At 69.7% G+C, this 230,686-nt stretch carries 217 protein-coding genes, 1 tRNA gene, 1 other RNA gene, 3 pseudogenes and 1 riboswitch (1 of these 223 cut by a window edge); of the genes and pseudogenes, 72 read left to right on the forward strand and 150 right to left on the reverse strand.

The features are described from left to right. Positions 1–24 precede the first annotated feature (24 nt). Positions 25–1,575, reverse strand: a complete 1,551-nt coding sequence (gene miaB / locus HUN08_RS09980; RefSeq protein ID WP_124246650.1) for a tRNA (N6-isopentenyl adenosine(37)-C2)-methylthiotransferase MiaB — start codon at positions 1,573–1,575, stop codon at positions 25–27. Positions 1,576–1,728: 153 nt separating this feature from the next. Here miaB and HUN08_RS09985 point away from each other — a divergent pair, with 153 nt between their 5' ends. Genes HUN08_RS09985 through HUN08_RS10000 form a run of 4 tightly spaced genes read left to right on the forward strand, consistent with a single transcriptional unit; the run spans position 1,729 to position 5,013 of the window. Next, entirely contained in the window at positions 1,729–2,457 is a 729-nt protein-coding gene (locus tag HUN08_RS09985) for an amino acid ABC transporter ATP-binding protein (RefSeq protein ID WP_165353448.1), read from the forward strand. After that, a complete protein-coding gene (locus HUN08_RS09990) occupies positions 2,457–3,467 on the forward strand; it encodes a transporter substrate-binding domain-containing protein (protein WP_124246559.1) in 1,011 nt (336 codons plus the stop codon). The genes HUN08_RS09985 and HUN08_RS09990 overlap by 1 nt, the downstream gene beginning before the upstream one ends. Beyond that, positions 3,464–4,147 (forward strand): amino acid ABC transporter permease, encoded by a 684-nt coding sequence (locus HUN08_RS09995; protein WP_124246560.1) that lies wholly within the window; start codon positions 3,464–3,466, stop codon positions 4,145–4,147. Before HUN08_RS09990 ends, HUN08_RS09995 begins: the two co-directional genes overlap by 4 nt. Continuing rightward, positions 4,144–5,013 carry an amino acid ABC transporter permease gene (locus HUN08_RS10000; RefSeq protein ID WP_124246561.1) on the forward strand — a complete coding sequence of 290 codons (870 nt, stop codon included), beginning with the start codon at positions 4,144–4,146 and terminating at the stop codon, positions 5,011–5,013. The genes HUN08_RS09995 and HUN08_RS10000 overlap by 4 nt, the downstream gene beginning before the upstream one ends. A gap of 13 nt (positions 5,014–5,026) precedes the next feature. On the opposite strand, the gene HUN08_RS10005 is transcribed toward HUN08_RS10000, so the two are convergent. The 8 genes from HUN08_RS10005 to pgsA form a co-directional block, all read right to left on the reverse strand. Further along, entirely contained in the window at positions 5,027–5,554 is a 528-nt protein-coding gene (locus tag HUN08_RS10005; RefSeq protein WP_301546660.1) for a regulatory protein RecX, read from the reverse strand. An 11-nt stretch (positions 5,555–5,565) separates the two neighbouring features. Then, a complete protein-coding gene (gene recA, locus HUN08_RS10010; RefSeq protein ID WP_124246562.1) occupies positions 5,566–6,630 on the reverse strand; it encodes a recombinase RecA in 1,065 nt (354 codons plus the stop codon). A gap of 185 nt (positions 6,631–6,815) precedes the next feature. Continuing rightward, positions 6,816–7,010 carry a DUF3046 domain-containing protein gene (locus HUN08_RS10015; RefSeq protein WP_124246563.1) on the reverse strand — a complete coding sequence of 65 codons (195 nt, stop codon included), beginning with the start codon at positions 7,008–7,010 and terminating at the stop codon, positions 6,816–6,818. Between the two features lie 10 nt (positions 7,011–7,020). Further along, positions 7,021–8,208 carry a glycosyltransferase gene (locus tag HUN08_RS10020; RefSeq protein WP_124246564.1) on the reverse strand — a complete coding sequence of 396 codons (1,188 nt, stop codon included), beginning with the start codon at positions 8,206–8,208 and terminating at the stop codon, positions 7,021–7,023. Between the two features lie 7 nt (positions 8,209–8,215). Then, entirely contained in the window at positions 8,216–9,007 is a 792-nt protein-coding gene (locus tag HUN08_RS10025; RefSeq protein ID WP_124246565.1) for a PspA/IM30 family protein, read from the reverse strand. A gap of 34 nt (positions 9,008–9,041) precedes the next feature. Next, a complete protein-coding gene (locus HUN08_RS10030; protein WP_124246652.1) occupies positions 9,042–9,365 on the reverse strand; it encodes a helix-turn-helix domain-containing protein in 324 nt (107 codons plus the stop codon). Positions 9,366–9,406: 41 nt separating this feature from the next. Further along, positions 9,407–9,922 (reverse strand): CinA family protein, encoded by a 516-nt coding sequence (locus tag HUN08_RS10035; protein WP_124246566.1) that lies wholly within the window; start codon positions 9,920–9,922, stop codon positions 9,407–9,409. Further along, complete coding sequence (pgsA, locus tag HUN08_RS10040; protein WP_301546986.1) at positions 9,915–10,499, reverse strand: CDP-diacylglycerol--glycerol-3-phosphate 3-phosphatidyltransferase; 585 nt, start codon at positions 10,497–10,499, stop codon at positions 9,915–9,917. Before pgsA ends, HUN08_RS10035 begins: the two co-directional genes overlap by 8 nt. 132 nt (positions 10,500–10,631) lie before the next feature. On the opposite strand from pgsA, the gene HUN08_RS10045 reads away from it, so the two are divergent. Further along, on the forward strand, positions 10,632–11,174 hold the full coding sequence (locus HUN08_RS10045; RefSeq protein ID WP_301546661.1) for an amino-acid N-acetyltransferase: 543 nt from the start codon (positions 10,632–10,634) through the stop codon (positions 11,172–11,174). 9 nt (positions 11,175–11,183) lie between these two features. Here the strand turns inward: HUN08_RS10045 and HUN08_RS10050 are convergent, their stop codons facing one another. The 5 genes from HUN08_RS10050 to thyX all read right to left on the reverse strand — a co-directional run bounded on the left by HUN08_RS10050 (position 11,184) and on the right by thyX (position 19,073). Further along, positions 11,184–12,164 (reverse strand): TerC family protein, encoded by a 981-nt coding sequence (locus HUN08_RS10050; RefSeq protein WP_124246568.1) that lies wholly within the window; start codon positions 12,162–12,164, stop codon positions 11,184–11,186. Positions 12,165–12,395: 231 nt separating this feature from the next. After that, a complete protein-coding gene (locus HUN08_RS10055; protein ID WP_124246569.1) occupies positions 12,396–15,242 on the reverse strand; it encodes a DNA translocase FtsK in 2,847 nt (948 codons plus the stop codon). 156 nt (positions 15,243–15,398) lie between these two features. Continuing rightward, the gene (locus tag HUN08_RS10060; RefSeq protein WP_124246570.1) at positions 15,399–17,402 is read right to left on the reverse strand and encodes a ribonuclease J; all 2,004 of its coding nucleotides are present in this window, start codon (positions 17,400–17,402) and stop codon (positions 15,399–15,401) included. Beyond that, positions 17,399–18,304: a 4-hydroxy-tetrahydrodipicolinate synthase gene (gene dapA / locus HUN08_RS10065; protein ID WP_124246571.1), complete on the reverse strand. Its 906-nt coding sequence runs from the start codon at positions 18,302–18,304 to the stop codon at positions 17,399–17,401. The genes HUN08_RS10060 and dapA overlap by 4 nt, the downstream gene beginning before the upstream one ends. A gap of 19 nt (positions 18,305–18,323) precedes the next feature. Continuing rightward, entirely contained in the window at positions 18,324–19,073 is a 750-nt protein-coding gene (thyX, locus tag HUN08_RS10070; RefSeq protein ID WP_124246572.1) for an FAD-dependent thymidylate synthase, read from the reverse strand. A gap of 77 nt (positions 19,074–19,150) precedes the next feature. Between thyX and HUN08_RS10075 the strand changes: the two genes are divergently transcribed. Beyond that, on the forward strand, positions 19,151–20,017 hold the full coding sequence (locus HUN08_RS10075) for a tyrosine-protein phosphatase (protein ID WP_301546662.1): 867 nt from the start codon (positions 19,151–19,153) through the stop codon (positions 20,015–20,017). A 7-nt stretch (positions 20,018–20,024) separates the two neighbouring features. Here HUN08_RS10075 and HUN08_RS10080 read toward each other — a convergent pair whose 3' ends face one another. From HUN08_RS10080 to dapB, 10 genes are all read right to left on the reverse strand, one after another. Continuing rightward, complete coding sequence (locus HUN08_RS10080; RefSeq protein WP_301546663.1) at positions 20,025–20,786, reverse strand: HAD-IIB family hydrolase; 762 nt, start codon at positions 20,784–20,786, stop codon at positions 20,025–20,027. Between the two features lie 68 nt (positions 20,787–20,854). Further along, positions 20,855–21,427 carry a hypothetical protein gene (locus tag HUN08_RS10085; protein ID WP_124246573.1) on the reverse strand — a complete coding sequence of 191 codons (573 nt, stop codon included), beginning with the start codon at positions 21,425–21,427 and terminating at the stop codon, positions 20,855–20,857. Positions 21,428–21,468: 41 nt separating this feature from the next. Further along, positions 21,469–21,969, reverse strand: coding sequence for a dihydrofolate reductase (locus HUN08_RS10090; protein ID WP_124246656.1), 501 nt, complete (start codon positions 21,967–21,969; stop codon positions 21,469–21,471). Positions 21,970–21,989: 20 nt separating this feature from the next. Continuing rightward, positions 21,990–22,796 carry a thymidylate synthase gene (locus HUN08_RS10095; protein WP_124246574.1) on the reverse strand — a complete coding sequence of 269 codons (807 nt, stop codon included), beginning with the start codon at positions 22,794–22,796 and terminating at the stop codon, positions 21,990–21,992. Between the two features lie 44 nt (positions 22,797–22,840). Further along, entirely contained in the window at positions 22,841–23,923 is a 1,083-nt protein-coding gene (locus HUN08_RS10100; protein WP_129624325.1) for a DUF4878 domain-containing protein, read from the reverse strand. A gap of 86 nt (positions 23,924–24,009) precedes the next feature. Continuing rightward, positions 24,010–25,347, reverse strand: a complete 1,338-nt coding sequence (locus tag HUN08_RS10105) for an MFS transporter (RefSeq protein ID WP_174900984.1) — start codon at positions 25,345–25,347, stop codon at positions 24,010–24,012. 30 nt (positions 25,348–25,377) lie between these two features. Continuing rightward, positions 25,378–25,830 carry a flavodoxin family protein gene (locus HUN08_RS10110; protein ID WP_174900912.1) on the reverse strand — a complete coding sequence of 151 codons (453 nt, stop codon included), beginning with the start codon at positions 25,828–25,830 and terminating at the stop codon, positions 25,378–25,380. Positions 25,831–25,897: 67 nt separating this feature from the next. After that, positions 25,898–26,455, reverse strand: a complete 558-nt coding sequence (locus tag HUN08_RS10115; protein WP_124246577.1) for a TIGR03086 family metal-binding protein — start codon at positions 26,453–26,455, stop codon at positions 25,898–25,900. After that, the gene (locus HUN08_RS10120; RefSeq protein ID WP_124246578.1) at positions 26,452–26,949 is read right to left on the reverse strand and encodes a hypothetical protein; all 498 of its coding nucleotides are present in this window, start codon (positions 26,947–26,949) and stop codon (positions 26,452–26,454) included. Before HUN08_RS10120 ends, HUN08_RS10115 begins: the two co-directional genes overlap by 4 nt. Before the next feature lie 11 nt (positions 26,950–26,960). Beyond that, positions 26,961–27,716 carry a 4-hydroxy-tetrahydrodipicolinate reductase gene (dapB, locus tag HUN08_RS10125; protein ID WP_124246658.1) on the reverse strand — a complete coding sequence of 252 codons (756 nt, stop codon included), beginning with the start codon at positions 27,714–27,716 and terminating at the stop codon, positions 26,961–26,963. A 281-nt stretch (positions 27,717–27,997) separates the two neighbouring features. Here dapB and HUN08_RS10130 point away from each other — a divergent pair, with 281 nt between their 5' ends. From HUN08_RS10130 to HUN08_RS10140, 3 genes are all read left to right on the forward strand, one after another. Then, a complete protein-coding gene (locus HUN08_RS10130; RefSeq protein WP_124246579.1) occupies positions 27,998–28,873 on the forward strand; it encodes an SDR family NAD(P)-dependent oxidoreductase in 876 nt (291 codons plus the stop codon). 113 nt (positions 28,874–28,986) lie between these two features. Further along, complete coding sequence (locus HUN08_RS18370) at positions 28,987–29,754, forward strand: hypothetical protein (protein WP_301546664.1); 768 nt, start codon at positions 28,987–28,989, stop codon at positions 29,752–29,754. 195 nt (positions 29,755–29,949) lie between these two features. Further along, positions 29,950–31,728, forward strand: a complete 1,779-nt coding sequence (locus HUN08_RS10140) for an HNH endonuclease signature motif containing protein (RefSeq protein WP_301546665.1) — start codon at positions 29,950–29,952, stop codon at positions 31,726–31,728. 167 nt (positions 31,729–31,895) lie between these two features. On the opposite strand, the gene HUN08_RS10145 is transcribed toward HUN08_RS10140, so the two are convergent. Beyond that, a complete protein-coding gene (locus HUN08_RS10145; RefSeq protein ID WP_124246580.1) occupies positions 31,896–33,398 on the reverse strand; it encodes an amidase in 1,503 nt (500 codons plus the stop codon). 44 nt (positions 33,399–33,442) lie between these two features. Then, positions 33,443–34,627 (reverse strand): NAD(P)/FAD-dependent oxidoreductase, encoded by a 1,185-nt coding sequence (locus HUN08_RS10150; protein WP_124246581.1) that lies wholly within the window; start codon positions 34,625–34,627, stop codon positions 33,443–33,445. Between the two features lie 110 nt (positions 34,628–34,737). On the opposite strand from HUN08_RS10150, the gene HUN08_RS10155 reads away from it, so the two are divergent. Beyond that, a complete protein-coding gene (locus tag HUN08_RS10155; protein WP_124246582.1) occupies positions 34,738–35,469 on the forward strand; it encodes a ferritin-like domain-containing protein in 732 nt (243 codons plus the stop codon). A gap of 117 nt (positions 35,470–35,586) precedes the next feature. On the opposite strand, the gene HUN08_RS10160 is transcribed toward HUN08_RS10155, so the two are convergent. Both HUN08_RS10160 and HUN08_RS10165 read right to left on the reverse strand, forming a co-directional pair. Next, a complete protein-coding gene (locus HUN08_RS10160; RefSeq protein WP_124246583.1) occupies positions 35,587–37,842 on the reverse strand; it encodes a polyribonucleotide nucleotidyltransferase in 2,256 nt (751 codons plus the stop codon). A gap of 368 nt (positions 37,843–38,210) precedes the next feature. Beyond that, positions 38,211–38,603, reverse strand: a complete 393-nt coding sequence (locus HUN08_RS10165; RefSeq protein WP_124246584.1) for a nuclear transport factor 2 family protein — start codon at positions 38,601–38,603, stop codon at positions 38,211–38,213. Between the two features lie 176 nt (positions 38,604–38,779). On the opposite strand from HUN08_RS10165, the gene HUN08_RS10170 reads away from it, so the two are divergent. From HUN08_RS10170 to HUN08_RS10190, 5 genes are all read left to right on the forward strand, one after another. Continuing rightward, positions 38,780–39,799, forward strand: a complete 1,020-nt coding sequence (locus tag HUN08_RS10170) for an LLM class flavin-dependent oxidoreductase (RefSeq protein WP_124246585.1) — start codon at positions 38,780–38,782, stop codon at positions 39,797–39,799. Positions 39,800–39,877: 78 nt separating this feature from the next. Beyond that, entirely contained in the window at positions 39,878–40,204 is a 327-nt protein-coding gene (locus HUN08_RS10175) for a hypothetical protein (protein WP_124246586.1), read from the forward strand. Then, a complete protein-coding gene (locus HUN08_RS10180) occupies positions 40,201–41,442 on the forward strand; it encodes a hypothetical protein (protein WP_124246587.1) in 1,242 nt (413 codons plus the stop codon). Before HUN08_RS10175 ends, HUN08_RS10180 begins: the two co-directional genes overlap by 4 nt. 35 nt (positions 41,443–41,477) lie before the next feature. Next, positions 41,478–41,918, forward strand: a complete 441-nt coding sequence (locus tag HUN08_RS10185; RefSeq protein WP_124246588.1) for a hypothetical protein — start codon at positions 41,478–41,480, stop codon at positions 41,916–41,918. Between the two features lie 48 nt (positions 41,919–41,966). Continuing rightward, the gene (locus HUN08_RS10190; RefSeq protein ID WP_124246589.1) at positions 41,967–42,614 is read left to right on the forward strand and encodes an HAD family hydrolase; all 648 of its coding nucleotides are present in this window, start codon (positions 41,967–41,969) and stop codon (positions 42,612–42,614) included. Here HUN08_RS10190 and HUN08_RS10195 read toward each other — a convergent pair. The 3 genes from HUN08_RS10195 to HUN08_RS10205 form a co-directional block, all read right to left on the reverse strand. Next, a complete protein-coding gene (locus HUN08_RS10195) occupies positions 42,611–43,231 on the reverse strand; it encodes an ASCH domain-containing protein (RefSeq protein WP_124246590.1) in 621 nt (206 codons plus the stop codon). The genes HUN08_RS10190 and HUN08_RS10195 overlap by 4 nt on opposite strands. A gap of 108 nt (positions 43,232–43,339) precedes the next feature. Further along, positions 43,340–43,609, reverse strand: coding sequence for a 30S ribosomal protein S15 (gene rpsO / locus HUN08_RS10200; protein WP_124246591.1), 270 nt, complete (start codon positions 43,607–43,609; stop codon positions 43,340–43,342). A 132-nt stretch (positions 43,610–43,741) separates the two neighbouring features. Continuing rightward, a complete protein-coding gene (locus HUN08_RS10205) occupies positions 43,742–44,353 on the reverse strand; it encodes a hypothetical protein (protein ID WP_124246592.1) in 612 nt (203 codons plus the stop codon). A 35-nt stretch (positions 44,354–44,388) separates the two neighbouring features. Here HUN08_RS10205 and HUN08_RS10210 point away from each other — a divergent pair, with 35 nt between their 5' ends. Beyond that, positions 44,389–44,868, forward strand: coding sequence for a hypothetical protein (locus tag HUN08_RS10210; protein WP_124246593.1), 480 nt, complete (start codon positions 44,389–44,391; stop codon positions 44,866–44,868). A gap of 2 nt (positions 44,869–44,870) precedes the next feature. On the opposite strand, the gene HUN08_RS10215 is transcribed toward HUN08_RS10210, so the two are convergent. Beyond that, entirely contained in the window at positions 44,871–45,836 is a 966-nt protein-coding gene (locus HUN08_RS10215; RefSeq protein WP_124246594.1) for a bifunctional riboflavin kinase/FAD synthetase, read from the reverse strand. A 64-nt stretch (positions 45,837–45,900) separates the two neighbouring features. Here HUN08_RS10215 and HUN08_RS10220 point away from each other — a divergent pair, with 64 nt between their 5' ends. Next, positions 45,901–46,584, forward strand: coding sequence for a metal-dependent transcriptional regulator (locus HUN08_RS10220; RefSeq protein WP_124246595.1), 684 nt, complete (start codon positions 45,901–45,903; stop codon positions 46,582–46,584). 6 nt (positions 46,585–46,590) lie between these two features. Here HUN08_RS10220 and pyk read toward each other — a convergent pair whose 3' ends face one another. The 17 genes from pyk to hisD all read right to left on the reverse strand — a co-directional run bounded on the left by pyk (position 46,591) and on the right by hisD (position 62,335). After that, the gene (gene pyk, locus HUN08_RS10225; RefSeq protein ID WP_124246596.1) at positions 46,591–48,012 is read right to left on the reverse strand and encodes a pyruvate kinase; all 1,422 of its coding nucleotides are present in this window, start codon (positions 48,010–48,012) and stop codon (positions 46,591–46,593) included. Between the two features lie 113 nt (positions 48,013–48,125). Further along, positions 48,126–49,973, reverse strand: coding sequence for a prolipoprotein diacylglyceryl transferase (lgt, locus tag HUN08_RS10230; protein ID WP_301546666.1), 1,848 nt, complete (start codon positions 49,971–49,973; stop codon positions 48,126–48,128). 25 nt (positions 49,974–49,998) lie between these two features. Further along, positions 49,999–50,799 carry a tryptophan synthase subunit alpha gene (gene trpA, locus HUN08_RS10235; RefSeq protein ID WP_124246598.1) on the reverse strand — a complete coding sequence of 267 codons (801 nt, stop codon included), beginning with the start codon at positions 50,797–50,799 and terminating at the stop codon, positions 49,999–50,001. Continuing rightward, complete coding sequence (gene trpB, locus HUN08_RS10240; protein ID WP_124246661.1) at positions 50,796–52,106, reverse strand: tryptophan synthase subunit beta; 1,311 nt, start codon at positions 52,104–52,106, stop codon at positions 50,796–50,798. Before trpB ends, trpA begins: the two co-directional genes overlap by 4 nt. Continuing rightward, positions 52,106–52,924 carry an indole-3-glycerol phosphate synthase TrpC gene (gene trpC / locus HUN08_RS10245; RefSeq protein ID WP_124246599.1) on the reverse strand — a complete coding sequence of 273 codons (819 nt, stop codon included), beginning with the start codon at positions 52,922–52,924 and terminating at the stop codon, positions 52,106–52,108. The genes trpB and trpC overlap by 1 nt, the downstream gene beginning before the upstream one ends. A gap of 125 nt (positions 52,925–53,049) precedes the next feature. Next, positions 53,050–53,769, reverse strand: a complete 720-nt coding sequence (locus HUN08_RS10250; protein ID WP_124246600.1) for a Trp biosynthesis-associated membrane protein — start codon at positions 53,767–53,769, stop codon at positions 53,050–53,052. Continuing rightward, entirely contained in the window at positions 53,766–55,310 is a 1,545-nt protein-coding gene (locus HUN08_RS10255; RefSeq protein WP_124246601.1) for an anthranilate synthase component I, read from the reverse strand. The genes HUN08_RS10250 and HUN08_RS10255 overlap by 4 nt, the downstream gene beginning before the upstream one ends. Then, a complete protein-coding gene (locus HUN08_RS10260; RefSeq protein ID WP_124246602.1) occupies positions 55,307–55,486 on the reverse strand; it encodes a 4-oxalocrotonate tautomerase family protein in 180 nt (59 codons plus the stop codon). The genes HUN08_RS10255 and HUN08_RS10260 overlap by 4 nt, the downstream gene beginning before the upstream one ends. Before the next feature lie 7 nt (positions 55,487–55,493). Then, on the reverse strand, positions 55,494–55,901 hold the full coding sequence (gene hisI, locus HUN08_RS10265; RefSeq protein ID WP_124246603.1) for a phosphoribosyl-AMP cyclohydrolase: 408 nt from the start codon (positions 55,899–55,901) through the stop codon (positions 55,494–55,496). Next, positions 55,898–56,731 carry an imidazole glycerol phosphate synthase subunit HisF gene (hisF, locus tag HUN08_RS10270; protein WP_124246604.1) on the reverse strand — a complete coding sequence of 278 codons (834 nt, stop codon included), beginning with the start codon at positions 56,729–56,731 and terminating at the stop codon, positions 55,898–55,900. The genes hisI and hisF overlap by 4 nt, the downstream gene beginning before the upstream one ends. Then, the gene (locus tag HUN08_RS10275) at positions 56,731–57,555 is read right to left on the reverse strand and encodes an inositol monophosphatase (protein ID WP_124246605.1); all 825 of its coding nucleotides are present in this window, start codon (positions 57,553–57,555) and stop codon (positions 56,731–56,733) included. The genes hisF and HUN08_RS10275 overlap by 1 nt, the downstream gene beginning before the upstream one ends. Further along, positions 57,555–58,301, reverse strand: coding sequence for a bifunctional 1-(5-phosphoribosyl)-5-((5-phosphoribosylamino)methylideneamino)imidazole-4-carboxamide isomerase/phosphoribosylanthranilate isomerase PriA (gene priA / locus HUN08_RS10280; RefSeq protein WP_124246606.1), 747 nt, complete (start codon positions 58,299–58,301; stop codon positions 57,555–57,557). Before priA ends, HUN08_RS10275 begins: the two co-directional genes overlap by 1 nt. A 15-nt stretch (positions 58,302–58,316) precedes the next feature. Further along, positions 58,317–58,583: a hypothetical protein gene (locus tag HUN08_RS10285; RefSeq protein WP_124246607.1), complete on the reverse strand. Its 267-nt coding sequence runs from the start codon at positions 58,581–58,583 to the stop codon at positions 58,317–58,319. After that, entirely contained in the window at positions 58,580–59,224 is a 645-nt protein-coding gene (gene hisH, locus HUN08_RS10290) for an imidazole glycerol phosphate synthase subunit HisH (protein ID WP_124246608.1), read from the reverse strand. Before hisH ends, HUN08_RS10285 begins: the two co-directional genes overlap by 4 nt. Continuing rightward, positions 59,221–59,859 carry an imidazoleglycerol-phosphate dehydratase HisB gene (hisB, locus tag HUN08_RS10295; RefSeq protein ID WP_124246609.1) on the reverse strand — a complete coding sequence of 213 codons (639 nt, stop codon included), beginning with the start codon at positions 59,857–59,859 and terminating at the stop codon, positions 59,221–59,223. Before hisB ends, hisH begins: the two co-directional genes overlap by 4 nt. Further along, positions 59,859–61,010: a histidinol-phosphate transaminase gene (locus HUN08_RS10300; protein ID WP_124246610.1), complete on the reverse strand. Its 1,152-nt coding sequence runs from the start codon at positions 61,008–61,010 to the stop codon at positions 59,859–59,861. The genes hisB and HUN08_RS10300 overlap by 1 nt, the downstream gene beginning before the upstream one ends. Next, positions 61,007–62,335: a histidinol dehydrogenase gene (gene hisD / locus HUN08_RS10305; RefSeq protein WP_124246611.1), complete on the reverse strand. Its 1,329-nt coding sequence runs from the start codon at positions 62,333–62,335 to the stop codon at positions 61,007–61,009. The genes HUN08_RS10300 and hisD overlap by 4 nt, the downstream gene beginning before the upstream one ends. 142 nt (positions 62,336–62,477) lie before the next feature. Here hisD and HUN08_RS10310 point away from each other — a divergent pair, with 142 nt between their 5' ends. After that, complete coding sequence (locus HUN08_RS10310; protein ID WP_124246612.1) at positions 62,478–63,116, forward strand: sensor domain-containing protein; 639 nt, start codon at positions 62,478–62,480, stop codon at positions 63,114–63,116. A 30-nt stretch (positions 63,117–63,146) separates the two neighbouring features. Here the strand turns inward: HUN08_RS10310 and HUN08_RS10315 are convergent, their stop codons facing one another. The 3 genes from HUN08_RS10315 to nadA form a co-directional block, all read right to left on the reverse strand. Continuing rightward, positions 63,147–64,523 (reverse strand): aldehyde dehydrogenase family protein, encoded by a 1,377-nt coding sequence (locus tag HUN08_RS10315; protein ID WP_124246613.1) that lies wholly within the window; start codon positions 64,521–64,523, stop codon positions 63,147–63,149. A gap of 61 nt (positions 64,524–64,584) precedes the next feature. Continuing rightward, positions 64,585–65,457 (reverse strand): carboxylating nicotinate-nucleotide diphosphorylase, encoded by an 873-nt coding sequence (gene nadC, locus HUN08_RS10320; protein ID WP_124246614.1) that lies wholly within the window; start codon positions 65,455–65,457, stop codon positions 64,585–64,587. Then, a complete protein-coding gene (gene nadA / locus HUN08_RS10325; RefSeq protein WP_124246615.1) occupies positions 65,454–66,488 on the reverse strand; it encodes a quinolinate synthase NadA in 1,035 nt (344 codons plus the stop codon). The genes nadC and nadA overlap by 4 nt, the downstream gene beginning before the upstream one ends. A 152-nt stretch (positions 66,489–66,640) precedes the next feature. On the opposite strand from nadA, the gene HUN08_RS10330 reads away from it, so the two are divergent. Beyond that, positions 66,641–67,330 carry an NUDIX hydrolase gene (locus HUN08_RS10330; protein ID WP_301546667.1) on the forward strand — a complete coding sequence of 230 codons (690 nt, stop codon included), beginning with the start codon at positions 66,641–66,643 and terminating at the stop codon, positions 67,328–67,330. An 85-nt stretch (positions 67,331–67,415) separates the two neighbouring features. Here the strand turns inward: HUN08_RS10330 and HUN08_RS10335 are convergent, their stop codons facing one another. The 6 genes from HUN08_RS10335 to HUN08_RS10360 are packed head-to-tail and all read right to left on the reverse strand — an operon-like array spanning position 67,416 to position 72,537. Next, positions 67,416–68,042, reverse strand: coding sequence for a DUF2567 domain-containing protein (locus HUN08_RS10335; RefSeq protein WP_165353441.1), 627 nt, complete (start codon positions 68,040–68,042; stop codon positions 67,416–67,418). Next, positions 68,039–68,302, reverse strand: coding sequence for a hypothetical protein (locus tag HUN08_RS10340; protein WP_174900913.1), 264 nt, complete (start codon positions 68,300–68,302; stop codon positions 68,039–68,041). Before HUN08_RS10340 ends, HUN08_RS10335 begins: the two co-directional genes overlap by 4 nt. Positions 68,303–68,310: 8 nt before the next feature. After that, the gene (gene bioB, locus HUN08_RS10345; RefSeq protein WP_124248965.1) at positions 68,311–69,360 is read right to left on the reverse strand and encodes a biotin synthase BioB; all 1,050 of its coding nucleotides are present in this window, start codon (positions 69,358–69,360) and stop codon (positions 68,311–68,313) included. After that, positions 69,357–70,121 (reverse strand): dethiobiotin synthase, encoded by a 765-nt coding sequence (gene bioD, locus HUN08_RS10350; RefSeq protein WP_124248966.1) that lies wholly within the window; start codon positions 70,119–70,121, stop codon positions 69,357–69,359. The genes bioB and bioD overlap by 4 nt, the downstream gene beginning before the upstream one ends. Next, the gene (locus HUN08_RS10355) at positions 70,118–71,248 is read right to left on the reverse strand and encodes an 8-amino-7-oxononanoate synthase (RefSeq protein ID WP_124248967.1); all 1,131 of its coding nucleotides are present in this window, start codon (positions 71,246–71,248) and stop codon (positions 70,118–70,120) included. Before HUN08_RS10355 ends, bioD begins: the two co-directional genes overlap by 4 nt. Continuing rightward, the gene (locus tag HUN08_RS10360) at positions 71,245–72,537 is read right to left on the reverse strand and encodes an adenosylmethionine--8-amino-7-oxononanoate transaminase (protein WP_124248968.1); all 1,293 of its coding nucleotides are present in this window, start codon (positions 72,535–72,537) and stop codon (positions 71,245–71,247) included. The genes HUN08_RS10355 and HUN08_RS10360 overlap by 4 nt, the downstream gene beginning before the upstream one ends. A gap of 128 nt (positions 72,538–72,665) precedes the next feature. On the opposite strand from HUN08_RS10360, the gene HUN08_RS10365 reads away from it, so the two are divergent. Genes HUN08_RS10365 through treY form a run of 3 tightly spaced genes read left to right on the forward strand, consistent with a single transcriptional unit; the run spans position 72,666 to position 77,967 of the window. Beyond that, positions 72,666–73,283, forward strand: coding sequence for a TetR/AcrR family transcriptional regulator (locus HUN08_RS10365; RefSeq protein WP_124248969.1), 618 nt, complete (start codon positions 72,666–72,668; stop codon positions 73,281–73,283). A 38-nt stretch (positions 73,284–73,321) separates the two neighbouring features. After that, on the forward strand, positions 73,322–75,604 hold the full coding sequence (locus HUN08_RS10370; RefSeq protein WP_124248970.1) for an acyltransferase family protein: 2,283 nt from the start codon (positions 73,322–73,324) through the stop codon (positions 75,602–75,604). A 17-nt stretch (positions 75,605–75,621) separates the two neighbouring features. Continuing rightward, positions 75,622–77,967, forward strand: a complete 2,346-nt coding sequence (gene treY / locus HUN08_RS10375) for a malto-oligosyltrehalose synthase (protein ID WP_124248971.1) — start codon at positions 75,622–75,624, stop codon at positions 77,965–77,967. Between the two features lies 1 nt (position 77,968). Here treY and HUN08_RS10380 read toward each other — a convergent pair whose 3' ends face one another. The 13 genes from HUN08_RS10380 to lspA all read right to left on the reverse strand — a co-directional run bounded on the left by HUN08_RS10380 (position 77,969) and on the right by lspA (position 94,107). Continuing rightward, complete coding sequence (locus tag HUN08_RS10380; RefSeq protein WP_124248972.1) at positions 77,969–78,787, reverse strand: hypothetical protein; 819 nt, start codon at positions 78,785–78,787, stop codon at positions 77,969–77,971. Between the two features lie 66 nt (positions 78,788–78,853). Continuing rightward, the gene (locus HUN08_RS10385; protein ID WP_124248973.1) at positions 78,854–80,017 is read right to left on the reverse strand and encodes an MlaD family protein; all 1,164 of its coding nucleotides are present in this window, start codon (positions 80,015–80,017) and stop codon (positions 78,854–78,856) included. Continuing rightward, on the reverse strand, positions 80,005–81,117 hold the full coding sequence (locus HUN08_RS10390; RefSeq protein ID WP_124248974.1) for an MlaD family protein: 1,113 nt from the start codon (positions 81,115–81,117) through the stop codon (positions 80,005–80,007). The genes HUN08_RS10385 and HUN08_RS10390 overlap by 13 nt, the downstream gene beginning before the upstream one ends. Beyond that, the gene (locus tag HUN08_RS10395; protein WP_301546987.1) at positions 81,118–82,197 is read right to left on the reverse strand and encodes an MCE family protein; all 1,080 of its coding nucleotides are present in this window, start codon (positions 82,195–82,197) and stop codon (positions 81,118–81,120) included. It lies immediately after the preceding gene. A gap of 29 nt (positions 82,198–82,226) precedes the next feature. Continuing rightward, positions 82,227–83,237 carry an MCE family protein gene (locus HUN08_RS10400; protein WP_124248976.1) on the reverse strand — a complete coding sequence of 337 codons (1,011 nt, stop codon included), beginning with the start codon at positions 83,235–83,237 and terminating at the stop codon, positions 82,227–82,229. Beyond that, complete coding sequence (locus HUN08_RS10405) at positions 83,234–84,253, reverse strand: MlaD family protein (protein ID WP_124248977.1); 1,020 nt, start codon at positions 84,251–84,253, stop codon at positions 83,234–83,236. The genes HUN08_RS10400 and HUN08_RS10405 overlap by 4 nt, the downstream gene beginning before the upstream one ends. After that, positions 84,250–85,629 carry an MlaD family protein gene (locus HUN08_RS10410; protein WP_124248978.1) on the reverse strand — a complete coding sequence of 460 codons (1,380 nt, stop codon included), beginning with the start codon at positions 85,627–85,629 and terminating at the stop codon, positions 84,250–84,252. The genes HUN08_RS10405 and HUN08_RS10410 overlap by 4 nt, the downstream gene beginning before the upstream one ends. A gap of 3 nt (positions 85,630–85,632) precedes the next feature. Beyond that, on the reverse strand, positions 85,633–86,499 hold the full coding sequence (locus HUN08_RS10415; protein WP_124248979.1) for an ABC transporter permease: 867 nt from the start codon (positions 86,497–86,499) through the stop codon (positions 85,633–85,635). 4 nt (positions 86,500–86,503) lie between these two features. Continuing rightward, entirely contained in the window at positions 86,504–87,301 is a 798-nt protein-coding gene (locus tag HUN08_RS10420; RefSeq protein WP_124249006.1) for an ABC transporter permease, read from the reverse strand. A 231-nt stretch (positions 87,302–87,532) separates the two neighbouring features. Then, on the reverse strand, positions 87,533–88,909 hold the full coding sequence (gene ilvA, locus HUN08_RS10425) for a threonine ammonia-lyase IlvA (protein ID WP_165353449.1): 1,377 nt from the start codon (positions 88,907–88,909) through the stop codon (positions 87,533–87,535). Positions 88,910–88,955: 46 nt separating this feature from the next. After that, positions 88,956–92,507: a DNA polymerase III subunit alpha gene (dnaE, locus tag HUN08_RS10430; protein WP_124248981.1), complete on the reverse strand. Its 3,552-nt coding sequence runs from the start codon at positions 92,505–92,507 to the stop codon at positions 88,956–88,958. Positions 92,508–92,609: 102 nt separating this feature from the next. Further along, complete coding sequence (locus tag HUN08_RS10435) at positions 92,610–93,536, reverse strand: RluA family pseudouridine synthase (RefSeq protein ID WP_124248982.1); 927 nt, start codon at positions 93,534–93,536, stop codon at positions 92,610–92,612. After that, complete coding sequence (gene lspA, locus HUN08_RS10440) at positions 93,529–94,107, reverse strand: signal peptidase II (RefSeq protein ID WP_124248983.1); 579 nt, start codon at positions 94,105–94,107, stop codon at positions 93,529–93,531. Before lspA ends, HUN08_RS10435 begins: the two co-directional genes overlap by 8 nt. Positions 94,108–94,155: 48 nt before the next feature. Between lspA and HUN08_RS10445 the strand changes: the two genes are divergently transcribed. Continuing rightward, positions 94,156–95,139 (forward strand): hypothetical protein, encoded by a 984-nt coding sequence (locus HUN08_RS10445; protein ID WP_124248984.1) that lies wholly within the window; start codon positions 94,156–94,158, stop codon positions 95,137–95,139. Positions 95,140–95,252: 113 nt separating this feature from the next. Here the strand turns inward: HUN08_RS10445 and HUN08_RS10450 are convergent, their stop codons facing one another. Next, positions 95,253–95,831 carry a hypothetical protein gene (locus HUN08_RS10450; protein ID WP_124248985.1) on the reverse strand — a complete coding sequence of 193 codons (579 nt, stop codon included), beginning with the start codon at positions 95,829–95,831 and terminating at the stop codon, positions 95,253–95,255. 154 nt (positions 95,832–95,985) lie between these two features. Here HUN08_RS10450 and HUN08_RS10455 point away from each other — a divergent pair, with 154 nt between their 5' ends. Beyond that, positions 95,986–96,966 carry an asparaginase domain-containing protein gene (locus HUN08_RS10455; RefSeq protein ID WP_124248986.1) on the forward strand — a complete coding sequence of 327 codons (981 nt, stop codon included), beginning with the start codon at positions 95,986–95,988 and terminating at the stop codon, positions 96,964–96,966. On the opposite strand, the gene HUN08_RS10460 is transcribed toward HUN08_RS10455, so the two are convergent. From HUN08_RS10460 to HUN08_RS10575, 24 genes are all read right to left on the reverse strand, one after another. Beyond that, on the reverse strand, positions 96,963–97,502 hold the full coding sequence (locus tag HUN08_RS10460) for a GNAT family N-acetyltransferase (RefSeq protein ID WP_301546668.1): 540 nt from the start codon (positions 97,500–97,502) through the stop codon (positions 96,963–96,965). The genes HUN08_RS10455 and HUN08_RS10460 overlap by 4 nt on opposite strands. Further along, positions 97,499–98,797, reverse strand: a complete 1,299-nt coding sequence (locus tag HUN08_RS10465; RefSeq protein WP_124248988.1) for a glycosyltransferase 87 family protein — start codon at positions 98,795–98,797, stop codon at positions 97,499–97,501. Before HUN08_RS10465 ends, HUN08_RS10460 begins: the two co-directional genes overlap by 4 nt. Positions 98,798–98,806: 9 nt before the next feature. Next, on the reverse strand, positions 98,807–100,204 hold the full coding sequence (locus tag HUN08_RS10470) for a DNA polymerase IV (RefSeq protein WP_301546669.1): 1,398 nt from the start codon (positions 100,202–100,204) through the stop codon (positions 98,807–98,809). 1 nt (position 100,205) lies between these two features. Then, positions 100,206–103,439, reverse strand: coding sequence for an isoleucine--tRNA ligase (ileS, locus tag HUN08_RS10475; RefSeq protein ID WP_124248989.1), 3,234 nt, complete (start codon positions 103,437–103,439; stop codon positions 100,206–100,208). A 236-nt stretch (positions 103,440–103,675) separates the two neighbouring features. Continuing rightward, on the reverse strand, positions 103,676–104,815 hold the full coding sequence (locus HUN08_RS10480; RefSeq protein ID WP_124248990.1) for a hypothetical protein: 1,140 nt from the start codon (positions 104,813–104,815) through the stop codon (positions 103,676–103,678). Between the two features lie 20 nt (positions 104,816–104,835). Further along, the gene (locus HUN08_RS10485) at positions 104,836–105,657 is read right to left on the reverse strand and encodes a DivIVA domain-containing protein (protein ID WP_124248991.1); all 822 of its coding nucleotides are present in this window, start codon (positions 105,655–105,657) and stop codon (positions 104,836–104,838) included. A 262-nt stretch (positions 105,658–105,919) separates the two neighbouring features. Beyond that, positions 105,920–106,207 (reverse strand): YggT family protein, encoded by a 288-nt coding sequence (locus tag HUN08_RS10490; protein WP_124248992.1) that lies wholly within the window; start codon positions 106,205–106,207, stop codon positions 105,920–105,922. Between the two features lie 42 nt (positions 106,208–106,249). Beyond that, complete coding sequence (locus HUN08_RS10495; RefSeq protein WP_124248993.1) at positions 106,250–106,987, reverse strand: cell division protein SepF; 738 nt, start codon at positions 106,985–106,987, stop codon at positions 106,250–106,252. Positions 106,988–107,155: 168 nt separating this feature from the next. After that, on the reverse strand, positions 107,156–107,893 hold the full coding sequence (gene pgeF, locus HUN08_RS10500) for a peptidoglycan editing factor PgeF (RefSeq protein WP_124248994.1): 738 nt from the start codon (positions 107,891–107,893) through the stop codon (positions 107,156–107,158). Beyond that, positions 107,893–109,047: a cell division protein FtsZ gene (gene ftsZ / locus HUN08_RS10505; RefSeq protein ID WP_124248995.1), complete on the reverse strand. Its 1,155-nt coding sequence runs from the start codon at positions 109,045–109,047 to the stop codon at positions 107,893–107,895. The genes pgeF and ftsZ overlap by 1 nt, the downstream gene beginning before the upstream one ends. Before the next feature lie 253 nt (positions 109,048–109,300). After that, positions 109,301–109,993, reverse strand: coding sequence for a cell division protein FtsQ/DivIB (locus HUN08_RS10510; RefSeq protein ID WP_124248996.1), 693 nt, complete (start codon positions 109,991–109,993; stop codon positions 109,301–109,303). Continuing rightward, positions 109,990–111,480: a UDP-N-acetylmuramate--L-alanine ligase gene (gene murC / locus HUN08_RS10515; RefSeq protein WP_124248997.1), complete on the reverse strand. Its 1,491-nt coding sequence runs from the start codon at positions 111,478–111,480 to the stop codon at positions 109,990–109,992. Before murC ends, HUN08_RS10510 begins: the two co-directional genes overlap by 4 nt. 35 nt (positions 111,481–111,515) lie before the next feature. Then, on the reverse strand, positions 111,516–112,652 hold the full coding sequence (gene murG / locus HUN08_RS10520) for an undecaprenyldiphospho-muramoylpentapeptide beta-N-acetylglucosaminyltransferase (protein WP_124248998.1): 1,137 nt from the start codon (positions 112,650–112,652) through the stop codon (positions 111,516–111,518). Further along, positions 112,649–114,136, reverse strand: a complete 1,488-nt coding sequence (ftsW, locus tag HUN08_RS10525) for a putative lipid II flippase FtsW (RefSeq protein WP_301546988.1) — start codon at positions 114,134–114,136, stop codon at positions 112,649–112,651. Before ftsW ends, murG begins: the two co-directional genes overlap by 4 nt. A 68-nt stretch (positions 114,137–114,204) precedes the next feature. Next, entirely contained in the window at positions 114,205–115,746 is a 1,542-nt protein-coding gene (gene murD / locus HUN08_RS10530; RefSeq protein ID WP_124249000.1) for a UDP-N-acetylmuramoyl-L-alanine--D-glutamate ligase, read from the reverse strand. A 1-nt stretch (position 115,747) separates the two neighbouring features. Beyond that, on the reverse strand, positions 115,748–116,866 hold the full coding sequence (gene mraY, locus HUN08_RS10535) for a phospho-N-acetylmuramoyl-pentapeptide-transferase (RefSeq protein WP_124249001.1): 1,119 nt from the start codon (positions 116,864–116,866) through the stop codon (positions 115,748–115,750). 60 nt (positions 116,867–116,926) lie between these two features. Beyond that, entirely contained in the window at positions 116,927–117,418 is a 492-nt protein-coding gene (locus HUN08_RS10540) for a UDP-N-acetylmuramoyl-tripeptide--D-alanyl-D-alanine ligase (protein WP_124249002.1), read from the reverse strand. Next, positions 117,415–118,980: a UDP-N-acetylmuramoyl-L-alanyl-D-glutamate--2,6-diaminopimelate ligase gene (locus tag HUN08_RS10545; protein ID WP_124249003.1), complete on the reverse strand. Its 1,566-nt coding sequence runs from the start codon at positions 118,978–118,980 to the stop codon at positions 117,415–117,417. The genes HUN08_RS10540 and HUN08_RS10545 overlap by 4 nt, the downstream gene beginning before the upstream one ends. A gap of 36 nt (positions 118,981–119,016) precedes the next feature. Next, entirely contained in the window at positions 119,017–120,987 is a 1,971-nt protein-coding gene (locus HUN08_RS10550; protein WP_124249004.1) for a penicillin-binding protein 2, read from the reverse strand. 21 nt (positions 120,988–121,008) lie between these two features. After that, positions 121,009–121,896, reverse strand: a complete 888-nt coding sequence (locus HUN08_RS10555; protein ID WP_129624330.1) for a hypothetical protein — start codon at positions 121,894–121,896, stop codon at positions 121,009–121,011. Next, entirely contained in the window at positions 121,893–122,900 is a 1,008-nt protein-coding gene (rsmH, locus tag HUN08_RS10560; RefSeq protein WP_124249044.1) for a 16S rRNA (cytosine(1402)-N(4))-methyltransferase RsmH, read from the reverse strand. The genes HUN08_RS10555 and rsmH overlap by 4 nt, the downstream gene beginning before the upstream one ends. A 153-nt stretch (positions 122,901–123,053) precedes the next feature. Beyond that, entirely contained in the window at positions 123,054–123,497 is a 444-nt protein-coding gene (mraZ, locus tag HUN08_RS10565; protein WP_124249045.1) for a division/cell wall cluster transcriptional repressor MraZ, read from the reverse strand. 364 nt (positions 123,498–123,861) lie between these two features. Then, a complete protein-coding gene (locus HUN08_RS10570; protein WP_124249046.1) occupies positions 123,862–124,254 on the reverse strand; it encodes a DUF3040 domain-containing protein in 393 nt (130 codons plus the stop codon). Positions 124,255–124,350: 96 nt separating this feature from the next. Next, a complete protein-coding gene (locus HUN08_RS10575) occupies positions 124,351–124,797 on the reverse strand; it encodes an SAV_6107 family HEPN domain-containing protein (protein WP_124249047.1) in 447 nt (148 codons plus the stop codon). A gap of 174 nt (positions 124,798–124,971) precedes the next feature. Between HUN08_RS10575 and HUN08_RS10580 the strand changes: the two genes are divergently transcribed. From HUN08_RS10580 to HUN08_RS10610, 7 genes are read left to right on the forward strand one after another with little or no spacing between them, the layout of a single operon-like run. Further along, positions 124,972–125,700, forward strand: coding sequence for an N-acetyltransferase (locus HUN08_RS10580; protein WP_124249048.1), 729 nt, complete (start codon positions 124,972–124,974; stop codon positions 125,698–125,700). Then, the gene (locus HUN08_RS10585) at positions 125,697–127,295 is read left to right on the forward strand and encodes an NAD(P)/FAD-dependent oxidoreductase (protein WP_124249049.1); all 1,599 of its coding nucleotides are present in this window, start codon (positions 125,697–125,699) and stop codon (positions 127,293–127,295) included. The genes HUN08_RS10580 and HUN08_RS10585 overlap by 4 nt, the downstream gene beginning before the upstream one ends. A gap of 34 nt (positions 127,296–127,329) precedes the next feature. Continuing rightward, the gene (locus tag HUN08_RS10590; RefSeq protein WP_124249050.1) at positions 127,330–128,106 is read left to right on the forward strand and encodes a DUF3153 domain-containing protein; all 777 of its coding nucleotides are present in this window, start codon (positions 127,330–127,332) and stop codon (positions 128,104–128,106) included. After that, positions 128,103–129,167, forward strand: coding sequence for a polyprenyl synthetase family protein (locus tag HUN08_RS10595; protein WP_124249051.1), 1,065 nt, complete (start codon positions 128,103–128,105; stop codon positions 129,165–129,167). The genes HUN08_RS10590 and HUN08_RS10595 overlap by 4 nt, the downstream gene beginning before the upstream one ends. Then, on the forward strand, positions 129,157–130,782 hold the full coding sequence (gene crtI, locus HUN08_RS10600; RefSeq protein ID WP_124249052.1) for a phytoene desaturase family protein: 1,626 nt from the start codon (positions 129,157–129,159) through the stop codon (positions 130,780–130,782). Before HUN08_RS10595 ends, crtI begins: the two co-directional genes overlap by 11 nt. A 9-nt stretch (positions 130,783–130,791) precedes the next feature. After that, complete coding sequence (gene mptB, locus HUN08_RS10605) at positions 130,792–132,333, forward strand: polyprenol phosphomannose-dependent alpha 1,6 mannosyltransferase MptB (protein ID WP_301546670.1); 1,542 nt, start codon at positions 130,792–130,794, stop codon at positions 132,331–132,333. Continuing rightward, positions 132,323–133,243 carry a phytoene/squalene synthase family protein gene (locus tag HUN08_RS10610; RefSeq protein WP_124249053.1) on the forward strand — a complete coding sequence of 307 codons (921 nt, stop codon included), beginning with the start codon at positions 132,323–132,325 and terminating at the stop codon, positions 133,241–133,243. Before mptB ends, HUN08_RS10610 begins: the two co-directional genes overlap by 11 nt. A gap of 51 nt (positions 133,244–133,294) precedes the next feature. Here the strand turns inward: HUN08_RS10610 and HUN08_RS10615 are convergent, their stop codons facing one another. Further along, positions 133,295–133,660 (reverse strand): DNA-binding protein, encoded by a 366-nt coding sequence (locus HUN08_RS10615; RefSeq protein WP_124249054.1) that lies wholly within the window; start codon positions 133,658–133,660, stop codon positions 133,295–133,297. Positions 133,661–133,734: 74 nt separating this feature from the next. On the opposite strand from HUN08_RS10615, the gene HUN08_RS10620 reads away from it, so the two are divergent. Further along, positions 133,735–134,979, forward strand: coding sequence for a protein kinase (locus HUN08_RS10620; RefSeq protein ID WP_174900914.1), 1,245 nt, complete (start codon positions 133,735–133,737; stop codon positions 134,977–134,979). A gap of 34 nt (positions 134,980–135,013) precedes the next feature. Here HUN08_RS10620 and HUN08_RS10625 read toward each other — a convergent pair whose 3' ends face one another. Together HUN08_RS10625 and HUN08_RS10630 are read right to left on the reverse strand one after the other, a co-directional pair. Then, the gene (locus HUN08_RS10625) at positions 135,014–136,408 is read right to left on the reverse strand and encodes a class II 3-deoxy-7-phosphoheptulonate synthase (RefSeq protein WP_124249056.1); all 1,395 of its coding nucleotides are present in this window, start codon (positions 136,406–136,408) and stop codon (positions 135,014–135,016) included. 35 nt (positions 136,409–136,443) lie between these two features. After that, positions 136,444–136,926, reverse strand: a complete 483-nt coding sequence (locus HUN08_RS10630; RefSeq protein ID WP_124249057.1) for a polyadenylate-specific 3'-exoribonuclease AS — start codon at positions 136,924–136,926, stop codon at positions 136,444–136,446. 58 nt (positions 136,927–136,984) lie between these two features. Between HUN08_RS10630 and HUN08_RS10635 the strand changes: the two genes are divergently transcribed. Then, a complete protein-coding gene (locus HUN08_RS10635; RefSeq protein WP_301546671.1) occupies positions 136,985–138,187 on the forward strand; it encodes a glycosyltransferase 87 family protein in 1,203 nt (400 codons plus the stop codon). A 7-nt stretch (positions 138,188–138,194) separates the two neighbouring features. Here the strand turns inward: HUN08_RS10635 and HUN08_RS10640 are convergent, their stop codons facing one another. From HUN08_RS10640 to HUN08_RS10665, 6 genes are all read right to left on the reverse strand, one after another. Next, positions 138,195–138,932, reverse strand: a complete 738-nt coding sequence (locus HUN08_RS10640; protein ID WP_124249058.1) for a 1-acyl-sn-glycerol-3-phosphate acyltransferase — start codon at positions 138,930–138,932, stop codon at positions 138,195–138,197. Positions 138,933–138,977: 45 nt separating this feature from the next. After that, complete coding sequence (locus HUN08_RS10645) at positions 138,978–139,949, reverse strand: ROK family protein (RefSeq protein WP_124249059.1); 972 nt, start codon at positions 139,947–139,949, stop codon at positions 138,978–138,980. Positions 139,950–139,965: 16 nt separating this feature from the next. Beyond that, a complete protein-coding gene (locus HUN08_RS10650; RefSeq protein ID WP_124249060.1) occupies positions 139,966–140,325 on the reverse strand; it encodes a hypothetical protein in 360 nt (119 codons plus the stop codon). 68 nt (positions 140,326–140,393) lie between these two features. Further along, complete coding sequence (locus HUN08_RS10655; RefSeq protein ID WP_301546672.1) at positions 140,394–141,428, reverse strand: ArsA-related P-loop ATPase; 1,035 nt, start codon at positions 141,426–141,428, stop codon at positions 140,394–140,396. 176 nt (positions 141,429–141,604) lie between these two features. Next, positions 141,605–142,042, reverse strand: coding sequence for an SRPBCC family protein (locus HUN08_RS10660; protein WP_124249061.1), 438 nt, complete (start codon positions 142,040–142,042; stop codon positions 141,605–141,607). Further along, a complete protein-coding gene (locus tag HUN08_RS10665) occupies positions 142,035–142,460 on the reverse strand; it encodes a hypothetical protein (protein ID WP_124249062.1) in 426 nt (141 codons plus the stop codon). Before HUN08_RS10665 ends, HUN08_RS10660 begins: the two co-directional genes overlap by 8 nt. Before the next feature lie 81 nt (positions 142,461–142,541). Here HUN08_RS10665 and HUN08_RS10670 point away from each other — a divergent pair, with 81 nt between their 5' ends. Beyond that, on the forward strand, positions 142,542–144,368 hold the full coding sequence (locus HUN08_RS10670; protein ID WP_301546673.1) for a long-chain fatty acid--CoA ligase: 1,827 nt from the start codon (positions 142,542–142,544) through the stop codon (positions 144,366–144,368). An 89-nt stretch (positions 144,369–144,457) separates the two neighbouring features. Here the strand turns inward: HUN08_RS10670 and HUN08_RS10675 are convergent, their stop codons facing one another. The 5 genes from HUN08_RS10675 to HUN08_RS10695 all read right to left on the reverse strand — a co-directional run bounded on the left by HUN08_RS10675 (position 144,458) and on the right by HUN08_RS10695 (position 149,305). Next, positions 144,458–145,633 (reverse strand): glycosyltransferase family 4 protein, encoded by a 1,176-nt coding sequence (locus HUN08_RS10675; RefSeq protein WP_124249063.1) that lies wholly within the window; start codon positions 145,631–145,633, stop codon positions 144,458–144,460. After that, positions 145,606–146,955, reverse strand: coding sequence for a hypothetical protein (locus HUN08_RS10680; protein ID WP_124249064.1), 1,350 nt, complete (start codon positions 146,953–146,955; stop codon positions 145,606–145,608). Before HUN08_RS10680 ends, HUN08_RS10675 begins: the two co-directional genes overlap by 28 nt. A 38-nt stretch (positions 146,956–146,993) precedes the next feature. Further along, positions 146,994–147,983 (reverse strand): C40 family peptidase, encoded by a 990-nt coding sequence (locus HUN08_RS10685; protein WP_301546989.1) that lies wholly within the window; start codon positions 147,981–147,983, stop codon positions 146,994–146,996. A 143-nt stretch (positions 147,984–148,126) separates the two neighbouring features. After that, positions 148,127–148,852 (reverse strand): C40 family peptidase, encoded by a 726-nt coding sequence (locus HUN08_RS10690; RefSeq protein ID WP_124249066.1) that lies wholly within the window; start codon positions 148,850–148,852, stop codon positions 148,127–148,129. Positions 148,853–148,862: 10 nt separating this feature from the next. Continuing rightward, positions 148,863–149,031, reverse strand: a riboswitch (cyclic di-AMP (ydaO/yuaA leader). A gap of 118 nt (positions 149,032–149,149) precedes the next feature. Continuing rightward, on the reverse strand, positions 149,150–149,305 hold the full coding sequence (locus HUN08_RS10695) for a hypothetical protein (RefSeq protein ID WP_165353442.1): 156 nt from the start codon (positions 149,303–149,305) through the stop codon (positions 149,150–149,152). A gap of 491 nt (positions 149,306–149,796) precedes the next feature. Between HUN08_RS10695 and HUN08_RS10700 the strand changes: the two genes are divergently transcribed. Beyond that, the gene (locus HUN08_RS10700) at positions 149,797–151,629 is read left to right on the forward strand and encodes a DEDD exonuclease domain-containing protein (RefSeq protein ID WP_301546990.1); all 1,833 of its coding nucleotides are present in this window, start codon (positions 149,797–149,799) and stop codon (positions 151,627–151,629) included. Positions 151,630–151,643: 14 nt separating this feature from the next. After that, positions 151,644–151,919, forward strand: coding sequence for an Lrp/AsnC family transcriptional regulator (locus tag HUN08_RS10705; protein ID WP_124247787.1), 276 nt, complete (start codon positions 151,644–151,646; stop codon positions 151,917–151,919). Positions 151,920–151,924: 5 nt separating this feature from the next. Here the strand turns inward: HUN08_RS10705 and trpD are convergent, their stop codons facing one another. After that, positions 151,925–152,995 (reverse strand): anthranilate phosphoribosyltransferase, encoded by a 1,071-nt coding sequence (trpD, locus tag HUN08_RS10710; protein WP_124247786.1) that lies wholly within the window; start codon positions 152,993–152,995, stop codon positions 151,925–151,927. Between the two features lie 169 nt (positions 152,996–153,164). Between trpD and HUN08_RS10715 the strand changes: the two genes are divergently transcribed. From HUN08_RS10715 to HUN08_RS10730, 4 genes are read left to right on the forward strand one after another with little or no spacing between them, the layout of a single operon-like run. Beyond that, a complete protein-coding gene (locus HUN08_RS10715) occupies positions 153,165–153,779 on the forward strand; it encodes a heme-copper oxidase subunit III (protein WP_124247785.1) in 615 nt (204 codons plus the stop codon). A 41-nt stretch (positions 153,780–153,820) separates the two neighbouring features. Then, positions 153,821–154,738, forward strand: a complete 918-nt coding sequence (locus HUN08_RS10720) for a c-type cytochrome (RefSeq protein WP_124247784.1) — start codon at positions 153,821–153,823, stop codon at positions 154,736–154,738. Next, positions 154,735–155,889 (forward strand): ubiquinol-cytochrome c reductase iron-sulfur subunit, encoded by a 1,155-nt coding sequence (locus HUN08_RS10725; protein WP_124247783.1) that lies wholly within the window; start codon positions 154,735–154,737, stop codon positions 155,887–155,889. Before HUN08_RS10720 ends, HUN08_RS10725 begins: the two co-directional genes overlap by 4 nt. Beyond that, the gene (locus tag HUN08_RS10730; RefSeq protein ID WP_124247782.1) at positions 155,886–157,511 is read left to right on the forward strand and encodes a cytochrome bc complex cytochrome b subunit; all 1,626 of its coding nucleotides are present in this window, start codon (positions 155,886–155,888) and stop codon (positions 157,509–157,511) included. The genes HUN08_RS10725 and HUN08_RS10730 overlap by 4 nt, the downstream gene beginning before the upstream one ends. A 650-nt stretch (positions 157,512–158,161) precedes the next feature. On the opposite strand, the gene HUN08_RS10735 is transcribed toward HUN08_RS10730, so the two are convergent. Then, on the reverse strand, positions 158,162–158,578 hold the full coding sequence (locus tag HUN08_RS10735; protein ID WP_124247781.1) for a cytochrome c oxidase subunit 4: 417 nt from the start codon (positions 158,576–158,578) through the stop codon (positions 158,162–158,164). A gap of 10 nt (positions 158,579–158,588) precedes the next feature. Continuing rightward, positions 158,589–159,716, reverse strand: coding sequence for a cytochrome c oxidase subunit II (locus HUN08_RS10740; RefSeq protein WP_124247780.1), 1,128 nt, complete (start codon positions 159,714–159,716; stop codon positions 158,589–158,591). A gap of 245 nt (positions 159,717–159,961) precedes the next feature. Between HUN08_RS10740 and asnB the strand changes: the two genes are divergently transcribed. Further along, positions 159,962–161,887 (forward strand): asparagine synthase (glutamine-hydrolyzing), encoded by a 1,926-nt coding sequence (gene asnB / locus HUN08_RS10745; protein ID WP_124247779.1) that lies wholly within the window; start codon positions 159,962–159,964, stop codon positions 161,885–161,887. A gap of 45 nt (positions 161,888–161,932) precedes the next feature. Here asnB and HUN08_RS10750 read toward each other — a convergent pair. Next, positions 161,933–163,144 (reverse strand): annotated as a pseudogene (locus HUN08_RS10750) (NAD(P)/FAD-dependent oxidoreductase); the annotation flags it as partial. Between the two features lie 121 nt (positions 163,145–163,265). Here HUN08_RS10750 and HUN08_RS10755 point away from each other — a divergent pair. Further along, complete coding sequence (locus HUN08_RS10755) at positions 163,266–164,129, forward strand: LysR family transcriptional regulator (protein ID WP_124247778.1); 864 nt, start codon at positions 163,266–163,268, stop codon at positions 164,127–164,129. A 5-nt stretch (positions 164,130–164,134) separates the two neighbouring features. Here the strand turns inward: HUN08_RS10755 and HUN08_RS10760 are convergent, their stop codons facing one another. From HUN08_RS10760 to HUN08_RS10770, 3 genes are all read right to left on the reverse strand, one after another. Beyond that, on the reverse strand, positions 164,135–165,112 hold the full coding sequence (locus tag HUN08_RS10760; RefSeq protein ID WP_124247777.1) for a carbohydrate kinase family protein: 978 nt from the start codon (positions 165,110–165,112) through the stop codon (positions 164,135–164,137). A 125-nt stretch (positions 165,113–165,237) separates the two neighbouring features. Further along, on the reverse strand, positions 165,238–165,597 hold the full coding sequence (locus HUN08_RS10765) for an iron-sulfur cluster assembly accessory protein (RefSeq protein WP_124247776.1): 360 nt from the start codon (positions 165,595–165,597) through the stop codon (positions 165,238–165,240). A 26-nt stretch (positions 165,598–165,623) separates the two neighbouring features. Next, entirely contained in the window at positions 165,624–166,685 is a 1,062-nt protein-coding gene (locus HUN08_RS10770) for a glycerate kinase (protein WP_174900916.1), read from the reverse strand. Between the two features lie 69 nt (positions 166,686–166,754). On the opposite strand from HUN08_RS10770, the gene HUN08_RS10775 reads away from it, so the two are divergent. Genes HUN08_RS10775 through HUN08_RS10785 form a run of 3 tightly spaced genes read left to right on the forward strand, consistent with a single transcriptional unit; the run spans position 166,755 to position 169,899 of the window. Continuing rightward, the gene (locus HUN08_RS10775; protein WP_124247805.1) at positions 166,755–167,411 is read left to right on the forward strand and encodes a DUF3043 domain-containing protein; all 657 of its coding nucleotides are present in this window, start codon (positions 166,755–166,757) and stop codon (positions 167,409–167,411) included. Between the two features lie 6 nt (positions 167,412–167,417). Continuing rightward, a complete protein-coding gene (gene cobT, locus HUN08_RS10780) occupies positions 167,418–169,130 on the forward strand; it encodes a nicotinate-nucleotide--dimethylbenzimidazole phosphoribosyltransferase (RefSeq protein ID WP_124247775.1) in 1,713 nt (570 codons plus the stop codon). Further along, positions 169,117–169,899 carry an adenosylcobinamide-GDP ribazoletransferase gene (locus tag HUN08_RS10785; protein WP_174900917.1) on the forward strand — a complete coding sequence of 261 codons (783 nt, stop codon included), beginning with the start codon at positions 169,117–169,119 and terminating at the stop codon, positions 169,897–169,899. Before cobT ends, HUN08_RS10785 begins: the two co-directional genes overlap by 14 nt. 15 nt (positions 169,900–169,914) lie before the next feature. Here the strand turns inward: HUN08_RS10785 and HUN08_RS10790 are convergent, their stop codons facing one another. Further along, positions 169,915–171,039 carry a branched-chain amino acid aminotransferase gene (locus HUN08_RS10790; protein ID WP_124247774.1) on the reverse strand — a complete coding sequence of 375 codons (1,125 nt, stop codon included), beginning with the start codon at positions 171,037–171,039 and terminating at the stop codon, positions 169,915–169,917. 59 nt (positions 171,040–171,098) lie between these two features. Then, positions 171,099–172,256, reverse strand: a complete 1,158-nt coding sequence (gcvT, locus tag HUN08_RS10795; RefSeq protein ID WP_124247773.1) for a glycine cleavage system aminomethyltransferase GcvT — start codon at positions 172,254–172,256, stop codon at positions 171,099–171,101. Between the two features lie 52 nt (positions 172,257–172,308). Between gcvT and HUN08_RS10800 the strand changes: the two genes are divergently transcribed. The 6 genes from HUN08_RS10800 to HUN08_RS10825 all read left to right on the forward strand — a co-directional run bounded on the left by HUN08_RS10800 (position 172,309) and on the right by HUN08_RS10825 (position 179,167). Continuing rightward, on the forward strand, positions 172,309–173,904 hold the full coding sequence (locus HUN08_RS10800; protein WP_124247772.1) for a leucyl aminopeptidase: 1,596 nt from the start codon (positions 172,309–172,311) through the stop codon (positions 173,902–173,904). 118 nt (positions 173,905–174,022) lie between these two features. After that, the gene (gene sucB / locus HUN08_RS10805; protein WP_124247771.1) at positions 174,023–175,783 is read left to right on the forward strand and encodes a 2-oxoglutarate dehydrogenase, E2 component, dihydrolipoamide succinyltransferase; all 1,761 of its coding nucleotides are present in this window, start codon (positions 174,023–174,025) and stop codon (positions 175,781–175,783) included. Positions 175,784–175,788: 5 nt separating this feature from the next. Next, positions 175,789–176,673, forward strand: a complete 885-nt coding sequence (locus tag HUN08_RS10810) for a TIGR01777 family oxidoreductase (protein WP_124247770.1) — start codon at positions 175,789–175,791, stop codon at positions 176,671–176,673. A 2-nt stretch (positions 176,674–176,675) separates the two neighbouring features. Further along, positions 176,676–177,377 (forward strand): lipoyl(octanoyl) transferase LipB, encoded by a 702-nt coding sequence (gene lipB / locus HUN08_RS10815; RefSeq protein WP_124247769.1) that lies wholly within the window; start codon positions 176,676–176,678, stop codon positions 177,375–177,377. Next, positions 177,374–178,420, forward strand: a complete 1,047-nt coding sequence (gene lipA, locus HUN08_RS10820; protein ID WP_124247768.1) for a lipoyl synthase — start codon at positions 177,374–177,376, stop codon at positions 178,418–178,420. Before lipB ends, lipA begins: the two co-directional genes overlap by 4 nt. Positions 178,421–178,423: 3 nt before the next feature. Further along, positions 178,424–179,167, forward strand: a complete 744-nt coding sequence (locus HUN08_RS10825) for a DUF4191 domain-containing protein (RefSeq protein WP_124247767.1) — start codon at positions 178,424–178,426, stop codon at positions 179,165–179,167. On the opposite strand, the gene HUN08_RS10830 is transcribed toward HUN08_RS10825, so the two are convergent. The 3 genes from HUN08_RS10830 to HUN08_RS10840 all read right to left on the reverse strand — a co-directional run bounded on the left by HUN08_RS10830 (position 179,143) and on the right by HUN08_RS10840 (position 181,727). After that, positions 179,143–179,616: an ESX secretion-associated protein EspG gene (locus HUN08_RS10830; RefSeq protein WP_124247766.1), complete on the reverse strand. Its 474-nt coding sequence runs from the start codon at positions 179,614–179,616 to the stop codon at positions 179,143–179,145. The two genes, HUN08_RS10825 and HUN08_RS10830, sit on opposite strands and share 25 nt — an antisense overlap. Before the next feature lie 109 nt (positions 179,617–179,725). Further along, positions 179,726–181,168: a hypothetical protein gene (locus tag HUN08_RS10835; RefSeq protein WP_124247765.1), complete on the reverse strand. Its 1,443-nt coding sequence runs from the start codon at positions 181,166–181,168 to the stop codon at positions 179,726–179,728. Between the two features lie 40 nt (positions 181,169–181,208). Next, positions 181,209–181,727: an RDD family protein gene (locus HUN08_RS10840; RefSeq protein WP_124247764.1), complete on the reverse strand. Its 519-nt coding sequence runs from the start codon at positions 181,725–181,727 to the stop codon at positions 181,209–181,211. Between the two features lie 251 nt (positions 181,728–181,978). Between HUN08_RS10840 and glnA (HUN08_RS10845) the strand changes: the two genes are divergently transcribed. The 3 genes from glnA (HUN08_RS10845) (at position 181,979) to HUN08_RS18375 (ending at position 185,059) form a co-directional block, all read left to right on the forward strand. Then, on the forward strand, positions 181,979–183,412 hold the full coding sequence (glnA, locus tag HUN08_RS10845) for a type I glutamate--ammonia ligase (protein ID WP_124247763.1): 1,434 nt from the start codon (positions 181,979–181,981) through the stop codon (positions 183,410–183,412). Between the two features lie 207 nt (positions 183,413–183,619). Then, positions 183,620–184,285, forward strand: a complete 666-nt coding sequence (locus tag HUN08_RS10850; RefSeq protein ID WP_124247762.1) for a helix-turn-helix domain-containing protein — start codon at positions 183,620–183,622, stop codon at positions 184,283–184,285. Between the two features lie 303 nt (positions 184,286–184,588). After that, on the forward strand, positions 184,589–185,059 hold the full coding sequence (locus tag HUN08_RS18375) for a hypothetical protein (RefSeq protein WP_301546674.1): 471 nt from the start codon (positions 184,589–184,591) through the stop codon (positions 185,057–185,059). 75 nt (positions 185,060–185,134) lie between these two features. Here HUN08_RS18375 and HUN08_RS10860 read toward each other — a convergent pair whose 3' ends face one another. Continuing rightward, positions 185,135–186,652 (reverse strand): MFS transporter, encoded by a 1,518-nt coding sequence (locus HUN08_RS10860; protein WP_174900918.1) that lies wholly within the window; start codon positions 186,650–186,652, stop codon positions 185,135–185,137. A 107-nt stretch (positions 186,653–186,759) separates the two neighbouring features. On the opposite strand from HUN08_RS10860, the gene HUN08_RS10865 reads away from it, so the two are divergent. Next, entirely contained in the window at positions 186,760–187,500 is a 741-nt protein-coding gene (locus tag HUN08_RS10865) for a TetR/AcrR family transcriptional regulator (RefSeq protein ID WP_124247761.1), read from the forward strand. A 46-nt stretch (positions 187,501–187,546) separates the two neighbouring features. Then, positions 187,547–188,155 (forward strand): FKBP-type peptidyl-prolyl cis-trans isomerase, encoded by a 609-nt coding sequence (locus HUN08_RS10870; protein WP_124247760.1) that lies wholly within the window; start codon positions 187,547–187,549, stop codon positions 188,153–188,155. A gap of 7 nt (positions 188,156–188,162) precedes the next feature. Here the strand turns inward: HUN08_RS10870 and HUN08_RS10875 are convergent, their stop codons facing one another. Genes HUN08_RS10875 through glnA (HUN08_RS10890) form a run of 4 tightly spaced genes read right to left on the reverse strand, consistent with a single transcriptional unit; the run spans position 188,163 to position 194,210 of the window. Continuing rightward, positions 188,163–188,795 carry a heme oxygenase (biliverdin-producing) gene (locus tag HUN08_RS10875; RefSeq protein WP_124247759.1) on the reverse strand — a complete coding sequence of 211 codons (633 nt, stop codon included), beginning with the start codon at positions 188,793–188,795 and terminating at the stop codon, positions 188,163–188,165. A 51-nt stretch (positions 188,796–188,846) separates the two neighbouring features. Further along, positions 188,847–189,809, reverse strand: a complete 963-nt coding sequence (locus HUN08_RS10880) for an endonuclease/exonuclease/phosphatase family protein (RefSeq protein ID WP_124247758.1) — start codon at positions 189,807–189,809, stop codon at positions 188,847–188,849. A 23-nt stretch (positions 189,810–189,832) separates the two neighbouring features. Further along, positions 189,833–192,865 carry a bifunctional [glutamine synthetase] adenylyltransferase/[glutamine synthetase]-adenylyl-L-tyrosine phosphorylase gene (locus HUN08_RS10885; protein WP_124247757.1) on the reverse strand — a complete coding sequence of 1,011 codons (3,033 nt, stop codon included), beginning with the start codon at positions 192,863–192,865 and terminating at the stop codon, positions 189,833–189,835. 4 nt (positions 192,866–192,869) lie between these two features. Continuing rightward, positions 192,870–194,210: a type I glutamate--ammonia ligase gene (glnA, locus tag HUN08_RS10890; protein ID WP_124247756.1), complete on the reverse strand. Its 1,341-nt coding sequence runs from the start codon at positions 194,208–194,210 to the stop codon at positions 192,870–192,872. A gap of 200 nt (positions 194,211–194,410) precedes the next feature. On the opposite strand from glnA (HUN08_RS10890), the gene panB reads away from it, so the two are divergent. Together panB and pip are read left to right on the forward strand one after the other, a co-directional pair. Then, positions 194,411–195,262 carry a 3-methyl-2-oxobutanoate hydroxymethyltransferase gene (panB, locus tag HUN08_RS10895; protein WP_124247755.1) on the forward strand — a complete coding sequence of 284 codons (852 nt, stop codon included), beginning with the start codon at positions 194,411–194,413 and terminating at the stop codon, positions 195,260–195,262. Between the two features lie 29 nt (positions 195,263–195,291). After that, on the forward strand, positions 195,292–196,254 hold the full coding sequence (pip, locus tag HUN08_RS10900) for a prolyl aminopeptidase (RefSeq protein ID WP_124247754.1): 963 nt from the start codon (positions 195,292–195,294) through the stop codon (positions 196,252–196,254). On the opposite strand, the gene HUN08_RS10905 is transcribed toward pip, so the two are convergent. The 7 genes and pseudogenes from HUN08_RS10905 to cobC form a co-directional block, all read right to left on the reverse strand. Next, positions 196,255–197,550 carry a trypsin-like peptidase domain-containing protein gene (locus HUN08_RS10905; protein ID WP_301546675.1) on the reverse strand — a complete coding sequence of 432 codons (1,296 nt, stop codon included), beginning with the start codon at positions 197,548–197,550 and terminating at the stop codon, positions 196,255–196,257. Positions 197,551–197,619: 69 nt separating this feature from the next. Then, positions 197,620–199,074: an RNB domain-containing ribonuclease gene (locus tag HUN08_RS10910; RefSeq protein WP_124247753.1), complete on the reverse strand. Its 1,455-nt coding sequence runs from the start codon at positions 199,072–199,074 to the stop codon at positions 197,620–197,622. 31 nt (positions 199,075–199,105) lie between these two features. Continuing rightward, an RNA gene (gene rnpB / locus HUN08_RS10915) (RNase P RNA component class A) lies at positions 199,106–199,503 on the reverse strand. A 43-nt stretch (positions 199,504–199,546) separates the two neighbouring features. After that, positions 199,547–200,164, reverse strand: a pseudogene (locus HUN08_RS10920) (histidine phosphatase family protein); the annotation flags it as partial. 53 nt (positions 200,165–200,217) lie between these two features. Further along, a complete protein-coding gene (locus HUN08_RS10925; RefSeq protein WP_124247751.1) occupies positions 200,218–200,955 on the reverse strand; it encodes a zinc ribbon domain-containing protein in 738 nt (245 codons plus the stop codon). A gap of 11 nt (positions 200,956–200,966) precedes the next feature. Further along, positions 200,967–202,103 (reverse strand): Nif3-like dinuclear metal center hexameric protein, encoded by a 1,137-nt coding sequence (locus HUN08_RS10930; RefSeq protein ID WP_301546991.1) that lies wholly within the window; start codon positions 202,101–202,103, stop codon positions 200,967–200,969. After that, complete coding sequence (gene cobC, locus HUN08_RS10935) at positions 202,094–203,137, reverse strand: Rv2231c family pyridoxal phosphate-dependent protein CobC (protein ID WP_124247750.1); 1,044 nt, start codon at positions 203,135–203,137, stop codon at positions 202,094–202,096. Before cobC ends, HUN08_RS10930 begins: the two co-directional genes overlap by 10 nt. Before the next feature lie 57 nt (positions 203,138–203,194). Here cobC and HUN08_RS10940 point away from each other — a divergent pair, with 57 nt between their 5' ends. The 3 genes from HUN08_RS10940 (at position 203,195) to HUN08_RS10950 (ending at position 205,771) form a co-directional block, all read left to right on the forward strand. Further along, entirely contained in the window at positions 203,195–203,680 is a 486-nt protein-coding gene (locus tag HUN08_RS10940) for a low molecular weight protein-tyrosine-phosphatase (RefSeq protein WP_124247749.1), read from the forward strand. A gap of 1 nt (position 203,681) precedes the next feature. Beyond that, complete coding sequence (locus tag HUN08_RS10945) at positions 203,682–204,620, forward strand: SURF1 family protein (RefSeq protein WP_124247748.1); 939 nt, start codon at positions 203,682–203,684, stop codon at positions 204,618–204,620. Positions 204,621–205,000: 380 nt separating this feature from the next. Next, on the forward strand, positions 205,001–205,771 hold the full coding sequence (locus HUN08_RS10950) for a hypothetical protein (protein WP_165353443.1): 771 nt from the start codon (positions 205,001–205,003) through the stop codon (positions 205,769–205,771). Here HUN08_RS10950 and HUN08_RS10955 read toward each other — a convergent pair. Together HUN08_RS10955 and HUN08_RS10960 are read right to left on the reverse strand one after the other, a co-directional pair. After that, complete coding sequence (locus tag HUN08_RS10955) at positions 205,768–206,235, reverse strand: DUF4411 family protein (protein WP_301546676.1); 468 nt, start codon at positions 206,233–206,235, stop codon at positions 205,768–205,770. The genes HUN08_RS10950 and HUN08_RS10955 overlap by 4 nt on opposite strands. Further along, positions 206,232–207,436: pseudogene (locus HUN08_RS10960) on the reverse strand (XRE family transcriptional regulator). Before HUN08_RS10960 ends, HUN08_RS10955 begins: the two are co-directional and overlap by 4 nt. 115 nt (positions 207,437–207,551) lie before the next feature. On the opposite strand from HUN08_RS10960, the gene HUN08_RS10965 reads away from it, so the two are divergent. Then, positions 207,552–208,334 carry a hypothetical protein gene (locus HUN08_RS10965; protein ID WP_124247747.1) on the forward strand — a complete coding sequence of 261 codons (783 nt, stop codon included), beginning with the start codon at positions 207,552–207,554 and terminating at the stop codon, positions 208,332–208,334. Positions 208,335–208,538: 204 nt separating this feature from the next. On the opposite strand, the gene HUN08_RS10970 is transcribed toward HUN08_RS10965, so the two are convergent. Further along, positions 208,539–209,438, reverse strand: a complete 900-nt coding sequence (locus tag HUN08_RS10970) for a cobalamin biosynthesis protein (RefSeq protein WP_301546678.1) — start codon at positions 209,436–209,438, stop codon at positions 208,539–208,541. Between the two features lie 33 nt (positions 209,439–209,471). On the opposite strand from HUN08_RS10970, the gene HUN08_RS10975 reads away from it, so the two are divergent. Further along, the gene (locus tag HUN08_RS10975; protein ID WP_124247745.1) at positions 209,472–210,293 is read left to right on the forward strand and encodes a spermidine synthase; all 822 of its coding nucleotides are present in this window, start codon (positions 209,472–209,474) and stop codon (positions 210,291–210,293) included. A gap of 3 nt (positions 210,294–210,296) precedes the next feature. Here HUN08_RS10975 and HUN08_RS10980 read toward each other — a convergent pair whose 3' ends face one another. Then, positions 210,297–211,106 carry a maleylpyruvate isomerase N-terminal domain-containing protein gene (locus HUN08_RS10980; RefSeq protein ID WP_124247744.1) on the reverse strand — a complete coding sequence of 270 codons (810 nt, stop codon included), beginning with the start codon at positions 211,104–211,106 and terminating at the stop codon, positions 210,297–210,299. Continuing rightward, positions 211,106–212,407 (reverse strand): family 1 glycosylhydrolase, encoded by a 1,302-nt coding sequence (locus HUN08_RS10985; protein WP_367649917.1) that lies wholly within the window; start codon positions 212,405–212,407, stop codon positions 211,106–211,108. Before HUN08_RS10985 ends, HUN08_RS10980 begins: the two co-directional genes overlap by 1 nt. 198 nt (positions 212,408–212,605) lie before the next feature. Here HUN08_RS10985 and HUN08_RS10990 point away from each other — a divergent pair, with 198 nt between their 5' ends. From HUN08_RS10990 to HUN08_RS11000, 3 genes are all read left to right on the forward strand, one after another. Then, positions 212,606–213,511 (forward strand): PHB depolymerase family esterase, encoded by a 906-nt coding sequence (locus HUN08_RS10990; RefSeq protein ID WP_301546679.1) that lies wholly within the window; start codon positions 212,606–212,608, stop codon positions 213,509–213,511. 76 nt (positions 213,512–213,587) lie between these two features. Next, a tRNA-Val gene (locus HUN08_RS10995) sits at positions 213,588–213,659 on the forward strand. Between the two features lie 90 nt (positions 213,660–213,749). Then, the gene (locus HUN08_RS11000) at positions 213,750–214,319 is read left to right on the forward strand and encodes a TIGR03086 family metal-binding protein (RefSeq protein WP_165353444.1); all 570 of its coding nucleotides are present in this window, start codon (positions 213,750–213,752) and stop codon (positions 214,317–214,319) included. Positions 214,320–214,341: 22 nt separating this feature from the next. On the opposite strand, the gene HUN08_RS11005 is transcribed toward HUN08_RS11000, so the two are convergent. The 5 genes from HUN08_RS11005 to HUN08_RS18380 all read right to left on the reverse strand — a co-directional run bounded on the left by HUN08_RS11005 (position 214,342) and on the right by HUN08_RS18380 (position 216,752). After that, complete coding sequence (locus HUN08_RS11005; RefSeq protein ID WP_124247741.1) at positions 214,342–214,803, reverse strand: peroxiredoxin; 462 nt, start codon at positions 214,801–214,803, stop codon at positions 214,342–214,344. A gap of 2 nt (positions 214,804–214,805) precedes the next feature. After that, entirely contained in the window at positions 214,806–215,219 is a 414-nt protein-coding gene (locus HUN08_RS11010) for a DUF3052 domain-containing protein (RefSeq protein WP_124247740.1), read from the reverse strand. Between the two features lie 131 nt (positions 215,220–215,350). Further along, positions 215,351–215,833, reverse strand: coding sequence for a hypothetical protein (locus HUN08_RS11015; protein WP_124247739.1), 483 nt, complete (start codon positions 215,831–215,833; stop codon positions 215,351–215,353). Continuing rightward, positions 215,830–216,336 (reverse strand): hypothetical protein, encoded by a 507-nt coding sequence (locus tag HUN08_RS11020; protein WP_124247738.1) that lies wholly within the window; start codon positions 216,334–216,336, stop codon positions 215,830–215,832. Before HUN08_RS11020 ends, HUN08_RS11015 begins: the two co-directional genes overlap by 4 nt. Further along, complete coding sequence (locus HUN08_RS18380; protein ID WP_301546680.1) at positions 216,333–216,752, reverse strand: hypothetical protein; 420 nt, start codon at positions 216,750–216,752, stop codon at positions 216,333–216,335. Before HUN08_RS18380 ends, HUN08_RS11020 begins: the two co-directional genes overlap by 4 nt. Before the next feature lie 254 nt (positions 216,753–217,006). On the opposite strand from HUN08_RS18380, the gene aceE reads away from it, so the two are divergent. The 6 genes from aceE (at position 217,007) to HUN08_RS11055 (ending at position 225,347) form a co-directional block, all read left to right on the forward strand. After that, positions 217,007–219,766 carry a pyruvate dehydrogenase (acetyl-transferring), homodimeric type gene (gene aceE / locus HUN08_RS11030; protein ID WP_124247737.1) on the forward strand — a complete coding sequence of 920 codons (2,760 nt, stop codon included), beginning with the start codon at positions 217,007–217,009 and terminating at the stop codon, positions 219,764–219,766. Between the two features lie 64 nt (positions 219,767–219,830). Then, positions 219,831–221,060, forward strand: a complete 1,230-nt coding sequence (locus HUN08_RS11035; RefSeq protein ID WP_174900987.1) for a CdaR family transcriptional regulator — start codon at positions 219,831–219,833, stop codon at positions 221,058–221,060. A 195-nt stretch (positions 221,061–221,255) separates the two neighbouring features. Beyond that, positions 221,256–222,164, forward strand: coding sequence for an ACP S-malonyltransferase (locus HUN08_RS11040; protein WP_124247735.1), 909 nt, complete (start codon positions 221,256–221,258; stop codon positions 222,162–222,164). Positions 222,165–222,272: 108 nt separating this feature from the next. Continuing rightward, positions 222,273–222,578: a meromycolate extension acyl carrier protein AcpM gene (acpM, locus tag HUN08_RS11045; protein WP_124247734.1), complete on the forward strand. Its 306-nt coding sequence runs from the start codon at positions 222,273–222,275 to the stop codon at positions 222,576–222,578. Next, positions 222,575–223,846, forward strand: a complete 1,272-nt coding sequence (locus HUN08_RS11050; RefSeq protein ID WP_124247733.1) for a KasA/KasB family beta-ketoacyl-ACP synthase — start codon at positions 222,575–222,577, stop codon at positions 223,844–223,846. The genes acpM and HUN08_RS11050 overlap by 4 nt, the downstream gene beginning before the upstream one ends. Positions 223,847–223,898: 52 nt before the next feature. Further along, complete coding sequence (locus HUN08_RS11055) at positions 223,899–225,347, forward strand: acyl-CoA carboxylase subunit beta (RefSeq protein WP_124247732.1); 1,449 nt, start codon at positions 223,899–223,901, stop codon at positions 225,345–225,347. Between the two features lie 86 nt (positions 225,348–225,433). Here the strand turns inward: HUN08_RS11055 and HUN08_RS11060 are convergent, their stop codons facing one another. The 6 genes from HUN08_RS11060 to fadD5 form a co-directional block, all read right to left on the reverse strand. Then, a complete protein-coding gene (locus tag HUN08_RS11060) occupies positions 225,434–225,952 on the reverse strand; it encodes a DUF3145 domain-containing protein (RefSeq protein WP_124247731.1) in 519 nt (172 codons plus the stop codon). Positions 225,953–226,039: 87 nt separating this feature from the next. Next, complete coding sequence (locus tag HUN08_RS11065) at positions 226,040–226,435, reverse strand: hypothetical protein (protein WP_301546681.1); 396 nt, start codon at positions 226,433–226,435, stop codon at positions 226,040–226,042. After that, the gene (locus HUN08_RS11070) at positions 226,432–227,244 is read right to left on the reverse strand and encodes a serine hydrolase (RefSeq protein ID WP_124247730.1); all 813 of its coding nucleotides are present in this window, start codon (positions 227,242–227,244) and stop codon (positions 226,432–226,434) included. Before HUN08_RS11070 ends, HUN08_RS11065 begins: the two co-directional genes overlap by 4 nt. Positions 227,245–227,249: 5 nt before the next feature. Then, positions 227,250–228,173 carry a hypothetical protein gene (locus tag HUN08_RS11075; protein ID WP_124247729.1) on the reverse strand — a complete coding sequence of 308 codons (924 nt, stop codon included), beginning with the start codon at positions 228,171–228,173 and terminating at the stop codon, positions 227,250–227,252. 151 nt (positions 228,174–228,324) lie between these two features. Next, a complete protein-coding gene (locus HUN08_RS11080; protein WP_124247728.1) occupies positions 228,325–229,455 on the reverse strand; it encodes an NDMA-dependent alcohol dehydrogenase in 1,131 nt (376 codons plus the stop codon). A 114-nt stretch (positions 229,456–229,569) separates the two neighbouring features. After that, positions 229,570–230,686: the 3' portion of a fatty-acid--CoA ligase FadD5 gene (gene fadD5, locus HUN08_RS11085; RefSeq protein WP_124247727.1), read on the reverse strand. Its footprint extends 476 nt past the window's final position; 1,117 of the gene's 1,593 nt are visible here — the last part of the coding sequence; its start codon lies beyond the right edge, outside the window; it ends in the stop codon at positions 229,570–229,572.

Genomic DNA, 230,686 nt, shown 5'->3' on the forward strand with positions numbered 1-230,686 from the left:
TGGGCCGCAGCTGCGACCCGTTGATCAGTTGCAGCTGCCCGACGAGCAGCCGGTCGACGCCGGCTCGGTCGGTCGGGCGCCGATCGTCGGCAGGCCCAGGCCCACCCCGGTCGGCGCGGTGACCGGCGCGATATTCGCCGCGTGCGCATCCCCGGCCCGGGTGTTGCGGACGGTCGCGACACCGGCGTCGGCCATCAGGTGGTGCGGTGCGGCCGCGGTGATCGTCGTGGTCACGACGTCGCCGGGTCGGATCGTGGCCCCGGTCCCGGCGCCGGTCGGGCTGAAGTGGACCAGCCGGCCGTCGCGCGCCCGGCCGGTCAACCGCTCGTGCTCGACGCTCTTGCGCGACGAGTCGGCGGTGACCAGCAATTCCACCTCGGTGCCGATCAGCGTCTGGTTCTCCGCCAGGCACACCTTCTCCTGCAGCGCGATAAGGCGCTGGTAGCGCTCGGTCACCACCTCGGGCGGAACCTGGTCGGCCATCGTCGCGGCCGGGGTGCCCGGGCGCGGCGAGTACTGGAAGGTGAACGCGGAGCTGAACCGGGCCGCCTCGACCACGTCGAGGGTGGCCTGGAAGTCCTCCTCGGTCTCCCCCGGGAAGCCGACGATGATGTCGGTGGTGATCGCGGCATGCGGCATCGCGGCGCGCACCCGGTCGAGGATGCCGAGATATTTCGACTGGCGATAGGAGCGGCGCATCGCCTTCAGCACCCGATCGGAGCCCGACTGGAGCGGCATGTGCAGCTGCGGGCAGACGTTGGGGGTCTGCGCCATCGCCTCGATGACGTCGTCGGTGAACTCAGCGGGATGCGGCGAGGTGAACCGGACGCGCTCCAGCCCGTCGATCCGCCCGCACGCCCGCAGCAGGTCGGCGAAGGCGCCGCGGTCGCGCGGCTGGTCCGGATCGGCGAAGGAGGTGCCGTAGGCGTTGACGTTCTGGCCGAGCAGCGTCACCTCCAGGACGCCCTGGTCGACGAGGGCCTGCACCTCGGCCAGGATGTCGGCGGGTCGACGGTCGGCCTCTTTGCCGCGCAGCGACGGGACGATGCAGAACGTGCAGGTGTTGTTGCAGCCCACCGACACCGACACCCAGCCCGAATAGGCCGAGTCACGACGGGCGGGCAGCGACGACGGGAACTTCTCCAGCGACTCCAGGATCTCCACCTGGGCCGCCTCGTTGTGTCGTGCCCGGTCGAGCAGTGCGGGAAGCGAGCCGATGTTGTGCGTGCCGAAGACGACGTCGACCCAGGGTGCGCGGTCGAGCACCGTCGACCGGTCCTTCTGGGCCAGGCACCCGCCGACGGCGATCTGCATTCCGGGTTTACCGCGCTTCACCGGCGCCAGGTGCGAAAGGTTGCCGTACAGCTTGTTGTCGGCGTTCTCGCGCACCGCGCAGGTGTTGAAGACGACGAGGTCGGGGTCGGCCCCCTCCTCGGCGGCGACGTAGCCCGCCTCCTCCAGCAGCCCGGAGATGCGCTCGGAATCGTGCACGTTCATCTGGCAGCCGAAAGTGCGCACCTCGTAGCGGCGCGGCCCCGCGGTCTGCGACGCGGGGCCCGCACCGGCGTCGGACACGGCGACGGGCCCGATGTCGACGGGCAGGCTGTCGGTACTCACGTCTTCCAAGGATAGTGCCGATGACAAATCGGCTTGTACTGCCATGCCGGCCCGGCGGTACTAGGGTGTTCCTCTATGACAGCGGCCGCGAACAACGCAAGTGCCCCGCCAATGGTCTCCCTCCGCGACGTCGACAAGCATTTCGGCGATCTGCACGTGCTGCGCGACATCAACCTGGACATCCCCGCGGGCCAAGTCGTCGTCCTGCTCGGACCGTCCGGTTCGGGCAAGTCGACGCTGTGCCGCACCATCAACCGCCTGGAGCCGATCGACAGCGGGGAGATCTACCTCGACGGCACCCTCCTTCCCGATGAGGGACGCGCGTTGGCGACGTTGCGGGCCGAGGTCGGGATGGTCTTCCAGTCGTTCAACCTCTTCGCCCACAAGACGATCCTGGAGAACGTCACGCTCGCCCCGATCAAAGTGCGCAAGATGTCGAAGGCCGACGCCGAGAAGACCGCCCTGGAGCTGCTCGAGCGGGTGGGCGTCGCGGCGCAGCGCGACAAGTACCCGGCGCAGTTGTCCGGCGGGCAGCAGCAGCGCGTCGCGATCGCGCGGTCGCTGGCGATGCAACCGCGGGTCATGCTCTTCGACGAGCCGACGTCGGCACTCGACCCGGAGATGGTCAACGAGGTCCTCGACGTCATGGTGTCCCTCGCCCAGGAGGGGATGACAATGGTCGTCGTCACCCACGAGATGGGCTTCGCCCGCAAAGCCGCCGACCGCGTCGTGTTCATGGCCGACGGCGCCATCCTCGAAGACGCCGATCCCGACGACTTCTTCACCGCGCCCTCCTCCGACCGCGCGAAAGACTTCCTCTCGAAGATCCTGGACCACTGATGCGCCTCCGCCCCGCGAGCCGATTGTTGGCCGTCGCCGTGCTGGGCGCGATGTGCGCCGCACTGCTCACCGCCTGCGGCAGTCATCCGCGCAACCTGCTCGCGTCGATCCGATCCGGCCACGTCATCCTCGGCACGAAATACGACCAACCCGGACTCGGGTTGCGCGACCCCACGCGTGACGACATCGTCGGGTTCGACCCGTCGGTGTCGACGTTCGTGGTCAACCACATCGCCGACCGACTCGGCGTCGCCCACCCGCGCATCAGGTGGCGGGAGACGCCGTCGGCGCAGCGCGAGGCCCTGATCGGCTACGGGGAGGTGGACATGATCGCGGCCAGCTATTCGATCAACGCGGCGCGCAGCGCGAAGGTCGACTTCGCCGGACCCTACCTGGTGAACTACCAGGGGCTGCTGGTCCGCGGTTCGGACAACACCGTCAAGACGCTGACCGATCTCGACAGCCCCGACCGCAAGCTGTGCTCGGTGACCGGCTCCACGTCCGCGCAGAACGTCAAACGCCAGCTACCGCACGTGCAGCTGCAGGAGTACGACTCGTACTCCTCCTGCGTGGAGGCGCTGCGCAATGCGAAGGTCGACGCGCTGACCACCGACGAGGTCATCCTCGCCGGCTACGCGCACTTCTTCCCGAAGTACAACCTGCGGGTGCTCTCGATGACCTATCCGCACGACACCTGCAGTCCCAAGGGCGAGTTCATCCCCGCCGGGCGCCCCTTCTCCACCGAGCGCTACGGCATCGGCATGGCGAAGGGCCAGCCCGAGTCGGTCGCAGCGGTGAACGACGCGCTGCGCGCCATGCTGGCGCCGCGCCCGGGTCGGCACTCGGTGTGGGAGGACGCGCTGCGGACCTCGATCGGCGATGCGAGCGTCGACGAGATGATCGCCCGCGCCGCGGCTCCCGGATCGCGGTTCACCCTCTTTCCGAGCCCCGGTGACCTGTCCTTTCTGGATTCGAAATCGACTCCCTGCCCGACGGGGATGACCCGATGAACGCGCTCTGGTCGGAGATGGGGCCGGCGCTGTGGCCGGCTTTCGCCACGACACTGAAGCTGACGGTGCTCTCCGCCATCGGTGCTCTCGTGTGGGGCGTGGTGCTCGCCGGGATGCGGGTGTCGCCGGTACCGGTGATGCGGTGGTTCGCCACCGGTTACGTCAACATCGTCCGCAACACCCCGCTCACGTTGATCGTGTTGTTCTGCTCGCTGGGGTTGTACACGAATCTGAGCATCGCGCTGGCGCCGAACGGGCCGAACTTCGTGAAGAACAACAACTTCTGGCTCGCCGTCCTCGCTTTCGTCGCGTACACCGCCACCTTCGTGTGCGAGACGTTGCGCTCCGGGTTCAACACCGTCCCGGTGGGCCAAGCCGAAGCCGCCCGGTCGTTGGGACTCGGATTCCTGCAGGTCTTCGGCATCGTCGTGCTGCCGCAGGCCATGCGGTCGGTGATCGCCCCGATGGGCAGCGTGCTCATCGCGCTGACGAAGAACACGACGATCGCGTCGGTCATCGGGGTCGGTGAGGCCGCCCTGCTGATGAAGACGCAGATCGAGAACCACGCCAACCTGGTACTCGCGATCTTCGCGATCATCGCCGTCGGCTTCATGATCATCACCCTGGCCGAGGGGCTCGTCTTCGGCTGGCTGGCCAAGCGATTCGCGGTGAAGCGATGAGCGCACAAGCCACCGTCCTCTACGACGCCCCCGGCCCTCGGGCGCGGATCCGCAACGCGGTCATCGCCGCCGCCTTCGTCGTCGTCCTCGCGCTGGTCGCATGGTGGGTGATCGCCCGCCTGGCCGACCGCGGCCAGCTCGACGCCGACATGTGGCGCCCGTTCCTCAAGGCCTCCACCTGGACCGTGTACTTGCTGCCCGGCCTCTGGGGCACGGTGAAAGCGGCGGTCATCTCCATTGCCGCCGCCCTGGTCCTCGGCGCGCTGCTCGGCGTCGGCCGGCTCTCCGACCACCGCGGCGTGCGCTGGTTCTGCGGGATCTTCACCGAGGGATTCCGGGCCATCCCGGTCCTGCTGCTGATCCTGTTCACCTACTACCTCTACGCGCAATACGGGCTGGTCCCGCCGTCGCAGTTGGCATTCGCCGCCGTCGTCACGGGACTCACCCTGTACAACGGCACCGTGATCGCGGAGATCCTGCGCTCGGGTATCAACTCGCTGCCGAGCGGTCAGGGCGAGGCGGGTACCGCGCTGGGTTTGCGCAAGTCGCAGCTGATGCGGGTGATCCTGCTCCCCCAGGCCGTCACCGCGATGCTGCCGGCGTTGATATCGCAGATGGTCATCGCGTTGAAGGACAGTGCGCTGGGCTACATCATCGGATACGTCGAGGTGGTCCGTTCGGGCATCATGTCGGCATCCTTCTACGGCAACTACCTGCCCGCGCTCATCGTGGTGGCCCTGGTGATGATCGTCATCAACTTCTCGTTGACGGCCTTCGCCACATGGCTCGAGAAGCGCTTGCGCAGTGGGCGCGGCAAACGCGGAGTGGTGGCCGCCGTGGAACCCGACGAGGCGCTGCTGCCCTGACCGGGCGACACCGCTAACCCGTTTGGGCGTGTTCGCGGAGTTGCTCGCGCACCACGTCCACCGCCATTCCCGACGGGAATCCCCGGCGCAGGAGCATCCCGGTGAGGCGACGGGTCATCGAATCCCGCACCGATCGCTCGGTGAGATCCGCGCTGGTCGTCGACAGTTTTCGTGCCACGAGTTCGACGGCCCGCCCGCGTTCCTCCTCGGGGTCGACCTGCGCCAGCGCCTCCGCGACCACCGCCTCGTCGATCCCCTTGGCCCGCAACTCGTGGCGCAGGCCGACGCTGCCGCGCCGGGAGTATTCGCCGCGCGAGTACACCCATTCGCGGGCGAACTCCGCGTCGTCGAGGAGATTGTGTTTGTCCAGCCGGGCCATCACGGCGTCGATCTCGTCGGCGGTGAAGCCGCGCTTGCCCAATCGCTCGCGCATCTCCCCGCGACTGCGGGCGCGCACGCCCAGCAGCCGCAGTGCGACATCCCACGGCGATGCTTTCCGGCCGGGCACTCCCTCGCCGTCGGCATCGGTGTCCCGCGCCACCGGAACCCCGCCTAGAACTCGACGGGGGCCGGGGCCAGCGCGTCCGGGTCGACTTCGGAAGCCGCGTCGACCGCGCCGGGGCCGATGCCCAGCTTGTCTTTGATCTTCTTCTCGATCTCGTCGGCGATGTCCGGGTTCTCCTTGAGGAAGGTTCGGGCGTTCTCCTTGCCCTGGCCGAGCTGATCCCCCTCGTAGGTGAACCACGAGCCGGACTTGCGGATGAACCCCTCGTTGACGCCGAGGTCGATCAGCGAGCCCTCGCGGGAAATGCCCGCACCGTAGAGGATGTCGAACTCCGCCTGCTTGAACGGCGGCGCGACCTTGTTCTTGACCACCTTGACGCGCGTCCGGTTGCCGACCGCGTCGGTGCCGTCCTTGAGCGTCTCGATGCGGCGCACATCCAGGCGCACCGACGAGTAGAACTTCAGCGCCTTGCCGCCGGTCGTCGTCTCCGGGGAGCCGAACATGACGCCGATCTTCTCGCGCAGCTGGTTGATGAAGATCGCCGTGGTGTTGGAGTTGCTCAAGGCCGAGGTCATCTTGCGCAGCGCCTGGCTCATGAGGCGGGCCTGCAGGCCGACATGGCTGTCGCCCATCTCCCCCTCGATCTCCGCGCGCGGCACCAGCGCGGCCACCGAGTCGATGACCAGGATGTCCAACGCCCCCGATCGGATCAGCATGTCCGCGATCTCCAGCGCCTGCTCACCGGTGTCGGGCTGGGACACCAGCAACGCGTCGGTGTCGACGCCGAGCTTGGCGGCATAGTCCGGGTCCAGCGCGTGCTCGGCGTCGATGAATGCCGCGATGCCGCCCTGGGCCTGCGCGTTGGCGACGGCGTGCAGGGCCACCGTCGTCTTGCCCGACGACTCCGGCCCGTAGATCTCGACCACGCGACCGCGGGGCAGCCCGCCGATCCCGAGCGCGATGTCGAGCGCGACCGAGCCGGTCGGGATGACCTCGATCGGCTGCCGGGTCTCCTCGCCCAGTCGCATGACCGAGCCCTTGCCGTAGTTCTTGTCGATCTGGGCGAGGGCCAGGTCGAGGGCCTTCTCACGATCCTGCGAAGCGGCGGCCATGATGTCTCCTTGTGCGCTGTGGCGGCTGATGAGTCGCCGGTGGTCTCTGGTACGTGCGTCACGCTATCGACGGGGTCTGACAAACCCGGCTACTACTTGGACGCGGCGCGGTCGTTGTTCGGTTCCACCGCCGAGATTACACAGGGTTCGAACGTCTGTTCGTCAGCGACACGCCGCGGCGTGTCTCACCACTTCTGCCGCGGCACGTCGAACTCGCGGCACAGCGCGCGCCACACGTCGCGCGGGTCGACACCCGCTTCGATGGCCTCCGCCCCGGTGCGCCCGCCGCACTCGGTCAGAACATGGTCGACCAGCATAGATGCGGCGGCCTGCTCCCCGAACTGCTCGTTCATGAGCTCGGTGAAGTCGGTCAGGCGCATATCGTCGAGCCTACGACAGCGCCTGCGCGACGGCGCGCTCGACCACGCGCACCGCATCCACCGTCGCGGCCCCAGAATCGGCGATCCGAGCGGCCGCCGCGGCAAAACCCGGTTCGTCGAGTACACGCCGCACCGCCCCGGCGATCCGTGCGGGATCGGGGTCGCGCACGACGATACCGGCGCCCAGTCGCGCGACCCGGGCGGCCAGCTCCTGCTGGTCCCCGCCGCCGGGCACCATCACCACCGGCACCCCGGCCCCGAGCGCCTTGGCGAGCATCCCGTGGCCGGCACCGCAGACCGCGGCGGACGCCCGCGCCAACACCTCGTCCTGCCGCCCGGTCCCGGTCACCAGCAGGCCGATCCGCGCACCCGGCCCGCGTCGGCATTCGTCGGCGGAGGCGACGCCCAGCCCGGACAGCACCACCCGCACGTCGCGGCCGAGCACATCGGCCCCGAGCCCGCGCAGCGCATGGTCGCCGAGGTCGCCGCGCCCGGTCGCCGCGGTGGAGGGCGCCACGACGACGAGCGGCTCCGGACCGGCGGGAACGTCGAAGAGAGTCGCGGTGGGCTCCCACAGCAACGGTCCGACGAGATGGGCGTTCGACGGCCAATCCGGGCGGCGCACCTCGAGAGCCGGCCAGGTGGCGATCAACCGGGCGGCCGGGGTCTGCGGGCCGTACAGTCCGATGGACGCGCGCGCCGAAGCCCGCTGTCGCTCCCCGGTCGCGACGGCCCGCGCACTCATGGCCCGGAGCAGTGCGTCGCGGGACCGGCCGAGCAGATCGGTGCCGGCGGGCAGGCCCATCCCGATCGGCGGCAGGCCGCGGGACTGGTCATAGAGGGGGTGCGGCGACAGCTCCAGCCACGGCAGCCCGGCGAGTTCGGCTCCCCACGCACCGGCCAGGGTGATGACGTCGCCGACCACCACGTCGAAGCGATCGACCAGTTCCGGTCTCAGCGCCACCGCCATCCGCGCGGCGCGCACACTCAGCTTGGCGCCGGCGTCCTCGTCGTCGTCGCCCGCCGTCGCGGCCAGGCCGGGTAGTTCCGCGACGGAGGCCCCGACGAGGCCGACATCGCCCCAGCGCTTACCGGTGAAGACCGTGGCGGTGTGACCGGCCGCGCCGAGGCGCTGGGCCAATGCGAACGCGGGGAACGCGTGGCCGGCCTCGTCGCCGGCCACGAGGGCCACGCGCATGGCGCCGCTAGTCCTGTGCGGGGTCGGCCTTGGCCTTCTTCTCCAGCGACGGGGCCGCCGCCCCCTTGCCCTCGGGCAGTTCGCCCATGCTCGCGCGGATCTGCTCCAGGCGGGCATGCCCGGCCAGCTTCGTGCTGGACGCCTCGACCTCGGCCATCCGGCCCGAAACGGAGTTGCGGGCGAGTTCCGCCGAGCCGAGCGCGTTGGCGTAGCGCTGCTCGATCTTCTCCCGCACCTGGTCCAGGCTCGGCGTGTTGCCCGGCACGGTCAGCTCACTCATCTGCTGCAGCGACGCGCTGACCTGCTCCTGCATCTTGGCCTGCTCCAGCTGGGTGAGCAGCTTGGACCGCTCGGCAAGCTTCTGTTGCAGCATCATGGCGTTGCGCTCGACCGCGGTCTTCGCCTCGGAAGCGGCGTGCAGCGACTGGTCGTGCAGCGTCTTGAGGTCTTCGACGGACTGCTCGGCGGTCACCAGCTGCGCGGCGAAGGCCTCGGCCGCATTGGTGTACTCGGTGGCCTTCGGCGCATCCCCCGCTGCGGTGGCCTGATCGGAGAGGGTGAGCGCCTGGCGCACGTTGGCCTGCAACCGCTCGACGTCCTCGAGCTGGCGGTTGAGCTTCATCTCCAGCTGCCGCTGGTTCCCGATGACCGCCGCGGCCTGCTGGGACAGCGCCTGGTGCTGGCGCTGGGCGTCTTCGATGGCCTGCTGGATCTGAATCTTGGGATCGGCCTTGTCGTCGATCGTCGCGTTGCCCCAAGCCTTCAGGTAGTTCATCAGCTTCACGAGAGGGTTGGCCATCGGTTCTTCACTCTTTCGTTTATGACGTGGTCGGTCAGGCGGCGGCGAGCCGGTCGGGTCGGGTGTGCGGATGGCCCGGGGCGGGTACGACCACCGCGGGCACCGACGCGGGGGCATCGCCGCGCAGCGACGTGCCGGCATCGATCAGGAGGTCGGCCAATTCGATCTCGAGGGCGTCGCAGATGGCGGCGAGCAATTCGCTCGACGCCTCCTTCTGGCCGCGCTCGACCTCGGACAGATAGCCCAGCGACACGCGGGCCTGCGTCGAGATCTCGCGCAGGGTCCGCCGCTGCTCGGTCCGGGCATGCCGCAGGCCGGCGCCGAGCGCCTCGCGCAAGAGCACGGTCTGCTCCGCCATCATGCCTCCTTCGTCACCGGTGCCGTCACCGGAAGCCGCTGTCATCGTCGTCCGCCGTCGCGGCGCACGCGCGCCAGCAATTCCTCCAGGGCCCGTCTGGCCGAGGTTAGTCGAATTTCCCACCGATCGCCGTGAAGCTCCCACTCCCGGCTGTCCAATTCGTCGGACAGGGCCCGACGACGGGCGAACCCGCAGAAGACCGTTCCGGGTGCATGGCCGTCCTGCGGGTCGGGTCCGGCGACTCCCGTCAGTGAAACGCCCCAGTCGGCGTTCAAATTCCGTGCGGCGCCGATGGCCAGTTGTCGCGCGGTATTGGCCGAGACCGGCCCCTCGGCGGCGAGCACCCCGGGATCGACGCCGCCCAGCTGTGACTTGAGGTCGGTCGCGTAGACCACCACCCCGCCGCGCAGGACGTCGCTGGCGCCCGGTACCCCGGCGATCGTCGCGCTGAGCAGGCCGCCGGTGAGCGACTCGGCGACCGCGACGGTCAGACCGCGCTCGCGCAGTGTGTCGACGAGTTCTGCCGCGACGGTGCCGTGGGTCAACGGGTCAGTCACGGGCGGCCTCCCGACGCAGTGCCAGTGCTTGGTAGACGTACTCGATGCCGGTCACGACCGTAACGATAAGGGCAGCGGCCATGACGATGTGCGCCGCCCATTCCCACGGATGCGGCAGGGGGATCAGGTAGAGCCCGATCGCGATCGATTGGAGCATCGTCTTGAGCTTGCCGCCGCGGCTGGCCGCGATGACGCCGTGGCGCAGCACCCAGAACCGCAGCAGCGTCACGCCGATCTCGCGGACGATGATGATCGCGGTGACCCACCACGGCAGGATGTGCAGGAGCGACAGGCCGATCAGCGCCGCCCCGATCAGCGCCTTGTCGGCGATCGGGTCGGCGATCTTGCCGAAGTCGGTGACGAGTCCGTACTTGCGGGCGACTCGGCCGTCGATCTGGTCGGTGATCGCCGCGACGGCGAAGACGCCGAAGGCCGCCCATCGCCATGCGTCGGAGTGCCCGCCGTCGGCAAAGAGGACGAGTATGAAGACCGGGACGAGCACGAACCGCAGGATCGTCAGGAGGTTGGCGACGTTCCACACCGACGGCCGGTCCCCCACCGGCTCCGCGCCCGACACGGCGGCGCGATCGGCCGTATCGCCTGCTTGCGGGCCACCCGCGCGAATTTCCACCGTCTCAGCCTAGCGGTGCCACGCCCGGACCACATGGTGGGAGGCCGCTGCGCAACCGTGTCGCTACTCTGTTTATCCATGACGGCTGACTCCGACCCGCGCGACGTGCTCGTCCGGCGGGCCCGCACGTCGGACGTCCCGCGGATCAAAACGCTCATCGACGTGTACTCCGGGCGCATCCTGCTGGCCAAGAACCTCGTCACCCTCTACGAGTCGGTGCAGGAGTTCTGGGTCGCCGAGGTCGACGGCGAGGTCGTCGGCTGCGGGGCGCTGCACGTGCTGTGGTCCGACCTCGGCGAGGTGCGCACCGTCGCCGTCGACCCGGCACAGGCCGGGCGCGGTATCGGCCACCGGATCGTGGCCCGCCTGATGGCCCAGGCCCGCGCGTTGGAACTGCACCGGGTCTTCGTGCTGACCTTCGAGACCGAGTTCTTCGCCCGGCACGGGTTCGCCGAGATCGAGGGCACCCCGGTGTCGCGCGAGGTGTACGAGGAGATGTGCCGTTCCTACGACACCGGTGTCGCCGAATTCCTCGACCTGTCCTACGTCAAGCCGAACACCCTGGGGAACACCCGGATGCTGGCACTGCTCGACGAAAGTCACGACCTCCCGACCGGGTGAGCGGCGGAGTCACTCCACCGGCTTCGCCGGGCGGTTGCGCGCGGCCGAGTGGATCAGGCTCGCCACGGTCGTGACGACGAGCGTCGCGCCGATCACCGCCAGCGAAAGCCCCGTCGAAATCTCCGGAACGGCGACGTGCTGCCCGCCGTTGATGAACGGCAGGGTGTTCTCGTGCAGCGCGTGCAGGATCAGCTTGACGCCGATGAACGCCAGGATGAACGAAAGCCCGTAGGACAGGAACACCAATCGGTCGAGTAGTCCGCCGATGAGGAAGTAGAGCTGCCGCAGACCCATGAGCGCGAACGCGTTGGCCGTGAACACCAGGTAGGGCTCCTGGGTGAGGCCGTAGATCGCCGGAATCGAGTCGAAGGCGAACAGCAGGTCGGTGAACCCGATGACGACCAGGACCAGCAGCAGCGGCGTCGCGAGCCGACGGCCGTCGACCCGGGTGAACAGCTTGTCGCCGTCGTATTCCTCCGACGTCCGCAGGTGGCGTTTGGCGAACCGTTCGATGCGCCCCTCGCCCGCATCCTCCTCGCCGCCGCGCAGCATGTTGACCGCGGTGAGGACCAGGATCAGACCGAATGCGTAGAACACCCAGCTGTAGCGGGCGATGGCCGCGGCCCCCGCGGCGATGAAGATCCCGCGCATGAACAGCGCCATGAGGATGCCCAGCAGCAACACCTTCTGCTGGTAGATCCGCGGCACGGCGAACTTCGCCATGATCACGACGAAGACGAACAGGTTGTCGACCGAGAGCGCCTTCTCGGTCACGTACCCGGCGAAGTATTCACCGGCAAAGCCCCCGCCCCAGCGCCACCACACGAACAGGCCGAAGACGACGGCGATCGCGATGTAGACCGTCGACCAGAACCCGGACTCGCGAAGAGTCGGCGCGTGCGGCACCCGCACGTGGGAGAAGAAATCGAAAACGAAGAGACCCAGAATCACGAGAATGGTGATTCCCCAGGTCAGAAATGAGATGTCCAAGCGACTCAACCTCCAGCGCGCAACACGAGTGAAGCGATGCTGGAGGTCTCTCCCATCCGCCCATCGGATCGATGTCGCGGACCGGCGTCCCGGGTGTCGCGGTTCCAAACGATGGCGTCCGGTTCCGCGGCGCCGTATTGACGAGAGCGCCGACGAGGTCGGGGATACTCCCCTCCTGATCGTGCGCTCAGTCTACCGGCTGTCGGCGAGGCGAGCCAGTCGCGTGCCGCGCTATTCGGTCCCGCCCCCGATGGAGGCGATGACGCCGGCCAGGTCCTCGGGCTTGACCAGGACCTCACGGGCCTTGGAGCCTTCCGACGGTCCGACGATGCCGCGCGTCTCCATCAGGTCCATCAGCCTCCCCGCCTTGGCGAATCCCACGCGCAGCTTGCGCTGCAGCATCGATGTGGAGCCGAATTGGCTGCTCACAACCAGTTCGATCGCCTGCAGCAGGTCGTCGAGGTCCCCGCCGATGTCGGCGTCGATCTCCTTCTTGTCCCCGGCCTTGGCCTCTGTCACGCCGTCGACGAACTCCGGGTCCGCCTGGGTCTTCGCGAACTCGACGACGGCACTGATCTCGTCGTCGGTGATGAACGCGCCCTGCAGGCGCACCGGCTTGCTGGCCCCCATCGGCAGGAAGAGGCCGTCGCCCATGCCGATCAGCTTCTCGGCCCCCGGCTGGTCCAGGATGACGCGCGAATCGGTCAGCGACGAGGTGGCGAAGGCCAGCCGCGACGGGACGTTCGTCTTGATCAGGCCGGTGACGACGTCGACCGACGGCCGCTGCGTCGCCAAGACCAGGTGGATGCCCGCGGCGCGCGCCTTCTGGGTGATGCGCACGATGGCGTCCTCGACGTCGCGCGGAGCGGTCATCATCAGATCGGCGAGCTCGTCGACGATGGCGAGGATGTACGGGTAGGGCTGGTACACGCGTTCGCTGCCCAGCGGGGCGGTGATCTCGCCCGAACGCACCTTGGCGTTGAAGTCGTCGATATGGCGGACCCGGCTGGCCTTCATGTCCTGGTAGCGCTGCTCCATCTCCTCGACCAGCCAGGCGAGCGCCGCCGCCGCCTTCTTGGGCTGCGTGATGATCGGGGTGATCAGGTGTGGGATGCCCTCATACGGCGTCAGCTCGACCATCTTCGGGTCGATGAGGATCATCCGGACGTCGTCGGGGGCCGAGCGCGCCAACAGCGAGACCAGCATTGAGTTGACGAAGCTCGACTTACCCGATCCGGTCGAGCCGGCCACCAACAGGTGGGGCATCTTCGCCAGGTCGGCGGTCACGAAGTCGCCCTCGATGTCCTTGCCGAGGCCGATGACCAGCGGATGCTTGTCCTTGCGCGTCGACGGGGCCTTGAGGACGTCGGCCAGGCGGACCATCTCACGATCGGCGTTGGGCACCTCGATCCCGACGGCGGATTTGCCCGGGATGGGTGCCAGCAGACGCACGTTGTCGGTCGCGGCCGCGTAGGCGATGTTCCGCTGCAGCGCGGTGATCTTCTCGACCTTCACACCGGGGCCGAGTTCCACCTCGTACCGGGTGACCGTCGGGCCACGGGTGTAGCCGGTGACCGCTGCGTCGATCTTGAACTGCTCCAGGACGCCGGTGATCCGGTCGATCATCTCGTCGTTGGCGCGACTGCCCCGCTTGGGCGGATCGCCGTCGATCAGCAGCTTCGCGGGCGGGAGCCGGTAGGCGCGCTTGCGCGGCGCACCCCGGGTCGGCGCGCTCGGCGCGGGAATCGCGGCCTCCGGGACGGCCTGGGCGCCGGCCGGCGGACCGATCGGCTGGGTCGGCTCGTCACCGATGGGCATCGTCGTCCGGTTGGCGAACTCCTCGTCGTCGAGGGAACCGATGGGCGACGGGACACGGCTGGCGAGGGCACCGGCCGTCGGCCGCGTCGGCGTCGCCGACCAGGGCGCGTCGTCGGGCGGGTAGTTGTCGTGCGGTGTGGGCACGCGGCGCTGGGGTCCGGTCTGCTGCCAGGTCGGCACCTCGTCGTAGCCGAGGTCGTCGGACTGTCCGCCGGAGGCGATGTCGTCGAACTCGTCGTCCCACGGGGCCGCGACCGACTGTTCCGCGTCGTAGACCTCGTACTCGCCGTCATCCGCGTAGTCGTCGTACTCGGTGTCGTATTCGGCGTAATCGTCGTCGGCGAAGTCGTCCGCCCCGACCACGCCGAACCGGCCGTAGCGCGATCCGAGACCCAGGTAGCCGCGCACACCGTCGAACAGCTCGCGCACCGAGCTGCGGCTGACCATCACCGCGCCGCCCAGGCAGACGAGGACCAGCAGCGGAACGGCAAGCCACGGGGTGATCCCGCTGCTCAACGGGGTTCCGGCGACGAAACCGAGGAATCCGGCGACACGGCTGCGACCGTCGAGGTCGGTCGGCTGCCCGCCGATCAGGTGGATCAGACCGAGCACCGAGAGCACCACCAGAAGGAGGCCCACCACGATCCGCGGGCGACGCAGATGGTCGGCCGGACGGCGCATGAGCACCATCGCGGCGACGAACAGCAGCACCGGCAGCGCGTACGCGCCCATCCCGACAGCGGAGCGGACCAGCGCGTCGAGGAAGGGGCCGACGGGTTCGGCCACGTGGAACCAGATGACCGCCGCCGACGCCGCCGCGGCCACCAGCAGGATCAGCGCGATGGAGTCGCGTCGCTGCGACGGGGCCGCGACGGGCTCCTCGCCGTAGACGTCGGGGTCGGCCGGCGCCTCGTAGGCGCTGCCCATCCGGGCCACCGACCCCACGCCCCGGGCGGCGAATCCCCAGGCCGCAGCGATGCCGCTGCCCACCCGCATCCCGGCGGTGGGCCGGTGCAGGTCGACGGAGGCGTTGGCGTTGGTGCGCGATCGGGGCGCGCCGGTCTTGCCGCGTGCTGCCGACGAACGGTTCGCACCGCTTCTGGGAGTGCCTGACTTGGACTTGGCCGATCCGCCTCGACTCGCCGTCGAGCGCGTGCCCGAGGTTCGCGTCGAATCGGACCGTCCGGAGGAGGATTTCGCCGTCGAGCCACGGGAAGCGGTTGAGCGCGCAGCGGTACGACTGGGTGCCTTCGAAGCCATGAGAGAAAGCTTAACTCTGGTGGTCACACCAATCACACCTGCCACACGGGTAACGGTGCGGCGTGTCGGATTTGTGACCTCCGGGCTTCCTCCCGCAGTTTCCCTTCTTCCCGACGAAACTTCGTCGGGAAGAGACGAGAAGTGCGGGAGGAACCGCTACTGATTCACTTCGATGACCGTCGGCACGATCATCGGGCGACGACGGTACTTCTCGGCGACCCAGCGGCCGACTGCTCGTCGAATCGTCTGGGCCGCCGCGTGCGCGTCGGTAACGCCCTCCGACGACAGCACGTCAAGCGCGTTGTTGACGACCTCGGCGGCTTCCTTGAGCGCATCCGGGTCGTCGGAGAAGCCGCGACCGGAGACCTCCGGCGCCGACACGGGCTTGCCGGTCGTCGCGTCGACGGCGACGGTGATGGCGATGAACCCGCCCTCCCCCAGCACGAGGCGTTCGGACAGCGTCGACTCCCCCACGTCGCCGACCGACAGGCCGTCGACGTAAACGTGTCCGACCGGAACGCGGCCGACGATGCTCGCCAGCCCGTCGACCATGTCGACCACCACGCCGTCCTCCGCGAGCACGATGCGCTCCGGGTCGACCCCGGTCGCCTCGGCAAGAGCCGCATTCGCGCGCAGGTGCCGCCACTCCCCGTGCACGGGCATGGCGTTGGTGGGGCGCACCGCGTTGTACAGGTAGAGCAGCTCGCCGGCCGATGCGTGGCCGGAGACGTGGACCTTCGCGCTCTGCTGCGTGATGACCTTCGCACCGCGGCGCACCAGGCCGTTGACCACCGCGAACACCGAGTTCTCGTTGCCCGGGATCAGCGAGGACGCCAGCACGACGAGGTCGTTGGCGCGGATGTTGATCTGGCGGTGCTCGCCGCGCGCCATCCGCGACAGCGCGGACAGCGGCTCGCCCTGCGATCCGGTGGAGATGAGGACCAGCCGGTCGTCGGGCAACGAGGCCGCGCGGTCGAGGTCGACGACGACGCCGTCGGGCACCGTGAGGTAGCCGAGATCCTGCGCGATCTGCATGTTGCGGACCATCGAGCGCCCGACGAAGGCGACGCAGCGGCCGTGCCGGTGCGCGACGTCGACGATCTGCTGGATGCGGTGCACATGGCTCGCGAAGGACGCCACGATGACGCGTTGGCGCGCCTGCCCGATGACCTGGTCGAGCACGCCGCCGATCTCGCGCTCGGGGGTGACGAAGCCGGGGACCTCGGCGTTGGTCGAGTCGACGAGGAAGAGGTCGACGCCGTCGTCGCCGAGACGGCTGAACCCGGCGAGGTCGGTGAGCCGCCCGTCGAGCGGCAGCTGGTCGAGCTTGATGTCGCCGGTGTGCAGCGCCAGCCCGGCCGGGGTGCGGATGGCGACGGCGATGGCGTCCGGGATCGAGTGGTTGACCGCGAAGTATTCGCAGTCGAACGGGCCGTGCTGAGTGCGCTGTCCCTCGACGACCTCGACCAGTTTGGGCCGCTGCCGGTGTTCGCGACACTTCGCCTCGACCAGCGCGAGGGTGAACCGCGACCCGACGACCGGGATGTCGCCGCGCAGCCGCAACAGGAACGGGATGGCGCCGATGTGGTCCTCGTGGCCGTGGGTCAGCACGATGGCCTCGACGTCGTCCATACGGTCTTCGATGTAGTGGAAGTCCGGGAGGATCAGGTCGACGCCGGGCTGGGCGTCCTCGGGGAACAGCACACCGCAGTCGACGATGAGCAGCTTGCCGTCGTACTCGAAGACCGTCATGTTGCGGCCGATCTCGCCGATCCCGCCCAATGCGACGACGCGCAGGCCGCCCTTGGGCAGCTTCGGCGGGAGGCCGAGCCGATCGACGGGCAGCGCGACCGGCGCCGAGCCGCCCCCGCCGGACTTCTTCTTGCGCTTGTTCTTGTTCTTCTTCTGCCGCTGATCCGACTGCGACGACTGGCCGGACCGCGCCGGCTGATCCGGCTGCACCGACGACTGGCCGGAGGTCTGCGCGGGTTCGACGTGGGATTCCTCGACCACGGCGACCTCCACCGGCACATCGACGGGAGGCGTCACGGCTTCCTGTGCTTCCTGTACCTCCTGCGGCGACGCGGGCGGCCCGGCCTGACGACTGGCGGCCCGCCGGCGGCGGCGCGCTTGGCCGCTGCTCTGCTGCTGTTCGCTCATGCGAGGACGCCCGCGTCGCGCAGATCGACCAGCAGCGCCTCGATCTGCGGTCCGTCGGCCGGTACCTGCGGCAGGCGCGGGTCCCCGACGTCGAGTCCCTGGATGCGCAGCGCGGCCTTGACCAGCGTGACGCCGCCCAGACGCGACATCGCCCGGTACAGCGGGGCCATCGACAGGTTGAGGTCGCGCGCCTTGTCCAGGTCGCCGTTGCCGACGGCGATGTGCAGGTCGCGCAGCCGGTCGGGCACGAGATGACCGATCACACTGACGCAACCGACGGCGCCGACGGAGAACCACGGCAGGTTCAGGCCGTCGTCGCCGGAGTAGTAGTCGAGGCCGGTCTGCGCGATCATCTCCGCGCCGCCGACCAGGTCGCCCTTCGCGTCCTTGACCGCGACGATGTTGGGATGCTCGGCCAGGCGCCGCATCGTGTCGTCGGCGACGGGCACCACCGAGCGCGGCGGGATGTCGTAGACCATCACCGGCAGATCGGTGCCGTCGGCGACCGCGGTGAAGTGGGCCAGCAGCCCCGACTGCGGCGGTTTGGAGTAGTACGGCGTGACGACGAGGAGCCCGTGCGCACCAGCCTGCTGCGCGTCCTTCGCGAAGACGACGCTCTCGGCGGTGTCATAGGTGCCGACGCCCGCGGTGATCTTCACGCGGTCGCCGACGGCGTCGAGGACCGCACGCAGGACCTCGAGCTTCTCCGCCGGCTGCGTGGTGGGCGACTCGCCCGTGGTGCCGGCGAGGACCAGGTTGTCGACACCCTTGTCGGCCAGGTGGACGGCCAGCTCGGCGGCCTTGTCGAGGTCGAGGGAACCGTCGACGGAAAACGGGGTCACCATGGCCACGCCGATCGTGCCGAAAGCACGGTCGGCGGTGGCGTTCTCACCTGCAGTCATGTTGGTCAAGGCTACCCGCTCACCCCTCCAGCACATACGGCGAGGTGGCCACCTCGCTGCCGTCGGAAAGAGTCGAAATCTCGAAGTCGCCGAACACCGTCGGGGCGAGCTCAGCCAACTGCCGCAGACATTCGACGGCGAGCTGGCGAATCTCGACGTCGGCGTGCTCGGTGGCGCGCATTCCGATGAAGTGACGCCACGCCCGGTAGTTGCCGGTGACCACGATCTTCGTCTCCGTGGCGTTCGGCAGCACCGCACGCGCCGCCTGCCTGGCCTGCTTGCGGCGGAGGATCGCGTTGGGCACGTCGGCGAACTTCTCCTCCAAACGCGACAACAGCTCGGTGTACGCGGCACGACTGGCATCGGTGGCCGCCAGGAACAGTTCCTCGAGTTCCTCGTCGTCGCGAATGGCGGGCGGTGCGACGACGCTCGCGTCGTGCTCGGGGACGAACCGCTGCGAGAGCTGCGAATACGAGAAGTGTCGGTGCCGGATCAATTCGTGGGTGCACGACCGCGAGATGCCGGTGATGTAGAAGGTCACCGTCGCATGCTCGAACAGGGAGGTGTGCCCCACCTCGAGGACGTGACGGAGGTAGCCGGCATTCGTCGCGGTCCGCGGATTCGGTTTGTCCCAGCTCTCGTAGCAGGCACGACCGGCGAACTCGATGAGCGCCTCACCGCCGTCGGCATCGGTCGTCCAGGGCACGTCGGGCACGGTGAACCGGGTGGAGGCGACGAGTTGCACGGACAGTGGGACTAGCTGCGACACGGGAATGCCTTCTGCTGGTGGGCTGGATGGCCCCAACACTAGCCCGGCCGTTCGCCTCGGCCGGTTATGGTCGGTTCATGCAGCAGACCGCGTCGCCCCTCCTCCGCCCCACCCGACCGCGTCCCACCGCGGCCCGACTCACCACCGCGGCCGCCTGCGCCGTGCTCGCCCTCGGCATGACGGTGCTGGCCGTCGATCCGGCCGCACAGGCCGCGCCCGCCCCCGACTCCCGGTCCGGCGCCGCCCATTCCGACGCGGCCCACCCGGTGAAGACCGATCCGCGCCTGATCCGACTGCAGGGCACGGAGAACACGCGGACCTTCGCGACCTACCGCACCACCGATGGGCATGCGCTGAACCCGCGGGTCATCCGCAGCGACAACCTGTCCAAGTTGACCCCGGGCGACCAGCGCGCCCTGGCCGGGCGCGGGGTGGCGACCGTCGTCGACCTGCGCACCGGCATCGAGCGGGGTTTGCAGCCCGATCGGCCGGTGCCCGGCGCCAAGAACGTCGCCGCCGACATCTTCGGCGACCAACTCGTCGGAGCGCTCAATCTCGACGACGGCTACCGCATGTTCGTCTCCGAGCCCCACGCCCGCGCCGAGTTCGCGCGGACCCTGCGGCTGGTGTCGGCCACCCTCGCCAAGGGACACGCGGTGCTGTTCCACTGCACGGCGGGCAAGGACCGCACCGGCTGGACCGCCGCCATGCTCCTGACCATCGCCGGCGTCGACCGCGCGACGGTGAACCGCGACTACCTCGCGTCGAACAAGTTCCGCCACACCACCTCGGCCGACGCCCAGAACGGCGTGCGGATCGAATGGCTCAACACGTCGTTCGCGACCGCCGACCGCATGTACGGCAGCTTCGACGGCTACCTGCGCCGGGGGCTGCGCCTGTCCGACGCGGAGATCGCGACCCTGCGCGCCCAGCTGCGCGGATAGCCGGCGCTCAGGCGAGGAGCGCGGTGAGCCGGGTCGCGGTGTCCTCGTGCCCGTGTACCTGCACCGAGTCGATGCCGAGGTCGGCGACCGGACGATCGTTGCCGCCCTCGTCGAGGCGGTCGCCGAAGAACAGGATGTCGCCGGTTCCCAGGCTCAGGAGCTCCATGAGCCGCCGCGCCCCATAGGCCTTGTCGATCCCCTTGCGGGTGATGTCGACCGAGGTCGAACCGCCGCTGCGGACCTCGAGATCGGGCAGCCGCTGCGCGGCGTAGGCGCGCAGGGATTCCTTCTTCCCGCCGTCGGGGTCCCAGGCGGCCTTCGCGTCGACGGGCGCCTTCTGGCCCAGGGCGCTGAAGGTGATCTGGCTGCCCCGGTCCTCGAGGATCGGACCCCACGTCTTCGACTCCCAGAGGCCCAGCTCGCGCGCACCCGTTTCGACGACGTCGAGCGCACGGGCCTTCTGGTCCTCGGTGAGGTCCTCCTTGTAGACGGTCTCCCAGTCGCCGTCGGCGAAGCGCAGGTAGTGGGTGCCGCACGTCGGCATGAGGTGCAGGCGCTCCAGCCCGTCGAAGCTCCCGATCCGGTTGAGGACTTGGTTGCGGAACTGGGTCTCGTTGCCGCCGGAGATGATGCACACCGACGCCTGCCCGAGCAGACGGCGCATCAGGTCGACCATCTCGTCGCTCAACGGGCTCTTCGACGCGGCGAGCGTGTCATCGAGGTCGAACATCACGAGCGAATAGGACTTGCCGTCCTGGGTAACCGCCACTGCAATCCTTGTCGTCGGCCGGCGGGCAGCTCCCGCCCGGAGTCGGGAGTCTACTTTGCCATATCGGATCAGCCGGGTTGCTGGGCTGCATCACCGGTGGCGGCGGCGCGGCTCTTGTACCAGTTGGTGAAACTGATCGGCAGGATGAAGCCGACCGCTTGGGCGATGCCGTCGGCTAGGTCGCCGGCATCGGTGCGGTAGATGATCCAGACCGCGATCGCGGTGAGGGTGAACGCCACCGCCCAGACCGCGGTGATCACCCGGTTGACGCGACGGAACTTCTCGGTGCCCCAATATTGTTGCGGCACCTCACGTTTGGCGATTCCCTCGGTGAAGGGCTTGCCGATGGCCAACGAGGCCCACGCGGTCAACGCCAGCCAGCCGAACGCCAACGTGCTGTCGTATTGGTGGATCGTCGTGTTCCGGGTGATGAATCCGACCGCCGCGAGCGCGACGAAGAAGACCACCGCGCTGATCTCGAGGATCTGCGCGTCGGGTCCGATACCGTGCCGGCGGTCGTCGAGGATCAGCGCCAAACCGACGACGACGGCGGCCAACGCGCCCCAGCGCCAGGAGTCGTCGCTGAATCCGGCCACCACCCCGTAGACGATCCAGGGTGCGAATCCGCGCAGGATGGTCATCGTTCCTCGCTCCGCCTTCGTGTTCTCAATAGCGCTGCGTCTCAGTCGCGCTTGCGACGATAGTTGACGAATCGATAGTCGAGGCCGGAATCCGACCGCAGCCATTCGCCGGTGGACTCGGTCTCCCACCCGTCGCCGATCTCGGGTGCGAAAGCGTCGGCACCGGGCACGTCGACGTCGATCTCGGTGACCGCCAACTCGGTCGCCCGGGCCATCGTCGAGCGATAGATCTCGGCCCCGCCGATCACCGACACCGGCTCTCCCGCGGCCAGCGCGAGTGCCTCGTCGACGGTCCGCGCGCGCACCGCCCCGTCGTCGGACCAATCGTCGTTTCGGGTGACGACGATGTTGCGCCGCCCGGGCAGCGGGCGAAACTTTCGCGGCAGCGAGTCCCAGGTCTTACGGCCCATGACGACCGGATGGCCGACGGTCAGCTCCTTGAAGCGCGCCAGGTCTTCCGGGACCCGCCACGGAATCGTGTTGTCGCGCCCGATCGCACCGTCGCGCGCCTGGGCCCACACGAGGCACACCCGCGCGGGCATGGCGACCCATGCGGTATCGCTCACACGGCCACCGGCGCTTTGATCGCCGGATGCGACTGGTAGCCGAGCACCGCGACGTCGTCGTATTCGTAGGCGTCGATCGACTCGCGGCGGCGCAGTTCGAGCGTCGGATACGGGAACGGCCCGCGCGACAGCTGCTCGGCGACCTGCTCGACGTGGTTGTCGTAGATGTGGCAGTCGCCGCCGGTCCACACGAAATCCCCGACGTCGAGACCGGCCTGCTGCGCCATCATGTGCGTGAGCAGCGCATACGACGCGATGTTGAACGGCACCCCGAGGAAGAGATCCGCGCTGCGCTGGTACAGCTGGCAGGAGAGCTTGCCGTCGGCGACGTAGAACTGGATGAACGCGTGGCAGGGCGGCAGGGCCATCTGCGGGATCTCCCCGACGTTCCACGCGGAGACGATGTTGCGACGGGAGTCGGGGTTGGACTTGAGCATCTCGATCGCATTCGCGATCTGATCCACGTGCTCGCCCGACGGTGTCGGCCACGACCGCCACTGCACCCCGTAGACCGGCCCGAGGTCACCGTTCTCGTCGGCCCACTCGTCCCAGATCGTCACGCCGTGCTCCTGGAGCCAGCGCACGTTGGAGTCGCCGCGCAGGAACCACAGGAGTTCGTAGACGATCGACTTGAGGTGCACCTTCTTCGTGGTGATGAGCGGGAAGCCCTGCGACAGGTCGTAGCGCAGCTGCGCGCCGAAGATGCTGCGGGTGCCGGTGCCCGTGCGATCCGCCTTGGGTGTGCCGTGCTCGGTGACCTGGCGCAGCAGATCCTCGTACGGCGTGGGGATGGGCGCGCTCATGGCACCGAGTCTATCCAGCCGACGCGTCCGGGGCCCGCTTCGACTCAGTCGAACTTCACCGCCGGCGGGCTCTGCGTCAGATCCACCTTGATCGAGACGTAGGCGTTGTCGGTATCCGACTTCGGGCCGCTTCGGGTCTGCACCGTGTACGGGAACGCGATCTTCGCCGAGTAGTAGGTCAACTGCGCGTCCAGTTCGTTGAAATTTCCGTCCCCCAGCGACTCGGGCATCACCGGCGGCGCCCATTTCGCGGTGTTGGGCAGCGCGTCGCCGTCGTCGATCCGGTTGGGGCAGTTCGCCGGCGCCAGATCCGTCGACCCCGCGCACTTGGCGATCGCGTCGCGGACCGCCTGGTTGGCCGCGGCGTAGCCGGATTCGGTCACCTTGACGTCGAGGTCCGTCGTCATCATCGATGAGAAGCCGAGCAGGTCCTGCAGCGTCGCGATCCGGTCGCCGTCGACGCTGTAGTTCGAGGTGAGCGGCTCGATTCCCATCCAGCCGGGGAAGATGTAGACGGAGTCGCCCTTGGTCAGCGTCTTGCCGAGAACCTTGACGATCGGTGTGTCGAAGTAGTTCTTGATGTTCACCGCCGCGTTGTCGAGCTTCCAGGCGCGCCCCGACTTCTTCATGAACAGCGTGTCGTCGGAGGTCTTGTCACCGAACTTCACCGAGACGTGCACCGATCCGATCGAGATCTGCGGACCCTTGGCCGTCGAGTCACTCAGGATCCGGATATCGCTGATCGGCGCCTTCGCGATCTGCTTCTTGAGCGCCTCGTCGGTCAGCAGTTCCGTCGAACCGGGCTGCGAGGCACCATAGGACAGGGCCGTCTTAGCGTCGCCGCGCTGCAATGCCTCCAAATAGCCCTTGACGGCGTCGCCGGCGGGCGCGGACCGGTTCAACATGCCGACCGCGACGATGGCGCCGACGCCGATCAGCAGGACGACGACGAGGCCGATGACCGCGCCGATGATCCACTTCGTGGAACTGTTCTTGGGCGACGGCGGTCCCACCGGCGGATACGCGCCGGTCGGGAACCCGCCGGCGTGCGGCCCGGCCGGTGCCGACGCCGGCACCACCGGTTGCTCCCAGCCGGTCGGATTGCCTTGGGACGGCGGGTAAGTCATCGATGTCCTTTCGAAGACAGGTGGCGCGGTCAGCGCGATCGCTCACCATCCAAGCACCCGCCCGCGGATGATCGGCACGGGGTCGGCTACCCGCCGAACGCGGCGCCCCGTTCCCGGTCCAGGTGGGTCTGCGACTTGTTGCGCAGGAAGAAGACGTAGACGACGAGCGACGCGCCGATGGTCACCACGACATACGCGATGAACCAGGACACGTGATGGCTCCTGGTCGCCGCCTCGTAGAGCATCGGCGCGGTGCCGCCGAAGACCGAGTTGGCCAGGGCGTAGCCGATCCCCACCCCCAGCGCGCGGACGTGCGACGGGAAGAGTTCGGCCTTCACCAGCGCGTTGATCGACGTGTAACCGGTGATGATGATGTAGCCGAGGCAGACCATCGCCAGCGAGCCGATCGCGACGGACACCGTCGGCAGATAGGTGATGAGGAAGTACGTGTAGAGCACTCCGCCGACGCCGAAGAACACCAGCATCGGTTTGCGGCCGACCACGTCGCTGATCAGCCCGCCGATCGGCTGGATCACCATGAGGAAGATCAGGCCGATCAGGTTGATCCACGTCGCGGTCATCGCGTGATCCGCGTAGGCCGTCTTCACGATGGCCGGCGCGGTGACGCTGTACACGTAGAACGCCAGCGTCCCGCCCATCGTGATCAGGAAGCACAGCACCAGCGGGCGCCAATAGCCGGTGAGCAGCTCCCGCATCGATCCCGACGACGTGTCCTCGCCGTCGCGCACGGCCGCCAGCTGCTCGTCGGACAGGGATTCGTCCATCGTGCGCCGCAACCAGAACACCACGATGGCCGCGATGCCGCCGATGAAGAAGCCGATGCGCCAACCGAACTCGTGCAACTGGTCCTTGGTGAGCACCGACTGGAGGATGAGCAGGGTGAACTGGGCGAGCACGTGCCCGCCCACCAGGGTGACGTACTGGAACGACGAGAAGAAGCCCCGCCGCTCGCGGGTCGCCGCCTCGGACATGTAGGTTGCCGACGTGCCGTACTCGCCGCCCGTCGCGAATCCCTGCACCAGCCGGCAGAGCAACAGGATCAATGCAGCCGCGATACCGATCGTCTCCCGGCCCGGGATGACCGCGATGACGAAGGAGCACGCCGCCATGATCGTCACGCTCAGGGTCAGTGCGGCCCGTCGCCCGCGGCGGTCGGCGTAGCGGCCGAAGAACCACGAGCCGATGGGGCGCATCACGAAGGTCACCGCGAAGATCGCGTACACGTAGACCAGCGAGTTCTTGTCCGCCGGGTCGAAGAAGTGGCCTTCGAAATAGGTGGCGAACACGGTGTAGACGTAGACGTCGTACCACTCGACGAGGTTGCCGCTCGACCCCCGCAGCGTGTTCCAGATCGCCCGGCGGGTCTGCGCCTGCGACGACGTCGGCGGTGGGTGCGGCTGCATCGTGTCGTCGGTGGCGGTCATCGATTCACCTCAGGCCATCAGCTGCGCGGCCACGGTGGCCCCGAGTTCCCAGCAGGCCTCGCGGTCGGCTTTCGTCGGCGCACCGGATACGACGACGAACTCGGCCGCCTTCTCCCAGCCGAGTCCCGTCGTGATCGTCGTGATCGCCTTCTGCGCCCCTTCGGTTCCCTGGTTGCCGTGCAGGTAGGCGCCGAACGGCCGGCCCCGCGTCGAGTCGAGGATCTGGTAGTAGGCGCAGTCGAAGGCGTGCTTCAACGCCCCGCTGATGTATCCGAGGTTGGCCGGGGTGCCCAGGAGATAGCCGTCGGCCTCCAGGAAGTCCGATGCGGAGACCGACAGCGCGGCGCGGCGCACCACCTCGACGCCCTCGATGTCGGGATCGCCCGTCCCGGCGACGACGGCCTCGAACATCTCCTGGCAATGCGGCGACGGCGTGTGGTGGACGATCAGCAGTCGGGCCAACGCTCCCCCTCCGGGATGTGCTTCACACTGTCGTGCTCGGCGGTGATTCGACGGTACGGCGACGACCTCATGCCCGACCGGTAAACGCGAGCAGCCGATCGGCCGCACTGTCCGAGGCCGGTGTGAGCGCCGGGCCGAACAGCCCCTGGGCGCGCAACTCTTCGACCTCGGGCGCCGCGCTGTCCAGCAGGTACTCCACGACATCCGACGGCGGCTCCCACGCCGCACCGATCCCGACGCAGAGATCGCGGGCGTGCAACGCCAGCTCCGCCACCCGGATGGTCAGCAGGGAGTGCCCGGTGCGCCGGCCGGCACGGTGGTCGACGATCGCATCCAGGTCGGCCGTCTCGGCCGCCTCGTGGGCCATGCGCGCGTACTCCCAGAACCGGTCGAGCGGATCGGTGCCGACGTAATCGGTGTCGCGGGTCGCCGCGGTCTGTGCCGCCGTCGCACCGTCGAGCAGCATGGCGTAGCGGTGGCCGCCGCCGATCACGTGGTTGATCAACTCCCGGTTGGACCAGGTGCCGCAGCCGCCCGGCTCGTCCAGATCCGCGTCGGTGACCCGCGTCAACACGGCGGCCCAGAACCGTTCCGCCTCCTCGATGGCACGGGCCTGGTCGATCACGGGGCTTCGGCCTCCCGCGCGGCTTCCGCCCGGTACTGGGCGACGGCGGTCTTCATCATCTGTCGGGCACGACCGCGGTCGCCGGCGTAGTCGTAGGCGCGGGCGATGCGATAGGTGTTGCACCAGTCGTCGGGATCGGCCTCCCACTCGGTGCGCACCTGTGCGAACAGCGCGTCGGCCGCCTCCCGTTCCAACCGTCCCGAGGGGCGGCGCGGCAGTTCGGAGACGTCGAGGTCGCGTCCGGCCGCGGCGGCGGCCGCCCCCAAGCGCTGGTGCCAGATGCCCGCGGCCAGCGTCTGGTAGACCATCCAGGCCCCCAGGAACGGCAGGATCAGCACGCCGATGCCCATGCCGATCCCCACCGCCTTGCCGGAGGCGATCAACATGACCCCCATCCGTCCGAGGAGGACCAGGTAGACGAGCAGCGCGGTGACGATCAGTCCGATCATCACCACGGTGGGCCGGGCGTCGCGCTTGCCGGGGTCGGCAGTCATCGTCGCCACCCCTACGAGAGGTTCATGAACGCGTCGAGTCCGACGGTCAAGCCGGGGTGCGCACCGATCTCGCGGACGCCGAGGAGGACCCCCGGGACGAAGGAGGTGCGGTCGATCGAATCGTGCCGGATGGTCAGGGTCTCCCCCTGGGTGCCGAACAGCACCTCCTGGTGGGCGACCAGACCCGTCAGCCGGACCGAGTGCACGTGGACGTCGCCGACGACGGCGCCGCGGGCCCCGTCGATACCGGTCGACGTGGCGTCGGGCATCGGGCCCAACCCGGCCTCGGCGCGTGCGGTCGCGATCAGCTGGGCGGTGCGACCGGCGGTGCCCGACGGGGCGTCGGCCTTCTGCGGATGGTGCAGCTCGATGACCTCGACCGAATCGAAGAACCGCGCGGCCTGCTGCGCGAAATGCATGGACAGGATGGCGCCGATCGCGAAGTTGGGCGCGATCAGGACCGCCGAGCCGGGCTTCGCGTCGACCCAGGCCTGGACCTGCGCGAGGCGCTCGGCGGTGAAGCCGGTGGTGCCGACGACGGCGTGGATACCGTTGTCCACCAAGAACTTCAGGTTGTCCATGACGACGTCGGGATGGGTGAAGTCGACGACGACCTGGGTATTCGAGTCGACGAAGCGCTGCAGCGGGTCTCCCTGGTCGACGCCAACGGTGAACTCGGTGTCGGCGGCCGCGTCGACGCCGGCGACGATGGCCCGCCCCACTTTGCCGTTGCTGCCCAACACACCCGTGCGAATGCTGTCCGTCATCTGCCCTCTTCCCGCGTCACTCGTGATCGTCTGATCGTCGTCGAGTCTAGTGACTCCGCCGACGACGAGTCCGCGCCCCGCCTCGCGTTCGACGCCGACGCCGGCCGCAAAGGTGTCCAAGGATCTGGACATCTGTGATTCACGACACGCACCAGAATCGGGGATGTACCGGGATCCGGTATGCGGGTTTCGCTCGCCTGACGCATCGCGCCGGCGGCCACACCCCGCCGCACCGGGCAGAGGCAAGACCGGCCCACACATCAGGGAAGTGAGTAGACGACATGATTAACTTCGACAACAAGGTCGCATTGGTAACCGGCGCGGGCCGTGGTCTGGGACGGTCGCACGCCGAGACGCTCGCCAAGCTCGGCGCTTCGGTCCTCGTCAGCGACGTCGACGCGGATGTGGCCGAGGAAGTGGCCGCGGGGATCAAGGCCGCCGGCGGCAAAGCCGCCGCCAAGCAGGGTGACGTGTCCAAGGACGAGGATGCCAGGGCCATCGTCCAGGCGGCCGTCGACGCCTTCGGCCAGCTCGACATCGTCGTGAACAATGCCGGTGTCGACAAGCACGACGACTTCGGCCCCGGGGTCATGGAGCAGACGCGTCGACACATGGACATCAACTTCCTCGGCACGGTCGCGGTGACGGCCGCCGCGTGGCCGCATCTGGTCAAGAGCGGCAACGGGCGCGTGGTCAGCACCTCGTCGCCGACGGTGTCCGGCTGGGAGGGTGAGACTCCTTACGTAGCCTCCAAGGCCGCGATCTTCGGCTGGACCCGCTCGCTCTCGATCGAGGCGCTCAAGCAGGGGATCCGCGTCAACGCGATCGCGCCGACCGCCTACACCCGGATGGCCGAGGCCGCCGACATCCCGCAGGAGCTGAAGGACACCCTCAAGGCGAATATGACGACGGCGATGGTCTCGGCCATGGTCGCCTACCTCGCCAGCGAGGAGTGCGGCGTCGCCGGCGAGATCCTGCTCACCCAGGGCGGTCTGATGCAGCGGTTCTCGCTCGCGATGAACGAGGGCTACGCCAACCCCGAGTGCACCCCGGACGACATCAAGGAGCACCTGGACCAGATCCTCGACGACTCGACCGCCAAGCCGCTGGGCGGAATCGGCACCGAGAACGAGACCTCGCTTCTCGACATCGTCTGAGTACGACACGATCCGAATGCCCCGCGACGCCCTACCACGGTGTCGCGGGGCATTCGTCGGTTGTGCGGTCGAGGCGGGACCGAATTGTGGCGACCGATCGGCATACTGGGGCGATGGTCGGAACCATCAGATTCGCCGAGCGAACGTGGGAGGCGAAGTCGTCGACGACGGCCTACGTCATGACCTGGATCGCCGATCAGATCCCGCGCAGCGAGGAGGCCGGGCGACTGCGTGAGCTGGTCGAGGACAACGTGCTGTATCTCGACCTGTCCGAGCTGGACTCCGGACGGCGAATCGTCTCGCTGCTCTCCGATGACCTGCCCGCCCTCATCCGGACTATTCGCAGCGGAGACGGGCCGGCGTCTCCCGGACTAGCCGATTCCCTCGTCGACCTGCAGCAGGCTGCGCAAAGCCAACGTCGGCGCAACGATGCCGCGACACAGGCGGCGGTCGTGCGCAGCCAGCGAGACTACGCGGAAAAGCGAACACGCAGACGCCGCAGCGCCATCGTCGGGGGCATCGGGACCACGGTCGGCGTGGCGGCACTCGGCGCGAGTGCCTACCTCGTCGGCGGGGCCTGGGACACCTGGGTGACGATCGCGCTGTTCGTCGCCCTCCTCCTACCCGTGATGGGAGCGGTCATGCTGGGCTTCTTCAGCATGATGCTGTCCGACGGCGGACCGAAGACGGCCGTCTACATCGCGCTCGTCATCGGGGTCATCGGTGTACCGCTGTCCGCAATCGCGGTGTATCTCGGCGCTGCCGCGTTGGCCTGGCGCGCGGACGGCCTGACCTTCTACTACCCGATCGTCGCGCTGGGAGTCGGCGCGCTGGTGGTCGCCTGTCTGGCCGGCCTCGCCGGCGTCCTCGCCTCGTCCTGAGAGTGGTCGAGTGGTCGCTTTGGGTGGTCGAGTGGTTGCTTAGGTGGTCGAGTGGATCCGAGTAATCGGTGGTCGAGTGGATCCGAGGCGCTAGCCAGATGGGTGGTCGAGTGGATCCGAGGCGCTAGCCGAGGAACCGTATCGAGACCCCGGTGAGTCGACGTCGGATCGCACGTGTGCTGTGTCCAGAGCAATGTGTTGCGCACCTCACACCAGGTTGGTAGAATAGAACGTATATTCGAACCGGGGTTGAGGGGGTGGATCCAATTGACCGACGCGGCGGTGGCTGATGCGATGCCGGCGGTGTTGCCGGATTCGCCTCGGGAGTTGGCGGGGTTGATTGATGCCGCGATCACGAAACTGGGGTCTGCCTCGTTGGGGTTGGCCTCGGATACCGAAGTGACCGCGACGGTGGAGGTGCTGGAGCGGGCGTGGCGGCGCGCGGACGGGGTGAATGCGGCGTTGCTGGTGGAAGTGTCGGACCGGAATTTGTGGTTGGGGTATGCGACACCGCGGGCCTGGTACAGCGAATACCTGCGGTTGGGGCCAGGCGAGGCCAGGCGTCGGGAGGTGGTGGCCGAGGCGATCGGGGTGTGCACCGCGTTGACCGGGCAACCGTTGCCGCCCAAACGCGAACCGTTGGCGGTGGCGGTCGCAGCCGGGGTGGTGTCGGGTGAGCATGTGCGGGTGATCGAACAAGTCCTGAACAAAATCCCGCACCAAGCCGACCCGCGGGAGGTGGCGGCGGCGGTGACGGTGTTGACCGAGGCCGCGAAGGCAGCCACCCCGAAAGACATGAACCGTCTTGGGCAACGGATCCTGGCCCACCTGGACCCCGATGGCACCCTGACCGACGACAGCGACCGGCACCGCCGCCGCAGCCTGCACCTGGGAGCCCAAGGCGCGGATTTGATGTCCAAACTCAGCGGGTATGTGACACCCCAGGTCCGGGCCAAACTCGAAATACTGCTCGACAACTGGGGCAAACCCGGCATGAACAACCCCGACGACGACGAACACCGCATCACCGGCCCACTCGCCCTCATGACTCTCGACGCCACCGACCCCAACCCCACCACCGACCCTGACGGCACCACCACCGGCCGCGACACCACCGTGGCTGACGCGCGTCACCATGCGTTGATACAGGCCCGGGGCCGCGACACCCGAACCTCGGCACAACGCGACCACGACGCCCTAGAAGCCGGGTTGGATTGGCTGCTGGGACACGAGGCGTTGGGGAAACCGGATCGGATCCCGGCCGAGGTGGTGATCACCATCGACGAACACGACTTGGCACGCCGCGCCGGAATCGGAGTGACCGCGACCGGCACCATGGTGCCCATCGGTGACTTGATCCATCTGGCCGCCCACGCCACCCCGTGGTTGGCGGTCTTTCACCACCACACCCGCAGCGTGCTGAACTTCGGGCGCGGCCGGCGGCTGGCGACCAAAACCCAACGCCTGGCCCTGTTCGCCGCCGAACCCGGCTGCAGCAAACCCGGCTGCGGGCAACCGTTCTCCCGCACCCAAGCCCACCACGCCACCCGCGACTACGCCCACGGCGGATCAACCAACGTGACCGACATGACCGGGGCCTGCGGCCGACACAACCGGGCCGTCGGTACCAAACCCGGCCAATGGGAAACCCACGTCTTCACCAACGGACCCCACACCGGACGCACCGGATGGCGACGCACCGGAACCGACCAACCCTTCCAGGTCAACCACACCCACGACCCCCGCACCTACCTACACGGAACCGTATTCGACCCCAACCAGCACGACCACGACCAGGCCGCGGGCGACGACCAGACAACCAGCGCCGACGGTGACACAGCGCCACCGACCACGCCGATAATGAAACGCATCCGACCCGACGAACACTGGGGACCACCACGAGTCGGGAATCCCGACACAATCGACCGGTCCTCACCAGTCGAAGCAGTGCTGGCCCTACTCGTCGCCGCTTGATGGTCGAGGGTCAACTCCTGTGCGCGCGTTGGTATTTCGACTCGCCGGGTCTCGATACGGTTCCTCGGCTAGCGCCTCGGATCCACTCGACCAACGCGTCTAGCGCCTCGGATCCACTCGACCACCGCGGGGACATCCCCGTGAGGAGCACTCGACCACCGCGCCCCCTATACCGCCGACAGGTGATGCTTCGGCTCGGCCGGGAAGCGCTCGATCCACGGCTGGGCCTCCTCCAACTGCGTCGCCAGTTGCAGCAGCGCCGCGTCGGCGCCGAGCGCGCCGTTGAACTGGACGCCCAGGGGCAGACCGTCGGCAGTCCAGTGGACGGGGACGGTGATCGCCGGTCGGCCGGTCAGATTCGCGAGCTGCGTATACGGGACCCAGCCGAGATTGTCGTCGATCATCTGGTCGATGACCCCGGTGCGGACCAACGCCTTTCCCGCGTGGACCCGGTGAACGACGCGGGCCGCGACCTGCAGCGGCACCGGTGTATCCAGCGAGCCGACCTTGATCGGCTCGCACGCGATGGTCGGGGTGAGGAAGAAGTCGTGATCGGCGTAGAACCGCTCCATGGCGTAGGTGTACTCCTTCACCTGCCCGAGCGCCGCCATCAGCGCCGCGACGCCGCTGGCGCGGCCGATCTCGGCGACGGCCAGGGTGTCCGGCTCGAAGTCGGAGTCCTTCGCGCCCGTCCGCGCCTTGATCTCCGCTACCTGCCCTTCCAGTTGGGCGAACCAGATGGTCAGGAAGGTCTGCGCCAATGCCTTGTCGTCGTAGGGAGGCGCCACCTCCTCCACGACGTGGCCGAGGTCGGTCAGCAGCTCCGCCGTCGCGGTCATCGCCGCGACGGCCTGCGGATCGGCCTTGCCGGTGATGGCGGAATGCGCCGAGAACCCGATCTTCAACTTGCGCGGCTTCTTCTTGATCGCCTCGGCAAACTTTCGGGACGGCATCGCGGCCTGGTAGTCGGCGAACGGGGTGCGCCCGACGATGACGTCCATCAGACCGGCGGTGTCACGCACGGTGCGCGCCACTACCCCCTCGGTGGCCATGCCGAACATCGACTCCCCCCGTTGCGGACCGTAGGGCGCGAGACCGCGACTCGGCTTGAGACCGACGAGACCGTTACAGGCCGCCGGAATCCTGATCGAGCCACCGCCGTCGTTGGCACCGGCCGCCGGCACGATGCCGGCCGCTACCGACGCCGCCGATCCGCCCGACGACCCGCCCGGGGTGCGCGAGGTGTCCCACGGATTGCGGCACGGACCCCACAGCTTCGATTCGGTGATCCCCTTCGACCCCAGCTCGGGGGTGGCCGTCTTCCCGAAGATCACCAGACCCGCATCCAGGAACCGGTCGACAAGCAGCGCGTTCTCGGTCGCGACGTCGTTGCGCAGGGCCCGACAGCCCGCCGTCGTCGGGTATCCCTTGTACTCCTGGTGCAGGTCCTTGACGAGGAACGGGACCCCGGCGAACGGTCCGGTCAGGTCGCCCTTGACCTGCTCGTCGGCCTCGCGGTCGATATTGATGACGATCGCGTTGAGCTTTCCGTTGACCTGCCCCGCGCGTTTGCGCGCCAAGTCGAGCAACTCCTTCGGGGTGACCTGCTTGGCCGCGACCAGTTCGGCGAGTGCGGTCGCGTCGTGGCCCATGTATTCGTCGAGGTTCATAGGCCCGATCGTATCGACCCCAGCCGCGGATTCGGCGTGTTCACTCAGACATCGGCGAGTGCGACGGCAGGATCGGCCAGGCGAGCCCTGTCGACGACCCTCCCCGACTCGAGCAATGCCACCAGATCATCGCCGGCATCCCAGATGTTCACGTTCATCGCCGCGGCGACTTTGCCGTCGACGAGCCAGAACGCGAGGTATTCGAGGTCGTCGACACTGCCCCGGATCACCAGTTCGTCGTCGCCGGAGGCGAACCCGCGGTACTCCATCCCGAACTCGTACTGGTCGGTGTAGAAGTACGGCAGCCGCTCGTACTCCTCGTCGCCGCCGAGAACATTCGCCGCCGCCACTGTCGGTTGGTTGAGGGCGTTCGCCCAGTGTTCGACGCGCAACCGCCCGTACCGCGGGTGGTCGTGGTTGGCGATGTCGCCGACGGCGAAGATGTCCGGATCGCTGGTCCGCAGCCCCGCGTCGACATCGATTCCGTTGCCGACGGCCAGCCCGGCGTCACGGGCGAGGTCGACGACCGGCTCGGCCCCGATGCCGACGACGACCGTGTCCGCCGCCAACCGCTCCCCGCCGTCGATGACGACGACCCCGGGTTCGATCGATTCCACTCCCGTCCCCAGGCGCAGATCGACGCCGTGCCGGCGGTGCAGATCGGCGATGACCTCGCCCTGTCGCGCGCCCAGCACCTTCTCCAGCGGCACGTCGGCGGGTTCGACGACGGTCACCGCGGTGCCCGCGGCGCGAGCGGCCGCGGCCACCTCCAATCCGATCCAACCGGCACCGACGATCACCAGCGACTTGCCGTCGCCGAACTTCTCCCGCAGCAGATCGGAGTCGTCGAGGGTCCGCAGATAGAGGACGTCGGGCTTGCCGGGGAACGGGCGGGGCCTCGATCCGGTGGCGATGACGACCTTGTCGTAGGCCACCGACGTCCCGTCGGAGAGCCGAACCAGCTTGGCGTCGCGATCGATCTTCTCGGCGCTCACCCCGGTGCGCAGATCGACCTTGTGCTCGTCGTACCAGGCGCGGTCGTGGACGAAGACCGAATCGCGATCGTCCGCCCCCGAGAGATAGCCCTTCGACAGTGGCGGGCGTTCGTAGGGCAGATGAGATTCGGCGGCGACGAGCACGATCGGCCCGTCGAACCCCTTCTCGCGCAGTGCTTCGGCGGTCTTCGCTCCCGCAAGGCCGCCCCCGATGATCACCGTCGTATCAGCCATACATTTCAGGCTACGCCGCACCGCCGACGCGCCCGGGTCCGTCTTTCGCCGAATGGCCACGACCGCAGCGGAACCTCCGATGCATGCCGACGCCTTGAGACAATCAGACAATGGGCATATTTCCGAAGTCCGGTCCGACCGGCCGGTGGAGCACGTCGGCGGTGTGGCTCGACGACTTCCGGCAGGCGGCGGATGCGCGCGCGACGACCCCCGATCCGGACTGGGCCGGCGGCGCCCGGCTGGGGCCGGCGGTCGTCCGGAGTCTGCAACGCTTCCAGGTCGGCGAGAGCGGCGACGGCGAGGAACTCATCAACGCGGCCGTCGCGCACGGCGATGCCGACTACGCGCGTGCGGTGCACCTCTTCGTCGCCGAGGAACAGAACCATGCGCGGATGCTCGCCGAACTCCTCCACTCGGCCGGTCACCCCACGATCGACCGACACTGGAGCGACGCGGTGTTCATCCGGGTAAGGCGACTGGCGGGCTTGCGTGCCGAGGTGATGGTGCTCGCGGTGGCCGAGGTGATCGCGCTCCGCTACTACCGCGCACTCGCCGACGGGGGCGGCGACCCGCTCCTGCGCGAGGTATCGCTGCGCATCCTCGACGACGAGTTCCGCCACGTGGCGTTTCAAGGTTCCCGACTGGCCGAGGAGTTCGCGAGGACGACTCCGCCGTTCCGCCGTCTCGCGGGCGGCGTATGGACGGCCTTCGCCCTGGTCGTTGCCACCGTGGTCGCGATCGACCACGGTGCGGCCCTGGCCGCTACCGGACTGACCCGTCGGGGATTCGTCGCCGATTGCGCGGTCCTCTTCCGACGCTTCGCCGACCGCGCGTTCCGCTAGCAGAACCCGGCGCCGCGGCACCGCACGTCGTCACGGCCTCAGACAAACGACGGTGCCGCAGACCCGACCGGGATTGGTCGGGGCCTGCGGCACCGTGTCGTCGTCGATCAGTCGCGGTTAGGCGTCCGCAGCCGCCGGGGCGTCGTCGGCGACGGGGATCAGGCTGATCTTGCCGCGCTCGTCGATGTCGGCGATCTCCACGCGCAGCTTCGAGCCGACGTTCACCACGTCCTCGACCTTGTCGATGCGCTTGCCGTTGCCCAGCTTGGAGATGTGGACCAGGCCGTCGCGACCGGGCAGCAGCGAGACGAACGCGCCGAAGGCGGTGGTCTTGACGACCGTGCCCAGGAAGCGCTCGCCGACCTTCGGCAGCTGCGGGTTGGCGATGGCGTTGATCGCGTCGATCGCGGCCTGGGCCGACGGTCCGTCGACCGCGCCGACGAACACGGTGCCGTCGTCCTCGATCGAGATGTTGGCGCCGGTCTCCTCGGTGATGCCGTTGATGGTCTTGCCCTTGGGGCCGATCAGCTCGCCGATCTTGTCCATCGGGATCTTCACGGTGGTGATGCGCGGCGCGTACGGGCTCATCTCGTCCGGCTCGTCGATGGCCTCGGCCATCACGTCGAGGATCGTGAGTCGGGCGTCGCGGGCCTGGCTCAGCGCACCCGCGAGCACCTTCGACGGGATGCCGTCGAGCTTGGTGTCGAGCTGCAGAGCGGTCACGAAATCCTTCGTGCCGGCGACCTTGAAGTCCATGTCGCCGAAGGCGTCCTCGGCACCGAGGATGTCGGTCAGCGCCACGTAGCGGGTCTCGGTCTTGCCGTCGACGGTGACCTCGTCGGAGACCAGGCCCATCGCGATGCCGGCAACCGGCGCCTTCAGCGGCACACCGGCGTTGAGCAGCGACATCGTCGACGCACACACCGAGCCCATCGACGTCGAGCCGTTGGAGCCCAACGCCTCGGACACCTGGCGGATCGCGTACGGGAACTCCTCGACGCTCGGCAGCACCGGCACCAGGGCGCGCTCGGCGAGCGCACCGTGGCCGATTTCGCGGCGCTTGGGCGATCCGACGCGGCCGGTCTCACCGGTCGAGTACGGCGGGAAGTTGTAGTGGTGCATGTAGCGCTTGGACTTCTCCGGGCCGAGCGAGTCGATCTGCTGGGCCATCTTGACCATGTCGAGCGTGGTGACACCCATGATCTGGGTCTCGCCGCGCTCGAACAATGCGCTGCCGTGGGCGCGCGGGATGACCGCGACCTCGGCCGAGAGCGACCGGATGTCGGTGATGCCGCGGCCGTCGATGCGGAAATGGTCGGTCAGGATGCGCTGGCGCACGAGCTTCTTGGTCAGCGAGCGGTAGGCCGCGCCGATCTCCTTCTCGCGGCCCTCGAACTTCTCGCCGAGGCTGTCGAGCAGCTCCGCCTTCAGCTCGTCGGTCTTCTCGTCGCGCTCCTGCTTGCCCGCGATCGTCAGGATCTGGCCGAGCTTCTCCGCCGCGGCGGCCTCGACGGCCTCGTAGACGTCGCTCTCGTAGGGCGGGAACAGCGGGAACTCGCCGGTCGGCTTCGCGGCGGCGTCGGCGAGGCTCTTCTGGGCCTCACACAGGCGGGCGATGAACGGCTTGGCGGCCTCGAGGCCCTCCGCGACGATCGCCTCGGTCGGCGCCTGGGCACCGCCCGCGATGAGCTCGAGGACGTTGTCGGTGGCCTCGGCCTCGACCATCATGATCGCGACGTCGGCGTTGTCACCGGAGCCCTCCGTGATGCGGCCGGCGACGACCATGTTGAACACGGCGCCCTTGAGCTGCTCGACGGTCGGGAAGGCGACCCACTGGCCGGCCTTGTTCTCGTCGGTGGGGATGAGGGCGACGCGCACGCCGCCGACCGGGCCGGAGAACGGCAGGCCGGCGATCTGGGTCGACGCGGAGGCCGCGTTGATCGCGACGACGTCGTAGTACTCGTTCGGGTCGAGAGAGAGGATCGTCTCGATGACCTGGATCTCGTTGCGCAGGCCGTCGACGAACGTCGGGCGCAGCGGCCGGTCGATGAGGCGGCAGGTGAGGATCGCGTCGGTCGACGGGCGGCCCTCGCGGCGGAAGAACGAGCCGGGGATGCGGCCCGCGGCGTACATGCGCTCCTCGACGTCGACGGTCAGCGGGAAGAAGTCGAAGTGATCCTTCGGCGCCTTCGACGCGGAGGTCGTCGAGAGGATCATCGTCTCCTCGTCGAGGTAGGCGACGACCGAGCCGGAGGCCTGCAGCGCGAGGCGGCCGGTCTCGAAGCGGATGGTGCGGGTGCCGAAGCTGCCGTTGTCGATGATCGCGGTGGCTTCGGTGACGTCGTCTTCGTAGACGTCGATGTTGTCAGACATGTTTTTCGGGTGTGTCCCTTCGTGTCGGCGAGTCCTGGCGGACGCGCCGTGGATATGCGAAACGACACCGCTGCACGCCGAAGACGGCACGGTATCGGGAGACAGGCGCAGATATGCACAGAATCGCCGTGAACGCCGGTGTGCATGCGTCGCATGCGGTGCAGACGGCCTTCGATCGAAGCAGCCGGAACGAGGTTTTGCACTCTCGCCTTCCGGCGGCCACTACCGAGGACCGATCTGACTCGATCTTCCAGCGGTTCGGGTGACATCGGCAATCGACGATGTTTCCAACCGGCAGTTTAGCATCTGGGACTCCCGTGGCCGCGTCACATGCGCGGCCACGGGGTGGCGGGGGCCCGCGGCCGGGCCTACAGGAAGAAGGTCGCGCTCTCGAAAAGGATCTTCCCGTCGCGGATGTGGTAGGTCTCGGTGCCCCGGCGGTTGCCGCCGAGTTCGACGACGAGGTAGCCGTATTCGCCGTCGGCGACGAGGGTCTTCAACGTGTATTCCGGCTCGACGTCGCCGGTCGGCGAACCGAGTGCCTTCATCATCTCGGCCAGGTCGGTCTTGACCCACGCCTCGATCCCGGCGCGGCCGCGCACCGGACCGTCGGCGAAGGTGGTCATCACGACGCAGTCCTCGGCGTAGTCGGCCGCGATGGTCGCGGGGTCCATGGTGTTCATCGCCGCCATATGGTTCTGGAGGACCGCCATCGTCGACGCCGAGACGGGGTCGAGGTCGGTTGCAGCTGCTTGGGTCACGGGTTCTCCTTGATTCGGGTGCGGCCGTCGCGAGTGACGTCCGCCACATATCGATCATCGCGACGCGGGCGTCCGCCGAGTGTTCAACTTCTTGGACAGGGTTCGCGGGAACCGGCCCCGGCTACCGACCCCACCCGCGAGGGAATTAACCGGACCCTGGTCCGGTTGGAGGTGACATGAAGAACATCGGATTTCTCTCCTTCGGCCACTGGTCGCCCGGGAAGGGTTCGCAGACGCGCTCGGCGTCGGACGCGCTGCTGCAGTCGGTGGAGCTCGCCGTCGCTGCCGAGGAACTCGGCGCCGACGGCGCCTACTTCCGCGTCCACCACTTCGCGCGACAGCTGGCCTCGCCGTTCCCGCTACTCGCCGCCATCGGCGCCAAGACCGAAAGCATCGAGATCGGCACCGGCGTCATCGACATGCGCTACGAGAACCCGCTCTACATGGCCGAGGACGCCGGCGCCGCCGATCTGCTGTCGCGCGGACGGCTCCAGCTCGGGATCAGCCGGGGATCGCCCGAGCAGGTCATCGAGGGATACAAGTACTTCGGCTACGTCCCGGAGGAGGATTCCTCCGACGCCGAGATGGCCCGCGCCCACACCGCGACCTTCCTCCAGGCGATCGACGGTGCGCGGTTCGCCCAACCCAACCCGCGGCCCATGTTCCCCAATCCACCCGGCCCGTTGGGGATCGAACCCCAGTCCCCGGGCCTGCGCGACCGCATCTGGTGGGGTGCCGGCACCCGCGCCACCGCCGAGTGGACCGCCGCGCAGGGGATGAACCTGATGAGTTCGACACTGCTCACCGAGGACACCGGCGTGCCGTTCCACCAGTTGCAGGCCGAGCAGATCCAGCGCTTCCGCGACGCCTGGACCGAGGCCGGCCACGAGCGCGAGCCGCGCGTCTCGGTCAGCCGCAGCATCTTCGCCCTCGTCGACGACCGCGACCACGCCTACTTCGGCATGCGCGGCGACGACTCCGATCAAGTGGGCATCATCGACAACGTGAAGGCCCGCTTCGGCCGCAGCTATGCCGCCGAGCCCGACGAGTTGATCGAGCAGCTCCGCGAGGACGAGGCCATCGCCGCCGCCGACACCCTGCTGCTCACCGTGCCCAACCAGCTCGGCGTCGACTACAACGCCCACGTCATCGAGTCGATCCTCACCCACGTCGCGCCGGCACTCGGCTGGCGCTGAGGACCTCGATCGACGACCCTGCGCCGATCGACCGACGGCGTTGTTGAACTCTTCGATGGCAGACGTTAGATTCGCGACGTGACCGATCACGACCAGGGCGACACGGGCAGCTTTCGTTTCGAGAAAGAGTCGGTAGCACATTTCGGAAAGCAAATGTGGCGCGTATCGGACGATCTCGGACAAATCGACGCCATGTCGATATTGTCGAACGGCGCGACGGCCTGCCGCGGGACCGATTTGGAGCGCGGGCTCAAGAAGCGCGCGGTCGAACAGCACGACATCGTCACGGCGTTATCGGCCGGCCTGGACGAGTTCGGCAAAGAGGTGAAGCAGGCCGTCACCGCGGTCATGCGCACCGAAGACGAATCCGCGAACCGGATAACGAACGCCTACAAGCGCCTATGACACTCGGGATCAGCCAGGTCGAAGGTTTCTCCATTGGCTCGCTCACCGAAACCGCCGACGGCCTCAGTTCTGGCTCGGAGGCACTGGAGTCCAACGCCACCACCGTGATCAACAGCCTCGATCGGGTGTCGACCGATTGGAGCGGCGAAGCCAAGACCCAAGCCGCGGTCAAGGCGAAGGATCATGCCGATCAGATCAACGACCGCTCCAAGCGGTGGACCGATGCCGCGGTCGTGTTGCGGAACGCGGCGGATCAGCTCGGGAAGCTCAAGGACGAGATCATCGCCACGGCCAACGACATGATCGTGCGATACGTTTGCGACGTCGCCGACAACGGCGTCGCGACCGTCAAAGGCAGCTACCTGGCGATGCTCGCGGATGTCTACAAGGACGATCCGAAAGGCCTGGCCACCGCGCGTCATTCCGCTTTTTCCTTGGCGCAGAAGACCTCCTACAAGCTCGTCACCTTGCTGAACTCGATGGATGTGGCCGCCCAGTACTACGACTGGACGGTCGAGAGCGCACTCCTGGGATACGGGATTCATCCGACGGGCGCCCGTCCGTTCGTGCCGCGAATCCCACCTCCCCCCGCCGCCCCCAGCGGACCGATCGACGACGCGAATCGGGACGGCTCCGGACCCGCGCAATACGACACCTACAAGCCCAATCTCCTCAACCAGACCTATCTGCAAGGCCTGCGGGCCGCGGCACAATCCGGAGCACTCGCGACCTCCCCGGCCTTGCCGATCGCCGGACGCCTGATGCGTCACTTCTTCGGAAACTCCGGCAAGCCCTACAATTTCGACGTCGATACGATGCGCGGAGATATGCCGGGATTCGCCGGAACGGCGGATAACGACGCTCGCAGGCGGGCCAACGATGCGCTTTCGGTAATGCCCGAGGGCTATCACGGACCCGTGGCGTTTCAAGGGGCTTGGAACGAGGGCGACAAAGGATTCCGCCCGGATGCCACTTCCCATCCGGACTATTGGGCATCGCTGGGTACCTTCGCCTATCAGACGAGCGGCGTCTACATGCCGGAGGACGGCGGAAACGGTACCGGACCCGCCAATATCACCTATCAGACCAGCATCTACGACTACTACAACTGGGACACCACCAAGAAGAACTACTCGGAGCAGTACTCCGACCTGAACGATCTCCACCGTGCCGGCTGGGCCCAGAACTACCAGGTCTACGGAACGTCCGGGCCCTCATCGGTCACGGTCCCGCAGTGAACGGACTCGGGAGATTGGGAACTAAGGTGACGACCATGATCGGTGGATCCCGAGCCGCTACGACGATCGCCGCGGCGACCCTCATCGTGGTCGGCCTGGCGTCGTGCACCGTGGGTACCGGCCACCGCGCCGGTCAGCTGGCCGACCGAATCGGTGTGAGCGTGCCACCCGGCGCCACTCGTCTCGCGGTCGACGATCCGCCGGGCGGCGGTCAGGGCAGCTGTTCGAGCCTCGCGTTCCTACTCCCCCGAACCGAGTGGAAAAGCTATGTCGGCCAATACTTCTCCGTCGACACCCTCGACAAGCTGGATTCCGTTCCGGGATTCTGCGGGCACGCGCTGATCGACTGCGACGGCGGCGCCCTCGCCACCGGTTTTCAGGCCTCCGGGGACCACCGCGGCTTGAAGCGCTCACTCGAAGTCATCCCCGACTGCGTCGACGGCCAGGCGAAGATCGCCTGGGGGACCACCGGCTGAACCACCTGCCACGGGCGCGGCCACACCGGCCCCACTAGTGTCAGTCGCATGCGTTCTCCCACCCGTGCCGTCGTGTTCGACGTCGGCGAGACCCTGATCGACGAGACCCGGATCTGGATGCGCTGGGCACAGCGGCTCGGGGTCACCCCGCTGACCATGCTGGGCTTGATCGGTGCGTGCGCGGCGAACGACCAGCCGGTGACCGCGGCCTTCGACACGATCCGCCCCGGCTTCGACGTCGACGCGGAGGAAGCGGCGTGGGCCGCGGAGGACCCCACCGGACTGCGCAACACCTTCGACGCCGACGACCTCTATCCCGACGTCCGCTCCGCACTCGCGGCGTTGCGCGAGCGCGGCCTGCACCTCGTCGTCGCCGGCAACCAGCCCGCCCAGGCCCTGGCTGCGCTGCGGGCCATGAATCTGCCCGTCGACGAGATCCGCAACTCCGCCGAACTCGGCGTCGAGAAGCCGGCCCCCGGGTTCTTCACCGCGGTGGCCGAACTGGCCGGGTTCGCGCCCGAGGAAATCGCCTACGTCGGTGACCGCACCGACAACGACGTGCTGCCCGCCGCCGACTCCGGCATGCGGCCGATCCTGATCCGCCGCGGGCCCTGGGGCCACCTCCACGCCGTGCGACCGGAGGCGGCGCGGGCCACCGTCGTCGACTCGCTCGACGAGCTGGTGAACCTGCTCTAACCGTCGTGCTCGCGCAGCCAGGCGAGGAATCGCCGCCCGCGCGGCGAGAGTTCGTAGCCGACGTCGTGGCTGATCGTCAGGCCGAGCGCCTTCAACTTGCGGATGTCGGCCTTCATCGGTGCCAACTCGACGCCGCGCGACTCGGCGAGCCGCTTCGAGACGACCTCGGGATTGGCCTCGATCCACTCCAGGGTCTCGCGCGTCCAGCCCGCTCCGAGGCGGCGGTCGAGTACCGCTGTCTTTCCGGCGATGGCGGCGCACGCCTGCTCGTCGGGCAGTTCCTCGCGCAGCGCCAGGCGGGGGTCCTCGCCGACCCACTCCAGGTTGATCCGGTAGACGTGCGCTCCGCCGCGGGAGCCGCGCTCACTCGGTTTGCGGTCCGGACGCGGTGTCAGCGCTTTGCGAAGCGCGGCGGCGTCGCGCATACCGGCCGCGCGTGCGGCGCGGTCGGTCAGCTTCGCCAGGTCCGCGACCCGGGTGACGCGGGTGAACCGGACCAGCCCGGCCGGGGTCAGCTGGGTACCGCCGACCTTCACGCGGGGTGCATCCCACCTGCGGTATTGCGTGGTGACGGCACCCGTCCGGATCTGCTCGGCGATCATCCTGGAGATCAGCACACGACCAACCCTAGGCGTTGCCGCAGCCGAGGGTGACCGTCCAGACAAAGCGAGACACCGCCCGCGGTGCGGACGGTGTCTCGGATGTTCGGGCGTTGTGCGAGTCGCCTATCGACGCAGGCCGAGGCGCTCGATCAGCGAGCGGTAGCGCTCGACGTCGACCTTGGCGACGTACTTGAGCAGGCGACGACGGCGACCGACGAGCAGCAGCAGGCCACGACGGCTGTGGTGGTCGTGCTTGTGCTCCTTGAGGTGCTCGGTCAGGTCCTGGATGCGCTTGGTGAGCAGCGCGACCTGGGCCTCCGGCGAACCGGTGTCGGTCTCGTGCAGGCCGTACTCGGCCAGGATGGTCTTCTTCTGTTCGGCGGTCAGCGACATGGCTGCGCTCCTTCGGATTCTCAGTGCCGTGTTTCGAGTTCTCCCCCTGCGGGAGGGTGCGCCGCCACGGACTGCAGCAGCACCGACGAATGAATCTACCAGCGGCGCAGGTCGGGACCCAAATCCGCGCCGTCAGCCGCCGACGTGCACGACGTCGCGCCCCATCCACCACCAGACGATCCCGACGGCGACCGCGCCGGCGACAGATCCGCCGATGATCGCCAGGACGCTCCACGCCGCATATCCGGCCCGGGCACCGAAGCCGACCACGATCGCACCGAGGGCGACGACGAGTCCGGCCACCAGCATGAGCACCACCCACGGCGTCGGGCCGGCAACGGTCGCGGGAAGGTCCTCGGCGCCGATCATCGAGAGGTTGAGCGTCAGACGCAGCGGCCACAGGCAGACCGCCGCGGCCGTCACCGCCACCGCGGCACCACCCGCACCGGCCAGGACCAGCGGGATCGCGCGCGTCGCCCCGTTGCGCGCATCGGCTCGACCGGCCGTCACCGTGCCGACGACTCCGCAGGCCGCCACGACCAGACCGATCGCCAGACTCACCCAACCGAGGCCGAATTGCAGCGAGACATACGCGCGCGAATAGCCAAAGCCGATGCCGGTCGGTCGAATCGCCCCCAACCCCAAATCCGACAAATCCGCCCACGGTGCCACGCTGCACGCGGCGATGACCAGACCGGTGACGATCCACACCGCCGCCACCGCGCGGGAAAGGGTTGCGCTCATGCCCCTCAGCCAATCACAGCGATACCATCTTCTTCGTGAAGAACGTCCTCTATCTCGTCCTCGGCGTCATACTCGGCTTCTTTCTGCTGATCATCGGCATCAACGAAGTCTCCAAGAGCAATCCGACCTGCGGCGGGCAGACGATGAGCCACGGCGACCGATGCGTCTCCTCCAAGGGCGGCGAGAAGGACTACGACGCCCAGCTGAGTTCGGACCACCGCGGCGGCTACTTCATGATCGGAATCGGCGGCCTGATGGGCGTGGGCTCGCTCGCCGTCCTCGTCGGCGCGCTGGTGACGCGCGGCAAACAGCCGCAGCAGCACCCCGCGACTCCCGGTTTTCCGTCGGGCCACCAGCCGCCGCCACCGCCGGGGCTCGGTGCCCCGCCGCAGGCCGGACCCCCGGCATCCCAGCCGGGTTACGCCGCTCCCCCGCCGCCGCCCGGCTACATCGCCCCGCCACCGCCGCCACCGCGGGATCCCGGTCCGCTCTCGCCGCGGACCAAGGGCCAGTAGCGCTACTCCGGCACGGCGAGGACCACGCGGGTCTTGTCGACGTCGTCGGCGATGGCCTTGATCAGCTCGTCGATCGAATCGAAGCGCTCCATCGGCCGAATCCGGTCGACGAAGTCGACGGCGACGTGTTGCCCGTACAGGTCGGCCTTGGTGTCCAGCACGAAGGCTTCGACGGTGCGGGCGCGCCCGGAGAAGGTCGGGTTGGTGCCGACGGAAACCGCCGCCGGATACCGCTCCCCGTGCTTGACCTCGCCCAGCGTCGCGCCGGGGCCGATCACGGTGAACCAACACGCGTACACCCCGTCGGCCGGGATGGCCGCATGCATGGGCGGGGCGACGTTGGCCGTCGGGAAGCCCAGTTCCCGTCCCCGGCCGTCACCGCGCACCACGACGCCCTCGACGCGATGCGGGCGGCCCAGCGCCTCCGCCGCCGACGCCACGTCACCGGCCGCGACACAGGAACGGATATAGGTCGACGAGAAGGTGACGGCGTGTTCCCCGAACAGGGAGACCGCCTCCACCTCGAACCCGAACCGCTCGCCGAATTCGCGCAGCTTGTCGACGTTGCCGGCCGCCTTGTGCCCGAAGGTGAAGTTGTCGCCGACCACCACCACCGCCGCGTGCAGCGTCTCGACGAGGACGCCGTGGGCGAAGTCCTTGGGCGATCGCGCGGCCAACGCCGGGGTGAACGGCATGACGCAGAACACGTCGATGCCCATCTCCTCGGCCAGCTCCGCGCGACGGGTCAGCGTCGAGAGCTGCGGCGGATGGGTGCCCGGCCGCACCACCTCGGCGGGATGCGGGTCGAAGGTCATCAGCACTGACGGCAGTCCGCGCTCCGCGGCCGCCGTCGTCGCCGCCTTGATCAGCTGGGCATGCCCGCGGTGCACCCCGTCGAACACACCGATCGTGACCACGCAGCGGCCCCAGTCAGCTGGAATGTCGTCCAGACCTCGCCATCGCAACACTCCGCTCACCTTACCCGTCCACGCGGGGCGCAATCGGGCGCCGGGCATCACTAGACTGAACGCCATGCCACGTGGGAACGAACGGTCGGAACTGACGTCGGTCGCCCAGGACTATCTGAAGGTGATCTGGGCCGCCCGCGAGTGGGACGAGGTCAAAGTCACCACCTCGATGATCGCCGAGCGCCTCGAGGTATCGCCGTCGACCGCGTCGGAGGGGATTCGCAAACTCTCCGAGCAGGGCCTGCTCGAGCACGAGAAATACGGCGCGATCACGCTGACGGAGGCGGGCCGTCGCGCCGCCGTCGGCATGGTGCGCCGCCACCGGCTCCTGGAGACCTACCTGGTCTCCGAACTGGGCTACACGTGGGACGAGGTCCACGACGAGGCGGAGATCCTCGAGCACGCGGTGAGCGATCGGCTGATGGAGCGGATGGACGCCAAACTCGGCCACCCGCGCCGCGACCCGCACGGCGACCCCATTCCCTCACCCGACGGGGAGATCACCAGCCCGGAGGTCTGCCTGCTGGCCGACCTCGCCGACGGCGAATCGGGCACCATCGCCCGTATCTCCGACACCGATCCGGCGATGCTGCGCTATTTCGACGAGGTCGGTATCGCACTCGACGGCCGCGTGCGCGTCACCGAGAAGCGGCCGTTCGCCGGCACGACGACCATCACCGTCGACGACGCGGAGCAGGCGATCACCCTCGGCGACGTCGCGGCCAGGGCGATCTTCGTCGCACCCTGATCGTCGTCAGTGGTCCTGCTCGCCGATGCGGTGGACGTGGATCATGTTCGTCGAGCCGACGGTCGCCGGTGGCGCCCCGGCGACGATGACCACGGTGTCGCCCGGCTCCATCCGCCCGTCGGCGAGCAGGATCCGGTCCACCTCGTCGATCATGTCGTCGGTGTTCCCGACCCGCCCGACGATGAAGGTCTCGGTGCCCCAGCTCAGGGTCAGCTGGTTGCGGATCTCGGGGATCGGGGTGAACGCCAACAGCGGCAGCGGTGAGTGCAGCCGCGCCAGCCGTCGCACGGTGTCGCCGGACTGCGTGAACGCGACGAGGGCCTTCACCGACAGTCGCTCGCCGATGTCGCGGGCGGCGTAGGAGATCACGCCGCGGCGGGTGCGCGGCAGATGGTCCAGCGGCGGCACGGAACGCGACCCGCCCTCGACGGCGCAACAGATGCGGTTCATCGTCGCGACCGCCTGCACCGGATACTTGCCCACCGAGGTCTCCCCGGAGAGCATGACCGCGTCGGCGCCGTCCAGCACGGCGTTGGCCACGTCGGAGGCCTCGGCCCGCGTCGGGCGGGAGTTTTCGATCATCGACTCGAGCATCTGCGTGGCGACGATGACCGGCTTGGCGTTCTCCCGCGCCATCTGGATGGCCTTCTTCTGGACCAGCGGAACCTCCTCCAGCGGGAGTTCCACCCCCAGGTCGCCGCGGGCGACCATGATCGCGTCGAAGGCCAACACGATGGCCTCGAGATTCTCGACGGCTTCGGGCTTCTCCAGTTTGGCGATCACCGGGACGCGGCGGCCGACGCGGTCCATCACCTCGTGGACGAGTTCGATGTCGGCCGGACTGCGCACGAAGGACAACGCGATGAGGTCGACCCCGAGCTTGAGGGCGAATTCCAGGTCGGCGATGTCCTTCTCCGACAGCGCGGGCACCGACACGTTCATCCCGGGCAGCGACAACCCCTTGTTGTTGCTGACCGGGCCGCCCTCGGTGACCGTGCAGACCACGTCGTTGCCGTCGATCGCGATGACGGCCAGCCCGACCTTGCCGTCGTCGACGAGCAGGCGGTCGCCGACCTGCGCGTCACGGGCCAGCTGCTTATACGTCGTACCGACCCGGTCGTGGTCGCCGACCACGTCGTCGACGGTGATCCGAACGGTCTCGCCTGCCGCCCACTCGACCTTCCCGTCGCCGCCGAACCGGCCCAGCCGGATCTTCGGGCCCTGCAGGTCGGCGAGCACGCCCACCGCGTCTCCGGTCGACTCCGCCACCTCGCGGACGAAGCCGTACATCGCCGCGTGGTCGTCGTGGGTGCCGTGGCTGAAGTTCAGCCGCGCGACATTCATCCCGCTGTCGACCAGTTCGCGGATCTTCTCGACGGACGCGGTCGCGGGGCCCATGGTGCAGACGATCTTCGTTCGACGTTTCACGCAAGCCAGCGTAGTCGCCGCCGTCGACGACCCCCACCGCGGCCGGTACTGCGCGACAACCCGTCACGCATCTTTCACGTACCCGCAATCAGCAGCGGCGATTCGGTGCCTGATCAGCTCTCGTCGGACGTGTGACCGGCATCGCCCTCACCGGATTCGTCGACGTCGGTCTCATCGTCGGCCGCCTTCTCGGCGGCGGTCTCGGCCGCTGGCTTCACCCGGCGGACGATGTTCGGCGTCTTGGCCACCGCCGGTTCGGCCGGCTCCGCCTTCTCCTCGAACAGCGCCGCCAAGCGGTTCAGTGAGGCCAACAGATTGTCCGGTCCGGTTGCCTGCGCCCGTTCGACGCGCTTGGTGTCGTCGGGGTCCAGCTGGGTCCAGTCGTAGGTGTGGGTGACCTTCGTGTGACCGTCGTCGATCGCGTCACACTCCCAGCGCCACAGGTGTCCGGGCGGGGTCTTGCCGACCTCGGAGGGCATCCACGCGATGCGCTTGCCCTCGGTGAATTCGACGATCTTGTTCTCCCGGACGCGTCCGCTGGTGTTGGTCATGGCGAAGGTGTCTCCCACCGCCGTGACGCGCTGCCCCGCCTCCGCCTGGTCCAGGTTGTCGTTGCCGTCGATGCGCGGCTGCTGGGCCGGATCGGCGATGATCTCGAAAATCTCCGAGGCGGGGGCCTCGATCTCGCGGCTCACGCTGACGATCCGCACGGTGTCGTCGAACTCGAAGACGGGCCCGTCGTCCTCGGACGCCACCGTGGTCGCGAGCGCGGCCGCGGGTTCACTCGACGTGACTTCCGGTTCAGGCTCCGACTCGGCCGGTGCGACCTCGGGTTCCGGATCGGCCGCTGCGGCCTCGGGCTCGGTTTCCGGCTCGGCCGTGACTTCGGATTCGGCTTCCGGCTCCGCCGGTGCGACCTCGGCGTCCGGCTCGACCGGCGTGGGTTCGGGTTCGGGTTCGGCCGCGGCCGGCAACGCCTCGGGTGCCGTCGGCGCGATCTCCTGCTCGACCGGCGGGACGTCGGGTTCGACCGCCGTGTCGCGGGCCCACGGATCGATGTAGCCGACCTTGCCCTCGGCCTCGAGTTCCGCGGCCTTCTTGGGCCGGTACATCGAGAGTCCCAGTTCCCTGCCCTTCTTCGCGGCGAGGAAATACGCGAAGGCGCAGGCGAAGACGACGACCGAGACGATCGAGTTGACGCGGATGCCCATGCCGAAGGGTTCAGAGGCGTGATCGTCGCGCATCAGCTCGATGAAGAATCGGCCGAAGCAGTAGCCCATGACGTACAGGGCGAACAGTCGGCCGTGGCCCACCCGGAAGTAGCGGTCCACCAGGACCAGGACGATGACGAAGAAGACATTCCAGAGGAGTTCGTACAGGAAGGTCGGATGGACCAGCGCGATCCGCTGGCCGGTGGACACCCCGGTCATGTCGTCGGGCAGGCGGCGGAAGATCTCCAATGCCCAGGGCTTGTCGGTGGGTCGCCCGTAGACCTCCTGGTTGAAGTAGTTGCCGAGGCGCCCGATCGCCTGGGCGAGCAGGATCGGCGGCGCGATGGCGTCGCCGAAGGACGGCAGCTTGATCCCGTAGACGCGACATCCGATCCAGGCTCCGAGCGCGCCGAGTGCGACCGCGCCCCAGATGCCGAGGCCGCCCTCCCAGATCTTCAGCGCGTCGATCGGGTGCTTATTCGGGTCCACGCCCCCGAAATAGGTTCGCCAGTCGGTCATCACGTGGTACAGCCGGCCGCCGATCAGGCCGAAGGGCACGGCGAAGATCGCCACGTCGAGTACCTCGCCCGGCTGGCCGCCCCGCGCGATCCAGCGGCGCGAGCCCCACCAGAGGGCCACGATGATGCCGACGACGATGCACAGCGCATAGGCGCGGATCGGAATCGGGCCGAGTTGCCAAACCCCTTGGGGCGGACTGGGGATGTAAGCCAGGACCTGCGCGGATTTCACTCGATCCACACTAGTGGACCAACGCTCAATACTGCTTACGCACACCCTCGGCGAGCTCGGCGACCAACCCGGACAGCTCGTCGAGGCCCTGCTCCGCCGCGGTGACCAGCGCGGACCCGACGATGACGCCGTCGGCGTACTCGGCGATCTCCGCGGCCTGACGGCCGTCGCGCACGCCGAGGCCGACGCCGATCGGGATGTCGGAGTGTTCGCGGACCCGCGCGCACAGCTCCGGCGCCAGGTTCGAGACCTCGTCGCGGGCGCCGGTCACGCCCATCGTCGACGAGGCGTAGACGAACCCGCGGCAGTGGTCGAGCGTCATCGCCAGGCGTTCCGGCGTCGACGAGGGGGCGACCAGATAGATCCGGTCGAGGTCGTGCGCGTCCGAGGCCGCCTCCCACTCCGCGCCCTCGTCGGGGATCAGGTTGGGGGTGATGATGCCCATTCCGCCGGCCGCGGCCAGATCGCGGGCAAAGGCGTCGACGCCGTATTTGAGGACGAGATTCCAGTAGACCATCACGACCGGTTTGCCGCCCGCGGCGGCGACCGTCTCGGTCGCGGCGAAGACGTCGCGGACCCGACTGCCCGCGGCCAGGGCCTGCTGGGTCGCCTTGGCGATCGTCGGGCCGTCCATCACCGGATCCGAGTACGGGATGCCGACCTCGACGATGTCGCAGCCGGATTCGACCATGATCCGCATCGATTCGAGCGAATCGGCGACCGTCGGGTACCCCACCGGGAGGTAGCCGATCAGCGCGGCGCGGTCTTCGGCCCGACATGCCGCGAAAGTCTCCGCGAGACGGGAGGCCGGCGCAGACGTGGTCATCGACCGCTCTCCTTCTTGGCTTGCCGGGCGGCGTATTCGAACTCTGAGGGCGGCTTGTCGAAGAGGCCGAACCACTTGGCGGCGGTGTCGACGTCCTTGTCGCCGCGACCGGACAGGTTCACGACGATGACCGCGCCCTCGCCCAGCTCCTGCCCGAGTGTCAGCGCACCGGCGACGGCATGCGACGACTCGATCGCCGGGATGATGCCCTCCCGGTGCGACAGCAGCCGGAGCGCCTCCATCGCCTCGGTGTCGGTCACCGGGCGGTACTCGGCCCGCCCGACGTCCTTGAGGTAGGCGTGCTCGGGGCCGACGCCGGGATAGTCGAGTCCGGCGGAGATCGAATGGGATTCGATGGTCTGGCCGTCCTCGTCCTGCAGCAGGTACGAGTACGCGCCCTGGAAGGCGCCGGGCGATCCGCCGGTGAAGGTCGCGGCGTGGCGGCCCGTCTCGACGCCGTCGCCTGCTGCCTCGAAACCGACCAGGCGCACCGACTCGTCGTCGATGAACGGGTGGAAGATGCCGATCGCGTTCGATCCGCCGCCGACGCAGGCGGCGACCGCGTCGGGCAGCCGCCCCGCCTGCTCGAGGATCTGCGCCCGGGCCTCGAGCCCGACGACGCGCTGCAGGTCGCGGACCATCATCGGGAACGGGTGCGGTCCGGCCGCCGTGCCGAAGCAGTAGTAGGTGTTGTGCGCGTTGGTGACCCAGTCGCGCATGGCCTCGTTGATCGCGTCCTTCAGCGTGGCCGAGCCGGTCTCCACGGCGACCACGTCGGCCCCCAACAGGCGCATCCGCGCCACGTTGAGCGCCTGGCGCTCGGTGTCCACGCGGCCCATGTAGATCAGGCACTCCAGGCCGAGGAGGGCGCAGGCGGTGGCGGTGGCGACGCCGTGCTGCCCGGCGCCGGTCTCGGCGATGACCCGCGTCTTGCCCATCCGCTGGGCCAGCAGCGCCTGGCCGAGGACGTTGTTGATCTTGTGCGAGCCGGTGTGGTTGAGGTCCTCGCGCTTGAGGAACAGCCGCGCCCCGCCGGCGTACTCCGCCAACCGGGTCGCCTCGTACAGCGGCGACGGGCGCCCGGTGTAGTCGCGCTGCAACCGGTCCAGCTCGGCCAGATAGGCGTCGTCGGTGCGCATCTTCTCGTAGGTGACGGTCACCTCGTCGATGACGGCCATCAGCGCCTCGGGGACGTGGCGCCCGCCGTAGTCGCCGAAATGCCCACCGGCGTCCGGTTCGATCGAGGTGCGGCCGGCCACCCCGGCGCTCGCCGGCGGATAGTTCCCCGGCTTGCCGTGCCCGGCCATTATCGAGCGGGCTTCGGGCACGACGGGTGGGTGCCTGCGGTGACGAGTTCGGCGACGGCGGTGCGCGGATCGCCGCTGGTGACCAGCCCTTCGCCGACGAGGACGGCGTCGGCGCCCGCTCCGGCGTAGGCGAGCAGATCGGCGGTGCCGCGGATTCCCGACTCGGCGATCTTGATGACGTCGGTGGGCAGGCCGGGGGCGATCCGTGCGAAGGAGTCGCGGTCGACCTCGAGGGTCTTCAGGTTGCGCGCGTTGATCCCGACGACCTTGGCGCCGGCCCGCAGGGCACGGTCGGCCTCCTCCTCGGTGTGCGCCTCGACGAGTGCCGTCATGCCCAGCGATTCGGTGCGGTCGAGCAGCGACTCGAGCACGTTCTGTTCGAGTGCGGCGACGATCAGGAGGATCACGTCGGCGCCGTGGGCGCGCGCCTCGTGGATCTGGTACGGCCCGACGACGAAGTCCTTCCGCAGGATCGGCAGGTCGACGGCCGCGCGCACCGCGTCGAGATCGGCCAGGGAGCCGCGGAAACGGCGCTCCTCGGTGAGCACGCTGACGATCCGCGCGCCGCCCTCTTCGTAGATGCTCGCCAATTCGGCGGGATCGGCGATCGTCGCGAGATCGCCGCGCGACGGGCTGGCCCGCTTCACCTCGGCGATGACCCCGATGCCCGGCTGGCGCAGCGCCGCCATCGCGTCGCGCGGCGGTGTGGCGGCCTCGGAAGCCTTCTTGATCGCGGCGTAGTCGATCTTCGCCTCGCGGGCGGCGACATCGGCTTTGACGCCCTCGATGATCTCGTCGAGAACTGTCGGCATTGCCATTGGCGTCTCACCTCCCGGCCCGTCTCGGCCCCGGTCGCCCGGAAGCCCCATTGGATGAGTCACAAGGGTAGCCGCGCATCGGCGGGCACCGTCGCCCGGGTGGCCCCCGGCGACATCGGCCCTGGTCACTCCGTCGGGTCGACCCCGGTGTCCAGGCTGTCCCACAGGATGCGCTCACTGCCCGAGTGGCCGCCGTCACCGTCGTCGAGTCCGCCGACACCCTTGGTCGGCGCCCCCGGCGCGGCGGCGTCGGCCCCGTCGGAGGACCCCCCCGCGGCCGCGGCGCGCTGTCGCCGCTCGTGCTCGGCGAAGACCCGTCGTTCCAGTTCTTCGCGTCGGGCGGCCGGCGAGCGGTACTTGGAGGACATACCCGCCCCACGCGCGGCGCGCAGGGCGAATACCGCGCCGCCGGCGACGAACACCGCCGCCACCAGGACCAGGACCGGCGCCCACGGCGTCGGCGTCGTCAGCAGCACGCGGAAACGCGGTGCCAGGTCGATGGCCTTCGCCGCGTAGTCGGTGTCGGGCGGGCCGGTCAACAATGCGATCGCGGGAATCGCGGCGACGACCGCGCACAGCGCGAGGACGATAGCCAGGAGCCGCAGCGCCCAGCCCCGCAGCGACCAGACCAGGGCGATCGATGCCAGCAGGACCAGTGCCAGCGGGACGAGCCACGGACTCCACTGCGCCCCGGTGACGTCGAATCGGCGCTGCGGCGACAAGCCGTCGGTGGCCTCGATGCGGGCCCAGTTCACCCGCGACGCCACCCACAGCAGCGCGGCGCCGAGCGCCAGCAGCAGTGACGCGACGGCCTTGCCCCGGGTCGCCGACCGGTCCGCGCTCACGACCGCTTCCCGTCGAGCCGGGACATGGTGGCGGCCGCGGCGACCGCGTTGAGGACGGCCGTCGCCTTGTTGCGCGCCTCGTTGTACTCGTACTCGGCCTCACTGTCGGCGACGACGCCACCACCGGCCTGCACATAGGCCTTCCCGTCGGTCAGCAATGCCGTGCGGATCGCGATCGCGGTGTCGGCGTCCCCGGCGAAGTCGAGGTAGCCGACGACCCCGCCGTAGAGCCCGCGCCGGGTGATCTCGTGCTCCTCGATCAGCTCCATCGCGCGCACCTTGGGGGCGCCGGTCAGCGTGCCGGCCGGGAAGCAGGCGGTCACCGCGTCGAGCGCGGTCTTGTCGGCGCGCAGCCGGCCGGTGACGGTGGAGACCAGATGCATGACGTGGCTGTAGCGCTCGAGTCGGCGGTAGTCGCTGACCTTGACCGTGCCGGGCTCGCAAACGCGCCCGAGGTCGTTGCGGCCCAGATCCACGAGCATGAGGTGCTCGGAGTTCTCCTTCTCGTCGGCGAGCAGGTCCTTGCCCAGCAGCAGGTCGTCCTCGGGGGTCGCGCCGCGCCAGCGGGTGCCGGCGATCGGGTGGGTCGTCGCGGTCCCGTCGCTCACCGTGACCAGTGCCTCGGGCGAGCTGCCGACGATGGTCACCGGGTGGTCACCCGCGCCGACCGTGCCCGGCATCCGCAGCAGGTACATGTACGGGCTGGGATTCGACGCCCGCAGCACGCGGTAGACGTCGAGCGGGTCGGCGTCTGTGGCCATCTCGAAGCGCATCGAGGGCACCACCTGGAAGGCCTCGCCGGCCTCGATGTCGCCGACGAGGGAGTCCACGATCTCGCGATAGTCGTCCAGACTCCGCTGGGAGGTGTAGTCGGGTGCCGCGCGGTCGAACACCGCGACCGTGGACGGGGCGGGCGCCGCCAACGCGTCGGTCATGCGGTCGAGCCGGGCCAGCGCATCGGCATAAGCCTCGTCGACGTGCTCGTCGCTGCCGTTCCAGTTCACCGCGTTGGCGATGAGGGTGATGGTGCCCTCGTGGTGGTCGACGGCGGCCAAGTCGGTGGCGAGCATCAGGAACAGATCGGGCAGGCCCAGGTCGTCGACCGTCTTCTCCGGCAACCGTTCCAGGCGGCGCACCATGTCGTAGGCCATGAAGCCGACGAAACCGCCGGTCAGCGGCGGCATATCCGGCAACGGGTCGGTGGCCAGCAGGCGCAGCGACGCGGCGAGCGCCTCCAACGGGTCTCCCCCGGTCGGCGCCCCGGCCGGGGTGGTGCCCCACCAGCTGGCCTCACCGTCGACGACGGTCAGCGCGGCCGGCGCCCCGGCCCCGATGAAGGACCATCGCGACCACGACTGCCCGTTCTCGGCGGATTCCAGCAGGAAGGTTCCCGGCCGGTCCCCGGCGAGCTTGGCGTAGGCCGACAGCGGCGTCTCCCCGTCGGCGAGGACGCGCCTGGTCACCGGGACGACGCGGTGGTCGGCGGCCAGGTCGCGGAACTGCTCGATGGTCGTCGTCGTCAAATGCGCGTGATTGCTCATCCGAGCGGCTCGCCTCCCACACCCCACTGGCTGCGCGGCACCTCGGTGATGGTCACCCACACCGAGTCCGGGTTCTTGCCGGTGGCCCGGGCGTACGCCTCGGTGACCGCGGCGATCGTCTCCCGCTTGATCGCGTCGGACAACCCCGGCGTCTGAGAGATCTGGATCAACGGCATGGCGGCATCACTCCTGGCCTTCGGGTACTGGGGGGTCGTCGGGTGCGGATGGATCGTGGAAGAGTTCTTCGGTGTCGAAGCAGCTGTGGTTGCCGGTGTGGCAGGCCGGACCGGTTTGGTCGACGACGAGCAGGACCGTGTCGCCGTCGCAGTCCAGGCGCACCGAGCGGACCCGCTGGACGTGGCCGCTCGTCTCGCCCTTGACCCAGTACTGCTGGCGCGACCGCGAGTAGTAGGTCGCGCGGCCGGTCGCCAGCGTCCGGGCGAGGGCGACGTCGTCCATCCACGCCTGCATCAGCACGATACCGGTGCCCTCCTCCAGGGCGACCGCCGCGATCATGCCGTCGTCGTTACGCTTGAGCCGGGCGGCGATGGCCGGGTCGAGCCGGTCGGCACCCGGCCGGTCGGTACTCATCGGAGGGCCGCCATTCCGGTGCGCCGCACGGTGATCCCCTCGTCGGCGAGCGCCGATTTCACCGCCCCGATGGTGAGTTCTCCGAAGTGGAACACCGATGCGGCGAGGACCGCGTCGGCCCCGGCGCGCACCGCCGGCGCGAAGTCCTCGACCTTGCCCGCCCCGCCGCTGGCGATGACCGGCACGTCGACGACCGCCCGCACCGCCGTCAGCATCGCCAGATCGAAACCGGCCTTCGTCCCATCGGCGTCCATCGAGTTGAGCAGGATCTCCCCCACGCCCAGCTCAGCGCCGCGCGCCGCCCATTCGAGCGCGTCGATCCCGGTACCGCGGCGACCGCCGTGGGTGGTCACCTCCCACCCCGACGGGGTGGGCTTGCTGCGTTGATCGGCCCCGCTCGCTTCGCTCCCGGCGGCCGACTCCGGCACGGTGCGGGCGTCGACGGAGAGCACGATGCACTGCGAGCCGAAGCGGCGGCTCATCTCGCTCAACACCTCGGGTCGCGCGATGGCCGCCGTGTTGACGCTGACCTTGTCCGCGCCGGCGCGCAGCATCGCGTCGACGTCGTCGACCTCGCGGATGCCGCCGCCGACGGTGAGCGGGATGAAGATTTCATCGGCGGTCCGTTTGACCACGTCGATCATCGTCGCGCGCCCGGAACTGGAGGCGGTGACGTCGAGGAAGGTCAACTCGTCGGCGCCCTCCGCGTTGTAGCGCGCCGCGAGTTCGACGGGATCGCCCGCGTCGCGCAGGTTCTCGAAGTTGACGCCCTTCACGACGCGGCCGTCGTCGACGTCCAGACAGGGGATCACCCTCACCGCAACACTCATCAGACCTCCCAGTCCCCTCCGGTCACCGACTCGATCAAGTCCAGCAGCTCCCCGTGCACTCCGGGGGCCGCCGCGACCACCGAGGGCGAGGCCACCGTCCACGGATTGCCCGCGAGGTCGGTGACGATGCCCCCGGCGGCGCGCACGAGCGCCGTCCCGGCCGCGTTGTCCCACGCGTATCTGCTGAACGAGATGGCACCGGAGTATGTTCCGGCCGCAGTGAACGCCAGGTCGACCCCGGTGCTGCCGGAGATCCGCAATCGCGACGCCCGGCTGCTCAACTCCGAGAGCACCGCGATGCGCTTCACCCCCGGATAGGGTCCGCCCCCGGTCTGGTTGAACCCGCCGAAACCGATCGCCGCCTCGCGCAGCGCGACCGGCGCGAGGCGCCCGACGGATTCGCCGTTCACCCTCAGTCCCCCGCCGGCGTAGCCGACGTAGCGCCGGTCCAGCAGCGGCAGCCAGGTCAGCCCGAGCACCGGCACGCCGTCGGCGCACAACCCGACGAGGATCCCGGTCATCGGGTTGCCGCCGGAGTAGTTGAACGTCCCGTCGATCGGGTCGACCACCCACACGAGGCCTTCGCCTGCGGGCGGGCCGCCGAATTCCTCACCGTGACAGGGCAGGCCCGTGCGGCTGGTCAGCTCGTCGCTGATGAACCGCTCCAGGTCGAGATCGACCTGGGTCGCGAAGTCGTGGCCACCCTTGGCGACGACGCTCGGCGCGCCCAGCCCGGCGCGGAAGCGCGGGCAGGCGGCGTCGAGCACCGCCGCTGCCGCCGCGGCGAGACCGGACAGGTCCGACGATGAGGGCTGGTCGACCATCACACCGCCCCGCGCACCGCCGCGAGCGCCTCCGGCAGGGTGAAGCGGCCGGCGTAGAGCGCCTTCCCGATGATCGCGCCCTCCACGCCGAGATCCGACAGCCCCGCGATGGCGGTGAGGTCGGCGAGTTCGGAGATTCCGCCGGAGGCGACGACGGGGGCCTCGGTGCGCTGCGCGACCTGGCGCAGCAGGTCCAGGTTCGGACCGCTCAGGGTGCCGTCCTTGGACACGTCGGTCACGACGTACCGCGCGCAGCCGTCCGCGTCGAGGCGGGCAAGGGTCTCCCACAGGTCGCCGCCCTCGGTGACCCAGCCGCGGCCGCGCAGCTTCCACGAATCTCCGTCGGCGGTGACGTCGAGCCCCACCGCGATTCGCTCGCCGTATTCGGCGATCGCGCGCGCACACCAGTCCGGGTTCTCGATGGCGGCGGTCCCCAGGTTGACCCGGGCGCAGCCGGTGGCGAGCGCGGCGGCCAGCGAGGCGTCGTCGCGGATGCCGCCGGACAGCTCCACGGCCACCTCGAGTTCGGCGATGACCTCGGCGATCTGCGCGCGGTTGTCACCGCGCCCGAAAGCCGCGTCGAGGTCCACCATGTGGACCCACTGCGCGCCGTCGCGCTGCCACGCGAGGGCGGCGTCGCGCGGCGAACCGTACGAGGTCTCGGTGCCGGCGGCCCCGCGCAGCAGGCGGACGGCTCGACCGTCGGCGACGTCGACGGCGGGCAACAGTTGCAGTGGCTGGACCATGGGTCGGAGGTGTTCCTAACGGTTGTCGAGGGGGCCGGGCGCGGATGCGTCCCGCTCTTCCCGGATGTGCGCGGCGGCCCGCTCGACCATCCGGTTGGACACGAAACCCACCGCCGCGACGATACCGACGATGGCGGCCAGGCCGATGATCAGGCCGAGCCACGGCGTCACCTTCGAGCCGAGCCAGATCAGCGGCAGCGACACCACCAGGACGGCCATCCCGGCCGACAGCGACGCCAGCGCGAGTTTGATGAACGAGAAACCGCTCGCCTTGTTGCTCATGACAGACTCCGACACCAATTCTCCAGCAGGGTCAGGCCCACGTCGCCGGACTTCTCCGGGTGGAACTGCGTCGCGGACAGCGCGCCGTTCTCCACCGCGGCGAGGAACCGCGAGCCGTGCTGGGCCCAGGTCAGTTTGGCCGCCGCGATCGGCGACGACCCGTCGTCGTCCAACTCCCACTCGCGCGCGGCATAGGAGTGGACGAAGTAGAACCGCTCGTCGGCGCCGATGCCGTCGAACAGCACCGAACCGTCCGGCGAGGTCACGGTGTTCCAGCCCATGTGCGGCAGCACCGGGGCGTCGAGCCTGGTGACCGCACCGGGCCACTCCCCGCATCCCGTCGTCTCGACGCCGAATTCGACGCCGGTGGTGAACATGATCTGCATGCCGACGCAGATCCCCAGCACCGGTCGGCCGCCGGCCAGGCGCCGCCCGACGACCTGCGGCCCGCCGACCCCGGCGAATCCCTTCATGCAGGCCTCGAAGGCGCCGACACCGGGCACGAGCAGGCCGTCGCACTCGGCCGCCGCGCCCCGGTCGGTGGTGACCGTGACGGCCGCGCCGACGTGTTCGAGGGCGCGCTGGGCCGAGCGCAGGTTGCCCGATCCGTAGTCGAGGATCGTCACCGAGGGTGCGGTCACAGACTGCCCTTCGTCGACGGGACCCCGCTCACCCGCGGATCGGGTTCGCACGCCTGCCGCAGCGCCCGCGCGACGGCCTTGTACTGGGCCTCGGTGATGTGGTGCTGGTCGCGGCCGTACTCCACCCGCACGTGCAGGGCGATGCGCGCGTTGAGCGCCAGCGACTCGAACACGTGCCGGTTGATCACGGTGGAGTACGGCGCACCGGCCCTATCCCCCTCCTGCACCCCGGGGATGACCGCGGTGAGCAGGTGGTCGGGCTCGCCGGTGTGGACGAAGTACGGGCGCCCGGACACGTCGACGACGGCCTGCGCGAGCGTCTCGTCCATCGGGATCCACGCGTCGCCGAAGCGGCGGATGCCCTTCTTGTCGCCGAGCGCCTGCCCGAAGGCCTGGCCGAGCACGATGGCGGTGTCCTCGACGGTGTGGTGCGCCTCGATCTCGATGTCGCCGCGCGCGGCCACGGTCAGGTCGAAACTGCCGTGCTGGCCGAAGGCGGTCAGCATGTGGTCGTAGAAGGGCACGCCGGTGGCGATGTCGGTGCGGCCGCTCCCGTCGAGGTTCAGCTCGACGGTGATCGACGACTCGCGCGTGGTGCGCTCCACCCGTGCGGTGCGCGCGGCGGTGTTACTCATCAGACCCTCACTAGGTCGGTCGGGGCCAGCTTCTCACTGACCCGCAGGAATGCATCGTTTTCGGTATCCAACCCGATGGTGACACGCAGACGGCCCGCGATACCCGGATCGCGGATCAACACGCCGTCGTCGAGGTAGCGCTGCCAACTCGCCGCCGGGTCGGCGAATTCGCCGAACAACACGAAGTTCGCGTCCGAATGCGCCACGTCGTAGCCCAGTTCGATCAGCCGAGCGACGACGCGCTCGCGTTCGGCGACGATGCGCGCCACCCCGGCGAGCGTCTCGTCGCGGTGGCGCAGCGCGGCGCGTGCGGCGGCCTGCGTCTGTACCGACAGGTGATACGGCAGCCGGACCAACAGCAGCGCGTCGATCACCGCGGGCGACGCGGCGAGGTAGCCCAGGCGTCCGCCGGCGAAGGCGAAGGCCTTGCTCATCGTGCGCGAGACGATCACCTTCGTCGGATACCGGTCGATGAGTTCGACGGCGCTGGGTTGGTCGCTGAACTCCGCGTATGCCTCGTCGACGATGACGATCCCCGGCGCGGCGTCGACGATCGCGGCCACGTCGGCGTTCGGGATGGACGCGCCGGTCGGATTGTTGGGCGAGGTCAGGAACACCACGTCGGGCCGCAGGCGGGCGATCTCGCCGAGCGCGTAGTCGAGGTCGAGGGAGAAATCGCCCGACCGCTTGCCCGCGAGCCAGGTCGTGTCCGTGCCGTCGGAGATGATCGGGTGCATCGAGTAGGACGGGACGAATCCGAGCGCGCTGCGGCCCGGACCGCCGAAGGCCTGCAGCACCTGCTGCAGGATCTCGTTGGATCCGTTGGCCGCCCACACGTTCTCGACGCCCAGCGCCACGCCGGTCGCCTGCGACAGGTACTCGGCGAGATCGGTGCGCAGCGCGACGGCGTCCCGGTCGGGATAGCGGTGCAGCTGTGCCGCCGCCTCCCGCACCGACTCGGCGACGTCGTCGACGAGGGCCTGCGACGGCGGGTGCGGGTTCTCGTTCGTGTTCAACTGCACCGGCACGTCGAGCTGCGGAGCGCCGTAGGGCTGCTTGCCGCGCAGGTTGTCGCGCAACGGCAGATCCGCGAGGGTTGCGCGGGCCCCGGGCACCGCCGCATCCGTGGCCCCGATCCGGCCGCTGCTCATGACCGTCCGGCCGGGCGCAAGCGCGCCTTCACCGCGTCGCCGTGGGCCGGTAGGTCCTCGGCGTCGGCCAGCGTGACGACCTGGTCGGCGACGGCCCGCAACGCTGCCTCGTCGTAGTCGATGACGTGGACGCCCTTGAGGAAGGTCTGCACCGAGAGCCCGGAGGCGAATCGCGCCGAGCCGGAGGTCGGGAGCACGTGGTTGGACCCGGCGCAATAGTCACCGAGGCTGACCGGCGCGTACGGCCCGACGAAGATGGCGCCGGCGTTGCGCACCCGCTCGGCGACGCCCGCCGCGTCACGAGTCTGGATCTCGAGGTGCTCGGCGGCGTATTCGTCGACCACGCGCAGACCCGCCTCGATGTCGTCGACCAGCACGATCCCCGACTGCGGGCCGGTCAGTGCCGCGGCGACGCGCTCGGCGTGCTTGGTGTCGGCGGCCTGCGCGGTCACCTCGGCGTCGACGGCGTCGGCGAAGGATTCACTGTCGGTGACCAGCACCGATGCGGCCAACACGTCGTGCTCGGCCTGGCTGATGAGGTCGGCGGCGACATGCGCGGGATCGGCCGAGTCGTCGGCGAGGATGGCGATCTCGGTGGGGCCGGCCTCCGAGTCGATGCCGACGACTCCGCGCACCAGCCGCTTGGCGGCGGTGACGTAGATGTTGCCCGGCCCGGTGATGAGGTCGACGGGGTCGAGTTCGCCGTCATCGGTATCGGTGCCGCCGTAGGCCAGCAGCGCGACCGCCTGGGCGCCGCCGACGGCCCACACCTCCTCGACGCCGAGAAGGGCGCACGCGGCGAGGATCGTCGGGTGCGGCCACCCGCCGAAGTCGGCCTGCGGCGGCGATGCGACGACGAGGGATTCGACGCCGGCCGCCTGCGCGGGCACCACGTTCATGACGACGCTCGACGGGTAGACGGCATTGCCGCCGGGCACGTAGAGGCCCACCCGGCGCACCGGGATCCACTTCTCCGCGACCCGCCCGCCCGGTGCGACGTCGGTGGTCACCGTGGCGCGCCGCTGGTCGGCGTGTACCGCCCGGGCGCGGTCGATCGACTCCTGCAACGCGGCGGTCACCGCCGGGTCGAGGCCCGCGGCCGCGTCGGCGATGACCTGCGCGGGGACGCGCACAGAAGCGGGGCGCACCTTGTCGAAGCGCTCACCGAAGTCGAGTGCGGCGCGGGCGCCGTGGGCCTTGACGTCCTCGACGACCGGCGTGACCGTGGGCAGCACGGCGTTGACGTCGGTTCCACCGCGGGGCAGCGCGCGGCGCAGCTGGGCCGCGCTCGGCGTGGTGCCGCGCAGGTCGGTGCGCGAGAGCATCGTGACTCCTGGGGTTGTGGGGACTCCTACCAGGATATGCGGTCTGGCAAAGTGGTTTAGCGCACGCCCACGGCCGGCGGGTCTCGCCGCGTACGTGCGATGGAATGACGCGCCTCGCGCCGCGGGCGTACCGTCGCCGGCTATGACCCGACTGCTCACCCTGTGCGTCACCGCTTTCGCGCTCCTGCTCACCGGCTGCACCGTCGGCTCGCGCCCGACCGACACCAACGGCCCGGGTTCGATCGCACCGTCGAGCAGCGCCGTCGCACGGGTCGCGCTGGCCGACCAGCTGCTCGATCGCGACGAGATCAACCGCGTGCTGGCCCCGATCCACAAGCGTGCCGAGGAGGACCCGGAACCCACCGACGCCCCCTTCGACTGCGGTCCGACGCCGTGCGGGCCGACCGCGCTGGGGACGACGGCGGCCTTCCCTCCCGGTTACGAGCGCTACGCCGAGGCCCGATTCCGCGTCGGACCCAACAACGACGGCGTGAACGAGTCCCTGGTCCGCTATCGGTCCGCAGCGCAGGCGCGGGCGGTCTTCGACCGCATCGTCGCCGCGGCCCGCACTAGCCGGGACCGACACCAGTCCTCCGTCACCACCGACGGCAACACCGCGACGTGGTCGTGGTTTGCGGACGGGCCGACGCTGCCGATCGCCCCGTTCCACACCTTTTACGCCATCCGGTTGGACGGCGCGCTCATCGCGACGGCCTCGCTGCGGGACGAGACGCCGACCGTGGCCCGCGCCATCGCCGACGCGATCCCCGTCGCGCGCTGACGTTGGCCGGCCGGCGGGTCCGGCCCCCGCTCAGGACTTGGCGACCCGCCGCAACCGCAGGTTGGCGAACTCGCCCAGCCCCCACGGCCCGAGTTCGCGGCCGTAGCCGGATTCCTTGACGCCGCCGAACGGCAGGCCGGGCAGGGTGGTGCCGTGTTCGTTGACCATCGCCATGCCGACGTCGAGGCGGTCGGCCAGTGCGCGGGCGCGCTCGACATCGGAACTCCACACCGAGCCGGAGAGCCCGTAGTCGACGTCGTTCGCGAGGGTCACCGCCTCGTCGTCGCTGCTCACCGAGTACACGACGGCGACCGGTCCGAAGATCTCCTCCCGGTAGGCGTCCATCTCCGGCGTCACCCCGGTCAGTACCGCCGGTGCCATGAACGCACCGGGACCGTCGAGCGGCTGCCCGCCGGTGTGCAGCGTCGCGCCCTGCGCCACGGCCGCGGCGACCTGCTCGACGACCCGGTCGCGGGCCTCGATCGACGAGAGCGGACCGACGCGGGTCGAGGCCTGGGTCGGATCGCCGACCGTCGACGCCTCGAAGACGGCGGTGAGGTTGGCGACGAAGTCGTCGACGAGTTCGTCCTTCACGATGAAGCGCTTCGGCGCATTGCAGGCCTGCCCGCAGTTGAGCAGCCGGGCCGCGGCCGCCCCCTTGGCGGTGGCGGCCATATCCGGGGTGTCCAGGACGATGAAGGCATCCGACCCGCCGAGTTCGAGCACCGACTTCTTCAGATGCGCCGCCGCGGTCTGTGCCACCGCCGCCCCGGCACGACCGCTGCCGGTCAGCGAGACGCCCTGCACCCGGCGGTCGCCGATCATGGTCGCCGCCTGCTCGTTGCTGGCGTACACGTTGATATACGCGTCGGCGGGGACGCCCGCTGCGTGCGCGATCTCGGCCATCACCGCAGAACTCGCCGCACAGATCGGCGCATGCTTAAGGATGATCGTGTTGCCGAGCAGCAGGTTGGGCGCCGCGAAGCGGGCCACCTGGTAGTACGGGAAGTTCCACGGCATGATCCCGAGGATCGGGCCGATCGACTCGCGGGTGACCACCGACTCGGCCGCCCCCTGCGGGTCGAGGACCTCCGGCTCCAGCAGCGCGGGACCGTTCTCGGCGTACCAGTCGTAGATCATCGACGTGAGCATGATCTCGCCGGCCGCCTGCGCCAGGGGCTTGCCCATCTCCGTGGCGACGATGGCGGCCAACTCGTCGGACCGATCGCGGTAGGCCGCCGCGGTGGCGCGCAGCATGGCGAGGCGCTCGTCGATCGGCGTCGTGCGCCACTCCTGATACGCCGCCGCCGATCGCGACAGGACGCCCTCCACGTCGGCGTCGCTCATGGTCTCGAAGGTGCGCTCGACGGCGCCGGTGGTGGGGTTCGCGGTCACATAGGCGGTCATGATCGCCACCGTACGCGGGGTTCGCGCCGGTACCTCACGATTTCGACGTTCTGCGGACTTGCTACATGTCCAGGCCGAGGTCGAGGACCGTGACCGAGTGGGTCAGCGCCCCGACGGCGAGGTAGTCGACGCCGGTCTTGGCGTACTCGGCGGCGACGTCGAGGGTCAGCCCGCCGGAACTCTCCAGCTTGGTCGACGGCGAGCGGGCATCCCGGCGGGTCACCGCCATCTGGGTGGCCCAGAGTGGGAAGTTGTCCAGGAGCACCAGGGTCGGCGCCAGGGCCAGCACCTCGTCGAGCTGGTCGAGGGAGTCGACCTCCACCTCGACGGGGATGTCGGGGGCCAACTCGCGGACGGCGGTGAGTGCCGCGGCGACCGATCCGGCAGCGACGACGTGGTTGTCCTTGATGAGTGCCTCGTCGCCCAGCCCCATCCGGTGGTTGACGCCCCCGCCGGCCCGGACCGCGGCCTTCTGCAGGAACCGCATCCCCGGCAGCGTCTTGCGCGAGTCGCGGATCTGCGCCTTCGTGTCCGCCACCGCGTCGACCCAGGCGGCGGTGGCGGTGGCGATACCCGACAGGTGGCACAGCAGGTTCAGTGCGGTGCGCTCGGCCGTGAGCAGCTCGCGCGTCGGCGCGCGCAGGGCCAGCACGGTGTCGCCGGGTTCCACCCGATCGCCGTCGGCGAGTTCGGCGGTCACCTCGTAGCGACCGGCACCGATCACCTCGTCGAAGACCGCTCGCGCGACGGGCACCCCCGCGACCACCCCGCGGCCCCGGCTGACGATGGCCGCCTGCGCGACCGCGTCGGCCGGGACCGTCGCGAGGCTGGTGACGTCGGGCCCGTAGCGCAGATCCTCGTCGAGGGCGGTACGGATCAGCGCCCGAACCTCGTCGGTGACGACATCCCCGGTGACGGTCCCGTGGTCACTCATTCGCCCGAGCCGGGGTTGCCGATCGCGATCATCTTCTCCACGCTGGCGCGCGCCCGCTCGGCGACGTCGGGTGCGACGTCGACCTCGTCGTCGCCGGTCATCAGGCAGCGCAGGAGCGCGGCCGGGGTGATCATCTTCATGTACGGGCAGGACGCGCGGCCGTTGACGGGCTGGAAGTCGACGCCCGGCGCTGCCTTGCGGAGCTGGTGCAGCATGCCGATCTCGGTGGCGACCAGGACCTGCTTGGCCTTGGTCTCGCGCGCCGCGTCGAGCATGCCGCCGGTGGACAGGATCTTGACCTTCTCCTCCGGCACCGCCCCCTCGCCGGCGAGGTACAGCGCCGAGGTGGCGCAGCCGCACTCCGGGTGGATGAAGAGATCGGCGTCGGGGTGCGACTCGGCCTGTTCGGCCAGTTCGTCGCCGTTGATACCGGCGTGGACGTGGCATTCGCCGGCCCAGATGTGGATGTTGTCGCGCCCGGTCATCCGCTTGACGTGGGCGCCGAGGAACTGGTCCGGCAGGAACAGCACGTCGCGGTCCGGGTCGATGGACGCGACGACGTCGACGGCGTTGCTCGACGTGCAGCAGATGTCGGTGAGTCCCTTCACCTCCGCGGTCGTGTTCACATAGGACACGACGACGGCATCGGGAAACTCTGCCTTCCACGCCCGCAGGTCGTCGGCGGTGATCGAGTCGGCCAGCGAGCAGCCGGCCCGCGCGTCGGGGATCATGACGCGCTTGTCGGGACTGAGGATCTTCGCGGTCTCGGCCATGAAGTGGACGCCGCAGAAGATGATCTCGTCCTCCTCCGCGTCGGCGGCGATGCGCGAGAGCGCAAGCGAGTCACCGGTGTGGTCGGCGATGTCCTGGATCGCGGGCAGCTGATAGTTGTGCGCGAGGATTGTCGCGTTGCGCGCCTTCGCCAGGCGCTTCACCTCGTCGGCCCACTCCGGGGTGGCCTCGACGCCGGTGTAGCCGGTCGGGCCGTCGGTCCACGAGAGGGTGCTCGTGAAGTCTGTCGTCGTACTCATCGGTCCTCCTTCGCCGCTGGGCTGGGCGATTCGGGGTGTTTTCGACTGACGGTCGAAAACCACATTCATCGTAACACCACGTCGGTGTCGAGCATTCCCGACCGTCCCGCCGCGCCACCTGCGGCCCGCCGTCGCTGTCCTATGATCGCCTCGTGACCGCCGACGAGCCCGACCCCGTGCGCCTCGAAGTCCGCAGTGCGGTTTTCCGGGTGGGACCCGACTCGGCGCTGCCCGACCGGCTCGGCCTCCAAGTGCTGGTCATCCCCTCTTCCGAGGACGGAATCGGCACGCTGCCCGGCGGCGACATCGACGTCGACGCGGAGCTGGCCGCCACCGCGCTGGCCGCCCTGCACGATCAGGCCGGCATCGCCGACGTGGCGCACCTCGAACAGTTGGAGGTCTTTTCCGCCCCCGACCGCGTGCCGGGCGGTCGCACCGTCGCGTCGACCTACCTCGGTCTCGCCCGTGCCGACACGCCGGCCGACGCCGGGGCCTGGCACTCCGTCGACGCGTTGCCCGCGCTGGTGGCCGACCACACGGCCATCGTCGCGGCGGCCCGTCACCGCCTGGCCGGCAAGCTCTCGTACACCAATATCGCGTTCGCACTCGCACCCGCGGAATTCCCGATGTCGGAGCTGTCGGAGATCTACGGCGCCGCGCTCGGCTATCCGGTCGACACCACCAATCTCCTGCGGATCCTGTCGCGACGGGCGGTGATCACCGCCACCGGCGGCGTCCGCCGCAGCAACGGGGGCGGTCGTCCGCCTGCGCTCTACCGCTTCACCGAGTCGTCACTGCGCGTGACCGACGAGTTCGCCACGCTGCGACCGCCGCTGATGTAGGCCTGGGTGCCCACTCGACGGGATTGGGGTGCCCACTCGGCGGGGTTGGGGTGCCCACTCGGCGATCGGTGGGGGGGGGCGCCGGTCAGTCGACGGTGTCGGCGTCGAGGCCCGGGCTGTCGGACATCAGCACGAAGAACAGGTAGGTGAGCAGCGCTATCACGGGCATGAGGACCAGCAGGATGCCCGGCGAGCCCAGCGCCCCGTCGCCCGGCGAGGCCATCCACAGCTTCGGCGCATGTGAGAAGGTCTGCCCGGCGTCGAGCTTCAACGGGTCGGGCAGGCGGATCCGCAGCACGGTCAGCGCCACCTCGATCGCCAGACCCGAGGACACGACGGTCGTGGCGGCCAACAGCAGCGCGCCGAGCGGTCCGCGCCACGTCGTCGCGACCCGCCAGAAGATTCCGGCGGCGGCCACCCCGATCACGAGCAGTCCGACGCAGAACCACCCGATTCCGTCGAAATAGCGGCCGAACTGGTCGGCCGGCACGCTGGCGCGGCCCCGCTCCAGCACCGACCCGGTCGGCATGGGGGCGACGAACGACCACACAACGGCCGCGACCACGCTCACCGCCACGACGATCAGCACGGCCTTGACCATCTGCGCCGCGACGAGCACATTGGCGCGCATCGCCGTCGACGGCCGCCCGTGCGCCCCGGGTAGCGGCGTCTCCGGGAGCGGCCCGGGGGCCAGGATCACCTGGTCGTTCATCGACGCTCCAGTTCGCTCGAGTCCACTTCGCCGTGCCGCGAGCAGCGCGCCCACCACCCGTCCGGGCGGACCTGCACGACCATCCGCCGACCGCATTGGCCGCAGTAGCGCGGCGGTTCCAATCCCAACCGGGCCGTGGTCGGCACGGCGTCCTCGCTCTGCAGCTCGGTCTCGATACCGGTGTACACCCCGAACCTGTGGGGGGCGGCCAGCGGGCCCGGCACCGGGGTCGCTGGCCCGGCGGGCGCGGCGGGAGTCACGACGCGGCCTACAGGGTGTCGTTGAGGGCCTTGATCGGCATCGACAGGTTGTCGAGCAGATCGAGGTCGGCCTCGGCCGGGCGCCCCAGCGTGGTCAGGTAGTTGCCGACGATGACGGCGTTGATGCCGCCCAGGATGCCCTTCTCGGCACCGAGATCGCCCAGGGTGATCTCGCGGCCGCCGGCGAAGCGCAGGATGGTGCGCGGCAGGGCCAGGCGGAAGGCGGCGACGGCTTTGAGCGCCTCCGCAGCGGGCAGCACCTCGAGATCGCCGAACGGGGTGCCCGGGCGCGGGTTCAGGAAGTTCAGCGGTACCTCGTCGGGCTCCAGCTCGGCCAGGTTCGCGGCGAACTCGGCGCGCTGCTCCAACGACTCCCCCATGCCGAGGATGCCGCCGCAGCACACCTCCATGCCCGCGTCGCGCACCATGCGCAGCGTGTCCCAGCGCTCCTCCCAGGTGTGGGTGGTGACGACGTTCGGGAAGTGGCTGCGCGCGGTCTCCAGGTTGTGGTTGTAGCGGTGCACGCCCATCGCGGCCAGCTCGTCGACCTGCTCCTGGGTGAGCATGCCCAGGCTGCAGGCGATCTGGATGTCGACCTCGTTGCGGATCGCCTCGATCCCGGCGGCGACCTGGCTCATCAGGCGCTTATCCGGCCCGCGGACGGCAGCCACGATGCAGAACTCGGTCGCGCCCGTCTTGGCGGTCTGCTTGGCCGCCTCCACCAGCGACGGGATGTCGATCCACGCGCTGCGCACCGGCGAGGCGAACAGGCCGGACTGCGAGCAGAAGTGGCAGTCCTCCGGGCAGCCGCCGGTCTTCAGCGAGATGATGCCCTCGACCTCGACCTCGGGACCGCACCAGCGCATCCGCACGTCGTGGGCCAGGGCGAGCAGTTCCTCGAGCTGTTCGTCGGGCAGCTGCAGGACGGTCAGCACCTGGTCCCGGGTCAGACCCTCGCCCTTCTCGAGCACCTGCTCGCGGGCGACGGTCAAGATGTCGGTCGCATCACCGTCTCGGGGGGCCGTACTAGCGGCTGCGGCGGTAGGGGTTGAGGTCACGATCGGACTCCTTCGTCTGGTCGGCTGTCGGTCTGCTGTCGGGTCTGAGTCGGGGCGGTGCCCGGCGGTGGTGGCACCCACCGCGGGTCGAACCACTGCGGGGCGGCCGCGCCGAACTCGTCGCGCGGCAGGGAACCGGCGCCTTCGGGCAGCGTACCGATCAGCGGTACACCGGTCACGCGCGGCAGATCGTCGACGTTGCACCTCATCGCCAGGTCGGGGTGATCCGGCCACGATCCGACGATGAGTCCGGCCGGGGTCAGGCCGCGGGCGCGGATGGCGGCGACGGTGAGTTCGGCGTGGTTGAGGGTGCCCAGCGCGGGCGACACGACGACGAGCACGGGTGCGCCGAGGTCGGCGGCGAGGTCGAGCAGCGTCAGCGGCCCGGCGTCGCCACCGCTGTCGGCGAGGCGGACCAGCACTCCCCCGGCCCCCTCGACGAGGGTCACGTCGTTGACGGCCGCGGCCGCGGTGATCGCCGCGACGGCGGCGGCCCGCTCCAGCGGCGGCATCGCGGCGCGGCGCGCGGCGACGTCGGGGGCCAGCGGCTCCGGATACCGCGCGCATTCGACGCCGTGCACCGGCCCGGCCAGGCGCTGCACGTCGGCGAGGTCCCCCGGCTCGTCCGGGGCGACACCGGTCTGCACGGGTTTCACGACGGCGACGGTGCGCGCGCCGCGCGATCGCGCCCGCGCCACCAGTGCGGCGGTCGCGACGGTCTTGCCGACGTCGGTGTTGGTGCCGGTGACGAAGGCGATCATGCGGTCACCGCCCCGAGGTGGCGGTTCACCACGGCCGCGATGCGGTCGATGTCGGCGCCGTCCAGGTCGGCGCGCGCGGTGATCCGCAGGCGCGAGGTGCCGACCGGCACCGAGGGCGGCCGGAAACAGCCGACGAGCACCCCGTCGGCCCGGCATCGGGCGGCGAGCTCGACCGCGGCATGCGGATCGCCGACGATGATCGACACGACCGCCGCCGCCGGTACCGCACCGCCGCAGGCCTGCGCGATGGCCGCGGCGTTGGCGCGCACCCGCTGCGGCAGGGCCGGGTCGTCGCGCAGGATCCCCAGCGCCGCGCGGGCCGCACCGACGGCCGCCGGGTTGAGCCCGGTGTCGAAGATGAAGGGCCGCGCCGTGTCGACGAGGTGGGCGCGCAGCGCGGTGCCGCCGAGCACCGCGCCGCCCTGTGCGCCGAGGGATTTGGACATCACCGTGGTCATGATCAGGTCGGGCGCACCGGACAACCCGGCCTCGGCGATCACCCCGCGCCCGCCGTCGCCGCGGACGCCCAAGGCGTGCGCCTCGTCGACGAGTAGCGCCGCGCCGTGCCGTCGTGCCGCGCCGTACAGGTCGGCGACCGGGGCGATCTCGCCGTCGATGCTGTACACGGAATCGGTGACGACCAGTGCGCGCCGCCCCCCTCGCCGGGCGAGCGCCGCGTCGACGGCGGCCACGTCACCGCGGTCGACGACGACGACCTCGGCGCGGGAGAGCCGGCATCCGTCGATCAGGGAGGCGTGTGCCCCGGCGTCGCTGACGATGAGGTCGCCGCGGCCGACCAGCGCGGTGATCGCGCCGACGTTGGCGAGGTAGCCGGAGGAGAAGCACAGTGCGGCACCGAAGCCGGTGAACCGCGCCAACTCCTCCTCGAACCCGATGTGGGCGGTGGTCGTCCCGGCGACCAGCCGCGAGGCGGTGGACCCGGCGCCGAACTCCTCGAGTGCCGCGCGCGCCCCGGCGACGACGCGCGGATCGGCGGAGAGGCCGAGATAGTCGTTGGAGGCGAGGTTGAGCAGCGGCTCGTCGGCCCGACGGGTGATCGGGTCGCGGTGCAGCCCGGCCAGCGCCCGCTGCGCGGCGGCCTCGTCGAGCCAGTCCAGTGCGCTCATCGCGACACCACCCGCTCGTCGTCGGTGCAGGCGCGGACCACGGCGTCGATGCCGGCGCAGATCGTGGCGACGTTGTCCGGAGTGCTGATGAACGGCGGCATCGTGTAGACCAGGTCGCGGAAGGGGCGCAGCCACACCCCGGCACCGGTCGCGGCCGCGGTGGCCGTGGCCATGTCGACGGGGCGGTCCAACTGGACGACGCCGATGGCCCCGAAGACGCGCACGTCACGCACACCGGGGCGCTGCGCCACCGGTGCCAGACCGGCGCGCAGGCCGTCGGAGATCGCCGAAACGTGCTCGCGCCACGGACCGGCGAGCAGCAGGTCGATCGAGGCGAGGGCCACCGCGCAGGCCAGCGGGTTGGCCATGAAGGTCGGTCCGTGGGCCAATCCGCCGGCCTCTCCCGCACTGATCGTGGCGGCGACCTCCGCGGTACACAGGGTGGCCGCCAACGTCAGATACCCGCCGGTCAGCGCCTTGCCCACGCACATGATGTCGGGTGCGACGCCGGCGTGGTCGGCGGCGAACAGTTCGCCGGTGCGGCCGAAGCCGGTGGCGATCTCGTCGAAGATCAGGAGGACGCCGGCCGCGTCGCAGGCCTCGCGCAGCACGCGCAGATAGCGCGCGTCGTGGAACCGCATCCCGCCCGCACCCTGCACGACCGGCTCGACGACGACGGCCGCCAACTCGTCGGCGTGCTCGGCGATCGCGGCCGTCAGCAGATCGGCGTAGTCGTCGCGGAAGTCGTGCGGCGGGGCGTCGACGAAGACCTGCTGGGCCAGGACGTCGGTCCACATCGCATGCATCCCGCCGTCGGGATCGCAGACGCTCATCGGGGTGAAGGTGTCGCCGTGGTAGCCGCCGCGCCAGGTCAGCAACCGGGTCTTGCCCGTTCGGCCCCGCGCGCGCCAGTACTGCAGCGCCATCTTGACCGCCACCTCGACCGAGACCGAACCCGAGTCGGAGAAGAACACCCGGTCCAGGCCGGGCGGGGTGATCTCGACGAGCCGCGCGGCCAGCTCGACCGCCGGCCGGTGGGTCAGGCCGCCGAACATCACGTGGCTCATCTGCCCGAGCTGTTCGACGACGGCGGCGTCGAGCACGGGGTTCCGATAGCCGTGGATGGCGGCCCACCACGAACTCATGCCGTCGACGAGCCGCCCGGCGTCGGTGTCGAGGTAGACGCCGGCCGCGGAGTGGACCGGCAACGACGGCACCGCCGCCGGCAGCGCGCCATAGGGGTGCCAGACGACCTCGGCGTCGATCTGCGCGAGGGAGGACGCGGACACGGGCACGACTCCTCCTCGGCGACGGTCTGCTGGAATTGGCTCCTGTACACTGTACAGGAGCCCGACGTGGCGCCGGACACATCCCGTGACCGTCCCCCTGACCGCGGCACCGAGGCGAAGGAGCAGTCGTGGCGATCACCCGGACCGACGTGCTGGACGCGGCGCGGGCGATCCTGTGCCAGCACAGTCTGGCCGACCTCTCGATGCGACGCCTCGCCGCCGAACTCGGCGTATCGCCCAACGCCCTCTATTGGCATTACCCGGACAAGCAGTCCCTCCTCGCCGCGCTCGGCGACGACATCCTCGCCGGCGTCGCGACGCCGCCGGGCGACCTGCCGTGGGACGAACGACTCGAGCGGCTGACCAGGGCGATGCGGGCGAGCCTGTGCGCGGTCCCCGACAGCGCCGAACTCGTTTCGTCGAGCTGGTCGAGCGGACTCTCGACGAGGACGGTGTTGACCCGCCTCACCGAGGCCGCCCGCGCGGGCGGCCTGGGCGAGGCGGACTGCCGCGGGCTGGTCACCGCCCTCGCGCAGCTGACCATCGGGCTGACCATCGAGGAACAGACCCGACGGCAGATGGAACGGCTGGGCGCGACCACCCCGGGCAATCGAGATTTCGACGCCGAGTTCGACGACGCGCTGGCCATCGTCCTCGCCGGCGCGCGCCAGCTCGCCGACTCCTCCGCGACCGCCGCCGATACCGTGCAAGCCGGGCAAAGCGGACCATCATCGCTGCTGGCCTGAGCCTTTTCTCAGGCGGTCCGTGGTATCTTCGCTCACCGATGACCGTCGCCAGCTCCAAGCCCCCAGCCAGCGCCGCCGCCCCTCGCAGTGGCGGCCAGTCCACATCGTTGCCCTATCGCAAGGACCTCGACGGCCTGCGCGGCGTGGCCATCCTGCTCGTCGCCTGCTTCCACGTCTGGTTCGGCCGGGTCTCCGGCGGCGTCGACGTCTTCCTCACGCTGTCCGGGTACTTCTTCGTCGGGTCGCTGCTGCGTCACGCCATCGTCGCGCAGTCGCCCGCCATGTCCTACCGATCCGCCGGAACGCCGTGGCCACGCCTCAAGCGACTCCTCAAGCGCCTGCTCCCGGCGCTGTTCACCGTGCTGATCGGCATCACCTTCCTCACCGTCGCCGTCATCCCGCAGGCCCGCTGGATCGGGGTCGGCAAGGAGATCGTCGCGTCGGCGCTCTACTACCAGAACTGGTATCTCGCGAAGAACTCGCAGGACTACCTGGCCGCGAGTTCGACCAACAGCCCGCTGCAGCACATCTGGTCGATGTCGGTCCAGGGCCAATTCTTCGTCGGACTCCTGCTCATCGCGATGCTGACCACCGTCCTCCTCAAGCTGGCGGCCCCGCTGTTGGCGAAGACGGGGACCGAGCGCAGCATCCGGGTCGTCGTCGGAACCCTGGTCCTGGGGCTGACCGCGTTGTCCTTCTATTGGGCGGCCATGCGCCACGGCGTCGACCAGGCGTTCAACTACTACGACACCTTCGCGCGCATCTGGGAGCCGCTGGCCGGCGGGCTCCTCGCGATCTGGATGCCGCGCGCCCGCGTCGCCAACTGGATCCGCAACCTCGTCGGCGTCGTGGCACTGTTGCTCATCCTCACCTGCGGCTGGTGGATCAACGGCGTCAAGGAGTACCCCGGCCCGATGGCGCTGGTCCCGGTCGGCGCCACGATCGCCCTGATCTGGGTGGGCGCGACCCAACTCACCCGGCCGCTGCCCGACGGGAGCACCCAGGAGCCGCCGCTCGTCTCGCGGCTGCTCGCCACCGATCAGGGCGTGTGGCTGGGCAACGTGGCCTACTCCCTGTACCTGATCCACTGGCCCCTGCTGATCTTCTTCCTGACCTGGCGCGACAAGGCGAATATCGTCGGCGGACCCGACCCCGACGCGTGGAATATGTTCCTCGGCTTCCTCCAGGGCAGCGCGATCCTGCTGATCTCCCTGCTCCTGGCCTGGCTGTGCAAGCGCTACATCGAGGACCCCGTCCGATACTCCCGCCGCCCGATTCCGCTGCGGCGCGGCGCGACAGCCGCACCGGAGGTCACCCGCGACGCGGGCAAGTGGCGGCGCCGACTGCTCGGCTACGGCACCGTCGTGTCGACGATCCTCGTCGTCGCGATGCTGGCGGTCGGGGTGTCGACGAAGGTGTGGACGTGGCACGTCATGTCGCAGAAGGTCGACACCCGCACCCTCAACCCGCACGAGTACCCGGGGGCGCGCGCCCTGCTCGACGGCTGGCCCGTCCCCGACGCACCGCCGCGGCCCGCGCCGAACGTCGCCGAGTTCGACTTCCCGGAGACCAGCACCGACGGCTACATGTCGAACTTCCTCGACAACGACATCCACGTCGGCGTCTACGGGGACAAGAACGCCAAGCGGACCATCGCGCTGGCCGGCGGGTCGCACGCCGAGTTCTGGATCACCGCGATGAACATCCTGGGCAAGCGCTACGGCTTCAAGGTGAAGACCTACCTCAAGATGGGCTGCCCGCTGACCGACGACCGCCACCCGGTGAAGTCGGGCACCGACAACCCGTACCCGGAGTGCTACGACTGGGGCCAGCGCGTCGTCAAGCAGATCATCGCCGACCGCCCGGACGCGGTGATGACGAACTCGACGCGGCCGCGGGACCACAAGCCGGGCGACTACATGCCGCCGGACTACCTCCCGATCTTCGGCGCCTTCCTGGACGCGGGCATCCCGATCATCGGCATGCGCGACACCCCGTGGCCGCGGGATAAGCACGGCCAGGGCTTCATCACGCCGCAATGCCTCTCCGACGGCGGGACGGCCGACAGCTGCGGCACGGTCCGCCGCTCGGCCCTGTCGCCGACCGACCCGGCGCTGCCGTTCGCCGCGGAGCACCGCGGCATGTTCTTCCCGATCGATATGACCGCGGGCATCTGCAACGACCTGACCTGCCCGGCGATCGTCGGAAACATCGTCGTCTACAAGGACTACCACCACCTCTCGGCGACCTATGTCCGCAGCCTGACCGACGAATTGGGCCGTCAACTCTCCGAGCAGATCGACTGGATCGGCAAACACTGACCGGTAGAGTTGCCCCTGTGGCGGCTGCGCACTCCTCGAACCCCGACAGCGTGGCTCCGGTGGCCACCTACCGGGTGCAGCTCACGCCGGAATTCGGCTTCGCAGAGCTGCGCAGGGCGCTCAAACCGATCGCCGCCCTCGGCGTCAGCCACCTGTACCTCTCACCGATCCTGGCCGCGATGCCCGGCTCGGCCCACGGCTACGACTGGTCGCCGCCGGCGCGGATCAGCACGGTCCTCGGCGGGCGCGACGAGTTCGCCCGGCTGCGCGAGGCCGCGGCCAAACGCGGGCTCGGGATCATCGTCGACATCGTCCCCCAGCACGTCGGCATCGCCGACCCCGGCGCCAATCCGTGGTGGTCCGACGTCCTGCGCAACGGGCTGGACTCGGCCCACGCCCACTGGTTCGACCTCCTGCCGGCGCCGGACGGAAAGATCGACCTGCCCGTCCTGGGCGACGACGGATTCGACGCCGTCATGCTCGACGTCGAGAACGAGCGGCTCTGCTACCACGACCGCTGGTTCCCCACCGCGCCGGCGACGGTACGGCCCGGCGACGACGCCGGCACCGTCGCGGAGCGCCAGCACTACCGCCTCGTCGCGCATGCGAGCGGCCGCTACGGATACCGGCGGTTCACCGACGTCGCCGAGCTGGCCGCCCTGCGCGTCGAGAACCCCGAGGTCTACGAGGCCACCCACGGCTGGTTGATCGACCTGATCGGGGCCGACCTCGTCGACGGGGTACGGGTCGACCACCTCGACGGCATCGCCTACCCCGGCCCCTACCTCCACCGACTCCGCAAGGACGTCGGCCCGGACCGGCTGATCTACGTCGAGAAGACCCTGAGCCATCTGGAACCGTTGAACCCCGACTACCCCGTCGACGGGACCACCGGATACGACCAGCTGGGCGTCGTGGGCGCGCCGTTCACCTCGCACGCCGGGCTGCGCGAACTCACCGAGCTGTGCGAGGTCGCGACCGGGATCAGCGGCGATTCGGCATGGATGCTCCTGGAGATGCACGACCTCAAACGCCAGTCGCTGGCCACCGCCTACTCGGCCGAACACGCCCGGCTCGCGGTAACGCTGTGCCAGGCGATCGGCGACGGGGCGCCGACCATCACCGACGTCTGCGCGGCAACGGCCGAGCTGATCGCCTTCATGCCCGTCAGCCGCCCCGACGAGGGCCACCACGCCGGGCTGATCCGCGAGATCGGCAACCTCGTCGCCGACGGCGACCCGCGGATCGCGCCGTTGATGCCGGCAGTCCTCGACGCCCTGGAGACGACACCCGCGGCGGCCTCCCAGTTGGGCCAGCTCTGCGCCTCGGTCTACGCGAGCGCCGTGGAGAACACCCTGGCCTACCGGAACCCGCGTCTGGTCTCCCTCAACGAACTCGGCTGCCAGCCCTGGTTCGGCCTGCCCGCCCTGCCGACCTTCCACGAGATCAACACCATTCGGGCCGACCGCCTGCCGCGGTCGCTGACGATGATGAGTTCCCACGACACCAAGCGCAGCGAGGATGTCCGGACCCGGATCAGCCTGCTCTCGCAGGTACCCCAACGCTGGGCCCTGGTGTTGGTCCAGATCAACAAGACCGCGCCGCCGCCGGACCGGATCACCGGCATGTTCGCGCTACAGAACTTCTTCGGGGCCTGGCCGGTGGACGAGGACGGGCCGCTGCAGCCCGACGAGCAGTGGCGGGCCAGGATGCGCGACTATGCGGTCAAGGCAGCGCGCGAGGCCGGCATCCACTCGTCGTGGGCCGCACCCGATACCGGATTCGAGACCGCCCTGCGCGAATGGGTCGACGTGGTTACCGACGATCCGGTCAACGCCCCCCTGATGGACTTGGTCGCCAACACCTTCGAGGCATGGCGGGCCGACGTCGTCTCCCGCAAGGTCGTCAGCCTGCTCTGCCCCGGCGTCGGCGACCTCTACCAGGGCTCACAATGGTGGACCGACTCACTCGTCGACCCGGACAACCGCCGGCCCGTCGACTACCAGCGCAGCCTCGAGCATCCCAAAGCCCGCGCGGTGATCAACGCACTCGCCGTGCGCCGCCGCCATCCGGAGGCGTTCGGCCCCGGCAGCGGGTATCAGGCGATCCCCGTCGCCGGGGAGGCGGCCGATCGGATCCTGGCCTTCGGCCGGGGCAGCGGTGACTCCGACGTCCCGCAGGTCATCGTGGCCTGCGCGCGGCACACGTACAGTTTCGCGAGCGAACCCAAGGAGTCGACGTTCCTGGAACTGCCGGACGGGGCCTGGCAGGACCGCAGCGACCGACGACGCTTCACCGGGAAGGTGACGATCGCCGATCTGCTGACCCGCGACCATCCCGTCGTCGTGCTGGAACGCCGATAGCTCAGTTGCCCGGGACGGGCGCACCGGGCGCCGGCACCGCGTTCTGCGGTCCGGCCGGCTGCGATCCGTTGGCACTGAAATCGCCGACGCCCTTGGACTCGGCCACCAGCCACTTGCCGCCCTCGCGGCGCAGGATCAGGCGCAGCACCACGGTCCGCTTCTGCGGGGTGGGCGAGACGCGCGAAGTCCCGGTGGCGGTCACGACCATCAGCGTCGTCGCCTCGTCGCGGCTGAGGCTCTCCACCGCGGCCGAATCGATCTTCGCCGTCGCCTTGATCCCGGCGTCGCGGAGTTCCTTGGTCGGCTCCGAGCGGTCGTCGTTCAGTTCCTTGAGCAGCTTGCCGGTGACCAGCGGGCGCTGCGCCTCGCTGGACTTGTCCACCTTGTCCGAGCTGGTGTACTCGATGCTGGTGACGAGGAAGTTGCCGGCCGCGTCCTTGACCGCGTCGAAGTCGCGGATCTGCTGTCGGGCCGAGTACCACTGCCAGATCCCGAGGACGAGCAGCGCGACGAGCAGCAGCGCGCCGAGTGCGATGGCCGCCTTGCGCAGGGTCGTCTTGCTGATCGTCAGCGAGACCGCGCCGTCGCCGGCCGCTGCGTCCTTCTTGTCGCCGTCCTTCGCTTCGGAGTCCTTCGCTTCGGTATCGGTGGCGTCGGCGACCGCATCCGAGTCGTCGGCATCGTCGTCACCCTTGGGGCGCGGTTTCGCCTTCGGCGTCGACGACCCACCCGTCTCGCGGGCCTTGCGCTTGACTTCGGACAGGCCGTCGCGGGACTGGTCGTCGCCGTCGATGGACTCATCGGGGGCAGACTTCGCCATGCATCCTTCTTCTGGTCGTGGGCGTCACGTGCATCGACGACGACACACGGGGTTCGAGAACCCCGATTAGCGGTCGAGCGGCACCGTGCGCGCGTTGGGATCGAAATTCGGCGGCGGACCGGCCGTATCGTCACCCTTCGGGCGCGGAGCGTTGGCCGCGCCGCGGACCTGCTGATTCGGGTCCGCGGTCACACAGTACAGGTTCAGCGGAATCGTCAGCTCCAGCAACTGCGTCGGACGCGTCGGGGTCACCGGATACGTGCAGTACGGCCGCGGGTACAGCGAGGCCATCGCCCACCAGGCGCCGTTGTGGAACATCGCCATCGACTTCGACGATCCGTCCCGGACGGCGGGCAGCAGCGCGGCGATCGCCGGGGCGCGCAGGGCGCCCTGGCGGGCGATCTCGCGGAACTGCTTGAGCACGTCGGTCACCGGGTCGCGGATCTCGCCCAACGACCCGGTCAAGCTGGTCACCTGCCCGGGACCGTTGCCCAGCAGCGTGCGCAACTCCGCGTCGGCGGCCATCGCCGCGTTGATGACGGCGCTGCCGCCGCCGACCAGGCGCTGCAGATCCGGCTGGATCCCGCTCGAGGTGTTCAGGATCTTGCCCGTGTTGTTGATCAGGTTCTGCGTCTGCGGCAACACCTTGTACAAATCGGCGAACAGGGTGCCGCCCGAGTCCAGCAGGACGCGCAGGTCGTTGGAGTTGCCCTCGCTGCTCAGCGCGACGTCGAGCTGTTCCACGGTGGTCTTCAGCTTGGCCGGGTCGATCTGGTCGACCACCTTCAGCGTCGTCTCCAGCATCTTCGGGAACGCCACCGCGGCGCCGCCCTCGACCGTGTCGCCGTTCTCCAGATACGGCCCGTCGGCGGTCGGCGGTCGGAAGTCGACGAACTGCTCGCCGGCCGCCGACAACGCGCTCGCCCGGACCAGGGAGTTGCGGTTGATCTTTGTGCCGCTGTCGATCTTCACCCGCACCGCGACGTGGTCGGGTTGGACCTGGATGTCGTCGATGCTGCCGATCCGGGCGCCGCGCAAGGTCACATGCGAGGTCTTCTGGATGCCGCCCGAGTTCGGGAACTTCACCGTGAGGTCGTAGGTGTCGGCGAAGGGCCGCCACCCCAGCGACACGAACGACAGGTAGGCCAGCCCGACGAACATCACGAGGACCAATGCGATGTTGCCCGACAGCACCGCATGCTTCTTGACCCAGCCGATCATCCGCAGCACCCCTTCGTTCCGGTCAGCTGCGCCAAGATGCGCGTCAGCGTCTGCTCGAGCGCCTTGGTCCCCTCGTCGAGGTCCTTGAGTTCGGGGAACCGCGAGGCGGCGTCGAACCCGGTGCCCGGCGTCAGGTAGTAGACGCGGGTGCCGACGGTGGCGGCCGACGTCTTCGTCGTGTTCGCCCACTTCGGCAGGAGCAGGTGCAGGTTGTCCACCAGCGGGCCGACGGTGTTCGTCGCCTCGCGCAGACCGGCGAGCGCCGTCGCCAGGGACTGCAGCAGCTCGACGGTGTTGTCCTGGTTCGTGTTGAGGAAGTCGGTGGTCGCGGCGGTGACCTTGTTCGTCTTCTCCACCGTGGCCAGGATCATCGACATCTGGCTGTTCACCGCGTTGATCGCGGCGGGCAGCTTGGCGATCGCCGCCTGGATCTGCGGGCGCCCGGCGGCGACCTGCGCCGTCAGCCGACTGGTCAGCACCATCGACTCGTCGACCTTCGCCGCGTTGGCGTTGAGGCGGGTGATCGCCGTGGTGAAGCCGCGGATCACCCCCTGGAGGTCGTCGTGATCCGACGGCGTGGATCCGACCGCAGCAGCAAGTTCGCTGACGATGGTCTGCAGGGAGCCCAGCGATCCGCCGTCAACCGTGGCGGCCGCGGTGACCAGCAGGTCCTCGACCGTCGCCGCGGCGCGGGTGCTGCCGGTGATCTCGCCACCGTCGGAGACCAGATCGGCGGAGGTACCCGACGGCGGTTCCAGCGCGATGAACACGTCGCCGAGCGGGGTGGCCTGGCGCAGTTCGGCGCCGGTGTCCTTCGGCAGCTTCGTGTTCTTGTCGATGAGCATCGTGACGACGGCCCGATAGTCGTGCGCCGCGATGTTGGTCACGATCCCGACGTCGGTTCCGTACAGCTTGACCTTCGCCTTGGCCGGGAGGTTGAGCGCGTTGTCGAACCGCGCGGTGACGTGGATGCCGTCGCCGATCCCGCCAGGGGCCGGCAGCGGGATCTGCTCGACGGTCAGACCGGGCAGGTGGCTGCACCCCGAAAGCGCCAGGGTCGCGCTGACCCCCAGCACCAACGCGGCGCGCGTGGTTGTGCGGACTCGCATCTACCCTCCTCCCGTCAACTTCTGCAGGAGCGCCGAGAAGACGCCCATATCGGGACCGAAATCCTTCAGTTGCCCGGTGCGGCAACCGTTCTTCTGCAGCTTGATCGACTCGCAGAACCGGTTGAGCATCTGGGTGTCCATCAGCGACTTGTCCAGGAAGACCTGTGCGCGCCAGGCGCCCTGCTCCTCGGAGACCGAGTTCGCCAGGTTCTGGAACAGCAGCGGCCCGAGGTCGATGGTCTCCACCAGCTGCCGGGAGTAGTCGCCGAGGTTCTCCGCCAGCGCCGCCAGCTTCGACGTCGAGACGCCGATGTTGCCGGAGTTGTCCTTGAGCAACTCCGTGGTGTTGCGCAGCATCGCGTTGAGGTCGGTCATCGCGGCGACCAGACCGGGAGACTGGCGGTTCAGTGTGCCCGCGACGTCGGTGACCGAGTTGGAGAACGCCCGCATCTTCGGGTAGTTCACCACCAGCCTGGTGCTGAGGTCGTTGATCATCTTGATCAGCGAGACCAGGGTGTCGCCGTTGTCCGCGGCCAACTTGCCCGCCTGGCTCATCTGCGTGACCGCCTCGGAGAACCGCTGGCCGTTCTCCGCGGTGATGCCGTTGGCGATCCCCAGGAAGTCGGCCAGCGGACCCTTCCCGGCTCCGTTGCCGGAGAAGGCCGCCATCAACTTGTCGATCGAGTCGAACAGCTCGGCGACCTCGACCGGGGCCTTGGCGTTGGCCACGGTGTCGCCGTCCTTGAGCTTGTCCCCGTCGGAATAGGCCGGGGACAACTCGATGTGGCGGGTCGTGACGATCGAGGTGTTGACGATCGCCGCGGTCGCGTCCTTGGGCACCGGCACCGACTTGTCGACGGTGAACCGGACCTTGACCCGTTTGCCCTGCGGCTCGATCTTGGTGATCCGGCCGACCGGCATGCCGAGCACCGCGACGTCGTTGCCGGTGTAGAGGCCCGCGACGCTGTCGAAGTAGGCGGTCAGTTCGTACGCCTGCCCCAGGCCGGTCTTCACGGCGCCGGGCACGAAGGAGCACGACGAGGTGGCCACCGCCGCCGAGACGACCAGCGCGGCACCCATCGCCGGCCTGGCCCATTTCTTCTGCTTCATCAGCATCCGTCCACCACCCGGGCCGTACACAGCCAGTTGTCCGGGAACAGGCCCCACGGCAGGTAGCTGTTCGCGTAGGGGCCGTCACCGGTGATGTTGACCGTCGCGCGCGCGGTGATCGGGAGGATCTCCAGCATCTTGCGAAGGTTGTTGCGGTTCTTCTCCAGACCGGCCGAGATGGTCTGGATGTTGGCCAGCATGGGGGCGAGCTGACCGGCGTTCTGCGCACCGATCTGCTGCGCGTACCGCGTCAGGGTGGCCAGACCGTCGAGCAGGCGGGTGACCAGCGCCTCGCGGGTGACGATCTTGGTGGCCAACTGCTGGCCCTGCCCGATGATCATCGCCAGCTGCACCTGGTTGTCGTCGACGACGGAGGTGATCCGCTTGGTGTCGGCGATCAACTGGTTGATCTGGTCCTTGCGGCTGGTGATGACCTCCGACATCCGCGCCAGCCCGTCGATCGCGGGACGGGTCAGCGCGGGGGCGCCGGCCAGCTGACGGTTCAGCTCGGTGAGGCTGCCCGACAGATCGTCGGGGTTGATCCCGGCGAGGATCGGCGTCCCAGCCTCGATGGTCTTCTGCAGGTCGTAGGGAACGACGGTCTTGTCGATCGGGAAGAAGCCGTCTTTCAGCGCGTCCGGTGCATCCCCGAGCGAGACGTCGATGTAGCGCTGGCCCAGCAGGGTCGACATCTTGATCTCGGCCGTTCCGTTGGACTTGACGTTGACGTCGCGGTCGACCTTCATCTTGATCTGCACGTGCGCCTTGGAATCACGGCTACCGATGACCAGCCGGGTGCCGCTGACCTCGCCGACGTCGATTCCGGCCACCCGGACCTTGTCGCCGGGCCGGATGCCGCCGGCCTGCTCGAAATCACCCGACATCGTCTTCTTGCCGATGTGGGCGCCGGCGAAGACGAAGACGAGCACGAGTGCCAGGACCATCGCCAGGGCACCGATGATGCCGGTCCACAGCTGCGGGCGCTCGCGGTAGCGCGATCGGAAACTCATCGACATGCCTCCGAGTGTGCGGTGCCGCCGACCTTGTTGAAGATCCCCGGTGGGAGCAGGACGTCGCCGAAGGTGACGTCCAGGTCGCAGGCATAGATGTTGAGGTGGGCGCCCTGCCCCATCACCATCGGGAAGTGCGCGAGGAACACGGGCACCTCGACGGCGGCCCGGTCGAGTTTCGAACCGAGCTGGATCAGCTTGTTGGTGGCCAGGGTCGCGTCGCGCCCGGCGCCGACGAGCGAGTCCTGGCTGCGCGCCAGGATGTCGCCGAACCCGGCCGCGGTGCGCCCGACGTCGGCCACGACCTTGCCGAAGGCGGCGGAGTTCGAGTTGAGGCTGGCGATGAGGTCGGCCAACCCGCGGGTCAGGTCGGAGACCTGCGATCCCTGCGCGGCCACGTCGTGCAGCACCCCGGAGAGGTTCGTGACGATCGATCCGATGATCTCGTCGCGGTCGGCCATGTCGTTGGCCAGCTTGCTGATCTGGCCCACCGTCGACGTCAGCGAGACCGTGTCGCCCTGGAACACCGAGATGAGGCCGAGCGAGAGGTTGTTGATCTGCTCGGAGGTCAGGGTGTCGAACAGCGGCTGGAACCCGGCGAGCAGGCGGGTGACGTCGAAGGAGTCCTCCGACGGCTGCTGCAGCCGGTCCCCCGGCTTCAACTCGGTTTGCGGCTGCCCCTCCACGAGGCTGAGCGCGAGGTACCGCTGTCCGATGAGGTTCTGGTAGCGGATGGCCGCCTTGGTGGCGGCGTACACGCGTTGGCCGGTGTCGACGGTGAAGTCGACCCGCGCCTTCCCGTCGTCGAGCTTCACGTCGGAGACGCGCCCGACGCGGACGCCGGCCATGCGGACGTCGTCACCGGAGGCCAACCCGGAGGCGTCGTGGAACACCGCGTTGTACTCGTGGGTGCTGCTGGGGCCGGAGCGTTCCAGCGTGGACCAGATCGTGTACGTCAGCAGCAGCGCGAATACCGCGAACAGGGAGAAGCCGATCAACGGCTTGCGGATGGTCATCGCCCTCCTTCCGAACGGGGGGTGGTCTGGCCAGGCGATGCCGGCGAGTGGTTGCCGTGCTTGCGCTTGGTGGTCGGCTTCGACCCGTTCTTGGGGGCCACCGAGTCGACGAGGGGACCGAGCATGAGGATCTCAGCGGGCGACGGCTCGTGGCCCAGCATCGCGCGCAGGGTCCCGATGTCGGTGCCGGTGGTCACCGCGCCGGCCGCCGCCGTGCGGCGCATGCTGGGCGGGAAGATCGCCAGCGGACCCGAGCTGGTCGGCCCGGTGCCGGTGCCAGGTCCCACACAGCCCGGGCCGCGCAGCTGGCCGTACTTGCCGCCGTTGTACACCGGGCAGTTCTGACGGGTGTAGCGCATGAATGCGCTGAAGCTGATGCCCAGGTTGAGGCGGGCATGCCCGTTGACCGCGGTGAACACCGTCTGGACGCGGGCGGCCAGGCGGTTGAGGGCGACCACCGCGTCGGGCAGCGCCCGCGGCTCGAGGACGGCAGCGCCGACCACCTGGTTCAGGTCGGTGACCAGGGCTTTACCGGTGTCGCCGTTGGCCGCGAACAGGGCTTGGGCCTCATCGGTGACCCCCTGCGCCGCGGACAGCAGCGCGGCGATATTCGCCTGGTTCTCGGCGATGGTCGCGGCCGGGACCACGCTCTTGCCGAGCGCGTCGAGCAGCTGCGGCGCCGAGCGGGACAGGCCGATCACGGTGTTGTTGAAGTCCTCGAACCCCGACGGCGCGCCGGGCGGGAACATCGAGTTGAGCTGGTCGAAGTATTCGCGCAGCGATTCGGAGAACATCGCGAAGGTGGTGCCGCCGCCGCGCATCGCGTCGGCGATGGTGGCGAGCACCTGCGACAGCTGTTCGGGCGGCACGGCCCGCATGATGTCGCGCAACTGGTTCTGCGCGTCCTGCAGCGCGAGGGTCTGCCGGGACTGCGAGGGCCCGATGTCCTTGTGCGCGGAGATCATCTGCGAGGTCTGCGTCCCGTCGTCGGGGACCAACTCCACCGCGTTGACGCCGAACAGGTTCGACGGCACGGTCCGCGCGCTGACCGTGCTCGGAATCCCCTTGGCCTGCTTGGGATCCAGGTTGATCGCGACGGTGCGCATCTGGTGCCCGTTGCGCCCGATCCGGTCGGAGACGCTCACCCCGGTCACATGCCCGACGATGAACCCGTTGTAGCGGACGTCGGCATCGCTGACCAGGCCGTCGCCGACGTCGTCGAGGGTCGCCGTCACCGGCATGACCTTGTCGAACTTGCCCTCGTAGCGCAGTGCCAGCACCGCGAAGAGCGCGATCAGCACGGCCAAGAAAGCCACGCCGCGCAGCACGTAGCTGGTCAGTGACGGATTGCGTCCGGTTGTGTCGATGAATGGCATGGTCTACCCCGAGATCTGGATTCCGGCCGAGGTGCCCCAGAAGACCAGGGTCATGATCAGGTTGGCGAACACGATGACGATGATCGCCAGGCGGATGGCGTGGCCGGCGGCCACCCCGACCCCTTCGGGACCACCACTGGCGAAGTAGCCGTAGTAACACTGGATGAACGTCGTGAGCAGGACGAACACGATGACCTTGAGGAAGGAGAGCACCATGTCCCAGGACAGCAGGAACTGCTGGAAGTAGTAGATGTAGGTGCCGTCGCCCTGGCCGCTCTGGATCTGGAACATGAACTGCGCGGCCAGATAGTTCGCCGAGAGGGCGATGGCGTACAACGGCACGATCGAGAGCACCGCGGCGATCATCCGGGTGGTGACCAGGTACGGCATCGGCCGGATGGCGATCGACTCCAGGGCGTCGATCTCCTCGCTGATCCGCATCGAGCCGAGCTGGGCGGTGAACCGGCAGCCCGCCTGCGCGGTGAACGCGGTCGCGGCCAGCAGCGGCGCGATCTCGCGCGTCGTCGCGAAGGAGGAGATGGCGCCGACCACCGGGTCCATGCCCAGCAGGTGCAGCGCGGTGTAGCCCTCGATGCCGACCGTCGCCCCGCCCATCAGGCCGAGGATGACCATGACGCCGACGGTGCCGCCGCCGACGACGATCGCGCCGTTGCCCCAGGCGATGTCGGCCAGGAGGCGCCACACCTCTTTCGAGTACTGCTTGAAGGTGAGGGGTACCGCACCCAGGGCCTTCAACAGGAAGGTGAGCTGGTGGCCCATCCGGGCGAGCGCGTCGCGCGGTCCGCGATAGATGCCTTTGAGGATCTCGACCGGCCGGAGGACCGGGGGGGTATACCGGGATGCCGTCACGTCGTCACACCACCTTCGCCGGGACGATGAGCGCGAACACCTGGGTGAGCGCGACGTTGACGGTGAACAGCAGGATGACCGAGTTGACGACCGCGGCGTTCACCGAGTCGGCGACGCCGGCCGGGCCGCCGCGCGTGGTCAACCCGCGGTCACAGGCGACAATGGCGACGATGGCACCGAAGATCACCGATTTGACCAGCGCGAACCACAGGTCGGCGGTACTCGCGAAATTCGCGAAGGAGCCGGTATAGGAACCGGGTGTGCCGCCCTGCATGTACACGTTGAAGACGTAGCCGGTGATGAAGCCGACGAAGCAGACGAAGCCGCAGAGTAGGAAGCTGACGACCATCGTCGCGAGCAGGCGCGGCGAGATCAGTCGTTCGATGGGGTTGACGCCCATCACCTTCATGGCGTCGATCTCCTCGCGGATGGTGCGCGAGCCGAGATCGGCGGCGATCGCCGAGCCGATGGCACCGGCCATGATGAGGGCCGTGACGAGCGGTGCGCCCTGGCGGATGACGCCCAGACCGGTGGCGGCGCCCGCGAAGGAGTTCGCACCGATCTGACCGGCGATGTTGGAGACCTGGATCGAGACGATGACGCCGATCGGGATGGCGACGAGCAACGTCGGGAAGACCGAGGTGCTGGCCATGAAGGCGCATTGGCGGACGAATTCGCCGAAGGGGAAGCGCCGCTTGGCGATGTCGGTGAAGAGGGTGCGGAAGACCTCGACGAACATCCCCAGCTGGCGACCGAAAGTGTCGAAAGAGGCGACGATGTGCTCTCTCCACCACTTGCGCACCGGCGAGACCCGCACGGGCTTCACCGGTGTGTCCGCGACCGGAGTACTTGTGACCACTCTCCCCTGCCTCACTCGTCCTCATCGCCCCGAAGCGTCCGCGCCGGACCCCGACCCCGATACGCTTGCGCCGATTCCGCGAACCGACTCGCGAGTAATATACCGTGCCCGCCGATGGCCATTGCGATTTGGGTCACATGTCCACCATCGTGTCAGGTCAGGCACCCGATCGAGTCAGGTCAGATACCGGTATTCCGGCGATCCCGGGTCCAGTCGGGCACAGTCCAGCCGCGAGGACTCCATCCGCTCGAGCAGCCCGGCCAGCCCCTGCGGGGACCCCAGCTCGATACCGACCAGTGCCGCGCCGGTCTCGCGGTTGTTCCGCTTGACGTACTCGAAGAGCGTGATGTCGTCGTCGGGGCCCAACACCTCGTCGAGGAACCGGCGCAGCGCCCCCGGCTCCTGCGGGAAGTCGACGAGGAAGTAGTGCTTGAGGCCGCGGTGCACCAGCGACCGCTCGATGATCTCGCCGTAGCGGGAGACATCGTTGTTGCCACCCGACACCAGCACCACGACCTTCGCGTCCTCGCCCATTCCCGAGCCGGCGAAGTCCACCCCGTCCAGCGCGGTGGCGGCCAGCGCCCCCGCGGGCTCGGCGATGATGCCCTCGTTCTGGTACAGGTCGAGCAGGGTCGAGCAGATCGCCCCCTCGTCGACCTGCGTCACCCGGACCTCGCCCGGGCGCATCGGCGCTCCCTCGTCGACGACCCGGACGCCCGACCCGTCCGACCGGTGGGCGGCGAGGTCGCGGTGGTCGACGACGGTCGGATCGACGGCCGACACCGCGCTGTGGGCGAGGGCGCCGATCCGACGCACCGCCGCCCCGTCGACGAAGGAGTCGATCTGCTCCAACGTCACCGGGCCGCCGGCGAGCAGTGCGGCGGCCAGCGACGGCGCACCGGCCGGCTCGACGCCGAGGACCCGCACCGACGGGTCGCTGGCCCGCAGGTAGGTCATGATGCCGGTCAGGCATCCGCCGCCGCCGACGGGAACGACCATCAGGTCGGGGACGCCGTCGAGCTGCTCGACGATCTCGCGCGCGATGGTGCCCTGACCGGCCGCGGTGCGCGGATCGTCGAAGGGATGGATCCACACCGCGCCGGACTCGCGCACGTCGGCCTGCGCCGCCGCGGCCGCCGCGTCGTAGGTGTCACCGGTCTTGACCAGCTCCACGAAGTCGCCGCCGTGCCAGAGGATCCGGTCGCATTTCTGCTTCGGGGTGGTCACCGGCACGTAGATCCGGCCGTGGACGCCCATCGTGCGGCACGCGAAGGCCACCCCCTGCGCATGGTTGCCCGCGCTCGCCGCGACGACGCCGCGGGCCAGCTCGGCGGGCGTCAGCTGCGCCATCACGTTGTAGGCGCCGCGGATCTTGTACGACCGCACCGCCTGCAGGTCCTCGCGCTTGAGATAGACCGAGACGCCGTGGCGCGCCGAGAGGCGCGGGCAGAACTCGAGCGGTGACACCAATGCCGCGCCGGCGATCCGCTCGGCGGCCGCCGCGATGTCGGCGACGGTCGGCAGCGCCGCTCGCGGCTGCTCGGCGGGCAAGGGGGCGTCGTGGCTGGTCGGGGCTTCGGTCACGACACCAATCGTCTCACGCCCCCAGGCAGGACGGACCCAGCAGTGCCTTGAGGTCGCCCATCAGCGCCGACGACGGCGTGACCCGCAGTTGATCGGTGAGGCGCAGCATCGTCTGCCGCTGTTCGCTGACCACCGTCAGGTGGACGTCGGCCGGCCCCGGATGCCGCCGGAGTACCTGCTTGAGGTCGCTGACCCGGTCCGGGGTACACAGCCGGGCGCTGATCGTGAGCGCCACCGGCTTGGTCGCCCCCGACGTCTGGAGGTCGGGCACCGCGAGGTCGTTGGCCGCGATCATCAGACCGTCGTCGCGCTGGCGGACCTGGGCGCGGATGAGCACGATGTTGTCCTGGGCGATGTCCATCCCGAAGGCGGCGTACGCCCGCGGGAAGAAGTAGACCTCGACGCCACCGACGAGGTCTTCGACGGTCACCGCCGCCCAGGACTCGCCCTTCTTGTTCACGCGGCGGTTGACGCCGGAGATGATGCCGCCGATGGTGATCTGGGCGCCGTCGGCGACCTCCCCCTCGAGCAGCGTCGTGATCGACGTGTCGGTCTGCGCGGCGATGGCGTGTTCGAGGCCGGCCAGCGGGTGGCCGGAGACGTAGAGGCCCAGCATCTCCCGCTCCAGGGCCAGCTTGTGTTTGGTCTCCCACTCCTCGTCGGGGACCTTGACGGCGAAGACGTCGTCGACCACGTCACCGCCGTCCCCCATGTCGCCGAACAGATCGAATTGACCCATCGCCTGGGCCTTCTTGGTCCCCAGCACCGAGTCGACGGCGTCGGCGTGCACCAGGAACAGCCCCTTGCGCGGGTGGTCGAGCGAGTCGAAGGCGCCGGCCTTCACCAATGACTCGGTGACCTTCTTGTTGCAGGCGCCCACGTCGATCTTCGACAGGTAGTCCGAGAAGCTGGTGAACTTCCCCTTCTCGATGCGCGACGCGATGATCGAGTCGACGACCCCCGCGCCGACGTTGCGGATGGCGGCCAGCCCGAATCGGATGTCGGTCCCCACGGCGGCGAAGTTCGGCTGTGACTCGTTGACGTCGGGCGGCAGGACGGTGATCCCCATCTTGCGGCAGTCCGCGAGATAGATCGCCGACTTGTCCTTGTCGTCGCCGACCGAGGTGAGCAGTCCGGCCATGTATTCGGCGCGGTAGTTGGCCTTGAGATAGGCCGTCCAGTACGAGACCAACCCGTAGGCCGCCGCGTGCGATTTGTTGAACGCGTATCCGGCGAAGGGCAGGACGGTGTCCCAGAGCGCCTTGACGGCGGGTTTGGAGAAGCCGTTGTCGGCCATCCCCTTCGCGAACCCGTCGTAGGCCTCGTCGAGGACTTCCTTCTTCTTCTTACCCATCGCGCGGCGCAGGTTGTCGGCCTGTCCCATCGAGTAGCCGGCGACCTTCTGGGCGATCTGCATGATCTGCTCTTGGTAGACGATCAGGCCGTAGGTCTCGGCGAGGATGTCGCGCAGCGGCTCTTCCAGCTCGGGGTGGATCGGCTTGACCTCTTGCCGCCCGTTCTTGCGGTCGGCGTAGTCGTTGTGGGCGTTCATGCCCATCGGGCCGGGGCGATAGAGAGCACCGACGGCGATGATGTCCTCGAACGCCGTCGGCTGCATCCGGCGCAGGAGGTCGCGCATCGGCCCGCCGTCGAGCTGGAAGACGCCGAGGGTCTGTCCGTGCGAGAGCAGGTCGAAGGTCGCCGGGTCGTCGAGCGGCAGGGTGTCCATGTCCAGCTCGATGCCGCGGTTGCCCTTGATGTTCTCCAGGGCGTCGTTGATGACCGTGAGGTTGCGCAGGCCGAGGAAGTCCATCTTCAGCAGGCCGATGGCCTCACACGACGGGTAGTCGAACCCGGTGATGATGGCGCCGTCCTGGGCGCGCTTCCACACCGGGATGGCATCGGTCAGCGGGTCCCGCGACATGATGACCGCGCAGGCGTGCACGCCGGCGTTGCGGATCAGGCCCTCCAGGCCCAGCGCGGTGTTGTAGATGCGCTTCACGTCGGGGTCGGTCTCGATGAGGTCGCGGACCTCGGCGGCCTCGCCGTACCGCTCGTTGCTCGGATCGGTGATACCGGCGACCGAGATGTCCTTCGCCATGATCGGCGGCGGCAGCGCCTTGGTGATCCGGTCGGCGATCGCGAATCCCGGCTGGCCGAACTGGACCCGGGCCGAGTCCTTCAGCGCCGCCTTGGTCTTAATGGTGCCGAAGGTGATGACCTGAGCGACCTTGTCCTCGCCCCACTTCTGACTCGCGTAGCGGACCATCTCACCGCGGCGGCGATCGTCGAAGTCGATGTCGATATCGGGCATCGACACGCGCTCGGGGTTGAGGAAGCGCTCGAACAGCAGCCCGTAGGGCAGCGGGTCGATGTTGGTGATCCCCAGCGCCCAGGCGACGATCGAACCGGCCGCCGAACCGCGGCCGGGACCGACGCGGATCCCGACCTCGTGCGCGTGGGCGATGAGGTCGCCGACCACCAGGAAGTAGGCCGGGAAACCCATCTGGATGATGATGTCGAGCTCGACGTTCGCCCGCTCCAGGTATTCCTGCGGGATCTCGGTGCCGGCGAACCGTCGCTGCGCCAACCCGGCCATGACCTCCTTGCGCAGGAAGGTCGACTCGCTCTCCCCCTCCGGCACCGGGAACACCGGCATCCGGTCGCGGTGGGTGAAGACCTCGTCGTAGGACTCGACGCGCTCGGCGATCTCCACCGTGGAATCACAGGCGCCCGGCACCTGCGAATCCCACAGCTCGCGCATCTCCCGCGCCGACTTCAGGTAGTAGCCGTCGCCGTCGAACTTGAAGCGCGTCGGGTCGGAGAGCGTCTTGCCGGTCTGTACGCAGAGCAGGGCCTCGTGCGCACCGGCGTCGGCCTGGGTCACGTAGTGGCAGTCGTTGGTGGCGAGCGGTTTGATGCCGAGTTTGCGACCGATGTCGAGTAGCCCCTCGCGCACCCGGCTCTCGATCTCGATGCCGTGTTCCATGACTTCGAGGTAGAAGTTCTCCGGGCCGAAGATGTCGCGCCACTTCGCGGCCGCCTCCAGCGCCTCGCGGTCGTGCCCCAGCCGCAGCCGGGTCTGCACCTCGCCCGACGGGCAGCCGGTCGTCGCGATGATCCCGGAGGAGTGCTCCGCGATCAGTTCCGCGTCCATGCGCGCCCACTTGCCCAACTGGCCCTCGATCGACGCGAGCGAGGACAGCTTGAACAGGTTGCGCAGGCCCGTCGCGTTCGCGGCGACCATCGTCATGTGCGTGTAGGCGCCGCTACCGGAGACGTCGTCGGAGCGCTGGTCCGGCGTGCCCCACTGCACGCGCTTGGTGGTGAACCGCGACTCCGGGGCGATATACGCCTCGATGCCGATGATCGGCTTGATGTCGTTGCGCTTGGCGACGTTGTAGAACTCGCTCGCGCCGAACATGTTGCCGTGGTCGGTCATGCCGAGCGCGGTCATGCCCAGGCCCTTGGCCTCGGCGAACATGGGACCGACCTTCGCCGCACCGTCGAGCATCGAATACTCGGTGTGGTTGTGCAGGTGGACGAAGGATCCGGAGTCGGTCACGGCGTCCACTCTAGGACGCGGGTCGGACACTCATCGGCCGCCACGCCCGGACGTGATTGGTGTGGCAGATGTGACACCGATCCGGGTGCGCCCGGACGCGGCTCAACCCTGCCGCAGGACGTCCAGCGCGTGCTGGAGATCCTCCGGGTACTCGCTGATGAACCGGACCTCGCGACCGTCGGCGGGGTGGGCGAAGGCCAACTCGCGCGCGTGCAGCCACTGCCGGTCCAGGCCGAGCCGCTTGGCGAGCACCGGGTCGGCACCGTAGGTCGGGTCGCCGCAGCACGGATGGTGCAGCGCCGAGAAGTGCACCCGGATCTGGTGGGTGCGCCCGGTCTCCAGGTGGACGTCGAGCAGCGACGCCGCCGCGAACATCTCCAGCGTGTCGTAATGCGTCACCGACGGCTTGCCCGAGGCGGTGACCGCGAACCGCCAGTCGTTGCCCGGATGGCGGCCGATCGGGGCGTCGATCGTCCCCGAGGGCGGATCGAGGTGTCCCTGCACCAGCGCGTGATAGCGCTTCTCGACGGTGCGCTGCTTGAAGGCGCGTTTGAGCACCGAGTAGGCGTGCTCGGAGACGGCCAGCACCATCAGGCCCGAGGTGCCGACGTCGAGGCGCTGCACGATCCCCTGCCGCTCGGCCGCGCCGGAGGTGGAGATGCGGAACCCGGCCGCCTCCAGCGCCCCGACGACCGTCGGCCCCGACCAGCCCTGCGACGGGTGGGCGGCCACGCCGACCGGCTTGTCCACGACGATGATGTCCGAGTCGTGGTAGACGACGCCCAGGTCTTCGACGGGGGTCGGCTCGACGCGCAGCGGCTGGGCCGGTTCGGGCAGCAGGACGTCGAGCATGGCCCCGGCGGGGAGCTTGTCGGATTTGCCGACGACCGCCCCGTCGACGGTGATGTCGCCGGCCGCGGCGAGCTCGGCCGCCACGGTGCGCGAGAGGCCGAGGATGCGCGCCACCCCGGCGTCCACCCGCATCTGGGCCACCCCGTCGGGCACCGGCAGCGTCCGCGACTCACGCACGGGTGTCGCCCGTCTCGATATCCGCGGCGGCCGGATCACCGGCACCCTCTCCCTCGACGGCGCCGCGCCGACGGGCCGCCCACCCGCTGCGCCCGCCGTCGTAGTCGAATCCGAGGATCGTGAGCACCACGAGGAGCGCCGCGCCGCAGACGACGGCGGAGTCGGCCACGTTGAACACCGGCCACCACCCGACCGCGATGAAGTCGACGACGTGGCCGCGCAGCACCCCGGGCGAGCGGAACACCCGGTCGATGAGGTTGCCCAACGCACCGCCGAGGACCAGCCCCAGACCCAACATCCACCACCCGGAGCGCAGCCGTCCGGCCAGCCGGATGATTGCCGCGACGACGACGATCGCGATGATCGTGAGCACCCAGGTGTACCCGGTCGCCATCGAGAAGGCCGCGCCGCTGTTGCGCAGCAGGACCAGCCGGAACCAACTGCCGACGAGGTAGACCGGGTCGCGATCCTCCAGGTGCGCCACCGCCCACGTCTTCGTCGCCACGTCGGCCAGCACCACCGCGAGCGCGGTGCCGAACACCGTGAGGGTCGTCAGGTATCGCTTCTGCACGTCGCCCAGGGTACTGGTGCGCCCATTCCCGCCCGCTAGTCTGGGGCCGTGCTTGCCGCGACGACCTCCCCGACCGCCCGACCGACGGCACTGTGCGGGCGGCTGCTGGGTTCGACCGCCGTGGCGTTGCTCGCGCTCTGCCTGCCCGCATGCGGATCGAAGGACTCGGGTGCCGACACCGCGCCGTGCGCCGCCGAATCGACGACCGCCGATGCGACCGTCCGGCCGATCCCGTTGGCGCAACCGACCGTCGAACTGGTCTCCGCGGGCGACGGCGACCGCGCGGTGTTGCGCGCCGCGCCGGACCGCGGGTCGGCCCAACACGTGCGCTTCTCGGCGACGACGACGGTGCTGTCGCGGTTGGCCGACGCACCCGCCGACGACAAGGAGTCCTCGTCGCGGCAGGACCAGGCGGTCAACGTCGAGCTGACCGCACGGCACCATTGCACCGACGACGCCGACGTCGCGCTGCGCTTCGATTCCTTCTCCGCCGCCGACCCCGTCGTCGCCGGCGATCTCGGCAAGGACTCCGGCTCGCGCGGCGGCCTGACGGTGGGCGCGGCGCGCGTACCGATCTCGCTGCGCTTGTGGCCGAACGGCGGCGCCCCGGACAACTCCCGCGCGATCATCGAGAACACCCTGGTGACGGCATTGCAGACGACGGTCGCCCTGCCGGATCAGCCGGTCGGCACCGGTGCGACGTGGCGCTCGACCCGGACACTGCTCGGCGCCACGACGCTGCGCCAGACCATCACCGCCACGCTGCGCGGGCGCACCGGCGACGCCGTCGACCTCGACGTCTCCCTCGACGAGTCCCCGACGGGCTCGGACTACACGGTGCCCGGTACCAGTCAGACCCTGCGGATCGCCCGCTATTCGTCGCTCGGCCGCGGAACGCTGCGCATCGACCTGCGCCGCGCGCTGCCGGTCGGCGGGAAGCTCGACCTGCGCGGTGCGCGCGAGCTGATCGGCGCCGACGCCGCCCATCCCCTGGTCCAGCAGACCCGCTACCAGCTCTCCTGGACCGGGTAGCGCCCCAACCCCGCCGAGTGGGCACCTGAATCGCGTCGAGTGGGCACCCGCCGGATACGACGAGACCCGCCACCGGTCCGTTCGGTCCGGTGACGGGTCTGCGTCGCTGGTGGTTATCCCGCGGGGTGCGGCTTGTGCTTCGACGCGCCTGCGGGCGCCGGGCACATCGCGGTCCTCACGTTGTTGCCGCTGAGCAACGGGCACACGGTGTTCTTCGAGAGCTTCCAGCGGCCGTCGACGTAGACGATGCCCGCCTCGGCCTTCGCCGGCGGGTTCTCGCCGATCTTCAGCTGAACCTTGACGGTCGCGCGACGCGGGCCGTCGGGGATCACCGGCGGGAAGATCTTGTACGTGGCGTCCGGGTTCTCCTTGCGGGCCTGCACCAGCTTGTCGAACACGGCCGGATCCTTCTCCGACCCCTCGACCAGCTGGGTCTTCTCCGAGTTCGGCACGTTCGGGTCCAGCGCCATGTCCAGCATCGCGTTGAGCGTCTTGACCGTCGGACGCTTCTTCGGGTCAGTCACGCCGGTGATCACGTGCCCGCCGTCCGGGGCGGCCTGGGACGCCTCGGCTGACGAACTCACCGGGGGCAGTGACGGCAGGCCGTCGTCGTTGTTGCCGCCACCACAGGCGGCGAGCGACAGCGCCACGCCGACAACCATCGCGCCGGCAGCAATCTTCGGTAGTTTCACAGTCCAATCCCTCTCTGACGGCGCACAACGGCTGCGCACCTCTTGCCAAAGCCCCCATGAGGCTAGTCCACGCGACCCGTGAATTATCTGAGCGCCCGGGTCAACACGCCGTCAACGCTTGACCCCGCCGAATGGTTCCCACACGCTAGATCAGATGGGGACGAAAAAGGTCGTGCTGATAACCACCGGCGGCACCGTCGCCTCGCACCGGACCGCCGGGGGCGCCATCCCGGTACTCCATTCCGGTGACCTCATGTCGCTGGCCGAACGGGCATTTGACCAGGCCGGGACCACCGGGCCGCCGGAGATCACGACCGTCGACCTGATGACCAGGGACTCGTCTGCCCTGCGGACCCGCGACCAATTCATCATCACCACCGCCGTCCAGGGCGCCCTTGCCGATCCCGACGTCGCCGGCGTCGTTGTGACGCACGGCACCGACACGATGGAGGAAACGGCCTTCCTCGTCGATCTCTACGCCCACGACCCCCGGCCCGTCGTGTTCACCGGCGCACAGCTGCCCAGCGATCATCCCGACGCCGACGGCCCGGCCAACATCGCCGCCGCCATCGCCTGCGCGCTCGACCCCGCGTCGACCGGGCGCGGGGTCCAGGTCGTCGTGGGCGGTCCGCCGCAACCGATCCGGGGCCTGTTCAAGGTCGACACCGAGGCGCTGCGGGCCTACGACGCGGTCCACCCGTCTCTCGGCCGACCCCTCGTCGACCTGCCCGTGCCCGCCGGGCGCACCGCCCGGGTCGACACGATCGCCCTGTATCCGGGTGTCAGCCCAGGGACGATCGCCGCCGCCGTCTCCCAGCACGCGGCGGGGATCGTCCTGTCCGCCACCGGTTCGGGCAATACCCACCCCGACATCACCGCCCAGGTCTCGTTGGCCGTCCAGCAGGGGGTGACGGTGGTGGTGAGCACCCGCGTGCCCTACGGCGAGGTCGCCGCGCTGTACGGCGGCGGTGGCGGTGCCGTCGACCTCGTCGCGGCGGGCGCCCTCATGTCGGGTTGGCTGCGCGCCCCGCAGGCGCGCATGGCGCTGGTCGCGCTGTTGACCGCCGGGGCCACACGGGCCGAAGTCGCCGAATTCTTGGCGAAATCCGGGCCCGTCGACGGCGGGGCGGACTAGACCAGGTCGTAGAAGGGCTCCGCGTACCGGAAGACGCAGTGCTCGACCGACCCGTGCTCGCCGGCGAGTACCCGCGCCTGGAACGGCGGCCCACCCCATTCGCCGACATCCGGCACGATCCCCGCATCCGATGCCGGGCCGAAGCCGAAGCGGCGGTAGTACGCCGGATTGCCGAGGAGCACCACGACCGTCTCGCCGAGGGCCTCGGCCGCGCCGAGGGCCGCATGCATGAGGGCGCTCCCGACGCCGTGCCCCTGTGCGGCCGGAAGGACGCCGAGCGGCCCCAATCCCAGCGCGCCGGTATCCGCACCGGTACCGCGCAGCAGTCCGCGGGTCAGGCAGACGTGTCCGACGATCCCGTCGCCGCCGTCGGCGACCAACGACAATGCCGGGACCCACGACGGACTCGCGCGCAACGCCCGCACCAGGGCCACCTCGGCCGGTTGGCTCCCCGGCTCCGACGCCGCGGCGAACGCCTGACGATGGACCTCGTCGATCCCCAGCTCGTCCCCCGCGCGCTCCCGGCGGATGATCACGACGACACCTCGCGCGCGTTCCGCTCGCGCGGACCGCGGTAGCGGAGCAGCAAGACGACGAGGCCGGCCAGCGCCGTCCATCCATAGAAGTCTCCGACGATGGTCTGCCACCAGTTCCAGTGCAACTCGCGCGCGTAGCCGGCCGGTACCGTCCAGTGCGGACCGACGTAATAGGCGACGACCACGACGACGATGGCCGCGATCGGCCACCACCGCAGCGGCGCCCCCGACTGACGTCGCCTCAGCACCGTGTCGACGGCCAACACGATGGCCGGGACGATCCACACCCAGTGGTGCGACCACGAGACCGGTGAGATCAGCAACACCGTCGCCGCGTTCACCACCATCGCGGCCAGGGGGTCACCGGCGACGACCATCCGCCGCATGACGACAAGGGCCATCGCGACCACGACGGCGGAGGCGGCCAGCCACACCACGATGGTGGCCGAATCGGACCAGCCGAATCGGATGACCATCCCCTTGATCGACTGGTTGCTGGAGAACTGCGGCGGTCCGATCCGATTGGTCGAGACGACGGTGCCCCGCAACCAGTACTGCACCGAATCGGCGCGGGCCAGGAGGAACCCGATCCCGGTGGCGACCGCGGCCGCCACCGCGACGGTGATCGCGGGCCGCCACTGCCTACCGGCGACGAAGTAGAGGATGAACGCCGCCGGGGTGAGCTTCACCGACGCCGCGATACCGATCAGGGTGCCGCGCGGCCACCACGGCTTGTCGACGAGGATGTCGGCGGCCACGAGGAACATCAGGATCAGGTTCACCTGTCCGAACCCGAGCGTCTCGCGCACCGGCTCGATGAACAGCGCGGCAGCGGTGACCAGGACCACCACCGTCAGCCGGGTGACCGCCCGGGTATCCGGCCGGATTCGGGCCAGGACCAGCCACAGCGTCCCGGCCAGTGCGGCCGTCGACAGCGCGAACATCACCGCGGCGGCCGGGTGCTCCGCCAGCATCGCCATCGGCGCGAACACGATCGCCGCCAACGGCGGATAGGTGAAGGGCAGTTCCTCGCCGTTCAGCACCGGCGGCAACGGCCCGTAGAGCAGATTGCCGTCGAGCCAGGTGCGCCCGCCGAGCCGGTAGACGAGCAGGTCGATGTAGGCCCGCGCGATCGGCAGCCACAACCAGACGGCGATCGCCGCGGCGAGGACGACGAGTGACCCGACGAGCAGCAGTGCCGATCGGCGCGAACCGCCGACGCGCGGCTCGGCACGGTCGCCGCCGTCGGCCGGTTGGGGCCCGTCCGGCGGGGAGTCGATCTGTGGCTCGCTCACCGCGACAGCCTACTTCTCATCCCAGGCCAGCGAGTCCAGCGGATCGGCCGGGTGCAGCGCGGGCTCGGGGAGATCGAAGGTGCGCGCGGCGCCGGGGCCGGTGGCCCTCGTCTCGAAGCGCACGGTCACCACGCCGTGGCCGGTCCCCTGCACCCACCCGTGACCGAACTCGTCATGCGCGACGTCGGCGCCGGTGTCCCAGAGCGGTGGCGGGTCCGCCGGAGCCGTCGCGGCGTCGTCGGTGGGCCCCGGGGCGGGCTCCGGGACAGGCGCCGGCATCTCCCGGTCGCCCTCGACGCCCCCCTTCTCCTCGTCGAACAGCGTGAACTGTTCGGCATCGGTCAGTCCCGAATACCCGACGCCGACGAGGCGGATCGGTCCTACTTCGAGCGGGTCGAGGGCGAGCCGCTGGGCCGCTGCGGTCAATTCGGCCCGGTCGGCGGTCCCGACCGGCAGCGTCGCCGACCTGGTCAGCACGGACATGTCCGCGCGCTTGAGTTTGACCACGACCGTGCGCGCGAGCCGCCCGTCGGTCACCAGCCGTCGGTGGGCGTCGGCCGCGGAGCGGGTGATCTCCTCGCGCAGCGGTCCCATCGCGACGATGTCGACGGCCATCGTCGACTCCGAGCTGATCTGCTTGGCCTCGGCACGCTCGTGGACCGGCCGGTTGTCCACGCCCCGGGCCAACTCGTGCAGCGCCAACCCGACCTTGGACCCCAGCACCGATACGACCTCGGTGGGCGCGAGGGCGGCGAAGTCGCCGATCGTCTCGATCCCCAGCCGCGCCAGGCGCTCCCCCGACACCGGCCCGATCCCCCACAGCTTGCGGACGGGCAGGCCGTGCAGATAGTCCAGTTCGCGCGACGGTGCGACGACCAGCACGCCGTCGGGCTTGGCGTCGCCCGAGGCGATCTTGGCGATCTGCTTCCCCGATCCCAGGCCGACGGAGGCGGTCAGCCCGGTCTGCGCGCGGATCGCCGCCCGCAGCTCCTGGGCGAATTCACCCGCCCGTGCCGCGGACGCGCCGGCCAACTCGGCGGGTTCGCCGAAGGCCTCGTCGAAGGAGAGCATCTCGATGATCGGAATCCGCGCCCGGACGACGTCGAAGACGCGCGTGCTCGCCGCCCGGTACACCGCGCCGCGCGGCGGCACCACCACGGCGGCGGCCCCGACGAGTCGGCGCGCCTGGTGCATCGGCATGGCCGAGCGCGCCCCGAAGGCGCGTGCCTCGTAGCTCGCCCCGGCGACCACCCCGCGGCCACCGCGCCCGCCGACGAGGACGGGGCGCCCGCGCAGTGTCGGCCGGGTCAGCTGCTCCACCGACGCGAAGAACGCGTCCATGTCCAGGTGCAGCACCCAGCGCGGGCTGGTCTCGGCACCGGCCCCACCCCCGGGGGAGGAGGACACGTCAGGCCTTGCGGATGTCCGCGCTCGCGCCGTCGCCGAGTTCGACGGCGGCCGGTCCGCCGTCGGCGGCCTCGACGTCGAACTCGGTCGCCAGGATCTCCCCGGCGATCATCGACGCATGCTCGCGGGCGGTGTCCAGGCGCGGCGCCGGAACCACCAGGCGGACGACGATGCGATCGGAGATGTCGAGGTCGAGGTCGCGGCGGGCCTCCTGCAGCTCGCGCACCCGGTCCTTCGCCCAGCCCTCCGCCTCCAACTCCGGGGTCACCGTGGTGTCGAGGACGACCAATCCGGTTCCGCCCGGCAGCTCGGCTGTCGAGTCGGGGGCACTCGCCACGAGCTTGCGGCTGTATTCGCCGTCGCGCAGCTCGATACCGTCGGCGACGACGACCTCCGCGCCGTCTTCCCCCGTCGCCACCGACCAGTCGCCGGACTTGACCGACTTGATCGCGCGTTGGACGTCCTTGCCCAGCCGCGGACCGGCGGCGCGGGCGTTCACGACGACTTCGCTGCTACCGAATTTCGACGGATCCGTGTGCAGTCCAACCGATTTCACGTTCATCTCGTCGGCGATGAGATCGGTGAACGGTGCCAACCGTTCCGCGGTCGGCGAGGCGATCGTCAGCTCCCGCAACGGCAGTCGCACGCGCAGCTTGTTGGCCTTGCGCACACTGGAGGTCACCGAGCACACCGCCCGCACCTCGTCCATCGCGGCGACCAGCTCCGCGTCGCGCGGTAGGAGATCGGCCGACGGCCAGTCGGTCAGGTGTACCGACCGCTCACCGGTCAGGCCCCGCCAGATCGCCTCGGTCGCCAGCGGCAGCAGCGGGGCGGCCAACCGGCAGGCGACCTCCAACACCGTGTAGAGCGTGTCGAAGGCGGCCGGATCCTCGTCCTGGCCGGCCCAGAAGCGGGCGCGTGAACGCCGCACGTACCAGTTGGTCAGCGACTCGCAGAACTCCCGGAAGGAGTCGCAGGCCCCCGAGATGTCGTAGGTCTGCAGGGCCGCGGTGATCTCGTCGCGGGTCTGCGCCAGCTTCGCGAGGATGTAGCGGTCCAGCACGTTGTCCGAGTCGGTCCGCCACTGCGCCGGCCGCTGCGCGTAGAGCTGCAGGAAGCTATAGGCGTTCCACAGGGGCAGCAGCGCCTGCCGGACGCCCTCGCGGATCCCCTGCTCGGTGACCACGAGGTTGCCGCCGCGCAGGATCGGGCTGGCCATGAGGAACCAGCGCATCGCATCCGACCCGTCCCGGTCGAACACCTCGTTCACGTCGGGATAGTTGCGCTTGGATTTGCTCATCTTCTGACCGTCGTTGCCGAGCACGATGCCGTGCGCGGCGACCGTCTTGAACGCCGGCCGGTCGAACAGGGCCGTCGACAGCACGTGCAGGTTGTAGAACCACCCCCGCGTCTGACCGTTGTACTCGACGATGAAATCGCCCGGGTTGTGGGCAATTTCGCCGGTGGCGGGGTCGCCGTCGAACCAATCCCGGTTCTCGAACGGGTAGTGCACCTGGGCATACGGCATCGATCCGGACTCGAACCAGCAGTCGAGCACCTCGGGGACGCGGCGCATGGTCGAGCGGCCCGTCGGGTCGTCCGGATTGGGCCGCGTCAGTTCATCGATATGCGGCCGGTGCAGGTTGTCCGGGCGCACGCCGAAGTCGCGCTCCAGCTCGTCGAGCGATCCGTAGACGTCGACGCGCGGATGCGCCGGGTCGTCGGAGACCCACACCGGGATGGGTGCACCCCAGTACCGGTTGCGGCTGATGTTCCAGTCGCGGGCACCCTCCAGCCACTTGCCGAATTGGCCGTCGCGGATGTGTTCGGGCGACCAGTTGATCTCCTGGTTCAGCTCGACCATGCGGTCGCGGATCTTCGTCACGGCGACGAACCAGCTCGGCACCGCCATGTAGATCAGCGGCTGCCCGGAGCGCCACGAGTGCGGGTAGGAGTGCTCGATGGTCTCGTGCCGCAGGATCCGACCCTGCAGATGCGACCCGCTCGCTGCGCTCCCGGCGTCGGCCGCCTTGAGGTCTTTGATGATCACCGGGTTGGCGTCGAAGACCATCTGGCCCTCGTAGGGGGGCACCTCGGCGGTGAACCGGGCACCGTCGTCGAGGGGGCGGACCACCTCGATGCCGTTCGCCGCGGCGACGTCGAAGTCCTCCTCACCGAAGGCCGGCGCGAGGTGGACGATGCCGGTACCGGAATCGGTGGTCACGTAGTCGGCGAGCAGGACGACGTGGGAATTAGCACGACCGGCGAAGAAGTCGAACGGCGGCGTGTAAGAGAGTCCGGCGAGCTGCTTGCCGGTGTAGGTGCCGAGGGTCTCCGCGTCGCCCAGTTCGGCGGCGTACGCACCGACCCGCTCGGTGGCCAGCAGGTATTCGGTGCCGTCCTGCGCGCGGACGTGCGAGTACTCGACATCCGGGTGGACGGCGATCGCGAGGTTGGACGGCAGCGTCCACGGCGTGGTCGTCCAGATCACCGCGTTCACCCCGTCCAGGGCGGCCAGCTCCCCCGACGCCGAGAGCGGCATGGTCACCGTGAGCGCCGGGTCCTGGCGCATCTTGTAGGCGTCGTCGAGCTTCGACTCCTGATTCGACAACGGCGTCTGCTCGTACCAGCTGTAGGGCAGCACGCGGTAGCCCTGATAGATCAGGCCCTTGTCGTAGAGCTCCTTGAACGCCCACATGACCGACTCCATGAAGTCGAGGTCGAGCGTCTTGTAGTCGTTGTCGAAGTCGACCCAGCGGGCCTGCCGGTTCACGTAGGTGCGCCATTCGCCGGTGTAACGCAACACCGAGTCGCGGCAGTATTCGTTGAACTTGTCGACGCCCATCGTCTCGATCTGCGCCTTGTCGGTGAGGCCCAGCTGCCGCTCCGCCTCCAACTCGGCGGGCAACCCGTGGGTGTCCCACCCAAAGCGTCGTTCCACCCGCTTGCCGAGCATCGTCTGGAAACGCGGGACGACGTCTTTCACGTAGCCGGTCAGCAGGTGGCCGTAGTGCGGGAGACCGTTGGCGAACGGCGGCCCGTCGTAGAAGACGAATTCGGGGGCGTCGGCCCGCTGCTCGATCGAGGCTCGGAACGTGTCGTCGGCATCCCAGTACGCGAGCACCGTCTCTTCGATGTCGGGGAACTTCGGCGCGCGCGGCGTTCCGCCGGTCAGATCGACCACCGGATAGGGGCGGGACTGGTCAGACGACAGGGATTCCTGCGATGTCGACATGGCGTTCGGGTGCCTCCGTGCTCGTCACTGCACGGGGACGGCGCCGACCTGGCGGTCGGTCGTCGCGGTACCACCCCGCTTGCCCGTGACCGCCCGACGATGCGGGCGAGCCGGACCACTCGACTTGATCGGGAGTAACGGGCCCGGACCCGCCCGGTTCTACTGGGATCCACGTGCGGATCTGTTCTTCCGGGTGCTCCCCGGTGATGGCCGGATCATCGCGGTGCCCAGTTTAGTCAGTTCGACGGCGGACGCCAATTCGGATCGAGGGGATCAATCGGCCGCGCGGCTTCCTCGCTCGGCGGCCGGCGCCGCGCTCGGCGGCCCACCGGATTCGACGGGATGTCGTTGACGTGCGCGATGGCCGCGCGCGACTCGTCGGCGACCAGGCCGGACCCCGAGGTCGGCGGAATCGACGACTCCCACCGGATGCCGGAGACCTCTTCGCTGTCGCCGACCACCTTGGGAATCGAACCGGTCGTCTCGATCCGCGGGATCGACCCGGTCGACGTCACGTAATCGTGCAGGTCACCCACCCGCGGGGCGCGCCCGGTCGACGCCGGGGTGGGCCAAGCGGCGGTCGAGGACTGCGCGGGCGGCTGCTGGGCCGCGGGCTGAGGCACCGCAGGTTGCGGCACCGGAGGTTGCTGGGCCGGAGGCTGCTGCCCCGGGGGGTGGACGGGCGGTTGGGGCGCCTCGGTGCGCTCCCAGGTCGGCACCGGACGCGAACCGGGCGCCGGGGCGGGAGGCTGATTCACGGTCTCCACCGTGAGCAGGGTGAACGCCGGGTCCGACTCCGCCGGAGGGGCCGGCTGTGCGGCGGGCGCCGGCGCCGGTGCTGCTCCGCCGCCGAAAACCGGGATCGGCCCGGTGAAGTCGGGTTCGGGGTCGCGGAAACCGGCCGCCGCGGCGGTATCGCCGACCGGGGCGGCGGTCGAGGTCGTCGTCCACCCCGATCCGGGCGGAGCGGGTCGACGGGGGGCGGCGAATTGGCCGGATGCCGGCGCCTCACCCTCGCGCACCCCGTGTCGTGCCGCGGGGAACTCCCCGGTCCGCGGGCCGATACGGGTGTGCGAACCGGTGTTCCCCATCGACAGGGCGCCGGTGCCCGCTACGTCGGCGTAGGCGCCGGCGTCGCGCTTCGCCTCGCGCTGCGCGGCGTAGGCAGCGACGTCCTCACCGAGGAAGGCGCCGGTGGTCGGCGCCTCTTCCACCGGATTGGCCCGGGCGGTCCGCCTCGTGTCGACCAGCAGCAGGATCAGCCCGATCGCCGAGGCGACGACACAGGCGACGGCCAACCAGACGTGACCGGTCAGAAGTCCGGCGACGAGCAGCCCGAAGGCCGTGAGAGCGGCGAGGATCGCGGCAACCAACATGGCTCACTCCAACCGAACGACTAGTACTGCCCGCTGCCCGGGTAGCCACCCGGGTCGGCGATGGCCTCGCGGCCGCCCTCGACCGGCGCGGCGCTCCCGCGCTGCGCGAGCTCTTCGAGCTGGGACTCCAGGTAGGTCTTCAGTCGCGTGCGGTACTCGCGCTCATAGGTCTTGAGCTGCTCGATCCGACCCTCGAGGACGCCGCGCTGCTGGCTGATGGTCGCCATGATCTCGCTGTGCTTGCGCTCGGCGTCGGCCTGCAGCGCCTCGGACCGCTCGGCGGCCTGGCGCAGCTGGGCCTCGGCCCGGGTCTGCGCGTCGGCCAGGATGGCCTCGGACCGCTGCCGGGCGTCGACGAGCATGCCGTCGGCCTTCGCCTGAGCCTCGGCGACGATCGAATCCGCACGGCCGCGGGCGTCGTTGAGCGTGGCCTCCGACTCGCTGCGCGCGGTGGCGGTGACGCGGTCGGCGGTGTCCTGGGCCAGCGCGAGCACGCGGGCCGCGCGGGCGTTCGCCTCCTCTTCGGACTGACCCGCCGGTCGCGGCGGCTCGGCCGGGGCCGCGTAGGCGGGCGGCTGTCCGGCGAATACCTGTGTGGGCGCCGGCTGCGGCTGGGCCGGTTGCGGCGCGGCGGGTGCGGGACCGGCGGCACGGGCGTGGGCCAGCTCGGAGTCGAGTTCTTCTACTCGCGCGGTGAGGTCGGCGTTCTCATTGATGAGACGGGCGAGTTCGGCTTCCACGAAGTCGAGGAACTGGTCGACTTCGTCCTCGTTGTAGCCGCGTTTCCCGATGGGCGGTTTGCTGAATGCAACATTGTGCACATCAGCCGGTGTCAGCCGCATGGCCTATTCCCCTCTACCTCGGTGTCGTAGACGCATCTCGTCTGCGACGTCTGGCGTGGCGCGCTGAACCGCTGAGTGCGAAAAATACACTGTTCACAACGGACAGTTCTGCCCCTAGCGCACCATCCTGTCACAACCATCCCGCCCGTCGCACCCGTCCGAGACGGTGTCGCAACCTAACGGTCGCCCAACAATGACCTTGGGCTCGAGCCGGTATACGCGGCGGCAGGACTCCCACCAGCGAGTTTACCCCCGCAACTCCTCACATCAACGCGAGGACGACGCGCTGCGCGATGATGACGAGAATCATTACGATCATCAATGACAGGTCGAGTCGCACGGCGCCGAGGTTCAGCGGCGGGATGACCCGCCGCAGCAGTTTGATGGGTGGATCGGTCAACGTGAAGATCGTCTCGACGATGACGACCACCGCCCCCTTCGGGTGCCAGTCCCGGGCGAAGGAGCGAACCAACTCGAGGACGAGGCGGGCGAGCAGGAGCATCCAGTACAACCACAGGACGTAGTAGACGATGGTGAGGAAAACGGTCACATCATCACTTTGCCGCAGATCGCCGCGCGCGGCACGTCCGGGTCACGAGTGACTGTAAAAACCGGTCTCGGCGATCCGGCGACGATCCTCGGGTGAGACGTCGATATCGGCCGGTGCCAGCAGGAAGACCTTGGTCGCCACCTTGTCGAAGGAGCCGCGCAGCGCGAACGCCAGACCGGCGGCGAAGTCGACGAGCCGCTTGGCGTCGGCGTTGCTCATGTCGACCAGGTCCATGATCACCGGGTTGCCGCTGCGGAAGCGCTCCCCGATCGTCCGGGCCTCGCTGTAGCTCGACGGGCGCAGCGTGGTGATCTTCTGGCCGTCGCCGAAGACGGCGGGCTCGGCCTCTGCGGCCAGGCCGGCGGTGGCGCCGACCGCCCGCAGCGTCGACCCCGCCGAGCGGTGCAGCGGCTCGAGGCGCGCGTTGCCGCGGGCACCGCCGGTGTAGACATATCCCCCGTTGCCGACGGCGGCGTAGTCGCGCTCGTCCTCCTCGTAGCGGTTCGAGGAACGGACGCGCTCGCGCCGCTGTTCGGTTTCGCGGACCGGTTCGCCGTAGGGATCGGCACCGTAGGAATCGGCACGGTACGACTCGGCGAAGCCCTCGTCCCGGTAGGAGCCGTCGCGGTAGGCGCTCTCGCCGTAGTAGTCGTCGTAGTCGTAGCCGCGACCGCGCACGCGCCGGATCGCGCCGGTGCCCTCGTCCTCGAGGTAGTCGTCCTCGTAGTCACTCGGCGGCACCATGCCGAAGTAGGCCTTGAACTTCTGCATCGTGGTCATCGTGCGCCCCTCTATGTCTATCGGCTCTTCTGGTTGGTCGGTGACGCTGGCTTCGCCAAAGTCGTGGTGTTGCTGTGTCTCATGTGACCAATGTGATTGCCCATTGGTCCTTACGGTAGCCCTCGGGCCAGACCGTTGGGCGGCACGACACGCGCAGAAAAGCACCACCTATCCGTCCTCGCGCCAAATCACCGAGGCGAGCCGGCCCGTCGGGGCGCCGCGCCGGTGGCTGAACAGCTTCTCGTCGGCGATGGTGCACCGCGGGTCGACGGCGATCGACCGGATGCCGGCACCGGCCAGCTGTCGGGAGATCCCGGCCCGCAGGTCCAGGCCGACCGTCCCGGCCTCCGTCCGGCAGAGGCTGCCCGGCAAGTGGCCCTCGACGTCGCGCGCCATCTCCGGCGGCACCTCGTAGAAGTTGCCGGATGCTGCCGGCCCGAGCAGGGCGGTGATCCGCCCCGGTTGCGCGCCGAGCCCGGCCATGACGCGCAGGGTCTCGACGACGATGCCGTTGCGCGCGCCCACGCGTCCGGCGTGGACCGCGGCGATGACCCCGGCCTCCTCGTCGCCCAGGAGCAGCGGCACACAGTCCGCGGTGAGCACGGCCAGGGCGAGGTTTGGTTGTGCGGTGACCAGTGCGTCGGTGGCGAGCACCGGGCGCTGCTGCGGCCCGTCGACCACGGTGACCGTGGTGCTGTGGATCTGTTCCATCCAGACCACCCGCTCGTCGGGCAGGCCGGTCGCGCGGGCCAGCCGCGCCCGGTTGGCGGCGACCGCCTCCGGGTCGTCGCCGACGTGATCGCCCAGATTGAACGAGTCGTAGGGCGGCGCGGAGACCCCGCCCTCGCGAGTCGTGACGATTCGACGGATGCCGCGCTTGGCGGGCTTAGCGGTGGCGCCGGCCATCACTTCATGAAATCGGGGATGTCGACGTCGTCGTCGTCGAGCCGCACCGTGTTGGGCCGGAGTTCGTCGGTCTTCGAAACCGCCGACTCGGCACTGCCGGAGCTGCTGAAGATCGACTCGCCCGACGCGGGTGCGTTGACCTTGCCCGCCTGCCCGGCCGCGACGTCGGTGTGACCGATCGCCGGCGCGTCGCTCCGGCGCCGCGGCGACCCGCCGTCGAAGCCGGCCGCGATGACCGTCACCCGCACCTCGTCGCCGAGGTTGTCGTCGATGACCGTGCCGAAGATGATGTTGGCGTCCTCGTGTGCCGCCTCCTGCACCTGCGTCGCGGCGTTGTGGATCTCGAAGAGTCCGAGGTCCGAGCCGCCGGCGATCGAGATCAGCACGCCCCGCGCACCCTCCATCGACGCCTCCAGCAGCGGCGAGTTGATCGCCAGTTCTGCGGCCTTCTTCGCGCGGTCCTCGCCCCGCGCCGAGCCGATGCCCATCAGCGCGCTGCCGGCATTGCTCATCACGCCTTTGACGTCGGCGAAGTCGACGTTGATCAGGCCCGGAGTGGTGATCAGGTCGGTGATGCCCTGCACGCCGTTCAACAGCACCTCGTCGGCGCTGCGGAAGGCGTCCATCAGGCTGACGTTGGCGTCGCCCAGCTGCAGCAGGCGGTCGTTGGGGATGACGATCAGGGTGTCGCACGACTCGCGCAGCGCGGTGATCCCGGTGTCGGCCTGGCCGCTGCGCCGCTTGCCCTCGAAGGCGAAGGGGCGGGTGACGACGCCGACGGTGAGCGCGCCGAGCTTCTTGGCGATCGACGCGACGACGGGTGCGCCGCCGGTGCCGGTGCCGCCGCCCTCGCCCGCGGTGACGAAGACCATGTCGGCACCCTTGAGGAGTTCCTCGATGTCGTCGCGGTTGTCCTCGGTGGCGCGGCGGCCCACCTCCGGGTCGGCACCGGCGCCGAGGCCGCGGGTCGAGTCGCGCCCGACGTCGAGCTTGACGTCGGCGTCGCTCATCAACAGCGCCTGCGCGTCGGTGTTGATGGCGATGAACTCGACGCCCTTGAGCCCCTGCTCGATCATCCGGTTGACGGCGTTCACGCCGCCACCGCCGATGCCGACGACTTTGATCACGGCCAGGTAGTTGTGCGGTGCCGTCATTGCCGACTCGCCTTCCTCTGTGTCACCGGGGGTCGGCGGGGAGAAGTCCCCGCCATTCCCTCGGGCAAACCCTAAACCTGAACCACAGATTTAGAGTTATGTCAAGTAGTACACGTTCAACGGGCAACGCTAGGCACTGCGCCACCGCCGGGCCAGCATCGACTCGGCGTGTCGCCAAACTCGTCATGCGATCACCTGAACCATTTGCCCAGTGCCTGGTCAGAGCCTTGGCGCTGTCACACGCGTCACTCTGTTAACGGTACGAGGGAAGGTCAGGGCTCGACACGTTGTAGAGGGTTCCCTTGCGCGTGGTGATGGCCCGCCACGCGATCGCCTTGTCCCCGACCCGCGTCCCGTCGCCGAAGACCACCGTCGTCCCGTTGCGCAGGATGAAGGCGATGTCGACCGGCGACTGCGCGCGGACCGTCGCGATCGACGCGCGCAGGTCGTCGGGCAGCTCGACGACGATGTGCAGCGCCGCCGTCGTGGCCGGGTCGGTCGGTCCGACGTTGGGGGTGTCCAACTGGGGCAGACGCCGCACATCGGCCGGCACGGCGGTCCCCCGGTCGTAGTGCCGGTAGCCGACGCCCAACCGGTCGAGCACCGTCGTGGCGCGCTCGGTCTCCACCCGGACCACCGGCATCCGCTCGACGACGATCACCTCGATCGTCGACGGGTATTTGCGGCGCACCCGCGCCGACTCCACCGCACTGATCGCCGCCACCCGCGAGGCCGCCTGCGCGGTGTTGATCTGCAACAACGGCCGTCCCGACGGGATCTGCGCCTGCTGGCGGATCTGGTCGTCGCTCAATCCGGAGGTCGCGGTCACCCCGGAGACGGCGATGGTGCGCACCGCCATCAGCGGGGTGAAGTAGGCGACCGCGACCAATCCGCCGAGCACCGCCACCACGGCGGTACAGACGAGCCAGAACCGTGTACGGCTCACCGGGACGGCTTCCCCAGCGCCGCGAGGATCTCCGGGCCCTGCATGGTGACGTCACCGGCACCGAGGGTCAGGATCACGTCGCCGGACTCGGCCAGCCCGACGACGGCGGGCACCAGATCGTTGAGGTCGGGCACGAACCGGCCCGAGTGGGTCATCTGCTCGGTGATGAGCCGCCCGGTGACACCGGGCATCGGATCCTCCCGGGCGCCGTAGACGTCGAGCACGATCGCCTCGTCGGCGAGGTCGAGCGCGCCCGCGAACTCACGCGCGAACTCCTGGGTGCGCGAGTACAGATGCGGCTGGAAGACCGCGATCACGCGACCGCCGCCGGCGGCGACGCGGGCCGCCGACAGGACTGCGCGGACCTCCGTCGGGTGATGGGCGTAGTCGTCGTAGACGCGGACGCCGCCCGCGCTCCCCCGATACTCGAAGCGCCGGCGCACCCCGGAGAACTCCGCGATGCCCTCGGCCAGGGAGTCCAGCGACGCCGCCCCCGCATCGGCCGTCACCGCGTTCGCGGCCAGCACTGCGGCCAGCGCGTTGAGGGCCATGTGTACGCCGGGCATCGGGGTCGTCAAGGTGATCTCGGTGGATTCCGGCACCACCGGCGGGTGCAGCCGCACGCGGCTGCTCCCCCCGTCCGGGCCGCCGGTGAACTCCAGCAACTCGGCCACGAAGCGCTCGCGCCGCGATTCCGGCTCGCCCGCACCGTCGTTGTGGCCGTATCCGAGGACCGTCACCCGGTTGTCCCGCAGCACCTCCTCGGTGCGGTCGAGCAGTGCTGCGACCCCCGGGTCGTCGAGGCAGGCGACGACCGCCCCGCCGGGCTGCACCCCGGCGAGGAATTTGTCGAAGACCTCGACATAGGCCGCCTCGCTGCCGAAGAAGTCCAGGTGGTCGGCCTCGATATTCGTCACCACCACGACCGTGGCCGGGTACTCCAGCAGCGAGCCGTCGCTCTCGTCGGCCTCGGCGACGAAGATCTCCCCGCTGCCGTGGTGCGCATTGGTCCCCGACTCGTTCAGCTCGCCGCCGATCGCGAACGAGGGGTCGGCGCCGGCGTGCTGGAGTGCGGCGACGGCCATCGACGTCGTCGACGTCTTGCCGTGGGTGCCCGCGACGAGCAGCGTGCGGTGTCCGGCCATCAGGGTCGCCAGCACCGAGGGCCGCAACACCACGTCGATCCCGCGTTTGCGCGCCTCGACGAGTTCGGGGTTGTCCTTCGGGATGGCCGCGTGGGTGGTCACGACGACGGTGGGCCCGCCGGGCAGCGAATCCAGCGCCGCCGGGTCGTGTCCGATCGTGATGACCGCACCGCGGGTGCGCAACGCGAGGATGCCGCGACTCTCCTTGGCGTCCGACCCGGACACCTGCCCGCCGCGGGCGAGCAGGATCCGCGCGAGACCCGACATGCCGGCCCCGCCGATGCCCACCATGTGGACCCGGCCCAGGTGCTCCGGCAGTGGTTCCGCTTCGCTTTCGGCCATCGGTCGTCGTCGTCCTCTCGTCGTGCCGGTTAGGGCTACAAGTCTGCCCGGTGATCGCGCCGGGCCAATTCCAGGGCCGCCCGCGCGACCGTGGCGGCCGCGTCGCGGTGCCCGCCGATCGCCGCGTTCGCCGCCATCGCGGCGAGCCGCTCGTCGTCGCCCAGCAGCGCGGGAACCTCGCGGGCCACCCACTGCGGGGTCATCTCGTCGTCGGGAACGAGCAGACCGCCGCCGGCCTCGACGACGGGCAGCGCGTTGAGGGCCTGTTCGCCGTTGCCGTGCGGGAGCGGCACGTAGACCGCGGGCAGCCCGGTCGCCGAGACCTCGGCCACGGTCATCGCACCGGAGCGGCAGATCACCAGGTCGGCGGCCGCATAGGCCAGGTCCATCCGCTTGAGGTAGCCGACGCCGACATACGGCGGTGCCCCCTCGACCCGTTCCGGCGAGATCGTGTTCTTGGGGCCGTAGGCGTGCAGGACGCCGATGCCCGCGTCGCCGAGTTGCCTGGCCGCGCCGACCACGGCGTCGTTGAGGCGCACCGCCCCCTGCGATCCGCCGAAGACCAGCAGGTTGCGCACCGATTCGTCGAGGCCGAAGTAGTGGCAGGCCTTGGCGCGCAGCGCGGACCGGTCCAGGCCGGCAAGGCTGCCCCGGACGGGGATCCCGACGACCTCGGCGCCGGGCAGACCGCAGTCGGCGACGGCCGCCATGACCCGCTCGGCCCAGCGGGCGCCGATCTTGTTCGCGATTCCGGCGCTGGCGTTCGCCTCGTGGATCACCAGCGGAATGCGTCGGCGGCGCCTGGCCCGGCCGCGCGCGGCCAGATAGGCGGGCAGCGCGACGTAGCCGCCGAATCCGATGACGACGTCGGCCGACACGTCGTCGAGCACCTTGCGCGTCGCCCGCACCGAGCGGGCCAGGCGGCCGGGGGTGAGCGCCAGATCCATGCCGACCTGGCGCGGCAGCGGCGCCGGCGGGATCAGGCGCAGGTCGTAGCCGCGGTCCGGGACGATGGTCGTCTCCAGGCCCTTCGCCGTGCCCAGCGCGGTGATCCGGGCGGTCGGGTCGATGGCGGCGATCGCGTCCGCGACGGCCAATGCCGGCTCGATGTGTCCGGCCGTGCCGCCGCCGGCCACCACCACCGAGACCGGCCGTGTCACCGGGTCCTTCATCGCCACCCGTCCCGGGGCCGTGTCGTCCGCGTCGGATCGGATTGCGCCCGCGCGCCGCCGCGAGCCGAATGACTCCGGCGTCCGGGAGCGCGTTCGGTCCGCGGGATCGCCCCGGTCTCGGTGCGCCGCGGGCGCGGCGAGGTGGACCGGCCGCCCGAGGCGATCGGCCGTGCGTCGCGCGCCTGCGGTCGGCGGCGCGCCACCGGCTCGGACCGGCGCGGCCGCTTGGCCAGCCGTTCGCGCAGCTGGTCGGTGCGCGAGGGCCGGTAGGCGACCGGCGCGGGCAGTCGCGACAGGCGGGCGCGCCAACCGAGCGGTTTGACGTCGCCGAGCGCGGCGACCGATTCCGGTTCGTGCCGGGCGGCATTCGCCATCAGCCCCAACATCGCCAGGACGGTGAGGGTCGACGTCCCGCCCGCGGACACCAACGGCAGCTGGATACCGGTCACCGGCAGCAGCCCGACGACGTAGCCGATGTTGATGATCGCCTGCGCCGTGATCAACACGGTGATCGTCGACGTCATGAGCTTGAGGAAGGGATCCTCCGAGCGCAGCGCGATGCGGATCCCGATGAGCATGAGCCCGACGAAGAGGCTGATCACGACCAGCGCGCCGAGGAGGCCGAGTTCTTCGCCGACGATCGCGAAGATGAAGTCGTTGTGCGCGTTCGGCAGATAGTTCCACTTCGCCCGGCTCTGTCCGAGGCCGACCCCGAAGACACCGCCGTTGGCCAGCGCGTAGAGGGCCTGTCTCGCCTGGTAGCCGGCGCCCTGCGGGTCGTGGATGGCCCCGATGAAGCTGCGGACGCGCTCGGACCGGTATCCCTCGACGAGCGCCAGACCGACGGCGAACACGACGACGGTCGCGCCGAAAGCCAGGAAGACCCGCACGGGCAGGCCGGCGAACCACAGCAGGGCGCCGACGATGATGGCGATGGTGATCGTCGTCGAGAGGTTCGGCTCCAGCAGGATCAGCAGACAGATGAGGACGGCCACCGGCAGGAGCGGGACGAGCAGCTCGCCCATCGTCGCGTTGTCGCGGCGCCGCGACGCGAGCAGGTGGGCGCCCCACACGCACAGCGCCACCTTCACCAGCTCGGAGGGCTGCACCGACAGGCCGTAGATGACGAACCAGCGACGGGCGCCCTGGCTGAGCGTGCCGACACCGGGGATCAGGACCAGTGCGCACAGCAGGGTCGTCAGCACGATCATCGGCCCGGCCATGCGCCGCAGCAGCCGCACCGGCAATCGGACGGTCCCGTAGAACACCACCAGCCCGAGGATCGCGAAGATCACCTGCGTCGTGAACAGGCTGTAGGCCGACCCCTCCTTGGAGTAGCCCTCCACCGACGAGGCGGACAGCACCATGACCAGGCCCAGGATGGTGAGGACGATGGCCATGCCGACGATGAGGTGGAAGGACGCGGTCGGCCGGGCGAGCAGATTGCGGACGGCCTCGGCGATGACCCGCGGCCACGCCAGCAACGACTCGCCGCCCGTGTCCGCCTTCCCGGCGGAGGGCTTGGCGGTGTCGGCCTGTTCGGCGGCGGCGGTCACGACGTCGCTCCGGCAAGCGCGGCTGCGGCCGCGGCGAAGGCGTCCCCGCGCGCCGCGTAACTTCCGAACATGTCCAACGATGCCGCCGCGGGTGCCAGCAGCACGGCGTCGGCCCGGCCGTCGGCGCGCGCCAACTCCCACGCCGATCCGACGGCGGCCCGCATCACGGCGTCGGCGGCGGCCCGGTCGCCGGCGCCGGTATCGGGCGAACCCAGCGGTGAATCAGTCCCTGGAACGTGCTTGGCAACACTCACCCGCCCATCGTCCCCTGTGAATACTGTGACTGCTGGGACTTCTGGGGCGTGTCGCGCAATCGCCCGCACAAACTCGTCGCGGTCGCGGCCGATCGCGACGACCCCGGCCAGCCGTTCCCGCGCCCCCCGGATCAATTCGTCCACCGACGCCCCCTTGAGCAGTCCGCCCGCGACGAGGACCACGCGGTCGCGGGCGGCGATCGCGGCGGCCGCGGCATGCGGATTGGTCGCCTTCGAATCGTCGATGAAGTCGACGGCGACCCCGTCGGCGCGGTCACGAGAGGCGACGCGCTCCCCCCGGTGCTTCGCCGGCGCGAACCCGGCCAGCCCCTGCGCCACGGCCGCGGCGGGCACCCCGATCGCGAGCGCCAGCGCCGCCGCGGCCAGCGCGTCGGCCCGACCGGACGGGCCGGGCGGATGGATGAGTCCGGCGGCGACCAGCTCGCGCGGCTCTCCGGCCGGTTCGCCGAATGCCCGGTCGACGAGCATCTCGCCGACGACGCCCAGTTCCCCCGCCGCCGGCTCGCCCAGCGTGAAGGCGACCCGGCGAGACGTCGGGCCGACCGGCAGCGCCGAGGCGATCTCGTCGTCGCCCCCGACCACCGCCACCGCGCCCAGCAGCGCGCCCGCCTTGGCGTCGCGATACCCCGCCATGCCGCCGTGCCAGTCCAGGTGGTCCTCGGCGATGTTGAGCACCACCCCCGCGGCCGGGCGCAGCGACGGCGCCCAGTGCAGCTGGAAGGAGGACGCCTCGACGCACAGCACCTCCACCCGCGGCGAGGCCGTCAACACGTCGAGCACCGGGGTGCCGAAGTTGCCGCAGGCCGCGACGGTGCGCCCGGAGGCGGCGACGATCTCCTCGAGCATCGCGGTGGTCGTGGTCTTGCCGTTGGTCCCGGTCACCACCAGCCAGGTGCGCGGCGGACCGGTCACCGCGTTCTGGTCGACCCACCAGGCCAACTCGACCTCACCCCAGACCGGGACGCCCGCGGCATGCGCGGCGGCCACGAGGGGGTGATCGGGCGGGAAGCCGGGCGAGACGACCAGCAGGCGGGCGCGGCGCCACAGCTCCGCGTCGCCCAGCGCCTCGTCGACCCCGATGCGGGTCACGCCGTCGACGGTCTCCGGTGCGCCGAATGCGCCGTCGATCGCGGTGACCCGGGACTGTGCCGCGGTCAGAAAGGTGGTCGCCGACCGACCGGCGCTGCCGAACCCGGCGACGAGCACGTCGGCGCCGCCCAACCCGGCGACGAGTTCGGCGGCGGCACGAGTCTGGCGGTCCACCTCAGTTCTTGTACTCGCTGTAGAACAGCGACAGCCCCAGGCCGATCGACAGTGCCGTCAGCAGCCAGAAGCGGATGATGACCGTCGTCTCGGCCCACCCGCCCAACTCGAAGTGGTGGTGGAAGGGCGCCATCCGGAACAGGCGGCGTCCCGAGGTGCGGAAGACGAGGATCTGCAGCACCACCGAGACCATCTCGGCGACGAAGAGCGCTCCCAGGACCACGGCGATCAGCTCGGTGTGGCTGACGATGGAGATCCCGGCGAGCAGGCCGCCCAACGCCAAGGATCCGGTGTCACCCATGAAGATCTTCGCCGGCGCGGCATTCCACCAGAGGAATCCAAGGCAGGCCGCACCCCCGGCGGTGGCGAGGATGGCCAGGTCGAGCGGGTCGCGAACCTGATAGCAGCCCTGCGCGAGCTGTTTGCCCGCCGCCCCGCCCTGACAGGCGTTGCGGTACTGCCAATACGTGATGAGGACGTAGGAACCCATGACCATCGCCATGGTTCCGGCGGCCAGGCCGTCGAGCCCGTCGGTGAAGTTCACGGCGTTCGACCAGGCCGCGACGACGAACCACACGAAGACGACGAAGACGACACCGCCGAGCCCGGCCAGCGAGATCGCCGAGATGTCGCGGGCGTACGAGAGGTGCTCACTGGCCGGTGTGTAGCCGAACCCGTTGCGGAAGCGCAGCACGAGGATGCCGAAGAGGATGGCGGCGGCGGCCTGGCCGACCGACTTGGCGGTTTTGTTGAGTCCGAGGTTGCGGTGCTTGCGGACCTTGATGATGTCGTCGAGGAAGCCGACGAAGGCCAGCAGCACCGTCAGCCCGAGGACGAGCATTCCCGACGCGGTGGGTCCCGGCCCCGGACCGCCGGGCTTCTCCGCCTTCGCGCCGAGGAGATAGGCGACGAGGTGCGCGGCGAAGTATCCGACGACGATGGCGGCGACGATGGCCACACCGCCCATCGACGGCGTACCGCGCTTGGTCTGATGGCTCTCGGGTCCCTCGACGCGGATCTCCTGGCCGAAGCCCTGCTTGGAGAACTGCCTGATCAGGACCGGGGTCAACGCGATCGCCACGAACAGCGCCACCGCCCCGGCCACCAGAATCTGCGTCACGTCATGCGCCACATCTACTCCATCCCATAGCGATCAACCCCAACACATCCAACCCGGTGCTCAAATCTGCCGGACCACCAGGTCCCAGTCCGCCAACGCGTCGAGCACCCGCCGGGGCCCGATCGCCCCCGCGATCGCCACCACGTCGCCGGCACCGGGGCGCTCGGCGCCGGGCTGATTCCACCGCGCCAGCAGTTCGTCGACGTCGGCGACCAGCATCGCCTCGTCGCCCCAGGAGCCCTCCATCACCGCCCCCTGCCAGGCGGCGCGCTCGGCGCGGGTCGGTCCGACGCAGACGACCTTGTCGATGGCCAGCCGTACCGCGGCCCGTCCCAGCAAATCGTGGTCGACGACGCTGCGCTGTTCGTCGGCGTCGCCGAGGGCGAGCCCGCCGACCAGGAACCAGGTGCGGGCCGCGGACTCCTCGTCGCGGTGGGCGGAACCTGCTCCCGCGTCGGCAGCGGCCTCGACGAGCCGCCGCAGCAGCACTTTGCCGTGGGCGACATCGGCCTCCGGGGCGCTCAGCACGACGACCGGCCGCTGCTCGCTCACGACCGGTCACCGCCGTCGACGATCGCCGTCAACGCCCGTCGCAGGACCACCCGGTCGTCGAACTCGTGCTTCACGCCGTTGATCTCCTGGCCGGCCTCGTGGCCCTTGCCCGCGACGACGACGACGTCACCGGGGCGCGCCCACGCCACCGCCGCCGCGATGGCCTGCGCGCGATCACCGATCTCGCGGATGTCGCGGGCGCGCCGTGTCGCGGCGTCGACGCCGTTCGCCCCCGCACTGACGGCGGCGCGGATGGCCGCCGGGTCCTCGGTGCGCGGGTTGTCGTCGGTGACGATCACCAGGTCGGCGCCGCGGGCCGCCGCGGCACCCATCTGCGCCCGCTTGCCGGTGTCACGGTCGCCGCCCGCTCCGACGACGATGCCGACCCGGCCGCGGCAATCGGCGGCGAGCGTCGCCAACACCGCCTCGACCGCGGCGGGTTTGTGCGCGTAGTCGACCACGGCGAGGAAGTCCTGACCGGCCCGGACCGGTTCCAGGCGCCCGGGCACGACGACGTCGGCGATACCCGCGCAGGCCCGGTCGACGGCGGCGCCGGCCGCCACGCTCAGGGCGACCGCCAGGGCCGCGTTCGTCACGTTGTAGCGCCCGGGCAGTGGAACCGGAAGGTCGTGCGCGGTGCCGTCGGGATCGATCAGCACCGGCGCCCCGTCGCCGACGACCGCCGTCCACCGGCCCGGTACACCGCTGCGATCGGCCGCGGCGTCCACCGTCTCGACCGTCGTCGGGTCGACGGCGATCTGCGCCATCCGGCGGCCCCACTCGTCGTCGACGCACACCACCGACGCGGCGGCCGCGGTCGGTGCCGCCGGGTCGAACAGGGCCGACTTGGCGGCGAAGTAGTCCTCCATCGTCGGATGGAAATCGAGGTGGTCCTGCGAGAGATTCGTGAACCCGCCCACCGCGAACGAGGTACCGGCCACCCGGCCGAGGGACAGCGCATGGCTGGAGACCTCCATGACCACGCTGTCGGCGCCGCGCTCGACCATCGCCGCCAGCAAGGCCTGCAGGTCGGGCGCCTCCGGCGTCGTGAGGGTCGCCGGGGCGGTCTCCCCGTTGATCCGCGTCGCCACGGTGCCGATGAGGCCCACCGAACGGCCCGCGGCCATCAGCGCGGACTCCACCATGAACGCGGTGGTCGTCTTGCCCGAGGTTCCGGTGATGCCGATGACGGTCAGGGCACGGCTCGGGTGGTGGTAGACCGCCGCACTGGCCGCGCCGAGCACCGCGCGCGGATCGTCGTGGACCAGCACCGGCGGTCGGCGGTCGGCGGCTATCGCCGCGTCGATGATCGCGGCACCGGCCGGGTCGGTGAGCACCGCCGCGGCGCCGCGCGACACCGCGTCGTCGGCGAAGGAGGCGCCGTGGACGCGGGCGCCGGGAAGTGCCGCGAACAGGTCTCCCGGTTCGACTCGCTGGGCCCGCAGCGTCACGCCGGTGACCGCACCGTCGTCACCGCCGCGGACGCCCGCGCCGATCAGCTCGGCCAACTCCGCGATCGGTGTCGGCGCGACGTGTTCGGGCCGGGTGGAATCAGTCCCCATGGCGTGCCAATCTACCGGCCCGCCGTCCGCGGCGGATCAATCAGCCTCGAGGACCAGGCGGGGTCCGGGCGGCGAGTACGGCACCCGGGCGCGTTGCAGCAGCCAACCCGCGATCGTGGCGAACATCGGGCCGGCGGATTGCCCGCCCGAGCCGTCGGAACTGCGCTGCGGGTTGTCGAGCACCAGGCCGACGACGTAGCGCGGATTGTCCGCCGGTGCGATCCCGGCGAAGGTGATGTTGTACCGGGAATTGGAATAGCAATTGCAGCGCGGATCCACCTGCTGGGCGGTTCCGGTCTTGCCCGAGATCTGGTAGCCCGGTACCGCCGCGGTGTACCCGGTGCCGCGTTGTACGCCGGTCGGGTCGTTCTGGGTGACCGCCTGGAACATGGTGCGCACCGTCCGCGCGGTGTCGGCCGAGACGACCCGCACCCCGTCGGGCGCTGGGGTGGGCGACTCGGGGTGGCCGTCGCGGGTCTCGGCCGCGATGATCCGCGGCGGGATCCGCACCCCGTCGTTGGCGATCGTCTGATACACCGACGTCATCTGCAGCAGGGTCATCGAGAGCCCCTGCCCGATCGGGAGGTTCGCGAAGGAGCCGCCCGACCATTGCGAGAGTGCCGGGACCTGCCCCGGGCTCTCGCCGGGCAGCATCACACCGGTGCGCTGACCCAATCCGAAGGCGGACACCATGTCCGCGAACCGCTTCTCGCCGACCTGGCGCGCCAGCATCAGGGTGCCGACGTTGGACGACTTGCCGAAGATTCCCGTCGTCGTGAAGCGCGTCGGGCCGTGCGACCAGGCGTCCTTCACCGTCACCCCGGCCATCTGGATGGCTCCGGGCACCAGGTGCGTCGCCTCCGGTGTCGTCACCCCGTATTGCAGGGCGGCCGAGGCGGTGATCACCTTGTTGACCGAGCCCGGCTCGAACGGCGTCGTCACCGACGGGTTGTCCAGGCTCGCGTCCTTCTGCTCCGAGAGCGGCCGCGAGGCGTTGAACGTCGAATCGTTGGCCATCGCCAGGACCTCGCCGGTCTTGGCGTCGAGCACCACCGCCGCGACGCGCTTGGCGCCCGAGGCGGCCTTCGCCGCGTAGACCTGGCTCTGGACGAACCATTGGACGTCGGAGTCGAGCGTCAGCCTCACGGTGGCCCCGTTGAGCGCCGGATGCACGTTGCGCGCACTGCCCGGGATGATCGCCCCGTCCGAACCGCGGTCGAAGGTCTTCGAGCCGTTGGTGCCGCCGAGCACCGAGTCCATCGAGGACTCGAGGCCGATCAGCCCGTTGCCGTCGTAGTTCACGTCGCCCACGACATTCGCGGCCAGGGAGCCGCCCGGATAGAGCCGCATATCCTCCGGATCGGCGCCGACCTCGGGATAGTCGGCGACGATCTTCGCCGCGACGTCGGTGGCGACCGACCGTGCCAGATAGACGAACTGGTCGGAGCTGGTGAGTTTGGCCAGCAGATCCGATTCCGAGATGGAGCCGCCGAGCGCGGAGGACACCCCCTTGGCGATCTCGGCGAACCGCTTGTTCGCATCCGGCAGTTTCGGATCGCGCGCATGCGCCGCGTCGGTGGCGGTTCGCACCGCCTGCGGGAGGAAGGTCAGCGCCCTGGCCTCGTCGGTGTAGGCCAACGGCCGTCCGTTGCGATCGAGGATCGACCCGCGCTTGGCCGTGAGGACCTGGGTGTACTCGCGCTGCGCGGCGGCCTGGGCGGCCAGCGACTGGGCCTCGACGGTGTGCACGTAGACCAACCGCGCGGCGATCACGATCACCGCCATCGCGACGACGACGACCGCCCAGCGGGATCGGATGGTGAACCGGTCCGGCCGGTCACCGGAGCCGCGTCGACCGCCCTTTCCCGGACCGGTCGGCGGACCGTCGGCCGACTTCGCACCGCGCGCCGCGGAGCGGGCGGCGGACCGCGACGACTCGACCCCGCGTCGGAGTCGGCCCAGCGGGCCCGAGCGGAGGGCCCCCGGGTGAAAGTCGGCGCGCGTCATGATCGTCAATCATTCCCGGCGCTACGACCGACGCTGCGGATTTGAGCCCGGCGCGCCGCGGTTCGACTCCGCCGGGCGCGGGGTGGCCGGATGCTGGGCGGAGGGCGCGGGCAGCACGTTGGGCGCTGCCGCCGGTGTCGGCGGCGCCTGATCCGGCGTGGCCGGGGCCGCATCGGGCGCCTGCCCGTTCTGCGGCGCCGGGGCGGCCGGCTGGGAGGTCTGCGGTGCGTCGTCACCGGGCAGGCCGGTCGAGTCCTCGACCTTCGACTTGTCGATGTGGCGGAGCGGATCGTCGCTGGACTTGGGGTTGATCGACTGCGGCGCGCGGCCCGTCGCCGGCGCGGGCTTTCCGCGCACGGTGACCCGGCCGTCGTCGCCGACGACGAGTCGAGCCGCGTTGCGCGCCGGGACCAGGCCGAGGCGGGCCGCCTTGTCCGAGAGCTCCGGAGCCGAATCCCCCGACTCGTAGGTGCGCTTGAGCCCGTCCCGCTTGTCGAGCAGGGACTGGTTCTGGGTCTTGGCGACGGTGAGTTCGTAGGAGTCCTGGGCCGCCCGGGTGGACAGCCACAGGGTGCCGACCAGGCCGAGTGCCACCAGCGCGATCACCGGTACCGCGAACGGGAGTTCGCGCACCCGCTCGACCAGACCCGGGCCGACCGGGCGGGAAGCGCCCGCGGTCGTGCGGACGGTGGCCTTGCGCTCCTTCTCCTCCCGGTCGAGCCGGGCGGCGCGGCGGTTCACCGCGCGCTGCGCGGCCCGCGAGCGGTTCGCCCGCTGCGGCGCACCCGCACCGACCCGGCGTCGCCCCGCCTCACCGGCGCGGCGCCGGCGACCCGGCGCGTCGATCACCGAGAGTTCACCGGTGGGAACGGCGTCCAACTCGCCGGTGTCCTCCGCCCTGTGCCTCACTGCGCTCCCCCCTCTGCCCCGTCCGGGGCGATCCGTTCGACGGCGCGGACGCGCGCCGGGGCCGAACGCGGGTTCGCGTCGACCTCCTCCGGCGTCGCCTGCTCGGCGCCACGTGTGACCAGCTCGAACCGCGGCGCGGTGCCCGGCAACTCGACCGGGAGCCCGGCCGGCGAGGTCGAGCGGCAGCGGGCCGCGAACTCCCGCTTGACGATGCGGTCCTCGAGCGACTGGTAACTCATCACCACGACGCGCCCGCCCACGGCCAGCGCGTCGAGTGCGGCGGGCAACGCCTGTCGCAACGAGTCGAGTTCGCCGTTCACCTCGATCCGCAAGGCCTGGAAGGTGCGCTTGGCGGGGTGGCCGCCGGTCCGCCTGGTGGCCGCCGGGATCGTCGCGTACAGCAATTCGACCAGTCGGCCGCTCGTGGTGAAGGGCTCGCTCCGGCGGGCGTCCAGCACGGCCGAGGCGATCCGGCCGGCGAATCTCTCCTCGCCGTAGTCCGACAGCACCCGCGCCAGGTCGCCGTGCGAGTAGGTGTTCAGCACGTCGGCGGCGGTCAGCGGGTCCTCCGGATTCATCCGCATGTCCAGCGGGGCGTCCACCGAGTACGCGAAACCGCGGTTTCGCTGGTCGAGTTGCATCGAGGAGACGCCCAAGTCGAACAGGACGCCGTCGACCGCGCGGAGCGGCCCGTCCAGACCCTCCGGTTCGGCCAGGACGCGGGCCAGCTCGTCGTAGCGGCCGGCGTTGATCGAGGCGCGGGCCCCGAAGGGGGCGAGGCGCTGCGCCGCCTGCGCGCGCGCCGCACCGTCTCGGTCGATGCCGACGACGGTCAGCTCGGGAAAGGTCTGCAGCAGGAGTTCCGCGTGTCCGCCCGCGCCGAGTGTGGCGTCGACGACGACGGCACCCGCGCCGGCGGGGTCGACCCGGGTCAGCGCCGGGGCGAGCAATGCCACGATCCGGTCGGCCATCACCGGGATGTGTCCGTGCTCGGCGCCGCTCATCGCGAACCCTTCTGTGTCTGCCGGTGGTGCGGGGTGGATGAATCGGGGTCCCCGCCCGATTCCGAACCTGGCGCTGGGGAAGTGCGTCAGGGTCAGATCGGGCGCAGGCCTCGTCCCATCCACCGTGGCGGTCGCGGGGCGCATCGCCGTTGTCTAGAGGAGGGTCTCGAAGGCTTCCGAGCCCGCAGCCGAGAAATCCTCCTCGTGGTCGGATTGATAGGAATCCCAGGCTTGGGCGTCCCAGATCTCCAAGTGGTCGAAGCTGCCGATGACCACGCAGTCCTTCGTCAGGCCGGCGTAGGCGCGGTGGTCCGGGGAGAGGGTGATCCGCCCCTGCCCGTCGGGCCGCTGCTCGTCGGCACTCGCGAAGAAGTACCGCTGGTAGGCGCGGGCCTGCGGGTTGTTCCGCGAGGCCGCCCTCGTCTTCTCCGCGATCGCGTCGAAGTCCTCGAGGCGGTAGACGGCGAGGCTGTTGTCCTGGTTGCGCGTGACCATCACCCCTCCTGCCAGAGCGTCTCGAAACTTCGCGGGCAGCGTCAGCCGCCCCTTGTCGTCCAACTTGGGCGTGTAGGTGCCGACGAGTCGTTGACCCGACATCTCGCACCTCCTACACCCGCCGGGTTCGACGTCCGGTTCGTCTCACCCAGTTCCCACACTGTACCCCACTTTCCACCACTTTCCACCCCAATAGTCTTTCGAATAGTGGATGCGCGCGAGAAAGTGCAGGTCAACGCCATGAGAATCGGTGGGGGAAGTCGCCCTCCCCCGTGTGCCACACCGGCCCCGTGGCCCGGATCCACCTGGGCCGAACACCCTCGGGCCGCATCCGAAGTGCGGTTATGCCGGCGGGTGGTGGAAAGTGGGGCATATCCCGATGGAGCGGTGGGGGCACGTGGGGCGCACAAGAAGGCCGCACATCCGAATGATGTGCGGCCTTCGAGAAATCTGGTCGAGGAGTTCGCTACTCCTGCGTGAACCGCTTGTTGAAGCGGTCCTCCATGCGCTCGGAGAAGCTGCGCGACGGGGTCTTCGCGCGGGCCGTGCCGCCCGCGCCGCCGTCGACGGACTTGAGCGAGGGCTTACCCCGCCCGCCCCGCAGGGCCCACAGCCCCGCGCCGAACATCACCAGGAAGCCGATCAGACTCAGGATCGGGAATCCTCCGATGTGCACGCCGGCGACGATTCCGCCGATCAGCAGCGCGAGTCCGAGGATGAACAGCGCGATCGCCTGCAGCCGGCGGCGCCCGCCGCCGAGTGCCGAACGTTGCACCGTCGAGGCGAACTTGGGGTCGTCGGCGTACAGCGCATTCTCGATCTGGTCGAGCATGCGCTGCTCATGTTCCGAAAGTGGCACCGCCCCTCCCCTTCCTCAATCGTGCTTCTAGAACTCCAATGATACGAGGTACACGGCGGAACGACCACAATTCGACGCGGCCGTCGGCCAAACCGGTCACGCGGAGCGCCGCGACACCGTGGTCACGAGCGGTTCGCGACCCTGCTCATATGCGGCGAGCACCGATTCCGTCGCCTCGATGAGCTCGGCGAGCCGGACGCGCACCCGCGCCACGACATCTTGCGGCACGTCGGCGACCAGGCCGGTTTCGATGCGCGAACGCAGGCCGGAGTGACCCGCGAAGAAGGCGGAGAGGACCGCCAATCGGTCGTCGGCGCCGACCTGTGCGTCGAGGCGCCGCCAGGCGTTGCGGACTCCGCGCGGTCCCCGGCGGCGCGACTCCAGGACGGCCAGCGCCGCGCCCGTCGTCCGCAAGGCCGCGAGATAGTAGAGGCGCATCCGCTCGGCGCTGCCGGCCACCACGTCGGCGTCGTCGGCGATGGCCACGGCCTGATCGAGCAGCCGGTGGGCGTCGAGCACCACCTTCGGTTCCACCGGTCCCATATCGCCTCCTCGGCCATCCGTCTGAATCCCGTTGTCTGGAAAAACCTATCGTCGGGGTCGGACATTCCCATTATCGAACATTTATTCGATTCCGTCAATGCTAGCGTGATGCTGCGACGGCGTAGAATCGTCTCGACCGGCCCGGGCGGAATCCCGCCCCTTCCAGGAGCAACCATGGTGAACGAGCCGACCGGCCCCCCGGTCGACGTCCGCATCGTGCGACTGCCCGGCGGCGACGCGCACCGCTGGCTGGATCCGGCGCTCAACGTGTACGTCACCGCGATGGGGTATCCGCGCGGCGTCGAGGCGCAGCGCCGCACGCTCTGGCGCCAACACATCGCCCGCCCCGGATGGAACGCCTTCGGTGCCGTCGCCCCGCTGGACCACCGATGGTCCCCCGGCACGCGGCTGCGGCCGTCGGTGATGACGCGCCGCATCCCCCGGCTGGCCGGCGCGCCCGACTCGCGCGACGAGATCCTGCTCGGCATCGCCTACGGCTACCGGGGCGCGCCGGATCAATGGTGGAACCAGCAGCTGCGCATCGGCCTGCGCCAGGCCGGCTGCCCGCCCGACCGCGCGGCCCACCTCCTCGCCGACTACTTCGAGCTGACCGAGCTCCACGTCCATCCGGACGCACAGGGTCTCGGGGTGGGCCAGGCGCTGCTGAACGCGCTGCTGCACGGGCGCCCGGAGGCACGGGTGCTGCTGTCCACCCCGGAGGTGGCCGGCGAGGGCAACCGCGCCTGGGCGCTCTATCGCCGATTCGGATTCGGCGACGTCCTGCGCAACTTCACCTTCGCCGGCGATCCCCGCCCGTTCGCCTTCCTCGGCCGCGATCTCCCGATCCCGACGACCGACGGTCCCGCGCTGCGCAGTTCGGATACGCGGGTCGGCGGGCCGTGACCGACGACTTCGACGCGATCGTCGTCGGCGCGGGGCACAACGGCCTGATCGCCGCGGCCTACCTGGCGCGGGCGGGCCGCTCGGTGTGCGTACTCGAACGCGACCCGATCCCCGGCGGCGCGGTGTCCACCGTGCAACGATTCCCCGGCTACGCCGTCGACCGCGGATCCTCGGCGCACCTGATGATCCGGCACACCCCGATCCTCGCCGAACTCGACCTGGCCGCCCACGGACTCCGCTACGCCGACTGCGATCCGTGGGCCTTCGCCCCCGCCGAGACCGACGACGAGCAGCCCATCGTGTTCCGCCGCGACCTGGCGGCCACCTGCGCCTCCATCGAGCGCTCCTGCGGGCGTCGCGACGCGGATGCCTATGCCGCATTCGTCGCGGTGTGGGCGCCGCGGGCACGGGCGATGATGGCCTCGTTCGTCGACGAGCCCACCCCGACGCGGTTCGCGCGGGCCTTCGCCGCCAGCGGTTGGCGCACCCGCAGCGCGCGGCGCTCGCCCGTCGGCAGGCGGATCGGCGCGTTCTCGTCGATGTCACAGGACATGATGCGGCCGGGCGACGCACTGCTGGACGAGTGGTTCGACGCCGAGCGGCTCAAAGCCGCCCTGGCCTGGTTCGGCGCCCAGTCCGGACCGCCGATGGATCTGCCAGGCACCGCGCCGATGGTGGGCTTCGCCGCCCTGATGCACGACATCCCGCCCGGTCGGGCCATCGGCGGCAGCGGCGCGCTGACCACCGCGTTGCTCGCCCGCCTGGCGTCCGACGGCGCCCGGGTCCACACCGGCGCCGCGGTCACCGCGCTGCACCGGGAACGCGCCGGTTGGCGCGTGGTCGCCGCCGACGGGCGGGTCCGCCGGGCGCGCCACGTCGTCGCCGCCTGCCACATCGGGGCCACGCTGGACCTGCTCGAGGCCGGCGGCCTCCGCACCGCTGACCTGGACCGGTGGCGGCGCGCCATCGTCGTCGGCAACGGGATCGGCATCGCCGTGCGGCTGGGCACCACCGCCCTGCCCGCCTACCGGAACCTGCCGGCCGACCTGCCCTCGCACGGTCTGCACAGCGGATTGGGGCTGCTCGTCGCCGATCGGGCGCTTCTGCGCCGCGCCCGGGCGGCCAGCGTCGTCGGACGGCTGCCCGACCGTCCTGCGGTCCTGCCGATGGGCTTCTCCGCACTCGATCCGAGTATCGCCCCCGCCGGGCGGCACCTGGTCAACGTCTGGGCGCAGTGGCACCCGTACGCGCTGGCCGACGGCCGGTCCTGGGCCGATGCGGCGCAGCCGGCCGCCGACGCCGTCGTCGCCGAGATCGAGCGGTTCGCCCCGGGTTTCGCTGGTTCCATCGAGCACTGTCACATCCAGACGCCGGCCGACCTCGAGGCGGAGCTCGGCCTCCCGGCGGGCAACATCATGCACGTGGAGATGAGCATCGACCAGATGTTCGGCTGGCGACCACACCCCGATCTGGCCGGTCGGCGCGTGCCCGGAGCACCCGGGCTCGTCCTCGCCGGAGCCTCCACCCATCCCGGCGGAGGGGTCAACGGGAGCAGCGGACGGCTCGCCGCGCGCCACATCCTGGGCCGGATCTGACGATTGGCCCGCCATGTCTGGCACGATTGAGCGCGTGTCGTCCTCCCCCACCCGCGCAGCCGCACCCCGCACCGGGCCGCGCCGGCTCGTCGCCGCCGTTGCCGCCCTCCTCCTGGTTCCCCTGCTCGGCGGGTGTCTGACCCGCTCGACGACGGTGGGCGACCGGTTCTCCGGCGAGATCATCGTCGCCACCTCGTCGGACAACCCGAACGGGGTGCCGCGCCTGGACATCCCGCAGTCGATGTCCGAGCGCGTCACGCTCTCCGACTTCACCGGCACCATCGGCCCGGACGGCTCGGTGACGACGAAGTCCGACAAGGACTCGGCGCCGGGCCAACCGCAGAAGGGCCCGACGAAGACCGGGACGCGCGCGGTGTACTCGGACCTCACCGCCGGCCAGTTCAGCCAGCTCGGCGACATCATCGCCGCCTCGTTCATCGGGACCGGGGCCGCGATGGACCTGTCCACCAAGCGCAGCGGCGACGCCGTGCGCATGACCGGAACGGCCGACTTCAGCGACCTGGTGGACGGCCGCGACGTCGTCTACTTCCTGGTCACCTTCGCCGGCGACATCGGCGGGACCAACGGGATCCAGCAGGGTGACAAGAGCGCAGCCTGGGTGGTGCCGATCGGCAAGTCCAGCGACCTGAACGCCGACGCACGCTACCCCGACCCGGCCAGCGCCGCGCTGCCCAGCTGGTCGTATTTCGTGGCGTTCCTGTGCCTGCTCGCCGTCGGGGTGGTCGCCTGGTACGCGCGCCGCGAGCACCAGGCCGACACCACTCCGCGCCCCGGCGCCCCGGCGCGGTGAGCGGCGCGACCGGACTGCCCGAGCAGCTGACGACACGCCTGCGCACCGTCTTCGACGACGCGCGGACCCGGGCGGCGGGGATCGGCCCCGCTGTCGTCGACGCCACCGACGTCTTGGCCGACTTCGTCCTCGGCGGCGGCAAGCGGGTCCGCCCGCGGTTCGCCGAGGCCGGGCGCGCCGTCGCCCACGGCGCCCGGGCGGTCGTGCCGGCCGCCGACGACACCGATGCCGCCCTCGTCGACCTCGGGGCCGCGCTCGAACTGGTCCAGGCCTGCGCCCTCGTCCACGACGACATCATCGACGCCTCGGACACCCGTCGCGGCAACCCGACGGTGCATCGCGTCTTCGCGGCCCGCCACGCCGGGGACCGCTGGCTCGGGGACCCGGATCGGTTCGGCGAGTCGATGGCCATCCTGATCGGCGATCTCGCCCTGGCCTGGGCCGACGACCTCGCCGCCGGACTGCCCGCCCGTCTCGCGCCGACCTGGCGCACGATGCGGACCGAGGTGCTGGCCGGCCAGCTCCTCGACATCGTCAACGAGGCGGGCCGCGACGAATCCCTCGGCGCCGCCGAGAAGGTGATCAGGTTCAAGACCGCCGGTTACACGGTCGCCCGGCCGCTCGAACTGGGCGCGGTCCTCGGCGGCGCCGACGACGACCTCGTCGCCGCTCTGCGCACCATCGGCCTCGACCTGGGCGCGGCATTCCAGCTGCGCGACGACCTGCTCGGCGTCTACGGCGATCCCCGCGTGACCGGCAAACCCTCCGGCGACGACCTGGTCACCGGAAAGCGCACGGTGCTGATCGCGGAGGGATTCTCGCGGTCGGCCCCCGGGCAGGCCGACGAGCTGCGCACCCTGCTGGGGACCGACCTCGACGACGCCGGGCTGGCCCGTGCCCGGGCGATCCTCACCGAATCGGGGGCACAGGCCGCCGTCGAGGCGCGGATCGATTCGACACTGGCATCTGCCCTGTCGGCCATCGATTCCCTGCCGACCAGCACGGAGGCGCGCGACCGCCTCGCCGGGCTCGCCCACGACATCACCCACCGTGCGGCGTAGCGCCCGCCGCGCCCCGCGCCGGGTGGGTGGACCCACGAAGCGGGTCGTCGTCATCGGCGCCGGGTTGTCCGGCCTGTCGGCCGCCCTGCACCTGCGCGGCGCCGGACACGAGGTGACCGTCGTCGAATCCGGCGGGATTCCCGGCGGCCTGGTGCGGACCGAGACGATCGCCGCGGCCGACGGATCGGCGTATCGGTTCGACACCGGCGCGACGATCCTGACCATGCCGCGGCTCGCCGTCGACGCGTTGGCCGCGGTCGGGGTCGATCCGGCGCGCGCGGCGGCCGACCTGGATCTGCTCCCGGTCGACCCGACCTACGTCGCGCGGTTCGCCGACGGCACCCAGCTCGACGTCGCCGCCGACCGCGACGCGCGGATCGCCGGGATCGCCGACGTCTTCGGCGCCGACACCGCCGCCGGTGCCGCCCGGCTCACCGACTGGCTCGCCGAACTCCACGACATCGAGTTCGACCACTTCATCGACCGCAACCACGACGCGGTCCCCGACTTCGTGCGCGGCGACATGGCCGCGGCGACGCGGCGGCTGCTGCGCCACGGTGCCACCCGCGGGTTGACCGGGGCCATCAAACGCTTCACGAAAGACGAACGGCTGCAACGGGTCTACTCCTTCCAGGCGCTCTACGCCGGCGTGCCCCCGGCCCGTGCGGCGGCGATCTACGGGGTCATCGCCCACATGGACATCGGTCTGGGGGTGTCCTACCCGGCGAACGGGATGGGCCGGATCGGCGAGGTGCTCGCCGACGGGTTGATCGGGGCCGGCGGCGAGATCCGGTATGCGACGAGGGCCGTCGGGTTCTCCCGTCGGGGCGATCGGATCGACGGCGTCCGCGTCACCGCGACCGGCAACGGCGGGAGGATCGACGACGGCGCGGTCATCCCCGCCGACGTCGTGGTCGCGGCCTGCGGCAGCGCCGCCCTGGCGGGAATCTGGGGCGAGTCGGCCCCCGACCGGGCGATCCGCTATTCGCCCAGCGCCGTCGTCGCCCATCTCGCCGTCGACGAGGCGGCCGCCGCCCGGTGGCCGGACGACCACCACACCATCGACTTCGGCGCGGCCTGGGCCGACACCTTCCGCCAGATCGCGCCGCGCCGCAACGGCCGCGGCGAGCCGATGCGCGACGCCTCGGTCCTGATCACCCGACCGGGCAAGACGAGCCCGGGGCGCTTCACGAGCGGCGGCCGCGAGGCCGTCTCGGTGCTGTGGCCGACCCCGAACCTCGACGCCGCACCACGACTGGACTGGGAGCGGTTCGGCCCCGGGTATGTGGCCCGCTCGCTCGGGGAGCTCGCGGCGCGCGGCTATCGGGGCATCGACGGCGCCGAGGTGCTGCGCGTCGACACCCCGGCGACCTGGGCGGCGCGCGGATACGCCGCCGGGACGCCGTTCGCGGCCGCGCACACCGTGCGCCAGACCGGGCCGCTGCGCACCGGCAACCTCGATCCGCGCGCCGAGAACCTGGTGCTCGCGGGAGCCGACACGGTCCCCGGCGTCGGCATCCCGCCGGTCCTGGTCTCCGGCCGCCTCGCCGCCGACCGCATCACGCCGATGCCCGCACGTGCGTCGGCGACGGGCGCCGCCGACGCGGGACATTAGGATCGCAGCGTGACGGTGCGCACGGATTCGTGGTGGCGGTGGCGGGAGTTCCCCGCCGGCGTCGCCGCCTCGGTACTCGTCGCCCTCGGCGCCTTCGGCGTCGCCGACATCCCGCGGGTCAACACCGTCGCCCAGGATGCCGGATTGGCCTGGTTGACCTACGGGCACGGCAAAACCCTTGCCGCCGTTGCCTTCTGGGTCGGTGTCGCGGTCCTCGTCGTCTGTTGGGTGCGGATCGGTCGGATCGTCGGCGGGGCCGACGCCTCCGGCGCACCGCGCCCGACGGTGAAGCAGGTGCAAATCGCCGTGCTCGCCTGGGCGACCCCGCTGACGATGACCGTCCCGATCTACAGCCGCGACATCTACGCCTACCTCGCGCAGGCCCAGGTCTTCCGCGGCGGCTTCAACCCCTACTCCGACGGCCCGGTGCACACCCCGGGTCCGTTGCTGGACTCGATGGCCCAGGTCTGGGCGTCGACCACCGCGCCCTACGGCCCGACATTCATGTGGCTGGGCCGCGGCGTGGCCGCCCTGGCCGACGAGAACCCCATCCTCGGGGTGCAGTTGATGCGCGCCGTCCTGATCCCCGGGCTGCTGTTGGCGCTGTGGGCCGTCCCCCGGCTCGCGGAACACTTCGGGGCCTCCCCGCAACAGGGGCTGTGGCTGGCGCTGCTCAACCCGATGGTCCTGATCCACCTGGTGGCCGGGGCGCATGTCGAGCTCCTCATGATGGGGGTGCTGGTCACCGGCGTCACGCTGGCGGTGCGCGGGCGCCACGTCGGGGGGCTGGCCGTCCTCGGCCTGGCCGCGACCATCAAGATCACCGCCGCGATCGCCATCCCGTTCCTCTTCTGGATCTGGCTCGCTCACCTGCGGGACACCCGTCGCGACCTGCCGCATGGCGACTCCCCGCGACGCGAGCTGCCCCGGCGCGAGCTGCCCCGGCGCGTCGTCGCAGGGGTCTTCGCGGCCACCGCCGCGATCCCGCTCGCCGTCTTCGCCGCGATCACCGCGGTGTCCGGACTCGGACTCGGCTGGCTGACCGGGTTGGGGTGGGCCGGTCGAATCATCAACTGGCTCTCGGTCCCCACCCTCGTCGGCCACGTGATCACCTGGGTCGCCGCCCCCTGGCACGCCCTCAACCTGCAGTCGGTGCTGGTCTACACGCGCGGGGTCGGCGCCGCGGCGCTGGCGCTGATCCTCGTCGGGCTGTGGATCGCCTTCCGCCAATCGGAGCGGCGCGCGATGGCCGGGATGGTGTGGGCGATGCTGGCCGTCCTGCTGCTCGAGCCCTCCACCCTGCCCTGGTACTACACGTGGGCGTTGTGCCTGGTAGTGGCGTTCACACTGCCGTTGCGGGTGCGCGCGCTGATCGTCGCGGCGTCGACGGTGCTGCTGATCGTCTTTCAACCGGACGACTCGATCGTGCTGTACAAACCGCTTCCGCTGCTGCTGGCCTTCGCCCTGGCCGCCCTCGCCGCCGCCTCCCTGCTGCGCCCCGACCCGCTGCGGCTGCGTCGACTCGCCTTCACCGGTCCGCATGAATCCTGATCGGGGCTATGCGCTCGGTGCCCGGCTGTCGGCCGAGCACGGGCGGACCTACCACCTGGCCGCACGCCTGTTGCCGCCGCCGAATCGGCACGCGGTCCACGCCCTCTACGGCTTCGCCCGCACCGCCGACGACATCGTCGACCACCCGCCCCGCGTCGGGGCCGACGACCGGGCCGACCGGCTGGACTCGCTGTTCGCCGCGCTCGACGCGACCCTGCACGGGCGGCCCCCGGTGCAGGACATCGCCCCGGGAACCGCGGACCTGCTCGCCGCGGTGGCCGATTCGGTACGACGGTTCGGCATCGACCCGTCGTTGTTCGACGCGTTCGGCAGGTCCATGCGCATGGACCTGCCGTCGGCACCGGAGTTCACCGACCGCTACCGCGATTGGGAACAGCTGCGCGAATACACCTACGGATCGGCCGCGGTGATCGGGCTCATGCTGCTGCCCGTGTTGGGCGCCGACGCCGACGACCCCGCGCTGGCCGACGGGGCCGCGGCGCTGGGCGAAGCCTTCCAGCTGACCAACTTCCTCCGCGACGTCGGCGAGGACCTGGACCGCGGCCGGATCTACCTCCCGGCCGACGAGCTCGCGGTCTTCGGCGTGGACGAGGCGCATCTGCGGGACTGTCGGCGGCACGGTCGGGTCAGTCCGCGACTGCGGCGCGCGCTCGCGCATATCGCGGCGGTGAACCGCGACTGGTACCGGCGCGCGGAACCGGCCGTGGCGGCGCTCCCGGCCCGCAGCCGCCCCGCCATCGCGGCCGCCGCCCGCTCCTACGCCGACATCCTCGCCGTCATCGCCGACGGCGGCTACGAGGTCTTCGCCGGTCGGGCCGTGGTGCCCGCGCACCGGCGCGCGGGTCACGCCGCCGCGGCGCTGCTACTGCGGCGAGACCGAATCCGCTGATCGACGCCGCGTGTTCGCCGGTACCCGGGCACGTCACCGGGCCGATCGCGGCTAGAAGGCGGCGGCTTGCGCGCGGCGGATGACCTCGCGCGCGGAATGGGTGTGGATGGCCGCGGCCGGATAGACGCCGAGGTCGTCGATCTCGGTGAACAGCCAGGCCATCGCCTCGTCGCGGCTGTAACCACCGTCGAGCAGCACCTCCACCAGCCCGGTGAAATGCTTGGCGATGCCGTGCTCGTCGAGGAACAGGGCCGGGACGACGGGCTCGCCGCCGCGCGAGAGGCCCAGCAGCTGATGGTCGTGGATCAGCGTGCGCACCCGATTGCTCGAGACGCCGAGACGGCGGGCCACCTCGTTCAGGGACAGGACCTCTGCGTCGGCGGGAAGACAGTCGTCAGACAGCGGCAGCGAACTCACGACCACCACCCTACCCAGCGCCGTGCGGCTGTGCCTGCGGGGCACGGGCCGCTTTGCCCGGTACATTCGCAGTCGTGAACCCCGGTCCCGCCCGTCCGTCGCCGACCCGCGACGCGCTCATCGGCACGCTCGTCGACCGGCGCTACCGGATCGACGCCCTCATCGCGCGCGGCGGCATGAGCGCCGTCTACGTCGGCCGCGACGAGCGCCTGCACCGCCCGGTCGCGGTCAAGGTGATGGACGCCGCCTATCGCGACGATCCGGTCTTCCTCTCCCGCTTCGAGTTCGAGGCGCGCGCCGTCGCCGGACTCAAGCACCCCGGGCTGGTGTCGGTCTACGACCAGGGCATCGACGAGCCGGTGGTCTTCCTCGTGATGGAGCTGGTGCAGGGCGGCAGTCTGCGCGAACTCCTGCGCGAACGCGGCCCGATGCCGCCGCATGCCGTCGCCGCCGTGCTCGGCCCGGTGCTCGGCGGGCTCGGCACCGCCCATGCCGCCGGGCTGGTCCACCGCGACGTGAAGCCGGAGAACGTGCTCATCTCCGACGACGGCGACGTGAAGATCGCCGACTTCGGATTGGTGCGCGCGGTGGCCGAGGCCGGGCTGACCTCGGCCAGCGTGATCCTGGGTACCGCCGCCTATCTGTCCCCCGAGCAGGTCGAGTCCACCCGCGCCGACGCCCGTTCCGACGTCTACTCGACCGGCATCGTCATGTTCGAGTTACTCACCGGGCGCACCCCGTTCCACGGCGACACACCGCTCGGGCTCGCGTATGCGCGGCTGACCTACGACGTGCCCGCGCCGGGCGACGTCGTCGACGGGGTGCCGCCCCAGTTCGACGAGATCGTGCTGCGCGCCACCGAGCGCGATCCGGCCGCCCGCTATGCCGACGGATTCGAAATGGCCCGCGCCCTCACCCGGGCCGCCGACGAGCTGGCCCTGCCCCGGTTCACGGTGCCGGCCCCGCAGCGATCGGCGGAGCGCATCACCGAGGACCGCCTGCGCCGCGAACGCGCAGCGGGGGCGCTCCCCGATCCGGTTCCCGGGCCCTCCGGCACCGCCGTCCTCGCCGGTGTGGACGACTACCTGCCGGACGACGAGGCCCCCGCTCACGCGGCGTACAGCATCCTCGACGCCGACGGGCAGCGCGACCCCGATGCCCGCGACGACTGGGATGACGACGACGGCGACCATGCCACGGCACCGGTCGCGGGTGGCGCCGGCGTCTTCGCCGCCGCGGTCTGGTTGACCCTCTACGCGCTGCTCATCTCGGGGATCGCGGCCGTCGGCTGGTGGCTCGGCCTGCGCGTCCTGTCGTAGCCGGGTTGTCGCGAAGCGGGTCGTCGCGCGGCGGTCAGCCGCGAAGCATCTCGGCGACCAGGAAGGCCAGCTCCAGGGACTGCTGGGTGTTGAGCCGCGGATCGCAGGCGGTCTCGTAACGGCCGGCCAGATCGTCGTCGGAGATCTCCTGCGCGCCGCCCAGGCACTCGGTGACGTCTTCGCCGGTCAACTCGATGTGCACGCCGCCCGGGTGGGAGCCGAGCGCGCGGTGGACCTCGAAGAACCCCTGCACCTCGTCGACGATGCGGTCGAAGTGGCGGGTCTTGTAGCCGGTCGACGCCTCGTGGGTGTTGCCGTGCATCGGGTCGCTCTCCCAGATGACCTTGTGCCCGGTCTCCTCCACGGCCGCCACGATCGGCGGCAGCTTCTCGCGCACCAGGGCGTTGCCCATCCGCGCGACCAGCGTCAACCGGCCCGGCTTGTTCTCCGGGTCGAGGCGCTTGACATACTCGACGGCCTGTTCCGGTGTCGTCGTCGGGCCGATCTTGACCCCGATGGGGTTGTTGATCAGCTCCGCGAACGCGATGTGGGCACCGTCGAGCTGTCGCGTGCGCTCGCCGATCCACAGGAAATGCGCCGACAGGTCGTAGAGCACGGCCTCCCGGTCCTCGCCCGGGGCCTGCGCCAGGCGCAGCATCGCCCGCTCGTAGTCGAGGACCAGCGCCTCGTGGGAGGCATAGATCTCCGCCGACTCCAGACTCGAGTCGTGCACGCCACAGGCGTCCATGAACCGCAGGCCGCGGTCGATCTCGGCGGCGAGCGCCTCGTACCGCGCCCCGGCCGGCGAGGTGCGGACGAATTCCCGGTTCCAGTCGTGCACCTTGAACAGACGGGCCTCGGTGCTGGTCAGCGCCCGCACCAGGTTCATCGCCGCCGCCGCGTTGGCGTAGGCGCGCACCAGGCGCGACGGGTCATGGGCGCGGACCGCGGCGTCGGCGGGGAAACCGTTGACCATGTCCCCGCGGTACGACGGCAGGCCCAGCGCATCGGTGTCGGCCGACCGGGGCTTGGCGTACTGCCCGGCGATCCGGGCGACCTTGACCACCGGCATGCTCGCGCCGTAGGTCAGCACGACCGCCATCTGCAGCAGCGTGCGGATGTTGCCCTTGATATGCGGCTCGGTGTTGGCGGCGAAAGTCTCCGCACAGTCGCCGCCCTGCAGCAGGAAGGCCTCGCCGTTGGCGACCTGCGCGAGCCGTTCCTGCAACCGCTCGACCTCGGCCGGCATGCAGATCGGCGGCACGCTCTCCAGCACGGTGCGCATCCGCGCCGCCTCGTCGGCCGGCCAACTCGGCTGCTGCAGGGCCGGGCGCGCCATCGCATCCTCGAACCTCGTTTGCAGGTCGCCGGGCAGCGGGGGCAGTTCGGGCAGTTCGTCGATCGGTACGTCGACAGTCCAATTCACCACGTGGCCAGACTAATCGACCGCTGCGCGGCACCGCCTCAGCGGCCGGTGATGCACCGCCACTTGGCGAGGTTGTGTTGTGCGTCGGCCAACGCGTCGTGGGCGTCGGCGGGCAACTCGGGCAGCGTCGGGCGGCCGGCCGCCTCCCATGCCTGCCGGAGGTCGCGGGTGTAACGCGGCAACACCCGCGGCAGGGCCGTCATCGGACCCCACAGCTGGCAGAGGACCACGTGGTCGTAGGCGCCGGTCCACGCCCACAGCTCCACCGGCGACCCGTCGTCGACGGCGGTGACGAACTCCAACAGCTCGTCGCGGATCTGGCGGCGGGACCGCCAGGACTTCGACGCCGGCGAGGGCAGTTTGGGCAGCACGTTGGCCCGCACCCAGTCGCCGGCGCGGCCCGGGTCGAACTCGGTCGAGACCGCGTAGAACTCACGGCCGTCCTCGGCGACCACGCCGATCGACACCAGGTCGATGGTGCGCCCGTCCTCGATGAACTCCGTGTCGTAGAAGAACCGCATCTCCCCAGTATTCGCCACCGCCCGGCACCCCTGTGCGCGCGGTGTACGCTGTGAACCCGTGCGCTACAGGTCAATGTGGGCGACCGCATTGCTTGCGGCTTCGGTCGTCGCTCGCGTCCTCTGGGTGGCGTTGAGCACCAACGGCGCGAATTTCGTCGATCTGCACGTCTACCGCGACGGTGCCGCCGGCCTCGCCGACGGGTCGCTCTACGACTTCGTCTACCACGGCCCCACCGCCACCCCGCTCCCGTTCACCTATCCCCCGTTCGCCGCGGTCGTCCTCTATCCGTTGTCGCTGCTGCCGTGGGATTTCGTGTTGTGGGCGTGGCAGTTCGCGACCATCGCCGCCCTGTTCGCCAGCGTCGTCCTGGCCCAACGCCTCTGTGGACGGACCGACGGCGTCTACGCCGTGGCCGCGGTGGGCACCGCCGTCGCGATCTGGTGCGAGCCGGTGCGGGTCACCCTCGACTACGGGCAGATCAACGTGTTCCTGATGCTGGGCACCCTCGCCGCGGTGTGGTGGGCCAAGACCCGGCGCGGCCGCATCCTCGGCGGCGTGCTGATCGGGTTGATGGCGGCGATCAAGCTCACCCCGGCGATCAGCGCCCTCTGGTATCCCGCGGTGCGCCGTCCGCTCGGCGCTATCGCGGCGGCGGCCTCCTTCGCCGCGACGGTCGTCGGGTGCTGGGCCTTCTTCCCCGACATCACCAAGAAATACTTCGGCAGCCTCATCGGCGACGCCGACCGGATCGGTCAGCCCGGCCTGGTGATGAATCAGAGCCTGCGCGGGGCGCTGGACCGGGTCGTCGGGCACGACGTGGGCACCGGTGCCGTCTGGATCGTCGCCGTGGTCGTCGCCGTCGCCCTCGCGGTGGCCGCCTGGCTGGCCGTGCCGCAGGACGGCGGGAACGGTCGCACCGACGGCAGTTGGTTGGGGGTGCTGCTGATCATCGCGCTGCTCGGACTGCTCGTCTCCCCCATCTCCTGGGTCCACCACTGGGTGTGGCTGATCCCGCTGGCCGTCTGGCTCGGATTGGGTCCGTGGGCGCGCCGCCCCGGCGCGCGCACCCTGCTCGTCTGCTGGGCGGTCGTGGCCGGGGCGGGGGTGCCCTGGCTGCTGCGCCTGGCCGAGCAGTTCGACGTCGCGCTCCCGACCGGTGTCCGCACGGTCGGCGGGGCGCTCTGGGGACTGCTGGCGCTGGCCACCCTGGCGTGGATCGCCGTCGTGGGCCGCCGCACCCCGGCGGTCGAGACCGCCTGACTCCGACTCAGGCCGCCGGCGACGTCGAATCGGCGGGTCCGTGCAGGGCGCGCAGCGCATCCTCCGGCGTCTGGCCGTTGTTCTTGAGGTCGGCGGCGTAGAGGTCGACGTATTGCTGGCCGGAGAGACGCATGAGGTCGTACATGATCTCGTCGGTGACGGCGCGCTCGATGAACCGATTGCCGCCCATCCCCTCGAAACGGGAGAAGTCCAGCGGCTTGCCGATGCGGATCTCGATGTGGGCGGGCCGCGGCAGCACCGATCCGGGCGGGTTGAGCCGGTCGGTGCCGACCATCGCGACCGGGATGACCGGGACGCCGGTCTCCAGCGCGATGCGGGCCAGACCCGTCTTGCCCTTGTACAGCCGCCCGTCGGGTGAGCGGGTGCCCTCGGGGTACATCCCCATCAGATCGCCCTTGTCGAGCTGACGGCGTGCCGAGGCCAGCGCGCCGGCGGCCGCGTCGGCACCCGATCGGTCGATCGGGATCTGCCCGGTCGAGCTGAAGAACCACCGCTGGAAGGCGCCCTTGAGCCCGGTGCCGGTGAAGTATTCGGACTTGGCCAGGAAGTACATCCGCCGCGGGACCATCAACGGCAGATAGAAGCTGTCGACCACGGCGAGATGATTGCTGGCGAGGATCGCCGGACCCGATTCGGGCAGGTTCTCCAGACCGGTCACCTTGGGGCGGCCGATCAATCGCAGGAAGGGACCCATCAGGATGTACTTGAAGAGCCAGAACCACATGGGAGCAGCGTACCCCGCACGCCCCGCGACGGTTCGACGACCGGACTAAGCGCCAGCCCCGACCGTCCGGGTGACCTCCCCGCGGGCCACTTCCGCGGCCCCGATGACCCCGGCGGACTCCCCCAGCTGGGTGCCGCGGATCCGGGCCAGCTCCCGATGGCCGGCACCCGTGACCAGCGAGGCGTACTGCTCCCGCGCGTCATCGAGGTAGAGGCCAGACGCCCGGCCCACCCCGCCGGCGATAACGATGAGATCCGGGTCGAAGACGTCGGCGATCATCGCCAACCCCTGTCCCAGCGACGACGCGAAGGAGGCGAAGGCGGCCAGCGCGAGCGGATCGCCCTCCTGCGCGGCGGCCGCGATCCGCCGCCCGGTCACCGATCCCGGGTCGGCGGCGATCTCGTCGGCCAGCACCGAGCGGCCCCACTCCTCGTCGGCGAGTAGTTCGACGACCGTGTCGACCAGCGCCGTGCCGCTGCAGTACCGCTCCCAGCAACCGCGCTTCCCGCAGGAACACGGCCGGCCGCCGGGGACGATCACCACATGGCCCAGTTCCGGTGCGACGCCGTGGCTGCCCCGGTAGAGCTTTCCGTCGAGCAGCAGCCCGGCCCCGATGCCGGTACCGATCGCGAGCACCAGGGAGTTCCGGCCGCGCCCGGCCGCGCCGAAGCGCCACTCGGCCACGGCGGCGGCGTTCGCGTCGTGCTCGGCGAAGACCGGCAGGCCGATCCGCTGCGACATCTCCTGCGCCACCCGGGCCTCGCGCCACGGAAGATGCGGCGCGAACCGCACCGTCGACCGGTCGACGGTGAGGAACCCGGCGATGGCGAGACCGACCGCCGACACCGACCAGCGGGAGGTCAACTCCCCGACCAGGCGGTCCAGGCAGTGCTCCAGAGCCTGCGTCGTCGCGGGGGTGACCGCGCGCAACGTGTCGAGTTGTTGCCCCTGTTCGTCGACCACCGCGGCCCGCACGCTCGTGCCGCCGATGTCGATGCCGATGGTCGGGTCGCTCATCGCCGGCACGGGCCGATCACGGCTGGTCGCCGCCGATCGCGACCGCGATATCCTGATAGGCCGTCTTCACCTGCGCCGCACTGTCCGCCGACGGCGAGCGCAGGAGCGCGACGAGTGCCTCCAGGATCGCGATGAGTGTGGCGATCAGTCGCGCCAACAGTTCGCCCGCCTCGGCGAACAGCGCGGCGATGTCGCCGGTCACCTCGGCCGCGATCCCCTCGGCGAGGGAGCCCGCCGCCGAACCCGGTGCGAACAAACCGGCCAGACCGTCGATCTGGTTCGCCAGACCGGCCAAGACCTCGCGGGCCGCTTCGATCACCGCTTCGGTCGAACCCGCGTCGCTGCCGGGCGTACCGGCACCATGTGGAGTTCCCATGGGGTGCAACGGTACCTGACCGGGGGCCCCGCGTGGGGCGCCGGAGTGCCGGTTATGACCGGTGCCACTCAGGCCGTCGGACGCTGCGGCCAGACCGCGGGATCGGGGGTGAACCGCACGCGCAGGTGACCCCCGGTCCAGTTCGCGCCCACCACGACGCACCGGCGCAGCACCGGCGGGAGGCGCACCGGGAATCGGAAGCCGCTGATCGTCACCAGCAGGTCGTCACCGGCGCGGCCCAGGCCGAGTGCGGTCGGCTCCGGGAGCGGTTGGGGCCAGCTCAGCTCGTAGACGGCGTCGACCCCGCTGCCTTCGACCCGTTCGACGCCCGCCGCCGCCGTCCCGACCGGCGTACCGGAGGGATCGTCGAAGCGGATCTGCAGGCGCCGCAGGCGGGCCACCCGGTCCAGCGGGCCGTCGACGGCGGGCACGCGGACGACCGCGGCCCCGAAGCCCTGCGCCACCGCCGATGCCGCGTCGTCGAACTCTGCGTCGGGCCGCGGCGCGGTCCCCTCGTTGCCGTAGACACCGCGCAGCGGCAGCGCGGTCAGGGCGGCCAGCGCCGCGAACCGCGGCAGCAGCCGCAGACCGCGCTCACCCGGGTCGACGACGAGGTGCGCCGCCGTCGTGTGCGGGTCGCGCAGCAGGTCGACCACGTCGCGGCAGTCGCGGTCCACCTCGTCGACCGCCGCACTGGCCCGCGCCAAGACCGGGCGCTCGGCCGCCGCGGCGAGACGCCGATGCCGCGGCCACAGCCGGTTCACCGCCTGGCTCAGGGTAGCCGGGGCGCGCAGCAGCGCAAACGGGTCGCCGAGTCCGGAGCAGTCGACGATGATCGCACTCCACCGCCCGCTGGTCGCCTCGTCTCGGATCCGCCGCCACAGGAGCAGTTCCTCGAATCCGGGCAGCGAACTCAACTCCCCCGGCGCGACGGAGGCGAGCACCGAGACGACCGGCAGGGTCGGCCCGGAGGTCATACCGCCCACCGCCTCGACGAAGGCGGCCCACGCCGGTTCCAGCACCCCCAACGGGCTCAACGACAGCAGGCTGGCATCGGCGCTGATCGGCACCGGCACGCCCGGCGAGGGGTAGACACCCACCATGCCCGGTACCGGCGAGGAGGGGTCCAGGGTGATCAGCAGCGGCCCGCGCGGCCCGGCGTCGAGCAGCGGCGACGGCCGGTCGCCGCGATCGCGCTTGTCGACCGCCGCGGCTGCGGCGACGACGGATACCCCGGCCCCGCCCGGACCGAGGACGAGCTGGATGGGCGTGAGATCGATCAGCCTTCGACCCGCTTCTTGAGTTCGTGCAGCGCCGAGTTGATGATCGCCTTCTCGGCACGGCGCTTGAGTTGCCCGATGATCGGCACCAGCAGGTCGACGGTCAGCTCGTAGGACACCTTGGTCGACCCGGCAGCCTGGGCCACCACCGTGTACCGCCCGCGCTGTGCGCGCTGCAGTTTGCTGCTGGCCAGGTTCCAGCCGACCGACGAACCGTCGTCGGCCCAGTCGTATTCGAGGACGTAGGTGTCCTTGAGGACGCCGGCGTCGAGGTCGAAGCGCACGCGGGCCGGCTTGCCGTCGGGGCCGAACTCCTCGACCGTGACCTCGCGGGCCGCCGACACCCATTCCGGATAGTTATCGAAATCCGCGATGACCGCCATGACGGCCTCCGGCTCGGCGTTGATCACGATGGATTGCGCCGTGTGGTCAGCCACGCGCCCCTCCTGTTTCCGCCTCCGCCGCCACCGCGGGGTCACCCGCGGCACGGCCTCGCTCCAACCGGCGCTTGACCTCGAAGGCCATCACCTTGCCGGCCACGCGACGATTCCGGTTCATCTCGGCCAACTCATCGTAGAGCGCCCGCTCGCGTCGCGGCAGGCGGCCGGTCGGCTCGCCGTGCATGAAGTAGTGCAGGACGAATCCGTCCAGCACCGGCTCGCACCAGATCTCCATCGTCCCGTCGACCGGGCCGGCCACGGTCCACCGAATACCCGCGGGGCCGCGATCCTCGACGACCGTCAAGGTCAGGTCGGGCCACCAGCGCCGCCACTGCGATTGATCGCCGAGCGCTTCTCGCGCCGCCTCGGGCGCCGCGGCGACGAAAGTATCGTCGGCCACCTGAATGCTCGTCACTCCTCTAGCTTCACACATGCCCGCGGGACACCGGTGCGGACCCACCCCGATACGATTGTGTCCGCGCCAACCGTCCCAATCGTGAAAGGCAGTCTCTTGCCATCCGAGTACTCCGTGCCCGCGTCCTTCACCATCGGTGACACCGCCACCTGCCCCGACATCGTCTTCGATCTGGCCGCCAAGACGCCGGACCACCCAGTCGTGCTCGACCGCGCCGCCGACGGGCAGTGGCTCCCGCTCACCGCGGCCGATTTCGCCGCCCGCGTCACGTCGATCGCCAAGGGCCTCGTCGCGGCGGGCATCAAGCCGGGCGACCGGGTCGCGCTGCTGAGCTCGACGCGCACCGAGTGGCCGCTCATCGACTTCGCGATCTGGACCGCCGGTGCGGTGACGGTACCCATCTACGAGACCTCCTCGGGTCCGCAGATCGACTGGATCTGCAGCGATTCCGAGGCCAACGCCCTGATTTCCGAGACCGCCGAACACCGCGAGGTCATCGCCGGCACCGAGATCGCGGCCGGGTTGGCGCTGCAATGGTCCATCGACCCGGTCGACGGCGGGCCCGGGGCGATCGACGCCCTCGTCGAGGCCGGGCGCGACGTCACCGACGACGAGGTGGCCGCCCGGCGGGCCAGTCGTCGGGCCGACGATCCGGCGATCCTGATCTACACCTCGGGCACCACCGGACGCCCCAAGGGATGCATGCTCACCCACGCCAACCTGCTCAGCGAGGTGGAGGGAGTGCTCGCCGGCGGGCTGCGGGGATTGCTCCAACCGGGCAAGCGCCTGCTGATGTTCCTGCCGATGGCCCACGTCCTGGCGCACGCGATCACCCTCGTGGCGATGCGGGCGGGCGTGTCGGTCGGCTTCTACAACGACATCCCCAACCTGGTACCCGAGTTCGGGGCCTTCGGTCCGAGCCTGATCCTCTCGGTACCGCGGGTGTTCGAGAAGGTCTTCAACACCGCGCAGCAGAAGGCCCACGACGACGGGAAGGGCAAGATCTTCGACGCCGCCGCCGATACCGCCATCGCCTACAACTCGGCTCGCGAGCGCGGCAGCATCGGTATCGCGCTGCGGGTTCGCCACGCCGTGTTCGACAAGCTCGTCTACTCGAAGCTGCGCGCCGCCCTCGGCGGCCGCTGTGAGCTGGCGATCTCCGGCGGCGCCCCGCTCGGCGCCCGGCTCGGTCACTTCTTCTCCGGCATCGGGATCCCGGTCTACGAGGGCTACGGCCTGACCGAGACCACCGCCGCCTTCTCGGTGAACACCCCCGGCGCGGTCAAGGTGGGCACGGTGGGCCGGCCGATCGCCGGCAACGCGGTCCGGATCGCCGAGGACGGCGAGATCCTGCTCTCCGGCGGGGTCGTCTTCGCCGGCTACTGGAAGAACCCGACGGCCACCGCCGAGGCGATCACCGACGGCTGGTTCCACACCGGCGACATCGGCAAGGTCGACCGCGACGGCTTCCTCTCCATCACCGGCCGCAAGAAGGAGATCCTGGTGACCGCCGGCGGCAAGAACGTGTCGCCCGCCGGACTCGAAGACGTCATCCGCGCGCATCCCCTCGTCTCGCAGGCACTCGTCGTCGGTGACCAGAAGCCGTTCATCGGCGCCCTGATCACGCTCGACGCCGAGGCGCTGGCCGCCTGGAAGGCGCGGGCCGGGATCCCCGCCGATACCCCGACCGCCGATCTCGTCGACAACGCGGCGCTGCGCACCGAGATCCAGACGGCCGTCGACGAGGCCAACAAAACCGTGTCCCACGCCGAGGCGATCAAGAAGTTCCGCATCCTGCCGGTCGACTTCACCGAGGAGACCGGCGAGCTGACCCCGACGCTGAAGGTCAAGCGCAACGTCGTGACGGAGAAGTTCGCCGCCGACATCGACGCGCTCTACCAGCACTGACCGCCGAGTGGGCACCCCAACCCCGCCGAGTGGGCACCCCAACCACGTCGAGTGGGCACCCAGAGCACGCCGACTGGGCACCCGGCCGGTCAGGCGGTGAGCAGGCGGACCAATCGCGCGGCGATCTGCGGCCACTGCCACTGCTGCTCGACGAACTCGCGTCCGGCCGCGCCCATCCGTCGCGCCCGTGCGCGATCGGACAGGATCTCGACCACGGCGTCGGCGATCTGGCGTCGCGACTTACCGTCGACGACGAGACCGGTGCGCCCGGGGATCACGGTCTCCGGTGCCCCGCCGGAGTCGCCGGCGATCACCGGGACGCCGCACGCGGATGCCTCCAGGTAGACGATCCCGAGTCCTTCGACGTCGAGCCCGCCGCCCCTGGTCCGCGACGGCATCGCAAACACGTCGGCGGCGTTGTGGTAGTCCGGCAGTTCCTCGCCGGGGACCGATCCGGTGAAGACGATGTCGTCGGCGCAGCTGCTGACCGCGGCCAATTCGTGCAGGGTCTCCGCGTAGGGTCCCCCGCCGACGATGAGCAGCGCGGCGTCGGGGATCTGTTCCCGGATCGCGGGCAACGCGCGGATCAGCATGTCCTGTCCCTTGCGCGGCACCAGGCGGGACAGACAGACGACCACCGGCCGGTCCCCCAGCTGGTGGCGCTCCCGGATGCGGCGGCGGGCCGCGGCGTCCGGGTGGAACCGGTCGACGTCGACCCCCGGCGGTAGGTACTCCAGGGCGGCGTGGCGTCCGAAGGCGGCGGCGAACCGCCCCCGGGTGTACTTGCTCACGAAGGTGACGGTGTCGGTTCCCTCCCCGATCAGCCGCAGTACCTGCCGCGCCACGGGCAGCATCGACCACCCCACCTCGTGTCCGTGCGTGGAGGCCAGCACGCGTCGCGCACCGGCGCGGCGCACCACCGGCGCCAGCACGGCCAGCGGGGCGGCCGCGCCGAACCACACGTTCTCGATGTCGTGCTCCCGGACCAGGCGGGCGGCCCGCCGCGCCACCAGCGGCGTCGGAACCATCAGGGTCGTCCGGTGGCGCACCACCGTGTACGGCACCGCCGCGTCGAACTCGACATGTGAGCGTCCCCGCCAGCGCGGCGCGTAGACGACGATCTGTTCCGGCGGCAGCAGGTCGACGAGATTCTGCAGGTAGGACTGGATTCCGCCCGGGCGCGGGGGAAAATCGTTGGTGATCAGCAGGGTGCGTCCGATCGGTGCCGCCGAACCGCTCACCCGCCGGACTGCTTCCGCACCCATGCCCGCCACTGACGCTCCAATTCCCCTTGCGGCACTCCCACGGCGCTCGCCAAGGCGATTTTGGCAGCCTCCGGATCGGCGGCCCCCGCCACCCCCAGGTACATCTTGCGCAATGCGTCCTCGGATCGGGATTGCGCGACGAAGGCGGCGATCGACCACGCGGACTGGTAGGCGAGCGCCGCGCGCTGCGAGTCTACGGTGAAGTCCTCGTCGGTGGGCCAGCTCGGCGGCGTGCCGGTGCGCGTGGCGGCGGCAAGGTCGGGGGCCACGTCGTCGAACCGGCTGTAACTGCCCTTGCGCCCGACGTATTCGGCCAACCCCTCGGCGAGCCACAGCGGCGTGTCGACGCCGGTGGCCAGGCGCACCGCGACATGACTCAACTCGTGGCGCAGGACGACGGCGAGCATCGCGGGCGGGAGCAGGCGCGCGGCGGGGGTGAAGACGATCCGCTGCCCGGTCACGGTGTGGTTGGGCACGTCGAGGGCGGTGTACACGGTCGCCGCGGCGGCATCGGCGGTGTCGGAGTCCGGACTGGCGGCGAGCGCGGCGAACTGCTGGTCGGTGCCGGCGGTCACCACCAGTGCGCGTTGGGGCCAGTTGGCCCCCCAGAACGCCGACACCGCGCGCACCGAGTCCGGCAGCAGGGCCGTGATCCGCGCGGCGAGGTCGCGTGACTGGGGGTAGGAGGCCACCACGGACTGTCCGCCGGCCGTCTGCGCGGTCTGCGCCCGCGCTCCGGGGAAGCTCCACAGCCCGGCCCCCGTCGCGGGTCGGCCCAACAGTGCCAGGTCCCCCACCAGCTTCCACTCGTCGTCGTAGCGCGCGACGACCAGCGGCGTGTCGATCTCGATCTCGGGTTCGTCGAGTCCGGGAGCGCCGGTACCGCCGAGCGCGAACCGCAGTCGCACCGGCGAGACCCAGTTGTCGCTGCTGCCCTCGGCGGCCAACCGGTTGGCGACCGCGTCCGGCACCAGTTCCTCCGCGTCGGCGCTGCCGATGAAGTGCTGATAGATCCGGTAGCGCACCGGTGCCGGGTCGCCGGCCCGGGGAGCGGGAGACGGAGCGGCTCCGGCCGAACTGAGATTGTCCTGGGCGACGTGCAGCTGTTGCCGGAACGTCTTCGACGCGGAGCGGTCCAGCAGGGCATCGAGATCGGCGGGCCGCCCGTGCAGGAGTGCCTTGTCGAGCTTGTCGAGCAGGGAGTTCACCCCGTCGGTCCGCTGCTGTTCGAAGACGTCGGTGGGACTCGCCGAGGCGGGGCTACTCGTCGACGGCGACGCCGGCCGACCGCAGGACGACACCAGGCCGACGGTGGCCAGCATGACGCCGACGCATAGCCAACGCGCCCGCACTTCGACGGCTAGACGCGGCGCGCGGCCTGGTACGGACCGGCCCCGTCGATCGGGACGACCTTGACGGGAACGCCGAAAGTCGAGGCGTGGATCACGTAGCCGTCGCCGATGTACATGCCGACGTGGTGGGCGTCCGGATAGTAGATGATGAGGTCGCCGGGCTGGAGCTGGTCGCGGCTGACGGGCACTCCGGCGCCGAGCTGCGCCTCGCTCGAGCGGGGCAGGCTCTTACCCGCCTGCCGGTACGACCACACCATCAGACCCGAGCAGTCGAACTGGTTCGGCCCGGTGGCACCCCAGACGTACGGGTCGCCGATCCGGGTCAGCGCGGCCTGGACGGCCACCAACTCGGGGGCGGTGCCCTTCGGCACGATGTTCGGGTTGAAGTCGAACTTGGGCCCCCGCAGCTCGGCGAGCTGCTGGCCGGTCATCGACTGGTAGACCGCGCGGATCTGGACGGCCTTCAGCTGGAGCGTCGCCCGCTTGGCCTGCAGATCGCCGCGGACCTTCTCCACCTGGGCGATCGCGGTGTTGGCCGCGGTCGTCGCCTTGGCCGACTCGTCCTTGGCTGCCACGGCGGCCGCACGCGTCTTGGTCAGGTTGTTGAGGTTGCGCGTCGCGTCGCGGGAGATGATGTCGAGCGCCGACATCTGGTCGAGCATCTGCTGCGGCGAATCGCTCGTCAGCAGCGCGTAGAGGCGGTTGACGCGGGCGCCGCGGTAGCTGGCGCGCAGCACACCGTCGACGCGGCCCTGGAGGTGGCGCTGCAGGTCGGCGGTGGAATCGAGCTTGCGCTGCGCGGCGGTCGCGGCGCGGCGCGAGCGATCCAGGATCGCCTTCTGCTTGTCGTACTCGATCGTCGCGTTGTGCATCGCCTCGGCGGAGCGCTCGGCCTCGTCGTTGAGCTTCTTGTAGTCGGCGACGAGCTGGCCCGGCGAGCGCGGCGGGGCGGCGGTCACGGTGGCGGCGGGGATTCCCGCCGCGGCGACCGCGCACACGAGGGCCGCGGTGACGACGATGCGCCGACGGCCCGATTCCACGGATTTCACGATTCCCATAGTCCTGACTCCTGAGAACGAGGAACGGCGGACCTCCCGCGAATACAATCCCGGGACGCCCGCCACCTCAAAGCTGGTCGTGCTCAGTAGCGGCGGACACCGGTAAGAGCCCAGGTCTTGACCTTGGCCTTGTGCACCGGGACGCCGTAGGTCTCGGAGTGGATGAACTCACCGTGGCCGATGTAGATGCCGGCGTGGCTGCCGCCGTTGAAGATCAGCACGTCTCCGGGCTTGGCATCCTTGTAAGCGATGGCCTTGCCGTGGCTGAGCTGGCCGTAGCTGTCACGCGGGATGGTCTTGCCGGCCTTCTTGTAGGACCAGTAGACCAGGCCCGAGCAGTCGAAGGCGTTCGGGCCGGCCGAGCCGTAGGAGTACGGCGATCCGATCTTGCTCTCCGCGTTGTGAACGGCCTTGTCGGCGACGGTCTGGCGGACGGCACCGAGGAGGCCGGGGGCCTTCTTGACGTTCGGCTGAAGTTCCTTGGGGATGTCCTTCTGCGCGATGCCCGGGATCGAGAAGGTGCCGACGTTGGGCACCTGGACCTGGGCCTGCGCGCCGGGCTGCGCCGGAGCCTTGGTCTTCGAGGCCTTCTTGACCTTCAGGGACTTGCCCTTGGTCGCATGGTGCCGCGAGTTGTTGATCTGGTCCCCGAGGGCGCCGAGTTCGACGTTGCCGAGGTGCGGCAACGTGACCGTGCTGGCGGCGGCCTGGCCGGCTGCGAGCGAACCCATGGCGATGGCGCCGGTGATGACCGCGCCCTTCGCCGCCTTGGTGCCGCGGCTCGGCTGTTCCAAACGATGTTTGGCCACGAGAAGTGTCTCCTTCTATCTCCCTGCGCTTACCGGGTTAGCTGTCGGGTTCGGGCTGGAAGATGCCCTACGCGTTGCCTGACGAGCTGTTCAGGCGCGGCGATTCACCCCGTTGCGGGCCTTGCGGCCCAGGTGGGTCCCCGGTTCACCCCTGCGGGGTGACTCAGCGATTGACTCCCGCGGATCACTTCTGTTGAAGCGTGACGTTCCGCAATGTCTCAAAAAGGTTACGAAAACGTGGAGCCGATGTCCAACACTTCCGCAGATTTCTTTGCGACGGTGAGCCAGCGCCAAACTTTACCCTGCGCGAACGATGGTGAGAAACCGTTCGCTCGAACCACCCTCACGTGGGACGATCCGCCCCTGCGCGGCCCTGGCCTCGGCGGATGTGACGAGCGTCGCTTCCCGAAGATTGGCGATGGCCACCAGCAGGTCGGCGCGCTGTTCGGCCACCGTTGCCACCCTGGGTGTTTCCCCAGGGTGAGGTGCCGCATCGGCACCAACCAGTACCGACATCATGCAGCCGTCGCAGGCCGCCGGGCGGCCCGGGCAGCTCTCGCAATCGATCCTCATGTGATCTCCATCTCATCTCGTCCTGTCAAGCTGTTTTCGAGCGGTTCCCCTCGTATTCACCGGGAGTTCCCCGGTCCCGCGACACCGCCGGATGGGCGCTGGACGGCCTCGCGGAGCCGATAACAGGACGCTAACGGCGACCCCTGACAAGCCCCGGCCGATGAACCTCTGCCGCGCCCTCCCCGGCGTTGTCCGACCCTCGAACTAGCGTTCGCAACATGGACTCCGACCGCACCGCCGAGCAGCTGTCGTTCGCCGACGTGGGTTTGCCCGGTGTCGGGCTGCCCGGGCCGGCGAACCGCGACCGGGCCGGCCGGTCGCGCGGGCACGGATCGCACCGCCGACCGCCGACCGCCGCCGAGGCGGCGGAGATGTCGGCCAGCGTCCACGGCGGAATCGACCAGTCGCTGGCCACCACGCCGTTCGTCGTCGTCGACCTGGAGACCACCGGCGGCAGCCCGGAACGTGACGCGATCACCGAGATCGGCGCGGTGCGGATCTGCGGCGGCGAGGTCGTCGGAGAATTCGCGACGCTGGTCGACCCGGGACGTCCGATCCCGACGGAGATCGTGACGCTGACCGGGATCACCGAGGCGATGGTCGTCGCGGCACCCACGATCGGCGAGGTCCTGCCCGCCTTTCTCGAGTTCGCCCGCGGCAGCGTGCTCGTCGCACACAACTCCCGCTTCGACCTCGGCTTCCTCACCGCGTCGGCAAACCGCCTCGGACTCGACTGGCACTTCCCCGCGACGCTGTGCACCGTGGCGCTGGCGCGCCGCGTCCTGACCCGCGAGGAGGCCCCCGCTGTTCGGCTGTCGGCGCTGGCCGCGCTCTTCGACGCGACGACGACTCCGACGCACCGGGCCCTCGACGACGCACGGGCGACGGTGGACGTCCTGCACGGCCTGCTCGAACGCATCGGGAACCGGGGCGTCGGCACCTTTGCCGAACTGTTGGACTTCCTCCCGCGGGCCACCCCCGCGCAACGGGCCAAACGCCATCTCGCCGACCGCGTGCCGCGCGCGCCGGGTGTCTATCTGTTCCGCGGATGCGGCGACGAGGTGCTGTACGTCGGCACCGCGGTGGACCTCCGCCGCCGGGTCCGGTCCTACTTCGCCGGGGATTCCCGCCCCCGGATCGCGGAGATGGTGGCGTTGTCGAGCAGGGTCGACCACGTGGTCTGCGCCCACGACCTGGAAGCCGGGGTCCGCGAACTGCGGTTGCTCGCCGCGCACAACCCCGCCTACAACCGGCGCTCGACCCAACCCAGGCGCGGCTGGTGGGTCTCGCTCACCGAGGAGCGCTTCCCGCGCTTCACCGTCGGCCGGTCCGCGCGTCCGGAGCCCGGCCCGTTGGGCGAGCCGACATCGATCGGACCGATCCCGCAGCGGGCCACCGCACAGGCCGTGGCCGATGCACTCACGCGAGCGACCGGTCTGCGGTCCTGCACCACCCGCCTGGGCGCGCGCCGGGACTACCACTGGTGCCCGCCCCACTCCGTATCTCCGACGACGAGACCGGTATCTCCGACGGCGGGGCCGGTGCGCGGGCCAAGTTCCTCGACTGCCGTCCCGGCGACCCGGGCCGGTCCCGGCGACTGCGCCGCGGCCAGCCCGATTCCCGAGTCGGTGACCGACTACCTCCCCCGGGTGCGCGCCGCCCTGGACGTCGTCGCGGGACGCTCGGACGCCGCACTGCACGAATTGGCCGCGACGGTCGCCGCGGCCGCCGAGGCCGAGCACTTCGAGACCGCCGCGCGCCACCGCGACAGTCTCGCCGCGGTGGTGGCCGCACTCGCCCGGTGCCACCGGCTCCGGGCGCTGTGCGACCTCGAGCAGTTCGTCGTGGCCCGGCCCGGGCCCGCCGGCGGGTGGCGGTTCGCGGTGGTCCGCCACGGCCGGCTGGCTGGCGCGGGTACCGCGGACGCACACACCCCGCCGATGCCCGTCGTCGAGGCCGTGATCGCGGCCGCGGAGACGGTGATCCCCTCCGCCGGGCCGCTCCACGGCGCGGCCCCCGAGGAGGCCGCGCTCGTCTACCGCTGGATCACCGCGGCCGATGCCCGGATCGTCGACGCGTCGGGCGGCCTGGCACTGCCCCGGTTCAGCGCCTGCGGCTGGGAGGGATGGGCCGTCCGGGCCCGTGCGGCGCGGAGTCGGGAGACTACCGACGGGCGAAGCCGAGAACCCGCGGGGCACCGATGACTACCCTTGGTCCCATGCTGACCGCTTTCGTGTTGATCACCGCAGACGTCCATTCGATCCCGGAGACCGCCCAGGACGTCGCCGACATCGACGGAGTCACCGAGGTGTACTCCTGCGCGGGTGACGTCGACCTGATCGCCAAGGTCCGGGTCCGCGACCACGAGCAGGTCGCCGAAGTCGTCACCAACCGGATCAACCGGCTGCCCGGGGTCGCCCGCACCACGACCCATATCGCCTTCCGCAGCTATGCGAGCAGCGAGACCGAGGCGGGCTTCTCCGTCGGCGAATAGCCGCTTCAGTCCTGCGCCAGCTCGCCGCTCACCGTGGCCCAGCGCTCGAGGATCTGTGCGGCGGCCCCCGAATCGATCGCGTGGGCGGCCCGCGTCATTCCCGCGGCGAGCGCCGCGACGAGGTCGTCGCGGGTCATCGGCGCCGTCTGCTCGGCGGCGACCAGCGCACCGGCGGCGTTGAGCAGCACGGCGTCGCGCACCGGGCCGACCGCGCCGGCGAACAGATCGCGCGCGACCACCGCGTTGTCCTGTGCATCCCCGCCCTGCAGTGCGGACAGCTCGACGCGGTCGATGCCGAGATCGGCCTGCGGATCGATGTGATGCTCGGTCACGACCCCGTCGACGACCTGCCAGATGGTCGAGGTGCTGGTCGTCGTCAGCTCGTCGAGGCCGTCGTCGCCGCGGACCACCAGCACCGACGACCCGCGGTCGGCGAAGGTCTGCGCGAGAACCGGCGCGAGATCGGCGAAGGCGCACCCGATGAGCCCGGCGCGCGGCTGAGCCGGGTTGGTGAGCGGTCCCAGCACGTTGAACACGGTGGGGACGCCGAGTTCCTTACGGGGCGGTCCGGTGAAACGGAATGCCGGGTGGAACACCGGGGCGAAGCAGAAGGCGATACCCGCCTCGGCCACACATCGGACCACCGCGTCGGCGCCCAGGTTGATCGTCACCCCGAGCGCTTCGAGGACGTCGGCCCCGCCGCTCTTGGAGGAGGCCGCCCGGTTCCCGTGCTTGACGACGGGGATCCCGGCCGCCGCGACGACGATCGAGGTCATCGTCGAGATGTTGACGGTGTGGGAGCGGTCGCCGCCGGTGCCGACGATGTCGATCGCGGTACCCGCGAGGTCGACCCGCGTCGCATGGGCGAGCATCGCCTCGGCGAGCCCGTCGAGTTCGGCCGGCGCGGCCCCCTTCATCTTCACCGCCAGCCCGAATGCCGCGATCTGGGCACTCGTCGCCGAGTCGGCCATGATCTCGTTCATCGCCCACTGCGCCTGCGCCGAGGTCAGGTCTCGATTCTCCGAGACCAAACCGAGGATGAACGGCCAACTCAATTCCGACTGACTACTGGTCACGCGTCCACCCTAAACGAGTGCTCCGGTGCCCGATTTCCGACCGGAATACTGCGCGGGACACGCCGGGGAGCGACGGCGCGACCTGGTCCGACCTGGGCCGCCGCAAAATGTTGCACCAATTTGTCGACCCCGGTGGTCACGCTTTACTACGAACCGTCATACTTCTTGTGTGACTAGCGCTGCAAGTACCCCGTCAACGGCCATTACGGCTCGGGTGCACTCGCTGAACCGTCCCAACATGGTCAGCGTCGGCACGATCGTATGGCTTTCCAGTGAGCTCATGTTCTTCGCCGGGCTGTTCGCGATGTACTTCGTCGCCCGCGCGAACAACTCCACCGGCCACTGGCCCATGGAGCCGACCGAACTGAACCTCTGGCTCGCCGTCCCGGTGACGACCGTCCTAATCCTCTCGTCGGTGACCTGCCAGATGGGCGTCTTCGCCGCTGAGCGCGGCGACGTCTTCGGCCTCCGCCGCTGGTACATCCTGACCTTCATCATGGGCGCGTTCTTCGTCGCCGGCCAGGCCTACGAGTACCACCACCTGGTGGAACACGGCACGACGCTGGCGAGCAGCTCCTACGGCTCGGTGTTCTACATGGCCACCGGCTTCCACGGCCTGCACGTCATCGGCGGTCTGGTCGCGTTCCTCTTCCTGCTGACCCGCACCTGGCTGTCGAAGTTCACGCCGGCGCAGGCCACGGCAGCGATCGTCGTGTCGTACTACTGGCACTTCGTCGACATCGTGTGGATCGCCCTGTTCGTCACGATCTACTTCATCCGTTAAGAACCTCAGCCCCGGTAGTCCGTATTAGTAGAGAGTCACAGATGAGTACATCTCCACCCTCGGATCACGCCAACGCCGATCCGGCCCCGGCGCCCAGCAGCACCGCCGCTCGCGCGGCCAAGAGCCGGCGCAAGCTGCGCCGCCGTGCGTCGGGCACGATTCTGCTCCTCGCCGGACTGGTCAGCGCCGGCGTCATCACCGCGCTGCTGACGCCGAAGGCGCAGGTCGCCGTCGCCGACCCGAATTCGCAGTCGCAGGCGCTGATCGACGCGGGCAAGAAGCTCTACGACACGTCCTGCGTCAGCTGCCACGGCACGAACCTGCAGGGTGTGGCCGACCGCGGACCGTCGCTGATCGGCGTCGGCGACGCCGCCGTCTACTTCCAGGTGGCCTCCGGCCGCATGCCCGCGGTCCGCAACGACGCGCAGGTCACGCGCAAGCCGCCGAAGTTCACCGAGGCGCAGATCACCCAGCTCGGCAAGTACATCCAGTCGGTGTCCGGCGGACCCCAGGTGTACTACGAGCGCAACGCCGACGGCACGGTGAAGACCGACGCCGACGGCATCCCGATCGTCGCGCAGGCTTCGCTGCGCGGCACCAACCTGGGCCGCGGCAGCGAGCTGTTCCGTTTGAACTGCGCCTCCTGCCACAACTTCACCGGTCGCGGCGGCGCGCTGTCGTCGGGCAAATTCGCCCCTAACCTCGACCCGCCGAGCGAGCAGCAGATCTACACGGCGATGCTGACCGGGCCGCAGAACATGCCCAAGTTCAGTAATCGCCAGCTGTCCCTTCAGGAGAAGAAGGACATCATCGGCTTCATCAAGTACTCCTCGGAGTCGCACCAGCCCGGCGGACTCGGGCTCGGCGGCTTCGGTCCGGTGAGCGAGGGCATGGCCATGTGGGTCATCGGCATCGGCGCCATCGTCGCCTTCGCAATGTGGATGGGATCGCGGTCATGAGCGCTACCGAAAACACCCCGTCGAGCGAAGAACTCGCCGACATGAGCCAGGACGAGCTGGTCAAACTCGGCACGAACCTCGACGGCGTCGAGATTCTCCACCGCGAACCGCGGTTCCCCGTCGCGGGGACCCGCGCCGAGAAGCGCGCAGCACGTGCCGTCGCCTTCTGGTTCACGTTGGCCGGCATCTCGGCCCTCGCCTGCCTGATCGTCTTCCTGTTCAACCACTGGAAGTTCGTGATGCCGGGCAAGCCGAACTACTGGCTCTACTCGCTGAACACGCCGCTGCTGGGCATCACCTTCGGCCTCTCGATCCTCTCGATCGGCATCGCGATCGTCCAGATCACCAAGCGGTTCATCCCCGCCGAGATCGCCGTGCAGGACCGTCACGACGGCGGCTCCAACGAAGTCGACAAGAAGACGACCGGCGCGCTGCTCGGCAACGCCCTGGAGACGTCGACGCTGCCGCGTCGCAAGATGATCCTCGGCTCGGCCGCGTTCGGTCTGGGCGCCTTCGCCCTCACCGGCCTGGTCGCCGCTCTCGGCGGATTCATCAAGAACCCGTGGGCACTGCGCGAGAAGTCACCGCTGTGGCACTCGGGCTGGTCCCCGATCTACAACCCGGCGGACAACCCCAACGAGACGATCTTCCTGCGTCGCGACACCGGTAACCCCTACCAGGTCGCGCTGATCCGCCCGGAGGATCTCGACGCCGGCGGCATGGAGACGGTCTTCCCGTGGCGTCCCTCCGACGGGCACGGCGAGACCGAGGAGTCGCGCCACAAGCTGCTCGAGGGCCTGCGCTCCGTGCGCAACCCGGTGATGCTCATCCGCCTGCGCCCCGAGGACTCGGCGAAGGTCATCAAGCGCAAGGGCCAGGAGAGCTTCAACTACGGCGACTACTACGCCTACACCAAGGTCTGCAGCCACCTCGGCTGCCCGACCTCGCTGTACGAACAGCAGACCAATCGCATCCTGTGCCCCTGCCACCAGTCGCAGTTCAACGCACTGGAGTACGCAAAGCCCATCTTCGGACCGGCTGCGCGGGCATTGGCACAGCTGCCACTCACGGTGAACAACCAGGGCTACATGGTCGCCGCCGGTGACTTCATCGAGCCCGTCGGACCGGCCTTCTGGGAGCGGAAATCATGACGACAAGCATCGGCGGACGCCTCGCGCAGCAAGCTGAAGAAGTCGATTCGCGGTATCACCTCGCCGCGGGCATGCGTCGACAGATCAACAAGGTCTTCCCGACCCATTGGTCCTTCCTGCTGGGCGAGGTCGCGCTCTACTCGTTCATCATCCTGTTGCTGTCCGGCGTGTACCTGACGCTGTTCTTCGACCCGTCGATGGCGCACGTCACCTACCACGGCGACTACCAGCCGCTCAACGGCGTCCTGATGAGCCGCGCGTACGAGACGACGCTGAACATCTCCTTCGAGGTGCGCGGCGGCCTGTTCGTCCGCCAGATCCACCACTGGGCGGCCCTGCTGTTCGCGGCGTCGATCATCACCCACATGGCGCGTATCTTCTTCACCGGTGCGTTCCGCCGTCCGCGCGAGGCCAACTGGATCATCGGCTCGTTGCTGCTGGTCCTGGCCATGTTCGAGGGATTCTTCGGATACTCGCTCCCCGACGACCTGCTGTCGGGCACCGGCGTCCGCGCCGCGATGAGCGGCATCGTCCTGGGCATCCCGCTGGTCGGCACCTGGATCCACTGGGCGCTGTTCGGCGGCGACTTCCCCGGCGACATCATTATCCCGCGTCTGTACGTGCTGCACATCCTGCTGTTCCCGGCGATCATCCTGGCGCTGATCGGCGCCCACCTGGCTCTCGTCTGGTACCAGAAGCACACGCAGTTCCCCGGCCCCGGTCGTACCGAGCGCAATGTCGTGGGCGTGCGCATCCTCCCCGTGTTCGCGGCCAAGGCCGGTGCGTTCTTCGCCATCACCTTCGGCCTGCTCGCCGTCATGGCCGGGGTCTTCCAGATCAACCCCGTGTGGACGATCGGGCCGTACAACCCGGCGCAGGTGTCCGCGGGATCGCAGCCCGACATCTACATGCAGTGGACGGACGGCGCGGCACGACTCATGCCGCCGTGGGAGATCTACATCGGCAACCACACCATCCCGGCGATCTTCTGGGTGGTCGTGATCATCACGATCGTGTTCGGCCTGATGTTCAGCTACCCGTGGATCGAGAAGCGCCTCACCGGCGACGACGCGCACCACAACCTGCTGCAGCGGCCCCGTGACGTTCCGGTGCGTACCGGCATCGGCGCGATGGCCATCGCCTTCTACGCGATCCTCACGATCTCGTGCATGAACGACATCATCGCGTACAAGTTCCACATCTCGCTGAACGCGACGACGTGGATGGGTCGTATCGGCCTGCTCATCGTCCCGCCGCTGGCGTACTTCATCGCCTACCGCTGGGCCATCGGCCTGCAGCGCAGCGATCGCGCCGTCCTCGAGCACGGAATCGAGACGGGCATCATCAAGCGCCTGCCGCAGGGTGAGTACATCGAGGTGCACCAGCCGCTCGGCCCGGTCGACGACCACGGTCACCCGATCCCGCTCCCCTACGAGGGTGCGGCGATCCCGAAGAAGATGAACAAGCTGGGTGCCGCGGGCTCCCCGGGTACCGGCGGACTCCTGTTCGCCGATCCGCCCGAGGAGCAGAAGATCAACGCCGAGCTCGAGCACAAGGGCCACGTCGCCGAGCACGAGGTCCTGCGCGAGCTGCAGGCCCAGAACGGCAATCCGCTCGACTAGGGTTTCCCGCCGCGCCCTGTAGGGCTTGGCAGAAGCCAGCTGAAAGGCCGCCAGGATCGTTCCTGGCGGCCTTTCTCATACCCGGTGCCCCCCGGGCCCCGGGCCGATTGGGTGCGCCGTCCAAGTGCTGCCGAGTGGGCACCCCGAGGCCGCCGACTGGGCACCCCGAATCACGCCGAGTGGGCACCTCGACGCCGTCGACTTGCGCTCGTCGGCCCGGGGAGATGAGTCTCCCGGCCATTGACGGGCAGCTCGCGTGACCATCTGCCGCCTGCCGTCAATCTCAGTGCCGGCGTACTACGGATACACGTCGCTCCACCGACGCGTGCCCGCTTCAGATTCACCCACCTTCAGGCAGCGCGCTACGCCCACTCGATGTGCTCGGGGTGCCCACTCGACGTGGTTGGGGTGCCCACTCGACGTGGTTGGAGTGCCCACTCGACGTGGTTGGAGTGCCCACTCGGCGTGATTCGGGTGCCCACTCGGCGTGATTCGGGTGCCCAGTCGGCAGGATTGGAGTGCCCAGTCGACGTGGTTGGAGTGCCCAGTCGACGGGGTTGGGGTGCCCACTCGGCGGGAGTCGGGAAAACAACGAGACCGCCGCACCCCCGACGGGATGCGGCGGTCTCGCGTCGTCTAGTGAACCGGGGTCAGTGCTTCTCGGGACCCCAGTGGTACTCGAAGACCAGTCCGGCGGCGGTGATCACGATGATCCCGGCGGCGACGATCGAGAACCAGAAGTTACGGGTCGCGAAGCCCACCGCGAACATCGCGGCGCCGCCTGCGACCAGGATCGGCCACCAGCTGTGCGGGCTGAAGAAGCCCAGTTCGCCTGCGCCGTCCTCGATCTCGGCCTCGTCGTAGTCCTCCGGGCGGATCTCGACGCGGCGCGCGACGAACCGGAAGTAGGTTCCGGTGATGAGCGTCAGACCGGCCGAGAAGAAGAAGGCGGTGGCGCCGGCCCACTCGATGCCGGTCCGCGAGATACCGGTGAAGATCGTGTAGGCGACCGCACCGATCAGGAAGAACGCCGTCAGCAACTCGAAGATGCGAGCTTCGATTTTCATTCAGATGCTCCTAGGTTCGCGGCGTGCAGTTGGACAGCCGGGTGTCGAACGCGTTGCCGAGGTACTTCGGGGTGTCACCGCCGGTCTTGCGGCGCGTCTCGAACGGCACCGTGGTGACCGACTTGGGCTCCTGGCAGATGGCCTCCAGCGCCGCGGCGTTGCTCAACTTGTCGTTGGCGCGCAGTGCGATGTAGCGCTGGAAATCCTTCTGACTCACCGCGCGGATCTCGAAGTTCATCATCGCGTGGTAGGTGCCGCACATCTCGGCGCAGCGGCCGACGAACGCACCCGTGCGGGTGATCTTCTCGATCTGGAAGCTCGGGTCCTGATGGTTCTGCTTCGGGAACGGCATCACGTCGCGCTTGTACAGGAACTCCGGCACCCAGAAGGAGTGGATGACGTCGGCCGAGGCCAGGTTGAACTGGATCGGCGTGTCGACCGGCAGGACCAGGATGGGGATCTCGGTCGGCGTGCCCAGCGTCTCGATGCTCGAGTACTTCAGGTAGTCGCGCACGTTGTCGCTGCGACCACCGGCCGGCAACGGGAGCTGCTTGCCGTGCTCGGTCTCGCGCTGCGCCTGCAGGTCGAAGGGGTTGCCGTTGGAGACGACGTAGCTCTTCTCCCCGGCCTTCGGACCGTTGAGCGGGTCACGAATCTGGTCGTAGCCGAACTTCCAGTTCCACTGGAACGCGGTGACGTCGACGGTGACGCCCGGGTCGTAGGGCTTGCCCTCGACCTTGTTCTCGACGACGACGGTGAAGTAGAAGAGCACCGCGATCGCCAGGAACGGCAGCGTGATCAGCGTCAGCTCGACCGGCATGTTGTACGCGGTCTGCCGCGGGAAGGAGTCGTCGCCGTCGCGGTGGCGGAAGAAGGTGATGCACCAGAAGATGACCATCCAGACCATGAAGCCGACGATCAACGAGGCGATGACGGCCCAGGTCCACAGGTGACCCATCTCTTTCGCCTCGGGCGTCACGCCGGTCGGCCAGCCGAAGCGGAGGGCCTCGCGGGGCCCACAGCCGGTCATGACCAGTGCGGCGAGGCCCAGTGCGGCGACTAGGCCGACCCGCTTGACCTTGCGCGATGCGGTCATGGCGCGCCGCGCCGTGGACCGTTCATCGTGTGCCAATTTCATGCCTTCCTGCTCACCCGGCCACGCGCCGACCCTCGGCCCGCGCGCGCCCAAATTCCACGCAACATGACTGCAAGACAATTCTTGCATCTAGTACTACGCAGCGTAGACCAACCCGCCCAAACTGTTGCGTTTGGGGGCGTGGTCGCAGGCGAGTCGGTATCGCCCGGTCGGCTACGGCATACTCGACACGACGTTGTGATCAGCCGGGCGCCGACGCCGGCTGGAGGAAGTGGGGCAAGAACACCGTGTGCGGACTGCTGGGCCTGTTGACCGCCGACGCCTCGGCGGCCACCGCCGTCGACCTGGTCGCCGACGCGTCGCACTGCATGCGTCATCGCGGACCGGACGAATCGGGCACCTGGCACGACGACGATCTCGTCGTCGGCTTCAACCGTCTCTCGATCATCGACATCGAGCATTCCCACCAGCCGCTCCGCTGGGGGCCGGCCGAGAGCCCGGACCGGTACGCGCTCGTGTTCAACGGCGAGATCTACAACTACGTCGAGCTGCGCGAACAGCTGCGCGACGAGTTCGACGCCCCGATGCACACCGAGGGCGACTCCGAGGTCATCGTCGCCGCCTTCCACTATTGGGGACCGCTCGCCGTGCAGCGCCTGCGCGGCATGTTCGCCTTCGCCATCTGGGACACCGCCGAGCGGAAGCTCTTCCTCGCCCGCGACCCCTTCGGCATCAAGCCCCTGTTCCTGGCCACCGGCCCGGGCGGCACCGCCTTCGGCAGCGAGAAGAAGAGCCTCCTCGAACTCCTGGACCGCCTCGCCCTCGGCGCCGACCTCGACCACCGCGCGCTCGAGCACTACATCGAGTTGCAGTACGTACCCGAGCCCGAGTCGCTGCACACCAACATCGGTCGCCTCGAATCCGGGTGCTACGCCACCCTCTCCCCCGGCCAGGCGCCGGCGATCACGCGGTACTTCAACCCGCGGTTCGACGTGGTGCCGTTCACCGCGGAGACCCGGCAGTCCCGCTACGACGAGATCACCGCGGTCCTGCGCGACTCGGTGGCCAAGCACATGCGCGCCGACGTCACCGTCGGGTCGTTCCTCTCCGGCGGCATCGATTCGACGCTGGTCGCGGCACTCGCCCACCAGCACAATCCCGACCTCATCACCATCACGACCGGCTTCGAGCGCGACGGCTACTCCGAGATCGACGTCGCCGCGGAGACGGCTCAGGCGATCGGCGTGCGCCACGAGATCAAGGTCGTGAGCCCGCAGGAATTCATCGAAGCCATCCCCGAGATCGTCTGGTACCTCGACGACCCGGTCGCCGATCCCGCGCTGGTCCCGCTGTACTTCCTGGCCAAGGAGGCCCGCAAGCACGTCAAGGTCGTGCTGTCCGGCGAGGGCGCCGACGAGCTGTTCGGCGGCTACACGATCTACAAGGAGCCGCTGTCGCTGAGCGGATTCGACAAGCTGCCCGGATTCGCCCGGCGCACCGCCGGACGCATCAGCGACCGGATCCCGGAAGGCACCCGCGGCAAGAGCCTGCTGCACCGCGGCTCCATGTCGCTGGAGGAGCGCTACTACGGCAATGCGCGCAGCTTCGACGACGCGCGGCTGCAGAAGGTGCTGCGCGACTACCGCCCGGAATGGACGCACACCGACGTCACCGCGCCGATCTACGCCGAGTCTGCCGGCTGGGACCCGGTGGCCCGGATGCAGCACCTCGACCTGTTCACCTGGCTGCGCGGCGACATCCTGGTCAAGGCCGACAAGATGACGATGGCCAACTCGCTGGAACTGCGCGTGCCCTTCCTCGACAACGAGGTGTGGCGCGTCGCGTCGGCCCTACCGGCCGACGAGAAGATCGCCCACGGCACCACCAAGTACGCGCTGCGCAAGGCGATCGAGGAGATCATCCCGCCGCATGTGCTGCATCGCCGCAAACTGGGCTTCCCGGTGCCGATCCGCCTGTGGCTCGCCGAGACCGAGATGTACGACTGGGCGCACCAGATCATCGCCGACTCGCAGACCGATCACCTGGTCGACAAGCAGTTCGTGCTACAGATGCTCGACGAGCACCGCGCGGGTGCGGTCGACAACAGCCGACGCATCTGGAACGTCCTGATCTTCATGGTGTGGCACGGCATCTTCGTCGAGAAGACGATCGTGCCGGTCATCACCGACCGCGACTACCCGGTGCGGCTCTAGCCGGATACCGCGGTCCCGCTCCGGGGCCGGACCCGCCGCCGTGCGCACCTCGTCGAAACCCGGTCGGGCGCGCCCGCCGAAGGCGCGGAACCACGACGCGACCGCCGCGAACCGGTTCCGGAAGCCGACCAGGTAGAACAGGTGCACAGCGAGCCAGGTGAACCAGCCGAGCAGGCCGGTGAGTCGGATGCCGAAGGGCGCGTCGACGACGGCGTTGTGCCGGTTGACGACGGCCATGCTGCCCTTGTCCAGGTACTCGAACTCGGTGCCGACGGGCGTCTTGCGACGGATCATGTCGGCGACGTGGCGCCCCTCCTGCATCGCGACGGGGCTCTGACCCGGATACCCCTTCAGGCTGGTCATGTCCCCGATCGCGAAGACGTCGGCGCGAGTTCCCACGGTGAGGTCGGGGTTGACCAGCAGGCGTCCGGCGCGGTCGGCGTCGCATCCGGTGGCGGCCGCGATCACCCCGGCCAGCGGGGTCGCCTGGACCCCGGCCGACCAGACGACGGTGTCGGTGGCGATCTCCCGCTCGGTTCCGTCGGCGTCTTTGACGACCACCCGGCCGTCGTCGATGGCGGTGACGAGGTTGTCGGTGAGCACGGTGACGCCCGCGCCCTCGAGCGTGCGCCGGGTGAAGGCGGACAGCTCTCCGCCGTAGACCGGCAACAGCTCACCCGCGCCCTCGATGAGGTACACCTGCGCCGGGACGTCGGTGAAGTGGCGGGTGCGCAGCTCGCGGATCTGACCGGCCAGCTCGACACCGGTGGCCCCGCCGCCGACGACGACGAAGGTGTGTGCCGGCTCGTCGTCGGCCGGTGCCGCGAAGCACTCCAGCAGGTGGGCGCGCAGACGAACGGCATCGTCGAGGGTCTTCAACGCGAAGGTGCGCCCCGCCCATTCGTCGTGCCCGAAGTAGCCCTGCGAGGCCCCGGCCGCGACGACCAGGTACTCGTAGGCGATCTCGGTCTCCCCGTCGTCGGTGCGATAGGTGACGATCCGCGCCTCGGCGTCGACGGCGGTCACATATCCGCGGACGACGTCGATCGACTCCTTGGCCTCGAGCACGCCGGCGATCGGCGGGGCGATCTCGGCGGCGGGCAGGACGCCGGTCGCGACCTGGTAGAGCAGCGGCTGGAACAGGTGCTCGTCGGTTGCCGAGATCAACACCGTCGGCACCTTCGACTTGGCGAGTCGCTTGGCGGCGGCGAGGCCGCCGAATCCCGAGCCGATCACGACCGCGGTGGTGCTCCGCATGACTTCTCCTTGGATCGAAGAGCTGATACCACCACCTTGATCGATGACTCGGCCGGGCTTCAACCGCGATGAACTGCTGTTTCTAGATGACAACCATCTGTCTTGTTCATACGATGGGCGAGTGGAGTTCCGACAGCTCGAATACCTGGTGGCGGTCGCGACGCAGGGCGGGTTCTCCCGCGCGGCGCAGTCGTGTTTCGTCTCCCAATCGGCGGTGAGCCATCAGGTCGCCGCACTCGAGCGCGAACTCGGCGTCGAACTCTTCGAGCGTTCGGGCCGGTCGGTGACCCTCACCGAGGCCGGCCAGGTCTTGCTCCCCCGCGCCCAGGAGATGTTGCGCCTGCGCGACGACGCCGCGGCGGCGGTCGCCCCCAGACACGACCGGGTGCGGATCGCGGCCAACATGACCTTTGCCAGGGCGGCACTCGGCGCGGTCTCCGCGGTGCGCGAGCGGCACCCGGAGGCGGAGATCGACTTCCTCCTCAAGCCCTTCGCCCAGCGGATCGCCGCGGTGGCCGCCGGCGAGGCCGACCTTGCGCTGGTGCGGGGCACGGTCGAGCACGAGGGCCTCTACCTGGATCCGTTGTGGGTGGACCAACCGGTGGTCACCTTCGCGGCACGGCATCCGCTGGCGCATCTCGCCAACAGTCCGACGCCGGCCGAACTCGCCGACTACCCGCTGCTCCTACCGCCGCCCGAGGAGCAGGTGCTGTTGCGCAGGCTGGTGGAGCGGGTGTTCACACGGGCCGGCGTCGAGCCGACCTTCGGCCCCGACATCCGGCCCGGCCACCCGGTCGCCTTCGAGATGATCAACCACCCGGACAGTTGGACGCTGCTCTACGAAGACCCGCTGGTCCCGGGCCTGGTCTGCCGCCGCAGCCTGGAGTTCACCCTCCCGGTCTCGGCGGTGCTGCGCACCGACGCCACCCCGAATCCGCTGGTCGCCGAGGTGCTGACCGAGCTGACCCGCGGCTATCGCCGGTAGCCCGCTCAGGCGAAGAGCGCGGCGATCTCGCTCGCCGCGTCCGACCCGTACGCGTCGCGCAGCCGCGCATCGGCCTTGTCGGCGTTCCACGTCCAGCCCTGCGTCGAATCACTCTCCAGGACCAGCACGGCGACCATCGAGCCGAGTTGCGCGGCTCGCTCGAAGCCGAGCCCGCCTTCGAGCGCGGTGAGGAAACCGGCGCGGAATCCGTCGCCGACCCCCGTCGGATCAATCGCGTTCTGGACCGGGACGACGGGCACGTGGATGGCGTCGCTGCCGTCCGACGGCACGATGTCGACGCCGTTCTCGCTGCGCGTGGTGATCCGGACCTGGACCAGTCGCGCGACGTCCTGCGCCGACAGCCCGGTCTTCTGCTGCAGCAATCCCCACTCGTACTCGTTGGTGAACAGGTACTTGGCCCCGTCGACGAGGTCGCGCGCGGTCTCGCCGTCGAGGCGGGCCAGCTGCTGCGACGGGTCGGCGGCGAAATCGATCCCGGCGTCACGGCAAGCGCGCGTGTGGTTGACCATCGCGTCGGGGTCGTCGGCGCCGATGAGCACCAGGTCGGGCCGTCCGATCCGGTCGAACACCTCGATCAGGCCGATCTCGCGGGCGCGGATCATCGCGCCCGGGTAGAAGCTGGCCAGCTGGGCCATCGTCTCGTCGGTGGTGCACATGAACCGCGCGGTGTGCGCGGTGTCGAAGATCCGTACCCCCGAGCAGTCCACCCCGTGGTCGACGAGCCAGACGCGGTACTCCTCGAAGTCGGAGCCGGCCGCGGCCACCAGCTTGGGCGAGCCGCCGAGTTCGCCGATCGCGTACGCGATGTTGCCGCCGACGCCGCCGCGGCGCACGACCAGATCGTCCACCAGGAAGCTCAACGAGAGATGTTCGAGCTGGTCGGCGAGCAGCTGCTCGGAGAACTTGCCCGGAAACTTCATCAGATGGTCGGTGGCCAGGGACCCGCACACAGCAATAGACACGCGGGCCACGCTACCCAATGCCGTGCCGCCGACACGCGAAGGGGCGGCGCGCAGCCGCTATGGCCGTGCACCGCCCCGTCGACGCGACGCCGGTCAGCCCGGCGCTCGGTTCAGTCGCGCGAGTGTCAGTTGAACGAGTCGCCGCAGGCACAGCTGCCCGTGGCGTTGGGGTTGTCGATGGTGAACCCCTGCTTCTCGATGGAATCCTCGAAGTCGATGGTGGCACCCTCGACATACGGCGCGCTCATGCGGTCGACGGCGAGCTTGACGCCGCCGAAGTCGCTGACCACGTCGCCGTCGAGCGAGCGGTCGTCGAAGAACAGCTGGTAGCGCAGGCCGGCGCAACCACCGGGCTGCACGGCGATGCGCAGGGCCAGGTCGTCGCGGCCCTCTTGGTCGAGCAGCGCCTTGGCCTTGGCGGCCGCGGTATCGGTCAGGTTGACGCCGGTCGCGGCTTTGGTTTCGGTCTCGTTCGAAACGGTCATGGGTGACTCCCTCGTCGTCAGGTCGCTCAGGTCAACGGTACTCCATCGCCGTCTATTCCCGCCGCGACGAGGGCCGCCAGGGATTCCAGCACCTGCTCGGCGTCGCGTAGGGCCCGGTCGCGGCCACCCGAGTGGTCGATCAGCGTGTACACGGCGCTCAGCCCGATCGACGCCGGATCGTCGAGCGCGTTCTCCCCGACCAGCGCGACGACCCGCGACGACGGGTCCGCTGCCGCGGCGACACGGGCCACCACCTTTCCCGCCGCGGTCTGGGCGTCCAACCTCCCCTCCCCGGTCAGCACGATGTCGGTGCCCCGCAGGGCGGTGCGCAGGCCGGTCGCCTCGGCGACGAGGTCGGCACCGGAGACGCGCCGCGCCCCCACTGCCAGCAACGCGGCGCCGATACCGCCCGCCGCACCCGAGCCGGGTTCGCCGCTGACCGCGCGCCCGGCGACCGCGTCCAACTCGGCGGCGTATCCGGCGAGCCGCTCTTGCAGACGTGCCACCGTCGGCGGGTCGGCCCCCTTCTGCGGGGCGAACACCGCGGCGGCGCCCAGCGGACCGGTGAGCCGGTTGTCGACATCCGACGCGACGACCAGCTCCCGCCCGGCGAACGCGCGCCGCGCCGCGTCGAACCCGCCGAGCGCCTCGATCATCCCGCGCCCGCCGTCGGTGCCGGCCGAGCCGCCGAGTCCGACGACGACGGTCCGCACCGCGGGATCGGCCAACACGGCCCGCAGGAGCTCCCCCACCCCGCGGCTACTCGCCGCCCAGGCCGTGTGCGGGTCGGGATCGGCCACCAGGTGCAGGCCGCAGGCCTGCGCCACCTCCAGGTAGGCGGTGTCGGGCCCCGCGCGCCACGCCGCGCGCACCGGCTCGCCGAGCGGCCCGGAGACCGTCGCGACCTGCCGCGCACCGACGCCCGCCAGGCAGTCGAGGAAACCCGGGCCGCCGTCGGACTGGGGTTTGACGATCACCTCGTCGCCGGGCCGAGCCGACGACCACCCGCGTGCGATCGCGGCGGCGGCCTGCGCGGCCGTCATCGTCGAGCCGAACCCGTCCGGGGCCACGACGACGCGCAACGACATGGTCGGTGAGTATAGGCAGCCCGGCAATGTCCGGCGCGGCGTTGATCGCCTAGGCTCGCAAGGGTGAGAATGCCGTGGCAGCGCAGCACCGACGACGCCGACGCGATCGAGACAGCCGTCGACGAGTCGCCGTCCCCCGAAATGACCCGCAAGTCCGCCTACACCGAGAGCAAGGGGCGCCCGACGCCCAAGCGGCGCGAGGCGGAGCGCAAGCGCGGCCCGGTCGCCCCGCCGCCGCAGAATCGCTCCGAGGCGCGGGCACGGCGCAAGGAATTGCGCTCGACGATGTCGAAGGAGGACCGCGCGCAGGCACGTGCCAAGCAGCGCGACCTGCGCAACGAGATGCGCGAACGCCGACTGGCGGGCGACGAGGAGTACCTGCTCCCCAAGGACAAGGGGCCGGTGCGCCGCTACGCCCGCGACCTCGTCGACGCGCGCCGCAACTTCGCCGGGCTGTTCACCCCGGTCGCGCTGGTGTTCATCGTGCTCGTCTACGGGCTGCCGAAACTCTCCGGGCTCGTCAGCATCGCCCTGCTGGTCTTCGTCCTGCTCGTCGTGGCCGACTCGGTCTACCTGGGCCGGATGGTGAACCGCAAGGTGCGCGAACGCTTCCCCGAATCGACCGACGGCGGATTCCGCCTGGGCTGGTACGCCGCGGCGCGCGGGTTGCAGATGCGCCGGCTGCGCGTGCCGAAACCCCAGGTCTCCCACGGCGAAGCGGGCTAACCGCCGATGCGCACCCTGGTCCTCGGCGGCGTTCGCTCGGGCAAGTCCGAGCATGCGGAGCAACTACTCGCGGGCCACGCTCGTGTCCGCTATCTGGCGACCGGGCCGACGCTGACCACCGACGCGGAATGGACGGCCCGCGTGGCGAGCCACCGCGCCCGCCGGCAGGACCACTACGAAACCGTGGAGACCGCCGACGTGGCCGACGCCTTGCGCGCGGCACCCGATACGCCGGCCCTGATCGACGACCTGGGGAACTGGGTCGCCGCACAGGTCGACTGGGATGACGCCGCCGACGCGGATGCCCAGGTCGACGCCCTGGACGCGGCCCTGGCCGATCTCTGCGCGGCCATCGCCGATCATCGGGCCGAGGTCGTCGTCGTCTCCCCCGAAGTCGGACTCGCCGTCGTGCCGTCGACGACGGCCGGCCGACGGTTCCAGGACCTGATGGGCCGCGCCAACGGTGCGGTCGCCGACGTGGCGGATCGCGCGGTGCTGGTCGTCGCGGGCCGCGCACTCGAACTACCCGCCCGCGGGCAGACGACCGCCGCCCAGGACAGCGCACTGCACAAGGCAGCGAACAGCACCGCCCCGGCCGCCGGTGCCGTCGCATCCGGTCCGGCACCGGACTCCGAATCCGCCGATGCCGAGGTATTCCCGCCGATCGACCCGCCGGATGCGGCCGCGGCCACGGCGGCCGCCGCCCGCCAGCTGATCCTGACCAAGCCGCCCGGTTCGCTCGGCCGCCTCGAGGACATCGGCATCTGGATCTCCGCCTGTCAGGGCGTCTGCCCGCCCCGCCCGATCGACAACGCGACCGTCGTCGTCTTCGCCGGCGATCACGGGGTGGCGGCGCCGGATTCCGACGGCGGCAGCGTGTCGGCCTTCCCGCAGGAGGTGACCGCCCAAATGGTCGCCAACTTCCTGGCGGGCGGTGCCGTCGTGAACGTCCTCGCCCGACGGGCCGGTGCCGACGTCCGCGTCGAGGACATCTCCGTCCTCGCCGACACCGCGCCGCAGGTGTCGCGCCACAAGGTCTGTCGCGGCAGCAACGACCTGCGCACCACCGATGCGATCACGCTGGAACAGGCCCGCGAGGCGGTCGCCGCCGGTCGCGCCATCGCCGACGAACTGGTCGACTCCGGCAGCGACCTGCTCATCGCCGGGGAGATGGGCATCGGCAACACCACGCCCTCGGCGATACTCATCGGCTTGCTGGCCCACCGCGAACCGGTCGAGGTCGTCGGCCGGGGCACCGGGGTCGACGACGCCGGTTGGATCCGCAAGACCGCGGCGATCCGCGACGGCATGTGGCGCGGCCGCCCCCTGATCCACGATCCGCTCGCGCTGGTCGCCGCCGTCGGCGGCGCCGACTTCGCGGCGATGGCCGGGTTCCTCGCCCAGGCCGCGGTCCGGAAGACGCCGGTGATCCTCGACGGCGTGGTCGTGACGGCGGCGGCGCTGGTCGCCGAGTCGCTGGCCCCCGGGGCCGTCGACTGGTGGCAGGCCGGGCACCAATCGGCCGAGCCCGCGCACGCCTTCGCCCTGGACCGGCTCGGCGTGAAGCCGATCCTGGAACTCGACATGCGCCTCGGCGAGGCGAGCGGTGCCGTCGCCGCCCTGCCGCTGGTCGCCGCGGCGACCGATGTCCTGACATCGGTCGCGACATTCGGCGAGGCGAACGTCGACGACGGCGGCACCGACGGTGCCGCCGACTGAGTCCCGCGCCGCGCCGCAGCCGGGCCGTGTCGGCCCGCTGCGCTCGCTGTGGTTGGCGTTCTCCTGGCTGACCGTCGCACCGATCGGCACCCCGACGGTGACGATGGACCGACGGGCCGGGCGGGCCGCGATCGCCGTGACCCCGGTCGTCGGAGCCGCACTGGGCGCCGTCGCCGCCGCCGCGGCCTTCGGTATGGCCCACACCCGGGCACCCGACCTCCTCGTCGGCGTACTCGTCGTGGCACTGCTGGCGCTGACCACCCGCGGCATGCACGTCGACGGGTTGGCCGACACCGCCGACGCGCTGGGCTGCTACGGCCCGCCCGAGCGGGTGCGGGAGGTCATGCGCGACGGCGGGGTCGGGCCGTTCGGGGTCGCCGCGCTGATCGGTGCCGCCGCCGTCGACGCGATCTGCATCGGCACGCTGACCGGCGAAAACCGCTGGTACGCAATCGGATTCGCGATCGGGTCGAGCCGCATCGCGGCGGTCGTCGGATGCCGGTGGACGCGCGGCCCGGCCGACTCGACGGGTTTCGGGGCCCTCGTCGCCGGAACGCAGCGCTGGTCCATCGCGTGCTGGATCCTGTTGGCCGCGGCCGCCGCCTACCCGCTCGGGGTGCGCGGCTTCGTCGCCGTTGCCATCGTAGTGGTCGGCTCGTGGCTGTTCACCGCGCATTGCGCGCGCCGCGTCGGCGGCGTCAACGGCGACCTGCTCGGCGCCGCCATCGAATTGTCGACGATCGCGGCGCTGCTGGCCTTCGTGCTGTGATCCTTCGTGCTGTGATCAGGCCTTCGCGACCGCGGGGGCCGCATACAGCTCGGTCATCCAGCCGTGGGTGTCGGCGAAGGTGCCACGCTGGATGCCGGTCAGCGTGTCGCGCAACGCCATGGTGACCTGGCCCGGCTCGCCGTCGCCGATCACGTAGTCCTCGGATTCGCCGCGGACCCGGCCGACCGGGGTGATGACGGCGGCCGTGCCGCAGGCGAAGACCTCGGTGATCGCGCCGTCGGCCACGCCGGTCTGCCACTCGTCGATGGAGATGCGGCGCTCCTCGACGGCGAAGCCCGCGTCCATGGCCAGCTGGAGCAACGAGTCGCGGGTGATGCCCGGGAGCAGCGAGCCGGTGAGTTCGGGGGTGACCAGCCGCGCGTCGGCGCCGGACCCGTACACGAAGCACAGGTTCATTCCGCCCATCTCCTCGACGTAGCGGCGCTCGACGGCGTCGAGCCAGACGACCTGGTCGCAGCCGTGTTCGGTGGCCTGCGCCTGGGCGACGAAGGCGGCGGCGTAGTTGCCGCCGCACTTGGCCGCACCGGTGCCGCCGGGGGCGGCGCGGACGTACTCGCGCGAGAGCCACACCGTGACCGGGCGGATGCCGCCGCTGAAGTAGGGACCGGCCGGGGAGGCGATGACCGCGTAGCGGTACTCCCCCGACGGCGAGTTCACGCCGAGACCGGCCTGCGAGGCGAACATGAACGGACGGATGTAGAGCGCCGCCTCGCCGCCGGCTTCCGGCACCCAGCCGTGGTCGACGGCGAGCAGTTCCCGCAGCGAGGCGAGGAAGTCCTCGGTCGGCAGCGGCGGCATGGCCAGCCGCTCGGCCGAGCGCTGCAGGCGTTCGGCGTTGGCCTCCGGCCGGAACGCGGCGATCGACCCGTCGGGCTGGCGGTAGGCCTTGAGTCCCTCGAAGATCTCCTGCCCGTAGTGCAGGACCATGGCCGAGGGATCCAGGGCGATCGGGCCGTACGGCTTGACCTGGGCGTTGTGCCAGCCGCGCGCGACGTCGTAATCCACCATCACCATGTGGTCGGTGAAGTGCTTGCCGAAGCCCGGCGCGGCCAACAGCTCGTCGCGACGGGACTCCGGCACGGCGTGCGGGTGCAGCGTGCGGGTGAAGTCCAAGGTCATGGCAGTAAGACTACCGGCAACTCGCAACGGGATTTCTGCCGATCCCGCCCTGCTCGGGGTCAGACGTGCGACTCGACGAAGGGCGGGAGCACGACCTCGCACGGCAGTGCGCGGCCCCGCACGTCGACGACGACGGTGTCACCCTTCTTCACCCCCGACGAGGTGTCGAGGAAGGCCAACGCGATTCCCACCTGGGCGGTCGGCGAGAAGGTCCCCGAGGTGCAGACGCCGATCTGCGCGCCGCCCTCGGTCGTCGTATTCGGCCCGCTGGCTTCGCCGCCGGCACCGGGCGCCAGCACGGCGCAGCCCTCGCGCGGGATGCCGCGGCCGGTGGCGCGCAAGCCGTAGAGACGGCGAGCCGGCCCGGCCGCCTTCTCCGCGACCATCGCATCGCGGCCGAAGAACGCCGGCTTGTCCCAGCCGACGGCCCAGCCGGTGCGGGCCTGGTTCGGGGTGATCTCCGGGCTCAGCTCGTGCCCGTGCAGCGCGTACCCCATCTCGGTCCGCAGGGTGTCACGGGCACCGAGGCCGGCGGGCAGGCCGTCGCGGGCGGTCACCTCGCGCAGCAGCGCACCGAAGACCGCGGGCGCATCGGCCCAGGTCGGCAGAACCTCGTAGCCGTGCTCGCCGGTGTAGCCGGTGCGGCAGACCCGCACCGGGCACGGCGACCCGTCGATCACCGGGGCGGCGTCGACGAAGGCCATGTACTCCATCTCGGTCGGCATGCGCAGGGCCTGCAAGACCTCCGCGGAACGCGGTCCCTGCACCGCCAGCACGGCGTAGTCGCGGTGCTGGTCGGTGACGTGCACCCCCTCGGGCGCGACGGCGGACAGGGCGGCGACAACCGCGGCGGTGTTGGCCGCGTTCGGCACGAGGAAGACCTCCTCGTCGGAGACGAGGTAGGCGATCAGGTCGTCCACGACGCCGCCGGTCTCGTTGCCGCACATCGTGTACTGCGCCTTGCCCGGCGCGATCTTGCCCAGGTCGTTGGTGAGCGTCGCGTTCACGAACTCGGCGGCGCCGGGTCCGCGGACCAGCGCCTTGCCCAGGTGGCTGACGTCGAAGACGCCCACGGCGTTGCGCACGGCGTTGTGCTCGGCAACCGTCCCGGAGTAGGAGACGGGCATGTTCCAGCCGCCGAATTCGGCGAAAGCGGCGCCGAGTTCGCGGTGTTGTTCGGTGAGCGGTCCCTCGAGGAGTTCATTCGTCTGCGCCATGGCCAAAGACTAGCCCGAGGGCGGTACCTGTTCTGTGGCAGAGTTGGATGTCGTGAGCAACTCAGACACCGCCGACCGGGTCCGCGGCCCGGAATTCGATCTCGCCACCACCCTCTCCCGCGCCGACAGCGCGTTGCTCGTCGGCCTCGCCGCCGGCGCCGGGAGCGACGCGAGCGGGAAAGACCGATTCGCCGGCGACGACGCGCCGACGCTGGTCATCGGTGACGGCATCGTCGACGACGCCGTAGCCGAAGCCCTCGAATCCGGGTTGGTCGCCCTGGGCGCCACCGGCAAACACGGCGAGATCACCCGGATCCCCGCCCCCGCCGGGCTGGCCGTCGACGTGGTCGTCGCGGTCGGGCTGGGCCCGCTGGACGAGGCCTCACCCGACGCGGAATCCGAGACGGATGCCGCCGGCGCGGCGGCCGAGTCGCTGCGCCAGGCGGCCGGTATCGCCGCGCGCGAGCTGGCCGGGCACGACACCGTCGCCACCACGCTCTCGACGTTGGCGGTCGGGCCGGTCGTCGAGGGGCTGTTCCTCGGCGCCTACCGCTTCGAGCTGTTCCGCTCGGCCAAGGCCGACGAGAAGAACGCCAGGTCCACGGTGCCCGCCAAGTTCCATCTGCTCGTCGAGGCGAAGAACACCGAGGCCAAGGCCGATCTGGCCCACGCGGTCGTCGTCGCGGACTCCGTCGCCATCGCGCGCGACCTGGTCAACACGCCGCCGAGCCACCTCTACCCCGAGGAGTTCGCGAAGCGGGCCGCGGCGCTGGGCAAGAAGTTCGGACTCGACGTCGAGGTCTTCGACGACGAGAAGCTCGAGCGCGAGGGCTACGGCGGGATCGTCGGCGTCGGCAAGGGCAGCTCACGCAAGCCCCGGCTGGTCCGCCTGACCCATGCCAAGAAGGATGCCAAGTCGGTGGCGCTCGTCGGTAAGGGCATCACCTTCGACACCGGCGGCATCTCCATCAAACCCGCCGCCAACATGGACCACATGACCTCGGACATGGGTGGTGCCGCCGCGGTCGTCGCCGCCGTCATCGCGGCGGCCCGCCTCGACGTCGACGCGACGGTCGTCGCGACGGTGCCGATGGCCGAGAACATGCCGTCGGGCACCGCGCAGCGCCCGGGTGACGTGCTGACCCAATACGGCGGGAAGACGATCGAGGTGCTCAACACCGACGCCGAGGGCCGGCTGATCCTGGCCGACGCGATCGTGCGGGCGCTGGAGGACGAGCCGGACTACCTCATCGACACCGCGACCCTCACCGGGGCGCAGATGGTGGCACTGGGCACCCGCACCCCCGGCGTGATGGGGACGCGCGAGTTCCGCGACCGGGTCGCGGCACTGTCGCGGCGCGCGGGTGAGAACGGTTGGGCGATGCCCATCCCGCCCGAATTGCGCGCCGACCTGACCTCCCGCGTCGCCGATATGGCCAACATCACGCCGCACCGATTCGGCGGGATGCTGGCCGCGGCAACCTATCTCAAGGAGTTCGTCCCGGCCGGGCAGGCCTGGGCCCATATCGACATCGCTGGCCCGGCGTTCAACTCCGGCGGCACGTGGGGATACAACCCGAAGGGCGGAACCGGTGTGCCCGTTCGGACCCTCATCGATGTGATCGAGGACATCGCCGCGAACGGCTGAGACTTCGCCTGTAGGGTTGGTCTCGAGCGGCAACCATCCCCGTCCGCGCCAGGCGACCCAGCGCACCACACCACGCGCCCGACCTGCCACTATCGACTAGTTCGAGGAGTCAACAGCAATGGCCTTCTCCGTCCAGATGCCCGCGTTGGGTGAAAGCGTCACCGAGGGAACCGTCACACGGTGGCTCAAGGCGGAGGGAGACACCGTCGCCGTCGACGAGCCGCTGCTGGAGGTCTCCACCGACAAGGTCGACACCGAGATCCCCTCCCCCGCCGCGGGCGTGCTGGTCAAGATCGTGGCCAACGAGGACGACGTCGTCGAGATCGGCGGCGAGCTGGCCGTCATCGGCGAGGCCGGCGAAGCAGCACCTGCGGCACCCGCCCCGGCCGCGGAGCCCGCCGCTGCCGCTCCCGCACCGGAGCCCACTCCCGAACCCGCGGCACCGGCACCGGCCGCGCCGGCCCCCGAGCCGGCGGCTGCACCCGAGCCCGCCGCCGCACCCACCGCCCCGGCGAGTGGCACGGAGGTCGTGATGCCGGCCCTCGGCGAATCGGTCACCGAAGGCACCGTGACCAATTGGCTCAAGCAGGTCGGCGACTCCGTGGCCGTCGACGAGCCCCTCGTCGAGGTCTCCACCGACAAGGTCGACACCGAGATCCCGTCCCCCGTGGCCGGCACGCTGCTGGAGATCAGCGCCGACACCGACGACGTCGTCGAGGTGGGCGGCAAATTGGCCGTCATCGGCAGCGGCTCCCCCGCGGCGGCACCGGCCGCTCCCGCACCCGCACCCGCACCGACCCCTGCACCGGAACCCGCCCCAGCGGCAGCCGCTCCCGCACCGGAGCCGACTCCGGCACCCGCTCCGGCTGCACCGACACCCCCGCCCGCACCGGCCGCTCCTGCTGCTCCGGCACCGGCCGCACCCACCCCGGCCTCGCCCGCCCCGGCTTCGGCCGGCGACGGACCCTATGTGACGCCGCTGGTGCGCAAACTCGCCGCCGAGAACAACGTCGACCTGTCCGCGCTGACCGGCACCGGCGTCGGTGGACGCATCCGCAAGCAGGATGTGCTGGCCGCCTCCGGCGGTGGGACGACCGCTCCGGCCGCCGTGCCTGCCGCCGCCCCCGCCCCGGAAGTCCGCCCGGAACTCGCGGCGCTGCGCGGCACCACGGCCAAGGTCAACCGGATCCGGCAGATCACCGCGGTCAAGACCCGCGAGTCGCTGCAGACCACAGCGCAGCTCACGCAGGTGCACGAGGTCGACATGACCAAGATCGCCGCCCTGCGCGCCGAGGCCAAGAAGAGCTTCCAGGCGACCGAAGGTGTGAACCTGACCTTCCTGCCGTTCTTCGCCAAAGCCGTCGTCGAGGCGCTGAAGGTCCACCCGAATATCAACGCCAGCTACGACGAGGACGCCAAGGAGATCACCTACCACGGCGGCGTGCAGCTCGGCATCGCGGTCGACACCCCCGAGGGCCTGCTCTCGCCGGTGATCCACAATGCCGACGACCTCTCGCTGGCCGGATTGGCCCGCGCCATCGCCGACATCGCCGACCGCGCCCGCAACGGCGGCCTGAAGCCCGACGATCTGATGGGCGGCACGTTCACCATCACCAACATCGGCAGCCAGGGCGCCCTGTTCGACACCCCGATCCTGGTGCCGCCGCAGGCGGCGATGCTGGGCACCGGTGCCATCGTTAAGCGCCCGGTCATCCTGACCGACGACGACGGCAGCGAGTCGCTGGCCGTCCGGTCGATGGCCTACCTGCCGCTGACCTACGACCACCGTCTCATCGACGGGGCCGACGCCGGTCGCTTCCTCACCACCGTCCGCAAGCGCCTGGAGGCCGGGGAGTTCGCCGCCGACCTCGGTCTGTAGCCCCCATGCGCGTCCTGATCGCCGGATCGTCGGGACTCATCGGTGGCGCCCTGGCCGCCGCACTGCGGAGCCACGGGTCCACGGTGACCCGCCTGGTGCGCCGGGAGGCGCGCCTGCCCGACGAGTTCAGTTGGGACCCCGAGGGATTCGGCGTGCCCGACGAGGCTTTGCGCGGTGTCGACGCCGTCGTCTCCCTGGGTGGCGTCGGCGTCGGCGACCGCCGTTGGACCGGCCGCTACCGGCAGGAACTGCGGGATTCGCGGATCACCCCGACTCAGGTCCTCGCCGACGCGATCGCCGACTCCGAGGTGGGCACCTTCCTCTCGGCCAGCGCGACCGGCTTCTACGGCGACACCGGCGACCACGCCGCCACCGAGGCCGACGGCCCGGGCACCGGCTTCCTCGCCGACCTCGTCGTCGACTGGGAGGCCGCGGCCGCACCGGCCGCCGAACGTGCCCGCGTGGTCCTGCTGCGCACCGCCCCGGTCCTCTCCCCGCGCGGCGGACTGCTGGGCAAACTGCGGCCGGCGGTGAAGGCCGGACTGGGCGGGCGCCTGGGCGACGGGCGCCAATTCCTCTCCTGGATCACGCTGCGCGACGAGATCGCCGCCATCGAATTCCTGCTCGCCGAGTCGACCGAGACCAGCGGTCCGGTCAACCTGAGCGCCCCCATCCCCGTCCGGTTCGCCGACTTCATCTCCACCTACGGATCGGTGCTGCACCGGCCGACGCGCCTGGTCGTACCGGCCGCAGCGCTTCGATTGGTCGGCGGCGACATGGCCAGGGAAATGATTCTGGGGTCCTCGCGCGTTGTACCCCATGTGCTCACCGACGCCGGATTCACCTTCACCGACGAGACCCTCGTCGACGCATTGACTTGGACGAAGTGACCATGAGCGCCAAACCCTCCCTTCGCCGCGACGAGTCCCCCCTCGAGGTGCGGTGGCTCGGCACCGTCGACTACCGCACGGCCTACGAGCTGCAGCACGCGCTGGCCGCCGAGCGCGCCGACGGCACCCTCGACCACGACGTCCTGCTGCTCCTCGAACACCCGTCGACCTACACCGCGGGCAAACGCACCGAGGACTCCGACCTCCCGACCGACGGCTCCGAGGTCATCACCGTCGACCGCGGCGGCCGGATCACCTGGCACGGCCCCGGTCAGCTCGTCGGGTACCCGATCGTCGCGCTCGCCGAGCCGCTCGACGTCGTCGAATACGTGCGACGCCTCGAGGAAGCACTCATCGGCGTCTGCGCCGGCCGCGGCGTCACCGCCGGGCGCGTCGACGGCCGGTCCGGCGTGTGGCTGGACCAAGGCGCGCGCAAGATCGCGCAGATCGGCATCCGCGTGCAACGCGGCGTCGCCCTGCACGGCTTCGCCATCAACATCGACCCGGATCTGTCCGCCTTCGACGCGATCGTGCCCTGCGGCATCGCCGACGCCGGGGTGACCTCCCTGGCCCGCGAGACGGCCTCGCCGGTCACCGTCGACGAAATCCGCGGCGACGTCGCGACCGCCGTCGCCCATTGGCTCGACCACCCGCTGCCGAGCGCCCCCGTCGCCGACCCCGTTTCCCAAGGATCTTCGCTATGACCTGCGCCAGCCCCACACCCGATCCCACCTCGGCCCCCTCCGACGGCCGCAAACTGCTGCGGTTGGAGGTGCGCAACGCGCAGACCCCGATCGAGCGCAAGCCCAAGTGGATCCGCACGCGCGCGACGATGGGACCCGAGTTCACCGAGCTCAAGGGCCTCGTCAAGCGCGAGGGGCTGCACACGGTGTGCGAGGAGGCCGGCTGCCCCAACATCTACGAATGCTGGGAGGACCGCGAGGCGACCTTCCTCATCGGCGGCGAGCAGTGCACCCGCCGCTGCGACTTCTGCCAGATCGATACCGGCAAGCCCGCCGAACTCGACCGTGACGAGCCGCGTCGCGTCGCGGAGAGCGTCGCCGCGATGGGGTTGCGCTACTCGACTATCACCGGTGTCGCCCGCGACGACCTGCCCGACGAGGGCGCCTGGCTGTACGCCGAGACGGTCCGCAAGATCCATGAGCTGAATCCCGGCACCGGGGTGGAGAACCTGATTCCCGATTTCCATGCGAAGCCCGACCTCCTGGCGGAGGTCTTCGAGTCCCGTCCCGAAGTGCTCGCGCACAACCTGGAGACGGTGCCGCGCATCTTCAAGCGGATCCGCCCGGCCTTCCGCTACGAGCGCTCCCTCGACGTCCTGACCCAGGCCCGCGATTTCGGCCTGGTCACCAAGTCCAACCTGATCCTCGGTCTCGGCGAGACCGTCGACGAGGTGCGCGCGGCGCTGCGTGATCTCCACGACGCGGGCTGTGACATCGTCACCATCACCCAGTACCTGCGCCCGTCGCCGCGCCACCACCCGGTGGAGCGCTGGGTCAAGCCGGAGGAGTTCGTCGAACTCTCCGAGTACGCCACCGACCTCGGCTTCGCCGGGGTGATGGCCGGCCCGCTGGTCCGGTCCTCCTACCGCGCCGGACGCCTCTACGCGCAGGCGATGGCCCGCCACGGGCGGCCGCTCGCCCCGGCGATGGCCCATCTCGCGCAGGAGTCGTCGGCCCACCAGGAGGCCTCGAGCCTGCTCGCCCGTCTCGACAGTAAGGTGTAGGGCATGGCACAGGCGAAGGACAACGCGGGCAAAGAGGCCAAGAAGGCCGCCAAGCAGGCCCGCAAGCAGGCTTCCAAGGAGCGCCGGGCGCAGCTCTGGCAGGCGTTCCAGATGCAGCGCAAAGAGGACAAGCGCCTCATCCCCTACCTGGTCGGCATCTTCGTGCTGGTCGTGGCGATCGCGGTGGGCATCGGCTTCCTCATCCACCAGATCTGGATGATGATCCCCATCGGGATCATGCTGGGATTGCTCGCTGCATTCATCCTCTTCGGTCGACGGGTGCAGAAGACGGTGTACGCGAAGGCCGACGGCCAGCCCGGTGCCGCCGGATGGGCCTTGGACAACATGCGCGGCACCTGGCGGGTCAAGCAGGCCATCAACGGGACGACCCACTTCGACGCGGTGCACCAGGTGATCGGCAAGCCGGGCGTGATGCTCGTCGGTGAGGGCAACCCGAATCGGGTGACCCCCCTTCTCAACCAGGAGAAGAAGAAGATCGCCCGCGTCGTCGGCAACACCCCGATCTACGTCATCGTCGTCGGCAACGACGAGGGCCAGGTCGAGCTGAGCAAGCTCGACAAGTACCTGAACAAGCTGCCCAACAACATCAACGCCAAGCAGGTCGACGCACTCGAGGCGCGCCTCGCCGCGCTGAGCAGCCGCAAGGGCGGTGCTGCCCTGCCCAAGGGCCCGCTGCCCCAGGGCGCGAAGGTGCGCAACATTCAGCGCACGGCACGCCGCCGCTGAGCCAGGTCGTCACACGCCAAGGCGATCCGGCGCGGCGTCGCCGGCGCGAGGGTGATCCACTCTCCCCCGTCGGCTGCCGTCGACGGGACTGACACGACGTCGCCGCGCGGGGAGCAGAACACCCCGACCGCACCGTCGAGTAGGTTGTTCTCGTCGTCGACGGCGACGATCTCCGCAGCGCTGGTCACCGACCCCAGGGCCGTCGCGAAGACTTGAGCGTCCGGTCCGCCGATGCCCGCGGACCGCAGCGCGGCGAGAATGTCCGCCGGATCGGTGACGCCCTCCAGTCGCGGCAACAGATCCGCCGCTCGAGCCCGAATCGACTGAGCAGCAACCGGTTTCGTCAGCGGCAGTGATCCTGCCAGCGCCGCTTGGTGGTGACCCGTGCCGACGTGCCGAGCCGGTTTCCCCGGTTCGACGAGACACACGCTGAACCCCACCGTTTCCATGCCCGCACCGTACTGACCGCCAGGGGTGTTCGTCGGCACTTCCCGACACGCCACGTACTACGAGCCGATCACCGAGGTCGTCGGCGAATCGCGCAACTCCGCGCGGTGATCAGATGAGCCTGCTGCCACCGACGTAAACCTTGCCGCCGTAGGTCTGCGGCGCAAAGTAGCTCTCAGTCATGTAGGACCACAGCGGTCCTCCACCATCGGCTGAGTAGGCGGTCACCGTCTGCTCCTTCTCTGACTCCTCTGTACCGAGGAGGACGTGCTTCCCATCGGTGGCCAACAGCTTCGGTCCGCGCTTGGCTCCGGCGACCGATTCGTAACCACCGAGGTAGGCGTCGGCGACGAGGACCTGATAGTTGGGCGCGTCGAGCATGTCGACCGCCATGATCGCCGTTCCGATTCCCACCACCTCCGTGGCCCTCCGATCCTTGACCGGCATCGCCCGCGTCCACAGTGGGCGACCAGTTCGCGGGTTCAAGGACGCGATCGACGTCTCCGATCCCTTCTCGACACTGCGCTCGACCACCGGCAGGCTCGGCGAGGTGGGGTACTCCGTGGTGTAACCGGGCATTTCGACCGGCATCCACCCCGGCTCCGTCGTCGAAAGCTTGGTTCCGTTGAGGTCGTAGATCGTGGTCACACCCTCCTCGGTTCGGTCCGAACCGAGGGCGAATCCTCCGACGAACGGTGCCCACAGGCGGGAGGAACCGGATTCGGCCACTTCGACCACTTTGCCGTCGGTGTCTCGCTTGAACTCGGTCGTCATCGGATCCTTGTCACCGCGTTCGGTGTCAACCGGTACCACACCCGAACCCGCGACCACCGGGATGACGCTGTCTGACGCCGACCGCCACCTCTCCCGGCCATCGGCGCCGATGCTGACGACTTCGGCGGCGAGCGGCTCAGAGGATGTCTTTCCGTCAGCCCAGAAGCCGTCCGATGCCGCAACCGGCGCAGCGGCCTTGGCTATCCGGCCGACCACACGCCCAGCATCCAAGTCGACTATGAACACGGTCTCGTCCAACTCACACGCGGCGACCTGTCCGGATCGCGCCGTCGCGCACTCCTTGAAGATCGCGGTTCGCACACCGCGCGCCAATTCGACTTTGCGCAGCTCCGCCCCGGTCTCTGCATCGATGACTCCGAGGGTGGCGATGTTGCCCCGCACACTAATGCCGCCGCTCAAGGCGTACTTCTCCGTACCACCGACGATCGTCTTGTCGCTGATTCCTATCTCGCCTTTCGGCAGTGTCCAGATCGGCTTGCCCCGCTTGGTGGCGAGCGATGCGCCGAGCGGGGTTGCCGGTTCCTGGGTGAGTCCGGCCTCCTCCGGCGATACCTTGCTCGAGTCGTCGCCCGAGTCGCCGCGGAATACAAAGAAGCCGGCGGTGGCCACCAAGGCGACGACCACCACGGCCGCGAGCCCGGCCAGGGCCCATTTCAGGCCCGCCTTCTTCTTCGGCGCCGAGCCCGGCCAGGGTTGCGGCGGCAGGTTCGGGTATGGCGGCTGGTTCGGATGCGGCGGGTTCGGATACAAGTCGGTCAACCGATCGTCGTCGTGGAGGGGACGTTGGTGGCAGCGCCGATCAGCGGCTGCGCACCACGGCCGTACGGGTGATCCGGTCGTGCAGGGCGCGGCCGTTGTTGTCGTTGATCAGCGCGGGCACGATCACGACGATCAGCACCTGCCGGACCAGGGCCCGCCCGATGCCGACCGCGGCGCGCATGCGTGCGTTCTCGTCGACCCCGAGGTCGACGCGGATCACCCGCAGCCCGGCGGCGAACTGTCCGGGGGTGAAGCCGAACAGTGTGATGCTGACCACACCGATGGCGAACCAGATCCCCAATTGCGGCAACGCTGCGGCGTTGATCTTCGCCTCGAAGGTGGACGCGTTGCCCACGAACAGGAACGCCAGCGCGTAGGCCATCAGCCAGTCCAGCAGCAGCCCGCAGCACCGGCGCCAGCCGCTGGCCAGGCTGCCCGGGCCGTGCTCCGGCAATCCGAGGTCCTGACCTGGGTATTCGTTGTCCCTGGTGGCGATGTCGTCCACACGAGGCCCGGAAAGCCAGGAGCCCGCCGCACGTCGTCCCGACTGCTGTCCCATGCCGCCATCCTAGGCGCCGGCACCGGCATGCTGCTTTCGCGGGTTCCCTCGTGCATGCAACCCCATGTTTGCCATAGTGGTGAGGGGTCCTCTCCCGACCCGGCACAGCGTCGTGCGTTGGTTAACACGGGAGAAACATGACTTTGACCGAAGGGCAACGTGCCCTTCATAACGTCATCGTCATTGCCAGACCACTGGCGAAAGTAGCCACGAGCCTCTCGGCTACGCAGAAGCGAAGGAGTCACCGCACGGTGTATAGCAGCAAAGAAGAACTTCTCGAGGGCATCAAGAAAGAGGGCGTCGAGTACGTCGACATCCGCTTCTGCGACCTGCCCGGTGTGATGCAGCACTTCTCGATCCCGGCCAGCGCGTTCGACGAGTCGGTGTTCGAAGACGGCCTCGCCTTCGACGGATCGTCCGTGCGCGGCTTCCAGTCGATCGACGAGTCGGACATGATGCTGTTGCCGGACCCGGCGACCGCCCGTATCGATCCGTTCCGCAAGGCCAAGACGATGAACCTCAGCTTCTTCGTCCACGACCCCTTCACCCGTGAGGCCTACAGCCGCGACCCGCGCAACGTCGCCCGCAAGGCCGAGGACTACCTGGCCTCGACCGGCGTCGCCGACACCTGTTTCTTCGGCGCGGAGGCCGAGTTCTACATCTTCGACGGCGTCTCGTACGGCTCGGAGATGAACGGCACCTTCTACAAGGTCGAGTCCGAGTCCGGCTGGTGGAACGCCAGCTCGCCGACCGATCCCGACGGCAGCCCGAACCTCGGCTACAAGGTCCGACCCAAGGGCGGCTACTTCCCCGTCGCCCCGTACGACCACTACGTCGACCTGCGCGACGAGATGTCGACGAACCTGATCAACGCCGGCTTCGAACTCGAGCGCGGCCACCACGAGGTCGGCACCGCCGGCCAGGCCGAGATCAACTACAAGTTCAACACGCTGCTCCACGCGGCCGATGACGTCCAGCTGTTCAAGTACATCATCAAGAACACCGCCTGGCAGAACGGCAAGTCGGTCACCTTCATGCCGAAGCCGCTCTTCGGCGACAACGGTTCGGGCATGCACGCCCACCAGTCGCTGTGGAAGGACGGCAAGCCGCTGTTCCACGACGAGTCCGGTTACGCCGGCCTCTCGGACATGGCCCGCTACTACATCGGCGGCATCCTGCACCACGCGCCGTCGCTGCTGGCCTTCACCAACCCGACGGTCAACTCCTACAAGCGCCTGGTGCCCGGCTACGAGGCCCCGATCAACCTGGTCTATAGCCAGCGCAACCGCAGCGCCTGCGTCCGTATCCCGATCACCGGCAACAACCCGAAGGCCAAGCGCCTCGAGTTCCGCTGCCCGGACAGCTCGGGTAACCCGTACCTGGCGTTCGCGGCCATGATGATGGCCGGCCTGGACGGCATCAAGAACAAGATCGAGCCGCACGAGCCGGTCGACAAGGACCTCTACGAGCTTCCGCCGGAAGAGGCCAAGTCGATCCCGCAGGCGCCGACCTCGCTCGCCGCCGTGATCGACCGCCTCGAAGAGGACCACGAATACCTCACCGCCGGTGGCGTGTTCACCGAGGACCTCATCGAGACCTGGATCTCCCTCAAGCGCGACAACGAGATCCTGCCGACGCAGATCCGTCCGCACCCCTACGAGTTCCAGCTCTACTACGACTGCTGATTTAGGGTTTCAACCCTTTCGACAGTTAGCCAAAATGGCCCCTGGCCTGTGAAGACGTCTTTTCGGCGCCTTCCAGCGTCAGGGGTCGTTTTTTTCGTTGTTTTTCGGCCCCATCGCGTCCGCTGAAGATGAGCATGTCGACGAGTGGCCACGCCCCCTGGACAACCTCGCTTTACAGATTACGTCCGATATGGGACATTATTTGTTATGGCAGGTGAGTTCCTCACGATCGAGGAGACAGCGAACACCCTCGGGGTGTCGACTCGCCACGCCCGCAGACTGGCGGACTCCGGGGCTATCACTCGGATCGCCCGGGGCTTGGTCGATCGTGGGTCGGTCGACAACTACCTGGCCTCCCAGCGTCAAGGCCGCACGCGCGCGTGGGCTGAACACACTGCGTGGGGTGCTGTCGCGCTTCTGGCTGGCCGCGACGTCGACTGGCTCGGGACGGTACAAACCTCCCGACTCCGGTCGACGTTGCGCGAGATCACCGACGTCGAGGACCTTCTGACCCGCATGAGGGACCGCGTCCACGTCCACACCTATGAGGCCCACAGGTCGGCGCTCCCCCGCCTGCGCGATCGGGTTGCCTCCACGAATCTGCGACTGCTCGGGATCACAGACGCGGTCGACGAGAGCGTGGACGGCTACCTCGCCGCCGACGATCTCGCCCAGGTGGTCCGTACCCTCGGGCTACGAGCCAACGCGAGCGGGTCCGTCGCACTCCGCGCGACAGGCTTCGACCTCGACCACGTTCGTGACCTCGTGGCGACCACCACCGCTGCTGCGTTGGATGCGGCAACCAGCACCGACCCCCGACTGCGAGGCGTCGGTCGCCAGACGCTTGCCGACCTGCTGGAGGCGTACCGATGAACGCCGAGCGCTCCACCATCGAGGTCGCAGCAGCCGTTGGCGGGTGGCCGGCTCCGTGGCCCAGCGTCGCGGAACTCGCCGAGGCGCTGCCCGCCGAGAGCTGGACGCTGGTCGGCGGGCTGATGACTCAGCTCCACACGATCCATCACGGGCTGGCATCGTCCGACCGACCAACGACGTCGACATCGTGCTTCACATCGAGACCCAGCGCGGCGTACCGAACGCGGTCGCGACTGCCCTCGAGGAACTTGGGTACTGGTTCCAGCCAGCATCGACGAACGCAACAACACCGCGCACCGGTTCGTGCGCGGCACCTCCACCATCGACCTCGTCGCAGGCGCAGGCGAGGAGGACCAGGTCGACGTCCTCATCGCCGACCACCCCGCGCCGCGCGTGATCGAGAAACTACGTGGCCACGAGATGATCCGCATCGAGGGCGGCACCCAAGCCTTGCGGCGGACCGTCAACGCCCGGTTGGAGATCGTGCCCGGCACGACCGCGACGATTTCCGTGCCGCGCCCCTTCGGCGCGCTGATCCTCAAGGCCGCCGCGTACGTCACCGACTCCCGCGACAAGGACCGTCACCTCTTCGATGCCGCCGCGCTACTCGCCTGCATCGACGACCCATTCGCCGAGCGAACCGAGTTCACCGGCTCGGACCGGCGACGGATCGCTGCACTCCTCCGCAACCTCCCGGCCGAGCACGCCGCGTGGCGGGCACTGCCCGAGGACCACCGGACCCAGGCTCAGTTGACCCTGGACCTGCTCGGCTGACCAGTTCCAACACGGCGCTACAACTTCCAACACTTTTCGGTGTTGGAGACCGTAGCGCCGTGTTGGATTTCTGGGTCAGACCGCAGCGTCCGCGGGTACCTCCGCCCCGGCGTCGACCCGAGCCGAGCCGCGCAGGCCCCACACCGCGAGCAACGCGGTCGCGATCAGCACTGCGGCGCCGACCCAGGCCGCGGCCGACAGGCCGGAGACGAATGCGCTGCGCGCGACCGCCAACAGGTGCTCGGCCTGCGGCGCCGGCAATCCGTGGGCGGTGGCCAACGCCCCGGACAGACTGCGCCCGGCCGGCGCATCGGCGAAGGCGTGGTCGTCGAAGGAGAGTCGGTACACCGCGTTGAGCACGCTGCCGAGGATGGCGATGCCGAAGGCGCCGCCGAACTCACTCGAGGTCTCCAGCAGGCTCGACGTCGCACCTGCGCGATCGGCCGGGGCCACACCGACGATGTAGTCGGCGATCACCGACGCCAGCGCGACCGTGCCGCAGGCGAGGGCCGTCGCGCCGATCAGGACGGGCACCAGCGAGTGCGTCGTCGTCAGCACCGCCAGGATCACGAAGCCGGCGGCGGCGCACAACAGCCCTGCGACGACCACCGGTGGTCGGCCGAATCGTGCCGAAGCGACGGCTGCCGCGGGCGCGGCGGCACCGACGAACACCGACGGCAGCAGACTCCACAGCGCCGCGACCAGCGGCGAGTAGCCCAGCACCGATTGGAGGTACTGCGTCATCATGATCGCGTTACCCAGGATCGCGAACATGCCGATGACGTTGATCCAGATGGAGACCGAGAACCGCCGGTCGGCGAACATCGACACGTCGACGAGGGGCTGGTCCAGGTGGAATTGGCGCCACACGAAGACGGCGCCGACGGCCAGTCCGGCGACGATGAGCGCGATCCACGACGCGGCCCAGCCGTCGGCGGCGAGCTTCTTGATCCCCTCGATGATCGGCAGGATCGTGCCGAGGGCGAGCAGCGCGCTGATCACGTCGACCCGGCGGGTGTGATCGCCGGTGTCGCCCGGCAGCAGCACCGGTGCGACGAGCAGCAGCGCGACCATGACCGGCACGTTGATCAGGAATACCGAACCCCACCAGAAGTGCTCGAGCAGCAGTCCGCTGATGATCGGCCCGACGGCGACGCCGCCGGTGAACACCGCGCTCCACGTGGCGACCGCCTTGGCGCGCTGCGCCGGGTCGTCGAAGAGGTGGCGGACCAGGGCCAACGTCGAGGGCATCAGGGTCGCCCCACCGACGGCGAGCAGGGCGCGCGCGGCGATGAGCATGGCCGGGGAGACCGCGAACGCCGCCGCCACGGAGGCGACGCTGAACGCGACGGCACCGATCATGAGCAGTCGGCGATGGCCGATCCGGTCGGCGAGCGATCCCATCGTCAGCAACAGGCCGGCGAGGACGAAGCCGTAGACGTCGAAGATCCACAGCTGCTGTTCGGCGGTGGCATGCAGGTCCGCCGCGATGAACGGCGCCGCGAAGAACAGCACCGAGACATCCATCGAGACGATCAGCATCGGCAGGCAGAGTGCGACCATGCCGATCCAGGGTGAGCGTGGAGAACTCATCATCCACTCCTTCATAATTGTTTACAACAGATACTGTTTATGCCAGATATGGATGTTAGACCCATTCTGCGTACGACACAAGCAATAACTGCGGTAGCATTTGCCCCATGTCGTCCGCGAGCCCCGATCTCCCCCGCCACCTGCAACTCATGTGGGAGCTCGACGACGGGACGCGGCGGGGTCCGAAGCCGAAGCTGACCATCGGCGACATCGGCGCGACGGCCGCGGCGATCGCCGACGACCAGGGCCTCGACGCCGTCTCCATGAAGGCGATCGCCGACCGCCTCGACGTCACCCCCATGTCCCTCTACCGCTACGTGGAGGCGAAGGAGGACGTCTACGACGTGATGTTCGACGAGGCCTACGGCAGCCCGGACCCCGCCCTTCTCGACGGCCTCGACACCTGGCGCGACCGGCTCACGGCCTGGGCCCTGGCCGTCACCGACCGCATGGTCGCCCACCCGTGGGTGACCGCCCTGCCGATGACCCGACCGCCCGCCGGCCCGCGGACGCTGCGGTGGACCGATGTGGGCATCGCCGCATTCGACGGAACCCGCCTCCCCGACGCGCAGCGGCTGTCGATCCTGCTGCTCGTCTCCGGCTTCCTGCGCAACCACGTGCGGATGTCGGCGGATATGGGGGCGTTCGAGCCCGACCGCCCGTCGTCGGCGGACCACTACAACGCCGTGCTGGGGCACGTCATCGACGAGCAGCGTTACCCGAACCTGACGCGCGCCGTGCGCGGCGACTTCGCCGACGACGACGAGAACTTCTTCACCGACGAGCTGCGCGTCGGCCTCGACCTCATTCTCGACGGGGTGGCCGCGCGCATCGCCGCGGACGGCTGATCCCGCGGAATCCGGGAGCCATCGCGCCGCCTGCTAGGTTGGCGGAATGCGCAAATCTGCTCTGATCCCCGCCGCGACCCTCGCCTGCACCGCTGTTCTGCTCGCCGGGTGCGGCGGCAAGAACAACGACAAGGCGGCCGACGACCAGCCGGAGACGGGCACCTGCCCGACCGCAGCCGCACCGGCCGGTGCCGCGACCACCTGGACGCTGGCCGGGGCGACCGGCGACATCAAGGTGGTCGCACCGACCGCGCAGCACGCCCCCGGCGTCACCGTCGGCACCCCGTTCACGGTGGGCCAGACCACCGTCCACGTGCTCACCCCCGGCTCCGGCGACAAGACGATCACCGCCGACGACATGGTGTCGGTCTGCTACATGGGCGTCAACGGTCGTGACGGGAAGGTCTTCGACAGCGCCTACCAGCGCGGCACCCCCGCATCCTTCCCGCTGACCAACGTCGTCACCGGTTTCCAGAAGGCGATCGTCGGCCAGAAGCCGGGCGCGACCGTCGCGGTCGCGATGACGCCCGACGACGGCTACAAGGCGATGGGCGGGATGCCCGACGCCGGCATCCAGGCCGACGATCCGCTCGTCTTCGTGCTGCAGATCAAGGCCATCGAGCCGACCGACGGCAGCGGCGGCCCGACCCCGTAGACGGGATCTACCGGGCTTCCAGCGCGCCGAACAGCCGCTGGTTGTACTCGAAGGCGCTGATCGCCTCGGCGGTCAGCGCGCCGACCCCGGCGCGGTCGAGGTCGAGGGCGTCGAGCCGGTCGCGGTAGGCGTCCTTGTAGCGCTTCACCTTGTCGATGCGGTCGAATCGGTAGAACGTCAACGCCTCCGGCGCGACGCCGTACAGGTTGCGCATCCGGTTGGCGATGATCTGCCCGCCGGAGAGATCCCCCAGATAGCGCGTGTAGTGATGGGCCAGGTAGCGCACGGCGTCGGCCCGCGAGGCCTCGATCGCCGCCACGTATTCCGCAGTCACCGGCAACATCGTGAGCGCGGACGGCTCGGCGCCGAGTGCGAGCAGGTCGGCCGTCAACGACGGCACGCGGCGCAACCTGTCGTCGAGGACGGCGTCGGCGATCGGGTTCCCCGACAACCCGCTGCCGGTGTCTTCGAGTGCCCGGTAGACGAACAGCAGCTGCCCGGCCAGCGCGACATACGCATCGACGTCGAGCTTGCCGCCCATCAGGTCGGTCACGAACGCGGAGTGTTCGGCGTTCTCGTGTGCCTTCGCGGTGGCCGCACGCAGGACATCGGAGTTCCGGTGGTCGGTCGCAATTGCCATGCCCGCCATCCTACCCCCTCAAGTGAGGTAACCCTTAGTATGTGAGTCGAGTCACCTGGCGGCCGGGGTGAGCTTCACGACCAGGGCGCGGTGATCGGACCCGGGCAGGGTGTAGGTCTTCACGTGGGTGGCGACGAAATGCGAGCTGATGACGTGGTCGATCCCGACGACCGGTCCGGTGAACCGATCGGTGGGGTACGTCGGCAACCAGCCGCCGCCGGCCTGATCGGTGGCATCGGCGACGCCGCCGGTCAACAGCTCGCGGAAGTGCTTGTGGTCCCACGTCGCATTGAAGTCCCCGGCGGCGATCATCGGGTGCCGCCCCATCCCCTCGAGGTGGCCGCGCAGCACGCCCATGTCCTTGACCGCCAGCTCGCCGTAGCCGGCCCCTGGGACGGGTGCGCCCGGGTGGACCGCGAAGACCGTCGTCGACGGCACGCCCGGGACGTCGGTGACGGCGGCGAGGTTGTTCAGGACCATGCCGGGAAGCACCCGCTGCTCGCGCAGAGGCCCCCGGGTCAGCAACGCCGTTCCCGAGGCCGCGGGTCCGGGTACCGCAAAGGCGTTCGGCAACATCGTCACGATGGGCGACGCCTGGATCCGGGCCCACGCCTGCGGCGTCAACTCCTGCAGGCTGACGATCTCCGGGCGCTCGCGTTCGACGATCCGCGACAGCTCGCCGATGTCACCCTCGCCCACCATCAGATTCGACGTGATGACCGTGAACGTGGGTGCCGACGCCGAGACCGGCGCGGCGCGCCACAGCGGTAGCTGGGTGACGAGGAGCCCGCCCACCACGAGTACCGACAGGCCGGCGAGGATCCAGCTGCGCAGGCTGGCGAACACCAGCACGGCGGCCGCGGTGGTCAGGACCGCGAGTGGAACCGCGCTGGTCGGATAGATGGTCAGGTTTCCGCTCGACCGGTAGAAGTGCAGCACGAGTGCGGCGACACCGGTGACGAGCAGCACTAGGCCGACGGCCAGCAGGCCCATCCGCAACACCTTGGAAATCACCCGGACCACCCTATCGGTGGGCCTCAGGCGCCGAACACGTCGGTCACCACTGCCTTGGCGCGGCGCGTGACCCGCAGATAGTGCTCGAGGAACTCCGACGCCTCGTCGGCCGGCCACCCGGCCGCGAAGGCGACCGCGCGCAGCGCCGCACCGGGGCCGGGTAGTTCGTCGACGGGCTTGCCGCGCACCAGGACCAGCGCGTTGCGCGCCTTGGTCGCGGTCAGCCAGGCGTCGCGCAGCAGGTCGACCTCCTGCTCCGGGAGCAGCTCGTCCGCGGCGATCGCGTCGAGCGACTCCAGCGTCGACGTGTTGTGCAGCGACGGGTGGTCGTGGGCGTGGCGCAACTGCACCAGCTGCACGGTCCACTCGATGTCGGCCAGACCTCCCCGCCCCAACTTCGTGTGTAGCGCCGGATCGGCGCCGCGCGGCAGTCGTTCGGCGTCGACGCGCGCCTTGATCCGCCGGATCTCGCGTACCGCCTCGGGCGAGACGCCGCCCTCCGGGTAGCGGATGGCGTCGGCCATGTGCAGGAAGTCGATGCCCAACTCCTGGTCGCCGGCCACCTGGTGGGCGCGCAGCAACGCCTGGATCTCCCAGGGCTGCGCCCACTGCTCGTAGTACGCCCGGTAGGACGCCAGCGTGCGGACGACCGGTCCGTTGCGCCCCTCCGGGCGCAGGTCGATGTCGACCTCCAGCGGCGGATCGGCGCTGGGCGTCCCCAGCATCGTGCGGACGTTCTCGGCGACGGTCTGGGCCCACTTGAGCGCCGCCGTCTCGTCATCGGCGCCGGGAGCGGCAGCGAGCGGGCCGGATCCGGCACTGCCGGCCACCGGCTCGCAGACGAACATCACGTCGGCGTCGGAACCGTAGCCGAGTTCGCCGCCGCCGAGGCGGCCCATGCCGATGACCGCGATCCGGGCCGGCGCCTCCTCCCCCGGTGCCAGCGACTCCGCGATCACCACCTGCAGCGACGCGTCGAGTACGGCCGCCCACACCGAGGAGAGGGCCGCGCACACCTGCTGCACGTCGAGCAGGCCGAGCACGTCGGCCGAGGCGATACGGGCCAGCTCCGCGCGCCGGTGCCCGCGGGCCACCGCCACCGCCTGCTTGAGGTCGCTGCGCCGCACCGTCGAGGCCACGAGCCCCTTGGCGACGTCGGCCGGGTCGACGCCGACCAGCTTCGGCCCATCCGGCCCGTCGGTGTAGAGCTTGATGACCTCCGGCGCCCGCATCAGCAACTCGGCGATATAGGCAGAGGTCCCTAGGACGTGCATGAGTCGCTGCGCGACCACCCCGTCGTCGCGCAGCAACCGCAGGAACCACGTGGCGTCGACCAGTTCCTCACACAACCGCCGGTAGTTGAGCAGTCCGGCGTCGGGATAGGGGGTACGGCTGATCCACTCCAGCAGCGACGGGAGGATCAGCAGCTGGATCTGTCCGCGGCGCCCCGGCGTCGACGCCAGCGCGCGGATGTGTCCGAGCGCCCGTTCCGGCTCGGCGTAGCCGAGGGCGGCCAGCCGACGCTGCGCGGACTCGTTGGACAGCGTCAGCTCGTCGGCCTCGAATCGCGTCACCGACTCCAACAGCGGTCGGTAGAACAGCTTCTCGTGCAGCTGCCGGATGCGCTGGCGCTGCGCGCGCAGTTCGGCGCGCAGGACACCGGCCGCGTCGAGGTCGGCGGTGGGTCGGATGTGCGCGGCCCGCGCCAGCCAGCGCATCGCGGTGGCGTCGTCGGGGTCGGGCAGGACGTGCGTGCGCGAGAGGCGCTGCAATTGGAGCCGGTGCTCGAGCAGGCGCATGTACTGGTAGGAGGCGGAGAGGTTCGCGCCGTCATCCCGTCCGACGTATCCGCCCGCGGTGAGCGCGGCCAGCGCGTCGACCGTGGACTGGACCCGCAGCGACTCGTCCACGCGCCCGTGGACCATCTGCAGCAGCTGCACCGCGAACTCCACGTCGCGCAGGCTCCCGCTGCCGAGTTTGAGGTTGCGCTCGCGCAGCTCCGCGGGCACCAGCGACTCGACGCGGCGCCGCATCGCCTGGACGTCGACGACGAAATCGTCGCGTTCGGCCGCGGTCCACACCATCGGGGTGACCGCGTCGATGTACTCCGCGGCTAACCCCATGTCGCCACACATGGCGCGCGCCTTCAGCAGGGCCTGGAACTCCCACGTCTTCGCCCAGCGCTGGTAGTAGGCCAGATGGCTCTCGACGGTGCGCGTCAGGGCCCCGGCCTTGCCCTCCGGCCGCAGCGCAGCGTCCACGTCGAAGAACGCGGCCGAGCCAAGCCGCATGAACTCCCCCGCGATCCGCGCCGATACCGAGTCGGCCGGCTCCGCGACGAAGATGACGTCGACGTCGGAGACGTAGTTGAGTTCGCGGGCGCCGCATTTGCCCATCGCGATGACGGCCAGCCGCGTCTGCAACGGGTCCTGCCCGCACACGTCGGCGACGGCGACCGCCAGTGCCGCGGTCAGCGCGGCGTCGGCGAGTTCGGCGAGCAGTTCCCCAACCCGGGGCATCGCGACGAACGGTTCGTCCTGGACGACGGCAGCGAGATCGTGTGCGGCGATCACCAGCAGTTGGTCGCGGTAGGCGGTGCGCAGGGCGTTGACCGCGTCCGGGCCGGTGATCTCCGCGCGGAACAGCAGGTCGTCGGGGCCGGCCGAGGGATCGGGTTGCGCGCGCACCGATTCGAGCATGGCCGCGCGCATGCCCGGCGCGTCGGGCAGCTCCGCCGCGGTCAGCAGCCGCCACGAGCCGGGTTCGGCCACCAGGTGGTCGCCCAGCGCGTCCGACGCCCCCACCACGCCGAACAGGCGCCCGCGGAAGGAGGTGTCCCGGTCGATCAGTTCGTCGACCTGCGACCACTGCGGACCCAGCGCCTCGGCCAGCCGCACGAGGGTCCGCAGCGCCAGGTCGGCGTCGGGTGCCCGCGACAGGGCCCACGCGACGTCGGCGCGCTCCTGCGTGTTCCAGCCCAACCGGGCGAGGTTCTCCCCCGCAGCCGGGTCGAGCAGCCCGAGCCGACCGGTGCTGGGGACGGATCCGCGGCGCATCGGCCTACAACGGCAGGTAGTTGCGCAGCTCGAACGGGGTGACGTGGCTCCGGTACGCCGACCACTCCGCCCACTTGTTGCGCAGGAAGTAGTCGAAGACGTGCTCGCCGAGCGCCTCGGCGACCAGTTCGGAGCGCTCCATCTCGTTCAGCGCGTCGGCGAGGCTGCCCGGCAGCTCCCGATACCCCATGGCCCGGCGCTCGCCCGCGGTCAACGCCCACACGTCGTCCTCGGCCTCCTCGGGCAACTCGTAGCCCTCGGCGATGCCCTTGAGCCCGGCGGCGAGCAGCACGGCGAACGTCAGGTAGGGGTTGCACGCCGAGTCGGGGCTGCGCACCTCGATGCGGCGCGACGAGCCCTTGTTCGGCGTGTACAACGGCAGCCGCACCAGCGCCGAGCGGTTGGCCCGGCCCCAGGTCGCGGCGGTCGGCGCCTCACCGCCGTGGATCAGCCGCTTGTAGCTGTTGACCCACTGGTTGGTGACCGCGCTCAACTCGGTCGCGTGGTGCAGGATGCCGGCGACGAACTGCTGACCCACCTTGGACAGCTGCAGCGGGTCGTCGGGATCGTGGAAGGCGTTCTCCTCGCCCTCGAACAGGCTCATATGCGTGTGCATGGCCGATCCGGCGTAGTCGCTGAACGGCTTGGGCATGAAGGTCGCGGAGACGCCCTCGTTGATCGCCACCTCCTTGATGAGGTAGCGGAAGGTCATCACGTTGTCGGCCATCGACAGCGCGTCGGCGTAGCGCAGATCGATCTCCTGCTGCCCCGGGGCACCCTCGTGGTGGGAGAACTCCACCGAGATCCCCATCGACTCCAGCGCATCGATCGCATGCCGCCGGAAGTTGGGGGCCGCGTTGTGCACGGTCTGGTCGAAATAGCCGCCCTGGTCGGCCGGCTCGGGCTCGGTTCCGTCGGTGGGCGCGTTCTTCAGCAGGAAGAACTCGATCTCCGGGTGGACGTAGCAGGAGAACCCCTTCTCCGCGGCCTTGTTCATCTGCCGGCGCAGCACCTGGCGCGAATCGGCCCACGACGGCGTCCCGTCGGGCATCACCACGTCGCAGAACATCCGCGCCGAATGGTGCCGCCCGTCCGACGTCGTCCACGGGAGCACCTGGAAGGTCGACGGGTCCGGGCGCGCCACGGTGTCGGCCTCGGAGACGCGGGAGAACCCCTCGATGGCCGAGCCGTCGAATCCGATGCCCTCCTCGAAGGCGCCCTCCAGTTCGGCCGGCGCGATCGCGACCGACTTCAGGTACCCGAGCACGTCGGTGAACCACAGGCGCACGAAGCGGATGTCACGCTCTTCGAGCGTCCGGAGCACGAACTCTTTTTGGCGGTCCATATCCGCCGAGCCTAGAAGCAACCTGTTACGGCCGTGTTACTTCCTGCGCATTTGGCGCGCCGCGCCGCGGCCGGAGGCCCCGATGTGACAAACCGCACTCGACTCGCCTGTTGGACCGCACCGCCGACGGTGGGAGAATGGACGGCGTCCACATCAACCCGGGTACCCGACGAGGGACTCGAGGCAGAAAAGAGACGACGATGTCCGACGCACCCGTTTACGGCTCGACCGGCACCGGCCCGACCGGCGATTCCCCCCGGCGCGCCACGCGCATCCAGCACCTGGCCCAGATGAAGGCCGAGGGCCGCAAGTGGGCGATGCTCACCTGCTACGACTACTCGACAGCCGCCCGGTTCGACGAGGCCGGTATCCCCGTGCTGCTCGTCGGCGATTCCGGGGCGAACACCGTGTACGGCTACGACACCACCATCCCGGTCACCCTCGACGAGATGATCCCGCTGATCCGCGCCGTCGTGCGCGGCGCCCCCCACGCGCTCGTCGTCGCCGACCTGCCGTTCGGCTCGTACGAGGCGGGACCGCAGCAGGCGCTGGAGTCGTCGGTCCGCTACTTCAAGGAGACCGGCGCCCACGCCGTGAAACTGGAGGGCGGCGAACGCGTCGCCGAGCAGATCGCCACCCTCACCGCCGCGGGCATCCCGGTCATGGCCCACATCGGATTCACGCCGCAGAGCGTCAACGGCCTCGGCGGCTATCGCGTGCAGGGCCGCGGCGACGGCGCCGACCAGCTCATCGCCGACGCGATCGCCGTGCAGGAGGCGGGCGCCTTCGCCGTCGTCATGGAGATGGTGCCGGCCGAGCTGGCCGCCCAGATCACCCGCAAGCTGACCATCCCGACGGTGGGCATCGGCGCCGGTCACGAGACCGACGCACAGGTCCTCGTCTGGCAGGACATGGCCGGGCTGACCAGCGGCAAGACCGCCAAGTTCGTGAAGCGCTTCGCCTCCATCGGCGACGAGCTGCGCGACGCGGCGGCCGCCTACGCCGACGAGGTCGCGCGCGGCACCTTCCCCGGTCCCGAGCACAGCTACTGATCGGCGGGTCCGCCTCGTAGGCTGGGCGGATGCGCGACCTGTACCCGGAGATCGAACCCCACCGGCACGGCCACCTCGCCGTCGGCGACGGCCAGGAAATCTACTGGGAGGTCTCGGGCAACCCCGAGGGCAAACCGGTGGTCTTCGTCCACGGCGGTCCCGGCGGCGGGACGTCGGGCCGACAACGACGGTTCTTCGACCCGACCGTCTATCGGATCGTGCTGTTCGACCAACGCGGTTGCGGACAATCGCGCCCGCATATCGCCGACGGCGCCGACCTATCGGTCAACACGACCGGCCACTTGATCGCCGATATGGAGCTGCTGCGCGAGCATCTGGGCATCGAGCAGTGGCAGGTGTTCGGCGGGTCGTGGGGTTCCACCCTGGGGCTGGCCTATGCGCAGGCCCATCCGCGGCGGGTCACCGAACTCGTGCTGCGCGGGATCTTCCTGCTGCGCCGCGGCGAGATCGACTGGTACTACAACGGCGGTGCCGCGCAGATCTTCCCGGACCGTTGGGAGGGCTACCTGACACCGATCCCCGAAAACGAGCGCGACGGCGACCTCGTCACCGCCTACCACCGGATCCTCACCGGCCCCGACCGGGCTCGGGCGACGGCGGCGGCGCTGGCCTGGACCCGCTGGGAGTCGGCCACCAGCTACCTGCTGCCCCGACCGGAGGAGTCGCCGACCCCCGCCGACGAGGCGCGCTTCGCGCTGGCCTTCGCGACCATCGAGAACCACTACTTCGTCAACCACGGCTTCTTGCGCGAGGGCCAACTCCTGGACGAGGTCGCCAGCATCGCCGAGATCCCCGCGGTCATCGTGCAGGGCCGCTACGACGTCGTCTGCCCCATGCGCAGCGCGTGGGACCTGCACCGCGCGTGGCCGTCGGCCGAACTGACGATCGTCGACGACGCCGGGCACGCATCCTTCGAGCCGGGCATCGTCGACGCCTTGGTCGCCGCTACCGACGGCTTCGCCCGCGGCTGATCAGCGACCGAAACCGGGATACTGCCCCGGGAACTGACCGGGCGCCGGGCCGCCGAACGGCGGTCCCGGGTTTCCGGCCGGTGGCCGCATGGGCGGCTGCGGCATCGGCTGCGGAGCCGGGCCGGGAGCCGGCCTCGGCGGCGGGCCGAAGCCGCCCGGCCGCGGCATCGGGGCGGGAGCGGGAGCCGCGAACGGGTTCGGCGACTGACCGTATCCGCCGACCGGCAGGGGCATCCCGCCGCCGGGCATGCCGGGCGGCGTGCCCTTGCCCTTGCGTCCGCGGATGACGAAGAAGCCGATGAGCGCGGCCAGCAGCACCACCACCGCCACCGGGATCAGCACCCACATCAGGTTGAACCCGCTGTCCTCGTCGGAATCGGCCGCCGAGAGGTTCGCCCCGTTGCTCTGCAGGAAGCTGCGCAGGTCCACCGGGTCGGTCACGAAGGCGAACTCCGACGACTCACCGCCGGGCTGGGTCTTGTTCTTGAACGAGTTGATACCGATGACCTCGCCCTTGGCGTTGACGGTCGGGCCGCCCGACATGCCGGTGCCGATGGTCGCCGACACCTCGGTCTGCTCGTTGCCGTTGGCCCCCTTCTGCCGCGACGAGACGGTTCCGGTCTTGAACGACGGCTGCGGGATCATCGACTGGTCCGACACGCGCGCGACGCCGCCGGGGAAGCCGACCGAGGTGATCGGGTCGCCCTCGGTGGGCAGGTTCTTCACGATCGGGAGCGGGACCAGACCGGAGGGCGGGTTGTTCAACCGCACGACGGCGTTGTCACCCTTCCCGAACTTCTCGCTGGCCACCACCTGAACATCCGACCACGCGCTGATCAGCTGGTTCTCGCCGTCGGGCTGCTTCACGCGCACCTTCACGGTGGGCGCGTCGCCGGAGCCGTTCGCCCCGCGCACCGGCCACTTGTTGTTGTAGGCCATGGACAGCAGCTGCGCGGCATCCGCTTCGTTGCCGCCGGCGATCGAGTTCGCCACCTTCTCGTAGAAGTCCATCGGATCCGCGTTGACGCAGTGGCCGGCGGTGGCGATGTAGCCGGCCGGGTCGACGACGAAGCCGGTGCAGTGCCCCTCGATGTCGATGTCCTCGGTCCACCGGGCACCGCCCTTGAACGGCACCTGCACGGCGCCGGTGAACTTCAACCCGAGATAGACGACGGCCTTCTTGACCTTCGCATTGACCTCGGCCGGACTCGGCTCCGCCATCGCCGGTGCCGCACCGGACATCATTGCGACCGATGCCGCCAGCGTGAGTGCCGCCAGCCTGATGGTTCGTTTCACCGTCTCCGCCTTGATTGGTGCTCGTTGGGATTTCTCCACATCAGAGTAATGGGACACCGGCCCAACTCGTCATTCAGATCGCTCGCCGGCACCGTCGACGGGGGTGAATCGGACACGGCGTTGCGCGGGGTCGGCCTGGGTGAGCGTCACCGCCAGCCGGTTGCCCGGTGCCGGATCGCCCTCGCAGGGCGCCAGGACGGGCGGGTCGGCCACGAACACCTCGGCCGCGCGGCGGTCGCGGCGCGGCCGCGTCACGACGGCGTCGAACCGCTGCCCGACGTACTTCTCCAGGACGACGGCCTCGGCGAGGTCGACCGATTCCCGGTCGGCCCGGCTCGCCAGCCGCGCCGACTCCTCGACCTGCGCGGGCAGGCCGGGCAGCGCCTCGAGCACCCAATCGGGCACCGGACGCCCGGCTGCGACGGCGAGGCACGCCTCGGTGGCGAACCGGTCGGGCAGCCGCCGCAGCGGGGCGGTCACGTGCGCGTACACCGAGGCCAAACCCGAATGCTCCGTGTACGGGGTGGTCCCGTCGTCGTTCGCGACCGCGGGTAGCGCCAGATAGTCGGCGCCGCTCAGCAGGCCGGTCGCCGCCGACATGAGGGCGAGCGTCGTCGGCGAATCGGCCGGCTGGGCGGCCAGGAACTGGCCGATCGTCGCACCGTCGGGCCAGGAGGCCCCCAGCGTGGCGGCCATCGCCCGGAGCTGTTCCACCGCCGCATCCGACGGCGGCGGAACCGTCCGCAGGATCCCGACGTTCGCGTCGCGCATGATCGTGCCCGCGACGATCCCGGTCAGCAGCGAGAGCTGCTCGTTCCAATCCTCGCTGTCGTAGCGGCGGGCCAGGCGGATCGTCCACCCGTCGCCGTCGCGCACGACCTCTTGGGCCGGCATGTCGAGGCCGATGGCGCCGCGTGCCAGGGCGGCACGGCTGCGCAGCTGCCCGAAGGCCGGCAGCGCCGCTATCGAGGGGTGCAGTGCTCCACGCGCGGCATCCGCCGACACCCCGGCGTAGTCGAGTTTGGCCACCGACCGGACGAGCGCCCGGCGCACGTGCACTCCCCCGTCCCCGAGGCCGCCGACGGTGCCGTCGGGGGCGACCTCCATCGTCCAGACCACGGCGGGGCGGTCGACGTCGGGCAGCAGCGACCCGCTCCCCTCCGACAGCACCCGCGGGTGCAGCGGTACCGACTCGTCGGGGAAGTAGAAGGTGGTCCCCCGCCTGCGCGCCTCGGCATCCAACGCACCGCCGGGCACCACGAGCGCCCCGACGTCGGCGATCGCGTAGTTGACGGTGAAGCCGCCGTCGGGTCGGGTCTGCAGGTAGACGGCCTGGTCGAGATCGCGGGAGGTCGGCGGGTCGATCGTCACGAACGGCAGGTGGCGCAGATCCTCGCGGTCGGCGGCACACGAGTCGACGGCGTCGGCCGCCTCGGCCAGCGCTTGGTCGCCGTAGTCCTCGGTGATGCCCAGTTCGGTCCGGATGCCGGCGAAGTCGATGTCGGGGGCGGAGAAGAAGCGCACACCACGAATCTAGTGCCCGGGTCGAAGGGGGCGAACGAGTCGGCCGATAAGCCGGATCCTGTCCCGCCGAGGCGGGGGCGGCCATCCATCTGGGCACACCGTCGCCGGGTACCTCGAGCAGTCCACCCGCGGGCTCGGGCGAGCAGCCCTCAAACGCCCGCGCAGCCGCACCGATCGGTGCGGCCTTCGACCTTGCTCCGGGTGGGGTTTACCGAGCCGACGCGGTCACCCGCGCCGCTGGTGCGCTCTTACCGCACCGTTTCACCCTTACCGGCTCGCGCCGGCGGTTTGTTTTCTGTGGCACTGTCCCGCGGGTCGCCCCGGGTTGCCGTTAACAACCACCCTGCTCTGTGGAGTCCGGACTTTCCTCGGCGCGCGGCGTACCGGACAACCGGCCGTTCCGCGCGACGCGGCCGCCTGGCCGACTCGTTCGCCCGTTCAGGGTACACGTCCCCGCGCACCCTCCGAACCGTTACGCGAGTGGGTAACTGCGCAGGTGGGATGTGTCGTTGACCAGCCTGCCGACCGACCCGCCGTCGACGAAGAACTCCACCAACGACACCGAGGCGAGGTCGAGGTGAAGGCCGTAGAGCAACTCCGGTCCCACCCCGAGGGCCTCGCGCAGCATCGACTTGATGGGGGTGACGTGGCTGACCAGCACGACGGTCTGCCCTGGGTGGGCGGCGACGATCCGCGCACGGGCGGCGGCCACCCGCTCCTGGGTGTCGGCGAAGCTCTCGCCCCCGGGCGGGGCCAGGGTGGTGTCGCCGATCCACGCCCGGTGCAGTTCCGGGTCGCGCTGGGCGGCCTCGGTGAAGGTCAACCCCTCCCACTCCCCGAAGTCGGTCTCGATCAGCCCCTCGTCGACGGTGACTGGCAGCCCGGTCGCGGCGGCGAGCGGGGCGGCGGTCTGCCTGGTCCGCTGCAGCGGCGAACAGATGATCGCCGAGACCGGCCAGTTCGCGAGGCGGGCCGCCGCGCGTGCGGCCTGCTCGGCGCCCAGCGGGGTGAGCGCCACGTCGTCGCGCCCGGAATAGCGGCGGTCGACCGACAGCGGCGTCTGCCCGTGCCGCAGCAGCACGAGTCTCGTCGAGGTCGGTGTCTGATCCCCCTCGCTGCGCTCGACCGGTGTCATCGGGTCACCTAGAGGCCGGATTCGTGGGTGCGGATGAGCAGCGCGCCGCATTCCTCGCACCGCAGCACGTCGTCCTCGTCGGCCGCCGCGATCGCCGAGAGGGTGCCGCGGTCCAGCTCCATCCGGCACGCGCCACAGCGCCGCTGGCGCAACAGCCCGGCACCCGGCTTGCCGTGGGCCGTCTGCCGGTCGTAGACCGCCAGCAGTTCGTCCGGCGCGTCGACGACGATGTCCGCGCGACGCTTCGTGAGGTCGGCGATGGAGGCGTCGAGGTCGGCGGCCGCGGCGTCCCGTGCGGCGGTGGCCCGCTCGACGTCGGCCAGCAGGGCGGCGACCGCGGCCTGCGCCCGCGACTTCTCCGCGGTGGTCGCCTCCTGCTGCTCCATCAGTTCAAGCAGCTCGTCCTCGGCGACCCCGCGGCGGCGCGAGAGTCCGGCCAATTCGTGCTGGAGTTCCGACAGCGCCTTGGGGGCCATGCCCGCCTGGTTCAGCAGCTGCGAATCGTGTTCCTCGCGCGTGCGCATGCCGCTGATCTCCCCGTCGATGCGGCGGTATTCGCGGTCCAGGTCTTCGGCGGCGATGTCGGCGCGCACCGCATCGTCACGGGCGGTGTCGATCTGCGTCTGCAGCCCGGCGATCTCGGCGTCCTCCGGCAGATTCGCGCGCCGATGGCGCAGCTTGGCCAGGTCGGCGTCGACCTCTGCCACTTCGAGCATGATCCGCTGCTTGGCCGCCTGCACCTTCATGACGGGCGAGTCTAGCGGTGCGGCGCGTAGGCCACGACGAACGGATCGGTCGGCTCGCGAAATTCGGTGGCCGCGATGCCCGTTTGCCGCAGCAGTTCGGCGGTCGGGGCGCACCACGGGAACTCGGTGGTCCAGTGCCCGGCATCGACGAGGGCCGGTCCTCCGGCGCGGCACGCCTCGTCAACGACGTGGTGGCGCAGGTCGCCGGTGAGGTACACATCGGCCCCCGCACGGGCGGCCGCGTCGATGAGTGAATCGCCCGCTCCGCCGCAGACGGCGACCCGGCGGACCCGCTGCTCGGGATCGCCGGCGGCGCGGATCCCCCATTCCGCGAGGGGAAGCCTCGCCCCGGCGTGGGCGACGAATTCGCGCAGCGACATCGCCTCGTCGAGGTCGCCGACGCGCCCGAGGCCCACGTCGCCGGGCAGCGGCGCCAACTCCAGGACGTCGAAGGCCGGCTCCTCGTACGGATGTGCCGCGCGCAGCGCGTCCAACACGTCGGCGCGTCGGCGTCTCGGTGCGACGACCTCGACGCGCGCCTCCACCACCTCCGTCACCCCGCCGACCGAACCGATGGCCGGTGTGGCGCCGGGGAGCGCCTCGAACTGTCCGGCACCGGTGACGCTCCACGCGCAGTGCCGGTAGTCGCCGATCTCACCGGCCCCGGCGGCGAACAGGCCGTCGCGCACCCGCGCGGCTGCGTCGACCGGGACCAGCACCACCCATTTGTCCAGCTCGCCGCTCGGAATGGGTTGCAGCGCAGCGGTTTCGCGCACGCCCAACAGGTCGGCGAGCGCATCGGAGACCCCGGGGCGGGCGCTGTCGGCGTTGGTGTGGGCGGTGTAGAGCGCACATCCGGCCCGGATCAGCCGGTGGATGATGGCACCCTTCGGGGTGGACGCGGCGACGGTGTCGACCCCGCGCAACAGCAGCGGGTGGTGCGCGACGATCAACTCGACCTCCTGCGCCACCGCGGCCTCGACGACCGCCGGCGTGACGTCGACGCACACCAGCGCCCGCGTCACGGGTTGCGCCGGATCGCCGCACACCAGCCCCACCGAGTCCCACCCCTGCGAGAGCGCCGGCGGGAAGGCCTTCTCGAGCCGGTCGATCACCGTCGACAACAGCACCGGATCCGTCACCGCGATCCCCTTTCCGCGTCGTGCGCTGCGAGTTCGTCGAGCACCGATTCGAGCGCATGGGAAAGATCATCGACCAGTTCCCGGTCCCGGACGGCGAAACGCAGGTACCGCGCGTCGAGTCCGGTGAAGTTCTCCGCGCTGCGCACGGCGAAGCCGCGGCGCCGCAGGGCCGCGCGGATGTCGGCGGCCCGAGGGTGCTCGACCAGGACGAAGGGTGCCGCGGACTCGGCCGGGATGGTGAACCCCGCCTCCCGCAGGGCGGCGCACAGGTATGCCCGCTCCCCCTCGACGGATCTGGCCTGTTCGGCACCGTAGGCCCGCCCCTGCGGCGAGGCGCAGGCGTGCAGCGCGGCGAGGGTGAGCGAATCCACCGGCCACGACCGCCGTCGGCGCTCCAACTCGGCGATCACGGCGGGAGCGGCGAGCAGGTAGCCGGCGCGCAACCCGGCCAGCCCGAAGGTCTTCGTCACGCTGCGCAGGACCACCACGTCCTCTCCCGCGAGATCGGCGACCGATCCGCCGGTCAGGTCGGCGAAGGCCTCGTCGACGACGAGGAGCCGTCCGGGTGCCCGCAGCGCCGCGATGTCGGCGGCGGGGTGCAGCACCGACGTCGGATTCGTCGGATTGCCGACGACGACGAGATCGGCGTCGGGCGGGATCTGTGCGCACACGTCTGCCAGTCGCCACGGCGCGGAGCCGATGACCTCGGTGACCGGGACGCCGGCGCGGCGCAGCAGGGAGACCGGCTCGGTGAAGGAGGGGACGACAACGGCTGCATGCGCCCGGCCCAGGCCCGCGACCAGCTCGAAGCCCTCGGCCGCGCCGTTGAGCAGGAGTACCTCGTCGGGTCGGCGGTCGTGCAGCTGCGCCAAGGCCGCGCGCGTCGCCCACTCGTCGTCGGCGCGGGGGTAGGCGGCGAGTTCGCTCATCGCGGCCGACAGCGCGGCGACGACGAAGTCGGGTGGACCGGGCCGCACGTTGACGGCGAAGTCGACCATTCCGGGGAGCGCGTCGGCGTCGCCGTGACGGTCGGGATCCATGGCAGCAGCGTACCGATTCCGGCGCGCCGGACCGCTCCCCCGTATTCTGGGATGGCGATGACTGAGAAACTTCTCATCTGTGTGGTGTGTACCGGCAACATCTGTCGTTCGCCCATGGGCCAGAACATCCTGCGGCACGCGTTGGCCCAGGAGGGGTTGGCCGATCGGGTCGACGTGGTGAGTGCCGGGACCAGTGGCTGGCACGTCGGCGACGCCGCGGACAACCGCGCGCGCACCGAATTGCTCGCCCACGGGTATCCCGACGATCACGTGGCGGCCCAGGTCGGCCCCCGACATTTCGACGCCGACCTGATCCTCGCGATGGATGCCGAGCATGTGCGGGCGTTGGAACGCAAACGTCTGGGCGAGCGCGTCCGGCTTGTCCGCAGCTTCGATCCCGACGCCGAGCCGGACGCCGACGTCCCCGATCCCTACTACGGCACCCAGGACGACTTCGCGCACACCCGCGAACTCATCGAAGCGGCGGTGCCCGGGATCCTCGAGTGGGTGCGCACCCGACTGCGCGAGTCGCTCGTGAGCTGACATGTCCGTCTTGCGCACCATCCTCCGTCCCGGTCCCATCGCGCTGGGGATCGCCGTCGCGGCCTTCGCCGCGCTGTGCTTCTCCGTGCTGGCACCGTGGCAGTTGGGCAAGAACACGACGACCTCGCACCGCAACGAACTGATCCGCCATGCCGTGGCGACCCCGGCGGTGCCGATCGCCGAGGTCGTCGCCCCCGGACTCCCGGTCGATCCGAATGCCGAATGGCGCGAGGTCTCCTTGACCGGCCGCTACCTGCCCGATCACCAGGTCCTCGTCCGGTTGCGCAGCATCGAGGAGCGCCCGTCGGTCGAGGTCCTCGTGCCGTTCGAATCGGCCGGGACCGTGTACCTGGTCAATCGGGGCTATGTTCGCCCGCCCAAGGCCGCCGATCTGCCCGACGTGCCCGCCCCGCCGGATGGGACGGTCACCGTCGACGCCCGCATCCGGTTCGGCGAGGGCACCGATCCGGGCCGCGGAGTCGGCCGCATCGGCGGGAAGCAGACCGCCTACAGCATCGACCCCAGCGCCGTCGCGACGGCCGAGGGCATCGCCCTCGCGCCGTTCTACCTGCAGTTGTCCGGCAACCAGCCCGGCTCGCTGGAACCGATCCCCCTACCCCAGCTCGACGCCGGCCCCTACCTCAGTTACGGGCTGCAGTGGCTGGCGTTCGGGATCATGGCCCCCCTCGGCGTCGTCTACTTCCTGGTCACCGAGATCCGCACCAGGCGTCGGGCCTCCGCTGCCGCGAAGGGCGCGGGGGAATCACCGCGCCCCGGCACCGAAGCTGACGATGCGACGACCCGGAAGAAGGACCGAATGCGCCGGGCCGGTTTCACCACCGGCAGCAAGCAGCGGCAGACGATCGGGGCGGCCCCCGACCTCGCCGCCGACGACGATCAGGTCAAACGCAAACTCGCCGACCGCTACGGCAACGGCTGACTCTCAATCAGCGGGTTCGGGGTTCCCTGATGGCGCACAACAAGAAAACCCCTCCAACCAGAGTCGGAGGGGTTTCTTATCCTCGCGCGACGGCCTGCTAGGCGCCGGAATCGCGCTCAGTGTGCCAAGCGTGTCCCAACGGGTGGAGTGCCGCTCCCGGTGGCTCAACCGCCTCGCTGTTGACCAGGCTGGGGGCATGATCGCCTCGTGAAGCTCTACCACTTAGACCGAGGTCTCAGCTTTCACCACGGTGCGATGGAGACCCGTACACCCGAGGCGCAGGCTGACGCGATTCGCAACTACATCGACGTGCCTCAGTCCGTCACGATGCACGGCGCTCGATACCTCTACCGCGAGACAGCTCAGCGGCGATCGAGTTCGTGTGGGAGCTTGTGCGCCAGCGAGAGTTTCCAGAGCACCCCACACGACTCGGATCGCTGTTCTGCTTCGCCGACGCCACGGCCGCGGCGCTGTTCGGTAAGCACGGCAGTCCCCACGGGTTCGGCCATGTTTGGGAGATCGAGGCAGCAGACGACACCGCGCGCTTCGACATGCGATGGCTCGACCGCAACAACTCGTTCGTCGCGATGATCTCGAACGCTCAGCACTACTGGAGGCAGGATGCCAACGAGTCACCGATCTGGGGAGTACCTGGTGTAGCCGTCCACGGCCCTTGTAGTTGGAAAGCTGGGCACGACGGCGCGGCCCTCGTAGCGTCATTTCCGCGCGTTGGCGTACGGCAGTCGGCCGTAGTGCGCGATAAATGCGGCGAGCATCGCGCTCTCAGTGCGCTCGGCATCAGCATCCCGGGTCACTCGTCAGCCGACGAGCAAGTCGGCGTGATCCGCGAGTTGCCAAATCCGACGACCGCCTGCATGGCCGACCATCTGCCCGGCCCCGTTCCGGCGATACTCATCCAGCCGGACCCGCCCGTCCCCAGTGGATGGACTGATCGCCATGAAACTCGTCGATCCGCTCCGCCGCCGCGGAGCTATTCCCGCGCGCGGCGTCCAACTCGCCTCGTCAACGGGTGCAGCGGATCGGCGGGCGACCACCGTCATCTGGGGTTCGGTGGTCGCCAGGTCGACGCGGGCGGCGGGGAACTCTCCGACTCCGCTGCCCGCGCGTCGGCTACCTCGGCTCGCAGCTAGTGGAACTCCCAGCCCTGGGACTCGATGTAGCCCATAAGGGTCACGCACGGCACTCCGAGATTGCTGCAAACGTCCGGGATACGGGGCTTGGTCAAGTTCCCGGAGGCCGTCTCCTCGCTGACCACGGTTCCCTTGGTGACCCGAGCGAGCGCGATCACGAAAGGGTCGGCCCCGCTCCGTTTGCCGCCCTGCCGGACGAGGTTCGGGTAGAGGCTGAGAACCTGCCGCGCGCCGTCCTGGATCTGTTGCGACAGAGGGCAGAACAGATCAGGTTGCTGATCGGCCCACTGCTTCGCGTCGTCGTCACGCTTCGATAGCTCGCGCTGTACTTCGTCGACCGCGCGGATGTCACCACGTGCGATCTCGTCCTCGATGCGCGTCCACAAGCCGACGAACACGGCGGGGCGAAACAGGTCACGGCGTCCGTTGAGGATCGCGCTCGTGTCGAACGAGTACAGCGTCACCTCTCAGTGCTCCCGAGCTGCGCGAACTCGCCGAGCTTCTGGATCTGTCCCACCTTCGCGTTGAGGTACACCGCCGCGGTGTTGCTGTCGATGACTCGCCGTCGGTGTGCGTCGGTCACCGCTCGGACGTACGCCTTGCCGAGGTCTCGCACCGTGTTGCGGTACCAGTTTCCACTCTTCGGCTTCTTACGCGCTGCCTCCTCGTCGAACGCCGCTGAGAACTCAGCGCGACGCTGCCGGTAGAACTCGACCGGGACCACGCCCAGCGTGGACAGTCGCCGCAGGAACGCCTCGGGGCTCACGCCGAAGTGCGCAGCGACCGACCGGAGGTTGTCGTAGTCCCACGAGGTGGGCACGTCCCTCCGCGCGATTACCTCGGGGCGCGCAAGCACAGCCGAGCGAGGCATGAGTACGGCGGCGGCAATCGCGTTGCAGACGGTCTCCACCTGGCGGTTCTCCGTGCGCGGTCGATCGTCGGCGGTGACATCGCACAGCCCCTCCGTGTGCGACGCGAGGTGCGCGAACTCGTGCAGCAGTGAGAACAGCCGAGGTCGGGCGGTATCGCTTCCGTTGAGGACGATCACCGGGAGCACATCGAAGTACAGGGACATCCCGCGCATCTCCGACACCTCGACACCGCCTCGGCTTGTCGCGAGGACCAGCACGCCGCTGGCCTCAATGGCAGCGATCCAGGCGTTCAGGTGGGCGTACGAGTCGTTCGACGTTGGCGGCACAGCCAGAGGGCCGACGGTGCCGAGTATGTCCCTGATCCGCTGCGCCGCGGCCTCGACATCATCCGCCGACAACCGCAGATTCCACTCGGTCGGTATCTCTCGGTCCTCGGTCTCTGCCAACTCCAAGGCGAACTCACGCTGCGTGTGGGCACGCCGGAACTCGTCATGCAGCCCGGGGCTCCAGTCGCCCGCCGTGACCTCGTCGAGCCGACGGAAGTCACGAAGGGTGTCGAACCCGTCCGGTGGCTCAGCGAGGAAGAACACGGCCAACGACCGGTTGTACGCCTCCGCCGCCTTGCGAAGCTGGGCGATGGTCGGAACGGCCTCCCCGGCCTCCCACTGCGCCACTCGGTCATCCGGCAACGACATCTTGCGCGAGGCCGCGATCGGCGAGTATCCACTGGACTCGCGCGCCCAGCGGAGCACGGAGGTCTCCACAGGTGCAGGGATCGAAGCGGCCACACCATGATGATGCACCACCCCACCCACACACGAAGAATGAACCGCTGAGCAGACTCAGTGTCACCAGGAAGACGAGGCGAACAAGACGCAGATCCTTCGAGCGCATGCAAGGCTGTGCCTGTGTCCGACGCAATTGACAACCTGTTCGACCCTGAGCGAAACAGCCCGGTCAACGAGCTCGATCGAGATGCCGTCCAACGGCTTCTACAGGACCAAGCCAATCTGATCGTGAGCGTGGGCACCGGAGGACCGCGAATCCAGGACGAAGACCGGCGGTACCAACGCAGCGCGCGCGTCCTTAACAGCAACTTCCAGAGGCTCGGGCTCCCGCTTCCCTTCCCGTGGGACTCACTCTGGGACTGGTACGGCTACTACTCAGCAAATCTGGACACGTACCAGTCGAGACGCGCCTACGTCGGCACCTTGGCCCGGGAAGCACTCGGCAATCTCGACGCTCTGGAGGCACGCGGAGGCGTCATCGATCCCAGCTTGACCGACCCTCCCCCGAACTGGGAGAACATCAACCGTCGCATCACCAATCTTGTAGATGAATACTCGACGGCCCGTGACCGTGACGACTGGCAAGATGTGGGCCGACGCAGCCGCGAGATCCTTATCGACTTCGGAAAGCTCACCCAGGATCCCGATCTCGTGCCGCCCGGCACGGAAGCTCCGAAAGCTGCCGACGCGAAAGCGTGGTTCGACCTGTTCCTTGCGTGCTACGCGGAGGGGAGCGACAAGTCCGAGCTGCGCACCACCATGCGGGCTGTCTGGGCACTGGCTCAAAAGGTCACTCACGGGGATGTCGCGGACGTTGATGCGTTCGCAGCCGCCCAGGGAACAGTGCTGGTAGTTCGGACCGCGCAGAAGCTTCTCCAGCAGGCGGCGACCGACTCCCCGTGAGCGCGCCCGTGCCCGGCTACGTGCCCCGCCCGGCTTCGTCTCCAAAGCCCCGCCAGTGGGCCGCCAGTGTCCCAATGCCCGGACAGATCAGGTGGACGGCTGATACGTAGTGAACATCAACGGAACTCTGAACAGGACTTATGCAGACGCGATGGACGGATTTTTCACGACGGAGAAGGCACTCTTCATCAGCGGGTTAAGGGTTCACCTCCGCCGCGCGAGCACGGCGACACCGACCGCGACGACCGTCGCCGCGGCGCGTACCCGACGCGACAGCCGCACCGCGGCGCGCAGGTCGGCCACCGACGGCCTAGCACCGTCGCCGAGTACCGGTCGCTGCTCGGTGTGCCCGCGGTAGACCGTGGTGCCGCCCAGCGACAGGGCAAGCGCACCGGCGAACGATGCCTCGACCACACCCGCGTTCGGACTGGGGTGACTACCGGCGTCGCGCCGCCACACGGCGACCGCCCGCCGGGGCCGCGGCCCACACAGGGCGGCGAGCACACCCGTCAGCCGGGCGGGGAGATAGTTGGCCGCATCGTCGAGACGCGCAGCGGCCCAACCGAACTCGCGGTAGCGCTCGGTGCGGTAGCCCACCATCGCGTCCAGGGTGTTGATCGCGCGGTAGGCCAGCACCCCGGGAGCACCGCCCACCGCGGCGGCCAGCAGCGGGGCGACGGCGGCGTCCGACGTGTTCTCGGCAATCGATTCGACGGCGGCCCGGCACATCCCGGCCTCGTCGAGTGCCGCCGGGTCCCGCCCGCACAGGCTCGGCACCAATTCCCGCGCCACCTCCAGGTCACCGGCCTCCAGCGCGTCGGCCATCGACTCGCCCACCGCGGCAAGGGATTTGCCACCCAGCGCGATCCAGACGGCCACCGCCGTCCCCACGGTGCCGAGCCGTCCGAGGACCGCGCCCGCCACGGCGGCGAATCCGACGCAGACCGCGGCGTAGCACGCACCGCGCAGACGCGACGGCGCCCACCACGCCCGCTCCAAAGCCGCTGCCCCGCGGCCGAACCCGGCCACCGGATGCCACCGGCGGGGATCGCCGACGGCGCTGTCGGCCAGTGCGGCGAGCACTATCGGGGCGGCGTAGTCCACCGGGCGATCGTAGCGGGCACTAGGCTCGACCGGGTGGCAGCGCGAGGTTCTGGACCGTCCCCCGGCGTCTACCCCATCGACAGCGGCGTCGCGGAGCTGTCGCCGTCGGACGGCGGTTGGCTGGTGACCATCAATGGCGCCGAAAGCAGCCATGTCGCCCCGGACGAGCCGGGTCGCCTGGATTTCGAATACATGCGCCAGATGATGATGCTGCTCGAACACCACCGGCCGCCGGATACGACGGCACCCGGGCCGCGCGCCCTGCATCTCGGGGCGGCCGCCTGCGCGCTACCGCGCTACATCCACCATCGCTACTACGGCGCGCGCCAGGTCGCGGTGGAGATCGACGCGGCCCTGGCCACCTATGCCCGCGAGTGGTTCGACCTGCCCCGCGCCCCCGCGCTGCGCATCCGGGTCGGCGACGCGCGCGACGTCGTCGAGCAGCTGACGCCGCACACCCGTGACGTCGTCATCCGCGACGCCTTCCGCGGCGACCGCGCGCCCGCACACCTCACCACCGTCGAGTTCACCCGGGCCGTGGCCCGGGTGCTCGATGACGACGGCGTCTACCTCGTCAACTGCGCCGACGACCGGCGCCTGGGCCTGGCCCGTGCCGAGGTCGCCACCATCGGAGCCGTCTTCGGCCATCTGGCGGTGGTCGCCGACGCGGCGATGCTCAAGGGCCGGCGCACCGGCAACGTGGTCATCGCCGCGAGTCGACGGCCGATCGAGGCCACCGCCGGACTCGTCCGTGAACTCCTGTCCGATCCGTTGCCCGCGCAGATCCTGGACGACGGGAAAGCCCGCGACTTCGCGCGCGGAGCCCCCGTCAACACCGACGCGGACCTGGCGTGACGCTCAGATCGTGTAGGCCAGCTTCCCGACGATCTGCCTGCCCAGTCCCTCGTCGCCGGTGATCGTCACCGACGACGGGTCGGCGTCGCGGCGCCCGCCGATCAACCGGAAGAACTCCGCGGTGTCGACGGTGAGCTCGACGTCGGGTTCGGCAGCTTCGGGCACCAGTCGCGCGCGCTCGGCCACCTCGACGGCCAGCCGCTTCTCCAGCAGCCCGGTCAACCCGATGACCACCGTCGTACCCGGCGGCACCCCGGCGCGCTTTGCGAGGACGTACGGCAGCGAGGCGGCGGCCTCGTCGAGGGCGATCGCGGCCGGTCCGGCGGTGTCCGGCGGCGCGAGCGCGAGACCGTCGCGCAGGTCGAGTTCGTGGATCCAACAGTCGAAGACCCGGATCCGCAGGAACCGCGCATACGCGTCGGGGCCGGCCGGGGTCATCGTCTCCGCGGCCATCTCCTCGTCGGACATCGCGGCGAGCGACGCGACCCGCTCCGCGGTGATCGCGTCGAAGGCGGCGAGCAGCTCCGCACGGTCGGTGCCGCGCAGTTCCTCGATCCACTTCTCGTTCAATTCGCCGATCGGGTTGCGGACGTGGGCCCGGCCGGTGACGTCGTGCTCGGGCACGGCCCGTCCGGCCAGGATGCTCTCCGTGCCGATGACGTGCGCGACGATGTCGGCGTTCGACCATCCGGGCAGCACCGACGCGGCGGCGAACTGCTCGTCGGACATCTCCCCCACCAAGGCGCGCAGCGCGGCCCATTCGGCGCGCAGCGCGGCGACGGTGGCCTCCGGATCGATCGGCGGCGCACCCATCAGTGCACCGGTTCCGTGCAGCTCGAGATGGGCGCGACGATCGAGCACACCTCCGCGGGCCGGGTCGGGCGGTATCCCGGACCCACGCCGCCTCGCGCGGTGATCCGCCGGTACACCGGCACCGCGTCGGTCGGGATCCGACGCAGACTGGCGTCGCGCAGCGCGTTGACCGTGTACAGCCCGAACCTGGGCGTGTAACTCCCCCACTCGTAGTTGTCGGTGAGGCTCCAGTAGTTGTAGCCGATGACCCGCATCCCGTCGGCCCGGGCGCGCTGCACCCAGTAGACGGTGTCGGCGAGGTGATCGCCCCGACGGTAGCCGTCGGCTCGCGGCGCGCCGTCGGCGGTCGGCATGCCGCTCTCGACGATGTACAGCGGCTTCCCGGGATAGCGGCGGGCGTTGTAGCGCAGCGCGTAGTAGATGCTGTCGGCGCTCACCGGCAGTCCGGCCATGCCGTCACGGGTGGCGCCGAGGACCGCGAACGGTCGGCTCAGCGAGAACCCGTAGTAGTTGTCGATCCCGACGAAATCGGCGTGGCGCATGAACCGGTCGGTCAACACCGGGTCGAGCACGGACTCGCCGCCCGCGGGGAGGAATGCCGTGTTGGACGTGACCATCGCCCCGGGCTGCACCCGGTGGATCTCGCGGTAGATCCGCGCGTTCGCCTCGACCATGCGATCACGCGCGGCCGGTAGGTGCGCCGGCGACAGCTCACCGCGCGACAGCTGCTGGCCCAGGTTGGCTACCGGTTCGTTGAAGGTGACCCACAGCGGGTTGAACCGTGCGAACCGGTGGACGACGGCCCGGGCGTAGACCAACCAGCGCCCGACCATCGCCGGGTCGGACCAGCCCCCGGCACGCATCACCCACAGCGGTACCACCCAGTGGTCGATCGTGATCATCGGACGCATCCCGGCGGCGACGATGGCGCCGATCATGTCGTCGTAGTAGGCCCACTCGGCGTCGTCGAAACGGGTCGGCGACGGCTGCACGCGCGCCCACTCGATGCCGACGCGGTACACCTTGACGCCGAGGCCGCGGGCCAGGGCGATGTCGGAGCGGTAGCGGTGCCGGAAGTCCACCGATCTGCCGACGGGCGTCTGCCCGGAGTGCGGCACGGTCCAGTTGCTGGCGGGTAGACCGCCCGGGGATCCCTCGGATTGGAATCCCGACGAGGCGACGCCCCACAGGAAACCCGGCGGCAGCGGTGCGGCGGCGCGCCCCGGTGCGGCCGGGGCGAGTCCCGCCATCAGTACCGCGCCGAGCGCGGCGATTGCCCCACGGACCAGTTGTCGACGCACGTCTCTCCTTGCTCCATCAAGTGATTCTCGTCACACCGAAGGTGACGAAACGGTCACGCTTCATGCGACGATGCCCTATTCGCGACGATCGGCACACTCCGATCGATGCAGCGTATCGCCTGGTTTCACCATATTCTGTTGCTCGTGCTTTCTCGTCGTCTTGCGTTATCTGCCGGTGTCCTCGCCACTGTGGGCCTCGTGGGCGGCAGCGCCGTCCAGCAGGTCTTGGCCGCGCCGCAGGTCGTCGCCAGCCCCGCCGCCGGCTGCGTCGGCTCGGCCCACCTGAGCGCCGGCTCGTCGAGCACCCGGACGCTGGAGGTCAACGGCGTCTCGCGCACCTTCCACATCCACGTGCCGTCCGGGTACAGCCCCGCCGCGGCCGAACCGCTCATCATCGCCTTCCACGGGCGCGGCGAGCAGGCGAAGAGTTTCGAGCACTACTCGCAGCTCTCGCGGCTCCCGGCAATCGTCGCCTACCCCGAGGGGTTGCGCAGTGCGACCGGGCCGAAGTCCTGGGAGTCCGCGCCCTACGCCAACCCCGCGGCCGACGACGTCGCGTTCACCCGCGCGATGATCCGACAGATCCGCTCGCAAGCCTGCGTCGACGGCAGCCGGATCTTCGCCGTCGGCCGTTCCAACGGCGGCGGCCTGGTCAACCTGCTGGCCTGCCAGCTGCCGGGTCAGTTCGCGGCCGTCGCGATGGTGTCCGCCGCGTTCTATCCGCAGTCCGAGCGCGGCTGCGGCCAGGCCCGCCCGGTCTCGCGGATCGAGTTCCACGGCACCCACGACGCGATCGTGCCCTACGGCGGCGAGGTCAAGTTCGGCAGCCAACTGCCCGCGATCCCGGCGTGGCTCGACGAGTGGGCCGCCCGCTCGCACTGCCGACCGCCGACCGAGCGGAAGATCGCCGACGGTGCGACCCGCATCGACTGGTTCTTCTGCCAGCCCGGCACGATGATGAGCCATATCCGCATCGACGGCGGCACGCACCGCTGGCCCGGCTCCTCTGGTGCGCTGTGGCGGCCGTCGAATCACATCAACGCCGCCGCGCTGATCTGGCAGTTCTTCCAACTGCAGCGGCCCGGACTCATCTTCGGGAGCTGATCGGGCGGCGCCGTTTGAACCCGGACCCGGCGCCACGCTAGATTTGCTTTCGGCCATCGCCACCCGCGATGCCCGCGCGCGTATAGCTCAGCGGTAGAGCACTGGTTTTACACACCAGCGGTCGTAGGTTCGATCCCTACTGCGCGCACTCGACCCGCGGCGCAGACGACGACCGACGCACGGCAACGACCGGGCAGCCGATTGCGCACTGCGGCCCACCGCGCCGATGATGTACGCCATGACGTCCGTCGCCGCACTCGAAGCGTCGTTGACGGACCTGGCGCGCGTGGTCGCCATCCTCCGGCACGAGGACTGGGATAGGCCGACGCCGTGTCCGGCATGGTCGGTCGGCGACGTGCTCGACCACGTCCTGGAGATCACCGACAAGTTCACCCGGTTCGCCGCCGGGCTCACCGACGCGCCCCGCGGGCGGGCGCCGCACGCTCGTGACCGCCGCGCGGCGCTCGAAGCCGTCATCACCGAGAGTCGGGCCGCCTGGTCGCGAGTCGACTCGGGCCGCACCTGCCACCTGCCGTTCGGCGACTTCTCGGCCACGGCGGCCGCGGGGATCAATGCCGCCGACGTCCTCGTCCACACCTGGGATATCGCGCGAGGCGCGGGCGTGGACTATTCGATGCCTGCCGACCTGGTCCCCGGGGCGCTGGCCGTGATCGAGCGCCTGGCCGCCGGCGACCGCGATCACCACCACTACGCACGACCGCCTGCGATGGCCGACGGTTCGGGACCGGACACATTGCTGATCGCTTCGGGCCGGTCGCCGAATTGGCCGGAGCGGGCGGGCGAGTAATGACCTGAGCCGCTGTTGGCGCTCACACCGCCAGCGCGCGCTCCCACACCGAATCGTCTCGAGGGGCGCCGGCGTCGGCGGCATCGGCGAACAGCACGCCGCGATCACGGTCGACGAGGACGGTGCCGCGCACCGAATAGCCGCGCCGCTCGTCGAAGACGCCGTATTGCGTCGCGACGGCGCCGTGCGGCCAGAAGTCGGAGAGGATCGGGAACAGGAATCCCTGGGCGCTCGACCACACCTTGTGCGTGGGCGGCGGGCCGACGGAGATCGCGAGCGTCGTCAGGTCCTCGTTGTCGAACTCGGGCAGGCGGTCGCGGATGAGCCCGAGTTCCCCCTCGCAGTTGCCGGTGAACGCCAACGGGAAGAACACCAGCAACACCTTGCGGTCGACGACCAGCGACGACAGGCTGACGCGCTGGTTGTTCTGGTCGGGCAGCGTGAAGTCCGGGGCCCGGTCCCCGACGGCGATCAGTTCGCGCATGCTCAGCGCGAACCGCGCGAGCGGGGCTGCACCAGGCGGGTCGCGGTCCAGTCCCCCAGATTGGTGACGCTGGTCTGGGTCAGCCCGGTGGTCGCGGCCGCCTCGCTGACATCGCTCGGTTCGACGTGGCCGCGCATCCCGGTCTTCGGCGAGAGCACCCACAGGTAGCCGTCGTCGGCCAGCGGCGTGATCGCGTCCATCAGGGCGTCGGTGAGGTCACCGTCGTCGTCGCGCCACCACAGGAGCACGACGTCGATGACGTCGTCGGCGTCCTCATCGAGCATTTCCGCGTCGATGATGTCCTCGATGGCGACCCGCAGGTCATCGTCGGTGTCGTCATCCCAGCCCAGTTCCTGCACGACGAGCCCTTTGCTCAGCCCCAGTTTCTGCGCACCGGCACCCTCGGCGGCGACCACGCGTGACCTCCTACATCTGCGGATCGACGCCGAGTGAGTCCCGACGCCCGTGTTGCTATCCCACAGGGTTGACGGCCCGAACGCAACCCGAACCGGCCGATTGCCCGCACCGTCGGTCACCGACCGCACCCTCAGTCGTGCAGGTAGTCCGCGCAAACCCGCACGAGCGCCTGCCGTGCGGCATCCCATCGGCGCGCGGCCGGGTTCAGGACGGCGGCGTTCTTCTCGGCGATCGCCCGACGGACCGCCTCGGCGGCATCGGCGGTCCTGGCCATCTCCGTCGCGAGCGGCGGCGGCAATTCGTTCGCGCCCGCCGCGCGCAGGACGCGGACATCCTCGTCGAGACGGGCGACGACCGCCGCATCGGTCCCCCGCAGCGCACCCATGCTCTGGGTCGAGTTCAGCGCTGCGATCATCGCGTTGTAGGCCTCGACGGTCGACCGCATGCCCCCCAACGACTCCCGGCAGGCGCTGGTCGACCGATACCGGGAGGTGAACGAACTCACCGCCGGCGATCCGGCGGGGCTGGCCTCGCCACCGACCGAGCACGCCATGACCGACACGGCCGAGGCCGACGCCAGAATGCCCGCGAGGGGGCGGCGGAGTCGGCTCAATAGCGCAGGCATATGACGTCGAGCTGGCGGCGGACGTCGTTCCACTTGTGCGCCGAATCGTTCAAGGAGTCGATGTTGCCCGCGGCGAGACGGTCGCGCTGGGTCTGGGTGGCGTCCTTGACCACGCCGATCTGGGTCTTGAGATCGTCCGGGAGGTCGACGGACTGGGCCTGGTTCAACGCCTCGATGTTGGCGTCCAACTTCGTGATGACCTGCTTGTCGAGCCCGGCGAAGTTGCCGCCGCTGCTGTTGTACTGGTCGATCATCTTGTTGTAGTCGCGCACGCCTTCACCGAGGGTGCTCCGCAGGTCCGAGCACTGGGTGCGCGCGTTCTTCTTCTGCGTGATGATCTTCTGCTCCGCCACGTACTTGGCGACGACGTCCGAGTTCGGCGCGTGTGCCGTGCCGCTGACCGTGCACCCCATCAGCATCCCGGCCGCGCCCAGGGCGACCACTGCTGCGGCGACTCGGCGGGGGGCGGCGAAGGCGATTGTGTCAGTCATGACTCTCCGTATTGTTTGGCGATGGTCTTGACGCGATTCAACTCGGATATGTTGCCGAAAATCGCGACCCAGTTGTAGACGAGCGCGGAAATGACCCCGAACCAACCCAGGCACAGGCAGTGCAGTTGTGCGCCCCAGAACGCCCGACGGACGTCGGCCATCGAACCCGTCACCTGCTTCGGGCTGGTCAGCGCCACGATGAGCAGTCCGGTATGTGCCTTGAACGTGGCGGTGTACACCCCGGGCCCCTGGGCGAATACCGGCTGGCCGTATCCCTGCTGCTGCGGGTAGCCAGGCTGCGCGTAGCCCTGCGCCACGGCCTGCGGATGCGGCGGCTGCGCGTACTGCGGTTGAGCGTACTGCGGATGGGCATACTGCGGTTGGGCGTATTGCGGGTGCGGATCGGGCGCAGTCATCGGTTCCCCCTCGTTGACAGTTCCACGTTGACCGGGCATCGGCCGCGGCGCGTTCGAGAATATCGGCAATCGTATCCCCGTCGGAAGCGGACCATTCACCCGACTGCTCGGTGGCACCCATCACATTGCCCGCCGGGTGTGGCGCACGTTTAGGCTGGGGATGCACCGACGCCCCACCCCGGCGTCGGCATCCGCAATTGCACCCACCGCGCACCACCAACCGCGCGGTGACAACAGAATCAGAGGAATCCACTGTGTCTGACGAGTCCGCAACTCCGAGCCGCGTCCGGGTGATCCGCGAGGGCGTCGCCTCCTACCTGCCCGACATCGATCCGGAAGAGACCACCGAATGGGTCGACTCGCTCGACGGCATCATCGATTCCGTCGGACCGGCCCGCGCGCGCTACCTGATGTTGCGGCTGCTGGAGCGCGCCGGTGAGCGCCACGTCTCCATTCCCGCGCTGACCTCCACCGACTACGTCAACACCATCCCGACCGAGAACGAGCCCTGGTTCCCCGGCGACGAAGAGGTCGAGCGCAGCTTCCGCGGACTGATCCGGTGGAACGCCGCCATCATGGTCCACCGCGCCCAGCGGCCCGGCATCGGCGTGGGCGGCCACATCTCCACCTACGCCTCCTCCGCGTCGCTCTACGAGGTCGGCTTCAACCACTTCTTCCGCGGCCAGGACCACCCCGGCGGCGGGGACCAGATCTTCATCCAGGGGCATGCCTCCCCCGGCATCTACGCCCGCGCCTTCCTCGAGGGCCGGCTGACCGAGAACCAACTCGACGGGTTCCGGCAGGAGCACAGTCACGCCGGGCTCGGCGGCGGCCTGCCGTCGTACCCCCATCCGCGCCTCATGCCGGAGTTCTGGCAGTTCCCCACCGTCTCGATGGGCCTGGGCCCGATGAACGCCATCTACCAGGCGCGGTTCAACCACTATCTGGCCGACCGCGGCATCAAGGACACCAGCGACCAGCACGTGTGGGCCTTCCTCGGCGACGGCGAGATGGACGAGCCGGAGTCGCGCGGCCTGCTGCAGGTTGCGGCCACCGAGGGGCTGGACAACCTGACCTTCGTCGTCAACTGCAACCTGCAGCGCCTCGACGGCCCGGTGCGCGGCAACGGGAAGATCATCCAGGAGTTGGAATCCTTCTTCCGGGGCGCCGGTTGGAACGTCATCAAGGTCGTCTGGGGCCGCGAGTGGGATGCGCTGCTGCACGCCGACCGCGACGGTGCCCTGGTGAATCTGATGAATTCGACGCCCGACGGCGACTACCAGACCTATCGCGCCAATGACGGCGCCTTTATCCGCGAACACTTCTTCAACCGGGACCCGCGTACCAAGGAATTGGTCAAGGACCTCTCCGACCAGGACATCTGGAACCTCAAGCGCGGCGGGCACGACTACCGCAAGATCTACGCCGCCTACTCCGCCGCGATGACTCACAAGGGCCAGCCGACGGTGATCCTGGCCAAGACCGTCAAGGGCTACACGCTCGGCAAGCACTTCGAGGGCCGCAACGCGACGCACCAGATGAAGAAGCTCGCGCTCGACGACCTCAAGGCGCTGCGCGACACGCTGCGCATCCCCTTCACCGACGAACAGCTCGAGGCCGACCCGTACCTACCGCCGTATTTCCACCCCGGCGCCGACGACCCGCGGATCACCTACCTCCTCGACCGTCGACGCAGCCTCGGCGGCTTCCTCCCCAAGCGGCGCCGCAGCTCGACCCCGCTTCACCCGGACACTGCTCCGGCCATCGCCGCAGTGGCCAAGGGATCGGGCAAGCAGGAAGTCGCCACGACGATGGCGCTGGTCCGGATCTTCAAGGAGCTGCTGCGCGACAAGGAGATCGGCGACCGGATCGTTCCGATCATCCCCGACGAGGCGCGCACCTTTGGCATGGACTCGTGGTTCCCGTCGCTGAAGATCTACAACCACAACGGTCAGCTCTACACCTCGGTGGACGCCGAACTCATGCTCGCCTACAAGGAGAGCCAGGTCGGCCACATCCTGCACGAGGGCATCAACGAAGCCGGTTCGACGGCCAGTTTCACCGCCGTCGGCACGTCGTATTCGACCCACGACGTGCCGATGATCCCGCTCTACATCTTCTATTCGATGTTCGGGTTCCAGCGCACCGGCGACAGCCTGTGGGCCGCGGGAGACCAGATGGCGCGCGGTTTCGTCATCGGCGCGACGGCCGGCCGCACCACCCTCACCGGCGAGGGGCTGCAGCACGCCGACGGCCATTCCCCGCTGCTCGCCTCGAGCAATCCGGCCGCGGTGATCTACGACCCGGCCTTCGCCTACGAACTGGCCCACATCGTCGACTCCGGCCTGACCCGGATGTACGGCGACGCCCAGGAGGACGTGTTCTTCTACATCACCGTCTACAACGAGCCGTTCCACCAGCCGGCCCAGCCGGAGGGACTCGACGTCGAGGCGCTGCTGCGCGGGATCTACCGGTACGCACCGGCCCCCGCGCTCGCCTCCCCGGCCGCGTCGGCCAACATCCTCGCCTCGGGCGTGAGCATGCCCGACGCGCTGCGCGCACAACAGCTACTCGCCGACGAGTGGAATGTGGCGGCCGCGGTGCACTCGGTGACCTCGTGGGCCGAACTGGCGCGTGACGGGATCCGCGCCGACCGGGCCGCGCTCCTGGATCCGGGTGCCCCGGAAGCAGTCCCGTTCGTGACGTCGGCCCTCGACGGCAACCCCACCGTGGCGGTCTCCGACTACCAGCGGGCGGTCCAGGAGCAGATCCGGCCCTACGTCCCCGGCGCCTACCTGACCCTGGGGACCGACGGCTTCGGCTTCTCCGACACGCGGCCCGCGGCCCGGCGCGTCTTCAACGTCGACGCGGAGTCGATCGCCGTCGGCGCGCTGCTGGCGCTGGCGCGCGATCAGAAGATCGACCGCACGGTGGCCGCCGAGGCCGCGAAGCGCTATCGCATCGACGATGTGAACGCGGCTCCCGCGCAGACCAGCGACCCCGGCGTGGCGTAGTGACTACCCTGTACACGTGACCGCCCCGCCCAACCCGAAGCCCTCGCCCGGTTCGCCCGCGGCGATCTTCGGCGGGTTGGGCGGCCGTGTGCCCACACCGGACAGCGTCCGCGACGCGTTGCCCGACACGCTGTTGCGCCGGGTCAAGCAGTACAGCGGGCGACTGGCCACCGAAGCGGTGCACTCGATGTCGGACCACCTGCCCTACTTCTCCGAGCTCGACGCCGCCCAGCGCGCCTCGGTGCAGTTGGTGGTGCAGACCGCGGTGGTGAACTTCGTGGAGTGGATCCAGGATCCCGAGGGGAACGTCAAGTTCACCGTCGAGGCCTTCCAGGTGGTGCCGCAGGATCTGGCGCGGCGCATCTCCCTGCTGCAGACGGTCGAGATGGTCCGTGTGGCGATGGAGTTCTTCGAGAAACGGCTGCCGCTGCTGGCGCGCGACGACGAGCAGCTGCGGGCACTCACCGAGTCGGTGCTGCGCTACGGCCGGGAAATCGGATTCGCCGCGGCCTCCATCTACGCCTCGGCCGCCGAGTCGCGCGGCGCGTGGGACTCCCGGCTGGAGGCACTCGTCGTCGACGCGGTGGTCCGCGGCGACGACGGTCCGCAGCTCACCTCGCGCGCAGCCGCGCTCAACTGGGACTCCGACGCCCCGGCGACCGTGATCGTCGGCAATCCGCCGCCGGAACAGAACGTGTCGGTGCCGCTGACCATCCACAACACCGCCGTCGCACACGACCGTGCCGCCCTCTCGGTGGTGCAGGGCACCATCCTCGTCGCGATCGTGAGCGGCAAGATCCGGGCGAATGAGCCGTTCGTCACCGAGCTGCTCGAACATTTCGCCGACGGCCCGGTGGTCATCGGGCCGACGGTGCCCGACCTGATCACCGCGCATACCAGCGCCGTCGAGGCGCTGGCCGGCATGGAGGCGGTCGCGGGATGGCCGAGCGCCCCGCGGCCGGTGCACAGCCTCGAACTGCTGCCCGAGCGGGCCCTGGCGGGTGATCCGACCGCCGCCACCACGCTGATTCAGACGCTCACGAAACCCCTCGGCTCCGCCGGGGCGAACCTGACCGCGACGCTCGAGGCCTATTTGGACGCTGGCGGATCGGTCGAGGCTTGTGCCCGAACACTATTCGTTCACCCAAATACTGTTCGATACCGACTAAGACGAATCGCCGAAATCACTGGACGTGACGCAACTAACCCGCGAGATGCCTACGTGTTGCGCGTGGCAACGACCGTGGGCAGATTGACACAAACGCAGAACAAACCAGCTACTTCTGCCCCATGAGTCACATCCGTTTCAGGCGAGTCTTACCATTTTCCCAGGCTGAGCCGTTTTGGACACGGTTTGGTAACGGATAACGCTCCGGCTTCGGCCCGGGTGCCACTCGGGTGGAGTTTGTAGGATTCCTACAAAACGGCTCTGAAAGGTTCATGCTCTCCGACACCGTCGTCAGATGACTTGAAGGTGTTCAGTTACAACGTGCTTACGTTGCTTGCGCCCGGACAGGGCTCCCAGACCCCCGGCATGCTCGTCGACTGGCTCGAGCTGCCCGGGGTCCGCGATCAACTCGCGACCTGGTCCAAGCTGACCGGTCTGGACCTCGAACGCCTCGGCACCACCGCGACGGCCGAGGAGATCACCGATACCGCGATCACCCAGCCCCTGGTCGTCGCCGCCGCGCTGCTCGCCTACGACGAGCTGGCCAAGCAGCATCCCCTCGCACCCGGCAGCATCGTGGCCGGGCACTCGGTGGGCGAGCTGGCCGCCGCCGCCATCGCCGGGGTCATCAGCGCCGACGAGGCCGTGACCCTCGCCGGGATCCGCGGCGCCGAGATGGCCCGCGCCTGCGCCCTCGAGCCGACGACCATGGCGGCCGTGCTCGGCGGCGACGAGGCCGAGGTCCTCGCGCGCCTGGACGAACTCGAGCTCGTCCCCGCCAACCGCAACGCCGTCGGCCAGATCGTGGCGGCCGGCAAGGTCGACGCCATCGACGAACTGGTGGCCAACCCGCCGGAGAAGGCGCGCACCCGCAAGCTCGCCGTCGCCGGCGCCTTCCACACCGCGTTCATGGCGCCCGCGCAGGACGCGGTGGCCGCCGCCGCCGCGAAGATCACGCCCGCCGATCCGGTCTTCACGCTGCTCTCGAATTCCGACGGCAAGCCGGTCACCACCGGCGCCGAGGCGTTGGAGAAGCTCGTCGCACAGGTCACCCGCCCGGTCCGCTGGGACCTGTGCTCGGTGACGATGCGCGAGGCCGGTACCACCGCCATCGTCGAGCTCCCCCCCGCCGGGACGCTCGTCGGGATCGCCAAGCGCGAACTCAAGGGCACGCCCACCCTGGCCCTGAAGACCCCGGAGAGCCTCTCTGGAATCACTGAACTTGGATAGCGGCCGGGAACCCCCGGCCCCCGGAAAGCCGTAAAGCGGCTCGTCCACACGGCACCCATACCGCCGTCTCCGGAATTGGATAACACCCCTTAGACAAAGGAGCCACCCATGGCAGTCAGCCAGGAAGACCTCATCGCCGGCATCGCCGAGATCATCGAAGAAGTGACCGGCATCGAGCCCTCCGAGGTCACGATGGAGAAGTCCTTCGTCGATGACCTGGACATCGACTCGCTGTCGATGGTCGAGATCGCCGTCCAGATCGAGGACAAGTACGGCCTGAAGGTTCCCGACGAGGACCTCGCCGGCCTGCGCACCGTCGGTGACGCCGTCGCCTACATCCAGAAGCTCGAGGCCGAGAACCCCGAGGCCGCCGCCGCCATCGCCGCGCAGATCGCCGAGGAAAAGAAGGCGTGACCGCCTCGCTTCGCGAGTACTCCACGCTGGGGGGCAACTTCCCCAGCGTGGTGGTGACGTCCATGGTCGCCACCACCTCGCTCGGCGTCGACCTTGATTCGACCTGGGACGGACTGCTCAAGGGCCAGTCCGGCATCCGGGAACTGACCGGCGACTTCGTCACCAAATACGGCGAACTCCCCTGCCGGATCGGTGGCAAGCTCATCGAGGATCCCGCCGAAGAGGTCACCCGCGTCGAGGCGCGCCGCATGGCGTACGTCGAGCGTGTCGCCCACGTCATGAGCAAGCGCCTCTGGGCGCACGCCGGCGAGCCCGAGGTTGACCCCAACCGGCTCGCGGTCGTTCTTGGCACCGGCCAGGGTGGCGGCGACGCCATGATCCACAACTGGCAGGCCATGGAGGAGTCGGGCAACTACCGCAAGGTGTCGCCCCTCGCCGTCCAGATGGCGATGCCCAACGGCCCGGCCGGCGTCGTCGGCCTCAACGTCGGCGCGCGCGCCGGCGTGATCACCCCGGTCTCGGCGTGTTCGTCGGGCGCGGAGGCGATCGCGCACGCGTGGCGGCACATCGTCCTCGGTGACGCCGACATGGTCGTCTGTGGTGGCGTCGAAGGCTACATCGATGCGATTCCGATCGCCGCGTTCACCATGATGCGCGCGATGAGCACCCGCAACGACGATCCGGCCGGTGCGTCGCGCCCGTTCGACAAGGATCGGGACGGCTTCGTCTTCGGCGAGGCCGCCGCGATGCTGATCCTCGAGCGCGAAGAGCACGCCAAGGCCCGCGGTGCGCACATCCACGCCCGCGTCCTCGGTGCCGGTATCACCTCGGATGGGTTCCACCTGGTTGCCCCCGACCCCAGCGGTCAGGGCAACTCGCGGGCCATGGCCCGTGCGATCCAGACCGCCGGGCTGACTCCGAAGGACATCAGCCACGTCAACGCCCACGCCACGTCGACCCCGGTCGGCGACACGGCAGAGGCGATCGGCATCCAGTCCGCCGTCGGCAACCACGCGGCGATCTACGCCCCGAAGTCGGCGCTGGGCCACTCGATCGGTGCCGTCGGCGCCCTCGAGTCGGTGCTGACCATGAAGGCGGTCGAGGAAGGCGTTATCCCGCCGACTCTCAACCTGGAGAATCTGGATCCCGAGTGCGGCGACATCGACGTTGTCCACGGCAAGCCCCGTGAAGGCAACTACGAGTACGCGCTCAACAACTCGTTCGGTTTCGGCGGCCACAACGTGGCCATTGCGATCGGGCGCTACTGACAGATGTGATGCACGACCAGCCACCCCGCTAGACACAGGGAAGGAGACGGCGATGACCACCTTGGCCCCCATTTCCAGCCAAGAGGATTCGGTGGATCCCCGCGATCCGCTGCTTCGCTTGACCAACTTCTTCGACGAGGGTTCCCTGCGCCTGCTGCACCCGGTAGACGATTCCGGCGTGCAGGCGGCAATCGGTGAGGTCCACGGTGTGACCACCGTGGCCTACTGCACCGACGGCACCGTGATGGGCGGTGCCATGGGGGTGGCTGGTTGTGCTCATATCGTCGACGCCATCGACACCGCGATCGCCGATCAGGCACCGGTCGTCGGTATCTGGCATTCCGGCGGGGCCCGCCTCGCCGAGGGCGTCGAGGCCCTCCACGCGGTCGGCCAGGTCTTCGAGGCGATGGTCCGCGCCTCCGGGGACATCCCGCAGATTTCCGTGGTCGTCGGCTTCGCCGCCGGCGGCGCGGCCTATGGTCCCGCCCTCACCGACGTCGTCATCATGGCGCCGGCCGGCCGGGTCTTCGTGACCGGGCCCGACGTGGTCCGCAGCGTCACCGGCGAGGACGTCGACATGGAGTCGCTCGGCGGCCCCCTCGCGCACGGCAAGAAGTCCGGCGTCTGCCACATCACCGCCGATTCCGAGCCCGACGCACTGTGGCGCGCCCGACGGCTCGTCTCGACGTTCAACCGCCAGGGCGAGATCGACGTCGACGCGGCGCGCGCGGGCGACACCGATCTCCAGGCGCTGCTGCCCGAGTCGGCCCGACGGGCCTACGACGTCCACCCCATCGTGGCGCAACTGCTCGACACCGATCACGACATCGACGGCAACGAGATCTCCTCCTTCGAGGAGTTGCAGGCCAAGTGGGCGCCCAACATCGTGATCGGGTTCGGCCGCCTCGCCGGCCGCAGCGTCGGCGTCATCGCCAACAACCCGCTGCGGATGGGTGGCTGCCTGAACTCGCTGAGCGCCGAGAAGGCCGCCAGGTTCGTCCGCCTCTGCGACGCTTTCGGCATCCCCCTGATCGTCCTGACCGACGTCCCCGGCTACCTGCCCGGGGTCGGCCAGGAATGGGACGGGGTGGTCCGGCGCGGGGCCAAGCTGCTGCACGCGTTCGCCGAGTGCAGCGTCCCGCGCGTCACGCTGGTCACCCGCAAGATCTACGGCGGCGCCTACATCGCGATGAACTCCCGCGCACTCGGCGCGACCGCCGTCTATGCCTGGCCGGGCTCCGAGGTCGCCGTCATGGGCGCCAAGGCGGCCGTCGGCATCCTGCACAAGAAAACCCTCGCCGCGGCCGCAGAGCACGAGCGAGAGGCCCTGCACGACCGTCTCGCCGCCGAGCACGAGGAGATCGCCGGCGGGATCGGCACGGCGCAGGCCATCGGCGTCGTCGACGAACTCATCGATCCCGCGACGACCCGCAGCACCCTCGCCACCGCGATCGCCACGGCACCGGCCCGTCGCGGACGGCACAAGAACATCCCGCTCTGAGCCCCGGTACATCGAGAGCACCAAAACACGAACTCCGCACCTGCGCGCAGGTGCGGAGTTCGTGTGTCATCCAACTTGTGCGGTATTCACCCCACCCGCTGGGCAAGCCAGGTCGCCTCTGCTCCCACGGAGCCGAGGCGGTAGTTCTCCAGTTCGTTGTCCCATGCCGTGCCGAGGGCCGCGTGCAGCTCGCCGGATAGGCCGCGGCCGTCGGGCTGCGCGTCCATGAGCGCCCGGATCTGCATCTCCCCCAGGATCACGTCGCCGTTGGCGCCGGTCGAGCCGTGCCACAAACCGAGGCCGGGGACATAGCTGAACCGCAGGCCGTCCACACCGTCGCTGGGATCCTCGGTCACCTCGAAGCGCAGCGAGGACCATTCGCGCAGCGCGGTGACCAGGCGTGCGGCGGTGCCGACCGGGCCGACCCAGTCGGCGGTGGCCCGCTGCATGCCCGGCTCGGCATCCTGCGGCGACCACTTGAGGCGCGCGGGCACGTCAAGGGTCGACGACAACGCCCACTCGACATGTGGGCACAAGGCGACAGGAGCGGCATGGATGTACACCACGCCTGTCGCGTAGTCCGCAAGCTGAGACAGATTGCGCACTCTGATCACCTCCGGTTCGACGAGGAACGTCTTCCCCAACACACCTCGTCGTCAACCAGCGGCGTTACTTATCACAACTTCTGTTATCTAGTGTGCCTCATGGGACGTGTGTTGCGCTAGTTCTTCTTGACGTTGTTGCTCCTCGAATCCGACCTCGGTGATGTGGCGGATACGCGCCCACACCGATTCGAAGGTCAAGAACACCGCGCAGCCGATGGCCAGCGAGCCGGGAATGAACACCAGCAGGTTGTCGATCTTCTCCCATGCCCCGGGACTCCACAGGGCCACCCACGTCAGCAGCAGCGCGATGACCGTCGACGCCTCGCCGATGAAGTTGGCGATGGCGAACACCATCGCCGCCCGTCGATTTCGCCGGACCGCCTTCGGCGAGAGGTGGAAATTGGCGGCGAAGGCCAACAGCAGCACCGCGTAGAGGGAGAGCAGCCCGCCGAGGTCGTTGGCGTCCAGTTCGCGCATGGTCATCCCCCGCCGTCGAGACGCGCACAGATGTCGTCGTTGAAATCGCTCCACAGCGGCTTGGCCCACGCCCCGAAGGCCCGGTCGGTGAGCACGACGCAGGCGGCCCGCCGGACCGGGTCGACCCACAGGAAGGTGCCGGACTGCCCGAAGTGGCCGAAGGTCTCCGGCGACGCACTGCTCGCCGTCCAGTGCGGCGACTTGTGTCCCCGGATCTCGAAACCCAATCCCCAGTCGCAGGGCCGGTGTCGGCCGTAGCCGGGGACGAAGCCGTCGAGGCCGGGAAACCAGACCGACCGCGCGCTGCGGGCCGTCTCCGGCGCGACGATCCGCGGCGCGAGCAGGTCGCCGGCATACCGGGCGAGGTCATCGACGCAGGAGGTCGCGCCGTGACCGGCCGGGCCGTCCAGCGTCGTCGTCGTCATCCCCAGCGGCTCCGCCACGGCTTGCGCCAGGTAGTCCGGGAACGCGATCTCGGTGGCCTCCGCCACGGTCTTCGCCACGAGTTCGAACCCGTAGGACGAGTAGATGCGCTGGGTGCCCACCGGCGCGAGCTGTTCGGCCGAGTCGAAGGCCAGGCCCGACGCGTGCGCGAGCAGGTGCGCGACCGTGGATCCCGGTGGACCGGCCGGCGTGTCGAGTTCGATCGCCCCCTCCTCCACCGCGACCAGCACGGCCGAGGCGACGAGCGGCTTGGTCACCGACGCCAACGCGAAGGCCCGGCCGGTGTCACCGAAGGTCTCGATGACACCGGCCGGGCCGATCAGCGCGCCGGCGACGTTGTCGACCGGCCACTGTGCAAGTTGCTGCAGCACTCGCCTCAGGCGGCGGGTCGCTGCGCCGTCGTGGGCGCCGGAGCCGGTGCCGACGGGATGGGCGTCACGTTGCCCGGGGTCGCCGGCACGCTCGCCGGGGCCTTGACCAGGCCGTCTTCATCCGGGTTCAGCGTCTTCTTGAGCTCCTCGGCGTTCAGACCGGTCGCGCCCGAGAGCACGGCCTGGATCTTGTCCTCGGAGACGTCGCAGTGCTTGCGGGCCTCCGTCGGCCAGAGCTTGGTCAGCTCGTCGACGCCGTCGCCGTGAGCGTTGGCGACGGTGCCGCTGACCAGGTTCTGCGGCTGGATCCGGCCGGTGACCAGCGCCGCCTGCTTGCAGACGTGGAACTTGCTGCCCTTCTTCGAGTACCAGACCTGATCCTGGCCGGTCAGCGCCTGCACGACGTTGCGCTCACGGGCGATCTGCTCCTGCGACACCGGGTTGGTCTCGACGCCGGTGGCGAACACCGCGGCCGCGAGCGCGATCGCGATACCGCCGATGATGCCCTTCTGCTTACCGCTGAGGTCCTGGTCGAGGAAGACCAGGATGATCAGCGGCAGGAAGGCCACCACCGTGATGATGGCGCCCAGCTGGTTCTGCACGAAGAAGCGGAACTTGTTCTTCTCCGACGCGGGGTCGAGACGATTGGCCTTGCGCCAGAGCAGGTTGCCCGCGATGGCGAGTACGGCCATCGCGACCAGGAAGGCGATGATCTGCCACATGATCACTTCCTGCCCCTTGGGCAGCAGGATCTTGAAGATCACCCACAGTTCGATGGCGATGGCCGCCACCCACAGGACGATTGCCGCGACGCGGAACCACGTCGCCTTGGACTTGTCCTGCGGCGCCGGGACCCAGTTGCCCTCCGCGATTGCCGAGGCGCGCTCGCGCTCCGCGGCCCGCGCCTTCTTCTTAGCGTCGTCTGCCATTGCTTACTGCCCTTCAACACGTTGGTCTCGCGACGATGATCGCGATCGTCACAAACATTAGTGCACAAATGCCCACAAACAGGCGTCGAACGGGTCCACGTGTCGTGAACCCGTCCGCCGGAGTCGCGGTGAGCCCGCGCAGGTCAGCCCGTCACCAATCCTCTTCGGTGTACCGGATGACGCCGCGGATGTTCTTCCCGTCGAGCATGTCCTGGTAGCCCTCGTTGATCTGGTCGAGCCGGTATTCGCGGGTGATCATGTCGGTGATGTTGAGTTTGCCCGCCTTGAACAGCGACAGCAGCATCGGGATGTCGAGCTTCGGGTTCGCGCCGCCGAAGATCGAGCCCTGCAGGTTCTTCTGCATCAGCGTCAGCATCGAGTAGTTGAGGGTGACCTGGTTGTCGAGCATGCTGCCCATGCCGGTCAGCACGCAGGTGCCGCCCTTGGACGTCAGGTTCATCCAGTTGTCGATGTCGGTGCCGTGTACCTCGCCGACGGTGACGACGACCTTCTTGCACATGCCGCCGGCGGTGATGCCCGCGACGTCGCCCATCGCCTCTTCGATGGTCGCGTAGGCCTTCGTCGCACCGAACTTGAGGGCCTGCTCGCGCTTCCACTCGACGGGGTCGACGGCGAAGATGTTCCGCGCGCCAGCGAGGACCGCACCCTGCAGCGCGGCGGTGCCGACGCCGCCCACGCCGATGATCGCGACGTCTTCACCGGGGCGGATGTCGGCGCTGCGCGTCGACGATCCGAAGCCGGTGGGGATGCCGCAGCCACACAGCGCGGCGACCTCGAACGGGATCTCCTTGTCGATCTTCACCACCGAGGCCTCGTGGACCACCATGTACGGGCTGAAGGTGCCCAGCAGGGTCATCGGGTAGACGTTCTCACCGTCGGCGGTGTGGATGCGGAACGTGTGGTCGGAGACCGCCTCGCCCTGCAGGAGGTACATGCCGAAGTCGCAGAGGTTGGCCTGTCCGGCCTCACACGAGGGACACTTGCCGCAGGAGGGGATGAACGAGAGGACGACGTGGTCGCCGACCTCGAAGTCGGTGACGCCTTCGCCGACCTCCTCGATGGTCCCGGCGCCCTCGTGGCCGCCGAGAATCGGGAAGCCGCCCATCGGGATGCCGCCGGTCATCAGGTGATGGTCGGAGTGGCACATGCCCGCGGCGCCCATCTTGATCTTGACCTCGTGGGCCTTCGGGTCGCCGATGTCGATCTCTTCGATCTTCCACGGCGTATTGAGCTCTCGCAGCAGCGCACCTTTAGTCTTCACAGTTCATCCTCACTCGCGATTGGCGCGGTCGAAACCCGCTTACCCGTGTGAGGGTAGTCACCCGAACGGAAAATTGGAACACGTTTCACTTTCGTGTCCCCCGCGAGCCGCCGCTCAGCTGTGCAACCCCTCGTCCTTGCTGCCATAACTGCTGCGCAACGTCGGTTTCACGACCTTGCCTCCGGCATTGCGCGGCAGTTCGTCGACGATGACGAGATCCTTCGGATGCTTGTAGCGGGCCAGGTTCTCGTTCAAGTACGGCTCGAGTTCGGCGAGCGTCAGGTCGCCGCCGTCGGCGACGACCACGACGGCCACGGGCACCTCGCCCCACTTGTCGTCGGCGCGCCCGATGATGGCCGCCTCGCTGATCCGCGGGTGTGCGAACAGCACGTTCTCCACCTCGGCGCAGTAGATGTTCTCGCCGCCGGAGATGATCATGTCCTTGGCGCGGTCGACGACGTAGACGAAGCCCTCCGCGTCGCGGCGGACGAGGTCGCCGGAGTGGAACCAGCCGCCGGCGAAGGCGTCGGCCGTGCCGCGCGGGTTCTGCCAATACCCCGCCATCAACTGCGGGCCGCGGTAGACGATCTCGCCGACCTGTCCGTCGGGCACGTCGTCACCGGCCGGATCGACGATCCGCGCGACGACCGACGGCACCACCCGGCCCACCGAGCCGAGCTTGCGCAGCGCGTCCTTGCCCTCCAGGACGCAGGTGATCGGCGACATCTCGGTCTGCCCGAACACGGCGACGTTCATCGCGTCGGGGAAGGTCGCGCTCATCGCGTTCAACACCGTGTCCGACGCGGGAGCCGCACCCCAGCTGATCACGCGCAGCTTCAACTCGCGGGGCTTGGCCTGCTGCGCCGCACACACCGCCTGCCACTGCGCCGGGACCAGGAAGATCGACGTCGTCCCCTCGCGCTCGATGGTGTCCAACAGGTCGTTCGGGTCGAAGGCGCCCAGCGGGTGGATCACCGAGAGCGCACCCGCGTAGAGCAGCGGGGTCATCGCGCCGAGCGCGGCGATGTGGAACATCGGCGCGACGCAGGAACCGATGTCGTCCGGCCGGGTGCCGAGTGCGTCCAGACAGGTCATCGCCTGGGCCTGCAGGTTCTGGTGGGTGAGCATCGCCCCCTTGGGCTTTCCGGTGGTGCCCGACGTGTACATGATCAGCGCCACCGTGTCCTCGGGCACGTCGATCGCCGGCAGATCCGCCGCGTCCTCGTCCATC

The organism is Gordonia sp. X0973, assembly GCF_013348785.1.
Lineage (GTDB): Bacteria > Actinomycetota > Actinomycetes > Mycobacteriales > Mycobacteriaceae > Gordonia.

Excerpts from the sequence above, each read along its gene's own strand:
- dapB (WP_124246658.1), bottom strand. The coding sequence starts at position 27,716 with ATGACGGACAGCATTCGCACGGGTGTGTTGGGCAGCAACGGCAAAGTG.
- nadC (WP_124246614.1), bottom strand. The coding sequence starts at position 65,457 with ATGAGTGACCACGGGACCGTCACCGGGGATGTCGTCACCGACGAGGTT.
- HUN08_RS10410 (WP_124248978.1), bottom strand. The coding sequence starts at position 85,629 with ATGCCATTCATCGACACAACCGGACGCAATCCGTCACTGACCAGCTAC.
- HUN08_RS10575 (WP_124249047.1), bottom strand. The coding sequence starts at position 124,797 with ATGGGACCGGTGGAACCGAAGGTGGTGCTCGACGCCCACCGGCTGCTC.
- HUN08_RS10310 (WP_124246612.1), top strand. The coding sequence starts at position 62,478 with ATGACCCGACTGCTCACCCTGTGCGTCACCGCTTTCGCGCTCCTGCTC.
- HUN08_RS10870 (WP_124247760.1), top strand. The coding sequence starts at position 187,547 with ATGCGCAAATCTGCTCTGATCCCCGCCGCGACCCTCGCCTGCACCGCT.
- HUN08_RS10395 (WP_301546987.1), bottom strand. The coding sequence starts at position 82,197 with ATGGGTGCCGCGCTGGTCGTCTCGGCGGCGGTGGCCACCTCGTCGTGC.
- HUN08_RS10830 (WP_124247766.1), bottom strand. The coding sequence starts at position 179,616 with ATGGAAACGGTGGGGTTCAGCGTGTGTCTCGTCGAACCGGGGAAACCG.
- HUN08_RS10480 (WP_124248990.1), bottom strand. The coding sequence starts at position 104,815 with ATGTTGGTTGCCGCGATCCTCGCCGCTCTCACGGCCTTCGGGCTGCTC.
- HUN08_RS10150 (WP_124246581.1), bottom strand. The coding sequence starts at position 34,627 with ATGGCTGATACGACGGTGATCATCGGGGGCGGCCTTGCGGGAGCGAAG.
- HUN08_RS18380 (WP_301546680.1), bottom strand. The coding sequence starts at position 216,752 with ATGACTGCGCCCGATCCGCACCCGCAATACGCCCAACCGCAGTATGCC.
- trpB (WP_124246661.1), bottom strand. The coding sequence starts at position 52,106 with ATGGCCGGGCACGGCAAGCCGGGGAACTATCCGCCGGCGAGCGCCGGG.
- HUN08_RS10090 (WP_124246656.1), bottom strand. The coding sequence starts at position 21,969 with ATGCCCGCGCGGGTGTGCCTCGTGTGGGCCCAGGCGCGCGACGGTGCG.
- HUN08_RS10885 (WP_124247757.1), bottom strand. The coding sequence starts at position 192,865 with ATGCGCCGCGGATCCGTCCCCAGCACCGGTCGGCTCGGGCTGCTCGAC.
- HUN08_RS11020 (WP_124247738.1), bottom strand. The coding sequence starts at position 216,336 with ATGACTGACACAATCGCCTTCGCCGCCCCCCGCCGAGTCGCCGCAGCA.
- HUN08_RS10355 (WP_124248967.1), bottom strand. The coding sequence starts at position 71,248 with ATGAGCGCACTGGACTGGCTCGACGAGGCCGCCGCGCAGCGGGCGCTG.
- HUN08_RS10925 (WP_124247751.1), bottom strand. The coding sequence starts at position 200,955 with ATGAAGGTGCAGGCGGCCAAGCAGCGGATCATGCTCGAAGTGGCAGAG.
- HUN08_RS10840 (WP_124247764.1), bottom strand. The coding sequence starts at position 181,727 with ATGGGACAGCAGTCGGGACGACGTGCGGCGGGCTCCTGGCTTTCCGGG.
- HUN08_RS11000 (WP_165353444.1), top strand. The coding sequence starts at position 213,750 with ATGACGTCCGTCGCCGCACTCGAAGCGTCGTTGACGGACCTGGCGCGC.
- HUN08_RS10030 (WP_124246652.1), bottom strand. The coding sequence starts at position 9,365 with ATGGCGGAGCAGACCGTGCTCTTGCGCGAGGCGCTCGGCGCCGGCCTG.
- HUN08_RS10675 (WP_124249063.1), bottom strand. The coding sequence starts at position 145,633 with ATGGGTGCGGAAGCAGTCCGGCGGGTGAGCGGTTCGGCGGCACCGATC.
- priA (WP_124246606.1), bottom strand. The coding sequence starts at position 58,301 with ATGGTCCAGCCACTGCAACTGTTGCCCGCCGTCGACGTCGCCGACGGT.
- HUN08_RS10055 (WP_124246569.1), bottom strand. The coding sequence starts at position 15,242 with ATGGCTTCGAAGGCACCCAGTCGTACCGCTGCGCGCTCAACCGCTTCC.
- HUN08_RS10980 (WP_124247744.1), bottom strand. The coding sequence starts at position 211,106 with ATGGGTGCGCCGCCGATCGATCCGGAGGCCACCGTCGCCGCGCTGCGC.
- HUN08_RS10940 (WP_124247749.1), top strand. The coding sequence starts at position 203,195 with ATGACTGAGAAACTTCTCATCTGTGTGGTGTGTACCGGCAACATCTGT.
- HUN08_RS10810 (WP_124247770.1), top strand. The coding sequence starts at position 175,789 with ATGCGCGTCCTGATCGCCGGATCGTCGGGACTCATCGGTGGCGCCCTG.
- mraZ (WP_124249045.1), bottom strand. The coding sequence starts at position 123,497 with ATGTCGGGTCAACGACTCGTCGGCACCTACACGCCCAAGTTGGACGAC.
- dapA (WP_124246571.1), bottom strand. The coding sequence starts at position 18,304 with ATGACTGCAGGTGAGAACGCCACCGCCGACCGTGCTTTCGGCACGATC.
- HUN08_RS10650 (WP_124249060.1), bottom strand. The coding sequence starts at position 140,325 with ATGGGAACTCCACATGGTGCCGGTACGCCCGGCAGCGACGCGGGTTCG.
- HUN08_RS10220 (WP_124246595.1), top strand. The coding sequence starts at position 45,901 with ATGCCACGTGGGAACGAACGGTCGGAACTGACGTCGGTCGCCCAGGAC.
- hisD (WP_124246611.1), bottom strand. The coding sequence starts at position 62,335 with ATGCTCTCGCGCACCGACCTGCGCGGCACCACGCCGAGCGCGGCCCAG.
- HUN08_RS10775 (WP_124247805.1), top strand. The coding sequence starts at position 166,755 with ATGCCGTGGCAGCGCAGCACCGACGACGCCGACGCGATCGAGACAGCC.
- HUN08_RS10045 (WP_301546661.1), top strand. The coding sequence starts at position 10,632 with ATGACGGCTGACTCCGACCCGCGCGACGTGCTCGTCCGGCGGGCCCGC.
- HUN08_RS10255 (WP_124246601.1), bottom strand. The coding sequence starts at position 55,310 with ATGAGCAATCACGCGCATTTGACGACGACGACCATCGAGCAGTTCCGC.
- HUN08_RS10400 (WP_124248976.1), bottom strand. The coding sequence starts at position 83,237 with ATGAGTTTCCGATCGCGCTACCGCGAGCGCCCGCAGCTGTGGACCGGC.
- HUN08_RS10300 (WP_124246610.1), bottom strand. The coding sequence starts at position 61,010 with ATGAGCAGCGGCCGGATCGGGGCCACGGATGCGGCGGTGCCCGGGGCC.
- HUN08_RS11075 (WP_124247729.1), bottom strand. The coding sequence starts at position 228,173 with ATGGCAGACGACGCTAAGAAGAAGGCGCGGGCCGCGGAGCGCGAGCGC.
- HUN08_RS10735 (WP_124247781.1), bottom strand. The coding sequence starts at position 158,578 with ATGAAAATCGAAGCTCGCATCTTCGAGTTGCTGACGGCGTTCTTCCTG.
- HUN08_RS10100 (WP_129624325.1), bottom strand. The coding sequence starts at position 23,923 with ATGACTTACCCGCCGTCCCAAGGCAATCCGACCGGCTGGGAGCAACCG.
- HUN08_RS11005 (WP_124247741.1), bottom strand. The coding sequence starts at position 214,803 with ATGCGCGAACTGATCGCCGTCGGGGACCGGGCCCCGGACTTCACGCTG.
- HUN08_RS10155 (WP_124246582.1), top strand. The coding sequence starts at position 34,738 with ATGGGCATATTTCCGAAGTCCGGTCCGACCGGCCGGTGGAGCACGTCG.
- sucB (WP_124247771.1), top strand. The coding sequence starts at position 174,023 with ATGGCCTTCTCCGTCCAGATGCCCGCGTTGGGTGAAAGCGTCACCGAG.
- HUN08_RS10285 (WP_124246607.1), bottom strand. The coding sequence starts at position 58,583 with ATGAGCAACAAGGCGAGCGGTTTCTCGTTCATCAAACTCGCGCTGGCG.
- HUN08_RS10455 (WP_124248986.1), top strand. The coding sequence starts at position 95,986 with ATGGGGACGAAAAAGGTCGTGCTGATAACCACCGGCGGCACCGTCGCC.
- HUN08_RS10180 (WP_124246587.1), top strand. The coding sequence starts at position 40,201 with ATGACACTCGGGATCAGCCAGGTCGAAGGTTTCTCCATTGGCTCGCTC.
- HUN08_RS10740 (WP_124247780.1), bottom strand. The coding sequence starts at position 159,716 with ATGAAATTGGCACACGATGAACGGTCCACGGCGCGGCGCGCCATGACC.
- HUN08_RS10700 (WP_301546990.1), top strand. The coding sequence starts at position 149,797 with ATGTCGGCCAGCGTCCACGGCGGAATCGACCAGTCGCTGGCCACCACG.
- HUN08_RS10315 (WP_124246613.1), bottom strand. The coding sequence starts at position 64,523 with ATGACCGCCTATGTGACCGCGAACCCCACCACCGGCGCCGTCGAGCGC.
- HUN08_RS10405 (WP_124248977.1), bottom strand. The coding sequence starts at position 84,253 with ATGACCATCCGCAAGCCGTTGATCGGCTTCTCCCTGTTCGCGGTATTC.
- trpA (WP_124246598.1), bottom strand. The coding sequence starts at position 50,799 with ATGACCACGTCTGCGCCGGCCTCCCGTCTCGCGGAGACTTTCGCGGCA.
- HUN08_RS10610 (WP_124249053.1), top strand. The coding sequence starts at position 132,323 with ATGAATCCTGATCGGGGCTATGCGCTCGGTGCCCGGCTGTCGGCCGAG.
- murC (WP_124248997.1), bottom strand. The coding sequence starts at position 111,480 with ATGGCCGAAAGCGAAGCGGAACCACTGCCGGAGCACCTGGGCCGGGTC.
- HUN08_RS10060 (WP_124246570.1), bottom strand. The coding sequence starts at position 17,402 with ATGAGCGAACAGCAGCAGAGCAGCGGCCAAGCGCGCCGCCGCCGGCGG.
- HUN08_RS10680 (WP_124249064.1), bottom strand. The coding sequence starts at position 146,955 with ATGCTGGCCACCGTCGGCCTGGTGTCGTCCTGCGGTCGGCCGGCGTCG.
- HUN08_RS11055 (WP_124247732.1), top strand. The coding sequence starts at position 223,899 with ATGACCACCTTGGCCCCCATTTCCAGCCAAGAGGATTCGGTGGATCCC.
- HUN08_RS10335 (WP_165353441.1), bottom strand. The coding sequence starts at position 68,042 with ATGAACGACCAGGTGATCCTGGCCCCCGGGCCGCTCCCGGAGACGCCG.
- HUN08_RS10025 (WP_124246565.1), bottom strand. The coding sequence starts at position 9,007 with ATGGCCAACCCTCTCGTGAAGCTGATGAACTACCTGAAGGCTTGGGGC.
- trpC (WP_124246599.1), bottom strand. The coding sequence starts at position 52,924 with ATGGCAATGCCGACAGTTCTCGACGAGATCATCGAGGGCGTCAAAGCC.
- HUN08_RS10145 (WP_124246580.1), bottom strand. The coding sequence starts at position 33,398 with ATGAACCTCGACGAATACATGGGCCACGACGCGACCGCACTCGCCGAA.
- lipA (WP_124247768.1), top strand. The coding sequence starts at position 177,374 with ATGACCTGCGCCAGCCCCACACCCGATCCCACCTCGGCCCCCTCCGAC.
- HUN08_RS09990 (WP_124246559.1), top strand. The coding sequence starts at position 2,457 with ATGCGCCTCCGCCCCGCGAGCCGATTGTTGGCCGTCGCCGTGCTGGGC.
- HUN08_RS10770 (WP_174900916.1), bottom strand. The coding sequence starts at position 166,685 with ATGTCGTTGCGCGTCGTCGTGGCCCCGGACGGGTTCGGCTCGACGATG.
- HUN08_RS10380 (WP_124248972.1), bottom strand. The coding sequence starts at position 78,787 with ATGGCGAAGTCTGCCCCCGATGAGTCCATCGACGGCGACGACCAGTCC.
- HUN08_RS10945 (WP_124247748.1), top strand. The coding sequence starts at position 203,682 with ATGTCCGTCTTGCGCACCATCCTCCGTCCCGGTCCCATCGCGCTGGGG.
- HUN08_RS10630 (WP_124249057.1), bottom strand. The coding sequence starts at position 136,926 with ATGCGGTTCTTCTACGACACGGAGTTCATCGAGGACGGGCGCACCATC.
- HUN08_RS10260 (WP_124246602.1), bottom strand. The coding sequence starts at position 55,486 with ATGCCGTTGATCCAGATCTCTCAGACGCCGGGGTTGTCCGACGCGATC.
- cobT (WP_124247775.1), top strand. The coding sequence starts at position 167,418 with ATGCGCACCCTGGTCCTCGGCGGCGTTCGCTCGGGCAAGTCCGAGCAT.
- HUN08_RS10085 (WP_124246573.1), bottom strand. The coding sequence starts at position 21,427 with ATGACCATCCTGCGCGGATTCGCACCCTGGATCGTCTACGGGGTGGTG.
- glnA (WP_124247756.1), bottom strand. The coding sequence starts at position 194,210 with ATGGACCGCCAAAAAGAGTTCGTGCTCCGGACGCTCGAAGAGCGTGAC.
- HUN08_RS10205 (WP_124246592.1), bottom strand. The coding sequence starts at position 44,353 with ATGAGCGCAACCCTTTCCCGCGCGGTGGCGGCGGTGTGGATCGTCACC.
- HUN08_RS10865 (WP_124247761.1), top strand. The coding sequence starts at position 186,760 with ATGTCGTCCGCGAGCCCCGATCTCCCCCGCCACCTGCAACTCATGTGG.
- HUN08_RS10390 (WP_124248974.1), bottom strand. The coding sequence starts at position 81,117 with ATGCGAGTCCGCACAACCACGCGCGCCGCGTTGGTGCTGGGGGTCAGC.
- hisB (WP_124246609.1), bottom strand. The coding sequence starts at position 59,859 with ATGAGTAACACCGCCGCGCGCACCGCACGGGTGGAGCGCACCACGCGC.
- HUN08_RS10850 (WP_124247762.1), top strand. The coding sequence starts at position 183,620 with ATGGCAGGTGAGTTCCTCACGATCGAGGAGACAGCGAACACCCTCGGG.
- HUN08_RS10705 (WP_124247787.1), top strand. The coding sequence starts at position 151,644 with ATGCTGACCGCTTTCGTGTTGATCACCGCAGACGTCCATTCGATCCCG.
- pip (WP_124247754.1), top strand. The coding sequence starts at position 195,292 with ATGCGCGACCTGTACCCGGAGATCGAACCCCACCGGCACGGCCACCTC.
- ftsZ (WP_124248995.1), bottom strand. The coding sequence starts at position 109,047 with ATGACGGCACCGCACAACTACCTGGCCGTGATCAAAGTCGTCGGCATC.
- HUN08_RS18370 (WP_301546664.1), top strand. The coding sequence starts at position 28,987 with ATGGTCGGAACCATCAGATTCGCCGAGCGAACGTGGGAGGCGAAGTCG.
- HUN08_RS10580 (WP_124249048.1), top strand. The coding sequence starts at position 124,972 with ATGGTGAACGAGCCGACCGGCCCCCCGGTCGACGTCCGCATCGTGCGA.
- HUN08_RS10370 (WP_124248970.1), top strand. The coding sequence starts at position 73,322 with ATGACCGTCGCCAGCTCCAAGCCCCCAGCCAGCGCCGCCGCCCCTCGC.
- HUN08_RS10645 (WP_124249059.1), bottom strand. The coding sequence starts at position 139,949 with ATGAGCGACCCGACCATCGGCATCGACATCGGCGGCACGAGCGTGCGG.
- HUN08_RS10720 (WP_124247784.1), top strand. The coding sequence starts at position 153,821 with ATGAGTACATCTCCACCCTCGGATCACGCCAACGCCGATCCGGCCCCG.
- HUN08_RS10170 (WP_124246585.1), top strand. The coding sequence starts at position 38,780 with ATGAAGAACATCGGATTTCTCTCCTTCGGCCACTGGTCGCCCGGGAAG.
- HUN08_RS10640 (WP_124249058.1), bottom strand. The coding sequence starts at position 138,932 with ATGTGGTTCTGGCTCTTCAAGTACATCCTGATGGGTCCCTTCCTGCGA.
- HUN08_RS10105 (WP_174900984.1), bottom strand. The coding sequence starts at position 25,347 with ATGCAGCCGCACCCACCGCCGACGTCGTCGCAGGCGCAGACCCGCCGG.
- bioD (WP_124248966.1), bottom strand. The coding sequence starts at position 70,121 with ATGATCGCCTTCGTCACCGGCACCAACACCGACGTCGGCAAGACCGTC.
- HUN08_RS10875 (WP_124247759.1), bottom strand. The coding sequence starts at position 188,795 with ATGGCAATTGCGACCGACCACCGGAACTCCGATGTCCTGCGTGCGGCC.
- HUN08_RS10545 (WP_124249003.1), bottom strand. The coding sequence starts at position 118,980 with ATGGGGACTGATTCCACCCGGCCCGAACACGTCGCGCCGACACCGATC.
- HUN08_RS10020 (WP_124246564.1), bottom strand. The coding sequence starts at position 8,208 with ATGCGCGTGGCCCTCGTGGCCGGCGACGAGGCCGGCCACGCGTTCCCC.
- acpM (WP_124247734.1), top strand. The coding sequence starts at position 222,273 with ATGGCAGTCAGCCAGGAAGACCTCATCGCCGGCATCGCCGAGATCATC.
- HUN08_RS10185 (WP_124246588.1), top strand. The coding sequence starts at position 41,478 with ATGATCGGTGGATCCCGAGCCGCTACGACGATCGCCGCGGCGACCCTC.
- recA (WP_124246562.1), bottom strand. The coding sequence starts at position 6,630 with ATGGCCGCCGCTTCGCAGGATCGTGAGAAGGCCCTCGACCTGGCCCTC.
- cobC (WP_124247750.1), bottom strand. The coding sequence starts at position 203,137 with ATGGATCCCGACCGTCACGGCGACGCCGACGCGCTCCCCGGAATGGTC.
- HUN08_RS11065 (WP_301546681.1), bottom strand. The coding sequence starts at position 226,435 with ATGACCATGCGCGAACTGGACGCCAACGACCTCGGCGGGCTGCTCTCC.
- pgeF (WP_124248994.1), bottom strand. The coding sequence starts at position 107,893 with ATGGCCGGCGCCACCGCTAAGCCCGCCAAGCGCGGCATCCGTCGAATC.
- hisI (WP_124246603.1), bottom strand. The coding sequence starts at position 55,901 with ATGAGTACCGACCGGCCGGGTGCCGACCGGCTCGACCCGGCCATCGCC.
- HUN08_RS10075 (WP_301546662.1), top strand. The coding sequence starts at position 19,151 with ATGCAGCAGACCGCGTCGCCCCTCCTCCGCCCCACCCGACCGCGTCCC.
- lipB (WP_124247769.1), top strand. The coding sequence starts at position 176,676 with ATGAGCGCCAAACCCTCCCTTCGCCGCGACGAGTCCCCCCTCGAGGTG.
- HUN08_RS10765 (WP_124247776.1), bottom strand. The coding sequence starts at position 165,597 with ATGACCGTTTCGAACGAGACCGAAACCAAAGCCGCGACCGGCGTCAAC.
- HUN08_RS10730 (WP_124247782.1), top strand. The coding sequence starts at position 155,886 with ATGACGACAAGCATCGGCGGACGCCTCGCGCAGCAAGCTGAAGAAGTC.
- HUN08_RS10790 (WP_124247774.1), bottom strand. The coding sequence starts at position 171,039 with ATGACCTTGGACTTCACCCGCACGCTGCACCCGCACGCCGTGCCGGAG.
- ileS (WP_124248989.1), bottom strand. The coding sequence starts at position 103,439 with ATGTCGACATCGCAGGAATCCCTGTCGTCTGACCAGTCCCGCCCCTAT.
- hisF (WP_124246604.1), bottom strand. The coding sequence starts at position 56,731 with ATGAGTGTTGCGGTGAGGGTGATCCCCTGTCTGGACGTCGACGACGGC.
- gcvT (WP_124247773.1), bottom strand. The coding sequence starts at position 172,256 with ATGGCGCAGACGAATGAACTCCTCGAGGGACCGCTCACCGAACAACAC.
- HUN08_RS10130 (WP_124246579.1), top strand. The coding sequence starts at position 27,998 with ATGATTAACTTCGACAACAAGGTCGCATTGGTAACCGGCGCGGGCCGT.
- HUN08_RS10000 (WP_124246561.1), top strand. The coding sequence starts at position 4,144 with ATGAGCGCACAAGCCACCGTCCTCTACGACGCCCCCGGCCCTCGGGCG.
- murG (WP_124248998.1), bottom strand. The coding sequence starts at position 112,652 with ATGAAGGACCCGGTGACACGGCCGGTCTCGGTGGTGGTGGCCGGCGGC.
- HUN08_RS10860 (WP_174900918.1), bottom strand. The coding sequence starts at position 186,652 with ATGAGTTCTCCACGCTCACCCTGGATCGGCATGGTCGCACTCTGCCTG.
- HUN08_RS10275 (WP_124246605.1), bottom strand. The coding sequence starts at position 57,555 with ATGGTCGACCAGCCCTCATCGTCGGACCTGTCCGGTCTCGCCGCGGCG.
- HUN08_RS10095 (WP_124246574.1), bottom strand. The coding sequence starts at position 22,796 with ATGAGCGCGCCCATCCCCACGCCGTACGAGGATCTGCTGCGCCAGGTC.
- HUN08_RS09985 (WP_165353448.1), top strand. The coding sequence starts at position 1,729 with ATGGTCTCCCTCCGCGACGTCGACAAGCATTTCGGCGATCTGCACGTG.
- HUN08_RS10160 (WP_124246583.1), bottom strand. The coding sequence starts at position 37,842 with ATGTCTGACAACATCGACGTCTACGAAGACGACGTCACCGAAGCCACC.
- HUN08_RS10655 (WP_301546672.1), bottom strand. The coding sequence starts at position 141,428 with ATGGTGGGTGTCTACCCCTCGCCGGGCGTGCCGGTGCCGATCAGCGCC.
- panB (WP_124247755.1), top strand. The coding sequence starts at position 194,411 with ATGTCCGACGCACCCGTTTACGGCTCGACCGGCACCGGCCCGACCGGC.
- rpsO (WP_124246591.1), bottom strand. The coding sequence starts at position 43,609 with ATGTCGCTGACCGCCGAACAGAAGAAGACCATCCTGGCCGAGTACGGC.
- HUN08_RS10485 (WP_124248991.1), bottom strand. The coding sequence starts at position 105,657 with ATGCGGCTGACACCGGCTGATGTGCACAATGTTGCATTCAGCAAACCG.
- HUN08_RS10190 (WP_124246589.1), top strand. The coding sequence starts at position 41,967 with ATGCGTTCTCCCACCCGTGCCGTCGTGTTCGACGTCGGCGAGACCCTG.
- rsmH (WP_124249044.1), bottom strand. The coding sequence starts at position 122,900 with ATGAGCGGCGCCGAGCACGGACACATCCCGGTGATGGCCGACCGGATC.
- HUN08_RS10495 (WP_124248993.1), bottom strand. The coding sequence starts at position 106,987 with ATGACCACGATGCAGAAGTTCAAGGCCTACTTCGGCATGGTGCCGCCG.
- nadA (WP_124246615.1), bottom strand. The coding sequence starts at position 66,488 with ATGAGTACGACGACAGACTTCACGAGCACCCTCTCGTGGACCGACGGC.
- HUN08_RS10120 (WP_124246578.1), bottom strand. The coding sequence starts at position 26,949 with ATGACTGCCGACCCCGGCAAGCGCGACGCCCGGCCCACCGTGGTGATG.
- HUN08_RS10550 (WP_124249004.1), bottom strand. The coding sequence starts at position 120,987 with ATGACGCGCGCCGACTTTCACCCGGGGGCCCTCCGCTCGGGCCCGCTG.
- HUN08_RS10725 (WP_124247783.1), top strand. The coding sequence starts at position 154,735 with ATGAGCGCTACCGAAAACACCCCGTCGAGCGAAGAACTCGCCGACATG.
- HUN08_RS10015 (WP_124246563.1), bottom strand. The coding sequence starts at position 7,010 with ATGCGCCTGACCGACTTCACCGAGCTCATGAACGAGCAGTTCGGGGAG.
- HUN08_RS09995 (WP_124246560.1), top strand. The coding sequence starts at position 3,464 with ATGAACGCGCTCTGGTCGGAGATGGGGCCGGCGCTGTGGCCGGCTTTC.
- HUN08_RS10825 (WP_124247767.1), top strand. The coding sequence starts at position 178,424 with ATGGCACAGGCGAAGGACAACGCGGGCAAAGAGGCCAAGAAGGCCGCC.